This is a genomic window from Acinetobacter sp. 766875 (assembly GCF_000582055.1).
GTDB lineage: Bacteria > Pseudomonadota > Gammaproteobacteria > Pseudomonadales > Moraxellaceae > Acinetobacter > Acinetobacter nosocomialis.
The window spans coordinates 1-163,202 of record NZ_JEXX01000008.1 but is presented as its reverse complement, the minus strand read 5'-3'; the positions used below and the strand labels follow the sequence as shown (position 1 = coordinate 163,202).

Annotated in this window: 152 protein-coding genes and 2 pseudogenes; 98 read left to right on the top strand and 56 right to left on the bottom strand. The window is 39.7% G+C overall.

All coding sequences use genetic code 11. From position 1 onward, the window contains the following. The first annotated feature begins 191 nt into the window (after positions 1 to 191). The 4 genes from J576_RS09860 to J576_RS09845 all read left to right on the top strand — a co-directional run bounded on the left by J576_RS09860 (position 192) and on the right by J576_RS09845 (position 3,677). A complete protein-coding gene (locus J576_RS09860) occupies positions 192 to 479 on the top strand; it encodes a hypothetical protein (protein WP_025467653.1) in 288 nt (95 codons plus the stop codon). Positions 480 to 690: 211 nt separating this feature from the next. After that, complete coding sequence (gene soxR / locus J576_RS09855; RefSeq protein WP_002048264.1) at positions 691 to 1,143, top strand: redox-sensitive transcriptional activator SoxR; 453 nt, start codon at positions 691 to 693, stop codon at positions 1,141 to 1,143. 160 nt (positions 1,144 to 1,303) lie between these two features. Beyond that, positions 1,304 to 1,738 (top strand): I78 family peptidase inhibitor, encoded by a 435-nt coding sequence (locus J576_RS09850; RefSeq protein WP_002048309.1) that lies wholly within the window; start codon positions 1,304 to 1,306, stop codon positions 1,736 to 1,738. A 559-nt stretch (positions 1,739 to 2,297) separates the two neighbouring features. After that, entirely contained in the window at positions 2,298 to 3,677 is a 1,380-nt protein-coding gene (locus tag J576_RS09845) for an L-serine ammonia-lyase (protein WP_002048359.1), read from the top strand. 43 nt (positions 3,678 to 3,720) lie between these two features. On the opposite strand, the gene paaZ is transcribed toward J576_RS09845, so the two are convergent. Further along, positions 3,721 to 5,823: a phenylacetic acid degradation bifunctional protein PaaZ gene (gene paaZ, locus J576_RS09840; RefSeq protein ID WP_002048299.1), complete on the bottom strand. Its 2,103-nt coding sequence runs from the start codon at positions 5,821 to 5,823 to the stop codon at positions 3,721 to 3,723. A 265-nt stretch (positions 5,824 to 6,088) separates the two neighbouring features. Between paaZ and paaA the strand changes: the two genes are divergently transcribed. The 17 genes from paaA (at position 6,089) to J576_RS09750 (ending at position 22,496) form a co-directional block, all read left to right on the top strand. Further along, the gene (gene paaA, locus J576_RS09835) at positions 6,089 to 7,027 is read left to right on the top strand and encodes a 1,2-phenylacetyl-CoA epoxidase subunit PaaA (RefSeq protein WP_000431128.1); all 939 of its coding nucleotides are present in this window, start codon (positions 6,089 to 6,091) and stop codon (positions 7,025 to 7,027) included. A 32-nt stretch (positions 7,028 to 7,059) separates the two neighbouring features. Beyond that, entirely contained in the window at positions 7,060 to 7,350 is a 291-nt protein-coding gene (gene paaB, locus J576_RS09830; protein ID WP_000389648.1) for a 1,2-phenylacetyl-CoA epoxidase subunit PaaB, read from the top strand. 12 nt (positions 7,351 to 7,362) lie between these two features. Beyond that, complete coding sequence (gene paaC, locus J576_RS09825) at positions 7,363 to 8,118, top strand: 1,2-phenylacetyl-CoA epoxidase subunit PaaC (RefSeq protein WP_002048302.1); 756 nt, start codon at positions 7,363 to 7,365, stop codon at positions 8,116 to 8,118. A gap of 16 nt (positions 8,119 to 8,134) precedes the next feature. Continuing rightward, positions 8,135 to 8,635: a 1,2-phenylacetyl-CoA epoxidase subunit PaaD gene (paaD, locus tag J576_RS09820; RefSeq protein ID WP_002048312.1), complete on the top strand. Its 501-nt coding sequence runs from the start codon at positions 8,135 to 8,137 to the stop codon at positions 8,633 to 8,635. A gap of 23 nt (positions 8,636 to 8,658) precedes the next feature. Then, a complete protein-coding gene (gene paaE / locus J576_RS09815) occupies positions 8,659 to 9,720 on the top strand; it encodes a 1,2-phenylacetyl-CoA epoxidase subunit PaaE (protein ID WP_000077460.1) in 1,062 nt (353 codons plus the stop codon). An 8-nt stretch (positions 9,721 to 9,728) separates the two neighbouring features. Beyond that, positions 9,729 to 10,502: an enoyl-CoA hydratase-related protein gene (locus J576_RS09810; protein WP_002048277.1), complete on the top strand. Its 774-nt coding sequence runs from the start codon at positions 9,729 to 9,731 to the stop codon at positions 10,500 to 10,502. Continuing rightward, on the top strand, positions 10,502 to 11,293 hold the full coding sequence (gene paaG, locus J576_RS09805; RefSeq protein ID WP_002048270.1) for a 2-(1,2-epoxy-1,2-dihydrophenyl)acetyl-CoA isomerase PaaG: 792 nt from the start codon (positions 10,502 to 10,504) through the stop codon (positions 11,291 to 11,293). Before J576_RS09810 ends, paaG begins: the two co-directional genes overlap by 1 nt. Positions 11,294 to 11,295: 2 nt before the next feature. After that, positions 11,296 to 12,834 (top strand): 3-hydroxyacyl-CoA dehydrogenase, encoded by a 1,539-nt coding sequence (locus J576_RS09800; RefSeq protein WP_002048301.1) that lies wholly within the window; start codon positions 11,296 to 11,298, stop codon positions 12,832 to 12,834. Positions 12,835 to 12,846: 12 nt separating this feature from the next. Beyond that, on the top strand, positions 12,847 to 14,055 hold the full coding sequence (gene pcaF / locus J576_RS09795; RefSeq protein WP_002048317.1) for a 3-oxoadipyl-CoA thiolase: 1,209 nt from the start codon (positions 12,847 to 12,849) through the stop codon (positions 14,053 to 14,055). A 40-nt stretch (positions 14,056 to 14,095) separates the two neighbouring features. Continuing rightward, positions 14,096 to 15,385, top strand: coding sequence for a phenylacetate--CoA ligase PaaK (gene paaK / locus J576_RS09790; RefSeq protein WP_002048323.1), 1,290 nt, complete (start codon positions 14,096 to 14,098; stop codon positions 15,383 to 15,385). Positions 15,386 to 15,438: 53 nt separating this feature from the next. Further along, the gene (gene paaX, locus J576_RS09785; protein WP_000062822.1) at positions 15,439 to 16,404 is read left to right on the top strand and encodes a phenylacetic acid degradation operon negative regulatory protein PaaX; all 966 of its coding nucleotides are present in this window, start codon (positions 15,439 to 15,441) and stop codon (positions 16,402 to 16,404) included. Continuing rightward, positions 16,391 to 16,996, top strand: a complete 606-nt coding sequence (locus tag J576_RS09780; protein WP_002048412.1) for a DapH/DapD/GlmU-related protein — start codon at positions 16,391 to 16,393, stop codon at positions 16,994 to 16,996. The genes paaX and J576_RS09780 overlap by 14 nt, the downstream gene beginning before the upstream one ends. Positions 16,997 to 17,073: 77 nt before the next feature. Beyond that, positions 17,074 to 17,457, top strand: coding sequence for a PaaI family thioesterase (locus tag J576_RS09775; protein WP_001171041.1), 384 nt, complete (start codon positions 17,074 to 17,076; stop codon positions 17,455 to 17,457). Between the two features lie 166 nt (positions 17,458 to 17,623). Next, positions 17,624 to 18,832 carry an ABC-three component system protein gene (locus J576_RS09770; RefSeq protein ID WP_025467655.1) on the top strand — a complete coding sequence of 403 codons (1,209 nt, stop codon included), beginning with the start codon at positions 17,624 to 17,626 and terminating at the stop codon, positions 18,830 to 18,832. Beyond that, on the top strand, positions 18,832 to 19,302 hold the full coding sequence (locus J576_RS09765) for a three component ABC system middle component (protein WP_002048330.1): 471 nt from the start codon (positions 18,832 to 18,834) through the stop codon (positions 19,300 to 19,302). The genes J576_RS09770 and J576_RS09765 overlap by 1 nt, the downstream gene beginning before the upstream one ends. After that, positions 19,299 to 21,146 carry a DUF3732 domain-containing protein gene (locus J576_RS09760; RefSeq protein ID WP_002048295.1) on the top strand — a complete coding sequence of 616 codons (1,848 nt, stop codon included), beginning with the start codon at positions 19,299 to 19,301 and terminating at the stop codon, positions 21,144 to 21,146. The genes J576_RS09765 and J576_RS09760 overlap by 4 nt, the downstream gene beginning before the upstream one ends. Before the next feature lie 786 nt (positions 21,147 to 21,932). Then, positions 21,933 to 22,496: a TetR/AcrR family transcriptional regulator gene (locus J576_RS09750; protein WP_025467657.1), complete on the top strand. Its 564-nt coding sequence runs from the start codon at positions 21,933 to 21,935 to the stop codon at positions 22,494 to 22,496. Here the strand turns inward: J576_RS09750 and J576_RS09745 are convergent. Next, complete coding sequence (locus tag J576_RS09745) at positions 22,480 to 22,884, bottom strand: winged helix-turn-helix transcriptional regulator (protein ID WP_016804486.1); 405 nt, start codon at positions 22,882 to 22,884, stop codon at positions 22,480 to 22,482. The two genes, J576_RS09750 and J576_RS09745, sit on opposite strands and share 17 nt — an antisense overlap. A gap of 238 nt (positions 22,885 to 23,122) precedes the next feature. Between J576_RS09745 and J576_RS09740 the strand changes: the two genes are divergently transcribed. Then, complete coding sequence (locus J576_RS09740) at positions 23,123 to 24,187, top strand: catalase family peroxidase (protein ID WP_002048368.1); 1,065 nt, start codon at positions 23,123 to 23,125, stop codon at positions 24,185 to 24,187. 12 nt (positions 24,188 to 24,199) lie between these two features. Further along, positions 24,200 to 24,772 (top strand): cytochrome b, encoded by a 573-nt coding sequence (locus J576_RS09735; RefSeq protein ID WP_002048371.1) that lies wholly within the window; start codon positions 24,200 to 24,202, stop codon positions 24,770 to 24,772. Positions 24,773 to 24,920: 148 nt separating this feature from the next. Here the strand turns inward: J576_RS09735 and J576_RS09730 are convergent, their stop codons facing one another. Beyond that, on the bottom strand, positions 24,921 to 25,832 hold the full coding sequence (locus J576_RS09730) for a LysR family transcriptional regulator (protein WP_002048386.1): 912 nt from the start codon (positions 25,830 to 25,832) through the stop codon (positions 24,921 to 24,923). Between the two features lie 98 nt (positions 25,833 to 25,930). Between J576_RS09730 and J576_RS09725 the strand changes: the two genes are divergently transcribed. Next, positions 25,931 to 26,527 (top strand): NAD(P)H-dependent oxidoreductase, encoded by a 597-nt coding sequence (locus tag J576_RS09725; RefSeq protein ID WP_002048377.1) that lies wholly within the window; start codon positions 25,931 to 25,933, stop codon positions 26,525 to 26,527. Between the two features lie 56 nt (positions 26,528 to 26,583). Here the strand turns inward: J576_RS09725 and pobR are convergent, their stop codons facing one another. Further along, a complete protein-coding gene (gene pobR / locus J576_RS09720; RefSeq protein ID WP_002048356.1) occupies positions 26,584 to 27,399 on the bottom strand; it encodes an IclR family transcriptional regulator PobR in 816 nt (271 codons plus the stop codon). 141 nt (positions 27,400 to 27,540) lie between these two features. On the opposite strand from pobR, the gene pobA reads away from it, so the two are divergent. The 8 genes from pobA to phnX all read left to right on the top strand — a co-directional run bounded on the left by pobA (position 27,541) and on the right by phnX (position 37,028). Next, positions 27,541 to 28,755 carry a 4-hydroxybenzoate 3-monooxygenase gene (gene pobA / locus J576_RS09715; protein ID WP_002048343.1) on the top strand — a complete coding sequence of 405 codons (1,215 nt, stop codon included), beginning with the start codon at positions 27,541 to 27,543 and terminating at the stop codon, positions 28,753 to 28,755. Positions 28,756 to 28,930: 175 nt separating this feature from the next. Further along, positions 28,931 to 29,653: a UTRA domain-containing protein gene (locus tag J576_RS09710; RefSeq protein ID WP_002048349.1), complete on the top strand. Its 723-nt coding sequence runs from the start codon at positions 28,931 to 28,933 to the stop codon at positions 29,651 to 29,653. Positions 29,654 to 29,744: 91 nt separating this feature from the next. Beyond that, entirely contained in the window at positions 29,745 to 30,782 is a 1,038-nt protein-coding gene (locus tag J576_RS09705) for a putative 2-aminoethylphosphonate ABC transporter substrate-binding protein (protein ID WP_002048315.1), read from the top strand. A 22-nt stretch (positions 30,783 to 30,804) separates the two neighbouring features. Beyond that, on the top strand, positions 30,805 to 32,007 hold the full coding sequence (locus tag J576_RS09700) for an ABC transporter ATP-binding protein (protein ID WP_002048304.1): 1,203 nt from the start codon (positions 30,805 to 30,807) through the stop codon (positions 32,005 to 32,007). Further along, positions 32,001 to 33,710: a putative 2-aminoethylphosphonate ABC transporter permease subunit gene (locus tag J576_RS09695; protein ID WP_002048271.1), complete on the top strand. Its 1,710-nt coding sequence runs from the start codon at positions 32,001 to 32,003 to the stop codon at positions 33,708 to 33,710. The genes J576_RS09700 and J576_RS09695 overlap by 7 nt, the downstream gene beginning before the upstream one ends. A gap of 101 nt (positions 33,711 to 33,811) precedes the next feature. Further along, a complete protein-coding gene (locus J576_RS09690) occupies positions 33,812 to 34,966 on the top strand; it encodes a TIGR03364 family FAD-dependent oxidoreductase (RefSeq protein ID WP_002048392.1) in 1,155 nt (384 codons plus the stop codon). A gap of 26 nt (positions 34,967 to 34,992) precedes the next feature. Next, positions 34,993 to 36,180: a 2-aminoethylphosphonate--pyruvate transaminase gene (phnW, locus tag J576_RS09685; protein ID WP_025467659.1), complete on the top strand. Its 1,188-nt coding sequence runs from the start codon at positions 34,993 to 34,995 to the stop codon at positions 36,178 to 36,180. 32 nt (positions 36,181 to 36,212) lie between these two features. Continuing rightward, a complete protein-coding gene (gene phnX, locus J576_RS09680) occupies positions 36,213 to 37,028 on the top strand; it encodes a phosphonoacetaldehyde hydrolase (RefSeq protein WP_002048361.1) in 816 nt (271 codons plus the stop codon). Between the two features lie 223 nt (positions 37,029 to 37,251). On the opposite strand, the gene J576_RS09675 is transcribed toward phnX, so the two are convergent. Together J576_RS09675 and J576_RS09670 are read right to left on the bottom strand one after the other, a co-directional pair. Continuing rightward, entirely contained in the window at positions 37,252 to 38,502 is a 1,251-nt protein-coding gene (locus J576_RS09675; RefSeq protein ID WP_002048390.1) for an MFS transporter, read from the bottom strand. 61 nt (positions 38,503 to 38,563) lie between these two features. After that, positions 38,564 to 39,715 (bottom strand): acyl-CoA dehydrogenase family protein, encoded by a 1,152-nt coding sequence (locus J576_RS09670; RefSeq protein ID WP_002048328.1) that lies wholly within the window; start codon positions 39,713 to 39,715, stop codon positions 38,564 to 38,566. A 331-nt stretch (positions 39,716 to 40,046) separates the two neighbouring features. Between J576_RS09670 and J576_RS09665 the strand changes: the two genes are divergently transcribed. Further along, positions 40,047 to 41,264, top strand: coding sequence for a CaiB/BaiF CoA transferase family protein (locus J576_RS09665; protein WP_002048342.1), 1,218 nt, complete (start codon positions 40,047 to 40,049; stop codon positions 41,262 to 41,264). A 186-nt stretch (positions 41,265 to 41,450) separates the two neighbouring features. Beyond that, positions 41,451 to 42,296 carry an IclR family transcriptional regulator gene (locus J576_RS09660; protein ID WP_000996083.1) on the top strand — a complete coding sequence of 282 codons (846 nt, stop codon included), beginning with the start codon at positions 41,451 to 41,453 and terminating at the stop codon, positions 42,294 to 42,296. 65 nt (positions 42,297 to 42,361) lie between these two features. Here J576_RS09660 and J576_RS09655 read toward each other — a convergent pair whose 3' ends face one another. Next, complete coding sequence (locus J576_RS09655; protein WP_002048279.1) at positions 42,362 to 43,171, bottom strand: enoyl-CoA hydratase; 810 nt, start codon at positions 43,169 to 43,171, stop codon at positions 42,362 to 42,364. A 284-nt stretch (positions 43,172 to 43,455) separates the two neighbouring features. Here J576_RS09655 and J576_RS09650 point away from each other — a divergent pair, with 284 nt between their 5' ends. Beyond that, complete coding sequence (locus J576_RS09650; RefSeq protein ID WP_002048387.1) at positions 43,456 to 44,427, top strand: NAD(P)H-dependent flavin oxidoreductase; 972 nt, start codon at positions 43,456 to 43,458, stop codon at positions 44,425 to 44,427. A gap of 38 nt (positions 44,428 to 44,465) precedes the next feature. Here J576_RS09650 and J576_RS09645 read toward each other — a convergent pair whose 3' ends face one another. The 6 genes from J576_RS09645 to J576_RS09620 form a co-directional block, all read right to left on the bottom strand. Then, positions 44,466 to 45,638: an MFS transporter gene (locus J576_RS09645; protein ID WP_002048294.1), complete on the bottom strand. Its 1,173-nt coding sequence runs from the start codon at positions 45,636 to 45,638 to the stop codon at positions 44,466 to 44,468. 64 nt (positions 45,639 to 45,702) lie between these two features. Further along, positions 45,703 to 46,545 (bottom strand): IclR family transcriptional regulator, encoded by an 843-nt coding sequence (locus J576_RS09640; protein WP_031953702.1) that lies wholly within the window; start codon positions 46,543 to 46,545, stop codon positions 45,703 to 45,705. A gap of 109 nt (positions 46,546 to 46,654) precedes the next feature. Beyond that, positions 46,655 to 47,860, bottom strand: a complete 1,206-nt coding sequence (locus J576_RS09635; RefSeq protein ID WP_033855567.1) for a 3-oxoadipyl-CoA thiolase — start codon at positions 47,858 to 47,860, stop codon at positions 46,655 to 46,657. Between the two features lie 14 nt (positions 47,861 to 47,874). Then, on the bottom strand, positions 47,875 to 49,398 hold the full coding sequence (locus J576_RS09630; RefSeq protein WP_002048274.1) for a 3-hydroxyacyl-CoA dehydrogenase: 1,524 nt from the start codon (positions 49,396 to 49,398) through the stop codon (positions 47,875 to 47,877). Positions 49,399 to 49,459: 61 nt separating this feature from the next. Next, complete coding sequence (locus J576_RS09625) at positions 49,460 to 50,221, bottom strand: SDR family oxidoreductase (RefSeq protein WP_002048283.1); 762 nt, start codon at positions 50,219 to 50,221, stop codon at positions 49,460 to 49,462. Between the two features lie 29 nt (positions 50,222 to 50,250). Then, the gene (locus tag J576_RS09620; protein ID WP_002048406.1) at positions 50,251 to 51,039 is read right to left on the bottom strand and encodes an enoyl-CoA hydratase; all 789 of its coding nucleotides are present in this window, start codon (positions 51,037 to 51,039) and stop codon (positions 50,251 to 50,253) included. A 312-nt stretch (positions 51,040 to 51,351) separates the two neighbouring features. Between J576_RS09620 and J576_RS09615 the strand changes: the two genes are divergently transcribed. Genes J576_RS09615 through J576_RS09590 form a run of 6 tightly spaced genes read left to right on the top strand, consistent with a single transcriptional unit; the run spans position 51,352 to position 57,807 of the window. Further along, complete coding sequence (locus tag J576_RS09615) at positions 51,352 to 52,506, top strand: acyl-CoA dehydrogenase family protein (protein ID WP_000617392.1); 1,155 nt, start codon at positions 51,352 to 51,354, stop codon at positions 52,504 to 52,506. 58 nt (positions 52,507 to 52,564) lie between these two features. Further along, positions 52,565 to 53,848, top strand: a complete 1,284-nt coding sequence (locus J576_RS09610) for an MFS transporter (RefSeq protein WP_002048335.1) — start codon at positions 52,565 to 52,567, stop codon at positions 53,846 to 53,848. 47 nt (positions 53,849 to 53,895) lie between these two features. Beyond that, entirely contained in the window at positions 53,896 to 54,564 is a 669-nt protein-coding gene (locus J576_RS09605) for a 3-oxoacid CoA-transferase subunit A (RefSeq protein ID WP_031996636.1), read from the top strand. Beyond that, a complete protein-coding gene (locus J576_RS09600; protein ID WP_000116037.1) occupies positions 54,564 to 55,217 on the top strand; it encodes a 3-oxoacid CoA-transferase subunit B in 654 nt (217 codons plus the stop codon). Before J576_RS09605 ends, J576_RS09600 begins: the two co-directional genes overlap by 1 nt. A 37-nt stretch (positions 55,218 to 55,254) precedes the next feature. Beyond that, positions 55,255 to 56,571: an outer membrane trimeric porin-like protein DcaP gene (gene dcaP / locus J576_RS09595; RefSeq protein ID WP_002048326.1), complete on the top strand. Its 1,317-nt coding sequence runs from the start codon at positions 55,255 to 55,257 to the stop codon at positions 56,569 to 56,571. Between the two features lie 18 nt (positions 56,572 to 56,589). Beyond that, entirely contained in the window at positions 56,590 to 57,807 is a 1,218-nt protein-coding gene (locus J576_RS09590; RefSeq protein WP_002048287.1) for an MFS transporter, read from the top strand. Positions 57,808 to 57,827: 20 nt separating this feature from the next. Here J576_RS09590 and J576_RS09585 read toward each other — a convergent pair whose 3' ends face one another. Beyond that, positions 57,828 to 58,277, bottom strand: coding sequence for a PaaI family thioesterase (locus tag J576_RS09585; RefSeq protein ID WP_001984007.1), 450 nt, complete (start codon positions 58,275 to 58,277; stop codon positions 57,828 to 57,830). 304 nt (positions 58,278 to 58,581) lie between these two features. Here J576_RS09585 and J576_RS09580 point away from each other — a divergent pair, with 304 nt between their 5' ends. Both J576_RS09580 and J576_RS09575 read left to right on the top strand, forming a co-directional pair. Beyond that, positions 58,582 to 60,384 (top strand): acyl-CoA dehydrogenase C-terminal domain-containing protein, encoded by a 1,803-nt coding sequence (locus J576_RS09580; protein WP_002048332.1) that lies wholly within the window; start codon positions 58,582 to 58,584, stop codon positions 60,382 to 60,384. A gap of 196 nt (positions 60,385 to 60,580) precedes the next feature. After that, positions 60,581 to 61,384, top strand: a complete 804-nt coding sequence (locus J576_RS09575) for a thioesterase family protein (protein ID WP_002048385.1) — start codon at positions 60,581 to 60,583, stop codon at positions 61,382 to 61,384. Positions 61,385 to 61,443: 59 nt separating this feature from the next. On the opposite strand, the gene J576_RS09570 is transcribed toward J576_RS09575, so the two are convergent. Then, positions 61,444 to 64,926, bottom strand: a complete 3,483-nt coding sequence (locus J576_RS09570) for an indolepyruvate ferredoxin oxidoreductase family protein (RefSeq protein WP_002048366.1) — start codon at positions 64,924 to 64,926, stop codon at positions 61,444 to 61,446. Positions 64,927 to 65,131: 205 nt separating this feature from the next. Here J576_RS09570 and J576_RS09565 point away from each other — a divergent pair, with 205 nt between their 5' ends. Next, positions 65,132 to 66,073: a LysR family transcriptional regulator gene (locus J576_RS09565; protein WP_002048395.1), complete on the top strand. Its 942-nt coding sequence runs from the start codon at positions 65,132 to 65,134 to the stop codon at positions 66,071 to 66,073. 251 nt (positions 66,074 to 66,324) lie between these two features. On the opposite strand, the gene J576_RS09560 is transcribed toward J576_RS09565, so the two are convergent. From J576_RS09560 to J576_RS09540, 5 genes are read right to left on the bottom strand one after another with little or no spacing between them, the layout of a single operon-like run. After that, the gene (locus J576_RS09560; protein WP_002048413.1) at positions 66,325 to 67,227 is read right to left on the bottom strand and encodes a hydroxymethylglutaryl-CoA lyase; all 903 of its coding nucleotides are present in this window, start codon (positions 67,225 to 67,227) and stop codon (positions 66,325 to 66,327) included. Then, entirely contained in the window at positions 67,224 to 69,215 is a 1,992-nt protein-coding gene (locus tag J576_RS09555) for an acetyl/propionyl/methylcrotonyl-CoA carboxylase subunit alpha (protein WP_002048354.1), read from the bottom strand. The genes J576_RS09560 and J576_RS09555 overlap by 4 nt, the downstream gene beginning before the upstream one ends. An 11-nt stretch (positions 69,216 to 69,226) precedes the next feature. Beyond that, on the bottom strand, positions 69,227 to 70,030 hold the full coding sequence (locus tag J576_RS09550; RefSeq protein ID WP_002048318.1) for an enoyl-CoA hydratase/isomerase family protein: 804 nt from the start codon (positions 70,028 to 70,030) through the stop codon (positions 69,227 to 69,229). 9 nt (positions 70,031 to 70,039) lie between these two features. Then, complete coding sequence (locus J576_RS09545; RefSeq protein ID WP_002048398.1) at positions 70,040 to 71,641, bottom strand: carboxyl transferase domain-containing protein; 1,602 nt, start codon at positions 71,639 to 71,641, stop codon at positions 70,040 to 70,042. A gap of 24 nt (positions 71,642 to 71,665) precedes the next feature. After that, complete coding sequence (locus tag J576_RS09540; RefSeq protein ID WP_002048393.1) at positions 71,666 to 72,838, bottom strand: isovaleryl-CoA dehydrogenase; 1,173 nt, start codon at positions 72,836 to 72,838, stop codon at positions 71,666 to 71,668. A gap of 144 nt (positions 72,839 to 72,982) precedes the next feature. Here J576_RS09540 and J576_RS09535 point away from each other — a divergent pair, with 144 nt between their 5' ends. The 4 genes from J576_RS09535 to J576_RS09520 all read left to right on the top strand — a co-directional run bounded on the left by J576_RS09535 (position 72,983) and on the right by J576_RS09520 (position 77,676). Further along, positions 72,983 to 73,600 carry a TetR/AcrR family transcriptional regulator gene (locus J576_RS09535; protein ID WP_002048292.1) on the top strand — a complete coding sequence of 206 codons (618 nt, stop codon included), beginning with the start codon at positions 72,983 to 72,985 and terminating at the stop codon, positions 73,598 to 73,600. A 110-nt stretch (positions 73,601 to 73,710) separates the two neighbouring features. Next, positions 73,711 to 75,405: an AMP-binding protein gene (locus J576_RS09530; protein ID WP_002048320.1), complete on the top strand. Its 1,695-nt coding sequence runs from the start codon at positions 73,711 to 73,713 to the stop codon at positions 75,403 to 75,405. A gap of 72 nt (positions 75,406 to 75,477) precedes the next feature. Next, entirely contained in the window at positions 75,478 to 76,149 is a 672-nt protein-coding gene (locus J576_RS09525; protein WP_002048338.1) for a class I SAM-dependent methyltransferase, read from the top strand. 243 nt (positions 76,150 to 76,392) lie between these two features. After that, positions 76,393 to 77,676, top strand: a complete 1,284-nt coding sequence (locus tag J576_RS09520) for a DcaP family trimeric outer membrane transporter (RefSeq protein WP_081400862.1) — start codon at positions 76,393 to 76,395, stop codon at positions 77,674 to 77,676. Between the two features lie 45 nt (positions 77,677 to 77,721). Here the strand turns inward: J576_RS09520 and J576_RS09515 are convergent, their stop codons facing one another. Further along, positions 77,722 to 78,960 carry an SGNH/GDSL hydrolase family protein gene (locus J576_RS09515; RefSeq protein WP_002048339.1) on the bottom strand — a complete coding sequence of 413 codons (1,239 nt, stop codon included), beginning with the start codon at positions 78,958 to 78,960 and terminating at the stop codon, positions 77,722 to 77,724. Between the two features lie 111 nt (positions 78,961 to 79,071). On the opposite strand from J576_RS09515, the gene J576_RS09510 reads away from it, so the two are divergent. Continuing rightward, positions 79,072 to 79,977, top strand: a complete 906-nt coding sequence (locus J576_RS09510; RefSeq protein WP_002048352.1) for a LysR family transcriptional regulator — start codon at positions 79,072 to 79,074, stop codon at positions 79,975 to 79,977. A 1-nt stretch (position 79,978) separates the two neighbouring features. On the opposite strand, the gene J576_RS09505 is transcribed toward J576_RS09510, so the two are convergent. Then, positions 79,979 to 80,269: a hypothetical protein gene (locus J576_RS09505; protein ID WP_004709395.1), complete on the bottom strand. Its 291-nt coding sequence runs from the start codon at positions 80,267 to 80,269 to the stop codon at positions 79,979 to 79,981. Positions 80,270 to 81,232: 963 nt separating this feature from the next. On the opposite strand from J576_RS09505, the gene J576_RS20195 reads away from it, so the two are divergent. The 3 genes from J576_RS20195 (at position 81,233) to J576_RS09490 (ending at position 82,384) form a co-directional block, all read left to right on the top strand. Beyond that, positions 81,233 to 81,376 (top strand): hypothetical protein, encoded by a 144-nt coding sequence (locus J576_RS20195; RefSeq protein WP_002048336.1) that lies wholly within the window; start codon positions 81,233 to 81,235, stop codon positions 81,374 to 81,376. A 270-nt stretch (positions 81,377 to 81,646) separates the two neighbouring features. Continuing rightward, positions 81,647 to 82,075, top strand: coding sequence for a hypothetical protein (locus tag J576_RS09495; protein WP_031950626.1), 429 nt, complete (start codon positions 81,647 to 81,649; stop codon positions 82,073 to 82,075). A gap of 87 nt (positions 82,076 to 82,162) precedes the next feature. Further along, a complete protein-coding gene (locus J576_RS09490) occupies positions 82,163 to 82,384 on the top strand; it encodes a hypothetical protein (protein WP_002048363.1) in 222 nt (73 codons plus the stop codon). Positions 82,385 to 82,453: 69 nt separating this feature from the next. Here the strand turns inward: J576_RS09490 and surA1 are convergent, their stop codons facing one another. From surA1 to J576_RS09475, 3 genes are all read right to left on the bottom strand, one after another. Then, complete coding sequence (surA1, locus tag J576_RS09485) at positions 82,454 to 82,771, bottom strand: surface antigen protein 1 (RefSeq protein ID WP_002048358.1); 318 nt, start codon at positions 82,769 to 82,771, stop codon at positions 82,454 to 82,456. 105 nt (positions 82,772 to 82,876) lie between these two features. Next, a complete protein-coding gene (locus J576_RS09480; protein WP_000108365.1) occupies positions 82,877 to 83,098 on the bottom strand; it encodes a hypothetical protein in 222 nt (73 codons plus the stop codon). A 274-nt stretch (positions 83,099 to 83,372) separates the two neighbouring features. Continuing rightward, positions 83,373 to 83,852 (bottom strand): CinA family protein, encoded by a 480-nt coding sequence (locus J576_RS09475; protein WP_002048380.1) that lies wholly within the window; start codon positions 83,850 to 83,852, stop codon positions 83,373 to 83,375. A gap of 315 nt (positions 83,853 to 84,167) precedes the next feature. Here J576_RS09475 and J576_RS09470 point away from each other — a divergent pair, with 315 nt between their 5' ends. Next, positions 84,168 to 85,577 carry an iron-containing redox enzyme family protein gene (locus J576_RS09470; RefSeq protein ID WP_033855566.1) on the top strand — a complete coding sequence of 470 codons (1,410 nt, stop codon included), beginning with the start codon at positions 84,168 to 84,170 and terminating at the stop codon, positions 85,575 to 85,577. Positions 85,578 to 85,629: 52 nt separating this feature from the next. Continuing rightward, positions 85,630 to 87,774, top strand: a complete 2,145-nt coding sequence (gene katE, locus J576_RS09465) for a catalase HPII (RefSeq protein WP_081400857.1) — start codon at positions 85,630 to 85,632, stop codon at positions 87,772 to 87,774. Between the two features lie 56 nt (positions 87,775 to 87,830). On the opposite strand, the gene J576_RS09460 is transcribed toward katE, so the two are convergent. After that, complete coding sequence (locus tag J576_RS09460) at positions 87,831 to 88,709, bottom strand: SDR family oxidoreductase (RefSeq protein ID WP_002048314.1); 879 nt, start codon at positions 88,707 to 88,709, stop codon at positions 87,831 to 87,833. A gap of 141 nt (positions 88,710 to 88,850) precedes the next feature. Continuing rightward, positions 88,851 to 89,252, bottom strand: coding sequence for a DUF6367 family protein (locus tag J576_RS09455; protein ID WP_002048269.1), 402 nt, complete (start codon positions 89,250 to 89,252; stop codon positions 88,851 to 88,853). A gap of 485 nt (positions 89,253 to 89,737) precedes the next feature. Between J576_RS09455 and J576_RS20545 the strand changes: the two genes are divergently transcribed. Further along, the gene (locus J576_RS20545; protein WP_033855565.1) at positions 89,738 to 91,162 is read left to right on the top strand and encodes a KGG domain-containing protein; all 1,425 of its coding nucleotides are present in this window, start codon (positions 89,738 to 89,740) and stop codon (positions 91,160 to 91,162) included. A 62-nt stretch (positions 91,163 to 91,224) separates the two neighbouring features. Here the strand turns inward: J576_RS20545 and J576_RS09445 are convergent, their stop codons facing one another. Continuing rightward, positions 91,225 to 91,461, bottom strand: a complete 237-nt coding sequence (locus J576_RS09445) for a hypothetical protein (RefSeq protein WP_004709372.1) — start codon at positions 91,459 to 91,461, stop codon at positions 91,225 to 91,227. Between the two features lie 282 nt (positions 91,462 to 91,743). Between J576_RS09445 and J576_RS09440 the strand changes: the two genes are divergently transcribed. Then, a complete protein-coding gene (locus J576_RS09440) occupies positions 91,744 to 92,355 on the top strand; it encodes a LexA family protein (RefSeq protein ID WP_002048408.1) in 612 nt (203 codons plus the stop codon). Positions 92,356 to 92,427: 72 nt separating this feature from the next. On the opposite strand, the gene J576_RS09435 is transcribed toward J576_RS09440, so the two are convergent. Further along, positions 92,428 to 93,039, bottom strand: coding sequence for a LysE family translocator (locus tag J576_RS09435; RefSeq protein ID WP_002048382.1), 612 nt, complete (start codon positions 93,037 to 93,039; stop codon positions 92,428 to 92,430). A gap of 156 nt (positions 93,040 to 93,195) precedes the next feature. Between J576_RS09435 and J576_RS09430 the strand changes: the two genes are divergently transcribed. Continuing rightward, positions 93,196 to 93,651: an Lrp/AsnC family transcriptional regulator gene (locus tag J576_RS09430; protein WP_033855564.1), complete on the top strand. Its 456-nt coding sequence runs from the start codon at positions 93,196 to 93,198 to the stop codon at positions 93,649 to 93,651. 58 nt (positions 93,652 to 93,709) lie between these two features. Here the strand turns inward: J576_RS09430 and J576_RS09425 are convergent, their stop codons facing one another. Then, complete coding sequence (locus tag J576_RS09425) at positions 93,710 to 95,326, bottom strand: purine-cytosine permease family protein (RefSeq protein WP_002048267.1); 1,617 nt, start codon at positions 95,324 to 95,326, stop codon at positions 93,710 to 93,712. Positions 95,327 to 95,521: 195 nt separating this feature from the next. Here J576_RS09425 and J576_RS09420 point away from each other — a divergent pair, with 195 nt between their 5' ends. Both J576_RS09420 and J576_RS09415 read left to right on the top strand, forming a co-directional pair. Further along, positions 95,522 to 98,986: a hybrid sensor histidine kinase/response regulator gene (locus tag J576_RS09420; protein WP_033855568.1), complete on the top strand. Its 3,465-nt coding sequence runs from the start codon at positions 95,522 to 95,524 to the stop codon at positions 98,984 to 98,986. After that, positions 98,983 to 99,942 carry a response regulator transcription factor gene (locus J576_RS09415; protein ID WP_000107129.1) on the top strand — a complete coding sequence of 320 codons (960 nt, stop codon included), beginning with the start codon at positions 98,983 to 98,985 and terminating at the stop codon, positions 99,940 to 99,942. Before J576_RS09420 ends, J576_RS09415 begins: the two co-directional genes overlap by 4 nt. A 45-nt stretch (positions 99,943 to 99,987) precedes the next feature. Here the strand turns inward: J576_RS09415 and J576_RS09410 are convergent, their stop codons facing one another. Then, a complete protein-coding gene (locus tag J576_RS09410; protein WP_002048411.1) occupies positions 99,988 to 101,058 on the bottom strand; it encodes an alpha/beta hydrolase in 1,071 nt (356 codons plus the stop codon). Between the two features lie 45 nt (positions 101,059 to 101,103). After that, positions 101,104 to 101,580: pseudogene (locus tag J576_RS09405) on the bottom strand (cyclophilin-like fold protein). 285 nt (positions 101,581 to 101,865) lie between these two features. Between J576_RS09405 and J576_RS09400 the strand changes: the two are divergent. Beyond that, complete coding sequence (locus tag J576_RS09400) at positions 101,866 to 102,756, top strand: LysR family transcriptional regulator (protein WP_002048265.1); 891 nt, start codon at positions 101,866 to 101,868, stop codon at positions 102,754 to 102,756. Here J576_RS09400 and J576_RS09395 read toward each other — a convergent pair. Beyond that, positions 102,734 to 103,910 (bottom strand): annotated as a pseudogene (locus J576_RS09395) (MFS transporter). The gene J576_RS09400 and the pseudogene J576_RS09395 overlap by 23 nt on opposite strands. 263 nt (positions 103,911 to 104,173) lie before the next feature. Here J576_RS09395 and J576_RS09390 point away from each other — a divergent pair. Then, positions 104,174 to 104,458, top strand: a complete 285-nt coding sequence (locus tag J576_RS09390) for a GNAT family N-acetyltransferase (RefSeq protein ID WP_002049431.1) — start codon at positions 104,174 to 104,176, stop codon at positions 104,456 to 104,458. Between the two features lie 103 nt (positions 104,459 to 104,561). On the opposite strand, the gene J576_RS19680 is transcribed toward J576_RS09390, so the two are convergent. Then, positions 104,562 to 104,666: a hypothetical protein gene (locus J576_RS19680; RefSeq protein WP_079378143.1), complete on the bottom strand. Its 105-nt coding sequence runs from the start codon at positions 104,664 to 104,666 to the stop codon at positions 104,562 to 104,564. Positions 104,667 to 104,730: 64 nt separating this feature from the next. Here J576_RS19680 and J576_RS09385 point away from each other — a divergent pair, with 64 nt between their 5' ends. The 5 genes from J576_RS09385 (at position 104,731) to J576_RS09365 (ending at position 108,619) form a co-directional block, all read left to right on the top strand. Beyond that, complete coding sequence (locus tag J576_RS09385; protein WP_002049436.1) at positions 104,731 to 105,390, top strand: amino acid ABC transporter permease; 660 nt, start codon at positions 104,731 to 104,733, stop codon at positions 105,388 to 105,390. Beyond that, entirely contained in the window at positions 105,380 to 106,045 is a 666-nt protein-coding gene (locus tag J576_RS09380; RefSeq protein ID WP_002049440.1) for an amino acid ABC transporter permease, read from the top strand. Before J576_RS09385 ends, J576_RS09380 begins: the two co-directional genes overlap by 11 nt. 2 nt (positions 106,046 to 106,047) lie before the next feature. Beyond that, entirely contained in the window at positions 106,048 to 106,779 is a 732-nt protein-coding gene (locus tag J576_RS09375; protein ID WP_002049423.1) for an amino acid ABC transporter ATP-binding protein, read from the top strand. Between the two features lie 30 nt (positions 106,780 to 106,809). Further along, positions 106,810 to 107,670 carry a transporter substrate-binding domain-containing protein gene (locus J576_RS09370; protein WP_002049455.1) on the top strand — a complete coding sequence of 287 codons (861 nt, stop codon included), beginning with the start codon at positions 106,810 to 106,812 and terminating at the stop codon, positions 107,668 to 107,670. Positions 107,671 to 107,752: 82 nt separating this feature from the next. After that, a complete protein-coding gene (locus J576_RS09365) occupies positions 107,753 to 108,619 on the top strand; it encodes a cysteine ABC transporter substrate-binding protein (RefSeq protein ID WP_002049456.1) in 867 nt (288 codons plus the stop codon). A 244-nt stretch (positions 108,620 to 108,863) separates the two neighbouring features. Here the strand turns inward: J576_RS09365 and J576_RS09360 are convergent, their stop codons facing one another. After that, on the bottom strand, positions 108,864 to 109,799 hold the full coding sequence (locus J576_RS09360; RefSeq protein WP_002049444.1) for a LysR family transcriptional regulator: 936 nt from the start codon (positions 109,797 to 109,799) through the stop codon (positions 108,864 to 108,866). Between the two features lie 91 nt (positions 109,800 to 109,890). On the opposite strand from J576_RS09360, the gene J576_RS09355 reads away from it, so the two are divergent. After that, the gene (locus tag J576_RS09355; RefSeq protein ID WP_002049415.1) at positions 109,891 to 110,529 is read left to right on the top strand and encodes a LysE family translocator; all 639 of its coding nucleotides are present in this window, start codon (positions 109,891 to 109,893) and stop codon (positions 110,527 to 110,529) included. Between the two features lie 469 nt (positions 110,530 to 110,998). On the opposite strand, the gene J576_RS09350 is transcribed toward J576_RS09355, so the two are convergent. The 5 genes from J576_RS09350 to J576_RS09330 all read right to left on the bottom strand — a co-directional run bounded on the left by J576_RS09350 (position 110,999) and on the right by J576_RS09330 (position 116,556). After that, positions 110,999 to 112,963, bottom strand: a complete 1,965-nt coding sequence (locus tag J576_RS09350; protein WP_002049429.1) for a family 2A encapsulin nanocompartment cargo protein cysteine desulfurase — start codon at positions 112,961 to 112,963, stop codon at positions 110,999 to 111,001. Next, positions 112,938 to 113,870, bottom strand: a complete 933-nt coding sequence (locus tag J576_RS09345) for a family 2A encapsulin nanocompartment shell protein (protein WP_001107594.1) — start codon at positions 113,868 to 113,870, stop codon at positions 112,938 to 112,940. Before J576_RS09345 ends, J576_RS09350 begins: the two co-directional genes overlap by 26 nt. A gap of 241 nt (positions 113,871 to 114,111) precedes the next feature. After that, positions 114,112 to 115,035, bottom strand: a complete 924-nt coding sequence (gene epsC / locus J576_RS09340; RefSeq protein WP_002049437.1) for a serine O-acetyltransferase EpsC — start codon at positions 115,033 to 115,035, stop codon at positions 114,112 to 114,114. Between the two features lie 36 nt (positions 115,036 to 115,071). Continuing rightward, positions 115,072 to 115,581: a rhodanese-like domain-containing protein gene (locus J576_RS09335; RefSeq protein ID WP_002049394.1), complete on the bottom strand. Its 510-nt coding sequence runs from the start codon at positions 115,579 to 115,581 to the stop codon at positions 115,072 to 115,074. A gap of 237 nt (positions 115,582 to 115,818) precedes the next feature. Next, positions 115,819 to 116,556 (bottom strand): SDR family oxidoreductase, encoded by a 738-nt coding sequence (locus J576_RS09330; RefSeq protein ID WP_002049409.1) that lies wholly within the window; start codon positions 116,554 to 116,556, stop codon positions 115,819 to 115,821. A 125-nt stretch (positions 116,557 to 116,681) separates the two neighbouring features. Here J576_RS09330 and J576_RS09325 point away from each other — a divergent pair, with 125 nt between their 5' ends. Continuing rightward, complete coding sequence (locus J576_RS09325) at positions 116,682 to 117,602, top strand: LysR family transcriptional regulator (RefSeq protein ID WP_002049411.1); 921 nt, start codon at positions 116,682 to 116,684, stop codon at positions 117,600 to 117,602. 37 nt (positions 117,603 to 117,639) lie between these two features. Here J576_RS09325 and yghU read toward each other — a convergent pair whose 3' ends face one another. From yghU to J576_RS09310, 3 genes are all read right to left on the bottom strand, one after another. Further along, on the bottom strand, positions 117,640 to 118,500 hold the full coding sequence (gene yghU, locus J576_RS09320) for a glutathione-dependent disulfide-bond oxidoreductase (RefSeq protein ID WP_031996644.1): 861 nt from the start codon (positions 118,498 to 118,500) through the stop codon (positions 117,640 to 117,642). Between the two features lie 33 nt (positions 118,501 to 118,533). After that, positions 118,534 to 119,160, bottom strand: coding sequence for a glutathione transferase (gene yfcF / locus J576_RS09315; protein ID WP_002049443.1), 627 nt, complete (start codon positions 119,158 to 119,160; stop codon positions 118,534 to 118,536). Between the two features lie 120 nt (positions 119,161 to 119,280). Then, positions 119,281 to 120,186: a LysR family transcriptional regulator gene (locus J576_RS09310; protein ID WP_002049432.1), complete on the bottom strand. Its 906-nt coding sequence runs from the start codon at positions 120,184 to 120,186 to the stop codon at positions 119,281 to 119,283. 110 nt (positions 120,187 to 120,296) lie between these two features. On the opposite strand from J576_RS09310, the gene J576_RS09305 reads away from it, so the two are divergent. Both J576_RS09305 and J576_RS09300 read left to right on the top strand, forming a co-directional pair. Further along, positions 120,297 to 120,728, top strand: coding sequence for a CidA/LrgA family protein (locus J576_RS09305; protein WP_002049406.1), 432 nt, complete (start codon positions 120,297 to 120,299; stop codon positions 120,726 to 120,728). Between the two features lie 13 nt (positions 120,729 to 120,741). Continuing rightward, entirely contained in the window at positions 120,742 to 121,431 is a 690-nt protein-coding gene (locus J576_RS09300; protein WP_002049397.1) for an LrgB family protein, read from the top strand. Between the two features lie 7 nt (positions 121,432 to 121,438). Here the strand turns inward: J576_RS09300 and pdxR are convergent, their stop codons facing one another. Then, positions 121,439 to 122,929 carry a MocR-like pyridoxine biosynthesis transcription factor PdxR gene (pdxR, locus tag J576_RS09295; protein ID WP_025467764.1) on the bottom strand — a complete coding sequence of 497 codons (1,491 nt, stop codon included), beginning with the start codon at positions 122,927 to 122,929 and terminating at the stop codon, positions 121,439 to 121,441. Between the two features lie 115 nt (positions 122,930 to 123,044). Between pdxR and J576_RS09290 the strand changes: the two genes are divergently transcribed. Together J576_RS09290 and J576_RS09285 are read left to right on the top strand one after the other, a co-directional pair. Next, complete coding sequence (locus tag J576_RS09290; protein ID WP_002049388.1) at positions 123,045 to 123,680, top strand: FMN-binding negative transcriptional regulator; 636 nt, start codon at positions 123,045 to 123,047, stop codon at positions 123,678 to 123,680. 42 nt (positions 123,681 to 123,722) lie between these two features. Beyond that, positions 123,723 to 124,316, top strand: a complete 594-nt coding sequence (locus J576_RS09285; protein ID WP_002049417.1) for a GNAT family N-acetyltransferase — start codon at positions 123,723 to 123,725, stop codon at positions 124,314 to 124,316. A 7-nt stretch (positions 124,317 to 124,323) separates the two neighbouring features. On the opposite strand, the gene J576_RS09280 is transcribed toward J576_RS09285, so the two are convergent. Continuing rightward, positions 124,324 to 125,511, bottom strand: coding sequence for an MFS transporter (locus tag J576_RS09280; RefSeq protein ID WP_002049387.1), 1,188 nt, complete (start codon positions 125,509 to 125,511; stop codon positions 124,324 to 124,326). Positions 125,512 to 125,914: 403 nt separating this feature from the next. Here J576_RS09280 and mdcA point away from each other — a divergent pair, with 403 nt between their 5' ends. Genes mdcA through madM form a run of 9 tightly spaced genes read left to right on the top strand, consistent with a single transcriptional unit; the run spans position 125,915 to position 133,223 of the window. Next, the gene (mdcA, locus tag J576_RS09275) at positions 125,915 to 127,594 is read left to right on the top strand and encodes a malonate decarboxylase subunit alpha (protein WP_002049448.1); all 1,680 of its coding nucleotides are present in this window, start codon (positions 125,915 to 125,917) and stop codon (positions 127,592 to 127,594) included. Continuing rightward, the gene (locus tag J576_RS09270) at positions 127,594 to 128,478 is read left to right on the top strand and encodes a triphosphoribosyl-dephospho-CoA synthase (protein ID WP_025467763.1); all 885 of its coding nucleotides are present in this window, start codon (positions 127,594 to 127,596) and stop codon (positions 128,476 to 128,478) included. The genes mdcA and J576_RS09270 overlap by 1 nt, the downstream gene beginning before the upstream one ends. Positions 128,479 to 128,480: 2 nt before the next feature. Next, positions 128,481 to 128,780, top strand: coding sequence for a malonate decarboxylase subunit delta (locus J576_RS09265; RefSeq protein WP_002049438.1), 300 nt, complete (start codon positions 128,481 to 128,483; stop codon positions 128,778 to 128,780). Further along, positions 128,773 to 129,624 (top strand): biotin-independent malonate decarboxylase subunit beta, encoded by an 852-nt coding sequence (locus J576_RS09260; RefSeq protein ID WP_002049390.1) that lies wholly within the window; start codon positions 128,773 to 128,775, stop codon positions 129,622 to 129,624. The genes J576_RS09265 and J576_RS09260 overlap by 8 nt, the downstream gene beginning before the upstream one ends. Continuing rightward, complete coding sequence (gene mdcE, locus J576_RS09255; RefSeq protein WP_002049433.1) at positions 129,621 to 130,448, top strand: biotin-independent malonate decarboxylase subunit gamma; 828 nt, start codon at positions 129,621 to 129,623, stop codon at positions 130,446 to 130,448. Before J576_RS09260 ends, mdcE begins: the two co-directional genes overlap by 4 nt. After that, the gene (locus J576_RS09250; RefSeq protein WP_068967801.1) at positions 130,439 to 131,047 is read left to right on the top strand and encodes a malonate decarboxylase holo-ACP synthase; all 609 of its coding nucleotides are present in this window, start codon (positions 130,439 to 130,441) and stop codon (positions 131,045 to 131,047) included. The genes mdcE and J576_RS09250 overlap by 10 nt, the downstream gene beginning before the upstream one ends. Before the next feature lie 12 nt (positions 131,048 to 131,059). Further along, positions 131,060 to 131,995, top strand: coding sequence for a malonate decarboxylase subunit epsilon (mdcH, locus tag J576_RS09245; RefSeq protein WP_002049427.1), 936 nt, complete (start codon positions 131,060 to 131,062; stop codon positions 131,993 to 131,995). Between the two features lie 54 nt (positions 131,996 to 132,049). Further along, positions 132,050 to 132,466: a malonate transporter subunit MadL gene (gene madL / locus J576_RS09240; RefSeq protein WP_033855563.1), complete on the top strand. Its 417-nt coding sequence runs from the start codon at positions 132,050 to 132,052 to the stop codon at positions 132,464 to 132,466. Next, positions 132,459 to 133,223 carry a malonate transporter subunit MadM gene (gene madM, locus J576_RS09235; RefSeq protein WP_000229915.1) on the top strand — a complete coding sequence of 255 codons (765 nt, stop codon included), beginning with the start codon at positions 132,459 to 132,461 and terminating at the stop codon, positions 133,221 to 133,223. Before madL ends, madM begins: the two co-directional genes overlap by 8 nt. Before the next feature lie 37 nt (positions 133,224 to 133,260). Here madM and J576_RS09230 read toward each other — a convergent pair whose 3' ends face one another. From J576_RS09230 to J576_RS09210, 5 genes are all read right to left on the bottom strand, one after another. Further along, positions 133,261 to 134,193 carry a LysR family transcriptional regulator gene (locus J576_RS09230; RefSeq protein WP_002049381.1) on the bottom strand — a complete coding sequence of 311 codons (933 nt, stop codon included), beginning with the start codon at positions 134,191 to 134,193 and terminating at the stop codon, positions 133,261 to 133,263. A gap of 100 nt (positions 134,194 to 134,293) precedes the next feature. Continuing rightward, positions 134,294 to 135,712 carry an aminotransferase-like domain-containing protein gene (locus tag J576_RS09225; protein ID WP_033855562.1) on the bottom strand — a complete coding sequence of 473 codons (1,419 nt, stop codon included), beginning with the start codon at positions 135,710 to 135,712 and terminating at the stop codon, positions 134,294 to 134,296. 97 nt (positions 135,713 to 135,809) lie between these two features. Then, positions 135,810 to 135,944, bottom strand: a complete 135-nt coding sequence (locus J576_RS19670) for a hypothetical protein (RefSeq protein ID WP_000749814.1) — start codon at positions 135,942 to 135,944, stop codon at positions 135,810 to 135,812. A 14-nt stretch (positions 135,945 to 135,958) separates the two neighbouring features. Continuing rightward, positions 135,959 to 136,963: a cytochrome d ubiquinol oxidase subunit II gene (gene cydB, locus J576_RS09215; RefSeq protein WP_002049414.1), complete on the bottom strand. Its 1,005-nt coding sequence runs from the start codon at positions 136,961 to 136,963 to the stop codon at positions 135,959 to 135,961. Next, positions 136,956 to 138,401, bottom strand: coding sequence for a cytochrome ubiquinol oxidase subunit I (locus tag J576_RS09210; protein WP_025467762.1), 1,446 nt, complete (start codon positions 138,399 to 138,401; stop codon positions 136,956 to 136,958). The genes cydB and J576_RS09210 overlap by 8 nt, the downstream gene beginning before the upstream one ends. Positions 138,402 to 139,055: 654 nt before the next feature. Between J576_RS09210 and J576_RS09205 the strand changes: the two genes are divergently transcribed. The 4 genes from J576_RS09205 (at position 139,056) to J576_RS09190 (ending at position 144,518) form a co-directional block, all read left to right on the top strand. Continuing rightward, positions 139,056 to 139,874 (top strand): hypothetical protein, encoded by an 819-nt coding sequence (locus J576_RS09205; RefSeq protein ID WP_002049408.1) that lies wholly within the window; start codon positions 139,056 to 139,058, stop codon positions 139,872 to 139,874. Positions 139,875 to 139,992: 118 nt separating this feature from the next. After that, positions 139,993 to 141,288, top strand: coding sequence for an acyl-CoA dehydrogenase family protein (locus J576_RS09200; protein WP_002049435.1), 1,296 nt, complete (start codon positions 139,993 to 139,995; stop codon positions 141,286 to 141,288). 177 nt (positions 141,289 to 141,465) lie between these two features. Continuing rightward, a complete protein-coding gene (locus tag J576_RS09195) occupies positions 141,466 to 142,857 on the top strand; it encodes an LLM class flavin-dependent oxidoreductase (RefSeq protein WP_002049413.1) in 1,392 nt (463 codons plus the stop codon). A 194-nt stretch (positions 142,858 to 143,051) separates the two neighbouring features. Then, positions 143,052 to 144,518: an MFS transporter gene (locus J576_RS09190; RefSeq protein ID WP_002049442.1), complete on the top strand. Its 1,467-nt coding sequence runs from the start codon at positions 143,052 to 143,054 to the stop codon at positions 144,516 to 144,518. Positions 144,519 to 144,579: 61 nt separating this feature from the next. On the opposite strand, the gene J576_RS09185 is transcribed toward J576_RS09190, so the two are convergent. Then, positions 144,580 to 145,764, bottom strand: coding sequence for a hypothetical protein (locus J576_RS09185; RefSeq protein ID WP_002049424.1), 1,185 nt, complete (start codon positions 145,762 to 145,764; stop codon positions 144,580 to 144,582). Positions 145,765 to 146,206: 442 nt separating this feature from the next. On the opposite strand from J576_RS09185, the gene tauA reads away from it, so the two are divergent. From tauA to tauD, 4 genes are read left to right on the top strand one after another with little or no spacing between them, the layout of a single operon-like run. Next, complete coding sequence (gene tauA / locus J576_RS09180; protein ID WP_002049377.1) at positions 146,207 to 147,247, top strand: taurine ABC transporter substrate-binding protein; 1,041 nt, start codon at positions 146,207 to 146,209, stop codon at positions 147,245 to 147,247. Between the two features lie 9 nt (positions 147,248 to 147,256). Continuing rightward, positions 147,257 to 148,051 (top strand): taurine ABC transporter ATP-binding protein, encoded by a 795-nt coding sequence (locus J576_RS09175; protein ID WP_002049389.1) that lies wholly within the window; start codon positions 147,257 to 147,259, stop codon positions 148,049 to 148,051. Next, positions 148,048 to 148,917, top strand: a complete 870-nt coding sequence (gene tauC, locus J576_RS09170; protein WP_002049451.1) for a taurine ABC transporter permease TauC — start codon at positions 148,048 to 148,050, stop codon at positions 148,915 to 148,917. Before J576_RS09175 ends, tauC begins: the two co-directional genes overlap by 4 nt. Before the next feature lie 8 nt (positions 148,918 to 148,925). Continuing rightward, the gene (gene tauD / locus J576_RS09165; RefSeq protein ID WP_002049419.1) at positions 148,926 to 149,807 is read left to right on the top strand and encodes a taurine dioxygenase; all 882 of its coding nucleotides are present in this window, start codon (positions 148,926 to 148,928) and stop codon (positions 149,805 to 149,807) included. Between the two features lie 69 nt (positions 149,808 to 149,876). On the opposite strand, the gene J576_RS09160 is transcribed toward tauD, so the two are convergent. Next, positions 149,877 to 150,611, bottom strand: a complete 735-nt coding sequence (locus J576_RS09160; RefSeq protein WP_002049383.1) for an aspartate/glutamate racemase family protein — start codon at positions 150,609 to 150,611, stop codon at positions 149,877 to 149,879. Further along, the gene (locus J576_RS09155) at positions 150,608 to 152,077 is read right to left on the bottom strand and encodes an NCS1 family nucleobase:cation symporter-1 (protein WP_002049453.1); all 1,470 of its coding nucleotides are present in this window, start codon (positions 152,075 to 152,077) and stop codon (positions 150,608 to 150,610) included. The genes J576_RS09160 and J576_RS09155 overlap by 4 nt, the downstream gene beginning before the upstream one ends. A 399-nt stretch (positions 152,078 to 152,476) precedes the next feature. Between J576_RS09155 and J576_RS09150 the strand changes: the two genes are divergently transcribed. Continuing rightward, positions 152,477 to 153,226, top strand: a complete 750-nt coding sequence (locus J576_RS09150; protein WP_081400909.1) for a GntR family transcriptional regulator — start codon at positions 152,477 to 152,479, stop codon at positions 153,224 to 153,226. Positions 153,227 to 153,265: 39 nt separating this feature from the next. Here the strand turns inward: J576_RS09150 and J576_RS09145 are convergent, their stop codons facing one another. After that, positions 153,266 to 154,156, bottom strand: coding sequence for a LysR family transcriptional regulator (locus tag J576_RS09145; protein ID WP_002049374.1), 891 nt, complete (start codon positions 154,154 to 154,156; stop codon positions 153,266 to 153,268). A 195-nt stretch (positions 154,157 to 154,351) separates the two neighbouring features. Here J576_RS09145 and J576_RS09140 point away from each other — a divergent pair, with 195 nt between their 5' ends. From J576_RS09140 to J576_RS19660, 3 genes are all read left to right on the top strand, one after another. Next, entirely contained in the window at positions 154,352 to 155,038 is a 687-nt protein-coding gene (locus J576_RS09140) for a hydrolase (RefSeq protein ID WP_002049459.1), read from the top strand. 109 nt (positions 155,039 to 155,147) lie between these two features. Next, positions 155,148 to 157,022: an amidohydrolase gene (locus J576_RS09135; protein ID WP_002049446.1), complete on the top strand. Its 1,875-nt coding sequence runs from the start codon at positions 155,148 to 155,150 to the stop codon at positions 157,020 to 157,022. Between the two features lie 56 nt (positions 157,023 to 157,078). Beyond that, a complete protein-coding gene (locus J576_RS19660) occupies positions 157,079 to 157,240 on the top strand; it encodes a DUF1427 family protein (protein WP_000784879.1) in 162 nt (53 codons plus the stop codon). Between the two features lie 68 nt (positions 157,241 to 157,308). Here the strand turns inward: J576_RS19660 and arsC are convergent, their stop codons facing one another. Beyond that, complete coding sequence (gene arsC / locus J576_RS09125; RefSeq protein ID WP_002049399.1) at positions 157,309 to 157,737, bottom strand: arsenate reductase (glutaredoxin); 429 nt, start codon at positions 157,735 to 157,737, stop codon at positions 157,309 to 157,311. An 84-nt stretch (positions 157,738 to 157,821) separates the two neighbouring features. Between arsC and J576_RS09120 the strand changes: the two genes are divergently transcribed. Continuing rightward, positions 157,822 to 158,151 carry an ArsR/SmtB family transcription factor gene (locus J576_RS09120; RefSeq protein ID WP_002049426.1) on the top strand — a complete coding sequence of 110 codons (330 nt, stop codon included), beginning with the start codon at positions 157,822 to 157,824 and terminating at the stop codon, positions 158,149 to 158,151. A 98-nt stretch (positions 158,152 to 158,249) separates the two neighbouring features. Further along, the gene (gene arsB / locus J576_RS09115; protein WP_031951081.1) at positions 158,250 to 159,284 is read left to right on the top strand and encodes an ACR3 family arsenite efflux transporter; all 1,035 of its coding nucleotides are present in this window, start codon (positions 158,250 to 158,252) and stop codon (positions 159,282 to 159,284) included. Positions 159,285 to 159,372: 88 nt separating this feature from the next. Here the strand turns inward: arsB and J576_RS09110 are convergent, their stop codons facing one another. Continuing rightward, positions 159,373 to 160,275, bottom strand: a complete 903-nt coding sequence (locus J576_RS09110; RefSeq protein WP_002049450.1) for a LysR family transcriptional regulator — start codon at positions 160,273 to 160,275, stop codon at positions 159,373 to 159,375. A 101-nt stretch (positions 160,276 to 160,376) separates the two neighbouring features. On the opposite strand from J576_RS09110, the gene J576_RS09105 reads away from it, so the two are divergent. The 3 genes from J576_RS09105 to ahpF all read left to right on the top strand — a co-directional run. Next, entirely contained in the window at positions 160,377 to 160,937 is a 561-nt protein-coding gene (locus J576_RS09105; RefSeq protein WP_002049422.1) for a chromate transporter, read from the top strand. Continuing rightward, complete coding sequence (locus J576_RS09100; RefSeq protein ID WP_002049457.1) at positions 160,937 to 161,458, top strand: chromate transporter; 522 nt, start codon at positions 160,937 to 160,939, stop codon at positions 161,456 to 161,458. Before J576_RS09105 ends, J576_RS09100 begins: the two co-directional genes overlap by 1 nt. A 182-nt stretch (positions 161,459 to 161,640) precedes the next feature. Beyond that, positions 161,641 to 163,202, top strand: a 1,562-nt coding sequence (ahpF, locus tag J576_RS09095; protein ID WP_033855561.1) for an alkyl hydroperoxide reductase subunit F, incomplete at its 3' end; no start/stop codon positions are given.

Sequence of the window (163,202 nt, the reverse complement as noted above, 5' to 3'; positions counted from 1 at the left end):
ATTTTATATTCTGTTAACTATTTGTCTTTTATATATTTATTTTTTATAATTTGACAGCCAATTAGTGTGATAAACGTCACAAATAAGTATTATTTTTTAATTTTAAATATTTTTTTAGATTTATATTTTTATTAAATTTATACTAAAACAGTTATTCTATTTTTTAATTTGAGTATGTGATATTTTAAGATATGGACGATTGGCAATGTAAGTATTGTAATGGTTACATTATGGTTAATCATTCAAATATAGAGGTAGGGGAAAAAGTTTACTTTTTGGTATATAAATTTGATGCAAAAAATGAAAGAAAAAAGCTATATAAAAAAGGAACAGTGATTGCACGCTGTGATAATATTCTACATATCGAATCGAGAAAAAAGACATATAAAATAGAAGAAGCTAAAGTCTATCCACTCGGCGCACCTATGCCGTTTGTTTACAATATGTTTTGGGTTTGTGGTTGTGAAAATAGTCCATAGTATTTTGTTTTATATGGCCTGACCTGAAGTATTAATTTAAACAAGTTGATTGTTTTTTGTTCGTTTTTGGATATATATTCTTAATTCATTCTAGTAGTTTAAAATTTAGATAAAAATTCTAAATGCTTGAACTGTTAAAATTAAATTGTCTTATTTGACAAAGTTTAAGCATCCTTTTATAAAACCTCAACTAAAGTTGTGATTAATAGAAATGACTGAAACGAATCAAAGCCGTTTGTTGACTGTAGGTGAAGTTGCAAAACGCAGTGGTGTTGCAGTTTCAACGCTTCATTTTTACGAGTCTAAAGGTTTAATTAAAAGTATAAGAACCAATGGTAATCAACGTCGTTTTACTTTAGTGGTGTTGCGTTACATTGCGATCATTAAAATTGCCCAAAAAGTTGGGATTCCATTAGATGAAATTAAACAAGCTTTAAGTAAGTATCCGATGGGGTCTAAATTAACTGCACAGCAATGGAAAGAGTTATCTCTTGATTGGCGGAAAAGTTTGGATGACCGTATTCAAAAACTTACGCGACTTAGAGATGAAATGGATTGGTGTATAGGTTGTGGGTGCTTGTCATTAGAACAATGTCCACTAAGAAATCCAAATGATGTATTGGGACAAGAAGGCGTTGGGGCACGTATTTTAGAAAGATCATAGCGCATAAATTTGTTAATTGATTCTATTGCTAATAATGTACCGCTTGGAATAATTAATTATTTTGTAAGTTACTCTCTATGAAGGTTTTTTATTGTAAACAGTTTATATAAAACATGAATTTTTTTGATATCTTTAGTTTTTTTAGTAAGAAGTAAAATTTATGAAAAAAACTATCTTTCTTGGATTAGCGCTTGTTTCGTTAACGGCTTGTTCAGCAGTACAGCATAAAGAATTAACTCCACCAAAAATTGGTTCACCAAATCCGGCAAGTCAATATTGTGTTGAACAAGGCGGAAAATTAGAAATTAGAAATGAAACAAATGGTCAGGTTGGATATTGTCATCTGCCAAATGGTCAAGTGGTCGAAGAGTGGAAATTATTCCGTGATAACCAAGCTAACTGCGTAGCAGAAGAAGCTCAAAAATTAGTAGGGCAATCTGGCTTAACTGATGACCAAATTAAGCAAAAAACGAAGTCAGAAATTGTACGTAAAGTAGCTCCTGGTCAGCCAATGACGATGGATTACCGTTCAAACCGAGTAACTGTTACTATTGATCCAGCAACTAAAAAAATTACCAACGCGAACTGCGGTTAATTTTTTAATTAAAAATTGATTAAAGACTGAATAAGAAAGCCTATCAAAAGATGGGCTTTTATTCTTTTAGTTTAAGAAGAATGGCTGAGCGAATATTGTTTTTCGCTATACTTATGAACCTGATATAGCAGTTTTTATCTATTACAAAAAAAAGCCCCTAGCGGACTAGAGGCAGAAAAACTTCAGATGCAGGTAACAGGTGAATTATGCATCTGAGTTAAGTAGGTTGTATCAAACCATGTAAAGCACTTTACCAGTAAAAATGAGTAAAAATATGGAAGTGCGACTAATGGCTAATATGTGCTGTTTGTTATTTATACAAATTGATGTACTAAATTAATTTAAGAATTTTTCAAAACGTCTACGACAAAATTAAAAGCTTCAAAATCTGTGATTGTGTAGCAATTAGTTTAGAGAGAAGATTCAACCGTTGTCTTTTTATGCGACTACCCAATAGTTATTCGTGATTTGTACTTAGCTTAATGATAATTTTAGAGCTATCCGAAAGGACACAATAATGACGAACATAAGAATAATAATGAATCGAAGGTAGGACTACGTGTTTATTAGTGTATTTGATCTTTTTAAAATTGGCATCGGCCCATCTAGCTCCCATACAGTTGGACCCATGCGAGCGGCATACAGTTTTGTGGATGATTTATTGAAGCAAAATGATTTACAAGCAACGGTTAGAGTTCAGGTGAAGTTATACGGTTCTCTGTCGGCAACCGGTGTCGGTCATGCGACAGACAAGGCTGTTCTGTTAGGTTTAATGGGTTTTGATCCTGAACATATCGATACCCAAGTAAGTACAAATTTGATTGAAGATGTTCTTGAGAATAAAGCCATCCAGCTTAATCAGCAAAAGACTATTTCTTTTGACTATAAGCATGATGTGCTTTTTTTAGATGAATCTTTGCCTTATCACCCCAATGCAATGGAGTTAAGTGCGTATAACGAGGCTCAAGAAATTTTATATGCAGAAACTTACTATTCGGTTGGTGGTGGCTTTATTGTTAGCCAAAGACAATTAACACACACCCAAATTGAAACCAGCGACGTTAAAGTTCCATATCCATTTCACAGTGCGGCTGAACTTTTAAGCTTATGTAAGACTCATCATTTATCAGTGAGTGAGTTAATGCTTGAAAATGAAAAAAGCTGGCGTAGTGAAACTGAGATTCGCAGCAAGATTATGGAAATCTGGAAAGTGATGCAGCAGTGCATTCACAACGGATTAATTAATGAAGGCATATTACCGGGCGGATTAAATGTAAAACGTCGGGCTAAAAAAATTCACGATAAGTTATTAAATAAGAAAAACTCAAACCTGATTGTGACGACTTTTCATGCCATGGAATGGGTCAATTTATTTGCCTTAGCGGTAAATGAAGAAAATGCCGCTGGCGGCCGAGTAGTGACGGCACCTACAAATGGGGCCGCAGGGATTATTCCGGCAGTTTTATATTACTACGTGACTTTCTCTAAAGATTTTTCCGAAGATAAAGTGGTTCGCTTTTTTCTAAGTGCGGCAGCCGTCGGCATTTTATGTAAACTCAATGCTTCTATTTCCGGTGCAGAAGTAGGGTGTCAGGGCGAAGTCGGCTCGGCATGTGCGATGGCTTCGGCAGGTTTAGCCGAGATTTTAGGTGCATCACCTGAGCAAGTGGAACATGCGGCTGAAATTGGGCTTGAACATAACTTGGGTTTAACGTGTGACCCGATTGGTGGTTTGGTTCAGGTGCCTTGCATTGAGCGAAATGCAATTGCAGCTGTAAAAGCCATTAATGCAGCCCAAATGGCACTTCATGATGATGATGAACACTTTGTCACGCTAGATAAAGTGATTCAGACCATGAAGGAAACAGGCAGAGATATGTCAGAGAAATATAAAGAGACTTCAAAAGGTGGCCTCGCTGTTAACGCCATTGAGTGCTAAAAAAATGAGATGGGGACGAGGTGACCCCATCTCATTTTAAACATTAAGCCTCGCGAGCAACTAAAGTTAAAATGTCGTAAGTTGCGACAAGTTCACCGCGTTGGTTTTTGACTTTAATATCCCATACCACAACACCATGCGCAGGCTGAGAAGGGTCTTTTTGTGGTTTAGGTGTTTTTTGCTTACAGGTGAGTTCAACCTGAATCGAGTCACCAATTTTAACCGGTTCAACAAAGCGTAAGTTGTCCATACCATAATTGGCAATCACAGGGCCTTGTGCTGCCTCTACAAATAGACCTGCTGCGGCAGACACAATGAAGTAACCGTGTGCAACGCGCTCACCAAAGAAAGACTCGGCTGCTGCGATTTTGTCAGTATGCGCATAGAAGTAGTCACCACTTAAACAAGCAAAATTAACAATATCTGCTTCGGTGACTGTACGGCGTGCCGTTAATAAACGTTCACCAATCACTAACTCATCAAACGACTTTTTAAATGGATGTACGCGGTCTTCATTAACTTTTGAGCCAGCAGTCCATGAGTGAGTAATTTGCGTCAGGCTATTTGGAGAGCCTTGAATTGCAGTGCGCTGCATATAGTGTTTAACCGCGCGAATACCACCTAGCTCTTCACCGCCACCTGCACGACCAGGTCCGCCGTGTACTAAATGTGGAAGTGGTGAACCATGTCCTGTACTTTCTTTTGCTGACTCTGCATCGAGTACATGCACACGCCCATGCCAAGGCGCAATTTTTTGAATAATCTGCTCAATATTCTCATCATTATTTTTAACGACAGAAGCCACTAGGCTACCTTCACCACGTGAAACAAGGTCAGCGAGTTCTTCAATGTTTTGATATGGCATGAGTGTACATACCGGTCCGAAAGCTTCTGTGGTATGAACATTCGTTGCTTGTAAAGGCTGTTCGCACACCAATAAAGTTGGAGCGATAAAAGCACCTTTTTCAGGATGGTCTGCATTAAATTTAAAGCTATTGTTGCCACCAAAAACAATTTTTGCATCTTTGCTGAGTTCGGCAACCTTTTCTGCAACGTCTTGTTTTTGTTTTATGCTCGCTAAAGCTCCCATGGTGGTTTCTTCTTTTTGAGGATCACCCACCACAACTTTAGCAAGTTTGGCAGTTAGCTTTTCTTGCACAGTCGCTAACAAATTTTCAGGAACGAAAGCACGACGAATTGCAGTACATTTTTGGCCTGCTTTGGTGGTCATTTCACGGAAGACTTCACGCACAAATAAATCGACAGTTTCTTCATTTGCCTCAGGGCTTAAAATTGCACTGTTTACCGAGTCGGCTTCCATACTAAATGGAATCGAATATTTATTGAGGTGAGGGTGGTTACGCAGTTTTTGACCTGTGTAAGCAGAACCTGTAAAGGTGACACAGTCTTGTGGACCTAGGTGCTCTAACAGGTCATAAGTTTGACCGCAAATGAGTTGTAGTGCGCCTTTTGGTAAGACATGTGTTTCCTCAATGGCTTTTACAACTGCTTGAGTTAATTGGGCACCATCGGTTGCTGGCTTCACAATACATGGCACGCCTGCAAGTAGAGTCGGTGCAATCTTTTCAAGCATTCCCCAAATTGGAAAGTTAAAAGCATTAATGTGAACGGCAACACCTGCTTTAGGGCTTAAAATGTGTTTAGCGCCGAAAGTGCCATTTTTAGATAATTGAATCCAGCTATCTTCAGTAATAATTTTTTCATCATTGAGTTCACGGCGGACCAGACTTGAATAAGCAAATAATGTCTGGATCCCACCTTCAATATCAATCCACGCATCTTTACGAGTTGCGCCTGTCGCATAAGCAAGTTTGTAGAAGTCTTCCTTACGTTCAAGTAAATGTTGGGCAATCTGTTTTAACGCATTGGCACGTTGGTGAAACGTCCAGTTAGCCAGTTCTGAACCATTCTGTTTGGCATATTGAACAACACGTTTCATATCTATGCCATGACTACTTACGGCATAAATCGATTCACCTGTAATGGCATGATAAACGGTACGTAATTCTTCGTCAGACGAATGCCAAGTTCCATAGACATAAGAAGCAAGATGAGGCAGTTGATGCTCAGACTGCTGAAAATCTGTGTCAGTTGAGGTTCCTTCTAGGTGTGCTTGTTCAAGCATGACCAAACTCCTTTTTTATTTGATACATCAATTATAAAAATTGCAAAAATATGATTCATAATTTCAGATTAATTTGTATAAAAGTCAACTTTATTTTGATTTTTAAAAGTAAAAAAGTTTTTTACATTTAACTTAATTTTATTAATTTCAACGGTTTGAATTGTTTTGTTGTTGTGAATTTAATTTGATACTAAAAAATTAGTTGACTTTGTTTTTTGTGTATCGAAAAATAGATTTAAGGGTGATACCTACAGGGAATGAAAGAATGGAAAACAATTACCAGAAATTTGAACAAAATATTGCCAATGAAATTACGATCGAGGCTAAGGATCAAATGCCTGATGCCTACCGCAAAACATTGATTCGTCAAATCGGGCAACATGGCCATTCTGAAATTGTAGGTATGTTGCCTGAAGGAAACTGGATTACGCGTGCGCCGACTTTAAAACGTAAAGCGGTTTTGCTCGCGAAAGTACAAGATGAAGCGGGTCATGGTTTATATCTGTATAGCGCTGCAGAAACCTTAGGTGCTGACCGTGATGACATGATGGAAAAGTTGATTAATGGGAAAATGAAATACTCATCAATCTTTAACTATCCAACTTTGACTTGGGCAGATGTCGCTGCAATTGGTTGGCTTGTCGATGGGGCCGCCATTGTGAACCAAGTTGCGCTTTGCCGTACTTCATATGGGCCATATGCACGTGCGATGGTACGCATTTGTAAAGAAGAAAGTTTCCACCAACGCCAAGGTTTTGAAGCCATGATGGCTTTGGCAAACGGTACACCGGAACAAAAACAGATGGCACAAGATGCAGTGAACCGTTTCTGGTGGCCAGCACTGATGATGTTTGGTCCAAGTGATGAGCATTCTCCAAACAGCGCACAAAGCATGGCGTGGAAAATCAAGCGTTTTAGTAATGATGAATTACGTCAAAAGTTTGTCGATAACACCGTACCACAAGTGTTGCAACTTGGCTTGGAAGTACCGGACCCAGATTTAAAGTTCAATGAAGAAACAGGCCATTATGAGTTTGGCGAGATTGACTGGCACGAATTTAATGAAGTGATTGCCGGACGTGGACCATGTAATCACGAGCGTATCGAAGCACGCCGTAAAGCATGGGAAAACGGCAAATGGGTTCGTGATGCAGCAGTAGTCTACGCGAAAAAACAGCAGCTTGAAGCGAACAAAGTGGCTTAACAAGATTTATGGAAAAATTTGAGGAAATCAAAATGGAAGATAAAAACAACTGGTCGCTCTACGAAGTATTTGTACGTAGTAAACAAGGCTTAAGTCACCGTCACGTAGGCAGCTTAAGAGCACCTGATGATGAAATTGCATTGCAACATGCTCGTGATGTTTACACGCGTCGTAATGAAGGAATTAGCATTTGGGTAGTTCGTTCAGAACTGATTAAGTCATCACAGCCAGATGAAAAAGCTGAATTTTTCGATCCTTCTTTAGACAAGGTTTATCGTCATCCGACTTTTTACCATATCCCAGATGGCATTGAGCACATGTAAGGGGAATGGCAAATGAATCACTCAGTTTTATCTAAATTCTTATTACATATTGGCGACAGTCAACTGGTTTTATCTCAGCGTTTGGCTGAATGGTGCGGGCATGCACCTGAGCTAGAAATTGATATTGCCTTAGCAAATATCGGCTTGGACTTGTTAGGTCAAGCAAGAAACTTTCTGACTTTGGCTGGTCAATATGATGAAGCTAAGCGTGATGAAGACCAACTTGCGTATTTCCGTACAGAACGTGAGTTTTTAAACCTCTTGTTGTGCGAACAACCCAATGGTGACTTTGCACAAACGATTGTACGCCAGTGGTTGATGGACCATTACCATCTTCATTTATTTACGGCTTTAGCGCAAAGCTCACTTCCTGAATTAAGTGCGCTTGCTGTGAAATCTTTAAAAGAAGTGAAGTATCACATACGTTTTTCAACAAGCTGGATGGAACGTTTAAGTTTAAGCACAGATGAAGCGCATCAACGTGTACAAGACGGTTTAGATAATTTATGGCGCTTTACCGCTGAATTATTTGAACTGAGTGCAGACGAGCAAGCACTAGTTGCAGAAGGCGTGATTCCAGATTTTTCAAATGAAAAAGAACAATGGAACCAAACTATTGCAGATGAGCTTAAGCGTTTTGAATTAAATGTTGCTGTGAACGGTGCTTATCGCCGTGGTGCGAAACAAGGATTGCATACCGAGCATTTGGGTTATTTGTTGGCTGAAATGCAATGTATTCAAAGAACTTATCCGGGAATGACCTGGTAAGACAAGGAGGTGAGCCATGCAAATGATTCGTCATTGCATCGACCAATGTTGGGATGTTCTACAAACGGTAAGTGACCCTGAAATTCCGGTTTTATCGGTTGTCGATTTAGGCATGATTCGCGGTGTAGAGATTAACGATCAACAGGAAATTATTGTTCGTTTAACTCCGACATATAGCGGTTGCCCAGCAACAGATATGCTCAAAACACAAATTGTTGAGGCATTTACCGCAGAAGCTTTGACACCGGTCAAAGTCATGGTCGATTTATCAGAAGCATGGACCACGGACTGGATGTCTGATGCGGGTAAAAAGAAACTGCAAGTTTATGGCATTGCACCACCTGAAGGGTTGGCGCATCAGTGTGGAACTCACGTTCATTTAAATGATGGTGTCGAGTGCCCACGTTGCAAAAGCCGACATACCCGACTGTTAACAGAGTTTAGTTCTACCGCCTGTAAAGCACTTTATAAATGTCAGGACTGTCTTGAGCCTTTTGATTACTTCAAATGTATTTAAGTCTTTAGATAAGGAAATCAGCCATGAGCCAATTTGTACCATTAAAAGTAAAAAGTATTACACCGCAAACCGATCAGGCAATTTGTATTGCATTTGACGTTGTACCTGAACAACAAGAACAATTTCAATTTCAACCAGGGCAACACTTAACCATTCGCCATTTAACCGAAGCGGGTGAAATCCGTCGTTGTTATTCAATTTGTAGCTATGCGGGCAAAGAAGACATCAGTATTGCGGTTAAAAAAATTGATCAGGGTCAATTTTCAAATTGGGCAAATGACCATTTAAAAGTGGGCGATGTACTTGAAGTGATGCCACCACAAGGCGTGTTTTTTCAAAAAGCAGCCAAGATGGGCGGACAAAACTATTTAGGCGTTGCGGCAGGTAGTGGTATCACGCCAATTCTATCAATTATTAAACAAGTTTTATTTGAACAACCTGAAGCTAATTTTACCTTGCTCTATGGCAATCGCTCATGGAAACAAACCATGTTTGCCGAGCAAATTATGGATTTGAAAGATCAGTTTAAAGAACGCTTTCAACTCATCAATATTTTTTCTCGTGAGTTCAACGATAGTGAACTAATGAACGGTCGTATTGATGCAGAAAAGCTTAAACAGCTTTTTGATTTTGAAGTGCTTGAAACAAATTTCGACCATGTTTTTGCCTGCGGCCCAGACGAAATGATGAATGCCGTAGAAAATACGTTGCCGAACTTTGGTATTGCCAAAGAGCGCATTCACACCGAACGTTTCCATACAGGCCAAGCGCGTAAACGTAGTGTTGAAGCAGATGCAAACCGTAAAGAAGAAAAAGTAAACATCATTTTAGATGGCCGTGAGCTGATCGTTTCTGTAGCTCAGGACGACGAAAGTATTCTTGATGCGGCTTTACGTGCGGGTGCCGACTTACCGTATGCATGTAAAGGTGGGGTGTGTGCGACCTGTCGTTGTAAGGTGCTTTCAGGCGAAGTCGACATGTTCCTTAACTATAGTCTTGAAGAAGATGAAGTTGAAAAGGGCTATGTGCTGAGCTGTCAGACCTTACCAAAAGGCTCAAATGTTCGCTTGAGTTTTGATGAATAGAGGCTGTCATGCAAGAGTTGATCAAAGCCAGTACAGCTGCTGACGGTGTTTTGTTATTAACCCTAAACCGTCCAGAAAAAAGAAATGCTTTAAACAATGCAACATTGCAGTGTTTATGCGAGTTGCTCGAAGAAGCTGAACATAATGCTCAAATCAAAGCAGTGGTTTTAACGGGTAACGCTCAGTGTTTTGCGGCTGGAGCAGATCTTAGTGAGCTAGCTGCAATGGATGCCGTGTCTTTGCAACTCGATATTCGCCCGAAGCTTTGGCAGAAAATTGATGCGTTTAGTAAGCCACTGATTAGTGCAGTCAATGGCTATGCCTTAGGCGCTGGGTTTGAGTTGGTTTTGCATTCAGATATGGTGATTTGCGGTGAAAATGCCCGTTTTGCATTACCTGAAATTACCTTGGGTATGTTGCCGGGTGCAGGCGGAACACAACGTTTGGCACGCTTGGTTGGGCAACAACTCACCATGCGCTGGGCCATGACAGGTGAAATGATTTCGGCAAAACAAGCCGAGCAACATGGCATTTGCAGTCAAGTGGTGCCGACTGAATTAACCGTTGAATATGCGGTTCAACTTGCAGCCAAAATTGCCAAACAAGCGCCTTTAGCGATTCGCGTGATTAAACAATCAATTAAAAGTATTCATGAAACAACATTAAGTCAGGGACTCAAGTTTGAACGTCAAAACTTTGTCTGGCTGGCGGCTACAAAAGATCGAAACGAAGGGATTAACGCTTTCTTTGAGAAAAGAAAGCCAGTGTTTAGAGGTGAGTGATGGACTATCAAAATATTATTGCTGAAGAAAAAAATGGTGTTGGCTACCTGACATTTAACCGCCCAAAAGCACTGAATAGCTTTAACGTTGATATGCACCGTGAAGTGGCTGAGGTTTTAAACCAGTGGACTAAAAATTCGGATGTTCGCTGTGTTGTGATTAGTGGTGAAGGCCGTGGCTTTTGTGCAGGGCAAGATTTAGGGGACCGTGTAGTAGACCCAAATGCTGAAGCTCCAGATTTAGGATATTCCATTGAAACTTACTATAACCCGCTCATTAAAACGATTGTAAATATGCCAAAGCCTGTCATTTGTGCTGTAAATGGTGTGGCAGCAGGTGCAGGGGCAAATATTGCATTGGCGTGTGACTTAGTGATTGCAGCAAAATCGGCAAACTTCGTACAAGCCTTTTGCCGCTTAGGTTTGGTTCCAGACTCGGCTGGTACATGGTTTTTACCACGTGCTGTAGGTCATGCACGTGCGATGGGATTGGCTTTGTTAGGTGACAAGCTCCCAGCAGAAACCGCAAAAGAATGGGGCATGATTTGGGATGTGGTTGAAGACGCTGAACTCAAAGCAAAAGTGACTGAACTCGCAGAGCGCTTAGCGAAACAGCCTACTTTTGGTTTATCTCTCATTAAAAAAGCCATTCATCAATCAAGCAATAACACTTTTGATGAGCAAATGCTTTTAGAGCGTGACTTACAACGCATTGCGGGTCGTTCAGAAGATTATCGTGAAGGTGTACAAGCCTTTATGAATAAACGCGAACCAAATTTTAAAGGGCGCTAAGCATGACAGAATTAGACTTATCTCGTGCCCGAATTGCCGTTATTGGTTCTGGCACTATGGGCATCGGCATTGCCCAGTTAGCCATCGTCAATGGACACTCGACCATTTTATATGATCTGGACGCTCAAAAGGCGCAACAAGCCGCTCACGGCTTAGAGCAGACTTTTAAAAAGCTGGTTGAAAAGAGCAAGCTTACACAACAGCAAGCTGATGAAGCTCTAGCGCGTTTAACGGTGGTCAATCAGGTTGAAGCACTACGTGATGCAGACTTGGTGATTGAAGCAGTCGTTGAGAAAAAAGAAGTTAAACAGTCTTTATTTAAGCAACTCGCTGAAATTTGTAGTGCGCAAACCATTTTTGCAAGCAATACATCTTCAATTTCAGTGACTGCAATTTCGGCGGGTATTGCTCACCCTGAGCGCGTAGTGGGTTTACACTTTTTTAACCCTGCGCCAGTTATGAAACTGGTCGAAATTGTACAAGGCTTAAAAACATCAAACAGCTTATGTTTGGCTTTAAAAAACTTGATGTTGAATTGGAAAAAAATTCCGGTACTTACCAAATCGACACCTGGTTTTATTGTTAACCGAATTGCTCGTCCGTTTTATGCAGAAGGCTTTAGAGCGCTGCAAGAACAAGTCACCAGCTATGACCAGCTAGACTATGCCTTAAAGCAATGTGGTGGTTTTGCGATGGGGCCTTGTGAACTTACCGACCTTATTGGTCAAGATGTTAACTTTTCGGTGACGCAAAGCGTTTACCAAGAGTTTTTTTACGAGCCACGTTACCGCCCAAGCCTCATTCAAAAGGAATTGGTCGATGCGGGTGCTTGGGGCCGTAAGTCAAAACAAGGCTTTTATACCTATAACGAAAAAAATCAGTACGAGACATTTCAGCCTCAAGCTGTGGTTGCCAAGCCAGTCGATGCCCATATTCAGCTAAAAGGGACTTGGTCTCAGCTACCTGCTTTTTTAACGCGTTTAGGTTTAAAAGGCGGATCTGCGAGTGATGACAATATCCTTCAAATTGATGATATCGACTTACGTTTAAGCCAAGGTGAGTCTGCCAATATTCATTACTTAAGCCGTAAAGTGGTTTTAATGGATTGGCATCATGATTTTGAGCATGCAGAGGCTTTAGTACTCAGTCATAACGAGCTTTGTGAAGCAAGTGATCTGGCTAAAGTTGAAGCTTACTTTGCACAGTTTGGTATGAGTGTGATGTGGATTAAAGACCATCCGGCATTGTTAACCTTACGTACCATCGCTTTACTCATTAATGAAGCTTGCGAAGCAAGTTTACATGGTATTGCGAGTCTGGAAGATATTGATAATGCCATGAAATATGGAGTGAATTATCCTAAAGGTCCTTACCAGTGGTTGACACAAATGGGCGGCACTTATGTGCTCCAAACCTTAAATAACTTATATGCACTATATGGAGAGGAAAAATATCGCGCGAGTATCTACCTCAAGCAATATGTAGCGAAAACTCAAAACATTGCTACTCAATATTCACGCGATATGACCGAATTTGCATAATCAGGAGTCAACATGGAAGACGTTTTAATTTGCGATTTTATTCGTACCCCAATTGGACGATATGCAGGTGCCCTAAGTGCTGTACGTGCAGATGATTTAGCTGCATTGCCCATTAAATATTTAAAAGATAAACACCCGAACTTACCGTGGAATAAGGTAGACGAAGTGTTTTTAGGATGTGCCAACCAAGCAGGTGAAGACAACCGTAACGTTGCACGTATGGCAACACTGTTGGCGGGCTTACCTGATACTGTACCCGCTATGACGGTCAATCGTTTGTGTGCTTCTGGCTTAGATGCAGTAGGGCTTGCGGCACGCTCAATTAAAGCTGGTGAAGCACAATTTGTGTTGGCAGGTGGTGTTGAGTCGATGAGCCGTGCGCCATTTGTACAAGCTAAACCGACCGAAGCCTTTAGCCGTACACCTGAAATTTATGACACCACCATTGGCTGGCGCTTTGTAAATAAGCAACTTAAAGCACAATACGGCACCGACAGCATGCCTGAAACTGCGGAAAATGTAGCTGAAAAGTATCAAATTAGCCGTGAAGACCAAGATGCGTTTGCATTGCGTAGCCAGCAAAAAACGGCTGCGGCACAACAAAACGGTTTCTTTAACGATGAGATTTTGCCTGTCGAGATTGTAGACCGTAAGAAAAACGTGATTGTGGTGAGCCGCGATGAACATCCGCGTGAAACGACACTTGAAGCACTCGCAAAACTAAAAGCCCCATTTAAAAAAGAAGGTGGTTCGGTGACTGCCGGAAATGCCTCTGGTGTAAATGACGGTGCTGCATGTGTGTTAATTACCAACCGTGAATTTGCAAATACACATGGTTTAAAACCTTTAGTACGTGTAATTGGCATTGCAAGTGCAGGGGTTGAACCCAAATATATGGGTATAGGTCCTGTTCCGGCTGTGCAGAAAATTTTAAAGCAAACAGGTTTAACGCTAGATCAGATGGATGTGATCGAACTAAATGAAGCATTCGCAGCCCAATCTTTGGCTTGTATGCGTGAACTTGGTCTAAAAGATGACGATGAACGTGTTAACCCAAATGGCGGTGCGATTGCGTTAGGACATCCGCTCGGTATGAGTGGTACACGTTTAGTGATTACAGCAACACGTGAGCTAAAAAAACGCGGTAGACGCTATGCACTTTGCACGATGTGTGTAGGTGTTGGACAAGGCGTTGCACTGATTTTGGAAAACTTAAATTAATTCAGACGGTTTTTAAAAATACATAATGAGGAGATAGGCGATGGACAGCCTCACAACGGATAATGTTGAGCAATTAACACTTGCAGAGCTTAGAGAGCTGCAAACGAAACGGTTAAAACAAACCCTGACTTTTGTATATGAAAATAGTCCGATCTATAAGAAAAAGTTCGATGAAGCAGGTGTGCATCCTGATGACTTCGTAACTTTAGACGATCTGGCAAAGTTTCCATTTACCACCAAACAGGATTTAAGAGACAACTATCCGTTTGGAATGTTTGCTGTGCCACAAGAGCAAATTGTGCGTTTACATGCATCATCAGGTACAACGGGTAAACCGACTGTGGTGGGTTATACCCAAAAAGATATTAACACTTGGTCGGACATTGTTGCGCGTTGCTTACGCATGGCAGGTTTAACCGCGAAAGACATGGTTCAGGTGGCTTATGGCTATGGACTGTTTACAGGTGGACTAGGCGCACATTATGGTGCCGAGCGCTTAGGCGCAACGGTTATCCCAATGTCTGGCGGGCAAACTGAAAAGCAAGTACAGCTTATTCAAGACTTTAAACCGACTGCAATTATGGTTACGCCATCGTATTGCGTGAGCATTATTGAAAAGCTCGAACAACAATTTGGTACTGCACGTAATACCTCTTTAAAAGTGGGTATTTTTGGTGCCGAGCCGTGGACCAACGAACTTCGCCGTGAAATTGAAGAACGCCTTAATATTAAAGCACTCGATATTTATGGCTTGTCTGAGGTGATGGGGCCGGGCGTTGCCATGCAGTGTTTAGGTGAGGGCGAAGGACTAACCATTTGGGAAGATCATTTCTACCCAGAAATTATTAACCCTGAAACAGGTGAAGTTTGCAAAGATGGTGAACTTGGTGAGTTAGTCTTTACCACCATTACCAAAGAAGGCTTACCGATTATTCGTTACCGTACTCGTGATTTGACCCGCTTACTACCGGGTGAAAATCTGGCAATGCGCAAAATGGATAAAATTGTGGGCCGTAGCGACGACATGCTGATTATTCGCGGCGTGAACGTTTTCCCGACTCAAATTGAAGAGCAAATTTTGCAAGTTCCGCATTTAGTTCCAAATTATGAAATTTTGGTGACTAAGAAAGGACATATGGATACTTTGCATATTCGTACAGAGATGTGTCATAACTGTACTATACAGGCCAATCAACTTGCTCAGGAGTTGATGAAACGCATTAAAACCATGATTGGGATTAGCGTTACTGTAGAAGTTGTGACAGAAGCGACCTTACCTCGTTCGGAAGGCAAGGCAAAACGGGTAATCGATATGCGTCAGATTGCTTAACATCAAGATCATTCAGGGTATAGAATCTATACCCTGAAACTAAACGCCAAGACATGAGTATGAGTGCAAAAATACAGCAAATAATTGATTCTGTTGTAAAGAATGAAACCTTAAGTGGAACTTCGCTTATTTCGACAATTTTTGGAGATTCAGTACTTCATAGAGGTGGAAACATTAGTCTTGCAAGCCTGATTCAGTTATTAGAGCTATTTGGTTTTAATGATCGCGCTGTAAGAACCTCTGTTTTTCGTTTAGTTAAAAATGATTGGTTATGTTCAGACAAAATCGGCAGAACCAGTTTTTATCGAATTACCGATTCGAGCCGTTCGACTTATTTGCAAGCCGAGCAACGCATTTACAACGACCAGATGAAAGAGTGGGACCATTATTGGGATCTTATTCTGATGTCTAGCCTCGACACTGAAAATAAAGCGTTGTTAAAGAAAGAACTCGAATGGTTAGGATTTGCCAATATTTCGACAAACTTAATGGCTTATCCGGGTTGTAACCGTATTGAACTGCAACGCTTGTTGGTTGACTTAAATATGAGTGAGCAAGTGGTGGTATTTAAAGCCGAAACCTTGCAGCTCTTTAATAATTCGGTCGATACCATTGGTCGTATGCTCAGAACCAACTGGCCCATCGATGAATTACGCCAAAGATATCTACAGTTTCTCGATATTTTTAGAGAAATTGGTGTGCTGCTGATGCAGGAAAACGAACAACTCGAACCTGTTCAGGCCTTTCAAATTCGAACTTTGCTCATTCATTATTATCGACGGATTTTATTGAAAGACCCAGCATTACCGCTTGAGTTGTTGCCAACTGACTGGCCCGCGATTAGTGCGCGAACTTTATCAATGAATATTTATAAAAAAGTATTTGAACCTGCGGATGAATACTTCTTGTCTGTTGCCGCAACAGCAGAAGGACCAATGCCAAATGCCACAGCACATTATTGGCGCCGTTTCGGAGGTTTGGTGGCAACAAATGAGAGGTTAAATCATGCCTTGTTATAGTATTGACGGTGTTATTCCTGTGGTCAGTCCAGAGGCTTTTGTACACCCAACCGCTGTTTTAATTGGTGATGTGATTATTGAAGCGGGCGTATATGTAGGGCCATTTGCTTCATTGCGTGCCGATTTTGGTCGTATCCATATTAAGCAAAATGCCAATATACAAGATAGCTGCACCGTGCATGGCTTTCCGCAAAGCGTAACTTTAGTTGAAGAAATGGGGCACATTGGGCATGGGGCAATTTTGCATGGTTGCCGCATTGGTAAAAATGTTTTGGTCGGCATGAACAGCGTAATTTTGGACTATGCCGAAATTGGTGAAAACACTATTATTGGTGCAAATAGTCTGGTCAAAACTAAAGACATTATTCCGGCAAATGTATTGGCAATGGGTAGTCCTGCCAAGGTTGCACGTGATTTATCAGAACAAGAAAAAAAGTGGAAAACTAGAGGCACGCAAGAGTACATTGAGCTTGCACAGCGCTGCTTAAACTCCATGCAAGAAGTTCAGCCTTTAAGCTCAGAGTCAGATGACCGTCTGACCTATAAGGACTTTAGTGCTTCAAACTATCAGATTAAACAAGATAGCGTTTAATGGCTATTAATAAGTCGATTTCAATACACATGGGTTTATAACACTTAAGGAATACTCGCACGAGTAGGGAGACGTTTGTGCAAAAAATGGAAACTACCGCAGTTGATCAATTCGCAGAGCTATTGGGTGTACAAGTGCTGCATCGCAGTTTTGATGAGGCGCGTTGTCAGCTTAATGTGAAAGATGAACACATGAATGCCTTGGGCGGTGTGCATGGCGGCGTCATATTTTCTTTAGCCGATATTGCTTTTGCGATGGCTTGTAATGCAGGGGATGCGCCATATACGGGCCTACAGGCGGATATTCGTTATATGAGCGGTGCGAAAGATAGGGTGTTATTTGCAACGGCAACCAAGGTTGGAAGTAGTAAAAAATTTGCCCATTATGAAGTGGTGATAACAGACGGTTTGAATAATAGAGTCGCTTTATTTACTTCTACGTGTTATAGGCTTGCGCCGTGATAGGCGGTTATGAGGTTGTTATATCTAAAGTAGAACTTAACTAAATTGATAAATGTATTATAAGATATAAAAAAGACGTTGCTTAAATTTTATAAATACAGATAATGGCTGACATTATCTGTATTTTTCTATGAAAAATTTCCATTCATATTAATGGGTTTACTAAATGAAGAATGATATAAAAACTTTTACTGATAAAACAAATGCTGATAATAAAGAGATCGGCTTTCAGTATCAGTATTACTATTTTTTATATAAGTTACTTAATCTGAAGAAAGGACAATCTGTGGGCCTTGAAGTCAGAGATGATGTTCATACAACACTTAAAAATAATCAACAAATACTTATTCAACTTAAACATACAGTCAGAAAAAATGCTTCTGATAATGCTGTTTCCTTAGCGGAATTGGATGTTGATTTATGGAAGACTTTATATAATTGGGCAAATATAATTGTAGATAAAGCAGCTGGTCGAGCAGAAAAGAGTCAACAGATAGATTTTATATCTAGAACTGAATTTCATTTAGTAACTAATAAAACTGAAAGTAAAAAAAATTATTTTTTGGAAATTATAGAAAAATATAAGAAGAAAGAAAGTACTTTTCATGAGCTTAGAACTCATATTGTTGTTTTATATGAAAAAACAGATAATGATAACATTAAAAAGTATATAAATTTTTTACTTGAATTAGATGAAGAAGTACAAGCTAATTTTTTGGAAAAAATTTATTTAGAGCTTGATCAAGATGATTTAGATATATTAATAAAAGAATCAATAAGAGATAAGATGATTGATGAAAGTCGGATTCAGGAGGTCTATGAGCGATTAGACTCAAATATAAGATTTGATAATTTTATAAATATTAAAAATGGGGGTAAAGTAGAAATTAATTTTGATGATTTTTATAAACGTTATAGAAATATTTTTAGCACAGCTCGAACACCTTTACAGTTAAGTAAGTCTTTTCAACCAGTGTTACCTGATGATCTTTTTTCACAGAACTTTATTAAGCAATTAATAAATATACAAGCTATGAAAGTAAATGACATGGAAAAAGCTATAAAATATACTAGTCAAAGATTAAAAATAATCAGGTTTTTAGATGAATGGTTGCAAAATGGAGAAATTATTTATGATGAAATTAATGATTTTCATAGTGATGTGACGAATAAATGGGAAAATGAGTTTGAACATTGGTGTGAAAGTTGTCATGACATGGATATTGTAAAAAATGCTAGAGAATTATTGCGAAATCTTCGTATTATAGAGTTTACGATAGCAAACAATAAACTTAATACAGAGCTAAGTAACGGTGAGCTTTATCATTTATCCAATGAAAACTTAATAGGTTGGCATAGAGATTGGAACAAATAGTGAAAACATCCGAAGATAATAATTATCGAATTTTTTGGGACGGTTATAATAATATTGGTATAGGGGCGGTAGCTTTAGCTACGGTTATGAACGAAGTAAAAAGTTTGTCTATTTCCAAATCATTATTAATTTTACCATTAGTAATACATCAACCGACATTGCAATTACTATCTCATAAACGAACAACTTTTAAAGGATCAGCTTCCTTTGTTTCAACATATCCACGATTATTAACAAATTTTAATAGACGTTATTTTAGCACTCTACCACTTACGTTGAACTCTATTCAAATTTTAATAAATTTAAATTACTTAGAATTCAATGAAAATATTGAGCTAAGAAATATTCTGGATATCGATAAAGAATTCGGTGAGAGGGCAATTAAGATCTCAAAAGCAGCTAATAAAATTTCAGAGCTGCTACAAGAATCTGAAGAAGAACTTTATTTAAACTTTAGAGTAAAATTATGAATTTTGGATTAGATGCGATTGTTCTATGGTCAAGAAAAAATGAACTTCGAAAATTAGATTTTAAGAGAAATAAAATTAATGTGATAACTGGGGGAAGTCAAACTGGCAAATCAACTTTATTAAAGATTTTTGATTATTGTTTTTTAGCTAGTGAACATAATATTCCTCATGATATTATTAATGATAACGTGAGCTGGTATGGTATTAAGTTTTATATTAATAATAAAAATTATTTTCTAGCTCGTAAAAGTCCATCTGAAAGAGGTGTTTCAGATGAATATTATTTTTCATCTTTAGGTGTTATTCCAGAAATTATTAAAACAAATATAAAAGAAGATGTATTAAAAGGAATAATTGCTTCTGAGTTTGGATTAGATGAGAGGGTAAAATTACCTTTTGGAGGAAGTTCTTTAAGAGCTGGGAGTAAAGTATCTTTTAGATATTTTTTCCTTTTTAATATGATTTCAGATGATATTATTATAAATAGTAAAAATTTTTTTGATAAACAAGAAATCCCAAGATACCGTGAAGCATTACCAAGAGTTTTTGATTTAGCTTTAGGTATTGATGATTTAAATAATATTTTGGCCCAAGAGAAAAAAGATTCTTTACTTAAAGATATTCTTAAATGGGAAAAAAGAGAAAAACTTTTAAATGAGGGTAAAAATTCTTTCGATTTTGAAGTTAGAAATATAGCTTCAAAAGCTGTTGCTTATGGCCTTATTCCCCAAGTTGATACTAATATATTGCCGATCGATTTATATAGTTTATTAGAGAATACTAAAACTATTCCTGATTATGATTTTTCAACAAAAAGACGTGAAGAAATCAATTCAAGATTATTTATTATCAATAAGCAGTTAAAAGAATGTTCTCAATTTAATGATGATTATTCAAATTATAAGAAAATTTTAAAAAACTCTAGAGATAGTTTAAAGCCGATTGAAGCTTTAGTAAAAAGATCAAATGAAGTGGTTAAATCTGAAGTTTTTGATGAATTAATTAGTGCTCTAAAATTAGATCTTTCAAATATTAAAAAAGAAATTCAAGCTAAACAGCCGGTAGAAAGTCAGATAAATTCTGAGATAATTCGACTTAAAGTTGAGAAAGAAAAGTTAATGTATGAGCTCCAAGTACTACCTGAGGCTCCTCAATCATTTTTGGAGTTGCAAAATAAATGGGAATTTATTGGTGAGGCAAAAGGCAAACTTAGTATTTATACGCAGCTAGAAAGTAATAAGTTATCTAATAATTTGCCTGAAATCAACGATATTGAAAATGAATATAATTCAATTAATGTTAAAAATGTTGAAGATGAAAGAGTAGCTACCATTGGTTTGATTGATGAGGTTGCTACTGAATTAATGCAACAGGTAAATGGTGCACTAGATAATTATGCAAATTGGTATGCAAGCTTTAATTATAAAGATAAGAAGATTCAACTAAGAAAGCCGAAGTCTACCCTAATTGAAAATATTGGTAGTAGTTCAAATCATATGTTTTTACATTTAATTCATTTTTTATCTTTGCATGAAGTGGCAATTAATAAAGGATCTAAATTTGTACCTTCTTTTTTAATAATAGATCAACCAAGTAGACCTTATTGGGGTGATGATGGTGCATCAAAAGATGTAAAGTATAGTGATCAAGAGAAAATAAAAATTGCTTTTCAGCTGTTAAATAATTTTATTGATACTGTGAATATTAATTATAAGCATGAATTTCAAATATTAATGTTTGAACATGTACCATCTATTATGTTTAAAGGTTTGAATAATATTCATTTGTTGGATCCTTTTAGAGGCGGTAATGCTTTAATTCCAGAAAATTGGTATAAGGAATAAAATATAGTTGTTGATATAACCATATACCTATAATGATTTATTATAAGTATATGGTTGTTTTTTGATAGGATTTATTAATAATAAATTTGTATTATTGAAAAAAGATTAGAGAAGCACCAAAATTTAAAACGAATAAAGTGTTAACGAATCTCTAATTTCCCAATTATATTGCAAAGTTAGCACCAAATTAAATATTACCCCTCTATAACCCCCACTTAACAATAACCCCTTCATTATTTAGCCTTACTTTTCTGATGATTTAATTTAAAACAAATGGCATTTTGCGTGCTTGACTGTAACAGGGTTGGGCACTATTCTTTGCCTGCTGGCCACATTGCCAGCCGGTCGTCGCGGACCGATTTTTTCGACCACATCAGGATTATTTCTTCTGAGGAATAGTCTTATGTGTAAACTCCCAGTCTCCTCCCGTAGCGGTAGGACGGGAGAGGGACACCCTCGGGTGTGCTGGAGTCGAAACCAGTCCGCGAACCCTTTCTCGTTCTGCCACCATAATTTTAATGTCGGCAGAACTCCCAATAAAAAGGAGTTGGCTTTGCACATCCATTATTTCTTGGCTCTCAATGCCAAAAGCTATAACGACACAGCTTAAAAATTAAAGCAGCTTGAACGCCCTAAGGTTTTCAGGCTTAAAGTCATTTTTATTTAAAACTTATCAAAAACAAACTTGAGATGTGCCAAGCACAGTCTTTACGGCTTTGCTGTGCCTTTTTTTCTCCCAAAAAAGTATCTCATTTACAAACAACAAGAATTTATAACGGTAAAACTATGCCAAATTTAGTTCTCTCAACACGTGCTTTAGAAGTAGTAAAAAAAGGGATTAATCTGTTTCATCACGGTGGGTTTCACATGGTGGGCGTCGACAAAATTGTGAAAGAAACCGAAGTGAATAAAATGACGTTTTATAACTACTTTCACTCTAAAGAACGCTTTATTGAAATTTGCCTGATCGTACAAAAAGAACGACTCCAAGACCAAGTGGTTGCAATGGTCGAGTATGACTTAGTTACTGCCGCCATAGATAAACTCAAAAAGCTTTATTATTTACATACCGATATAGAAGGGCCGTATTACTTATTATTTAAAGCTATTTTTGAGATTAAAAATAGTTATCCAAAAGCCTATCAGACCGCAATGCGCTATAGAACATGGCTAAAAAATGAAATTTACAGTCAGCTTAGAGTGCTAAACGCGGATGCTTCTTTTAATGATGCCAAGCTATTTGTATATATGGTGGAGGGTACAATCATTCAGCTTTTAAGCTCAGATGGGGCAATCGAGCAGGAAAAGATGTTGGAGCGTTTTCTTCTCGCCACTATCCATTCTCACTAGCTAAAGAGGCTGCTTTAATATCGCTTAAATTAACCTCTAACCAGTCAGCAAGTGCAGCAACACGTTTAGCGACTTCTTCACCTAATAAGGTTAAATCATATTCGACGTGGGGAGGGACGACTGGATAAGAAGTTCTACGTATAAAACCATCTCTTTCTAAATGCTGGAGGGTCTGAGTCAGCATTTTTTCGCTAACCCCGTTTGCTTTACGGCGTAACTCACTATAACGATGTGTGCCGTCACGTAAAGCAATCAGGCATATCACTCCCCAGAGGCTTGTAACATGAGCAAATGCTTCTCGGGACTGACAATTATTCTCTCCAGTAAAAAGATCGCCTCTTCGGACTCTTTCGGTCAAGGTGGGGACTTTTACATTTTTCGTACCCATGCTTTATTTATCTCCATTCAAATGTGAATAAGCTTAATACTAACCTTGAGGTACGTACCTTATATGGCTCAGGAATAAATATTATATTAAGGCTCATCTCTATATTGGATCCAGAAATTTTAGGATTTTATTTACTCAACTAATTTTGAACATGGTTCCATCAATGTAAGTAATACTCCTTTTATAGGATCAAACTTTTCTTTATAGACGCAGCTATATAATTTACACAGGATGAAGAATGAATAATTTGAATTTTAAAACGCTAAAGAAGTATTGGCTGCGATTCGTGGGTATTGCTGTAATCGCAGGCGCTTTAGTATTGGCATTTGCTTGGACCGCTGGTCTATTTGGACATCGAACAACATCCAAAACTTTTTTGGGTGACACATTAAAAAACTTTGATCCTGGATATCGACGTGCACATGGTAAAGGTATTTGTTTTGATGGCACTTACCATAGTAATGGTGCGGCAGCAGCACTCTCTAAAGCCACTGTATTTGCCAAGTCTGATATACCAGCAATTGGCCGATTTTCTATTGGAAGCGGTAACCCGCATGCACCAGATAATTCTACCGCAACAGTGAGTATGGCTTTATTACTTTCTCCAGCCGATCATTCACAGTGGCGTATGAAATTAAACAACTTTCCCTATTTCCCTACGCGAAATGCCGAAGGTTTTTTGGCGCAGCAAAAAGCATTTAAACCCGTTCCATCTACTGGAAAACCTGATCCAGCCCTTGTGGAGGCGTTTTTAAAAGAATATCCCGAAGCGCGTAAGTCTATTGAGCAAAAGGCCAAGATGCCATTAACCGGTAGTTTTAGCGGCGCAGAATTTTATGTCGTAAATGCCTTTATATTGCGAGCGGCCAATGGACAAGAACAGCCAGTCCGTTGGTCTATGCGTCCTCATTCAAAATTTATTAGTCTGACCAAAGAACAACGTGATCAAGCTGGCCCTGATTTTTTATTTAAGGACATCAAAAAACGTTTGGCTGAAGGGCCGCTCTATTGGGATTTGGTTTTGCAACTTGCCGAACCAGGAGACCCGGTGAATGACCCATCTCAGCCTTGGCCAAAAGAACGTAAAGAAGTTATAGCCGGAACATTAGAAGTCAAAAATGTAACTGATCAGGTAAATGGCGCATGTCGTGATATTAACTTTGACCCAACTTTGGTGCCACCCGGAATTGAGTTATCAGATGATCCAGTACTCGCAGCACGAGCGGCAATCTATTCCCAGTCTTACAATGCTCGATTACGTGAAATTGGATTTGGCAAAGCAACGGATGCCGTGGGCAAATAGGAGAGCTGAACAATGCAAAACAAATCTAACGATAATGCTCCACGTCATTTTAATTTGACTGCTCAAATACTGCATTGGCTTATGGCGGCAGCAATTTTGGCCATGCTATTTATTGGGGTAGGAATGACCACCTCAATTACTTGGCGTCCGTGGTTAATTGATATTCACCGTCCTTTAGGAATCGCAATCTTACTATTGGTCATCATAAGATTAATAAATCGAGTCTGTTATCCAATTCCACCATTGCCGCCGACTGTACCGCGCTGGCAGGCATTTCTTGCCCATGCATCACATTGGCTACTATATATTTTGATGTTTAGTTTGCCATTGCTCGGATGGGCAACACTATCGGCAGGTAATTGGCCTGTCACTTTATTTCCGGGTTGGGACCTTCCATCTATAGCACCAACCAACTCGACACTTTACGCTTGGTTCCGTACATTACATGGAATTTTGGCTTGGCTATTATTTGCTGTCGTTATTGGTCATTTATCTGCTGCGTTATTACATGCATGGATTTATCGCGATGGCGTATTTTCGAGTATGGCTTTGGGGCCTTCTTCTAAAAAAGAGGATGCTGACTAGTTTGCTTGAAAGCTTTCGACTGAACGATGAGTAAATTCTATTGAGCCACATCTTTGTATGTGGCTTTTTTTCTAAAAAAGATTAAGTTTGATCTATATACATTATGACATTCACAAAGTAAGCATGGTTGAAAAAGGCTTTGTTTATTTTAAGCTTGTTTGTTCAGTTCAGACGGTAAATGCTGCGCCAAATAATCAATTGCAAGACGGGTTTTCAGTGGCATAAACGGCAGCGCAGGCCATACCAAATGAATCGGAAAAGCAATGCTCGACATGGTTTCTAACACTTGCACGAGCTTACCATCCTGTAATTCATTTTGAATGAGCCAATCGGGTAGCCATGCGATACCAGCTCCAGCAAGGGCTGCATTTTTAATGGCTTGTAAGTCATTTAAAAGGAGTTTTGCTTTGGGCTTAATAAATAAAGGCGCCTCATTTTCCTTTTGAAGTCGCCATTTTTGCATTTGACCAAAATGTGGATCGGCAATCGTGGCGTGATGCTCTAAGTCCTCAATATGTTGTAGGGGACCTGCTTTATTTAAATAATCAGGTGAGGCACAAAGTAGCATTCGATGCTGACCAATCGGTTTGGCAACGAGCTGAGTGGTATCAGGCAGTGCCCCGATTCTTATACACAAATCAAAACCTTCTTCAACCAAGTCTACAGTTCGATCATTAAATGAAATTTCTAACTGTAAGTGCGCATGTTGCTGAGCAAATTTAACCATGAGCGGGGCAGCAAAGAGTTGCCCGAACAGCACTGGCACAGACATTCTTAATCGACCAGTTGCGTTAATTTTCCCTTGGTCTAATAAAGCCGCTGCATTTTGTATTTCACTTAACGCTCGGCGGCTATGTTCATAAAACAAAGCACCTTCATCAGTCATGCTGAGTGAACGTGTTGTTCTTTTAAATAAAGCCACACCAAGCTGATCTTCAAGCCGAGCAATATTTTTACTTATGGCTGAGCGAGTTAAATGCAATTGCTCGGCAGCTTTTACAAAACTTCCAGCTTCAACCACAGTCACAAATATAGAAATTGCACTTAGTTCATGTTGCATGATTGTTGCCTAAAAGGAACCAATGATAAGAAATAATATCACCACTGTTGAATTTATGATGGAGTTAATATGGCTTCATCAAAAACGTGGAGATGGTCATGGCTAAAATATTGGTACTAAAATCCAGCATTATGGGTGAGGGTTCACAAACCAATCGCTTAATTGATGTAATGCTTGAACACCGTAAAGATCAAGGTTGGCAAGATGACATCACCATACGCAATTTAGCTGAAATGAATCTGCCTGTATTAAATCTGGAAATTTTTCAGGCGCTGCGTGGTGCGGAAAATAACAATCAAGACATTCAGCAAATCGTTGCTTTATCTGATGAATTAATTGCTGAGTTAAAAAGTGCTGATTTATTGGTGATAGGCGCACCGATGTACAACTTAAATGTGCCAACTCAACTCAAAAACTGGTTTGATTTAGTGGCACGAGCAAGACAAACATTCCGCTATACCGAAACTTATCCTCAAGGTTTGGTTGAAGGGGTAAAAGCGGTGGTGGTAAGTAGTCGGGGCGGCATTCATGTTGGCCAAGAAACTGAGGCAGTCACGCCTTATCTCAAAGCAGTGTTAGGGCTAATGGGCATTCATGACGTCGATTTTATTTATGCAGAAGGCTTAGACATGAAAGCTTATTGCAGCAATGCATTAGATCTGGCAAGCCAGCAAGTGAAAGAATTCACTATTTAAAATTATGGGTTGAAACTCTTGTACATCTAATTGATCACAAGAGTTTCTAAGTCTATTTAAATCACATTTCTCAGTTCATTTGCTGTGTTGCGCAGCAATGGCAAAATTTGCTGAACCAAATAATCTTCTTGTACACGGTTAGTTTGAGACATGCAGTTAAGCGCTGCTATCGCTTGACCTTGGGCGTTAAATACGGGCACTGCAATCGCAATCACACCAAGCTCATGTTCTTCTTTGGAAAGACAATAATCCGATAACGAAATACCCTTAAGCACTTCAAAAAACTTTGATTCATCTACTATGGTAAATGGCGTTAAGCGTTTTAAACCGTAAGTTTTTACCCATGCATGTTGAGCTTCTTCGGATAGTGCTGCCAGCAATACTTTACCTGTGGAAGTGGCATGGGCAGGGAGACGGTTTCCTAAATGCATGCCATAAGGGCTGACACGTAAATTATCTTGCTGTGGTAAATAACTACGGGCAATCGGCACCACTTCGTTATCGTCTAACACCACAATTGAAAAAGTAAGAGATGTCTGTGCACATAATAGATTTAAAAATGATTGAGCAACTTTAGGCAGGTGGGCAGAGCTTAGATAAGAACTCGAAAAGCGCAGCACGCGATGAGTGAGCCAAAAGTAATGTTCATCGGTTTCTAAATAGCCTAAGTATTTTAAAGTTTTTAGGTAACGCCTTGCCGCTGTACGGCTAATACCGGTTCGCTCAGCCACTTGAGTGACATTGAGTCGTTGCCGATCTGTTCCAAAAGCTTCCAGTAAAGCCAAGCCTTTTGCTAACCCTGCAATGTAGTCATCTTGACGTATTTTCTCATGCGAGTTCGGGTGCTCTAGAAAAGCATCGAGAGAAGGCATCCTTTCATTCCTGTTATTTTGATTGTTTCTGTCCGCTATTCGGACAATCTAAATGATAAACGGTTATTTTCGTCTTGGATACATAGTGAACAAAACTTAAAGCCAGTAATTTAAAAGTCAGGATGAAACAAGGATGAAGTTATGGATATTTTAAAGACACAGGTTGCAATTATTGGTTCTGGGCCAGCAGGGTTATTGCTTGGGCAACTTCTCTATAAAGCTGGCATCGATCATATTATTGTTGAGCAACGTAGTGCTGAATATGTGGCTTCACGGATTCGTGCAGGAATTTTAGAACAAGTTTCGGTCGACTTACTGAAACAAGCAGGCGTTGATCAAAACTTAAAAGAAAAAGGATTACCGCATTCGGGTATTGAAATCTTAACCAATGGTGAATTGCATCGGGTTGATTTGGCAGCACTTACAGGTGGTAAACAAGTGACTGTATATGGCCAGACCGAAGTCACCAAAGATTTAATGTCTGCGCGTGAAGCAGCACAGCTCACTTCATTTTATGAAGCTCAAAATGTACAGGTAAAAGATTTCTACACGGCACCAAAAGTTGAGTTTGAGTACCAAGGTAAAGCTTTTCAAATTCAGTGTGACTTTATAGCAGGGTGTGATGGCTACCATGGTGTCTGCCGTGCCAGCGTGCCTGAAGATAAAATTAAGACCTTTGAAAAAGTTTATCCGTTTGGCTGGTTAGGGGTGTTGGCCGATGTTCCACCTGTAGCCGATGAACTCATTTACGTACAGTCTGAACGTGGATTTGCTTTATGTAGTATGCGCTCAGAAACACGTAGCCGTTATTATTTACAAGTCCCTTTAACAGATCACATCGAGGACTGGTCGGATGAAAAGTTTTGGGATGAGTTAAAAAACCGCCTAGATCCCGAAAGCCGTGAAAAGTTAGTGACAGGACCTTCTATTGAAAAAAGTATTGCGCCGTTACGTAGCTTTGTGACCGAGCCAATGCGTTTCGGAAAACTATTTTTAGCAGGTGATGCTGCACATATTGTTCCACCGACTGGAGCAAAAGGTTTAAATCTCGCTGCATCTGATATTGCTTATTTATCCAATGCACTCATTGAATATTATGCCGAAGGTTCCGAACAAGGGATAAATGAATACTCTGAAAAATGCCTACAACGCGTATGGAAAGCAGAGCGTTTTTCTTGGTGGATGACTCACTTATTACATCGTTTTGAAACTGAAAGTGAGTTTGATCATAAGATTAAACAAGCCGAGTTAAGTTATGTACTGGGCTCGATTGCGGGTAAAACTACTTTGGCTGAAAACTATGTCGGGTTGCCTTATGAAATTAAGCAAATAGATCGTTTTAAGCATGCAAGCTAAAGGCTAAGTAAAAATAAAAAGGGCATGAAAATGCTCTTTTTTTATATAAAAATTTAAGTAGGACGTAATAGCTTAAGAGATTGTTTTGCTTAAAAGATCAGCATTAATAAAAGCTTTTGTCACATTTTTTCAGTATATTGCTATTAATTTCTTTATTTATAAATTCTAAGTTTGTATGGAACAGGACCAAGCACGCATACCTAAATATATTCCTATTCGCGATGCAATTGCCCATGATATTGAATCTGGCGTATTAGAAGCCCACGCAAAACTCCCATCAGAAAGAGTGCTTTCTGAACAGTTTCAAACCACTCGTGTGGCTGCACGTGAAGCTTTACTGGCTTTGGAAACCGATGGTTTGATTTATCGATTAGATCGCCGTGGTTGGTATGTTCGTTCTCCTCGTATTATTTATCATCCGCAATCGACAAAAAACTTTAACCAGTTTGTGATTGAACAAGGCTATGAACCATCTACAGAAGTAATTTCGAGTGAACTGACTCAGGCTACTTCTTGGGATGCCAAGCATTTAAAAGTTGAAAAAGGGCATCCGATTTATTCAGTTTGGCGACGTCGTTGTATTAATGGTCGCCCTGTTTTGGTTGAGCATTTACGGGTGAATGCCGAACTTTTCCCTGAGTTTTTAACTCATGATCTCAAGCAATCCATTACTTTACTCATGGCAAATCAATATGACTGCCATATCACCCGAGCTGACATTAACCTGTATCCAACTGCTTTATCTGAACAACAGGCTAAAGCACTGCATGTGAATGTTGGGGCACTTGGTTTATATATTTGCCGTAGCAACAGAAATGAAGAAGGCGTGATTACTGATGTTGACCAAGAATATTGGCTACATGATGTTTTAGATTTACATTTCGAAGCGCGAGCATAAAAATACAATCTGGTTTAAACCAGATTAATTAAACTGTCATATAAAGCTGTTGAAATACGATCATCAAATAATTGCATTCGATGGTTTGCAGATGAAACAGTATGTTCAACAGACAATTAAACTCGGTACTGCATCAGTTTTAGGTGTGGTGGTCGCTATTCAGATGGGATGTTCATCAGCAACATCAAAACAATCAGAAGAAATTACAGTCTATACGGCAGTGGAAGCCGACCAGCTGAAGCAATACCAAGAAGAATTGCATAAAGCCTATCCTGAACTCAAAGTAAAATGGGTACGTGATTCAACAGGTGTGATTACCGCTAAACTTTTGGCAGAGCAGAAAAATCCACAAGCGGATGTGGTTTTTGGTGTGGCTTTAACCAGTTTGCTGGTCATGGAAAAAAAGGACATGCTTGAGCCTTTTAAACCTGAAGGCATCCAAAATTTAAAACCGGAATTTGTAAGCCAAAAACCTGTATCGACTTGGACAGGTATGGATGCATGGGAATCTGCAATTTGTGTCAATAAAGTCGAATTAGAAAAACGTAAGCTACCGATTCCAAAAACTTGGAAAGATTTAAGCAACCCCATTTATAAAAACCTGATTGTGATGCCAAACCCAGCCTCAAGTGGAACAGGCTATTTGGATGTCACAGCTTGGATGCAAATTTGGGGTGAAAAGCAGGCATGGGACTATATGCAGGCTTTAGATAAAAACATTTCACAATATCCTCATTCGGGTTCAAAACCTTGCAAGATGGCAGCACAAGGTGAAATTCCAATTGGTGTTTCTTTTGGTTATCCGGCATTTAAGTTAAAAGCAGAAGGTGCACCTTTAGAAGTGGTTTATCCAACTGAAGGTTTAGGCTGGGAAATGGAAGCCTCAGCAATTGTGAAAGGAACCAAGAAATTAAGTAGTGCACAAAAATTTATAAATTGGTCGGTAAGCAAAGCGGCAAACGAAGCCTATGCCCATAACTTTTCAATGGTGGCCTATAAAGGCATTGAAAATACCACCATGGACTTCCCGAAAAATCTTCCTCAGATGCTTGTGAAAAATGATTTTTATTGGGCGGCCGAGCAGCGTGAACGTATTTTGGCTGAATGGTCAAAGCGTTTTGAAAAGTGATCTTTTAGATAAAGGCCTCATTATGCAAATACCTTCATCATTGCAATCATCGCTGCTAGGTCAAAACCAAAAGGCCGAGTTAGCAGGGCATTTATTGTCGACCTTAACGACCTATAAATATCCTGAACATGGCCCTTCGGTTTTAGAAGTGGTGGATATACAAAAAAAGTTCCAACACTTTCAGGCGCTAACGCATATTAATTTAGACCTGAAAGCTGGCGAGTTCGTGAGCTTTTTGGGGCCTTCAGGGTGCGGTAAAACCACATTGCTACGCATTATTGCGGGTCTAGAAAAACCTGATTATGGAAAAGTCATAAAAAAGGGCGTAGACATTACGTTGCTCAGTGCTGAAAAGCGCCACTGTGGCATTGTGTTTCAGAACTATGCGTTATTTCCAAACTTAAACGTTGAAGAAAATATTGCTTTCGGCTTAGATAAAAAAAAGTGGGATAAAGCACAGCGTAATCAACGAGTTCAGCAGTTATTAGAGCTGATTGAATTACCAGATATTGCAAAAAAATACCCAAATCAATTGTCGGGCGGGCAGCAGCAACGTGTTGCGCTTGCTCGGGCAATTGCACCGAAGCCTGATATTTTACTATTAGATGAACCATTGTCTGCTCTCGATGCTCAGGTACGTCTAAACCTAAGACAGAAGATCCGTTCGATTCAATCACAGCTTAACTTGCCAACCATTATGGTCACGCACGATCAAGAAGAAGCCTTAAGCATTTCTGACCGTGTGGTAGTGATGAATCATGGCGTTATTGAGCAAATTGATACGCCGCACAATATTTACTACAAGCCACAAACCCAATTCGTTGCAAAGTTTATTGGCACCATGAACTTTTTGGCAGCCACTTGTTCGGTTGTTAATCAGCTCGAGGTTTTAGGTTTTATTCCTCTAAATTTGGAACAGCAAAAACTTAAAGCAGGGCAAAGCTACAACATTGGTTTTAGACCCGAAGCCGTCGAGTTGGTTGATGATTTCGGCACTGATAAAGAGTCGTTGTATTTGCCAGTTAAAGTATTAAGCACTGAATTTTTAGGTGCGAAACGTCGTTTGTTTTGCACTATTCATATCGATGGAATTGAGCAAGCAAAACACCTTTTGCAAATTGAAATTGAAAATACCAAGTTCAAATCTTTGCAAGAACTCATGTTTATAAAAGTGCCTAATCAGCTCATTCATGTCTTTGACGAACAAGGGTACGCACTATGTTAAATGAAGCTGCATCAGCGGTTTTAAAAACACAGCCGCGTCGAAAAACTGAATTTTCATTAAGATCAAATATTGCTTTGGCTAGCGTCGCAATTGCTTTGACTTTAGCGATTATTGCTCCATTAATCATGCTGTTTGAAACTGCATTTTTTAATGAAAATCAAAGTTTTGTTGGGCTTGAAAATTTTTATCATTATTTTGGCAGTCCAGCTTTACTCAGCTCTGTATTTAACTCAGTGTGGGTTGCTTGTGCTGCTACTGTCATTACAGTATTTCTTGCCAGTATTTATGCTTTTGCACTCACCAATGTGAATATAAAGGGTAAAAGCTTCTTTAAACTGGTGGCTTTTTTACCCATTTTAGCACCATCACTTTTGCCTTCTTTAGCATTGGTTTATTTGTTTGGTAAGCAAGGCGTATTAAAGCCTTTACTGGGCGATATACAAATTTATGGCCCAATCGGTATTTTAATCAGTTACTGCTTTTGGCTATTTCCAGCAATGTTGATGTTGATGATAGCGTCTTTTCGCAGTGTCGATCAGCGTTTAATTGAAGCATCTTTGTCGCTAGGTAAAAATATCTGGAAGACCCATTACCACGTCACACTACCTGCAATTCGCTATGGACTCATTAGCGCAAGTCTAGTGGCTTTTATTTATGTATTAACCGATTTCGGAATTCCGAAAGTCATTGGTGGTTCATTTAACATGATGGCGCTTGATGTCTATAAACAGATTATTGGTCAGCAAAACATGAGTATGGGTGCGGTAATTTCCATCTTGTTATTGCTACCAGCAGTGTTTGTCTTTATTTTCGATCGAATACAAAGCAAACGCCATGCACGGTTTCAAGCCTTTCAGGCTAAACCTTATGTTTCAGCACCGAATAAAAAACTTGAAGTCGTTCTGAGCCTATTTTGTGGTTTGGTTTCAGGTGCAATTTTACTGATTATCTTTACGGCTGTGCTGGCGTCATTTATTCAGTCTTGGCCTTATGATTTGTCTTTGACCTTGGCACATTACAGTTTTGAATATGTCGATGGTGGTGGTTGGGCTGCGTATTTTAACTCGGTTCGCATGGCACTCTTTAGTACGGTTTTTGGAACAGCACTCATTTTTATGGTGGCGTTATTAACCGAACGTTTTAAAGCACATCCACTCATTAAGAACTATGTGCAAGCTTTGGTTTTATTACCTCTTGCTGTGCCGGGATTAGTTCTAGGTATTGCCTACATTTTGTTTTTTAACCAGCAAAGCAACCCGTTAAATGTGCTGTATGGAACCATGACCATTTTGGTGATTTCAACCATCGTGCATTATTACACTGTGCCACACCTCACTTTAACCAATGCCATTAAACAGATTCCGCTACAGCTCGATCAGGCTGCGGAAACTCTAGGAACATCGAAGTGGAAAACCTTTTGGAAAGTGTATTTGCCTATGTGTTTTCCAGCGCTATGTGATGTATCGGTCTATATTTTTGTGAATGCCATGACCACTGTGTCAGCTGCGATTTTCCTTTATTCACCAGACACCAGTTTAGCTGCTGTAGCTGTTTTAAATATGGATGATGCGGGAGACACGGTTTCTGCTGTTGCGATGAGCATTTTGATTTTAACCACCTCATGTGTTGTAAAACTCATTCACTGGTTATTTACCAGAAAAATTATGGCAAGAAGTCAGCAATGGCGTGAAAGTTTTCACTAAGTTTTAGCTAAACACAATTTTTATTTAACCTACTGAAACGAAATGCTTTGTTCAACAAGGCAAGGGTTTATTCATCCTAAATTTCGCAAATTGGAAGTCTTATGAATCACGTACAGTTTGATTTAATTGTTGTCGGAGCAGGTATTTTAGGTTTGTCCGCTGCCATACAGGCACAAGAACAAGGCTTGAAAGTTTGTATCTTCGAGAAAAATGCCAAGCCTGTGGGCGCAACTCGCCGTAATTTCGGCATGGTTGGAACATCGACCTTAACCCATCCAGAGCAACAGTGGCGAAAGTACGCGCTTGAAACGCGTTCTTTTTATCAACGCATTCAGGCTGAAATCGATATTTCATTTGAGCAAAGACAAGGTGTGTATCTCGCCAATACGGCACTTGAATGGCAGGTTTTAAATGAGTTTGCCGAGCGTGCAAATAATTACCAAATTCCAGTTCATTTGCTAAACCATGATGAACTGGTCACCCAATTTTCCTATTTAAACCCCGAGCAGCAGTTTCAAGGTGGTTTGGTTTTTGAAGAAGACTATTCGGTCGAACCGTATGTGATTGGGCAGCGACTATTGGCATATGCCGAAAGAAACGGTGTAGAGATTTATACCAATGCCTGTGTTGTTCAAACCCAATATCAGCAGGAAAGTTGTCAGGTTCGTTTGGCAAGTGGCGAGGCATATCGGGCAAATAAAGTTTTGATCTGCCACGGTGAAGTCATCGATGTTTTATATCCAGATCTTTTACAAAGTTTGAATCTGAAACGTTGTGGCCTACAAATGGCTCTGACTCAACCGTTTCACCAAAACTTAAATGCTTCTCTTTATTCAGGCTTATCTATTTCACGTTATCCGGCTTTTGAAATTTGCCCAAGTCATTCTGAGTTGGTTAAAGCGTCACAGCAGGGATTCATTAAAGAATTTGGTATCCATATTCTGATTAAACAAAACGAATTTGGTGAACTGATCGTGGGCGATAGCCACGAATATCATTCAATTAATGAAGCGCCACAGTTTGAGCAGCGTGAAGAGATTAATGAGTTTATCCAAGCTTACTGTCACGAAAAATTAGGGCTGACTTTACCTCCAATTCAAAAACGCTGGAATGGTTATTACCTGACTCATGAACATGAGTTGGCCTGTGTTACTGAAGCTGAAAAAAATATCTTTCTGGTGAGTGCGATTGCCGGTAAAGGCATGACCACAGGGGCTGGCTTTATGAAAGAAATATTAGAACAAAATATTTACTAGTTTGTCATCTGGTTTAAACCAGATTGGTGTATATTGAAATTAACGTAAAAGAAATGAGTAATATTATGAACATGCAACCCCAACTCGATATGGATTTAGAGAACAAGTATTTGCTTCTCACTCCAGGGCCATTATCAACATCGGCAACAGTACGCCGTGCCATGCAAAAAGACTGGTGTACTTGGGACCAAGAATACAACTCGCTGGTACAAGATATCCGCTCTCGTCTAGTCAACTTGGCAACCAGCCAACCTGAAAAATATACGGCTGTGTTAATGCAAGGCAGTGGTAGTTTTGCTGTGGAGTCTGTACTTGGGTCAGCTATTTCGCGTGATGGCAAAATATTGATCATTAATAACGGCGCATATGGTGCACGTATGGTGCAAATGGCGCGTTGCTTAAATATTGAAGTTGTAGAGCTGAACTATTTAGAAACTCAAACACCAGATTTACAAGAGATTGAGCGCGTTTTACAAGATAAAACCATTAGCCATGTTGCGTGTGTACACTGTGAAACTACCACAGGAATTTTAAACCCGATTCAAGACATTGGCCGTTTGGTGAAAGCAGCAGGAAAAATCTGGATTGTGGATGCCATGAGTTCATTCGGTGGTGTGCCTATGGATATTGCTGAGCTTGAAATTGATTTCCTGATTTCAAGTGCAAATAAATGTATTCAAGGTGTTCCGGGCTTTGGTTTTATTTTGGCAAAATGTGATTGCCTAGAGGCATGTAAAGACTTAGCACGTTCGGTTAGTCTCGATTTGTATGACCAGTGGAACACGATGGAGCAGCATAACGGTAAATGGCGTTTTACCTCACCAACCCATGTGGTACGTGCATTTTATCAAGCATTACTTGAGCTTGAGACAGAAGGCGGTGTTGCTGCACGTTATCAACGTTATTTACAAAACCAACAAACCTTATCTAAAGGTATGCAACAACTGGGCTTTGAATTGGTACTCGGTGAAGAGTGCCCACAATCACCCATCATTACCACTTTTCTGTACCCGACAGCCGAAACATTTAGCTTCCAGTCATTCTATGAAACGCTGAAAAAATCAGGCTACGTAATTTATCCGGGCAAAATCACAGATCTTAACTGTTTCCGTATAGGCAATATTGGCGAAGTTTATGTACAGGATATTGAAGGGCTTCTTGCTGCGATTGCGAGTTATTGCGAAAGCCACCTCAATCAAGCTGTAACAGCATAATTTTTAAATCATTTGTATTAAAGGAATACACCATGACAATCAACAATACACAAATTCAGGCTGTTGTTTTTGACTGGGCTGGCACAACTGTAGATTTTGGCTCACGCGCACCGATTTTGGCTTTTATGGCTTTATTTAAAGACAATAAAGTTGAAATTACGGTTGAAGAAGCACGTGCACCAATGGGATTAGAGAAACGTGATCATATTGCGGCAGTTTTAAAAATGCCGCGAGTAGCGGCGGCATGGCAGGAAGTATATGGGAAGCCTGCAACTGAAGCAGATATTGACCGTTTATATAAAGACTTTATTCCTTATCAACTAAATTCTATTCCGAAATGTTCTGCTTTAATTCCGGGGGCATTGGAAACATTTGAAAATATTAAAAAGCGTGGTGCGAAAATTGGTAGTAACACGGGTTATGCATCAATGATGATTGGTCGTTTGGTCAAAGATGCTGCCGATCAAGGCTACCGACCGGACTGTATCGTTACGGCAAGTGACGTAAAATTTGGCCGTCCATATCCTGAAATGCTATGGAAGAACTTAATTCAACTCGACGTATCCGACATCAAAACTGTTGTAAAAGTAGATGATACCGTGGTGGGCATTGATGAAGGTTTAAATGCCGGATGCTGGACAGTAGGACTTGCGATTAGTGGCAATGAAGTCGGTTTAAGCTATGAAGAGTGGAGCGCGTTATCGGCTGATGAACAGATTGTACTAAAAGATAAGGCATACCAAAAAATGAATGCATCGGGCGCTCACTATGTGATTGATAGTGTCGCCGACTTACCAAATGTACTCGATGATATTGAACGCCGTTTGGGGCAGGGTGAACGACCTTAAACAGAGTTTAGGTCTATATATTTTTAAGCTTAGCTCCCTTGGGAGCTAAGCTTACCTAAAAAATTAAAATGAAGAGTAATAAACTCTACATACGTGGAAATAAGGAGTAACTTTGAAACGTCAATTCCTTATTTCCTGCTAACCATCTAAAACACATGTTTAGATGGTTAGTACCATCAATCCTATAGGTACAGGACTTATAGGATTTTTTGTGATGGATCTTTTATGACTTTTGTGGGTCGTATATTTTTTCTTTAATGAATAAGGCTGGTATCACACCACAAATTAGGTAGGCAGCACCCATCACGACAAAACCTAAACCAATTGAGCCGCCAGATGCTAAGAAACCAATCGTTGCTGGGGCTAATGCAGCGCCTAAACGTCCAACGTTATAAGCACCGCCAATGGCTGTACCGCGAATGGCAGTCGCAAAGCTTTCGGTCATGTAGGTTGCATTTACGCCATAAGGGATGCCGTATAGAAAACCAAAGGTCACCAGTAAATATAAAATGTTGCTTGGCGAGTTATAAAAAACAATCATAGGTAGGAAAATAGCAGTGCCGATTGCACCAAAAGCATAGGTAAAGCGACGCCCTAATTTATCGGCCATCATACCCGCAAGAACTTTACCCAAAATCATGGCGGTATATGTACCTACCATATAGGCGGTCATTTCCTTGAACTTCATACCGAGTTCACTTTCAAGGTATGACGGCATCCAGTTATTTACACCATAGTAGCCAAACTGTAAAAAGCCTGCCGTTAACGCCCATAAGATAAACATATTACGGTTTCGTTTATCTTGGAAAATAAGCTTAAATGCCGAAGTTTTTGATGCGTTTTGAGCCACAACTGGTTGTTGTAGTCGAGACTTTTGCCATGCTTCTGGTTCAGGTACAAGCACATGCATGAGAACAGCAATAATGACGGGAATAATCGCAACATAAAACAGCATGCGCCAGCCATGATCAGGAATAATCCAGCCTGCAAGTAAGGTCGCAACAATATAGCCAACCGTCCAACCTGCTTGTAAAGTGCCAAGTACTGTTGTGCGGAAACGTGTTGGGACATATTCGGCCATGAGGGTATTACAGGCGATATAAAGTGAACCCAAACCAAGAGATGCAAAAAATCTTAAAATACCAAACTGAAGAAAGCTCTGGGTAAAACCTAAGCCACAGGTAAGGAGCGAGAAAATTAAAATAGAAATAACCACAATACGCACGCGACCAAATTTATCGCATGCCCATCCCCCAAAAATGCCACCAACAGCCATACCTGCCAAGGTAAAACTGCCAAGCATACCTGCTTGTACTGAACTTAATCCAAAATCTGCCTTAATACTATTTAAGCTATAAGACAGCAGCATCAAATCTGCACCATCTACCAACAGTGCCAGAAATGCAAAAATAAATGCTATTTTCCACGTATGAGGCTGTATACGAGAAAGACCTTCTTTGTAATTTGTAGCCATAATCCATTACCTACATTTAATAAAAAGCACTTCAAGTCGTTTTGAAGTGCTTTAAATTTGATTAAGACGCAGCGCGAATCATATTTCGGGCAATAATCACTTGTTGAATTTGAGTGGTCCCTTCATAGAGACGGAACAGACGAACATCTCGATAAAAACGTTCAATGGCATATTCACTGATGTAACCCGCACCGCCATGAATTTGTACGCAGCGATCAGCAACGCGGCCACACATTTCGGTTGCAAACATTTTTGCGCAAGAAGCTTCCGTGCTAACGTTTTGTCCCGCATCGCGTAGGCGTGCAGCGTCTAAGATCATACATTTAGCTGCATAAATTTCAGCTTTTGAATCGGCAAGCATGGCTTGAATGAGTTGAAACTCGGCAATTGGTTGTCCAAATTGCTTGCGTTCGATGGCGTAATTTAAAGAATCGTCTAGCATTCTAGTGGCTGCACCGACACTCAAGGCAGCAATATGCAAACGGCCTTTATCGAGTACTTTCATGGCAGTTTTAAAACCAACACCTTCAACACCACCTATAAGTGCTGAAGCAGGGATGCGGCAATTTTCAAAAATAACGTCACAGGTATGGGCACCTTTTTGTCCCATTTTTTTATCGCGTTTGCCAAGAGAAATACCCGGAGTTTGGCTATCAACAATAAAAGCAGAAATGCCACCAGCGCCTTTAATATCAGTGTTTGTACGTGCCATGACTGTAAATACACCAGCATGGGGCGCATTGGTAATAAAGCGTTTGGTACCATTTAAAATATAAAACTCACCATCTTTTACGGCGGTGGTTTTTAAAGAGGCAGCATCAGAACCTGCGTCAGGTTCGGTTAAGCAAAAAGAACTGATCACTTCACCACGAGCTAGACGCGGTAAGAAAAATGATTTTTGTGCTTCGGTCCCATCAATAATCAAACCACTTGAACCAATGCCATTATTGGTCCCAATAAGAGAGCGAAAAGCAGGAGAGGTACGACCTAATTCAAAAGCGACATAGACCTCTTCTTCCATCGTTAGGCCAAGACCTTCGTATTCTTCAGGAATGGTTAAACCAAATAAACCGAGAGCTTTCATTTGCTCAACAATCTCTTGAGGAATTTCATCCGTTTCAGCGACTTCATTCTCATGAGGAATTAAGACACCTTCAACAAATTGTCGAATCATATCAACAAGTTGATTTAAGGTTTCCTGATCTCGAATCATAGTCTCGTCCTTTTACTCTATGCAAAAAACATCAATGTGATGTTCGTAAAATCACCAATATTTGAAGTGATAGTAATCAAAGGATGAGCGCAAAACAATATATTTTGAAAATTAATTTCGCAATGCGATACTTTGTTATTGTTTTATATTTGGCTAATTTATTGATTTATTTAAGCTATATTTTCTTATAAAAAATCATCATTTTTAGTGGAAAATTAAAGTTTGATTTTTAAAAAGAGCCGTGTATATTAAAAATATATATCGCTATGCGAAATTTTAAATGGATAAGTTTTCCTATAGGAAATGAATCACAAAATATAGTGGGATGAAGATGGGTGCTTTAAATGGAATTCGGGTGCTTGACTTAAGTCGGGTATTGGCTGGGCCTTGGTGTGGACAGATTCTTGCCGATTTAGGCGCAGAAGTAATCAAGATTGAACGGCCGAAGGTTGGTGACGATACTCGTTCTTGGGGACCACCTTGGATGAAAGATGACTCAGGTCAAGACACTCAAGAAGCCGCTTATTATCAGTCAACCAACCGTAATAAATTATCGGTTGCCATCGACATTGCCAATCCTGAAGGCCAAGAATTGATTAAAGCACTTATTCAAGACACCGATGTCGTGATTGAAAACTACAAAGCGGGTTCTTTGAAAAAGTACGGTTTGGACTACGAGTCTTTATCTGCAATTAACCCTAAATTGGTGTATTGCTCAATTACAGGTTTTGGTCAAACTGGTCCCAGAGCAGAAGAACCCGGTTATGACTTTATTATTCAGGGTATGGGCGGACTCATGTCGGTCACTGGTGAGCGTGATGATTTGCCCGGCGGTGGACCACAAAAAGTAGGCGTTGCATTTTCTGACTTAGCCACAGGACTTTATTCTACGATTGCCATACAGGCTGCTTTACTCAACCGCCATGTGACAGGTTTAGGCCAATACATTGATATGGCTTTGCTTGATGTTCAAATTGCTACAATGGCAAATCAGGGAATGAACTATCTTTCATCGGGTAATATCCCTAAACGTTATGGCAATGCACACGCCAATATTGTGCCTTATCAAGTATTCAAAGCCTCTGACCGTGACTTCATTATTGCATGTGGAAATGACACTCAGTTTATTCAACTCTGTCGAAGTATTGGTTTACCCGATTTACCAAATGATGCGCGTTTTGCCCGAAATGCAGACCGAATCAAGCATCGCGATGAAATTATCGGAATTTTACAAACTCACTTTTTAACAAAAACAGCAGATGAATGGGTAGACGCAATCTATGCGGCTAAAGTTCCGGTCGGTGTGATTAATAACTTGGAACAAGCTTTCCAAGAACCACAAGTGATAGCCCGAGAAATGTTAGTCGAGATGAACCATCCTCAACGTAAAAAATTGAAGATAATTGGCTCACCAATCAAACTTTCTAGAACGCCTGTTGAATACAAAACAGCACCTCCACTGTTGGGTGAACATACGCAGGCGATTTTAGGGCGAGTAGTATCTACAGAAAAGTTAGCAGAGCTTAAAGAAAAGGGCGTAATTGGATAAGTAACTTAAAAGCGAAAGGTTAAAATGATATTTAAAATCAGAAAATAAAATATTTAATCTTTCGCTTTAATGAGTTAAATGAAGTTATTTTATAAATGCAGACTTGGACGTTTGCTCTTTTGCTATTTATAGAAAAAATAGATTATAATTTTCGCAGTGCGAAATAAAATGTGGATTGGTATGACAATGAACGATGCAGTTGATGCAGAACAGACAGAAAAACTACTCGCGCCTTTAAGGCATGAATTATTACATCCGATTGAAGACATGCAGGATGAAAATGATCGCCAATTTATTACTGCATTAGCACGTGGCTTAGAACTATTACGTTGTTTTACACCTAAACATCAGCATTTGGGCAACCAAGAGCTTGCTCAGATGACTGGTTTGCCAAAACCAACCATTACTCGCCTGACCCATACTTTGTCGCGTTTGGGTTATATCAAACAAGTACCAAACTCAAGTAAATTCCAGCTTTCAGTTGGTGTTCTTGCTTTTGGTTATTCCATGCTCTCTAACGTATCGATTCGCTCTATTGCTCATCCATATATGAAAAATTTGGCAGACTATGCTGGTGCTGCTGTAGCAATGGCAACACGCGATCGACTGAATATGATTTATCTTGATGTCGTTCAAGGCAAAGGCAATATGACCATGCGCCGTCAAGTCGGGACCTATTTGCCGATTCATTTAAGTTCGATGGGTCGAGCATGTTTAGCTGCCATGCCAGAAGATGAAAGAGAGTTCTTGCTTAATGCCATTCGTAACAAGCATAAAGAAGACTGGATTAAAATTAACCGTGATCTAGACAAAGCCTTTAAAGACTACCAAGATTTTGGATACTGTTTTTCAATTGGCGAATGGCATAAAGACGTTAACTCGGTTGCGGTTCCACTCATTCATGAACAACATGGTTTGCTGGTATTTAACTGTGGTGGTCCAAGCTTTATTATGAACCGTGAAAAACTCGAAGAAGATATTGCACCGCGTCTTTTACACATGGTGAATAATATTCGTACCGAGATTAGCTAAACGTATCTGATTTACTTATAAAAGCCAGCCTTGTTTTTCAAGGCTGGCTTTTTAGTGTGTGAGTTTTAGGCTGTTTGCTTATGGAAGTTCGGTTTTCTTTTTTCTTTGAAAGCATTTAATGCTTCTTTAAATTCGGAACCCTGTAAACAACGTGAGAAAATAGTCGACTCATGATCAATACGATTGAGTAGATCATCGATTGGCATATCTCTTAGTAACTTTTTACTGAGCTGCAAGGCTTGGCTTGGTTTGTGAGCGAGTTTAATGGCTACGTCTTCAACCACTTGATCCAGCTCAGTTGCATCAAATATTTCATTAACCAAACCATAAATTTTTGCTTGGTCTGCCGAAAACTTTTCACCCAGTAAAATAAGTTCCGAAGCACGAGCAAAACCCAATAATCTTGGCAAGATGTAACTTGAACCCGCTTCGGGTACAAGTCCTAAATTCACAAAGGGGAACTGAAAAATAGAATTTTGGCTTGCATACACAAGGTCGCAATGTAGAAGCATAGTGCTGCCAATGCCAATTGCCACACCATTTACTTTAGCAATAATCGGTTTTGGAAATGTTGCTAAGCTTTTTAAAAAAACAATCGAAGCGGGTGGTTCTGAAGTGGTGGTATCACGTTTTTCAAATGCATTGACATCATTTCCACTCGTAAATGCCGAATCTTCACCAGTAAGTATAACCACATGGACATCTTGATTGGTTGCAGCCTTATCTAATGCCCGACTTAGGGCCGTATACATTTCATAATTAATTGCATTCTTCTTAGTGGGGTTACTCATGGTGAGCGTTAGTATATTTTTATCAAAATGCTCCTGAATTGTACCTGTTTTAAGCTCGCTTTGAGTTACATTGTCCTGTTGCATCATTTATTCCTTTAAATTAACTATTTGAAAAATATTTGCTTTCAGTTGGTGGAAGCTCATACTTTTCAAATAATTTGCTGTCTAAAACTTAAACTTATTAAAATGATGCTATCGAAAAATAATTCCGTTATCAATTATTTTGTTTTATATTGTGGTATAAAATTTTGTATTGTGAAATTTTTATCTTAAGTTGCTTTAAATGATGACAGGATTTATGCGTAAATAAGCATCTAGCTCTACTAAGGAAATGAGAAGCTAGTTATAGAACGGTGAGTGGAAAGAATATGAAGACCAAAATTACAGAACTATTTGAAATCGAGCATCCAATTATTCAAGGTGGTATGCATTATGTTGGTTTTGCAGAGCTTGCGGCTGCAGTTTCGAACGCGGGTGGGTTAGGTATTATCACTGGCCTGACTCAGCGTACACCTGAAAATCTGGCAAAAGAAATTGCACGTTGCCGAGAAATGACCGACAAGCCTTTCGGAGTAAATTTAACCTTTTTGCCTACTGTGAATACTCCTGATTATCCGGGTTTTGTAGAAGCAATTATTAAAGGTGGAGTCAAGATTGTAGAAACAGCGGGGCGTAATCCTGAACAGGTCATGCCATATTTAAAGGCTGCTGGTATTAAAGTAATTCACAAATGTACTTCGGTTCGACATAGCTTAAAAGCTCAGCAAATTGGGTGCGATGCGGTTTCTGTAGATGGTTTCGAGTGTGGTGGGCATCCGGGTGAAGATGACGTACCAAATATGATTTTATTGCCTTTAGCAGCTGATGCGTTAGACATTCCATTTGTTGCCTCAGGTGGTATGGCAGATGGACGCTCACTCGCGGCTGCTTTAGCAATGGGAGCCGATGGAATTAATATGGGCACCCGTTTTATTGCCACTCAGGAAGCTCCCGTACATGCAAATGTGAAACAAGCGATTTTGAATGCAACTGAAAGAGATACGCGTTTAATTATGCGCGCTTTGCGTAATACAGAACGTGTCATGAATAATGCTGCTGTAGAAAAAATCGTTGCAAAAGAAAAAACACTTGGCGATAACATTAAATTTGAAGATATTATTGAAGAAGTTGCGGGCGTTTATCCAAAAGTCATGATTGATGGTGATGTTAATGCAGGTGCATGGTCATGTGGGTTAGTGGCTAGCTTGATTCATGATATTCCGACATGCGATGAACTGGTTAGCCGGATTGTCAAAGAGGCAGAAGATATTATTCGTGGTCGGTTATTAGGGGTTCTATAACGAACTATTGCCTACTTTATATAAGATCAGCACAAGCTTTAATTGTGCTGATTTTTTGCATCAAGCACACAATAATAAAGACATAGCACGGCAAAAATCAAGCCTAAAATACAGACACCTGTCCATCCGAAGTGTTTCCAAGCATAACTTCCTGCCGTTGTGCCTAAAGCGCCGCCAGCAAAGTAACCTGTCATATAAATGGCATTAAACCGTGAACGTAATTCTTGATTAAGTTTAAATACAATACTTTGGTTGGTGACATGTACCGCAGAAAGAGAAGCGTAGAGAATAAGTAAGGCAATAATATAAAAAGCGAAATGGTAGGGTAAAAGTGAAAAAAGTATCCAACTTAAAATCAGCCCAATGCCGCAATAAATCGAAATTTTATGGATATAGCCTTGGTCAATAAATTTGCCTGAGAAATTGGCAACGAAAGTTCCTAACACGCCAACAAAACCGAAAAGGCCAATGGTAAAGTCACTAAAATAATAAGGTGCCGGAGCCAGAAGCAACGACATGGTGGTAAAGGTTAAACTCACACAAGCAAATGTAAAACCACCAATATAAGTTCTGGTTCTTAAACGTGGATTTTGAATAAAAATCTTTGGTAAAGAACGAATGGTTTTTACATAGTTTTCAGATTTGGTGGGTGGGAATAACCCAATATTACGATGCAAAATAATGGCAATGATGAGTAATAGAAAGCCACTAACCAGATAAATAATATTCCACGCAAAAAGTGTAGACATCAGCCCAGAAAGGGAACGGGCGAGTAAAACACCCATCATCAGCCCACTCAGTAAAAAGCCAACAACACGACCACTTTGTTGAATCGGAACCAGACTTGCAGCAAGCGGTAGCAAAAGTTGGGCTGCGCTGGAAAATAAACCGGTAATAACGGTACCAAGCAGTAAAAGATAAATATTGTGCGAAAAGCCACTAATAACTAATCCGCTTGAAGCTAGTAACATAAAGACAAATAGCAGCTTGCGCTTTTCTAATATGTCACCCAACGGCATTAAAAAGAGTAAGCCACAGGCATAGGTGATTTGGGCTAGAGTGGGCACCCATGCTGTAGTGGTTTCAGTTAAATTTAGGCTTAGACTAATTGAATGAATAAGTGGCTGACTAAAATAATTTCCACCTGTACAAATGCCTGCAGCAATCGCCATTAAAATAATGGTTGGGGTATAGAGTGCGTTTTTCATCATGCCTATTGTCATAATGAAAGAGGAACTTTAATCAACACAACCATAACTGTTTTAAGTACGATTGTTAGTGCGTTTCATTCAAAGCATCTTGAATGTTATGCACCATGTGGATTAAACGTGGTCCAATTTCACCTTCAAGTTTTTCTGGATTTAAATGAAAACTTGGCGCACCACAGTTAAAAACATAAAGACCGTGTTTAGAGCTGACCAAAGGTACAGCCACTGAGTTCACTTCTTTATGCCACTCACCTAAAGACAAACAATATCCATAATCTTGATAATCACGGAAAGCTCGTTCTAAAGAGCGTTTTATGGCTGGCCCGTTTTCTGGATTTTTTTGTTTCAATGCATCAAGTAGAAAGTTGCGCTCACGTTCAGGAGTCGCAGCCAAGCATGCTCGTCCCATAGAACTGCTATGCAGTGGTAAAGTCGAACCAATTGGACGGCGCATATTTAAGGCTGTTTCAATTTGCACAACATCGATATACACCATATTTAAGCGATCACGCGTTGCCATCGCTACGGGCGCTTGAACATACTGGCTCATCTCTTCCATATATTGATGAGCAATATTACGAATCGAGATGTTAGATAAAGCTGCATATCCTAAGGATAAGACACCAATATCTAATGTGTATTTGGTCGAGTTAGGCAATTGTTTTAAATAACCTAATGACACAAGGGTATTGGTAATACGTGCAATGGTCGGTTTAGGTAAACCTGTCATTTTTGCTAATTCTTGGTTGCCAAGAACCTGATTATTTGCAGAAAAGCATCTTAAAAGTTCTAAGCCGCGTGCTAAAGAAGCAATAAACTGCGGGTTATTTTCCCGATGTATATGCGAAATAGGATCTAAACGTATCTCATCAAAATTTATTGGTTTTTCAGTTTCCGTGTTTTGAGACATTCGATCCTCAAATATAATTAAAGCAATAGTTTTGCCATTATATTTCGCTCTGCAAAATAAATCCATTCATCACTGCGCTGTTGTGATGAATGGATATCTGGTTTAATGGTTATGAAACGTTTTCAATCACCATCGCAAGACCTTGGCCTACACCAATACATAGGCTCACCACGGCATATTTCTTCTTACGGCGAATTAACTCGCGCGCTACTGTTAACGCAAGACGAGCACCTGAAGCACCAAGTGGATGACCAACTGCAATTGCACCACCGTTCGGGTTCACACGTGGGTCATTAAAATCAACATTTAAGCCTTGTAAACAAGATAAAACCTGTGAAGCAAAGGCTTCATTAATTTCGATAATATCCATGTCATCTAAAGTAAGGCCAGCACGCGCAACAGCTTTTTTAATCGCTTCGATCGGGCCTGCACCCATAATGCGTGGCTCAATACCGGCTGCCGCAGCGGACAAGATTTTTGCCATTGGTTTTAGGCCATATTTTTGACCTGCCGCTTCTGAACCAATCAAAAGTGCTGCTGCACCATCATTAATACCTGAGGCATTACCCGCAGTAACTACGCCACCTTCAAAGAGTGGTTTTAACTTTGTAAGTGCTTCAACAGTTGAGCTTGGGCGAGGGTGTTCATCTTCAGAAACGAGCTTAGGTGGCAATTTTTTGCCTTGGAAAACCTCAATTGGCGTAATTTCATCGGCAAAGAAACCTTCTTCTTTGGCTTTTTGATATTTGGCTTGTGATTGGGCTGCAAATAAGTCAGCTTGTTCACGGCTAATACCAAACTCGGCTGCAACGTTATCGCCCGTTTCAGGCATTGAATGACCGCCGTACTGCGCAATAATTTTTTTATTTGGAAAGCGAGAGCCAATGGTGGTGTCATAAATTTTTGCATCACGGCTATAAGCACTTTCTGCTTTACCCATCACGAAGGGTGCACGTGACATACTTTCTACACCACCAGCAATATAGAGCTCGCCTTCACCACAAGTAATAGCACGTGCTGAGTCAATCACGGCACCTAAACCACTAGCACATAGGCGGTTTACCGTCTGGCCCGGTACAGTGACTGGTAAACCTGCAAGTAATAATGCATTTCGTGCCACATTACGACTATCTTCACCCGCTTGATTGGTGTCGCCTAAAATCACATCTTCAATATCCGCGCCCGGTACACCAGTTTTTTCAAGTAATTTTTGAATAACGGTTGCTGCTAAATCATCAGGGCGAATTGAGGCAAGTTCACCCGCATGACGGCCAAATGGACTACGTAAACCATCATAGATATATGCATTTAACATTGAGAAATTCCTTTTCAAGACTCGTGAGTAAAAGTAAGAGGTAAATGAAGTGCGACACGACGCTGTAACCACGGGCTAGGGCGGTAACGCGGGTCATGGCTAAGTGCTGTTATACGGTTAAGAATAAGTAAGACTTTTTCGCTACCGACTTGATCGCCCCATTCAATTGGTCCAAATGGATAGCCTAAGCCAAGACGTACTGCAGCATTAATATCATCTACTGTGGCAATATTTTGCTGGGCAATATCGCAGCCTAAATTAATGACCATGGCTAAAACACGCTGCGCAACAAAGCCAATACTTTCATTAATCATACTGACCATATTTCCATCTAAATTGAAAATAGAGTGAGCTGCTTGACGATATTCAGGTTTGGTAACAAGTGATGGCATTAAGGTGCGATGTTTTGCAATGCCATAAAGCATGTCTATCGCAACAGTATGCTTTGGATTAACTCCTAGGCGAGTAGCTGCTTGGGTTGTATCTTCACCATAACAAGCGAGTAAACATAAGCTATCTGTTTGTGGCTCAGAATTGGTGTCTAGGGCAATATTTTGCTGAGTTAAATAATCTTCGAGTTGTTTTTTATCGTCCAAGAAATCGGCAGTGATCCAAACTTTTGGATATTGCGCTAGACGCTCTACAAACTTGGCAGGTTGTTCACCTGTTTTTGAACCGGTTTCATAGTTATAAAAACCTTGATTAACCTTACGTCCAAGTTGCTTGGCATCAAGCATTTGCTTGGTCAGCGGGCTTGGTTTGTAGCGGGCTTCTTCATAGTACTGGTGATAAATCGACTCCATAACTGGATGCGAAACATCAAGGCCAGTTAAATCCATTAATTCAAATGGCCCCATTCTAAAACCAACGCCGTCACGTAAAATTCGGTCAATTTCACTAATATCACAGACATTCTCATTTAAAATTTTGAGCGCTTCAGTTCCATAAGCACGGCCCGCATGGTTAATAATAAATCCAGGGGTGTCCTTTGCCACAACAGGACGATGACCAAATGCACGAGACAGATCGTTTAAAGCATCAATAATAAGTGGGTCTGTTTTTAAACCACGAATGACTTCAACCACTTTCATGAGGGGAACTGGGTTAAAAAAGTGATAACCCACAACACGCTCAGGCTTTTTGCAGTTTGCCGCAATGGCTGTAATAGAAAGAGAAGAAGTGTTTGAGGCTAAAATAGTAGTATCCGAAACAATGTCTTCAAGCTGCTGCATCAAGCTTTGTTTAATATCGAGACGTTCAACAATTGCTTCTACAATCAGGTCACAATTTTTTAAATCTTCAATTTGATGGGCAACAATTAAATGGTTATTTGCCGCTGCTGCTTGTTCAGACGTAATCTTATTTTTGTCGACTAACTTTTGAAATGTAGCAGCTAGTTTTTCTTTGGCCTGTTCTGCGGCGCCTGCTTTGGCATCATATAAATAAGTGGTATGACCTGACTGCGCAGCAATTTGAGCAATACCACTGCCCATGACACCTACACCAATCACAGCCATGCTTTTAATATCATAAGTCATGTCGATCATCCTGATGATTAATCTATATTTGAAATTAAACGGAAAAATAAGGTTGGGTGATTTAGCTTAAGCATTGTTTATCACCATCAATAGGTAAGATTTGCCCTGAAATTGAGCGACCACTATCTGACGCTAAAAATAGGCATAAATCTGCAATATGCTTTGGATTGACAAAATATTTGAGCGACTGATTTTTCAGTGCATTTTGAGTCACTTCTTCAAGTGAGGTATGCGCTACATCGGCACGGGCTTGTAATACGCGCTGAACCCGATCACCATCGACTGCCCCCGGAAGAATAGCGTTAACTCGAATATTGTCTGCACCGAGTTCCATAGAAAGCGTTTTGGTAAAACCGATCAGTCCCCATTTTGAAGTGGAGTAGGCTAATCGGTATGGATAGCCTAAGCGGCCTGCAATAGACGACATATTAATAATCACGCCTGCCTGTGCTTGCTTTAAATAGGGAATGGCTAACTGGGTAATTAAAAAAGTGCTATTCAGGTTTAAATTAATCACCGTGTTCCAATCTTCAAAACTTAGCTCATCTGCTGCAACGGTCGGGCCTGAGATGCCTGTGTTATTGACTAAAATATCAATACCGCCAAGTTTATGAATGGCTTGACTAAACATGAGTTTAATTTGTTCATGGTCGGCTAAATCACAGGTATATATGTGTAGCTTTGGATAATCTTGTTGAAATTGTTCTAAGCTTTTAGCATTGATATCACAAACAAAAACTTCATCCTGATTGTTTAAAAATGCCTCGGCAATGCATCGTCCTATCCCTGAACCACCTGCACTAATTAATACTTTTCTGGCCATTTTCATTCCTTTGTTATTATGGTTTTAAATTATTTACCTTGATACGACGGCTTACGCTTTTCGATAAAAGCTTGAACGCCTTCATTTTTATCTTCGGTAGAAAATAACAACTGGAATGCTTTTCGTTCTAGAGTTAAGCCTGCATTTAATGGAACATCTTCGCTCATTAGTGCAACTTCTTTAATTTGTTGCAGGGCAATAGGAGGCATTTTGGCGAGGCTTTGTGCCATTTGAATCGCAGTTGGAATAGTTTGGTCATCTTCTGTGACTTGTGAAACAAGACCAATGGTATAGGCTTCTTCGGCTTTCACCATAGCACCTGTCATAATCATGCGCATGGCATGGAATTTACCCACTGCACGGAATAATCGTTGTGTACCACCAGCACCTGGCATTAGACCGACTTTAATTTCCGGCTGGCCAAAGGTTGCGCCTTTACCTGCAATAATAATGTCAGCATGCATTGCAAGTTCGCAGCCACCACCTAATGCATAACCATTTACAGCAGCAATCACGGGTTTAGGGCATTGGGCAATTGCATTCCAATAACGTTCGGTATGACGTAATAACATTTCTGTGGAAGTTGCGGTTGCCATTTCTTTTAAATCTGCACCTGCGGCAAAGACTTCTTCACCACCTGTGAGCACAACCGCATGGATTTCATCGTTAAAACTTAACTCGGTAAAAGCTTGTGCTAGTTGTTTGCGAACTTCACTGTTTAAAGCATTTTTTGCTTCTGGGCGGTTAATTTTAACAACTGCTATTTTTTGAATAGAAAAGTCGACTTCTACGAAATTATTCCCTGTTGACACACTCATTTTTGAATTCCTTGTTTCGCATATCAAAACTATATTCCTTTTATGATGCTTATTTTGGAATTTATTTCAAGTCTTATTTCTCTTAATAGCGTAGGTATCATCTTTTAAAATAGATAAGTTATTGATATTAGGTAATGGTCTAAATTTAAATTTCGTTTAACGAAATTAATTTTCAAAAAAGCTTGAAATTTGTATTTTTGTTCTCGTACTATGAAACACATCCGCAGTAAACAAGATTTAAAAGCATGGTATCCAGACCAGCTGGAAATGGCTGATGGATACGATGGAAATATATAAAAAGGGAGATCACAGATGATCCGTGATGAAGGGATGTTGGAGCAGTTACTTTCAACAATTCGAGATTTTGTAAAAAATGAATTGATCCCTCGTGAAAACGAAGTGGTAGAGAAAGACAAAATTCCAGATGACATTGTGCAGCAAATGCGTGAGCTAGGTTTGTTCGGCCTCACAATTCCCGAAGAATATGGTGGCCTAGGCATCACCATGGAAGAAGAAGTCAGAGTTGCATTTGAACTTGGACAAACTTCACCGGCTTTCCGTTCTTTAATTGGAACCAATAACGGTATTGGCTCAAGTGCAATTTTGATTGATGGTACAGAAGAGCAAAAGCAGAAATATTTACCACGTTACGCAAGTGGCGAAATTATTGGTTCATTTTGTTTAACCGAGCCTGAGTCTGGTTCTGATGCTGCCTCTTTAAAAACCAGTGCGGTAAAAGATGGTGACTTTTATGTGTTAAACGGTACCAAGCGTTTTATTACTAATGCACCCCATGCTGCAACCTTTACCGTAATGGCTCGAACGAATCCTGAAATTAAAGGGTCGGGAGGTATTTCAGCTTTTTTAGTCGAAGCGAATACACCAGGTATTACCTTGGGCAAAATTGACCAAAAAATGGGTCAAAAGGGTTCACACACCTGTGATGTAATTTTTGAAAATTGCCGTGTACCTGCTTCTGCATTGATTGGTGGCGTAGAGGGTGTTGGTTTTAAAACGGCCATGAAAGTGCTGGATAAAGGACGGTTGCACATTGGTGCCTATAGCGTGGGTGTCGCCGAACGCATGTTAAACGACGCATTGCACTATGCGATTGAGCGTAAACAGTTTGGTCAACCTATTGCGAACTTCCAGCTTATTCAAGCCATGCTTGCCGACTCAAAAGCCGAAATATATGCCGCTAAATGTATGGTCTTAGATGCAGCTCGCCGCCGTGATAATGGCGAAAACATTAGTACGGAAGCCTCTTGCGCAAAAATGTTTGCGACAGAAATGTGTGGCCGCGTTGCTGACCGCTGTGTACAGATTCATGGTGGTGCAGGCTATATCAGTGAATATGCCATTGAACGTTTTTATCGTGATGTACGTTTGTTCCGTTTATATGAAGGAACGACGCAAGTTCAACAACTTATTATTGCCAAAAACATGATTAGGGAAGCTACAGCCTAATAAAAAATCAAATGCCATGAGGCATGGGATGCCTCATGTTCCTTCTGAGGATATGGACATGACAACAAATACTGTGACAGAAAATATGAGTAGCACTGAAGCTATTCAAACACCCAAAAAGATTTGGATTACTGCATTTATATTCGCTTTTTTTACACTTTTATGTGATGGGGCAGATTTAGGTTTTTTGGCATTAAGCCTCACCAGTCTTAAAACAGAATTTCATTTAACTGGTGTGCAAGCTGGAACATTAGGAAGCCTGACTCTATTTGGCTCGGCCGTGGGCGGTCTCATTGGTGGTTGGGCATGTGACCGTTTTGGTCGGGTTCGCATTATTGTGTTCTTTATTGCTTATTCTTCAGTTCTAACCTGTGCGCTAGGCTTTACACACTCTTATATGCAATTTGCAGTTTTAAGAACTTTTGGAGCGATGGGTTTAGGTGCACTTTATATTGCCTGTAATATTTTAATGTCAGAAATGGTTCCGACCAAACATCGTTCTACCGTTTTAGCAACGCTGATGACAGGTTATACCTTAGGTTCTTTATTAGCGACCTTATTAGCTGGACACATTATTCCTGAACACGGCTGGCGTTTCCTGTATTGGATTGCAATTGCGCCTGTGGTGTTATCAATTTTGATGCACATATGTGTACCTGAACCTGAGTCATGGAAAAAAGCGCGTCAATTAAAAGCGTTAGAAATAGCTCAAAGTAGCCAACCTAAAAAACGTCAAAATCCATATCTTGAGATTTTAAGAGATAAAAAACATGGCACCATGTTTGTACTTTGGATTATTAGTACTGGTGCACTACAGTTTGGTTATTACGGCGTAAGTAACTGGTTACCGGCTTATTTAGAGTCTGATCTAGGCATCAAGTTTAAAGAAATGGCCATGTATATGGTGGGTACTTTCCTGATTATGATGTTCGCCAAAGTAATTGCAGGAATTGTTGCCGATAAATTAGGACGCCGCGCTGTATTCGCTTTTGGAACCATTGGTACAGCCTTATTTATTCCAGTCATTGTTTACTTAAATACACCAACCAACATTTTATGGATGATGCTGTTTTTCGGTTTCCTTTACGGTATTCCATATGCAATTAATGCCACCTATATGACAGAAAGCTTCCCGACTTCTATTCGAGGCTCGGCAGTGGGCGGTGCTTATAACATTGGCAAAGTACTTTCAATTTTTTCTCCATTAACAATTGGTTATCTATCGCAAAACGGTTCTATTGGCTTAGGACTTTTGGTAATGGCTGCGGCTTATTTTATCTGCGGGGTAATTCCATTGTTATTTATTAAAGACCGACTATTTAACCCGCAAAAGGCAGAGTGACAGATTTATCTGTCACCTTAAATTAAGGATGAAAAGGGACAAGTGAGATGATAAATAAAATCACCAGTGACATTGAACCGATTTTAAAAGCTATTCCTGATGGTGCAACCATCATGACAGGCGGGGTTGGTGTGACGGGGCAACCTGCTGAATTAATTGAAGCCTTAATCGATTTAGGAAAAAAAGAACTCACCATTGTAAACAATAATGCAGCTTCGGGTGACCGTGGTCTAACCAAGCTGATTATTGCCGGTTGTGTCAAAAAAATGATTAGCTCATTTCCGAAATCTGCAGGATCAACCGTTTTTCAAGACTTATATAGAGCGGGAAAAATTGAGTTAGAACTGGTACCGCAAGGTAATTTGGCATGTCGTATTCAGGCAGCGGGAGCTGGTCTCGGTGCTATTTTTACTCCGACTGGTTATGGCACTAAAATTGCCGAAGGCAAAGAAACCCGAACCATCAACGGTAAAAACTATGTGCTTGAATATCCACTTGAAGCTGATTTTGCACTGATTTATGCCGATAAAGCCGACCGCTGGGGCAATTTAACTTACCGCAAAGCGGCTCGCAATTTTGGACCAATTATGGCAAAAGCCGCCAAGACCACGATTGTTCAAGTGAATGACACCGTAGAGCTAGGAACGCTTGACCCAGAGTGCATTATTACACCGGGAATTTTTGTTCAGCACGTTGTAAAAGTAGGAGATATCTAATGTCAGTTCAAAAGCGTTCTCGTGAAGATATTGCCAAACTCATTGCCAATGACATTCCGGAAGGTTCTTATGTCAATTTAGGTATTGGCTTACCGACCAACGTTGCTAAATTCTTGCCAAAAGACAAAGAAATCTTTTTACATTCGGAAAATGGTGTTTTGGCTTTTGGACCTCCACCACAACCGGGTGAGGAAGATGAAGATCTGGTAAATGCCGGAAAAGAACTTGTCACTTTGTTAGATGGTGGATGCTTTATGCATCATGGTGACTCATTTGACATTATGCGTGGCGGTCATTTGGACATTTGCGTGATTGGTGCATTCCAAGTTGCGGTCAATGGAGACTTGGCAAACTGGCATACCGGTAAAGCAGATGATGTACCTGCAGTTGGCGGTGCTATGGATTTGGCAGTCGGTGCAAAAACGATTTATGTCTATATGGAGCATGTGACTAAAAAAGGTGAGCCCAAAATTGTAAAAGAACTGAGCTATCCAATAACGGGTGAACAATGTGTCAACCGTATTTATACCGATTTATGCATTATTGAACTCAAAGACCAAAAAGCTTACGTCAAGGAAATGGTAGACGGCTTAACTTTTGATGAATTACAGGCAGTCACTGACTGTGAACTAATCGATGCACGTGTAGCCTAAATACACACGGAAAAAACGCTTCTTTAAGGATTAAAAGATGAAAAAATTAATTTTAGCTGCAGCTTGCGCTGCGGCTTCAGGGACTATTTTTGCAAATTCTTCAGATACCACAGAACAAAGAATTAATTTGCTAGAAACCGAGCTGCAAAAATTAAAAGCAGAACTTGCTGCTCAGAAACAAACTCAAAATAATTTACAGGTCAAACAGGTTAAGATCGAAGAGAACATTGAAAAAACTAAAGCAACGGTAACAGAAAAGCCTATTGCTCCTTCATGGGTTACTTGGACGGATAACGTTAAGGTTTACGGTATTGCCCGTATTGATGCAGCGGTTGATTTTAAATCATCACCTGACTCGGGTGGTAGAACGACCAGCAGTCTGTACCGAACACCTTTTGAAAATGAAAAACGTTCGAATCATGCACGCTCTGATGCCATGATTAATGCAAGCCGACTCGGTGTTTATTTTAATAGCCCAAATAAAGCTGTGACGGGAAATATTGAAGCCGATTTCTTTGATAGCTCTAACATGGGAACGGGGGATGGTAAATTCCGTATCCGTCATGCTTTTTTCACTTATAAAGACTGGACCTTTGGTCAAACATGGTCACTCATGTCTAACATGGAAACCCGTACAGAAGCTGTTGATTACACCCAATTTGTGGGAACTTCCTATACGCGTACTCCTCAAATTCGCTATGACTGGAAAATTGATGCCAATAATGATTTAAAAGTAGCTTTGGAATATACAGGTTCGAGAGTCTCGGCATTGCCATCTTTAACGGGGCGCTATACTTTTAAACAAGGGCCTTTAACTGCTCTTGCGCAAGGTTTTATCAATGAAAAATCCGTAGATGTCGCAACTGCTACGGTGAAGAAAGTAAGCTGGGGTGCTGGAGGCGGCTTAAAATATCAACTCACGCCACAACAATCGCTACAAGCAAATTATCAATATATAGTCGGTGATCAAAAATTTATGCCGTACACCACTCAGAGTGGACTGGCAAATTCAACAAGTTTAAATGCTGCGGGAGATTTCTCCTTAAACGAAGACAAAACAGATTTGGTGATGAATAAGTTGAATAGTATCAATATTGGCTATTCATATAAATTTAATGAGCAATGGCGTGCGAACTTATCGGCTTCAATGTTTGATTATGATGATGACACGGCTTATGCCAAACTTAACCCAGATGCTAATAAACGCTTAACGGACTATGCTGCTAACGTCTTTTATTCTCCAATTGAGCAAATGGATATTGGGATGGAATATCACCAAGGCAAACGTGAAGTGTTCGATGGCCGAACCGCTGATGTGTCACGCATAAACTTTGTATCAATGTATAAATTCTAAAATAGGGCGTAATTAAAAATGGAAAAAATAGTTGAGCCCAATGCAGAAAATATACTGTCAAAAAGCTTTATTTTTATCATGGCAATGACATGTGGAATTTGTGCGGGTTCAAACTATTATAATCAGCCCTTAATCTATTCCATTGCAGAAGCATTAAAAGTCAATGCCGATCAGGTCGCTTTAACTATTGTGATTAGCCAGCTGTCATATGCAGTTGGCCTTTTTATATTAGTTCCCTTAGGCGACTTTTTTGAAAAGCGTAGTTATATTTGCCTGCTCATGTGTTGTACGGGGCTTGCACAAGTAGGGCTATCCTTAAGTCAAACCTTGCCAGCTTTATATGGCTTTACCTTTTTAGCTACATTCTTTTCGATTGCGACTCAAGTTTTAGTTCCTTTTGCCGCAGGTTTAGCCAGCCCGAAAAAAAGCCCTCAAGTTGTAGGCACCCTCATGAGTGGTTTGTTCTTGGGAATATTATTGGCACGTTCTATTGCAGGCTTACTTTCTACAGTTTGGTCTTGGCATGCGGTTTATTTAATTAGCGGAATTGTCATTTTGGTGTTTGCTTGGGTGATGTGGGTGAAATTACCAGTTGCGCGGAAATCCCATCAGCTCAATATTCTACAGATTTATGGTTCGCTATTTTCCTTAGCTGTTCATCAGCCTCATTTACTACGCCGTGGTTTGGCAGGGGGAATTGGCTTTGGTATTTTGGCTCTCATTTTTACCACTATGACTTTTATTTTGGCGAATGAGCCTTATCATTTTAACGATTTCCAGATCGGTTTATTTGGTATTGTTGGCTTGGCTGGCGTGTTTGCGACTCCATGGGCAGGCAAGAAAATTGCAGCAGGCCTTGAAAATAAAATTGCAGTAATTTGCATGGGGTTATTAATGAGTGCATGGATACCACTATTTTTTGCACAGCAGTCTCTGCTTGCCTATGCTGTTGGTGTAGTTATGGCGTATTTTGGTTTATCAGCATTTCATGTGCTCAACCAAAATCTGGTTTACCGGATTTCGGCCGAGGCACGTTCCCGTATTAATTCAATTTATATGACCTTATATTTTGGCGGAGCCGCCTTAGGTTCTTTTATTGCGGTGTATGCTTGGAAACATTGGGGATGGGAAGCATGTGCAGCCTTAGGTTTAGCGATGGCAATGCTGAGTTTCGTGATTGATCGCTTAGATTTTTATGAAATGAACAAGATAGCAAAGCAAGAAAAAGCTCCATAAATAGGAGCTTAGATATTTTATTATTTGCGAATAATCATTAAGGTTGCCGAAGCAAAAGCATACACTTTGCCGTTCTCATCTACGATTTTACCTTGGGTACTAATAATATTGCGGCCCGCATTGATCAACTCGGCCGTCGCATAGTAAGACGTATCAACCTGCATAGGGCGGATCATTTTTACATTTAAATCAATGGTTCCATAGCCAACACCATGTTCAAGTAGGGTATGGGCCGCACTGCCTGTCGCCGTATCTAAAGCTGTGGCACAAAAGCCGCCGTGTACACCGCCTTGTATATTTCTATGTTCTTTGCGAGGAGTAACTTTATAAGTTGCTTTACCTTCGGAAACTTCAACGAGTTCCATCGGTATGGTGTGAGCCATAGGTGATGGAGAAACTTCACCATTTTTTAAAGCGGTTAAAAACTCAAGACCTGTGTATTTCGGGCTTTCCATAAATCGTCCTTGCATGATTAAGCAGTCTAATCACCATACTATAAATTGATTTTTTACGGAATAAAATTTTGCAATACAAAATATAAATTTATTCTACTTAAAACGAGACTAATAACTTTTTATCTTATATTTGTATTTAAAACATATATCTATATTTTATTCCTATGGCTAAGTTACGATAATTTTACTAAATTAGTGAAAATATATTTTGCTATAAGAAATTTTTTGATATTTTGATGAGATTGAAACAATAAAAGTCCATTTTAAGGAAAAACGTTATCTGCCCATGACACAGGCAGAGAGGTGAAAGGAAAAAACTATGCCTTTATACAAAGCTCCATTACGCGATATGCAATTTGTACTGCATGAAATGCTTCAAACAGAACAGAACTATCAAGGTTTAAGCAAATATCAGGAAAGCGTAAATCGAGAATTAATTGATCAATACTTAGAGGCAGCAGCAGATTTTTGTGAAAATGAATTGGCACCGATTAACCAAAATGGCGATCAAGAAGGCTGTCATTTAAATCAAGGTGTGGTGACAACGCCGAAAGGTTTTAAAGAAGCCTACCAAAAATATGCCGAGCTTGGGTTTACTTCATTAACCGCCGATCCGGAATATGGTGGGCAAGGTTTACCGACATTGCTGCGGATTGCGATTTCTGAAATGTTATGTGGTTCCAATTGGGCTTGGGCAATGTATCCGGGGTTGTCTCATGGTGCAATGAGAACAATTGAGCACCATGGGACCGAGCAACAAAAACAGAAGTTTTTGACTAAACTCATTAGCGGTGTTTGGACCGGAACCATGTGTTTAACCGAATCACATGCAGGTTCAGACCTTGGGTTAATTAGAACAAAAGCAGAGCCAAATCAGGATGGTAGTTACTCAATTACAGGTGAAAAGATTTTTATTTCAGCAGGAGAACATGATCTTTCTGAAAATATTATTCATATTGTTTTAGCCCGTTTGCCTCAGGCACCTGCAGGGACTAAAGGTATTTCTTTATTTATTGTGCCTAAATTTAATGTGAGTAATGATGGTCTGGTGCTGGACCGTAATAAAGTCGTTTGTAGTGCGATTGAACATAAAATGGGGATTCATGGCAATGCCACCTGTGTACTGAATTTTGATGGCGCGAAAGGTTATTTAATTGGTCCTGAAAATCGTGGGCTCAATTGTATGTTTACCTTTATGAATACCGCACGTATTGGAACAGCCGTACAAGGGCTCGCTGCTTCTGAAATTTCATTTCAAGGCGCATTAAGTTATGCCAAAGAGCGTCTCGCTATGCGTTCGTTATCTGGTCCTAAATATCCTGAGAAAAATGCCGACCCAATTATCGTGCATCCCGCTGTACGTTCAATGTTAATGACACAAAAAGCTTTTTCTGAAGGTGGCCGTGTACTGGCTTACTTTCTGGCTCAGCATGTCGATATTGTCGAAAGCTCAAACGATCAGGTACAGCAAAAACACTCCGATGAATTATTGGCTTTTTTAACACCCATTGCTAAGGCCTTTTTAACAGAGTCGGGTAATGAGTCTGCAAAGCATGGTGTTCAAGTATTTGGTGGTCATGGCTTTATTGTTGAGCATGGCATGGAGCAAATTGTACGTGATGCACGTATCTCGACATTGTATGAAGGTACAACCGAGATTCAGTCTTTAGATCTGCTGGCACGTAAAGTCCTCAAGTCGGAAGGCAAACTTTTAAAAAATATGACCGATTTAATTGATCAGTTTATTAGACAGCACCAATCAAATGAAGTCTTAAAACCTTATTTAGAAAAACTAGCTGAGCTTAAGCAGCAATCGCTGTCACTGACCAAATCTATTGCAGAGAAAGCCAAGCACAACCCAGAAGAAATAGGGGCTGCTTCAGTAGATTATCTTTATTTTTCTAGTTACGTCGTGTTCGCGTATTTGTGGGCGCGAATGGCACAAGTTGCCCATGAAAAATTAGCATCGGGTACACAAGAAGAAGCTTTTTATAAAGCAAAATTAACGACTGCTAAGTTTTTCTATCAAAAGCTTTTACATCGTACACAGAGCCATGCCGCTTCTATTGAGTCTGGAGCTGATACTGTGATGGAGCTCGATCAAGATGCTTTTGCATTTTAGTGAATGGTAAGTTTTAGAATCACTGGGTAAAATTGACATGCGAAATTTTACCTAGTGATTAAATTTGTAAATTTAGACTCATCAGTTTTTGGTAGGAAAAACCAGTTGAGTCAAATAAATAGAGGGTTAACATAAGCATTAAAACGTGAATTTTCATCAAATATTGATGTTGGACAAAGACTAAGGAAAGAAAATCATGAATGCTTATTATCAATTACTGAATAGAACAATTGGTCCTCAAGGTGAAGTGATTGCTCATTATTGCTCAACTGTTCATGCACAAGGGGCATGGAATCCTCATGAACAGCATATGGCGCCTGCAAGTGGCGTGATCGCAGTAGAGTTAGAACAGTTTTCACCACGACAAGATATGCGAATTGGTCGAATTAGTTTTGATATCTTTGGATTGATTGCATTTGGTGAATTTACGATTAAAACACATGTCATTCGTGCCGGTAAAACGATTGAATTGATTGAAGCAGAACTACAAGCACAAGGTAAAACTTGTATTGTGGCTAGAGCATGGCGCATGTGCACTCAAGACAGTTCCGAGATTGCGGGACTTGAAGATCAACCAATTCATCATCCAGATATCTTTACCGAATGGACAGGCATGAAAAGATGGCCGGGTGGTTTTATCCAGACATTAGTCACTAAAACTGATGATCAGCACCGCGCGGGCAAAGGCATTGTTTGGCTAAACAATGATAAAGAAATGGTTGAAGGCCAGCCGACCACAGATTTTGCGCATTTAATTGGCATGGTAGATACCGCAAACGGCATTGTCCCAAGACAAGAAGGAGAATTTACTTGGGGCTTTCCAAATCTTGATTTACAAATTCACATGCACCGTTATCCGCAAGGTAAATGGTTAGGTCTGGAAACCGTTCAGCAATATGGTTCGGATGGCATTGGTTTAACCAGTGCAGTTTTACATGATGTGTATGGTCCATTTGGACGAAGCGAGCAGATTTTGACTTTACGTAAAATGACTAAATAAATTTTTGAGCCAATAAAAAAGTCATCCCCAAGGATGACTTTTTTATTGAGATTTAATTGTTAGTTACGGACTTTTAGCAATGTTGGCGTAAGCTCATCCCAACGTTGTTTTGCAGCGTCCATTGCTTTCATTTTGATATGCTCATAACCACGGACTTCTGCCGGTAATTTTGCAATTTGTTCAGCAACTGCCAAGTTATGATTGTCTGGTGCCTCAACAAGTGCTTCAACAAATGCGATGTAACGGTCACGCCAAGCTTGTTCGTGTTGACGTTCTTCTTGACGCGCAAATGGGTCAAGGAAAGTTTCACGAAGCCATTGTAAGCGAGCGAGCATCATCATCGGGAAACGCATCCAGTAACCAAACGCACGTTTACGGACATTTTTCAGACCACCAAGTAACGCTGGCGGAGCAAGATGATACGTTAAACGTAAGCCTTTACCGAATTGGGTTTCAATCGATTCTTTGAAGCTTTTACCTGTTAGTAGACGTGCAACTTCATATTCATCTTTATAAGCCATAACTCTGTAAAGCTGAGTTGCAATCGTACCTGTTAACTCTTCTGGTAACTTTTTAGCTGCCAATTCTACAAGTGTGCGGTATTTAGCTGCATAAGCTTCATTCCAGTAGTCTGTTAGACGAGCAGAACGGTCTTCAACAAGTTCAGCCAAAGTTTGCGGAGTTTTGGTTTTTGGCATTGCCGCAAGTAAACGTCCAGCTAAAGTCGGGTCACTTGCAAGATGACAACCCACACGGAAAGCTTCGAGGTTCTTTTCAACAGCCGTACCATTTAGGCGAATTGCTTTTTCAATACTTTCACGTAATAGCGGAATGCGACCAGATTGCCATGCCATACCGAGTAATAACTGGTTGGTATAAATTGAATCACCTAAGAGTAGTGTGGCAATGCGAGCCGCTGGTAGAGAAACCAGTTGACCTTGACGAACACGACCACGAAGACGATCAATTAAATCGGTAATAGGTGCATACCAGTCACGAGATTTAATAAACTCAGAAGTAGGGGTGCTGTCTTCATTTACAATGACTAGGGCATCTTCTTTTAAGCGAGAGAGGGCTGCACCACTACCAGCAACTACTGCATCTGCACCAATGAGTAATTCACATTGACCTGCTGGAATTTTGGTCGAAGAAATTTGCTCATCACTTGCTGCAAGTTGTACGTATGAATAAACCGTACCACCTTTTTGCGCAAGACCTGCCATATCCATAACACGTGTTGCTTTGCCTTCTAGGTGAGCTGCCATACCAAGAAGTGCACCGATAGTCACAACACCCGTACCACCAATACCGCCGACCATAATACGACTTGGAACATCATATAACTGAGGAATAACGGGTGATGTTGGCCATCCTGCGCTAATACCTTCAAATTTAGCAGGACGTTTCATATCACGTGTATGAACAGTCACAAAGCTTGGGCAGAACCCTTCAGCACAAGTGAAGTCCTTATTACAGCTACTTTGGTTAATTTGACGTTTAGTACCTAATGCTGTTTCTACTGGCTCAATAGATAAACAGTTTGATTTTTTAGAACAGTCGCCACAGCCTTCACAAATATCGGTATTAATGAATAAACGTTCAGCTGGGTCAGGGTAAGCATCACGTTTACGGCGACGGCGTTTTTCACTGGCACAGGTTTGTACATAAATTAAAGCGGTTACACCTGAAATTTCACGCAGCTCACGTTGAACTGCATCAAGCTCATTACGGTGGCGAATTTCTACACCTGGTGCAATACCGTCTTCTTCATTTAACAGTTTGATTTCATCAGTCACAATGACTTGTTTTTTAATACCTTCGGCATCGAGCTGACGAGTTAATTGTGCAACACTCAAATGACCATCTACATGCTGACCGCCTGTCATAGCGACAGCGTCGTTGTAGAGGATTTTATAGGTGATATTGGTTTTTGCAGCAATAGACTGACGAATTGCTAAGTAACCTGAGTGGAAATAGGTTCCATCACCAAGGTTAGCAAAAATGTGTTTTTCATTGGTAAAAGGCGATGCACCGACCCAACTTACACCTTCACCACCCATTTGAGAGAATGTTTCCGTGCCACGATCAAGCGAAACAGCAATATAGTGGCAACCAATACCACCGAGTGCACGGCTACCTTCAGGAACGACTGTTGATGAGTTATGTGGGCAACCACTACAGAAATACGGTTTACGTTCAGCAAGGTCAATCACACGTTTTGATTCTTGCTCTGCTTTTAGCAGTAAGTCGATTCTGCTTTGAATTTGTACTTTTAAGCTTGATGGAATATCAAGTTTTAAGAAGCGAGCAGCCAACATTTTTGCAATCGGTTCAGGCTGATACTCATAGTGTCCAATGAGTGGTGCTTCTTCAATAGAGGTACTCCATTCACCTTTGCCGTCAGTTGCTTTACCAATAACACGAGGACGTTTGTCATCAGGAAGTGAGTACAACTCATCTTTAATTTGTGTTTCAAGAATTGGTCGTTTTTCTTCAATAACGATTAGCTCTTCTAAACCTTCGGCAAATTCACGAATGCCTTGTGGTTCTAAAGGCCAAATCAGACCAACTTGATAAACACGTAGCCCAAGCTGTTGGGCAGTTTCATCTTCAATACCTAAAATACGTAGGGCTTCAATGGTATCTAAATAACCTTTACCACTTGCAGCAATACCGATACGGGCATTTTCACAAGGCCATGCAACGGTGTTGATTTTATTCGCACGGGCATAGGCCAAAACAGCAGGTAAGCGATATTTATAAAGACGTTCTTCTTGTTGGATGCCATGATCTGGCCAACGAATATTAACGCCACCCTCTGGGAAATTGACATCTTCTGGTATAACAGGAGTAACACGGGCTAAGTCGACATGAACTGAAGCGGAAGTTTCTACAATTTCACTGACCAGCTTCATGGAAGTCCAAAGACCGGAAAAACGTGAAACAGCAATGGCGTGAACACCAAAGTCTAAAATTTGTTGAACGGATGTTGGGTAGAAAATTGGAATACCGCAACCAATCATGACATGTTCAGACTGGTGGGGAACTGTAGAAGATTTACATGAGTGGTCATCACCAAATAAAGCAACGACACCACCACGTTCAGAGGTACCAGCTAAGTTAGCATGGCGGAGTACATCGCCTGAACGGTCAACACCCGGGCCTTTACCATACCACCATGAAGACACTCCATCATATTTGCCTTGACCTGAAAGATTTGCTTGTTGTGTACCCCAGATTGCGGTAGCAGCCAAGTCTTCGTTTACACCAGGTTGAAATACGACATTATGGGATTTAAGTAATCCTTCAACTTGCCAAAGGAAATTATCATAGTTACCAATAGGGGAACCACGATAACCAGAAATAAAACCAGCAGTATGATAACCATTGATCGCGTCACGGCGAGTTTGGGCAAGAGGCAACCGAACAAGTGCCTGAATGCCGGTCATAAATGCTGTACCGTTATCACTTACATATTTATCTTCAAGTGACACATCCTTTGTTGCAATAATATTTGGAGTGACTTTTGTAGCTATATTCATTTATATCTCCTTAGAATTTTTAGTAGCTCGGACTACTTTCTTTTTTTCAACATCCAGTTGAATATTTGGAGCAAGTGACATACGAAATAAAAAAGATCGGTTCCTCTTCTTAAAAAAGAATTAGTGCCAATGTATGTACATTTAGTCATTGTGGTTGATCTAAACTGGTGCAACAATCCGTAATTTAGGAAAAGATATTTACGTTATGCGCAAAAATCTCGATGGTGGACTATTGCATGCAATGCATGCATTCCTGAAAGTGATTGATAGCGGGAGTTTCACAGCAGCAGCTGAGCAGATGGATCTGACCACAGCACAGGTTTCACGTCTTATCAGCGAGCTAGAAACACGCTTAGGTACAAAATTAATACAACGCTCAACGCGCCAGCAGGCCCTCACTGATATTGGTGCGACTTATGCAGAGCGCTGTCGCCAAGTCATTTCAATGGTGGATGAAGCAGAATCAGAAGTCACCGGAACGGCTTCTAAACCCAAAGGCCGTTTACGCGTATTAAGTATGGGTAGCTTTGGGCATCATTATGTTTTTCCAGTGATGGCCGAGTTTTGTAAACATTACCCCGAATTAACCGTGGAATATACGACTTCACAATACGTTCCGGACCTGTTGGCAAAAGGGGTCGATGTTAGCCTTTATCTGACTGAATCATTAACAGACTCACGGTTTGTTGCACGCAGAATTGGCACTATTTTTTCTGTTTTATGTGCATCACCTGCTTACCTAGAAAAACATGGGGTACCTGAGTCCCCCGAAGATCTAAAAAATCATGCCTGTTTACGCTTGGTAAATCCGTCTATTACACCAGATTGGCACTTATTAAATACAAGTGGTGAGTCTTACCAAATCGACATTGGTGGGCAACTCATTGCAGATAACCCTGAGTTATTATTAGATGTGGTACAACAGGATATGGGCATCGCATTATTGCCGATGTTTTCGGCTTTAGATGCAGTTCAGAATGGAAGATTATGTCATATCTTGCCAGAGTGGCGTTCACCTGATATCGGGGTTTATACCTTATTGCCTTCACGCCATTTTATTGATGCCAAAACACGTGCATGGTTAGATTGGGTAGAAGAATATATTTCTCCAAGAATTGAAATGGATGCATCTTATTTTTATAAATAATGAGATAAATTTTTTAAGGATTACAATTGAAAAAGGATGAAGAATAATACGGATTAGAATAAAAATAAGGTAGAAAATGCTTCTTTTGAAAGAGGCATTTAATACAAAGATAAATAACAGATTTTAAAAAAATTGCATGAGGGATTGAGTCCCAATTCCTGAACAGAATGAGATAAAGATGAGATAGGATGATCTGGTATTTCACCTAATATTCAGCTTTATACCAGATGCTGAGCTACTTTAATTGATGACTAGGCACACTTGGTTTGCCAGTAAGCATTTGCATAATTCGACAAGCTTTTTCGGTTTAATACATTGCTAATATTTTGGCTGGCTTGCATCAGTTTTTCTAAATTAATGCCAGTTTCAAAACCCATGTGGGATAGTAAATAAAACAAATCTTCGGTCGATACATTACCTGAGGCGCCTTTGGCATAAGGGCAACCCCCAAGTCCTGCAAGAGACGAGTCAAAAACGCGAATACCTTGCTGTAAAGACTGATAAATATTGGCAATCGCCATGCCATAGGTGTTGTGGAAATGGCCGGCTAAAACCTTGCTGTCGAGCTCAGCAAGACAGGCTTGCCATACCTTTTGAACGCGATCTGGTGTTGCGGTGCCAATGGTTTCACCTAAAGACACTTCATAGCAACCCATGTCATGGAGTCGTTTAACCACTTTCACCACTTGCTCAGGAGCAATTGGACCTTCATAAGGGCAATCGACAATACAAGAGACATAACCGCGTACACGGATGTTATGGGCTTTTGCCGCACTCATGACATCACTAAATTTTTCAAAGCTTTCCTCGATTGAGCAGTTAATATTTTTACGGGTAAAACTTTCAGAAGCTGCGGTAAACACCGCAACCTCTTTGCATCCTACGGCTTGAGCAGTTTCAAAACCTTTAATATTTGGAGTGAGCAGGCTAAATTGCACATCGGTTGTTTGGGGTAACAGCTTAAATAGCTCATCACTTTGAGCCATTTGCGGCACCCATTTTGCCGAAACGCATGAACCGACTTCAATCGATTTTAAGCCCGCACCGATTAGGTCATTAATGAAATTTAAGCGCTGTTCGACAGTTAAAGCCTGCTTTTCGTTTTGGAGGCCGTCTCTGGGACCGACCTCCACGATTTTGACAAACTCACTCATGCAACTTCCTCCTGTGCAGGCTGAAATTCCACAAGCTCATCACCAGCTTTGACCTGATCACCGACTTGGAAGTAGGAATCTACAATCACACCATCTTTAGGGGCGCGGATGGTATATTCCATTTTCATGGCTTCAAGCGTCATTAAAATATCGTCTTTTTTCACGCTATGATTTGCACTGACTAGCACTTGCGTGACCACACCCGGCATTGGTGCTTTTAGGTGGCCTTCGTCAGCTTGGCTATCTGCTTGATTAAAGTCTTGACGAATATAAGCAAACTTATAACTTTGTCCATTTTGGAACAAGGTAATGCCTTGCTGACTTTGGTTAAAAGACAGCTTTTGCTGAGTCCCACCAATTTGAACAGAGGCAGTATGAGCATCAAGCAATTGACCTGAAATCGGGTAGCTTTGACCGTTATATTCTGCGGTGAAGCCATCTTCATTTGAGGCAAATTTGATTTGAATATTTTGATTTAAATAATTCAGTTTAATACTGTGTTGATAGGTAATATTTAAACGCCAAAGCGGTTGAGCTTGCCAAAGCTGTTTTTGGTTTGAGCTGTTGTTATTAAGTTTGCTTAGAAACCCAATAAATGCCGCTGCCACTACCAGTTCTGGTTTAATTTCTTCAGGACTAAACAAGAAGTTTTGTTCACGCTGAATCAGGTTGGTATCAAGCTTAGCTTGTTTAAATGATTCGCTACGTACAATCTTTTCAAGAAAAGCAATGTTGTTGCCTAAGCCATCGACATGGAATTGGCTCAAAGCATTTTGCATTTGAATAAGCGCAGCTTCACGGTTTTTACCCCATACAATGAGTTTAGCTATCATCGGGTCGTAATACGTCGTGATTTCATCGCCTTCAACAATACCGCTGTCTACACGCACATATTGGTTTTGAGTTGGGTAGTGCAAATAGTCGATTTTACCAATAGCAGGTAAAAAGCCTTTTTCAGGTTCTTCAGCGTAAATACGTGCTTCGAGCGCATGTCCGTGAATGCGTAATTCGTTTTGTAGTTTAGGCAAAGGTTCACCATAAGCCACACGAAGTTGCCATTCGACCAAGTCTTCACCTGTAATCATTTCAGTAACAGGATGTTCGACTTGCAGACGGGTATTCATTTCCATGAAATACGCCGTACCGTCTTGTTCTACAATAAACTCGACCGTACCTGCACCAACATAATTTACGGCGCGTGCAGCATCAATTGCAGCTTGGCGCATTGCATCGAGCTTTTCGCTTGGCATTTGTGGAGCAGGGGCTTCTTCTAGCACTTTTTGGTGACGGCGTTGTACCGAACAATCACGTTCAAACAAATGTACGTAGTTGCCATGTGTATCGCCAAACACTTGCACTTCAATGTGGCGCGGTTGAATCACATAACGCTCAATCAAGACATCATCATTACCAAAGCTCGATTTGGCTTCACGTTTACAAGAGGCTAAGGCATGCAGAAAATCTTCACTGCGTTCAACCAGACTCATGCCTTTACCACCGCCGCCCGCACTGGCTTTAATTAAAACAGGATAGCCAATTCGGTCTGCCTGTTGCTTTAAAAAGCCGGCATCTTGGTTAGTTCCGTGATAGCCCGGCGTTAAAGGGACACCTGCTTTTTCCATTAAAGCTTTCGAGGTTGCTTTTAAGCCCATCGCTAAAATGGCATCCACTGGCGGGCCAATAAAGCAAATGTTGTGTTGTTGGCAAGCGAGTGCAAACTGGTCATTTTCAGAAAGGAAGCCGTAGCCTGGGTGAACCGCTTGGCTACCTGTATCAATGGCAGCTTGAATAATACGATCAACCTGTAAATAACTTTGTGTGGCAGGGGACTGACCAATATAAACCGCTTCATCTGCAAGTTTGACGTGTTGTGCATTTGCGTCTGCATCTGAGTAAACGGCAACCGTTCTAATACCTAATTTTTTAGCTGTACGAATTACGCGGCAGGCGATCTCGCCACGGTTCGCAATTAAAATCTTTTCAAACATGATGATCGTCCTTAATTGTTGTTATTCGAGTTAGAAACCCAAGCAGGCTGCTGTTTATTTAAAAAGGCACTCAGACCTTCTTTTGCCTCACTGCCTTGACGAACTTGAGCAATATGATGTGCTGTCTGTTGCAGCAAGTCATTGCTCATGGTCTGGTTGCTCACCATTTGAATGAGTTGTTTGGAGGCCGTTTGAGCGTGCGGGCCACCGAGTAATAGAGCATCAATAATTTCTTGAACTTTTTTATCTAAGTCTTCGGCATCTGCCACTTCGTGTGCCAAACCAATATGTTTGGCTTCACGTGCTGAAATCCGCTCGGCAGTTAAGAAATAACGAGAGGCTTGTCTTGCACCAATCGCACGAATCACATAGGGACTAATGGTTGATGGAGCAAGTCCTAAACGAACTTCAGACGTAGCAAATTTGGCATCGGTGCTGGCAATGCAAATATCACATGCCGACGCCAAGCCTATACCACCGCCAAAGGCAATGCCATGCACGCGGGCAATAGTCGGTTGTTTAAGTGTTGCAAGTGCATCAAGCATTTGCGCAAGTTTTAATGCATCTGCTTCATTTTCAGCTGAAGATGCCTGACCTGCCTGTTTCATCCAGTTGAGGTCGGCACCTGCCGAAAAGCTTTTGCCGCGACCCGCTAGAACGACCACACGTATATCATCACGTGTATTGATTTGCTTAAAGCAGGCATGCAGCTCTTCAATGACTGTCGTATTAAAAGCATTGTGTAATTCAGGGCGGTTCAGCCAAACATAGGCAACCTGACCTTGTTGTTCGAGTTGTAAAAATTGATAGCTCATATACACCTCTTACATGCGGAACACGCCAAATTTGGTTGGCTGGATTGGAGCGTTCATGGCCGCAGCCAAACTTAAACCAAGTACCTGACGAGTTTGCGCTGGGTCAATGACACCGTCATCCCAAAGGCGGGCAGACGCATAGTATGGATGACCTTGACGCTCGTATTGTTCACGAATCGGTTGTTTAAATTCGTCTTCTTCTTGCGCTGACCACTGGGCACCTTTTTGCTCAATCTGGTCACGTTTTAAAGTCGAAAGTACGCTCGCTGCTTGTTCGCCGCCCATTACTGAAATACGAGAGTTCGGCCAAGTCCATAAAAAGCGTGGTGAATAAGCGCGACCACACATACCGTAGTTACCTGCACCAAATGAACCACCAATAATCAGGGTGAGTTTAGGTACATTTGCAGTGGCAACTGCCATCACCAGTTTAGCGCCGTGTTTGGCAATCCCTTCATTTTCATACTGGCGACCAACCATAAAGCCAGTAATGTTTTGTATAAATAACAATGGAATATTGCGCTGTGTGCACAGTTCAATAAAGTGCGCGCCTTTTTGAGCAGACTCGGAAAATAAAATTCCGTTATTGGCAATAATCCCGACTGGCATGCCGTAGAGAGAAGCGAAACCTGTTACAAGTGTTGAGCCAAAGCGGGCTTTAAACTCATCAAAACGAGAGCCGTCTACAATACGTGCAATGACTTCACGCACATCGAAAGGTTTACGCGCATCACTTGGCACCACGCCATAGAGTTCCGAGGCATCAAACAGTGGCTCATCAATTTGCTTGTTTAACTCATTTGGCTTTTTATTTAAGTTAGCAACAATGTTTCGCGCAATCGCAATGGCATGTTCATCATTTTCAGCTAAGTGGTCAGCTACACCTGAAAGACGTGTATGTACATCGCCACCGCCTAAATCTTCACTGCTTACCACTTCGCCCGTTGCAGCTTTTACCAAAGGAGGGCCGCCTAAGAAAATCGTACCTTGATTACGGACAATAATGGTTTCATCAGACATGGCAGGCACATAAGCACCACCTGCGGTACAACTACCCATCACCACGGCAATTTGAGCAATACCTAAGCTCGACATACGTGCCTGATTATAGAAAATACGCCCGAAGTGATCGCGGTCTGGGAAAACCTCATCTTGCATTGGTAAATAAGCACCGCCAGAATCTACCAAATAAATACAAGGCAAGTGATTTTGTTCAGCAATTTCTTGTGCGCGTAAATGCTTTTTAACCGTAAGGGGGTAATACGTTCCGCCTTTAACCGTTGCATCGTTGGCAACGATCATGCAAGTTACGCCGTTGACCTGACCAATACCAGCAATCACACCCGCAGCAGGAACATCATCTTCGTAAACGTTGTACGCTGCCAATTGACCAATTTCTAAAAATGCCGTGCCGACATCAATCAGTTGATCAATACGTTCACGAGGTAAAAGTTTACCTCGAGCCAAATGTTTTTGACGGGCATTTTCACCGCCGCCTAAAGCAATACGCTGGGCAACTTGTTTGAGATCTGTGACCAATGTTTGCATGGCTTGCTGGTTTGTTTTGAAGTCTTCGCTTCGAACATTAATCTTGCTTTGTAATTGGTTCATAAGATGCGTCCTTATTTATAATTATTATTTGGTTTCATTGAAAAGTTCGCGGCCAATCAACATACGGCGAATTTCAGAAGTTCCCGCACCAATTTCATAAAGTTTTGCATCGCGCCATAAACGGCCAGCAGGGAATTCATTGATATAACCGTTGCCACCTAAAGTTTGAATTGCTTCACCCGCCATCCATGTTGCTTTTTCGGCAGCATATAAAATGGCACTTGCAGCATCTTTACGTAAGCTGCGGTCATGATCCGCTTTGTCGCAGGCAGCACCAACCGCATAAACGAGAGCTTTACATGCAAGCCATGTTGAATACATATCGGCAAGTTTGCCTTGCATAAGCTGGAATTCACCTAAAGCCTGACCAAACTGTTCACGCTGATGCAAGTAGGGAATAACGACATCTAAGCAAGCATCCATAATGCCTAAAGGTCCGGCACTTAAAACTGCTCGTTCATAGTCCAAACCACTCATGAGTACTTTAACCCCGTTACCCACACCACCGAGTACGTTTTCAGCAGGAACTTCTACATTGTCAAAGAACAGTGGGTAAGTATTAGAACCACGCATACCGAGCTTATCTAAGTGGTTGCCGTGACTAAAGCCTTTCATACCTTTTTCAATCAAGAATGCGGTCATGCCTTTAGGGCCAGCTTGTGGATCAGTTTTAGCGTAAACGACCAGTACATCTGCATCACCGCCGTTGGTAATCCACATTTTTGAACCGTTTAAAACAAAGTGATCACCTTTTTGCTCGGCGCGTAATTTCATGCTGACCACATCAGAGCCGGCATTTGGCTCAGACATGGCAAGGGCACCAACATATTCACCGGAAATTAATTTTGGTAAATATTTCTGTTTTTGCTGCTCGTTACCGTTACGGTTAATTTGGTTTACACATAAATTAGAATGAGCACCATATGACAAGCCAATAGCTGCCGAAGCACGAGAAATTTCTTGCATGGCAATAATATGAGCTAAATAACCCATATTGGCACCGCCATATTCTTCAGAAACCGTCATACCTAAAAGGCCCATATCTCCGAATTTTTTCCAGAGATGTGCAGGGAATTTGTTGTCTTGATCAACTTGTTGGGCAATTGGTGCAATTTCCTTTGCACAAAATGCGGCTATCGAATCTTGAAGCGCAATTAAAGTTTCATCTAGACCGAAATTCAAGCTGCGTAGGTTCATGATATTTTCATCCTATTGGTTATATTTGTTGTCCATAAAATATTTTGTGGGTATTTGATAAGTAACATACAATGATTTTTTGAAAAAGTGAATACAGATTCATAAAATGATTTACAATTCATTTTATTTGTTAGAGAATAAATTATGAGCTATAAACGATCATCTTTAATGCAAGAGCGGATGGAGCAAAATCGTAAATCGATTTTGAATTCAGCTAGAAAAATAATTTCAGAAGGAGGATTTAAGGACGCACAAATACAAACAATTGCAGAGCTAGCAGGTGTATCTAGTGGACTGGTTTATCGCTACTTCGATAATAAAAGCCAAGTGCTAATAGAAGTTTTGTCTGATGCCATTAATACAGAGCTATTGGTCATCGATTCGATTACCGAAAGTGACTTATCGGCAAAGCAGAAATTACACAAGGCGGTGGCAACTTTTGTAAAACGGGCACTGAATAGTCCTCAGCTTGCGTATTCACTCATGTTTGAACCTGTCGATTCCACGGTTGAACATGAGCGTTTTCGTGTGAAGCAATTGATTAAACAAAGTATTAAAAAAATACTTGCGGATGGAAATGCAAGTGGTGAGTTTGTCTTGGATGATTTAAACACAGCAGCACTTTGTGTAGTCGGTGCTATGACTTATGTGGTGGTTGAACCCCTAGACCCAGCTCAAAATACAAAGTTTGATCATGCGCACAAAGACTATTTTTCAAAACAGATTGCTGACTTTTGTGTAGATGCTGTGCAAAAGAAATAGGGCATATAAAGGATAAAACGACACAAAATAAGTAGTTTGGAAAAGTAGTTGCAGTAACAACAATTAGATCAGGTAAGAAGAGAATTAGAAGAATCAAGGAGAATGATTCAATGCAACAAGAACGGTTAAGCTACGCCTCGGGACCAAGTACACAACCCTTATTGGGTATGACCATTGGTGAACAATTTGATCAGGCCTGTCGGCAATATGCTGAAAAGGAAGCGATTGTCAGTTTTCATCAAAACAGACGATTAACCTATAAAGCTTTACAAGATGAAGTAAACGCTTTTGCTTGTAGCCTATTAAAATTGGGATTAAAAAAAGGAGATCGATTAGCGATTTGGTCACCTAACTGTGTGGAATGGACGGTAACCCAATTTGCGGCTTTTAAAGCAGGGATTATCTTAGTTAACCTGAATACAGCTTATAAAAGTCATGAACTTGAATATGTGTTGAATAAAGTCTCGTGCAAAGGATTGATTATTGCTTCTCAATTCAAAACGACTGATTACCAAGAATTACTCACAAAAATTGCCCCTGAGTTAACCACCTGTACAGATAAAGTGCTCAGTTCAGAGCGTCTGCCGCATTTAAAATTCGTTATTAAAATTGATGACCAACAACACACGGGTATTCATCGCTTTAGTGATTTACTAACTACACCAACTTCTGAACAGCTAGAACAATTAAAACAATTAGCCAGACAGCTCCAGTTTGATGAAACTATTAATATCCAATTTACCTCAGGTACAACAGGTAACCCGAAAGGGACCATGTTGACCCACCATAATATTTTAAATAATGGTTATTTTGTCGGTGAAGGCATCCGTTTAACTGCTCAAGATAAAGTCTGTATTTCTGTACCTTTATTTCATTGTTTCGGCATGGTGATGGGGAATTTAGCGTGTGTAACGCATGGGGCAACCATGGTATATCCATCGGCTGTATTTAATCCTTTGGAAACTTTAAAAGCGATTCATCAAGAACGTTGTACGGCAGCTTATGGCGTACCAACCATGTTTATTGCCACTTTAGAGCATGAACAGTTTAATGAGTTTGATCTGTCGAGCTTAAGAACAGGCATTATGGCAGGCAGTCCTTGTCCACGTGAAATTATGCAACGTGTCATAGACCGAATGCATATGTCGGAAATTACCATTTGTTATGGCATGACCGAAACCTCGCCAGTGAGTGTACAGAGTTCGGTAAACGATTCAATCGATAAACGGGTAAGCACAGTTGGGCATGTTCATCCGCATGTTGAAATTAAAATTGTCGATTTAGAAGGACAAATTGTTCCGCAAGGCACATTGGGTGAGTTATGCGTTCGTGGTTATTCAGTGATGGCCGGTTATTGGGGTGAAGAAGAAAAGACCCGTGAAGTGATAGATGCTGCTGGCTGGATGCATACGGGTGATATTGCCGAGATGGATCAAGACGGTTTTATTAAAATTAAAGGCCGCATTAAAGATGTCGTGATTCGTGGAGGAGAAAACCTTTTTCCAAAAGAGATTGAAGACTTTTTATATACCCATCCAGATGTAAGCGATGTACAGGTGATTGGCTTGCCAGATGCGAAATATGGTGAAGAACTTTGTGCATGTATTATTTTGCATGAGCATCACCAAGTCGATGAAGACAGCATTCGCCAATTTTGCAAAGAGCATATTTCTCATAACAAAGTGCCGCGCTATGTCCGATTCTTTAATGAGTTTCCAATGACTGCTTCGGGCAAAGCACAAAAGTTTAAATTGCAGGAAATTATGCGAGCTGAGCTTAATTTAACTGGAAATGTCTTTGACTAAATAAGCCAAAAGCTTGGGGCAAAGTGCAGCAAATGATAAATCGAAAGGCAGTTTTAAAAGGGATAAAACAAAATGGCAAAAGACTTTAATAGCCCTAAAGTAGTTGAAGGATATGATGCGCATATTCGTAAATTAATTCCGGGTTATGAAGTCATCCATCTACAGGTGGATGCCATTTTACAGTCGGTGTTGCCACCAGATGCTCATGTCTTAATTGTGGGCTGTGGTACGGGTTATGAACTCGAATATTTACTTAAAAGACATTCAAACTGGAAATTTACAGCAGTCGATCCATCTTTAACCATGCTGCAAAAAGCTCAGGAGCAGGTTGAACTTTTAGGTAAATCTACCCAAGTCACTTTTGTACATGGTGATACTTCAGCACTGCCTTTGGAACCATGTTTCGATGCTGCACTTTCTATTCTTGTGGCTCATTTTATTGCAGATGACATAAAACCAGCCTTCTTTAAGGATATTTATGAGCGCTTAAAAGAAAAAGCGCCTTTACTTACCTATGACCTCATGACTTGTGTAAATCCACAGCAGCTTCAAGCATTACGTTATTTGTGTTTGGCTCAAGGGTTAACAGAAGAACAATGTCAAAAAATGTTGGAGCGTATGGCAGAGGACTTTTTTAGTTTAATGACTGAAGGATATATAAAACTTTTGGAAAAGACAGGCTTTGAAAGCGTACAGCCATATACGCAAATTTTGACTTATCAAGGGTTTATTGCAAAAAAATAATGCTATTGTGGAATATAAATAAGGATTTAAAACTGAATATTCTCAATCTGGAAGAGAATATAAAAAATGAAAAATTAAAAAGTTGCTTTTGCTGCACTAGGGAGGGTACGGCTAAAAAATATGAGGGAACGTCTTTCTTGTGAAAGAAAGGCAAATTTTCAAGGATCTATTTTAGATAGATACATAACAAAAAGGATGTCGAGACTTTTAAGACTACTTAAAGGTCTAAAGGAAAATTTCATGATGAAAATTTTAAATACAACGGTTCAAAAAAGCTTGTTGGCAGTTTCTGTGACTCTGCTTATGTCTTCTGCTTTTGCAGGCCAAGTAAACCCTGAAATAGAGCAACTTCGCCAAGAAATAAAAGAACTACGAGCTATGCTACAAACTAATATGGAGGCTCAAAAATCTTTAGCTCAAAAAAGAGTAGAACAAGCTGCTCCTGTGGCTACTCAAGCTCCACAATCCATACAACAAGTATTAACTAAATCGGGTACAGAATTTAACTTATATGGTTATATACGAGCAGATGCTTCTTACCAAATTAAGGGTGCATCTACGATGTATAACAATATTAGTGGAGTTCCACTTGAACATACGCCAGAAGAATCTGCACAAAAAGACCAATTGCACAGTACGGTTTATGTGACTCGTTTCGGATTGAATTTTAAAACACCAACAACTGCTGGTGATGTGGGTGGAAAGTTAGAAATGGACTTTTTTGGGGCGGCTACTCGTGATCAGTTCCGTATACGTCATGCTTATTTAACTTTTGATAAATGGTTGATTGGTCAAACATGGTCGACATTCATTGCACCTGAATATTACCCAGAAACAATCGATGCAGGAACATTTGTAGGCAGTGCTTTACTTAGATCGCCAATGGTTCGCTATAGCGATAATTTAACGGCAAATACAAGTTTTGCACTATCAGTTGAAGACCCGAAATATACTGCGGCAACAGATCCAGATAACAAAATGCGTTTACCTGCTTTAGTGGGGCGTTTAAATCATAAATTTGCCAATGGTTCGATGCTTTCAGGCCGTAGTTTTGTTGCAGAAAAAAGAACCAATAATGACAGTGAATGGGCTTGGGGCGTAGGTTTCGGCGGTAAATACCAAATGACACCCGATACTTTACTTAAAGCCGATTATTACCATGTCAAAGGCGATGGACGTTTCTTATTGTGGAGCAATAGTGGCTATGCAATAGATGAGCAGAACAACATGCATAGCAATGAATTTGATACGGTGTCTTTGGGGGTAACTCATCAATTCACGCCAAAAATTCGCTCGACTTTAGCTTATGGCTATATGAAGGCTAAAGACGATAACCGTTTTGCCGAATTACAGCATAATAGTACGACTCAAAACAAACAGCTTTGGCAGGGCTGGGTAAATATGATGTATAACCCATACAAGCCAATTACCTTAGGTGTTGAATATGTATATGGCGAACGAGAAACTTTCGATGGTCGAAACGGGGTGGATAACCGCTTCAACATGATAGCAAGTTATGATTTCTAAATAGCTATTCCCATCAGATGAAAGGCTCACCTGATGGGGCAATCATTAATTTTTAGTAATTTGATCTAAATCTACCAATTCCGCCATATGCTGATTGCCACGATCATTAGGATGTAAATGATCTCCAGAATCATAAATGGGATTTAAACGATTGGGATGTTTTGGATCTTTTAAGCCTTCATCAAGATCAAGTACACCATCAAATGTATGACTGGTTCTTATCCAGTGGTTAATGCGCTGACGTAATTGATCTTTGTTGGGTTGATAGTAATTATCTAAAGGCGTATTGGGTAAAGCACCAGAAAACGGAAGTAAAGTTGCACCAATCACCTGAATACCTTGCTTGTGAGCTTCATTTACAACACGCTGATAACCTTTAGTTAAGGCTTCAAAAGAAGGTATTTGCTGTTTAGGAGCAAACGCTGTGCCGGGCCATGAAATATCATTTATACCAATTAAAACGATTAAAGTTTTAACACCTGAATATTGAAATATTTCATTGTTTAAACGTTTTAAAACACTATCGCCCATACCATCGGTAAGCAGTCGATTTCCTGAAATTCCGCTATTAATTACCGCTACTTGATGTGGCGATAAACGCTTAGCCAAAAAATCGGTCCATCTCGTATTCGCATCTAAGGTTGCAGTCGCTCCATCGGTAATTGAGTCTCCAATAACAGCAACCACCTGAGCTTTCTCTTTGGGTTTTACCTCGATTGCAGACAGTAATAATCGCGCTGTTGTAGTTTTTGCATTCGTAGGCACATTTAAATTTGTTGTCTGATTTCCAGTAATGAGCCAACTGGTTTGTTTGGCATCCCAATGGAATGTTTTAAACGTTGTAGGCTTTTGAATAAAGCTATTCACCACCAATTGAGCATGATCGGGAACAGCTAACTTGATTGGATCACTCACCAGTTGTTTGCCAGGTAAAATTTTTGCTTTAAGTTGACCAGAAAAATAAACGGAATAGGTGCTCTTAGATTTTGGAGTTACTGCGTTCGCTAAACCAATCGTTGTTTGATCAATATAAACGGGTCGTTCACCATATTGATTGGTAAAAACAAGCCGAACAGCTTCACCGCCCAAACTAATTTGGCTTACCTGTCTAATTGTTTGGTTGGATATTTGCTCTGGAATGAGTGTTGGAAAAACGAAGTCTTTATTCCAAACTTTTTGAGGGCTGGCAGACCAAGTGGTAATCCAATGGTTCTTTGGTACTTCTGCTTGTGCAACGCTCGTAAATAAAACCAGAGAAAATAGGGTAGCTTGAGAAAGTTTCATCTCGTGAACTCTTTGAAACGAATTAAAGTTATCTTGAAATAAATTGATGCCTTGTTATAGCGGGCTAAGCGGAATAAGATTTGTGAATACAATTCATAAATAAATTTTGTTATGTCTTATTTTGATATTAATCGATCTGGCGAGTTGGCAATTTTTATACGTGTAGTCGAGCTTGGAAGTTTTTCAGCCGTAGCACGAGCATGTGATATGACGCCGTCTGCGGTCAGTAAGTTAATTTCCCGTTTAGAAAAAAGACTTGGTGTCAGGTTATTGAACCGTTCAACACGTCAGTTTCAGCTTACCAGTGAAGGGTGTCAGTTTTATGAGCAAGGCCTTCAAATACTCAATAATTTAGATGAACTTGAACAATCTGTTACTGCTCACCATAAACCGCAAGGGCGAATTAGAATCCATACCAGCTTTTCATATTGGACTCACTTTTTATTGCCTTGCATTAGTTTGTTTAATCAACGCTACCCGGAAATTGAATTAGAAGCTCATTTGAGTGATGAAGTAATTAACTTAGTTGAACAAAGAATTGATGTGGCGATTCGAACAGGACCTTTGAAAAGCTCCAATTTGGTAGCTCGCTCACTCGGGAGTACACATAAATATTATGTATGTTCACCTACATATATTGAAAAGTATGGTTGTCCCAAACATCCGGATGAGCTACATGCACATCGGCTTTTAGATGTAAGTTATCAACGCCAGAACAAAACCTGGTTATTCAAAAAAGCAACTCAGGAAATTAACTTAACGCCATCTAAAGTTTTAAAAGTAAATCAGGGTGAAGCAATTTTACAGTTAGCACTGGCAGGCGTTGGTATTGCTCAGCTGAATGAATTTCAAATTCAAAAAGCAATACAGCAAAAGCAACTCATCAAGATTCTTGAAGACTGGAATATTCATGCTTGTGAAGAATTCCATGCTGTCTGGATTGGTCATGATAAATATGTTCCAAATCGTGTTCGCGCATTTTTAGATTTTTTGGTAGAGCATGCTCCTATACAGTAACTCATTGTTTCCTTGCACTAAATTGGCACTGTTGCATAGTTTTATTCATTGTTTCTACAAAATTCATTTTAGTATCAATATTCTGCAAGCTCACTTTTGGTAAGCTTTCTACAAATTGTGGTGAATAGTGCTGCTCTAACGAGCTATAGATACAATTACACTGTGAAAGGTCATGTCCCGCCCCAACACAACGTGTATTAAATTCATTTTTACTCATGGGTCTGCAGCCCATCAGATTTAAAACACTGAGTGTAACAAGGCTCACCAAAACAAAACGATAGAGAAAAAACATTGTTGTTACTCTGCATGGGTTGTTGTTATCGTTAAGTGATGTTGATAGAAGTTCTAATCTTTATGTGGTATTTGAATACTTAAAACTTTTAACCCTAACTTATATAAAAAGGGTAGAAAAAAGATTTAAGTAAACGATTTTTGAACTCTATAGAAAGTTTTTATTTTTGAGAAATGGGTACGATCTCTAAAAATGCTTGAACAAATAAAAAATGCCGAATGTAAGTAAAATCAATAAAAGTACGTAAAAAATATAGAATAATAGTCATGAGTGACTCCTTGATTAAAAGAAGTTATGCCCACTCATTGCTAATCATTATGGTGGCGAAACGAAAGAGGGTTAGCAGACTGATACCTAAGAAACCAGCACACCCGAAGGTGTCCCACTCTCGTTCCTCCATCAAAGGCACGAGGGGCATCACACCAAAAAACGTGTTTTTTAGTGCACTTAGGTAGACGGTCTGCTAAAACCGACTGACAAAATTGGTCAGCGCGAGCATCATAAGCTGAGCATTGGGGTGGGTCAATTGCAAAAATAAAAGATTGATTTATATAATTTGATATAAATATTTGCCTGTTTTTATTTAGAAAATAGAAAAATTAAAAAATATAATGTGTATATAACTGTTTTTTATTTCACCTTTGGAGTTGTTTTTTAATCTTATATATCAAATATTTATTAATTGTTTATTTGTATAGTATGTCAATGTCGTTAATTAGATGTATCGTTTGGCTAAACTATTTAATAATTCGATTTTTATAACCTAGACGATGTAGTATAAACACTGCATGCCAAAAAATAACCAAAATTTCAATTGCAAGAAATGTAATTTTATTAATCATATTTTTGGGTTTTTACAAAAGCTTGCATAATCTACAAAAGTTAAGAGAACCACTGCGGTAGGCCAACATAAGATAATGTTATTCATAAACCTACATTTTAATATTTATAAAGGTGATTTAAATGGTAAGAATATTTTGTGCAGTAAGTATGGTGCTGGCAATTGCTATGGGCATGAGTGCTTGCCAAGACCGTAATTCAAAAAATGATGGCATGCATGGAGCAAGTGATCCAGCGACCTCTCATGATATGAATAAAAACTCGTAATAAATTAGTTTTTACTAAAAAAGCCTACTTTATAAGTGGGCTTTTTTTATCGTTATTTTATCTAAAGAATATAACTTAACAAGTAATCAAATATTTTAAAATAAAATATAAATCAATAATTTATGTTGTTTAAATGACTGGGATTTTTAGTGTTACTGAATTGTTGTAAAATGAATATATCTTTTCAAAAAGTTAATAAAACAAACACAATAGCTTACTTATATTCATCCAAAATTCATTTTAGTAATAATGAACTATAAAGGTAAGGATATGCCCCAATATTTAAAAATAGCTGAGAAAATATATCAAAATGTTAAAGAAAAAAAAGGTTTTACAGATGATCCAATGGAAGATCTTAACAACTTGATGATCGAACTCAGACAGGAAATAAAGGGGACAAAGTTAAAGCTTTTATATAATTATATTGATTTTGCCGAAATACTTATTAAGCCCTTGCAAGAGTCAAAAATTAAATTGGATTTAAGTCTTATTCCTAAAAGTAAGAATACTCAAGAATTTGTACTCTGGCTTGCTGGTTTTATTGAGCGGATTACTACGGGTGGACAAGAGAAATTACCCCCAATTCGAGCTAAAATTACTTTCCCCGCCTATGCCTACGAAGAAACTTACCCCTCGCAGAAAAAGCCTGTAAATAATGGGGAAGAAATAATTGAATATTTTAAAAAAAATCAAAGTTGATTTTGAGGAAAAGCCTGACCAGATTAACTGAGTCAGGCTTTATGTTTGATAGGACCTTTATGTTTAGTGATATTTAAGGTAGTACGTATGTTTGTATATTTTACAGATGGAACTTGCATTAATGATTCTGAAATTTATGGCGTAAAAGCTAAGCACGAGCAAAATAAATATGTAGTGGAGGTGACTATTAAGCCGACCCATGTACTCACTACAACCGTGAGCGTACAATTTAAGAAAGAAGTTTTTGATGATCCAAATTTAGCAAATCAGTACCTTAATCATAATTTTAATATGCCACCATATTTTTAAAACAATAAAAAAGCCTATTTCCCAGGGCCAATAGGAAATAAGCTTATAGCTTTGGACCAGTTGAGAATGTTACATATCATCCCATGCATCTTTAATCGCTTGTTTAGCGTGTTCCCATTTAAGGCGGGACTCGGCTTTTAGCTCTTCCCATTTTTGCTTTAAGCTACCTTCCATATCTTCAAACTGAGTTCCTTCTTTAGATTCAGAACGAGCCCGATGACCAAGTTCATAAGCTGCAGAAAAATCACGATCATAATCTAGATCTGGTGTAGTTAATTGCGCTTCTTGATAATAAGGACGAGTAAGATAGCTTTCACGCCAGCGAGAGTCAGAATAGTTATGATCGCCAGCTACCAGTTGAGCATGATCTGTATTTTGATCTGTCATCAGAATTCCCTCATATTTTATTGAATTTTATGTTTATATTTTGATTTAGGAAGGTGCTTTCACCTTCCTAAATGATTGACCGCATCAAAGAACAACTAAAAACGATTAGCGTTGTTGGTTGTTATTTGAGTTTTGTTGGCCAGAATCTTTTTGGTTAGATCCTTGTTGTTGGCCGCGGTTATCATTTTGCTGTTGCTGCTGATTATTTTGTTGCTGTTGATCGTTTTGCTGTTGGTTACCGTGTTGCTGTTGATTACGGTTGTCATTTTGCTGTTGTTGTTGCTGCTGATTATTACGTTGATTTGCTTGATTATTAGTAGTGCTCATTTTTTAATACCTCATATCAATTATGACGATGTGTTTTATCTGAGAGCTTCAGATAGGTTTATTAAAACATGTAGATTTTAAATGTGTAGGGTAGGGGTGTTACCCTATATTTAACTGTAAATTTAAATTTGAATAAATTGCTGATTTTTAATATAAGTAATTTTTTAGAATAAACATTATTAATATGAATGTTTAATAAATTACATTTCAGTACACAACATTTAAAAAAGACAATAAATATGTCTAAATGTATATTTGTTATCTTTTATATAGGTTAAGGTGTTTTTTTATCTAATATAATAAATTTTATATCTTGAGTAATGTAGTAAGTCAACTTTCTAAGCTTTAAAAAAGCTGGTCCTTTTAATACACGCCTAAAATTATAAAAATTATTTTGATAATATATTGAATAAAAGAACGTTCCTACTGGTTTTTTTTGTGTTTCTGAACCCCCTTTTTTGAGTAGACCCGTACATGCAACATACATATCTGCATGTAAAAGCTCTTTTCCTTTATTAATCATTTCAACAGTTACTTGCATTGATTCTGCTGTATATTTTTCAATAAGTACTTCTGAAATATGTAGGGTATTTTCTTTGACACAAAGATCATAACTCACAAGGCTTCCAATCAATATATCCCCCGAATAAGGGCTCAAAGAGAAGCGGTAAGCCAGATAGCCGGCAGAAGCACTTTCAAAAAAAGCAATTTTAATTTTTTCCTTAGCTAATAATTTACAACATGAATTAAACATTTTAATTCTCCCTTAAATTATTTTTAAAATGTTATAAAAATATATAACTATTTACTTTGTTATTTTTTTAATGTTTATAATTTTGATGGTGAAACTAATGTAAGTTTAGATTAAGTTTTGCAAATTTTATATAAAAACAGCAGCTTAAATAATTCTAAAAGTTTAAATGTAATTTTGCGTTAGTAACTATGTTATTGAAATATTTTAATTTTTAGGTTTGATCTTAATTTTTAATAACGCAAAATAACAAAGTTAAAACTTGATTATAGTTAGGGTGACGTATGGTAATTGATATCTCACAAACGGAGAATGAAAATGCCTGTTGTAGTGAAAAAAAGATTATTAGACTTATTACAAGATAATCAACAAAATTATTATGAATTGTTTGTTTTTTTTCTTGACCCTGATGTTTCAAGTTTTGAGAAAGAGAAAAAGGCAAGAGATTTTCTTATTAAAGAAATAGATAAACTAGAGATGACGGAAATAGATTTTCCTTCAAGTATTGATTCGATTAAAGAATGGTGTGAAAACGATAATAAAAAAAATTGTCAGGAATTTCAGGCATATTTAAATCGTAGACAAGATGGTCATGGTAGAGAGTATTTTCAGAATGTTGCTCAGGCGTTTGAGTTTTTAATAAAGGTATCTCCGACCAAAAAAGTAGATGGTGCTTGGCTATATAGCTCTGTACATTACTGGAATGATCCTGTCTTTCATGAACTTATTATTACTTATCTAGAAGAGCTTGGATTAGGTGAACCGAAAGCGAATCATGTGTGTATCTATGATGATCTTTTACGTAGTCTTGGACTCGACAGTTTCGACCTGCTTTTAGAAGATGATTATTACCATCAAGCCGTAGTACAGCTTGCACTAGGGTATGCACCGCCTGAGTTTATTCCAGAAATTGTGGGTTTTAACTTAGGTTATGAGCAGCTTCCTCTGCATCTTTTAATTTCGAATTATGAGCTTGCTGAATTAGGTATCGATTCTAAATACTTTAATTTACACATTACTATCGACAATATTGACAATGGCCATGCTTATAAAGCGATTAAGGTTATTGAAGATATTTACAATAAATACAGGGATAAAGAGCTTTTCTTTACCAAGTTAAAACAAGGTTTTGCCTTGAATAACCGTGGTGAATCTTCTTCAAATATTATAAAGAATTTAAGTCTTGAAAACTTTGTTCATAAAATTTTGAAAAGAAAAGCACTTGTCGGTCAGTTAATTCATAACGAAACCAGACAGTTTGGCTGCAAAACTATTAATCAATGGTTATCAAACCCCGATGATATTGCAGGATTGATCAATCATTTAACTGAACAGAAATGGATTAAATTTAATACCGACCCTGAACAGAGCGTGTTCTGGCGGATGATTAATGAAGAAAATGGAAAAATGTTTGGGGTATTTAACCCTGTAGAGCGTCAAATTATTCATGACTGGATCGCTGGTAGTGATCATTCTTCTAACTTCTTGGCATACAGCAGAGAACTAAAGAATAGCCAGCGTATTCAAGATTATCTGTTTAGCTATATCTCTGATGGCGAGCTTGATGCACTGCAAGAGCGCGTGCTGCAATCAAGCGATCTTGCAATAAAAATATGCAAACTTACTCCGTTTCTAGCCCCTGATTCTCATCATAAAAGCATTGGTCTTTGGAGTACTCGTAAATACGTAGAACTTCTTTTTCCTTATTTAGGGACGTTTAAAAACTAGTTTGATAAACGTTTTCAACTTCAACCCAAGTTTAACTTTCAAAACATAGGTAATGGACATGAACGACAAAACTAAATTAACTAATAAAACAAGTGAAATGGCTGGCGCCGATGCAGCAAATAAAGCCAATACTACCCAGAAAACTGAACAGTTAGACACAGTAAGAGATGATGCAACTAACGAGGCATTAACCACAAATCAAGGTGTTAAAATAGCTGATAACCAAAATAGTTTAAGAGCGGGTATTCGTGGTTCGACCTTGTTGGAAGATTTTATCTTAAGAGAAAAAATCACCCACTTTGACCATGAGCGTATACCTGAGCGTATTGTGCATGCTCGTGGTGTAGGGGCGCATGGTTATTTTCAGGCTTATGAAGGAAATGAACGTTTGACCAAAGCTGGGTTCTTAACAGACCCAATCATTCAAACTCCAATTTTTGTACGCTTTTCAACAGTGCAAGGTCCGCGTGGTTCAGCCGACACTGTCCGTGATATTCGCGGTTTTGCAATTAAGTTTTATACCCAAGAAGGTAATTTCGACTTAGTTGGTAATAACGCCCCAGTCTTTTTTGTGCAAGACGGTATTAAGTTTCCAGACTTTGTCCATGCAGTAAAACCTGAACCAGATACAGAAATCCCGACTGGTGCAACTGCACATGATACTTTCTGGGATTTTGTGTCTTTAGTGCCTGAATCTGCACATGCGGTAATTTGGGCAATGTCAGACCGTGCGATTCCACGTAATTTACGTTCGATCCAAGGGTTTGGTGTGCATACCTTCCGTTTAATTAATGTCGAAGGTAAATCACACTTTGTGAAATTTCATTGGACACCAAAACAAGGTTTAAGTGCGCTCGTATGGGACGAAGCTCAAAAACTTGCTGGTAAAGACCCAGATTTCCACCGTCGTGATCTTTATGAAGCGATTGAGCAAGGCTTTTATCCAGAATGGGAACTCGGCGTGCAGATTGTCGAAGAAGAAGATGAAATGAACTTTGACTTCGACTTACTTGATCCAACAAAAATTATTCCTGAAGAATTAGTCCCTGTTACGCCAATTGGTCGATTTGTTTTAAACAGAAATGTAGATAACTTCTTTGCTGAAACAGAGCAGGTGGCTTTCTGTCCGGGTCATGTAGTGCCTGGTATTGATTTTACAGATGACCCACTTTTACAAGCACGTCTATTTTCATATACAGATACCCAGTTAAGCCGTTTAGGTGGACCAAACTTCCACCAAATTCCGATTAATAAACCTGTGTGTCCATTCCATAACAATCAACGTGATGGCATTCATCAACATACCATTCATAAAGGTCAAGCTTCATATCAACCGAACTCGATCGATGGAAATTGGCCAGTTGAGACACCGCCAGCAGCATCAAATGGTGGTTTTGAAAGTTATCCTGAAAAAATTAGTGGACATAAACTTCGTCAAAGAAGTGAGACATTCTCTGATTATTTCTCACAGCCTCGACTTTATTACAAAAGCCTTGCGCCGCATGAGCAAAAACATGTGGTCGATGCCTATACTTTTGAGTTAAGTAAAGTTCAAAGAAAACATATTCGTGAGCGCCAAGTTCAACAAATTTTGGCAAATATCGACCTCGATCTGGCACGTCAAGTCGGTGCGAATTTAGGTATTGAAGTGCCGGATTTAACCTTAGATTATAAGAAAACAGCAATTGAAAAATCTGCCAAGTTGTCTTTTTTAGCTTTCCCTCCTGAAGACATTCAAGGTAGAAAAGTCGCTGTGCTTATTCATAATCTTGTGAAGTCAGATACACTTGAAGCAATTAAAAATTGGGCAATTAAAGAAGGTGTAGTTGTTCATTTACTAGCGCCGAGCTTGGCTCCAGTAAAAGACCATAAAGACAATATTATTGTAGCTGATGGTATGCAAATGGCTGAACCTTCAATTGCTTATGATGCTGTAATTGTTCCAGATGGCGATAATTTAAATGCAGTGATGCAAGATGGTGTAGCGCGCCATTATGTACTAGAAGCTTATAAGCATTTAAAACCAATTGCATTTTTAGGCAATAAATCTGATTTGCTTGAACCACTCGGTTTAGTTGCAGATGAAGGAACTTTGGTTGAGGATGAGTTCCAGCATATTGCAGAAAAATTTAAAAATCTGATTAAAGCTCATCGTGTTTGGTCACGAGAACAAATAGCCGCACACGTACCGGCTTAAATAAAAAAGCCCTGAAAGTTGAAGCTTTCAGGGTTTTTTCTAAATGACGTTAGCGCTTAGCCATTAACAATTTGACCGCCATTTACATGAATTACCTGACCCGTAATATAACTTGCATCATCTGAGGCAAGAAAAAGGTAAGCAGGGGCGACTTCACTTGGCTGACCCATGCGACCCATTGGGGTATCTTTACCAAATTTCTCAACCGTTTCTGCATCGAAACTGCTTGGAATGAGAGGAGTCCAAATTGGCCCTGGTGCCACACCATTTACGCGAATACCTTTTTTCTGTTTCATTAAGTTGTTCGACAAGCTACGAGTAAAAGAGGTAATCGCACCTTTAGTACTCGCATAATCGATGAGCTCATCATGACCTTGATAACTGGTAATGCTGGTGGTGTTTATAATACTATCACCTTCTTCCATATAAGGAATCGCTTCTTTGGTTAAATAAAACATGGCAAAAATATTTGTTTTAAATGTTTTTTCTAATTGTTCATTACTAATACTTTCAATTTCTTTTTGCTGATATTGAACTCCAGCATTATTTACTAAAATATTAATTTTTCCAAAATGCTGTAAAACCTTATCAATATTTTGTTTTGCAAGGTCTGCATCGGAAATATCACCTTTTAATAGAAGACAGTGCTGTCCTTCCTTTTCAACAAGTTGTTTGGTGATTTCAGCATCTTGATCCTCTTCAAGATACAGTACCGCAATATCGGCGCCTTCACGGGCAAACAATACGGCAACCGAACGGCCAATACCGCTATCGCCACCGCTAATGACGGCAACTTTGCCTTTTAGTTTCTCACTACCTTTATGAGATGCTTTAATGATTTCTGGTTCAGGATGCATCTTCTCCTGATCGCCTGGCTGATGAGGTTGAACTTGTGCTGGAACTGCTGTTGGATACTCATTTGTTGTATTTTCCATGTCTAGACTACCTCTATTTAAATTTCAGTCCCTTTATAGTGATTAATATGCACGTGAATATAAGTAAATAGTCTTTTTTTAAAAGTTGTCTTTGTTATTTTATATATAAGGATGTAAAAAAATATAACATCTAAATTTTTATTAAATAATATCCAATAATTTAACCTTGTTTTTATCAATCATACTTTCAATAATTGATCGATTACCTGTATCCTCTAACCAATTTTCTATAGGTATATAATCCGATAAATCTAAAATTTCTTTTATTACGGTTTCTGCTTCTACTATAGATTTTAATTCTGGTTTATTTTTAGCTGCTAAATTATCAAATGGTTCTTTTATATCTTCTTTCTCAATGTTTTTTGATTTAATAATATGTAAATCTCTTTGGAAAGGATGGCTTGCATGAGGTGGGTCTAATCTATAGCTCCATTCTTGGTTATAATCTTGCCAAATATTTTTAATTTGTATATTGCTAAGTAAAATTTCAGGTACAGAAATATGAATGTATTGTAGCGATGACTGAGTTTGAGGTAATTTCATGATTCATCTCTCATAAATATTATATTTTAATTTTAAATCTTGATTTTGCTCACTCAAGTAAATTTTTTCTGAAAAAGTAATTGATTATGTTATTGTTTTTAAATAATTTTAATTGTATTTTTTATCTGTTTCTTCAATTGTTAAGATGTTTTTGTTTATTATTGAATTGTACATTGTGAAAGTTTATGTTATTCACATTGATCTTTTGAAGGCATTTGTAAAAATATATTATTATGTAGGATTGAGTAATAATAAGTATGGCCAGTATTTAAAAAGTAAAACTATAGAATATTTTATAAATATTTTAATTGATAAAATCTTTATTTAAATAATCATCTTAGAGTTTTTTGCGTATTTTAATTTATATACATTTAAAAAGGTTGAAACATAGCATAGGTATAAAAATATTTTAAATCTCTTATCTTAAATTTATCCGTTCAACAAAAGCGGTAGCTACTATAATTTAAATATAGGAAGATATAACTATGGCTAATACTAGATATGAAGATCACGATAACAATAGTTCAGGTACTTCAAATCGTGGATTTGCAAGTATGGATCCTGAAAGAGTAAGAGAAATAGCCAGTAAAGGTGGGCGTGCTGCGCATGCAAGTGGTAATGCACATGAATTTACTTCAGAAGAAGCTCGTGAAGCTGGTCGAGCTGCACACGCTAGTGGTAATGCACATGAATTTACCTCGGAAGAGGCTCGTGAAGCTGGTGCTTTAAGTCATAAGAATGATGATCGCAATGGTCGCGGTCGCAGCCGTTATGACGATGACGAAGATGATGATCGCGGTCGTTCAGGTGGCCGAGGCCGTAGCCGCAGTCGTTACGATGACGACGAAGATGATGATCGCGGTGGTCGTTCGAGTGGCCGAGGCCGTGGTCGCAGTCGTGATGACGATGACGAAGATGATGATCGCGGTCGCTCAAGTGGCCGAGGCCGTGGTCGTAGCCGTTATGATGATGACGATGAAGATGATGATCGCGGTCGTTCAAGTGGCCGAGGTCGTGGTCGCAGCCGTTATGATGACGACGATGAAGACGATGATCGTGGCCGTTCAGGTGGCCGAGGCCGTGGTCGCAGTCGTCGTGACGATGATGACGAAGATGATGATCGCGGTCGTTCAAGTGGCCGAGGTCGTGGTCGCAGCCGTTATGATGACGACGATGAAGACGATGATCGTGGCCGTTCAGGTGGCCGAGGCCGTGGTCGCAGTCGTCGTGACGATGATGACGAAGATGATGATCGCGGTCGTTCAAGTGGCCGAGGTCGTGGTCGCAGCCGTTATGATGACGACGATGAAGATGATGAACGTGGCCGTTCAGGTGGCCGAGGTCGTGGTCGCAGCCGTCGTGACGATGATGATGAAGATGATGAACGTGGCCGTTCAAGTGGCCGAGGTCGTGGTCGCAGCCGTTATGACGACGACGAAGATGATGATCGTGGCCGTTCAGGTGGCCGAGGTCGTGGTCGCAGCCGTCGTGATGATGATGACGAAGATGATGATCGCGGTCGTTCAAGTGGCCGAGGTCGTGGTCGCAGCCGTTATGACGACGACGAAGATGATGATCGTGGCCGTTCAGGTGGCCGAGGTCGTGGTCGCAGCCGTCGTGATGATGATGACGAAGATGATGATCGCGGTCGTTCAAGTGGCCGAGGTCGTGGTCGCAGCCGTTATGACGACGACGAAGATGATGATCGTGGCCGTTCAAGTGGCCGAGGCCGTGGTCGCAGCCGTGATGACGACGATGAAGATGATGATCGTGGCCGTTCAGGTGGCCGAGGTCGTGGCCGTAGCCGTTATGATGACGATGACGACGATGATCGCCGTGGTCGTTCAGATGGCCGTGGACAAAACTCTCGTAATCAAAAACGCGATGCTTATGGGCGCTTTACGTCTTAAGCAACTAGTTTTTGAGAATAAAGGAGGCATTATGCCTCCTTTATTTTTTATTATTTTTAAACTTATGAATGAGTAAGAGGGTGTAGGCCTTTTACAATATCTGTAAATTCTGAGCCGTTTATCCAAAAAGATTTCTTTAAAAATAATGTCGTCATAATACTTTCGGCTGCTTCACTTTCCGGATTTTCACAGAAAATTCCATAGCTTTCGCCTAATACCGCATCATTTTCAATAAGACGGATATAGTAGGCATGTTGTTCATTCGCATAACCTAAAACTGCATCACGTTGATTTTTCATTTCGCATGTCTCCATACCAAAAACTGAATCTAACTCATATTTAAGTGTTCAGAATTTCATTGATAAAAATCAAAACAGTCAGTAATAAGGACTATTTCACAATAGGTTTTGATTCTCTTCAAATTCCCATTTCCGTTTTAGCATCCCTGTTAAAAGCAAAATGGATTAAAATCTGATCATGAAATTTATTGTTATGCAAAAAAAATATTTCGTCAACTTGAAAATGTAACTTTTTCAAGTTACATTGTTTGTGTAGGATTTGAACGGTGAAATGGAGGCGATATGCCAAAGAAGAAAGAATTCGAGCATGGCGGTGCACGGGAAAACGCCGGCCGTAAAGCACAGTTCAATGAACCCACTAAAGTGATTCGTGTTCCTGAATCTCAAGTCAACTTTATCAAAAATTGGTTACTGAATAATGTCAAAACCGATAACCAGACAGATTTCACTTCAAAACTAAAGATACAGCAGGTCCATCCGAACAACGATAAAATTTACCATATCCCTTTGGCGACAGAACGTGTGGCTGCGGGTTTTCCATCGCCAGCACAAGATGATATTGAACAAGCACTCGACTTAAATGAGTACTTAATTAGAAATGAAAATGCCACTTTTATTGTCAAAGCCAATTCGTTGTCCATGTTAGATGCCGGAATCGATATTGATGATCCGCTTATTGTGGACCGTAGTATTCCAGCTAAATCGGGCGATATAGTGATTGCACTTATCGACAATGATTTCACTGTTAAGCGCTTAATGATTGATACTCAATTTCATCCACCTAAAGTCTGGCTAAAAGCAGAAAATCCTGATTATCAAAATATTTATATTGAAGATGGACAGGAGTTGGTCATCTGGGGCGTTGTGACGTATAACCTCAAACGTATGAGATAAATTTTTCTTATATTTTATTATTCATGTTACTGACCTGAAATGGAGGCCAGTAACTTTTTGCTGAATATCTTTTTAAATTTGCCCAATCAATAAACATGTAGCGATAACGACCATCAAACCACCTGAAAAACGGCCGACTAACTGTGCTGCCTGCGGTCTGGTTTTCAAAATGGCCTCTGAACCATAACCCACCATTAAGTAAATAATGGCGCAGCTAATCATGTGGACAACACCAAAGGCAAGAATTTGAGTTGTTACTGACCATGAAGCAGTGGTGTCAATGAATTGAGGAAGCAAGGCTAAAAAGAGTAAAAAAACTTTCGGGTTTAAGCCACTCACATAAACCCCTTTAGTTGCCCAGCTCAACCATGACTGAGCCTTTTCAGAACCAGACTGATTTGGAGTAGGAGGGGTAAGTAATAAGTTTATTCCCATCCATAACAAATAAGCAGACCCCGCCACAGTAAGAATCATCAAAGCAGTTGGGTTATTTGCTACAAGCAGACCAACACCAGCCGCTACCAATAAAATCGTAATAAAGTGCCCAAATAGCATACCTGCAACAGCGGGTACGACGACTTTACCCTTAATACCTGCCGAAATGGCATAGGCCCAGTCTGCCCCTGGCGTAATAATAAAAAGAATAGAGACACTCCAAAATGCAATAAAAATGTTAAAAGCCATATGCTTATCTCGGCAAACTATTTTCCAAAGGTTTCGCTCGTGGTTTAGAAAAAATCCCTATTTATGCGAGCTTGTTGAAAATAATATGCTCATGTATTTAGAATGTGCTTTTAAATGTTTGCTCATATTACATGCATTTGGGGTAAATTTTTCTAAATGGATCGCACAGATAAAAAGATTCTTGCTGAATTGCAATTAAATGGCCGATTATCTATCACTGAGTTGGCAGAAAAAGTTGGTTTGAGCATTTCACCTTGTCACAGACGAGTGAAGGCTTTAGAAGAGTCGGGAGCTATCAAAGGCTATCGGGCAGAACTCGACCCGAATTTAGTCGGTTTTGAATTTTCAGCGATTGTTTTTATTACGCTTAAAGAGGGTGATAAACAGGCAGTTGAGAAGTTTGAAAATGCCGTGATTGAGATTCCACAAATTATTCAAGCTCAGCGTTTGTTTGGTGAGCCAGATTATTTGCTACATGTGGTAGCTAAAGATTTACTGGCTTTTCAGCGTTTATACGTTGAAAAATTATCTGCTATTCCAAGTGTGCAACGGATCATCTCAACCATTGTGATGAAAGATGTAGTGCCTGAACGTTTATTTCCGATTGGCTAAGAATCATCAGATATAAAAAAAGAAGCTTTAAAGCTTCTTTTTTTAATTGGTAAGGGAGTTAAGCATCGAGTGTTTTACACAAAGAACAAATTGTACCGTTATGTTTGTGAGAGAACATAATATCTGGACGCTCATAGCCTTGCTCACATACGCGGCAGTGATAAACAGTTGCTACTGGTGTACCTTCAGCATCGTAACGTGGTTCTTTAATACCGTCATCGTGTGACTTGATGTAGTATTTTCCTTTGGTTAGTAGGCCCATGATTGGTGTTAATACAAAGGCAAGTACAAGCGCAATAATTGGAGAGTAAGGCGCTAGGAAACTACCCAGTAAGCCGAAGAATGCTGCAATTGATAAGCCTGCTGATACAAGGAACGCAACCATACCAACAGGGTTTACGTTGTAGAGCATGTCACGGCGGTATTCCGGTTCTTTTGGTGAAAGTTTTAAAACATATTTGTTGATCGAAATATCTGTTGCAACCACCACCACCCAAGCAATCGCAAAGTTTGAATAGAATCCTAAGATTTTACCTAGTACCGCAAACATGTTGCCTTCCATTAGAGCAAGCGCAATTGCCAAGTTTACGATCACAAAGACAATACGCCCCGGATAATGTTTGCTAATACGAGTGTAGGCACTTGTCCATGCAAGGGAACCAGAGTAAGCATTGGTCACATTAATTTTAATTTGAGAAATAACCACCAAAATCACTGCAAGTGTTAAAGCTGCCCAGCCCGGAAGCATGTCATGAAACGCTGCATTAAACTGTTGAACAGGTTCGGTGCTGTTTACGCCCGGTATTTTAGTGAGTAAATAGAATCCTAAAAATGCCCCAATAATTTGTTTGATTGCCCCTAAAATCACCCAACCCGGACCTGCTGAAATAACCGCAGCCCACCATGCTTTGCTGTTTTCTTTTGTTTTTGCAGGCATGAAGCGTAGGTAGTCAATTTGCTCACCAATTTGCATGATTAAAGATAAACATATACCCGCACCAAGCATAATCGCTGCCATATCTACAGGTGCAAAACCTTCATGACCTGTAAACGTTGCAAACTGGCTAACTAAGGTAGGTTCTTGATAAATCAGATAGGCTACAGGACCAATCATTAGAACGAGCCAAAGTGGGGTAGTCCAGACTTGTAATTTACTTAAAGCTTTCATGCCGTAAATGACGAGTGGAATGACCATAATGGTTGAGATGAGGTAACCTGCCCATAGCGGAATGCCTAAACCGAGTAATAACCCTTGCGCCATGATTGAACCTTCAAGGGCAAAGAAAATAAAGGTGAAACTGGCGAAAATGATACTGGTCAGGACTGAGCCGATATAACCAAAACCTGCGCCGCGGGTAATCAAGTCAAGGTCGATGTTATAGCGAGCTGCGTAGTAGGCTAAAGGAATGCCGGTTAAGAAGATAATAATTGCTGCAAATAAAATGGAGAAAACAGCATTGGTTGTTCCATAAGACATACCAATACTTGCGCCAATAGAAAAGTCAGCAAGATAGGCAATACCACCAAGTGCAGTAATAGCAACAACTTTGGGACTCCAGCGCCGAAAGCTGTGTGGAGCATAACGTAAAGTATAATCTTCTAAGGTTTCATTCACTGCTTTTTGTGAATCTGTACCTTGCACAGTGTCCAGATTTGGATGTTCAGATACACTCATAACATCAATCTCCCAATCATTTTCGGTCAATCAACACAAATATTGATCATTGTTTTTTGATGGTTTTGAGTGTGTGATTTTTGGGAAAAATTGAAAATACGTTATTTTGCGTATATGTGCGTATTAGAAAAAATCGCCATGATAAATGACTTTTGGCATAAGGATTGCTGGGTTTAATGCAGCCACATGCCAAACATGAGTGTTATGCCAGATTCTTCACGCCCCCCACAAGCGCCACAACGTGTGATCAAAACACGCCGTGAATATAATATTTGGGTAGCAGATGAAAGTATCGAAGATTATGCGCTCCGCTACGCCCCCGCCTCAGTACGTAAATGGTCACCTTGGACGGTGACCAATACCGCAATTTCGACAGTCAGCTTTTTGGCGATGGAAGCCATTGGGGCGACCATGCTTTGGCAATATGGCTTTAGCAATGCGTTATGGGCAGCAGTTGTCGTATGTACCATCATATTTTTGACCAGTTGGCCGATTAGTTATTACGCCGCAAAATATAATGTAGACGTCGATCTGCTTACTCGTGGTGCAGGTTTCGGCTACATTGGCTCGACCATTACATCTCTAATTTATGCCAGCTTTACCTTTATTTTGCTTGCGTTTGAAGCCGCAATTATGGCAATGGCACTTGATCTGGCTTTAGGCATTCCGCAAGTTATTGGTTACTTAATTTCTGCCTTAGTGATTTTGCCTTTAGTGGTCAAAGGCATTGGTTTTATTAATAAAGTTCAGGCAATCACTCAGCCAATCTGGCTCTTATTGCTGTTATTACCATGGTTTTTTGTACTTTGGAAACAACCACAAATTTTAAGTAGTAGTCTGCATTTTGTTGGGGCAGTTTCAAACTCAACTGATTTTAACTTGTATTACTTTGGTGCGGCGTGCACTCTTATTTTTTCATTTGTGATCCAAATTGGTGAGCAAGCCGACTATTTACGTTTCTTACCGCAAAAAGAAAAGAATAGAACTGCATGGCGTTTTGCCGTTTTTTTAGGTGGTCCATCTTGGATTATTTTTGGATTTTTAAAAGTTTTGATGGGCATGGTGCTGATGGTGTTGGCTTTTCAGCTGTTTATTCCTGTCTCTGAACTAGACAATCCGACTTATTTATATTGGGTTGCTTATCAACAGTTGATTCCAAATCCTCAGCTAGCTTTAATATTAACTTTAGCACTGGTTTGCTTGGCGCAAATTAAAATTAATATGACCAATGCCTACGCTGGTTCATTGGCATGGTCTAACTTTTTTGCGCGCTTAACTCATAGCCATCCGGGACGAATTGTCTGGCTTCTTTTTAACGTGTTTATTGCCATTGTTTTGATGGAAATGGGCATTAGCCATGCGGTTGAACGCATTTTGGGGCTATATAGCAATATCGCTTTGGCATGGATTGGCGCCGTTGTTGCCGATTTAATTATCTGTAAGCCTTTAGGTCTAAGCCCGAAAGGAATTGAATTTCGTCGTGCTTATTTATATGACATCAACCCCGTAGGCGTTGGCGCCTTACTCATCGCTTCAGTGTTATCGATGCTGAGCTATTTGGGCTTTTTCGGTCTCATGGCGAAAGGTTTAGCAAGTTTCATTGCTTTGGGGAGTGCGGTTTTATGCGTTCCTATTATTGCTTACTTAACCAAAGGCAAATATTACATTGCACGCCAGCCTGAAAAAATTCAGGCGACGTCGGTTGCTAACTGTGTCGTGTGTGAAAGGGACTATGAGCTTGCCGATATGGCGGGCTGCCCAGCCTATAACGGTACGATTTGCTCTCTATGCTGTTCACTTGAAGCACGCTGTCACGATTTATGTAAACCTGATGCACGTTGGTCGGTACAGCTCAAAAAAGCCATCTGGCACTATTTACCAGAACGTTGGGCTAGCCGTTTAAATAGCAGGGTCAGTTTGTATTTATTACTGACTTTAGGGCTTTCAATCGTTTTGGCAGTGAGTTTAAGTCTGGTTTATATCCAAGAAAAAACCTATTTAGAAACCATTAATGCCGCAGCCGTTCCGCAGTTATTCACGCTGTTTGTAAAAATTTACACCATTTTATTTTTATTGATGAGTGTTGCAGCATGGTGGTTAGTACTAAACGATGAAAGCCGACGTAATGCCGAAATCGAAACACATCAGCAAACAGCATTATTGATTGATGAAATTGCTGCCCATGAAGTCACTTCAAAAGACTTACAAGACGCCAGAATAGCAGCAGAACGGGCTAATGATGCAAAAAGTCGTTATGTCATTGGCATTAGCCACGAACTACGGACGCCTCTAAATAGTATTTTGGGCTATAGCCAATTACTTCAAAAACAAGAGCAACTCTCTGAACAAGGCAAACTGGCGCTCGGGGTGATTAGCCGTAGTGGGCAGCATTTGACTTCACTGATTGACGGGTTACTAGATTTAGCACGAATTGAAACAGGTAAAATTTCTTTAAATGTAGTGGATGTTCATTTCCCCAATTTTATTGAACAGATTATTCAAATGTTTCAGCCACAGTTTGAACAGAAGAATTTACAGTTTGTTTATGAAATTGGAGAGAACTTACCGCACTATGTTCGTACCGACAAAAAACGCTTAGAGCAAGTGCTCATCAATTTGCTGGGCAATGCATTAAAGTTTACAACGAGTGGCACAATTACTTTAAAAGTCGAGTACCGTTTTCAAACGGCTTACTTTGAAATTAGAGATACGGGCTGTGGTATTGCCGAGGCCGATTTAGAGCGAATCTTTAATCCGTTTGAACGGGGCAGCAATGTAGTGCAAGGCGGATTTACCGGGACAGGACTCGGACTACCCATTGTAAAATTATTAGTCGATTTACTTGGTGGCCAGCTATCTGTGACTAGTCAGCTCAATCAGGGTTCACAATTTAAGATTAAGTTTTACTTACCTTCAAAAGAAGTAGTTCATCCAATTTCTAATGTTTACTCCAACCAGATTACGGGTTATCAAGGCGAGCGAAAACGAATTTTGGTTGTCGATAATGAAGCGGTGGACCGAGGTTTAGTCGCTAATTTTCTAAAACCTTTGGGATTTATGATTGAAGAAGCCGAGTCGGGCATTGACTGTTTAAGACAAGTACCTATTTTCCAGCCGAACCTGATTTTGATGGATTTAAATATGCCTTTGATGGGCGGGTGGGAAACAGCACGATTATTGCGTCAGAATAATATTACCAATGTGCCGATCTTAATTATTTCCGCCAATGCAGGAGAGCGCGAAGTCAATCCACAAGACGCCGTTTTAAGTGAAGACTTTATGTTAAAACCAATCGATCTCAATTTGTTGCTGAGTAAAATTGGAGATAAGTTGGGCTTGGTGTGGATTGATTCCAAATCAGAGACACTCCTTGAAAATAAGGAAGTTCAAGCACTGGATGTAAACGTGTTTAAGCAGGAGCAAGCTACTGTTCATACATCAATTACACAACCTGAAAATAATGATCTGCTCGATTTACAGCAAAGCTTGCAGCAATTAAATGATTTAATTGGACAGGGTTATATTCGAGGAATTCAACAGACTTTAACGCAATGCCGTCAAAATTTTCCGGAGCATAAAGAGTTATGGGAACAGCTTGAACAGGCTATTCAAAAGTTTGATTTAAAACACGCGCAACGATTAATTCAGGATAAGTCATGAGTACGCAACATGTTTCTTTTCAGCAAGCTTCACCAAACGAGCAGGCTGTTATTCTGATTGTGGATGATGTGCCGGAAAATTTAGGCTTGTTACATGAAAGTCTGGATCAGGCAGGTTATCGCGTGCTTGTCACAACCGATGGGTTAAGTGCAATTGAAATTGCACACCGATGCTTACCGGATATGATTTTACTCGATGGCAATATGCCACATATGGATGGTTTTGAAAGTTGTATACAGCTTAAAGCGAGTCCAATTACGCAGTTTATTCCCGTCATTTTTATGACAGGTTTGTCTGAGACAGAGCATATTGTGCGTGGTTTTCAGGTCGGCGGGGTGGACTATGTAACCAAACCTTTGAATATTGAAGAAGTATTAGCAAGGGTAAAAACACATTTGGCACATGCCAAACTATTGCAACAACAGAAACAGGTGATTGATGCAACGGAAACAGCCATTCTTGCGCTAGATGTTCACGGTAAAATTGTGTGGAAAACCCAAAAAGCCAGTGATCTACTAAATCAATATTTACCTGAATTAGAAGGTTTTGAAGCAGGCTTAAAAGCTTGGTTTTCAGACTTAGAGCATGAAAAAGACCCAAAAAAATTAACCAGCTGTTCTTATTCGACACCATCTCAGCAATTACAGCTTTTATTACTTACGCCGTGGGAAACTGAACCAAGTGTGGCAAAAAATTATCTTATCCAGATAAAAACTTCTACGCCAGCTCTGGAAATGAATGATATTTTGAAATATTGCCCGCAGTTGACTCAACGTGAAGCAGAAGTCATGCACTGGTTGTTGTTAGGAAAAACCAATAAAGACATTGCAGAAATTTTGGAGCTGAGTCCACGGACAGTGAATAAACATTTAGAGCATGTTTTTGAAAAACTTTGTGTTGAAAATCGAACTGCTGCCGTAGCGCATATTAATAGTCTGGTACAAGAGTTTCATTGAGTTCATTTAAAAATAGAGGCCCGTGTTGAGCCTCTATCATCTGTATTACTTCAAGTTTTGTTTAAAGAAACTGGTTAATTTATTAAATGGAATGAGATCGACTCGATCATATAAATCAACATGTCCAGCGCCTTTAACGTAGTAAAGTTCTTTTGGTTGGCCTGCGAGTTTGTAAGCCTCTTCACTAAACTCTTTTGAGTGGGCCTGATCACCAGTAATAAATAGCATTGGACGTGGTGAAATCGTTTCAATGTCATTAAAAGGATAGAAGTTTAAAAATTTGACATTACTTGTGAGCGTTGGGTGAGTCGTAAGCTCTCTCGATGAGCCTTTAGGCGTATATTCTCCGCGTGGAGTACGATAAAAGTCGTAAAATTCACGTTGAATAGGGTGTGTATCTGCTGTTAGTTCATGCGTAGTTCCGCTGGTATATTTGGTTTCACCACCTTTAAATTCAACATAACGCTGTGCAGCGGCTTCTGCAATAATTTGCTTTCTTTGTTCTAGGGTTTGTGAGTGATGTAAGCGATTGCGGTTTGCTGCACCCATGTCGTACATACTTACAGTGGCAATAGCTTTTAAACGTGGATCAATTTTTGCTGCACTAATGACAAAGCTCCCGCTTCCACAAATACCTAGTACACCAATATTATTAGGGTTAATGAAAGATTGTGTTCCCAAATAATCTACAGCGGCACTAAACGCTTCTGCATAAATATCTGGTGCAACCACATTTCTTGGTTGGCCCGCGCTTTCACCCCAAAATGATTGATCAATTGCTAAGGTCACAAAACCTTGTTCAGCCAGTTTTTGTGCATAAAGCATAGAGCTTTGCTCTTTTACAGCCCCCATAGGGTGGCCAATTACAATTGCAGAGGCTTTAGTCTTTTTATTCAAATTTTGGGGAATAACCAGATTGCCGACAATATCCATATTATATTGATTTTTAAAAGTCACTTTTTGAATAGTCACTTGCTGACTTTGATAAAAATTATTCGCTCCATTAGACATATCGGCCGCCATAGCTGAAGTTGAAGAAAATAGACCAATAGTTGCTGCACAAATTGCAGCCACCGTATGGGTTTTAAACTTTTTAAATAAGGGAGATGTAGTCATAAATACCTCAATTTAAACAATGTGAATGGGTGAGTAGGTGCATGCTTATTTGATTTGTGAAATTGAAATTTTGATCGGTTGGTTTTGCTTGAATGCTTGGGGAATAGCATCTAGTTTTCCAAGAAAGATAAGGCCATTGGCATAACCAACATGAGAATCTTTATAGAAAAAAGCCAGATTACCCCAAGGAGCATAATAGGTAAGATCACCCGCTTTCCCGACATATCCATGAGGCGCGTTTTGTGTAGTTAGCTTGGTGGGTAGATCAGCTATTTTTTCAGTAGAGTCATAATCTTTAAGGATTAATGTCAAAGGAAGCTGTTTGGCAAAATCTTCAACAGTAGGTGACATGGCTAATGTGGCAAATAGCGGTTGCTGTGCTCCATCTATATCAATACGGATTTTCATCATCGATCACCTTTGTTGATTTTTACCTTGAGGCTTTATTGCATAAGAAGCGGAGGTCACTGAGAACAAAACACATAGGCTGACTAAGCCTTTAAAAAACTTATAACTAGCCATATCAACTCACCTCGCTTCTTTAAGAAAAAGCACATAAATGCAATGAAGCTATTTATTCTTTAACGTAAAGATATGAGTGGAATTTATTAATTTTTTACAATAATAAAATGACTCATAATAATCGCCTCAGTTTATTTAAATCTTCATATTTACTGCTTGATATGGATTTTAACGAATCTTCTTTTTAATAATTAGTCTAAAAAACAAACATGGACTTATGAGTAATATTCATGAATGGTTTTATCCTTTATAATGAGGTTGACTCCCCAATAAGAGATAAAGCAGATGATAAATAAAGAAAACTATAATGATCTTTATGCTTTTTTAATGGTGGCAAGAGAGGGTAGTTTTACTAAAGCCGCAGGGAAAATGGGAATTTCACAATCTGCGCTAAGCCATACCATTCGGGGTTTAGAAGAACGTTTGGGAATGTTACTCCTGACCAGAACTACACGTAGTGTTTCACCTACAGCAGCAGGCGAAAGGTTGAAACAAACGATTAGTGCTAGTTTTGACCAAATCGATAATGAATTATCCCTTTTGACTTCATTTCGAGACCAACCCGCTGGTACGGTTCGGATTAATGCTAGTAGCCATGCGATACGGGAAGTGCTGATTCCAAAACTTAAAAAGATTGCGGGTGATTACCCAGATGTGCAAGTTGAACTAACTGCCAATAGTGGGATGGTCGATATTGTGGCAGAGCGCTTTGATGCAGGCGTTCGTTTCGGAAGCCGCGTAGCTGATGGCATGATTGCGGTACGTATTAGTCCAGATGTCAAAATGGCGGTAATAGCAACACCAGCATATTTTGAACAATATGGAATTCCTAATACTCCTAAAGATTTAATCAATCATCAATGTATTGGCTATCGTTTAACCACCCAAGGCAGCGTGTATGCGTGGGAATTTGTGAAAGATGGTCAAGAAACAAAAATCAAAATTCAGGGGCAATGGATATTTAATGAAAGCTACGATATCGTCGAGGCGGTTAGAGCTGGATTTGGACTTGCTTATATTCCCGAAGATTTGATTCGAGAGGATCTAAAAGAAGGGACGCTGATTCAAGTTTTAGCAGAGTACAGTATCCAGTTTCCCGGATACCATTTGTACTATCCACATCGAAGACAACTTTCACCTGCATTACGATTGGTTATCGATGTACTACGTGAGTAGCATTTCGCCATGTGAGAAAAGCAGTAATTGCGCCTAATAGCAAAATAGTTGCGCTCATATAGAACGTGGCACTATAGCCATATGAGTCATATAATAATCCACCTATAGTTGCACCTAGAGTAATTGCAAATTGAATAATCGCAACCATCAAACCACCACCAATTTCGGCATCTTGATGTAGTGTTTGGGCAAGCCAGGTATTCCATGCAACAGGTGCCGACGTTCCAATAAAGCCCCATAAACCCATCAATATGGCAACAAACCATAAATGCCCACCACCTAGCACAAAAGCTCCAGCAAGCACTGCCATGATGAATGGAATAAGAATCAGATAACGATAAACATGTTGGTGGAGGATTAAACTAATTACAAATGTACCGATTAAACCTGCTAAACCTAATATTAATAATAAAATGGATAGCATTGTCGCATCGACATGAGTAACGGTTTCTAGAAATGGGCGTAGATAGGTAAATAGCGCAAATTGGCCCATAAAGTACAATTGGGCGTTTTAGTAAACCAAATGGATTTTTAGATTTCTCAACTGACAATATTGCAGGAAGAGAAGGCATACTTTTAAATTGCCAAATAAGTGCAACAATCGCGATGGGGACAATACAGAAAAAAGCACCACGCCAGCCAATAATTGAACCCAAAAAACTTCCTAATGGTGCTGCAATTGTGGTAGCTAGCGCATTTCCGCCATTTAATAAACCGAGTGCTTTAGGTACTGAAAGCGGAGGAACGAGTCGCATGACAATTGATGTCGAGATTGCCCAAAAACCACCAATAACTACACCTAAGATTGCACGACCCAACATAAACAAAGCCGCAGAATGGGCAAATGTAATGACTATGCCAGAGACAATCATCAGTAGGGTGAGTAATAAAATGATATGACGTCGGTCCCATGCCTTAAATACACGACTAATAGACAGGCTAGTAATAACAGCAAAAATACCAGAAATTGAGATTGCTTGGCCCACTTGGCCTTCACTCATATTTAAATCTAAAGAGATGGGGGTGAGTAAACTTACGGGCATGAACTCAGATGCAATTAATACTGCGCAGCAGAGCGACATTACAAAGACAGCACCCCAGGCAGGTGTTGATTGTTCATATGTGCTTTGCTCAATTTGATGAAAAGAAGACATAAAAGTTCCAATCTCAAAACCATTGAATTTTCATAAATGAAATGAATAAAATCTGGTCGCAGAGCTTAACAACAATGATTTGAGAGGATTAGATGCTGAATTACGAATAGAATTATGAATTTTATGCATGAATTGTATTTAAAAAGCATACAGACTCACTGCTAAAAATAGGCTATTTTTTTACAGTTAAATTTGTTCTTATAGATAAAGATTATACAAAGTCATTTCTAAATAAATATGAGTAATAATACGAGGAATTCATTGTGAATATTCAACAAAAAGATGATACAAAACACGGCAGCTTTAGCTTACTTGATGGTGAAACCGTTGCAGGTGAAATGACTTATACATGGGCAGGCGAAAGCATGCTGATTATTGATTCTACAGATGTGAATGAAAATTATCGCGGACAAGGGGTAGGTCGACGATTACTGGATGCTTTGGTAGCTTTTGTTCGTGAAAAAGACGTAAAAGTAATTCCGCTTTGCCCATATGCAAAATCAGTTTTTGATAAAGACCCAAGTATTGGTGATGTACTTAGAAAGTAAGCAATAGATTAAAAATTATTTAATAAAAATCGGGCGTTGGTGTCCGATTTTTTATTCATCTTTGTTTTAGTGAATATGTTTTAAGCGGTTGTCTTCAACTGATTTAACACTTTTCGATTGCCAGATCGAATTTATCAAACTTATAGAAAAGCTTATCTAATAAAAATAGTTTTAGACCAATTGGGAAAAAAATAAACTCGTTACACAAATATTTAATGGCTGACGAAAGCTAAATATTTATAACGTTTTAATATTATTTGTTGGAATTTTCCTTGAACTGGCAGTATATCCATAGTGTGTTGCCGCAATTTTTCTCTGCAACTTTGACCACGCTGAAAATTTCAATTATCAGCATTATTTTGGCGATTATTGTAGGGCTGATTTGCAGCATTTTAATCACATATCGCGTGCGGGTACTAAATAGAATTGCCCAGTTCTATATTGAGTTATCTCGAAATACCCCTTTATTAATTCAACTGTTCTTTTTGTATTACGGTTTGCCAAAACTGGACATCAAAATCGATGGTTTTACTTGTGGTGTAATCGGACTGACCTTTTTAGGCGGAAGCTATATGGCTGAAGCTTTCCGAGCAGGTTTGCAGTCTGTTGCTAAAGGGCAAATTGACTCAGCAAAAAGTATTGGTCTGCAACCCATTCAGATTTTTAGATATGTCATTTTTCCTCAAGCACTGGCTATTTCAATTCCGGCAATAGGGGCAAATTGCCTATTTCTAATTAAAGAAAGTTCTGTGGTCAGTGCCATTGCTGTGGTTGAGCTGCTTTTTGTCACCAAAGACTTAATTGGCATGGATTATAAAACCACCGAAGCTCTGTTTTTACTCATCATGGCTTATCTGATTATTTTATTGCCCGTGTCTATTTTAACCAGTTATCTGGAGCACAGAAGTCGGAAGGTGAGCCATGGAACTTGATTATCTATTTCAAGCGAGTCACCTCGAACGCTTAATGTGGGGACTCTGGGCAACGGCAAAAATTGCTTTTATTTCGGTGTTTTTTTCTGCAATTTTTGGCACAGTTTTCGGCGTCATTATGACTTTTAAAAACATAGTCGTTAAATCGCTGTGCCGCCTGTATCTAGAAGCCATTCGAATCATTCCAATTTTAGTTTTGCTGTTCGTGTTTTATTTCGGCTTTGCGACATGGTTTAACTGGCAGTTTTCAGCAATGTGGGTGTGTGTTGTTGTGTTTGTTTTATGGGGTACGGCAGAAATGGGCGATTTGGTTCGTGCAGCCATTACTTCAATTGATCAGCATCAACGCGATTCGGCCTATGCGCTCGGACTAACTCATGTTCAAGCCTTGGTCTATGTCATTTTTCCGCAAAGTCTAAAACGAGTAACACCAGGCGCGATTAACTTATTTACCCGAATGGTGAAAACCAGCTCTTTGGCGGTCCTGATTGGTGTGGTTGAGGTGATTAAAGTTGGCCAGCAAATTATTGAAAATTCGCTGTTGACCGTGCCAAGCGCTTCTCTTTGGATTTATGGCTTTATTTTTATTTTGTATTTTCTGATTTGCTACCCCTTATCGCGTTTGGCGGCACATTTAGAAAAGGTCTGGGAGTAATTATGCCTTTGTTATCGATACAACAATTACAGAAATCATTTGCACAAAGTCATATTTTACAAGGCATTGATCTGGAAGTAGAACAAGGAGAGGTGGTTGTTATTTTAGGTCCATCGGGCTGCGGTAAAAGTACCTTACTACGCTGTATTAATGGCTTAGAACCGATTCAGGGTGGTGAGATCCGTTTAACTGGTTCAGGCGTGCTCGGTAAAGATGTGGAGTGGACTAATGCTCGTCAAAAAATTGGCATGGTTTTTCAAAACTATGAGCTATTTGGGCATATGAACGTCATTGATAATATTTTGCTTGGACCACTCAAAGTACAAAAACGCCACCGTGATGAAGCTGAACAAGTCGCAGATGAATTGCTAAAGCGAGTCGGGCTATATGAGCGAAAACTTGATTATCCACGCCAACTTTCTGGTGGACAAAAACAGCGTATAGCCATTGTCCGTTCACTGGTCATGCAACCTCAAGTGATTTTACTTGATGAAATTACCGCTGCGCTTGACCCAGAAATGGTGAGGGAAGTGCTTGATGTAGTACTCAAGTTAGCGAATGAAGGAATGACCATGCTGATTGTGACACATGAGATGTCCTTTGCACGTAAGGTTGCTGACCGCATTATTTTTATGGATAAGGGCAAGATTATTGAACAGGCTTCACCAGAAGAATTTTTTGAACAGCCGAAGACAGAACGAGCGAAAGCCTTTTTAAATATTTTGTCGTACTAAATTTTTATTATTTGAATCATGAGGAAGTGAATGTTTAAACGTAATTCAATAAAAATATTAAGCAGTCTTGCCGTTGCTGGGGTGTTGTTAACTGCATGTAGTAAAACGCCATCCACTGAACAGGCAAGTAATGCTCAAGAAGACTATTCTTTAGAGCAAGTCAAAAAAAATGGGGTTCTACGCGTTGCCGTTTTTGCCGATGATCCGCCGTTTGGTTATGTAGACAGTGCGGGGAATAATCAGGGCTTTGATGTGGCTTTAGCAAAACGGGTGACTAAAGATTTGCTCGGTGATGAAAAGAAAGTTGAGTTTATCGTGACTGAAGCTTCAAATCGGGTGGAGTTTTTAAAATCAAATCGTGCCGATGTGGTATTTGCGACATTTACGGTAACGCCAGAACGTAAGCAAGTTGTCGATTTTGCCGAGCCTTATTTAAAAGGTGCTTTTGGCATTGTCTCACCTAAAGCTAAGCCGATTACCGACATTACCCAGTTAGAAGGTAAGACCTTAATTGTAAATAAAGGCACAAGTTCGGATACCTACTTTACCAAGCATTATCCGAAAGTAAATTTACTCAAGTTTGAAAGAAATTCGGATGCCTTCAAAGCTTTAACCGACGGTCGTGGTGACGCGATTTCACAAGATAGTACCTATGCTTTGGCATGGGCCGCGAAGAACCCAAGTTATGTGGCAGGTATTCAGTCTATTGGTGATCAAGAATTTATTGCACCAGCAGTTAAAAAGGGTAATACCCAATTGTTGAATTGGCTCAATACTGAAATTAAGCAGCTCAGAACAAGTGGTGAAATTAATAAAATTTATGATGAAACCTTGAAACCAATTTACGGTGACTCGGTTAATCCGAATGTGTTTTTAGATGTAGGCCAATAATTTTCGATATCGCTAGAGCAGTGTCTACCAATAGGCGCTGTTGTTTTAAATAAGACTTTGACAAGAACGATAGGGTGAAATAATGACAACATTAACATTTCAAAACGTGAAGCATATTTTAGCTGCATCTTTACTGAGTTTAGGTTTAGTTGCATGTGACAAAGGAACTCAGTCTACTGAAAAGGCGGCCGATGCCACACAAAAGGTGTCGAGTATTGAACAGATTAAAAAGAATGGCGTGGTACGAATTGGCGTATTTAGTGATAAACCGCCGTTTGGATATTTAGATGCTCAAGGTAAAAATCAGGGCTTTGATGTAGAAATTGCCAAGCATGTTGCGAAAGATCTACTGGGTAATGAAAACAAAGTTGAGTTTGTTTTAACTGAAGCGGCTAACCGTGTCGAATATTTAAAAGCCAATAAAGTAGATATTATTTTTGCCAACTTTACTGTTACACCAGAACGTAAAGAAGTTGTCGATTTTGCTAAGCCTTACCTAAAAGTGGCACTAGGTGTGGTTTCTCCTAAAAGTCATCCGATTACTGATGTGGCTCAACTTAAAGATAAAACTTTACTGGTAAACAAAGGTACAACGGCTGATTCATTCTTCTCTAAGACGCACCCTGAAATTAAGCTACAAAAGTATGAGCAAAACACTGAAACTTTCGATGCTTTAAAAGATGGTCGTGGTGCTGCGCTTGCACATGATAACTTGCTGGTTTTAGCTTGGGCTAAAGAAAATCCAAATTACACTGTTGGCATTACCAATTTAGGTGAGCAGGACTTAATTGCACCAGCAGTGAAAAAGGGTGACAAAGAGTTATTGGACTGGTTAAACCAAGATTTAGAGAAATTGGCGAAAGAAGGCGTGATTCATCAGGCTTATGAAAAAACGTTAAAACCAGTTTATGGCGATACGATTAATCCAAAAGATCTATTGGTTGAGTAGTTTTACTCATAGCCCCTATTGACTAGGATTTAGATAGTATTTGCTTGAGCTAGGATTCATCTACAGCCTGCCCATAATTTATAAAGATAATGTTTTGGCAATATTTTTTATAGATGGAAACAGTGGTCAGGTTCTGTAGATGAGAAAGTTTTTTGGTTACTTTTTTCAAAAAAGTAACAGAATTAGCTGATTGCTTTAGAAGTTAAAAGTTAAGATTCCATCGTGCTAATTCCTTCACTTTATATTACTTTAACTTAAATAAAGTCGGCTCTGCTGCTAGTTTATCTGCCAAATATTGAATCAACACACTCAATTTAGGCGGGACATGCCGTGTCGGTGGGTACAGTAACCACAGCCCACCGCTATAATAGGTTTTAAAATCCCAGTCGGGCAAAACCTGAACTAAGCTACCTTGTTGTAGTGCATGGCGTGCAACGAAGTATGGCAAGCTCGCAATACCTAAATGCTGTAATGCAGCACTCAAACGCACACCGGTATGGTTTGCTGCATAACGACCACGCACAGCCACACTTATCGATTTATTTCCCTGTTGAAATTTCCATTTTGAGTCACTGGCTTGCTCACCCAAGTAAATACATTCATGCTGCTTTAAATCATGAGGATGCTTCGGTGTACCATGCTTGGCCAAATATTCAGGCGTAGCACAAACTAAATGATCAATATCAATGAGTTTTCGGCCCATTAGTCCACCCGGTGGCTGCTCTGTAATTCGAAGCGCTAGATCAACGCCATCATCAATGAGATCTACATAACGATCTTCTAAAAGCATTTGTATATCAATTTTAGGGTAGCGTTCTAAAAATTCGGGTAAATGTGGGTGAATCATAAAATGTCCCACAGCTTTCGGAACACTCATACGAATAACACCTTCTGGCTCGACATGAAATTGCCCAGAACTTTCCATGACTGCTTGTGCCGCATTCACCATGTCTAGACAGCGTTGATAGACCTGTTGTCCACTTTCACTTAAACGAAGTTTCCGTGTAGTTCGATAGAGTAAACGAGTGCCTAAAGCACGTTCTAAACGGGCAATCGCGCGGCTCACAGCAGAAGGTGTTGTACCAAGCTGGCGTGCAGTTTCAGAAAAGCTTTCCGACTCGACAACCTTCACGAAAGTTGCCATTTCATTTAACAGAACCAGACTTTGATTTGTGCTCATGAGGCAAAAGTTATTTGGATTTTTATTAGATTATCGTGTCTAAAAAATATCAATACAATCGTTTAAGTGATTTTCAGGAAACTAAATTGTTATGTGGCAGTTGTATGGACATGAGTTTTTTACGCTAGCTCTTATTCACTTCATGGCGGTGATTTTACCGGGACCAGATTTTGTGATTACGGTAAGGCAAAGTGTACGTTATGGCTATTTAATTGGATGTCTAACTGCAATTGGTATTGGTGTCGGGATTTCAGTACATGTGTTTTATACACTTGTTGGTATTGGCTTCTTGATTCAGCAAAGTGAATGGCTCATGTCTCTGATCAGAACAGCGGGGGCGGCTTACTTAGTGTATTTAGGATGGCAGTGTTTACGTAGCCAGCCGAATACCAATATTGAGATTAATGGCCAAGCAGATAGTGACACGCCGAGCTTATTTAAAGCTTTTACAATGGGTTTTCTTACCAATGCGTTAAACCCGAAAGCCACTATCTTTTTTCTGGCAATTTTTACGACGATTGTAAGTACCACCACACCAATGAAAGTTCAGGTTTTTTATGGAATATGGATGTGTATGGTCAATGCCATTTGGTTTATGGTGGTGAGTGTACTGTTTGCACAGCCTATTGTACGTAAACGTTTTTTAGAATTTGGAGTTTATTTTGAGCGGGTGATGGGATTGTTGTTGATTGGGATTGCGTTGAGATTGATTTGGGGATTGTTTGTTTAAGTTGAATATCTATTAATATTTCCTTTGGTTAAAGTCATCTGCAAGTTTTTAGACTAGCACAATGGAGTTCATACTTGCATTTGCTAGTGCTAAATTTCATCCACAGCCTGCCCATAATTTATAAAGATAATGTATTTGCAATATTTTTTGAAAAATGAAAACAGAGAACAGGTTCTGTGGATGAGAAAGTTTTTGGTTACTTTTTTAAAAAAGTAATGGAATTAGCTACTTTCTTTGGATTTGAAAACGGTAAGACTCCGCCGTGATAAGCACTTTAAATTTTTTAGATTATTAATGACTTTTAGCTCGAGCCGAAGGCTAACTTAGAAATCGAATTTAAAATAATAAGACTCAGCTGTGATAGCTATTTTGTCTTATTCCTATATATGAAGTTGAGTTCAAGTAGTTTTAATAAATAATCCATAAAAAAGACCGCTTAAAAGCAGTCTTTTCTAGTCTAAAAATAGATTTAATTGCTACGCCTATTACGTGTCAGTTGATGTAACACCGACACCAATAAATCAATTTCTTCAGTTGTATTATAAAAAGCCAAAGACGGACGCACGGTCTGTTCTACACCAAAACGACGTAAAATTGGCTGTGCACAGTGATGGCCAGAACGTACAGCAATACCATGTTGATTTAACGCTTTACCGACTTGTTCAGTTGAATAGCCTTGTAAGGTAAAGGACATAACACTGGCTTTGTGCTGTGCGGTTCCGATCAAACGTAAACCTGACACACTGCTCAGTGCATTTTGACCATATTCGAGTAGATCATGTTCATAGCGAGCAATGTTATGAATGCCTAGACTTTCGACATATTCAAGTGCAGCACCTAAACCAACAGCATCGGCAATATTTCCAGTTCCAGCTTCAAACTTATTCGGTGCAGGTTGGTAAACTACTTGTTCGAAGGTCACATCCTGAATCATGTTACCGCCGCCTTCCCAAACAGGCATGCATTCTAGCAACTCTGGTTTTGCATATACTGCGCCAATCCCCGTCGGCCCAAACACTTTATGTCCAGAAAACACAAAAAAGTCAGCATCAAGGGCTTGTACATCGGTAGGAATGTGCGAAACAGATTGAGCACCATCAACTAAAACGCGTACACCTTTGGCATGCGCAATTTTAATGACTTCAGCAACAGGTATGACGGTACCCAAAGCATTCGAAACTTGAGTAATTGACAGCAGCTTAGTGCGTTCATTAATCAGTTTTGGCAACTCTTCTAAAATAATCTGGCCCGTGTCATCCACAGGAATGACTCGTAATTTAGCTCCAGTTTTTTTAGTGAGTTGATACCAAGGCACAATATTGGCATGGTGTTCTAAGTGAGAAACGATAATTTCATCACCTTCACCAATATTTTGCTCACCCCATGTTTTTGCAATCAGGTTAATGCCTTCGGTTGTTCCTCGAACAAAGATAATTTCTTTAGAAGAGGGTGCACCAATAAATCGGGCAACTACATTTCTTGCATGCTCATAGGCATCGGTTGCACGAGCCGCAAGCTCATGTGCAGCGCGGTGAATATTTGAGTTTTCATGCTGATAAAAATAAGCAATCCGATCAATTACGCGCTGCGGTTTTTGTGTAGTAGCTGCATTATCAAACCAGACCAAAGGTCGACCGTTGACGCGTTCCTGTAAAATTGGGAAATCACGACGTATAGCATGCACATCGAGTGGTTGAGCACTACTTGCTACAAAAGTAGGTTGCGACGGTTGATAGTGACTATAACTTTGTCCACTTTGAGGCAAGTCTAAAAAGTAAAATGAAGAAGAACTTGCAGATGTTTGTGTAGGTGCATCAGCTGCAAATCGGTCTTCAATCAATAAAGATTTGAGCTGATCACCATGTGGTAATTGAAATGACTGTGCAACCGAATAATTATCTTCAACACCTTTAACAGATGGTTCTGCTGCATTGGGGGCAGAAAAATCATTTAAAAAATAATAAGGTGATTCACCTGCACCAGTGGGTAAGCTGGGTTCAATGCGTGGCACGTTGGGTTCACTATGAGCAGCTTGTGGTAAATGTGGTTCAAATGGTGGGCGTGGCAAATTAGCTCCACCAACCACAGGCGCAGACGCTACAATTCGGCGTTCAGGGTAGTCGGGCAAATTTGGAATATGCTCAGGATATTCCGGATTGAGACTTTTCTGAAAGGCGATATTGGGCGCACGACCACTGAGTGCAGAAAATGGTTCACCCGGTTGTGGTGGGTGCGGTGGCGCTCCGACAGGTAAGTCCAAGTTAAGGCCCGATGGAGAAGTTGAACTGCTTGAACTTGGCACTGCTGAAAAAAACTCATTAGCAAGTCGAGCAATGGTGGACTCATCAGGGAAGTCGGCTGGTGGGTTAACCCCAGCCACTTCAGGCCCTGTTGGACTACCTTGCAGGTTACTTGTAGTTAACTGGGTAGTCATGATATTTGTCCACCTCCACATCATCTAACACTGCTAACGCATCGTCTGTTAATACTGCAAGTGAGCAATATAACGAGATTAGATACGACGCAATCGCATTACGGTTAATTCCCATAAAGCGTACTGAAAGCCCCGGTGACTGTTCACCCGCAAGACCCGGTTGGAACAAACCAACAATCCCTTGACGCTTTTCACCAACACGAAGCAGCAAGATTTTAGTTTTACCATCTTCTACAGGAATTTTATTTGATGGAATAAGTGGAATTCCGCGCCATGTAATGAATTGCGAACCGAACAGACTAACCGTTGGAGGCGGTACACCACGGCGTGTACATTCACGTCCAAATGCTGCAATCGCATCAGGGTGTGCTAGGAAAAATCCCGGTTCTTTCCAGACTTTACGTAGCAAATCATCAAGATCATCTGGAGTAGGTGGGCCGTTTAAAGTCGAGATACGTTGGTCATCTGTCACACTAGCCAATAAACCGTATTCAGGGTTATTGATAAGCTCGCTTTCTTGACGTTCTTTAATGGTTTCAATGGTTAAGCGAAGTTGTTCTTTAATTTGGTCATGTGGGCTGCTGTAAAGGTCGGCAACACGTGTATGCACATCTAAAACAGTAGATACACCATTTAGAAAGTATTCGCGTGGCTCTGGGTCATAATCAACAAAAGTTTGAGGTAAAGTTGCTTCATCACGCTGGGTGCAAGCTACTTGAATATCATCGGTATTATTGACACGGTTTAGGCGATAAATACCTGCTTCAACAGGAATCCATTGAAGTAAGTGAGTCAGCCAGCGGGGAGTAATTGTAGAAAGCTGGGGAGCTGTTTTAGTTGCATTGGCCAGTTGACGGGCCGCATGGTCCCCAAGTGCAAGTTGGGCTTTGTCTGTATTTTTCGCCATGAATCATTTTTCCTTATTACATTGGCTTTTTGAAAATAAAAATTCTAGGATGCATATAAACTAGAATTAGTTCTGGTTTTAAAATTAAAATCGCGTTATAAATTTTTTAAATACTGAGCTTATTAATGAGTTATCTATTTTCTAAATAAAAATATATTTAAACTAGAAATAAGCATTTTATTAATCTGCACGTTTTCTTTTTTATTTGTCTCCTTATCTATTTATTTCACATCTATAGTTTTTAACCGGCAATATGATTTTTTTGATAAGACTCATTTGGTGACTGTAAAATCTGGCTACCTGCTGCAACACTATGCGTAAGCCAGACATTTCCCCCAATAATGGACCCTCGACCAATCGTAATACGGCCTAAAATAGTCGCGCCTGCATAAATCACGACATCATCTTCAACAATTGGATGGCGTATATAATCTTTTTTCAAACCACCATCATCATTGGTTTCAAAGCGTTTTGCTCCAAGGGTCACGGCTTGATAAATACGAACGCGTTCCCCAATCACACAAGTCTCGCCAATCACCACACCTGTACCATGATCAATGAAAAATCCTTTACCGATTTGTGCACCCGGATGAATATCAATACCTGTTGCAGAGTGGGCCAACTCCGAAATAATGCGTGACAATAAAGGCACTTGAGCATAAAGTTGATGCGCAATTCGGTGATAAATAATCGCAAATATGCCCGGATAGCAGAGTAGTACCTCATCTACACTATGTGCTGCTGGATCACCTTCATAAGCCGCCCGTACATCACCATCTAAAAGGCGCCGTATAGAGGGCAAAGTGTTGGCAAAATCCTGAACAATAGTTTGGGCAAGTTCTTGTGGTTGCTGGTCTGTGCTTGAATGGCCCAAATGACGTTTTGCCTCATAATTCAAAGCCAGTTGTACTTGCGCATGTAAGGCTGTGAGTACCCGATTTAAAGTATAGGCAATATAAGAATCTTCAGTTTCTTGGCGTAAGTCAGCAGGGCCTAAACGCATTGGAAATAAAATGCCGCACAGGTCATCTAAAATGGCCTTTAAAGCTTCTTTAGATGGAAGTTCGCGGCCCCCAAATTCTTTTGTTCTGTGCTGTTGCTGACGCCAGTCATGCCTTGCTTGTTGTAAACCTTGTACAACCGCATTAATGTTCCATTGAGTCACAAGCTTTCCTTGATTTACTGAAAATTGATTGAAGTATTAGTCTTGTTGCCAAGGAAGTTGGTGGATGCGCCAGCCATTTTTCTGGTTACGCTGTTGCTGATCATTTAGATCACCTTCGAAGCCTTCAAGAACGTTATAAATGTGCTCAAAACCTGCATTAAATGCGGCTTCGGCAGCTTGTGCTGAACGGTTGCCACTACGACATAACAAAAGAATGGTTTTGTCTTTGCCAACTTTTGATTCAAGTTCTTTTAAAAAGCGTGGATTACGGTTAAATGACGTGCCTGTTGCCCATGCAACATGGATACTTTCAGGGACATAACCCACAAATTTGCGTTCTTCATTGGTACGCACATCAACTAAAACCGCTTCTCCTTGTTGTATGAGTTGCCATGCGTCAACAGGTGATAAACTGCCACTAAAATTTAGTTCGTGTTCTTGTGCATATTGCTGTGCTTTAGCAAGAATATCTTCGGCCGAAAAGGATGTATTTGAACCATTTGAGATAAAACTTTGTGGAGTTTCAGTATTTAATTTAGCGTTCATTGAATATATCCTTATCTTTGATTCAGATTGTTAAGGTTCAATTTACGCGTTTTTAAATATAAGAAAAAATAAGGAATATCTATTTATATATATTATTTTGATAAATAAGAGCGGTGAATATTTTATATAAAACAGTATTAGTTAATCTTATAAAGTTATTAAAGTAAAATAGGTTTAAGAAATTTTAATAGTTAGTAAAAACCGTGCAGATTAAAATAATCCACACGGTTTTAAATATTAAGCAAATCCACCATTTACTCGCACCACTTGCGAATTTACCCAGCGCCCATCTGGACCAGCCAGCATGGCAACTACGCTAGCAATTTCGTCAGGTGTTCCGATTCGTTCCAATGGAGCAAGTTTTGCAATAGCCGCCACTTGCTCTTCAGTTTTTCCATTATAAAAAAGGTCAGTACCTGTCGGGCCGGGCGCAACTGCATTTACAGTGATATTGCGCCCATGTAACTCATTTGCTAACACATGTACTAAACCTTCAACACCTGCTTTTGAAGCAATATAGGGGCCATATAAAGGAAAAGATTTGGCAATTACACTGGTTGAAAGCGCAATAATCCGACCACCATCTGGCACCGTTTCGGCCGCATGCGCCAATATTAAAAATGCGCCACGTAAATTGGTATGAATCATTGTATCGAAATCTGGCAGGCTTTCAGGTGTAATTTTTGCCATATGCATAATGCCTGCGCTATGAACCACAACATCTAATTGACCGTTAATCGCTTTAGCTTCTTGAAATAAACGACTCACTTCATGTTCATTTGCAACGTCTGCTTGAATAGCAGAAGCTTGACCACCTTGCTCAATAATATGATCTACAGTGGCTTGGGCATGCACCTTATTGCCTGCATAGTTAACAATCACATAAAAGCCATCTTGAGCTAAACGTTCTGCAATAGCACGGCCAATACCACGTGATGCGCCAGTAATCAGAGCTGTCTTTTTTGAAATATTCATTTTTAGATTGCCTGTTTGAGTAAGTATGGCTTATTTTAATAATATAGAAATATGGGATAAATCGTTGGAATTGGATAAGATAATTCCATATGCGTTAATAATGGATAGGATTAAAAGCGAGCTCCATGGATAAATTTGATACCTTACAACTTTTTACCCGCATCGTAGAGCTGGGGAGCTTTAGTCAGGCAGCCGATCAACTGAATATCCCACGTGCTACAGCAAGTAATGCCATTAAAGAGTTAGAGAATAACTTACAGTGTCGTTTGCTAGAGCGGACGACTCGGCATGTAAGACCATCACTTGATGGACAAGCATTTTATGAACGCTGTACACAAATATTATCGGAACTCGATGATGCCGAATCATCTTTACGCAATGTAATTGCTCAGCCCCGTGGTTTATTACGTGTCGATTTATCAGGCGCACATGCAACTAAAATTGTTTTACCCAATATCGACCAATTTCACGAGTTGTACCCCGACATTGAACTGGTAATTAGTACGGGTGATCGCTTGGTTGATTTGATTAGGGAAGGGATAGACTGTGTGGTGAGAGCGGGGCGTTTGGATGATTCCACTTTAATTGCTAGACATTTGGTGGATATGCCACAAGTCATTTGTGCAAGTCCTGATTATTTAAATAAATATGGAATGCCAGAGCAACCAGAAGAGTTGTTATCACATTATTGTGTCAATTTCTTTTCGACCTCAGGGGGGCGGAATTATCCATTTGAATTGATGGTGAATAGCAAAAAACAAGATTATTTTTTGAAAAGCTGGATTGCGGTAAATGATGCTGAAAACTATGTACTAGCTGCTTTACAAGGAGGTGGTTTAATTCAAGTACCGCGCTACCATGTGGCAAATGAATTAAAAAATGGGCAACTGGTTGAGGTTTTATCTGAATGGCAAATCCCGAAGATGTCAGTTTCTGCTTTATATCCGCAGCACAGACAGCTCTCGCCACGCGTACGAGTTTTTGTCGCTTGGCTGAGTGAGTTATATACGGGCTATTTTGCCAACTTTGAATACCCGCAAAAATGAAATATCTTGCGGGTAAGTCAAAAACTGAATGATATTTTTAAGACTGGTTCTGCAATTTATCTTGAGTCTTGGTCTCAAAATCACTCGCATCATGGCGTTCATGCAATTGAGTAGCTAAATCACCAAAAGTACGATTGACCATACGCCCGCGTTGAACCGCAGGGCGCGCTAAAATCGCATCTGCCCAACGTTGAACGTTTTTATATTGATCGACACCTAAAAACTCCGCGCCGTTATACACCCAGTTTTTAACAAGACCACCATACCAAGGGAATGCCGCAATATCAGCAATCGAATATTCAGAACCAGCCAAATATTCGTTTTTTGCCAGATGCTGATCTAAAACATCAAGTAAGCGTTTTGTTTCCATGGCAAAGCGGTTAATCGCATATTCAATTTTAACAGGGGCATAAGCATAAAAATGCCCAAAACCGCCACCTAAGTAAGGTGCACTGCCCATTTGCCAGAATAACCAATTGAGGCATTCAGTACGTGCAGCAATATCAGTCGGAATAAACGCTTTAAACTTTTCAGCCAAGTAAAGCAAAATTGAGCCAGACTCAAACACTCTTAATGGCGGGGTTTGGCTATGGTCAACCAATGCCGGAATTTTAGAGTTTGGATTAATGTCTACAAAGCCACTGCCAAATTGCTGTCCTTCTCCGATTTTAATCAGCCAAGCATCATATTCAGCATCTTTATGTCCTAACGCTAAAAGCTCTTCAAGCAAAATAGTGACTTTTTGACCATTAGGCGTTGCTAAAGAGTAGAGCTGGAGCGGATGTTTTCCTACTGGAAGTATATGTTCGTAACGAGCACCTGAGGTAGGTTGGTTTAAATCGGTTTTTTCTCCAGTCCATTGCCAAACTTGTGGAGGAATATAGTTTGAATCACTCATTTTTTATCTCATGTTTGGTGTAAATATAAGGGTTTAGTTATGTCGCAAGGCAAGCCATTTTTGTACGCTCGGACGTTGCCATTGCTGTAATGCATAGGTTTTTAGGTGCTCTGGTACAGCATCACCATTTTGAATAAGGCGTTGCAACATCAGGGCAAGTTCAGCATCTACAATGCTCCATGAACCAAAAAGAAATTCGGCATCAGACGCAAGAAGTTTTTCTGCAACAAAGAAAAGTTTCTCGGCTGCTTTTTTGCCTTCTTCTGAAAGTGGAGTGGACTTGGGCTGAATAAAAATAACATCGGTTGGACGTTCTGTTCTTAGTGCCACTAAGTCTGATCGAAGCCATGCTTGAATTTGACGTGCTCTTGCACGTGCTTGAATATCTTTTGGATAAATAGCTGTGTCTGGATAGAGCTCTTCGAGATATTCCAAAATGGCAGAAGATTCTGATAAGGCAAAATCGTTATGCTCAAGTACAGGCACTTTGGCAGTTAATGACTTTTCTACATAAGATTTTTCAAACTGTCCTTGCTGGCCTAAGTTGATGGTCGCTATTTCAAATGGAATTTGTTTTTCATGTAGCCCTACAAAAACAGTAAATGCATAGGGGCTTAGAAATTGTGAATCTGTATATAGCTTAAAATGCTCGTTATTCATTGTTATTGTCCATGTCATAAAACAATCGGATCTAGTCTAAGTGAGCTAAGCCAAGATTGGGTAGCTTTTTTGTGGAAAAGCTTTATTGGTTTTTGAATTAAGCCATTTTAATATTCAACGTTAAGGCTTAACGTGCTGGAAATGCTCACGAACAATGTTCAGCCACGCTTGTACCGCTGGTGAGACAGGAAGATTTTTTTTCCAAGCCATGACTAAGTGCCACTGAATATTTGGTTTTTCAAGTGGTACTGCTGCAAATAAAGTAGGGTCAAGCATGTCGGTATAATATTGAGGGAGAAGCGCAATCCCCATACGTTGTAACACCATGTCTGCCAAGAGATGCCATTGGCTGGTACGGCAAGCAATAGTTGGATAAAAACCATGCTGCTTACAAGCATCGAGAATAATACTGTTCAAAGAGAAATTTTCAGGAAACATTAAAAATGATTGGTGTTGTAGCTCTTCTAAATTTATTTTTTTGCGGGTTGCCCAAGTTGCATCACGACGTAAAAGTACCATTAAAGGGTAGTTACATAGCTCAATGCTATTGAAAATTTGCTCATCAAAAGGCTGTAATAAAACGCCCACGTCTAGCTCGTTATTGAGTAAAGCTTGCTCAATACCGCGTGAACCCACTTCCATAAAAGCTAATTCAATATCTGGCCATTGGCGATGAAAGTCAAACAGAGCAGTCGTTAGGAGCTGCGAACCTAAAGGCGGAACGCCAAGTTTTAAAGTACCTGTTTTTAATTGTTGATAGTTTTCTATTTCAAGAAAGATGTTTTGCTCTGCCTGAAGAAGTTCGACCGCATGTTGATAAATACGCTCTCCAATTTCGGTTAATTCAATTTGTCTTTTTCGTCCATGATCGGGTTTGACCAAAAGTTGTACCTGAAGCTGTTCTTCGAGTTGTTGTAATATTTTACTAATGGTGGGCTGAGTCAGATACAACTCTTCAGCAGTGCGAGTAAAACTTTTAGTTTTTACCAGTGTAACGAAGCACTGTAATGATTTTAGAGAAAGCATAGTAAAGAATAGGTTATTCCATTTTGGAATAATATTAACATGAATAATTCATATTTAGCAGCTTTAACCAAGATAGCATAATGATGTAGTTAACCATTTAATTTCGAAAAATGAGTACTGAATCTGCTTCTGGAACACCCTTACAACCATCACTGTTCGTATTAGTTAAACAAATTCTCATTTTGGCTGGATTTTGGTGGATCGGATATCTCTTACATCAAAAACTCGGCGTCCCTGTCTCTGCAGGTATTTTAGGTATGTTTTTATTGCTTTTATGCCTGTTCTTTAAAATTATCAAAATGGATCAGGTGGCAATGGGAGCAACCGTTGTTTTAGGTGAGCTATTACTGTTCTTTGTTCCTGTGGTAGTCGCCGTTGTCCAGTATAAAACGCTGTTTATGACCGAAGGATGGCAAATTGTCTTGAGTATTGCCATTGGTACTATTTTAGTCATGCTAAGTACTTCGCTGACTATTCACTATTACAATCGTTTGAAGGCTTATTTACAAGCTCGAAAACATCTTCAACATAAGCATATCTAAAGAGCAAAACGACATGAATATTTGGTCAATTCTTTGTCTGATCTGGACTTTGGTTGCCTATGTGGTGGCAAAGCGAATCTATCAGAAAAATCCAAAACTTTGGTTATCACCCGCAATTAGTGTGCCTGTACTCACCATTATTTTGATGACGATTTTTGGAATTTCATATCAAACTTATGCAGAAGATACGCAGTGGATTGTTAATTTGTTAGGACCAGCAACGGTTGCTTTTGCTGTACCGATTTATCGCTATCGGGAAACAATTCGTAAAAACCTTGGGGTCCTTTCGATTGCGATTATTGTGGGCATGAGTGTAGGTGTGATGTCTGCCTATGAAATGGCAAAGTGGTTCCACTTTAGCCCTGAAGTAACCAACAGTTTGATGGCACGTTCTATTTCAACACCATTTGCCATGATTCTAGCGGAAGATATTCATGGTTCGGCAGCATTGGTTTCTCTATTTACCGTTATTACCGGTTTGGTTGGTATGATTTGTGGTGATGCGATTTTAGCGATTACTAAAATCCGTTCTAATGTAGCAAATGGAGCTGCCTTTGGTAATGCAGCGCATGGTTTTGGTACAGTTAGAGCTCAGCAGCGTAATAGCGAAGAAGGTGTAATTGCCAGTTTAACTATGGTCATCGCCGGTATTTTAATGGTGCTGATTGGGCCATTTGCGATTCATCTATGGTTAATGTTGTAAGCTTGGATTAAGACGGTTTGTCATGTTCTTGAATAATTATTGATAGTTTTTTAATGGCTTGTTGCATCTGTTCGGGTTCAAAATCACCTAAGCCAACAATTAAACCCGGACGTTGTTGCTCTTTTGAATATGTTGGTGAAATTGCTTTAACGGCAATACCTGCATCGACTGCCGAGCTTGCAACGTCAATATCATTAATATGATGAGCAAGCCATAACACCATATGCATGCCTTGATCACCCGGCTGTAACCAAGCCAGTTCTTGAGGTATATGTTTTTCAATCAAGCCAATAATGTATTGCCGAACTTCCGCATAAACATGTCGAGTACGTCGAATATGTCGTTCTAAATAACCTTCTTGAATAAAAGCAGCTAAAACGTGTTGGTCAGCAGCAGGTGGATGTCTATCAATTAATACTCTTAGTCCACAAAAAGATGCCACCAGTTCTTTAGGTAATACGGCATAGCCAAGCCTAAGCGATGGAAATAGAACTTTGCTGAAAGTGCCAAGATAAATGACTTGGTGGGGTGCCATACCTTGTAAAGATGGAAAGGGCTGACCGTTATAACGAAGTTCACTGTCATAGTCATCTTCAATGATCCATGCATTTTGCTGTTTTGCCCAAGCCAATAAAGCCGTGCGTCTTGCTAGACTCATTGGCATGCCAAGTGGATATTGGTGAGATGGTGTCACAAAAGCAGCACGCGCATGTTTTGAAAGTTTAATCCCAGTTTCAACTTGAATACCTTCTTCATCGACAGGAATACGCACCGTACGGATATTTTTTACTGCATGTTCAAAAATGGCTGTAGTACCACGATAAGCCGGATCTTCTATCCAGACTTCATCTTTCGCTTCAAATAAAATCTGGCTGCAAATATAAAGTGCCTGTTGAATACCAGGTGTAATCACGATTTGTTCAGGTTCACAGTGTACAGAGCGGGATCGACGTACATAGTCTGCTATAGCGATTCTTAATGCTAATACCCCTTGAGGCTCACCATAACCTGACGGAGCACCAGCCCCTCGAGATCTAAATTTATTACCAAACTTACGCCAAATATCACTCGGTTGAGTACGAGCAATCGGAACAGACACTGCAAAAGGGGCATGAGGAAGGGGTTTAAACTCTTTGAGTACCTCGGCATAACAAAGAGCTGATTTGGTTAAAGGGATGGAGCTAGAAATTGTTTCTTTCTGGGAAGATTCCAATACAGTTTTTTTAGTTAAGGCATGAGATACATAAGTGCCAATTCGGGCTTGTGAAGAAAAAACACCTTCAGCTAAAAGCTGATCGTAAGCTTCGATAATTGTTCCACGAGCGACCCCAAGTGTTTGAGCCAGTTCACGCGAAGATGGTAAAGGGTCGCCGGGTTGTAAATCACCACTTTGTACAGCTTCACGCAAAGCTTGAGTTAATTGAGCACTTATCTTCCCTTTGCTTTTATCAATCTTTGCAATCGACGGAAGTTCAACAACTTTTGCCATTCTTGCCATAATTCTGGTCTACTTAAAAAAATACAAAGTGGTTCTTTTTAATAAACCACATAAACCAGAAAATTTACAACACAAAATATAAATAACCCTGAGATTTACAGTGAGGTTTTGAGCCATGTATATCCCCGATGATTATGCAGAAAACCGTTTGGATGTATTGCATTCTCTTATTACAGAATATCCGTTTGGTGTGCTTTTTACTCATGGAAGCAATCGATTAGATGCAAATCATCTTCCTTTTGAACTTCAGAAAAATGAAGGGAAGTTTGGCGCTCTACATGCGCATGTGTCTCGAGTGAATCCTGTCTGGCATAACATTAAAAATGGCGATGAGGTGTTGGTCGTGTTCCAAGCCGGTGATGCTTATATTTCACCAAACTGGTACCCATCCAAACATGAACAGCACAGACAAGTGCCGACGTGGAATTATAGGGTTGTGCATGCTCATGGCAAAGTAACAGTTCACGATGATGAACGTTATGTTCGCGGTGTGGTGGCTCGTTTAACCCGTAGCCATGAAGCTTCTCAACCTGAACCTTGGAAAATGTCAGATGCACCAAAGGACTATCTTGAACCGATGTTAAAGGCGATTGTGGGAATAGAAATTGAAATTACTAAGCTGCAAGGCCAATTAAAATTGGGGCAAAACAAAGAACGTCGAGACATTTTAGGTGCGGCAGATGGCCTATCAAAATCTGGTCATCAAACCATAGCAGACGCTATGTATAGTGTGGCTGATTTAAATAAATAACTTTGGAAATATAAAAGCTTAATATTAATGGAGGAGATAAAGATGGCTTGGATTACACCTGTTGAGTTGGTAGGCGAACACGTTATTTTAAAGCCGCTAGATGTCACTCAAGCTGAAGCGCTCAAAGAGGCCGTTTGCGATGGGGAACTCTATAATCTTTGGTATACCCGTGTGCCAAGACCTGAACAGATGACTGCTGAAATTGAAAGACGTCTTGGTTTACAAAAATCTGGTTCTATGTTGCCTTTTTATATTGAAGACCGAAAAACGGGACGAGCGCTGGGCATGACAACTTTAATGCATATTGAAGAAGCGCATCGCCGTGTCGAAATTGGTTCGACGTGGTACCGCAAATCTGCACAGCGTACACCTGTCAATACTGAATGTAAAAAACTACTGTTAGCTCATGCATTTGAGACTTTAAACTGTATTGCGGTTGAGTTACGCACATCTTCTTTAAATGTTCAAAGTCAAGCCGCGATTGTACGCTTAGGTGCAAAGCTAGACGGTGTACTGAGAAGCCATCAAATTGTGAAAGATGATATTTTACGGGACACTCATGTTTATAGCATTTTAAAACATGAGTGGCATGCGGTTCGCCAAAATCTGGAATGGATGTTGAATAAACCGCGATAGAAAAGATTTAAACAAACTGCTTTTCTCTTTTTTGGCTTAGCCAAAAGAGAGAAACTGCGGCAATCACCAACCATGGTATTAACGCTATGTTCATTGCTTTCCAGCCAAATAAATCCAGTAAAGCACCTGCACTAAACGAACAAATCAAACCGACAACAAAAACGGTCATGTCGTTAATGGCTTGGGCCTTGGCTTTTTCAATCGCAGTATAAGTTCCTGTGAGTAAAGAAGTACTGCCAATAAATAAAAAGTTCCATCCCACGCCTAATAAGATTAAAGAAATAGCAAAAGATGTGAACTGAATACCTGAGAGAGCAAATCCGATATAGCAGGCAAATAATAAAAGACCTGCAAACATGATTTTAAGCACACCAAAGCGAGCAATTAAATTTCCAGTAAAGAATGAAGGTAGGAACATACCAAGTACATGCAATTGAATGACTGTCGTAATCGTGCCTAGTTCATGCTGTGAATGTCGCATAGCAATGGGTGTAGCAGTCATACCTAAAATCATAATGCCATAACCTGTGATTGCACCAAACAGAGCAACCAAATAAGTGGGTTGAAAGACAATCTGATGCCATGGGCGACCAGCAGTAAAGTCAGACTTTTGTTCAACTGTATCGGCAATATGTAGGCTAGATAAAATGCCCATTGCCACAAGTGAAATGATACTAATAATTAAAAATGAACCGACATATTCCACATGTTGGAATAAGGGCCCACCAAAGCGCGCCAAAGTCGGGCCAATCAATGCTGCAACAATTCCACCTGCCATCACCCAAGAAATAGCACGCGAACGGAATGCATCATCTGCAACTTCACTTGCAGCAAAACGATAAAACTGAGCGAAGGATTGATATGCGCCAACACATAGTGTGCCTAAGGCAAGAAGTATGAGTGAACTATAAAAAATACCGATTGATGCAATAATGCCGCCGAGCACACCTAAAAAAGCACCGAATAGAAAACCGTTACGCCGCCCTATACGTGCCATCAACATTGAAGCAGGGAACATCATTAAAGCCGTACCCAAAAACATAGATGCGATGGGTAGGGTTGCAAGTGTAGGGGTATTTGAGATATTGGCCCCAGCCAAGCCACCAATGGTCATGACCATGACAGAAACAGTTTGAAAAAGTGATTGGGAACTCGCCAAAATTAATACTTGGCGGTGCATGGTGTTTGGAAGCATGAGAGCCTTTAATGATATGTGTTAATCGATGAGTATGGGTGCTGAGTTTTTATATAGTAAGCAAGTATCAATAGCTCAGCTTGAAAATGTTGAGGTGTTTCTGGCGGCAGGCATAACAATATTTCTTTTTCATAAACTATTTCTTATCAAGTAATCGTAGCTGAATAATCAGGGTTAATATTCTATCATCTGATAATTTGACACAAAACATTTGAGCATCGTTTTTTCTAAATAAGCATTGATATACACGACGTTTATTGGATTTATTCTTTCAGATCATTTTAGTCAATTTACATTTAATCGTTAACCTGAAGTTAATAACAACTCATGTAGGTTGATTGATCGGAAGTTCATAAAGCGTTTTTATAGATTCAGAACAAAACTGCGATCTATAGGTAAGTACATGGAAGGATCAGTTCAGAATAAAGAACGGTTATGGACAAAGCGGCGTCATGCCAAACAACTAAAACTAGAGATGGCAAACCAATATACCGATGGTGTAGTTATTCCAACTCAAGACATTATTAAAGTTTTAGAAACCCTGATTACACCGGGTGACAAAGTTGTACTCGAAGGAAATAACCAAAAGCAGGCAGATTTTTTATCGCGTTCTTTGGCACAAACCAACCCAGATATTTTGCATGATTTACATATGATCATGCCAAGTGTGGGACGTTCGGAACATCTCGATCTGTTTGAAAAAGGCATTGCGCGTAAGCTCGATTTTTCTTTTGCTGGCCCACAAAGTTTACGTATTAGCCAGTTAATTGAAGATGGACTGTTAGAGATCGGGGCTATCCACACTTATATTGAATTGTATTCGCGTTTGGTGGTTGACCTCATTCCAAATGTCGTGCTCTCGGCGGGTTTTATGGCAGACCGTCAAGGCAATATTTATACAGGTCCGAGTACCGAAGATTCTCCTGCACTTATTGAACCTGCGGCTTTTAGTGACGGTATTGTTATTGTTCAGGTCAATGAACTAGTAGATGATGTTTCAGAGTTACCACGTGTCGATATTCCTGCTTCTTGGGTTGATTATGTGGTGGTGGCAGATCAGCCATTTTATATCGAACCCTTATTTACTCGTGACCCGAAACACATCAAGCCAGTGCATGTGCTTATGGCCATGATGGCTATTCGCGGAATTTATGAAAAGCATAATGTACAATCTCTAAACCATGGCATTGGTTTTAACACTGCGGCAATTGAACTAATTTTACCGACCTATGGTGAATCTTTAGGTTTAAAAGGAAAAATTTGCCGAAATTGGACACTGAATCCGCATCCAACCTTAATTCCAGCCATTGAAACAGGTTGGGTAGAAAGCGTGCATTGTTTTGGTACCGAACTCGGTATGGAAAAATATGTTGCTGCTCGTCCCGACGTTTTCTTTACAGGTCGTGATGGCGCTTTACGTTCCAACCGTATGATGTGTCAGCTTGCAGGCCAATACGCTGTTGATCTATTTATTGGCGCAACTTTGCAAGTTGATGGCATGGGCCATTCTTCGACTGTTACCAAAGGCCGTTTAGCTGGTTTCGGTGGTGCACCAAACATGGGACATGATCCGCGTGGTCGTCGTCACGATACACCTGCATGGCTAGATATGCGTTTGCAAGGTGCCAATGAAACTGAAACCTATTTGGCACGTGGTAAAAAGTTAGTTGTACAAATGGTGGAAACCTTCCAAGAGGGTGGTAAGCCAACTTTTGTAGATCGTCTCGATGCGATTGATGTGGCTAAAACAGCAGGCTTACCTTTAGCACCGATCATGATTTATGGCGATGATGTCACTCACTTACTCACCGAAGAAGGAATTGCTTATCTATATAAAGCAAGCAGCCAAGAAGAACGTCAAGCCATGATTGCTGCGGTAGCAGGTGTGACCAGTATTGGTTTAACTCAAGATCCGAAAACAACTGCACGTTTAAGACGTGAAGGTTTGGTGGTATACCCTGAAGATTTAGGTATTCGCCGCACCGATGCCACACGTGAGCTTTTAGCTGCAAAAAATATTGCTGATTTGGTGACATGGTCAGATGGTTTATATCAACCACCTGCAAAATTCAGGAGTTGGTAATGATGGCACAAGTTCAATATAAAACACTCAGCGATAGTCAGCTTTTGGCAGGTTTAGCAGTAGAAGCTTTGATTGATGAAGTGAATCTGACACCGAAACCAGCTTTGGTAGATCGCCGTGGTAGTGGTGCACACAATGACCTGACTTTGGAATTAATGGAGCGCTCTGCAAAAAGTTTAGGGCCGATGTTCGATGCAATGGCGCAAGCTGCAAAGCATCATGGAAAAGTCTGTTTAGCCTTGCGTGAAGACATTGGAGAAATTGGCCGTCAAGGTGAAAAGACCATGATGTTGGCAACAGATAGTGTAAATACACATCGCGGCGCAATTTGGGCCTTAGGGTTAATGGCTACGGCAGCAGCATTAGCGCGCACGAATCAACAATATTTATCGGCTGTTGAGTTATGCCAGTTAGCAGGTCAGATTGCCCAGCTTGAAGATCGCTTTATTCCAAAACAGGCTTTAAGTCATGGTCAACAAGTACAGAAAAAATTAGGTGTCTTAGGTGCCAAAGAACAGGCACAACAAGGTTTTCCAACGATTGTGAATTTTGGTTTAAAGCAGCTTTATCAAAGTCGTAGTAAGCCCATGAAAGAAGAGTTCGCTCGTTTAGATGCATTACTTGCCATGATGACTGATTTGACCGATACCTGTGTGCTTTATCGCTCGGGAACTTCTGGTTTAAAGCGTATGCAACATGGTGCTCAGCAAGTACTCGATTTAGGTGGCAGCTCAAGCTTGGAAGGTCGACGTGCTTTGCATCTTTTAGAGATTGATCTACTTCGGATGAAAGCTTCCGCTGGTGGTGCCGCAGACTTATTGGCAGCAACACTATTTATAGATCGTGTTGAGCAGACATCTGTCAAAAATAAAGAAGGATTTTGATTATGGAAACACTTCATTTTAAATTTGTGGCGACAAAGCCACCTGTAAAAAAAGCACTAGTAGGATGTGTTGGCTCGGGCGATTTAGAAATTTTGATGGAACCTGGTGAAACAGGCAAAGCTTCTATTCAGGTAGTGACTTCGGTAGATGGCAGTGCGGCACGTTGGCACAATCTTTTTGAACGGATTTTTACTGCGCAAATACCGCCAGCGGTCAATATTGATATCCATGATTTTGGTGCAACTCCCGGTGTCGTTCGCTTACGTCTGGAACAAGCATTAGAGGAGATTGCCCATGACTGATATTCAAAGCTTGTTAAATAAACAAGATTTTATTGAACTCAGCGCCAGAGAGCGTGCCAAAGCATTATTAGATGAAGGGACTTTTCGAGAGTTACTCGACCCATTTGCACGTGTTATGTCACCTTGGTTGGTTCAGCAAAATATTGTGCCGCAAGCCGATGATGGCGTGGTGATTGCAAAAGGATCTATTCAAGAACGCCCAGTAGTTTTAATTTCAATTGAAGGTTTATTTCAAGGTGGCAGTTTAGGCGAGGTGGGGGGTGCCAAAATTGCGGGAGCCTTAGAGCTTGCAGTTGAAGACAACCTGAAAGGCATTCCAACAGCAGCAATCTTACTTTTAGAAACAGGCGGCGTTCGTTTACAAGAAGCAAATCTGGGCTTGGCTGCAATTGCTGAGATTCAGGCTGCAATTGTGAACTTACGTCAGTATCAACCTGTGATTGCTGTGGTTGCAGGCAGTGTAGGGTGCTTCGGCGGTATGTCAATTGCAGCTGGGCTATGTAGCTATATTGTAATGACACAAGAAGGACGTTTAGGTTTAAATGGTCCCCAAGTGATAGAACAAGAAGCTGGTGTACAAGAATATAACGCCAAAGATCGTCCATTTATATGGAGTATTACGGGTGGTAACCAGCGTTTCGCGAGTGGTTTGGTAGATGCTTTTGTTGATGATGATCGTCAGAAAATTCGTCAGCAAGTTATCGATTATTTAACTCAAGGCGTGCCTCAGCAGCATCGTAGTTCAAATTACTCATTCTATTTAGAAAAGCTACAACAAGTTGATACTGCTGAACAGATTACCCCAGCACAAGTTCAAGCTTTGTATCAAGGAGAACAAGCATGAATATCGCCGTTGATACATTAAAAGCTTCTACTCGTGGTGTGCATTGGTTTAAAGCACTCACACAGGGTTTTAAGGCAGTTGAAGGTTTTCCAGCTTCTGTTTGGGTAGCTGATGGGCAGATCAATCAGCAAGCTGTGTGTGTGATTGCAGTTGTGCAAGACAGCAATAATCTGTTCCCACGGGCAAAACAAGGTGAAGTTGGACTCTTGGAAGGCTGGAACTTGGCAAAAGCAGTTGATGACGTGATTCAAGCCGATGCACAGGCTGAAACTAAACGAGGCATTTTATGTCTGGTTGATGTCCCAAGTCAGGCGTATGGGCGCCGTGAAGAATTATTAGGCATTCATCAAGCTTTAGCAGGTGCAGTAGATAGCTATGCTAGAGCCAGATTGGCAGGTCATCCAATTGTGAGTTTATTAGTTGGTAAGTCGATGTCTGGTGCTTTTTTGGCGCATGGATATCAAGCCAATCGTATTATTGCCTTGAAAGATTCAGGTGTTATGGTGCATGCAATGGGTAAAGAATCTGCTGCACGCGTTACCTTACGGTCAGTTGATGAGTTAGAGCAATTGGCATCCAGCATTCCACCAATGGCTTATGACATTGAAAGTTATGCCACGCTTGGTTTGTTATCGGAACTACTATCTGTTGAAAACCCTGAACAACCGACAAATGATGATCTTTTGTTAGCGAAGCAGGTGATTGCTCAAACGTTTAAAGAAATTAATGCTGATCAATCTAAAGGACTGGAACAAAGACTTCACGGCCAAAACCGTCAAATGTCTAAAAGGGTCCGTGAATTATTGCGTGAGCAATGGTCATGAAACTTAAGCTCGAAGCCCATGATTTACTATGGGGTATGACGGTCGATTGCTTGGCCGATGATGCCCCACTTTGGGTGAAAGAGGTGTTACTACGCGGTGATCCCGTTGTAGTTCGACGGGAAATTACTCCTGAAGATCAGGTGGCTGTGGGTATAAGAGGACAATTTCGCTCTCAACGATATGCAGCGCAAATGCCACGATCTTTAATTAGCAAACAGCTTAAGCCAGAAGCGCTGACTCGCGTAGATACGCAACAGTTTGAGCACTTGGCAGAACGTTTACAGAGTATTTCCAGCATCATGAAAAATTTTTCAGGATGTTGGGGATATACAGGAAGTTTTGGGTTTGAACTGGCAACGGGCATTGAAACAGTAACCCCGCAAAGTGACATAGATCTGTTGATTCGAGCTGAACAACCTTTTGCTAAAAAGCAGGCGATTGAGCTACTCGAAAATTTTCACCAAGCCGGGCTCAATGTGGATATACAGCTTCAACTTCCACAAGGTGGTTTGGCGTTAAAAGAATGGGCGAGAAATAGCGGAAAAGTTCTATTGAAACGTCCTGATGGTGCTGTTTTAGTAGAAAACCCATGGAATTAGGGAACAGATATCATGGCTTCAATTTGGGTCTATCCGGGTCAAGGTGTGCAACGAAGCAATATGTTGCACGATTTACCTCAAACCGCTCTGGTCAAAGAATACCTTGAGCGTGCATCGAATGCACTCAAAGAAGATGTCTTGATGCTAGACAGTTCGGCAGCATTACAGTCAACGCGTTCAGTACAGCTTTGTTTGCTTATTTCCGGTGTGGTGAGTTCAGCCCTATTAACTGCTGAAAACTTAACACCATATTATGTTGCGGGCTTATCAATTGGCGCATGGTCAGCGGCGGTTGTAGCGGGAGTTTTATCCTATGAAGATGCCATTCGTTTAGTTGCCTATCGCGGTGAACTCATGCAAAACGCCTATCCGGTTGGCTATGGTATGACCGCCTTGATTGGTGCAGATCGTTCAGTAGTAGAAGTATGGGTGAAACAAGTTTATGAAATAACGCCAGAGGTGTTTGTCGCAAATATTAATACACATAACCAGATCGTTATTTCAGGAAGTTTTGAAGCCATGAACCAAGTTGCTATTTTGGCAAAGCAACAAGGTGTGGTGGCAAAAAAATTAGATGTATCGGTGCCATCGCACTGTGAATTATTAAGTCAGCAAGCAAAGCAACTTGCAGCATCTATGGAGGGAGTCACTTTAAATCAACCTAAAATTCGATATTTAAGTGGTTCAACGGCTCGTACACTTAGCAGGCCAGAACAGATTAGAGATGACTTAGCTTTTAACATGAGTCGAACTGTAGATTGGGAAAGTACCATCCAAGCTGCATGGGAGCGAGGTGTAAGGTTGCAGATTGAAGCTTTGCCGGGAACGGTGCTTACTACACTTGCACGTCGAATATTTAAAGAAGGAACTGTATTGTCATTTCAGGGAACACGTCTAGACAGCATTCAGATGGCAATGCGCAATCAAAATGCCGATAGTGGTTCTTAACTACAATACAAATTAAAAAACTGAGTAATAACCCAAGGATATGAGGGATTTACAATGATTATATATGGAGTTGGCCTACTCGCACTTTGCACCTTGGTGGGTGTTATTGTTGGTGATCTGTTGGGCGTTTTATTAGGTGTAAAGTCCAATGTTGGTGGCGTGGGTATCGCCATGATTTTACTCATTTGCATACGGTTATGGATGGAAAAACGTGGAATAATGACAGTTGAAACTGAAAAAGGAGTTTCATTCTGGGGCACCATGTATATCCCGGTTGTTGTTGCTATGGCAGCCCAACAAAATGTAGTGGCGGCATTATCGAGTGGCCATATGGCACTCTTTGCGGCTGTAGTCTCAGTTGCAGTTTGTACGCTCATTATTGCTGGTCTAAGCCGTTATAACAAAGCAAGCCCTTTACCGAAAGAAGAGGACACAGCCTTAAACCGAATCGGAGGTAAAGTTCATGGTTGAATTATTATTAAAAGATTTAACCCATTTAGGGTTAATTACAGCTTTCGCTTTAATTGCCTTAATTATGTGGCTGTCGACCAAGCTCTCTAAATACTTAACCAACGGACGAGTACATGCTTCAGCAATTGCGATTGTAATTGGTTTGATTTTGGCGTGGTTTGGCGGAAAAATGACAGGTGGTGAAAAAGGCTTGACCGACCTTGCACTTTTTACAGGTGTAGGCCTCATGGGCGGTGCAATGCTTCGTGACTTTACTATTGTAGCCACAGCATTTGAAGTACAAGCGACTGAGGCCAAAAAAGCCGGATTTATTGGTGCCTTCTCTTTATTTCTTGGGACCATTTTGCCATTTATTGTCGGTTGTATGTTTGCGTGGATTTTTGGCTATCGTGATGCAGTAAGTATTACCACAATTGGCGCAGGTGCAGTAACCTATATTGTGGGGCCAGTGACGGGTGCGGCCATTGGTGCGAGCTCTGAGGTTATGGCGCTTTCAATTGCAACGGGGCTGGTGAAAGCAATCTGTGTAATGGTTTCAACACCACTTACCGCAAAATTTATGGGATTAGACAATCCACGTTCTGCCATGATTTTTGGTGGTTTGGCAGGAACGGTAAGTGGCGTGTCGGCTGGTTTAGCCGCTACAGACCGCCGTTTAGTGCCTTACGGTGCACTCACGGCAACGTTTCATACTGGTCTTGGTTGTTTGATGGGACCTACCGTTTTGTTCTTCGCGGTTAAAGCTTTAGTGGGTTAATGAGTAATTTAATACTTAGCTCAAAAGACCGTTGTTATTAGCAACGGTCTTTTTTATTTTTGAAATTAGATGCAAACATTCGACATTCAGGAATGAGAGCAAGTAAGTTTGGATCGCGCTCTTTACTTTTTAAAAAGACCAGACCAATTTCTTGTTGCATGTGATATTGCTGTTTTAGCGGAATAAGTTTTACTGAACTTTCATAAACTGCAGAAATACGACCGGGTAATAGAGCAAAACCTACGCCTGAACTGACCATACTAATGAGGGTAAAAATATCATTGACCTGCAAAGCAACTTTAGGTGAAAAACCAGCTTTTTTAAAAATGATATCGCTGTCGTTATGAGTTGCAAAACCCTTGGTTAAAGTTAAAAAAGTTTCTTCTTTTAAAAGGCTTAAATCAATATCTTTAAACTCAGCATATTTTGAATCTTTATTGACGGCTAAAAAAATATCGTCGGAAAACATTGGCAAAATTTCAAAGTCATCATCTTGAGTGGTTTCATTTAAAGCCACGATAATGGCATCAAGTTCAGTTGCTTTAAGCTTTTTCACCAAATCCTGATTTGAACTGAGTAATAATTGAATATCAAGCTCACTACGTCTGAGTTTAAGACCGCTAATTACATTTGGAATTGTGTTTACCGTTAAAGAATAAAGGGAACCTAAATGTAAAACCTTAGCTGCAAAGCCTGCAGCTTCTCTAGTTTTATTTACGGTGATAAAAATGTCTTGTACGATTTTTTGCGCCCGCTCTTCAAATACATAAGCACTTTTTAAAGGAATGAGGTTACGGCCTTCGTTTTTAAAAAGAGGACAACGTAAAGCGCTTTCTAAAGAGTGTAATGCCTTGTGAACACTGACATTACTCAGCTGCATTTCTGCCGCGGTTTTAGACAAATTGCCACAGCGCATAAAAGCTAAAAAAATCTGTATTTTTTTAAGGGTCAGTTCTTCATCTATTTCCATCTTAATTCCTTGAGCCTGTTTCCCTTAAAACTATAGATTTGAGCTATAAAGTTACCACAAAATAAAGTCTATAAAATTGTGCTTAGGTAGAAGCATATCTTTATAAACTTACTTCAACTTTTTGTTGAATAGTTTTGATGACTTGATCTAAAGCAACTTGAATTTTTTCGTTCCACTCAAATGAACAATTGATTCTTAAATAATGTTGCTGCGCGGGTAAAACACTAAAGAGTGGGCTTGGCGCAACGCCAATGTCTTGTTGGATGAGTTCTTCATAAATTTGCATGCTATCGAGTTTATGAGGCAATTTAACCCATAGAAAATAACCGCTTGGATAATAATAAATCTCGCAACTCGGTGGCAGATGTTGCTTCAAATAGTGGTAAAACTGCTTTTTATAACGTTCAATTGAAAGTCTAAGAGTGCGCAAATGCTTTTCATAATGATGATGAGACAAGAACTCAACCAAGGCATTTTGGATGAGTGCATTCACTGAAATAGTACTCATGAGCTGTAAGTGTTGGATATGGTCCGAAAATTTACCCGCATAGACCCAACCTACCCGAAAACCTGCCCCTAAAGTTTTAGAAAATGAAGAGCAGTGCAGTACCAGATTTTGTTGGTCAAAGTACTTCATCGAAAGTGGTTTTTCCCCGCCATAATAAAGCTCTTCATACACATCATCTTCAATTAAGTAAATTTGGTGTTCATGAAGCAGTTTGGCAATTTTATATTTAATCTCATCGCTGACCGTAAACCCAATCGGATTATGGCTATTTAACATGAGCCAACATACTTTAATTGGATATGTATGAATAACCTGCTCAAAAGCCTCTAGGTCAAAACCATGTTGTGGATGTTCGGGAATGGTAATGACCTTAAGCCCTAAACGTTCAGCAGCCTGCCAAGCACCGTAAAACACGGTTTGTTGCAATAGGATATAGTCACCCGGTTGGGCTACTGTTTGTAAAGAAAGATTGAGTGCATCTAATCCTCCGGATGTAATGACAATGTCATCTGGATCGGTCTGTATGCCTTGCATACAGTAGCGCTGAGCAATTAGTTTTCTTAACGCTAAATTACCGGGAGGTAGGCTTGCTGTCTGGTCATAGCTTTGCCTTTGCCGTGCAAGTTGCCCCATAATTTGAATAAGTTTGGGAACAGCTAAAAGTTGGCTATCAGGGAAAGCTGAACCAAAAGGTACAACAGACTCATGTTGAATTGACTTTAGGTATTTAAAAACTAATGAGTTAATTTCGATTTTAGAGTTTAGTGAAACAACTGAATATTGCTCGAGTGGCTTTAGTGTAATTTGCTCGGCAACGAAGTAGCCAGACTTTTCCTTTGAATAGATCAGCCCTTGTGATTCAAGTTCTTGATAAGCATTCATCACAGTCATTAAGCTAAAACCAGAACGTTGGACCTGATCTCTTAATGAAGGTAATTTCTCATGTGCATTTAAAGTACCACTTTCAATAAGTTGGCGAATGCTATGGGCGAGTTGTTCTGATTTATACATGTATGAGCTGCACGAAATAAAAAATAAAAGATGCACTGAACCCATAATAAATGCCGCTTGTAGAATCTACAAACGGCATTTGTTTATAAGGATGGGTTTACTTTAAGTAAGGGGCAGCATAAATCAATATCACCTTAAATAAACCTGCAATCACAGCTAAGGCTAAAAAACCACCAAGCCATAACAGAATAAACCATTGGGTTTGACTGAGTTTAACTGACGACTTTTTCATAACTCCCCCGTACCTTAATGATAACCTTCATCACCTACACGAACTTTGTCACGGAATACCCAGTAAGACACAACCGTATAAGTAATAATGATTGGAATCAGAATAAGTGCACCCACTAAAGCAAACATCTGGCTGGAATGAGGCGCTGCCGCTTGCCAAATCGTAACTGATGGTGGAATGATATTTGGCCATAAGCTAATTACAAAACCAGTAAAGGCAAGGAAGACCAATGCCAAGGTATATATAAATGGTTTATGGTCCTGCTGCTTTTTACATGCTGATAAAATCAGGCCAACAAACAATAAGACCAAAATAGGCACAGGACTAAAATAGAACAGATTTGGTAAAGAGAACCAGCGATCTGCAATTTCAGGGTGTGTTAAAGGTGTATATAAGCTAACGGCACCAAAGATAATGAGCAGCGCAATAATTAACTTTGGCATAAGCTCATACATACGTTGCTGCAAGCCTTTTTCAGTTTTCAAAATGAGCCAACCACAGCCTAAAGTGGCATACATCGCAACTACACCAATACCTGTGAAAATGGAGAATGCAGTAAGCCAGTCAAAAGGACCACCGGCAAAAATACCGTTTTCGGTTTTAATGCCTTGAATATAGGCACCTAAAATAATCCCTTGGAGGAAGCTTGTTAAAACCGAACCCCAAATAAAAGCTAAGTCCCAAAGATGTTTGGTTCGATGAGCTTTAAAACGGAATTCAAAAGCAACTCCACGGAAAATCAAGGCAATCACCATGAAAATAATAGGCAGGTAGAGCGCAGATAAAACCGTTGAATAGACCAGTGGGAAGGCTGCATACAAGCCAGCACCCCCAAGTACCATCCAGGTTTCATTGCCATCCCAGACAGGAGCAACGGTATTCATCATCACGTCACGTTCTTGGCTATTCTTAATGAAGGGGAACATAATCCCGATTCCTAAGTCAAAGCCATCCATGACCACGTAAATTAAAACACCTAAACCGATAATACCGACCCATATTAAAGAAAGATCAATCATGACGGTTCTCCCCAGAGTTTTGTTTGCTGTCAATATTTTCATCGACTGCACTAAGTGGACGCATCGGTGTTTTGAAGTGTCCTACGCCACCTGTTTCCATATTTGGTGTGTCGATAAATACAGGGCCTTTATTAATGAGTTTTAAGGTGTAGTAGATACCACTACCGAAAACGATGGTGTAAACCACAACAAAAATAAAAAGACTTAGACCCACCTGATCTGCCGAAACAGTATGCGATAAACCATCTTTGGTGCGCATAATGCCGTATACCACCCAAGGTTGACGGCCTACTTCGGTAGTAATCCACCCAGCCAGCATTGCGACATAACCTGCAGGCCCCATCGCTACAGCAAATTTATGAAACCATGATGTTTCATAGAGTTTTCCACTTTTACGCAGCCAAAGAGCAATGAGTGATAAGGTGACCATAAGGACGCCAAGACCCACCATGACTCGGAAACTCCAGAAAATAATGGTCGAGTTTGGACGATCTTCAGGTGCGAATTCTTTTAAGCCTGTCACTTGCCCATCTAAACTGTGAGTCAAAATTAAGCTACCCAAATATGGAACACCCACTTCAAAGTGATTTCGTTCTTCTTTCATATCTGGAATGGCAAATAACAGTAATGGCATTGGTTCGTTATGATTGGTTTCCCAGTGACCTTCCATTGCAGCAAGCTTGGCAGGTTGATGCTCACGAGTATTTAAACCGTGGTTATCGCCAATTACTACTTGTAAACAAGAAGTCACCAGTACCATCCATAAACCCATCGAGAATGATTTTTTAACCAATTCATCACGACGACCTTTTACCAAGTGCCAAGCAGATGTTCCAACCACCAATAAAGATGAAACCAAGAAGGCAGCAGCACCCATATGTGCAAAGCGGTAAGGGAAGGACGGGTTGAAGACAATAGCTAGCCAGTCTTTTGGCACAATAATGCCATTTTCGATGGCAAAACCTTGCGGTGTTTGCATCCAGCTATTGGACGATAAAATCCAGAACATCGAAATACATGTTCCGATGGCAACCATAAGCGTTGCAAAGAAATGGGCTCTAGGACCAACACGGCCCCAGCCAAACAGCATAATGCCTAAGAAACCTGCTTCTAAGAAGAAGGCACTTAACACTTCATAGGTAAGTAAAGGACCAGTAATACTTCCGGCTACTCGTGAAAATTCACTCCAGTTGGTACCAAACTGATAGCTCATTACGACACCGGAAACCACTCCCATACCAAACGCAACGGCAAAGATCTTAATCCAGTATTTAAATAGATCTTTATAAATTGGGTTTTGCGTTCTTAACCATTTCCATTCTAAAACTGCCAAAAAGCAGGCAAGTCCGATGGATGTGGCCGGAAAAATGATATGGAAGGATACTGTGAAAGCAAATTGTATTCGCGCTAATTCTAGAGCGGTTAGACCGAGGCTCATAAACTTTCCCCCTGTGAACTAGCTGATGATGATTGAATGAGTTAAATACTTATTTTCAGGCAAAAAAGTACTCTGGCGATTAAACTTACTTCTGTGATAAATGTTCTTAGCAAGTAAAATGCCAACAGGGTAAAGCAATATAATTGCTTGATATTTCAATAGAATAGGGCGATTGATTGTTTTCAATCTGTTAGCAAAGTTTATGCTTGATGTTGCATTTGTAAAAATGCATGTTGCATTGAAACATTGATGAAATATCTGGCGATATGCAATAGATCGTCTCATGAAAACTACCTACCTTAAGAAGTTTTCTTAATCATGCACTCGCTCTATTTGTATATGTAGATACAGAAATTTTTTATAAAACTATAACAGTTCAGTATGGTTTCGAAGGTGTGCTATAGTTTTTTTTCAATCATCTGTAGCTACATATTAAGTCCTCTAAAGTTCAGAATAAAAATGAACAGGATTTACCGTCGACCTAAACCAACTTTCAAGACTCAATGTGAACGCTGCTTTAGATTTTATTTAAGCACATGATTATGTTCTTCTTTTCTATTTCCATTGTTGTTTTGCGTAGGGTCCGGTTGCTGCGTGTTTCTTAAAGACCTGAGTGTAAGTGTAGCGCTTCTAAAATAGCTTGGATGTTAAAAAATGTTTATTACTTCTCAACTCAATGTTCTACATAAAATTATTAAAAATCAGTCTATTTCTACCTTGGTAATAGATCAGTTAGAACAGACTTATGTGAACCTTGAAGCAACTTTACTTAGAGCGAAAGTACTCAGAGACTTTTCTAAAACTCAAACGGTTTATTTAATTCAGTCTCATATTGAGCCACAGCAAAGCAGTTTGGCTTATCTATTCTCGCCATTTATTTTTGCGAACCTAAACAAAGCTGCTATTTATACAACACCTGCAACACCACCTGTGCTTACTATTCTTAATAAATACTATCAAGCTGACAAGAAGGTTGTGTTTAAGGTAGATGAGGTTTTAGAGAGCCTAAAAATATATCTAGATTTGGAATTAATAGAGATGGGAGAAGCTGACTTTATTTATTTAAAATTAATCAAAGCATTATGTCGAAGCGATATCTCCACAGTTTTTTTAATAACACATTTAGGGCTTGATTTAGAGGCTTTAAAGCAACTTGAACAGTTCTTAAAAATAAAAATTCATTGGGTGAAAATCGTAAAACATGAGGGTCTAAAAGGCTTAGATCAGCTAGATATGCGTAAATTATTATTTAAAAATAAAGATGAAGCATATGTACAGTTATGTGCTCATTTTGCGCAAATGAATGCAGCACTGGTCGGGTTATGCGATACGTTTACTGCTAGTCAAATGACGCATTTAATTGATGATATGTTTTATTCAGAGCATATTTTTGAAAAGTTATCTGTCTATTCAGAATATATGCAAACCTTATTGCAAAGTCAGCATAGTCTTACCAAGAAAGAGATCGCTTAGGGCGGTCAGGCTTTTGATTGATGTTATATCAAGATTGAATACTGTTATAAAAAAATAATCGTTTTCATGTGAAATAAATATTTTATGGTAAAAGCAAAGCAATATTGGTTTTACTTACATGACAAATTTAAATTTTGAGCATCATCTCGGTTCCTTAACACACGCTGCACTAAGCCAGGCCTCAATTATTTCTCGCGTGTGGGGTGAAGGGCCAACTGAGCGTTATGATGAATTGGCAAAAAATTTCAGACCAACTTTTGCCCGTATTAAAGAAGGGGCTTTAATCCGTGAGCAACAGCATATTTTGCCTTATGAACAACTTCAGTGGCTCAAAGATATTGGTTTTACACGGCTAAGACTTCCCAAAGCTCATGGTGGCTTTGATGCAACCATTCCTGAATTATTTGCATTGCTCATTGAACTTGCAGAAGCTGATTCAAACTTACCCCAAGCTTTACGTGTGCATTTTGGTTTTACTGAAGATGTCTTGGTAAGTAAAGATAAGTCGTTTCAACAGCGCTGGCTAAGCCGAATTGCAAATGGGGAAACAATCGGTAGTGCATGGTCTGAAGGCGGGAAAGAGTCAATTGATCAGTTTGAAACACACTTATATCGAGATAGTGACGGAAAAATTCGCGTTAAAGGCAAAAAATACTACACCACAGGGAGCCTATATGCAGATTGGGTGGATGTTGGGGTAACAGATTTAAAAGGAGAGTCTGGCTCGGTCGTTGTTCACCGTGAAGATGAAGGTGTTGAAATTGTCGATGACTGGAATGGCTTTGGACAGCAGCTTACTGCAAGTGGTACGGCATATTTCCATGATGTATTGGTCGATGAAACTGAAATTTTACCTGATGATGACCGTTTTAAATATTCAGCGGCTTATTATCAACTGGTCCAACTGGCAATCATTACAGGTCTAGGGCGTGCTGCAACCTATGATGTTTCTCAAGCTGTAGCAAAACGTACCCGAAACTACACGCATGCAAATGCTCAATTTGTAAAACAAGATCCGCAAATTTTACAAGTCGTAGGACAAATTCGTGGCGCAGCTTACAGTGCAGGAGCGATTGTTGAAAAAGTTGCACAAAGCTTACAGCGTGCTTACTTAGCTGCATTTCAAAATAATGAACAGCTTGAAGAAGAACAAAATGCACTTGCCGAGCTTGAAAGTGCGCAGTCTCAAACGGTCATTACCGATCTAATTTTAAATGCTTCTACAATTTTATTTGACGCTTTGGGTGCTTCTGCAACAGATAAAGATTTAAGTTTAGATCGGTACTGGCGTAATGTGCGGACTTTAGCTTCACATAACCCGAGAGTATTTAAAAATCGAATTGTCGGTGATTTTAGTGTAAACGGTACATTACCACCGTATCAATGGCGAATAGGGAATGTTGCTAAACAATAAATTATAGTTTTAGATATTAAGCTGCTATTTTTAGCGGCTTAATATTATTTTTATTTCTTAAAATAAATTATAAAAATCTATTAGAATAAAATCATATTTTGTTTGGGGTATATATTATAAAGAAAATATAAAAATTGCTTTAGTATAAAAATTAAATAAAATGCTGGTTGTTATTTTATGACTAAGAGAATTAGTTTTAACGCTTTTGAAATGAATTGTATTGCTCATCAATCTCCTGGATTATGGCGACATCCTCAAGACCGATCTGTTGAATATAAAGATTTAGAATATTGGACAGATTTAGCCCAAATTCTTGAGCATGGTTTTTTTGACGGTATTTTTATTGCAGATGTACTTGGCATTTACGACGTTTATCATCAAAGTGCCGAACATGCCTTAACAGGGGCAGTGCAAGTTCCAGTCAATGATCCGCTACAGATTGTGCCAGCGATGGCGGCAGTCACAAAGCACTTGGGTTTTGGTGTCACAACTTCGATTTCCTTTGAGCATCCTTATCCTTTTGCTAGACGTATTAGCACGCTAGACCATTTAACCAAAGGTCGAGTTGGTTGGAATATCGTGACGTCTTATTTGGAAAGTGGTTCAAAAAACTTGGGTCTAAAAACTCAGGTTAATCATGACAATCGTTATGATATTGCCGATGAATATTTAGAAGTCCTTTACAAACTTTGGGAAGGGTCTTGGGAAGAAGGTTCGGTACTTCGTGACCGTGAAAGCGGTATTTTTGCTGACCATAAAAAAGTGCATCCAATTCAGCACGAAGGTAAATACTTTACTGTACCGGGCATCCATATTTGTGAGCCATCACCGCAGCGAACACCAGTACTTTATCAAGCGGGGGCATCTTCACGTGGGCAGAAGTTTGCGAGTCAAAATGCCGAGTGTGTATTTATTGCAGCGCCGTCTAAAATTGCCACTAAAAAAGTGGTACAGGGCATTCGCCAGAAATTGGTTCAAGAAGGCCGCGACCCGTACTCAGTTAAAATTTATGCACTTTTGTCGATTGTCACTGATGAAACAGATGCAAAAGCACAGGCTAAGTTTAAAGAATATCAAAGTTATGGCAGCTATGATGGCGCTTTAACATTGCTGTCTGGCTGGTCTGGTGTAGACTTTTCACAATACCAGCCAACTGACAAAGTTGAATATATTCAAACTAACGCCATTCAATCTTTATTAGATTCTTATGTAAATGCAGACCCAGAACGTGTCTGGACTATTGAAGAAATTGCAAATTGGAACAGCTTAGGTGGGAATGGACCAGTATTGGTGGGTTCGGCAGAAACCGTTTCGGATGCTCTACAACAATGGGTTGAAGATACCGATGTCGATGGCTTTAACCTTGCCTATATTTTGGCGCATCAAACCTTTGCCGATGTGGTTGAGTTTATTGTGCCAGAATTGCAAAAACGAGGGGTATATCAAACTTCATATGCACAAGGAACATTAAGAGAAAAACTATTTGGTGCTGGGCCATATTTACCTGAAAATCACCGCGGTGCAAAATATCGTAATCTAAAAGAGTTAAAACTTGCTGAGGCGAGTTAATATTTTAGGAAGCCTTTAAATAAATAGCTGGTTAAATACCAGCTTTTATTTTGTCTTTTTATATCGGTTTTACTGCTGAGTTAATAATGAAAAGATAATTCTATAATTTAGATTAAAACATCAGATTAATTTGTTTTTGTATTATGTGAATAATCATTATTTTGTTCCTGTTATTAAAGTTTAGGAATTATTAAGTGAGCACACAAGAACTCGATCATAACCATCGTTATGAAATTAAATCTCCCGATGATGTTTCACAATTAATTTCCAAATTTGCAGGGAAGGGTAAATCGAATAAAGTTATTTGGTTGGCACTGATTGGGGTGTTTATTGATGCCTATGATTTAACAACGCTGTCCTTTGGTATTGAGCAAGTTATCTCAGAGTTTTCTTTAAGCCCTGTGATGACTGGTGTGGTGGCTTCAGCAATTGTCTGCGGAACCATTGTTGGTAACCTGATTGGTGGTTGGCTGACAGATAAAATTGGCCGTTATCGAGTCTTTATGGCAGACATGGTGCTCTTTGTTATTGCGGCAATTGTCGCAGGTTTTGCACCAAATGTATGGGTTCTGATTGTAGCCAGATTCATTATGGGAATTAGTGTGGGTATTGATCTGCCTGTTGCAATGTCATACCTATCTGAGTTTTCCAAGTTTAACGGTAGTAGCAACAAGGCAGCGCGTTTAGCCGCATGGTGCCCAATGTGGTATGCCGCTTCTTCGGTGTGTTTTGGCCTAGTTTTGGCACTTTATTTTCTTTTACCCCCTGAACATAGCAACTGGTTATGGCGAGCATCTTTAATTTTTGGAGCAGTGCCAGCGTTACTCATTATTTTTATTCGCGGTAAATATTTAACTGAATCACCAATCTGGCTTGCAAACCAAGGTGATTTAAAAGGAGCAGCTCAAGTTCTACAAGAGTCTTATGCAATTCATGCAGTCGCTACAGTCGAAAAAGTAGAAAGAACTGCTGAAAACAAAAAGCGTGAGGGTTTTGCTGTTTTATTTAATAAAACCTATTTACCAAGAACGATTGTGGCCATTGTGATTCACATTTCGGTGGCATTTCAGTACACGACCATTGCCTTCTTTTTACCTTCTATTTTAACGCGTTTCTTTCATACCGATGTCTTGACGACCATTACCACCACACTTGGGCTTAATTTATTATTTGCATTTACGGGCGGGCTGTTAGGTGTATTTGTTGCTAGTAGATTTAAATCTCGGCATGTGCTGCTTACAGGCTTTTTACTCCAGTTTATAGCCCTCATTGCTTTGGCATTAATTGGTGAACCTGGTAATAGTTTTTTACTCTACACCGCAATTGGAATGCTCGGTTTATGGCTTTTTGCCGAAGGCTTTGGGCCAGGTGCACAAATGATGGTGTATCCTACTATGGCTTATCCAGCTTCGATTCGTGGTGTTGGTGTGGGCTTTAACCGTGCAGTAACGGGTGTTGCTCAAGCAATTGCTTTGTTTGTTTTACCGATCTGGATGGCGGGATATAAAACCGACGTTTATCTGATTATTTCTATCTTTGCGTTTATTCCTTTAATTGTGATTGGACTACTGATTAAGTTTGAGCCTACCGCCCAAGATGTTGATGTGATTGATGAAGATAAAACAGAACTTCCTCTCAATAATTCGCCAGTAATCGACTAGCGTAAAATTAGATATCTAAATGAAAACAAAGGCCAACATCTGTTGGCCTTTATTTTTGGATTTAGAAGTAATAAGCAAAAATTACAAACGCTTTTTTATTCCATTTATTATTGCTTCCACCAGCCGCAAGGCCTTCACTGTCTCCTAGATATGGGTCATGTTTACCAATGAGTAATTCGGCTTGTACTGTCAATTTTTGATAGTTAAAGGCAATGCCGGGAATAAAACGGGTGGAGTCTTTAAAGCCATCTTGCTCTTTTCGATAAGAACTATAGTTTAGGTAAGGGCGAACAGAGGTAATTGGGCCAAACTGCTGAGGAAATAAATAGCTCAGTTCGGCTGAGTAAATCTGACCTTTGGTTGCCGAGTTAAATGAATAATCGAAACCGCCCAAAGTCAGATGATCTTTATATTCAGTGTCGGCATTATCAATGTCTTGATAACCAGCCAAAAGCTGTAAATTCCATTGGTTATAATTGGTATTGCTAAAAACTGAATAGACTTGGCGATCGCCATCTTGCCCTGAACGTTTATTTTCAATAGTGGAATACCATGCAGAGGCACCCAGTTGAGTAGAGAAATTTTCTTGGCCTAAGATATTTTTAAAGGTATGAGCGCCGCGAACAACAATGGAGTTCTTTTCTTTAGTATTGGTGCCTTGTGGTACAGAGTCATCTGCATTGACAGGGTTGATACTAAATCGACTCGAGTCTTTGCTTTTACCTCTATAGGTGCCACCATCGGTAGGATAAAAGGCGAGTTGTGCTTCATTGATTCCATCATTGAAATCATATTTTACCCCAAGGTTGTGTACATCTTCCCAACCAGCACTATTGGCAATGCCTAAATAATAAGTATTTCCCCAAAAGCGGCCCAAGCCAAAAGGAACGGGGTTTAAGCCAGCAATAATTTTACTGTTGTCATTAATTTTATAACCCAACCATGCATCGGTGAGCCAGTTGGCATCGCCTAAATGCCCGTAATATTCATAAACCCGATAATCTAGGCGACCAATCCATTTCGGGGAGTTGTAGTCCAGCCATAAGACCGCATCATTAAAAGAAAATTTACTGGTAGACGGTTCAGAGTCGAAATCATAAACATATTTAGCCCGAACAGTACCACTCACTTTAAGTTGGCCTTCTTCAGCATTACCAAAGGTAAGCGCTGCATGACTTGAGAGGCTGAATGTAATGAAAGACGTTGTAATTAATGTTTTTTTCAAAATTTGAGAATGTTTAAACAAAAGAATTTTTCTCCTCTTAAAAATAAAAATTAAATTTGCGTCATGTATAAACCAGAAAAAGATTTGTCCAAATCTCAATATTTGCAGAAGTTTTAAGATAAAAAGATAATAAAATCTGATCTTTATAAAAAATGGCGAAAATTGATTAGGCGCAAAACGTCTAATGCGATAGGCCAAAAGAAAAAATGATTAAAGGCGAGTAGGATAAAATACTAGAGGGCATATGTCAGGCTTTTCCAAACATATGATTTGGGAATATCGTTTTTACTTATTGATATATAAGTATTTTAATTTTGTATCTATTCTATAAGATTACTTAAAATTTGCTTTTTACCAAAAGATAAAAACTTATGAAGAAAAGTTATTTATAAAAACCAGATAAGCAACTCATATTTTTTTATTTTTCATTATAAAGCCAGCTGCATACCATAGGCTTATATTATTGAAAGATCATGAAATTATGAGCACGAAGACCAAACCGTTGATTGTCACGGCAATTGTTATCGTCGCAATTGTTGCATTTATCGTATGGCAAAATAAGAAAGACAATAATGCAAGTGCTTCAGTTCGTGATAACAAACCTGTTGTGATTGCTTATCAAACTGGGGTTGACCCAAGCAAAGTTGCACAGGCTAACGGAGACTATGAAAAAAATAGTCAACGTAATATTAAATGGAAAAAATTTGATGCAGGCTCAGATGTTGTAAACGCACTTGCTTCAGGCGATGTTGTACTTGGCAATATTGGTTCAAGTCCACTTGCTGCTGCGGCAAGCCGTGATTTACCGATTGAAGTATTCTTAATTACATCAAAACTTGGTGGGTCTGAAGCATTAGTGGTAAGTAATAAATCAGGCATTAAAACTCCTCAAGATTTAATTGGCAAAACCATTGCTGTACCGTTTGTTTCAACTACGCATTACAGTCTTTTGTCGGCACTTAAACATTGGAACATTCCAGAAGATAAAGTAAAAATTATTAACTTGCGTCCACCTGAAATTTCAGCTGCTTGGGAACGTGGTGATATTGATGCTGCCTATGTTTGGGAACCTGCTTTAAGTAAAACCAAAGCATCTGGTACGGTTTTAACTGACTCGAAACAAGTCGGTGAATGGGGCGCTCCAACTTATGACTTATGGGTTGTGCGTAAAGATTTTGCAGAGAAAAATCCTGATTTCTTAAAAGCTTTTGTTAAAACTACGCTTGAGCAGCTTGAAAAATATAATCAAGATCCAGCCGCTTACGTTAAAGATGCCGATAACGTGCAAAAAATTGCACAGCTTACAGGTTCTGATCCAAAAGATATCCCGCTTTTATTAAGTGGAAATATTTACCTTGACCGTGCACAGCAAAAACAAACGTTAGATGGTGAATTCGCACAAAATATTTTTGATACAGCGAAGTTCTTAAAAGGTCAGGGCAAAGTTGATCAACTGAAAGCCGATTATAAAGGCAACGTGAATTCTTCATTTTTGCAGCCTTAAGGAGTTGTCATGAGTGTATTAGAAGCCAAACATATTCATCTGACTTTTCCTAAACAGCAAAAGCCAGTTTTACAAGACATTAACCTAACCATTGAAGAAGGTTCTTTAACCGTGATTTTGGGCGAGTCAGGTTGCGGCAAAACAACTTTGCTTAATATCTTGGCAGGATTTCAAAAGCCAAGTTCTGGTGACGTACTTGTAAATCATGAAGTAGTAAATGGACCAGATGTAACCCGCGCTGTTGTATTTCAAGATCACGCCTTACTTCCTTGGTTGAATGTTGCAGATAATGTTGGCTTCGCTTTGCAGTTAAAAGGTTTAAAGCGCGCGGATATCGAAGCACAAGTGAACGCAATTTTAAAAATTGTGGGTTTAAGTCACGTTGAAAAAGCCAATATTTGGGAACTTTCAGGTGGTATGAAACAACGTGTTGGTATTGCCAGAGCTTTGATTAGTCACGCGCCGTTTATTTTATTAGATGAACCTTTTGCCGCTTTAGATGCTTTTACGCGTGAAAACATGCAGCAGTTAGTGCTCGATTTATGGATTCAACAAAATAAAAGCTTCTTTTTAATTACTCATGACATTGAAGAAGCATTATTACTCAGCAATCAGTTAGTTCTGATGACGGCGCATCCAGGCAAAATTGTAGAAACTCTACATCTCGATTTTGCTAATCGATATCGTCAGGGTGAGTCTATCCGCTCAATTAAATCGGATCCTCAATTTATTCAGCTCAGAGAACAGTTATTTGAAAGTTTAAGGGCACAAAAACAAAGCGGTAAGGAGGCGTTACCTACATGAACACTAAAGATAACGTCTATGAATATGACAAAGCAGAGCTTAAACCTGAGTTAAATGTGCAAACAGAAAATGCTTCATTTCTATCGTCATTTTTTGAAAAGCACCACACTTTGGCAGTCAGCATAATTAGTGTGGGAAGTGTGCTTGCACTTTGGTTCCTCATTACTGCTTTGCATGTCGTACCTGAACTGTTTTTACCGAGCCCGCAGGCAGTCTGGCAAAAATTTATATCGGTCAGCCAAGAAGGCTTTATGAAGGCTACTTTGTGGCAACACTTGGCAGCCAGTATCTCTCGTGTGTTTTTAGCCTTGATTGCTGCCGTGGTGATTGGTGTACCACTGGGCTTATGGATGGGCCTGAACAAATGGGTCCGCGCTGTTTTAGATCCTTTGGTTGAATTATTACGTCCAATTCCACCGTTAGCGTATTTACCCTTACTCGTAATTTGGTTCGGTATTGGTGAAACCACAAAAGTACTTCTGATTTTCTTCTCGATTTTGGCGCCTGTCATCATTAGTAGTGCGCATGGTGTGTTAAGCCATCAGCTGAATCGTGAACGTGCGGCATTGTCGTTAGGTGCGAGTCAGTCACAAGTCTTTTGGCATGTCATTTTACCAACGGCTTTGCCTCATATTATTACTGGTATTCGTATTGGTCTTGGGGTGGGTTGGTCAACATTAGTTGCAGCAGAGTTGGTTGCAGCGGACCGCGGTATTGGTTTTATGGTGCAATCGGCAGCACAGTTCTTAATTACCGATACGGTGATTCTGGGCATTATTGTGATTGCGATTGTCGCAGTTAGTTTTGAGCTGTTTTTACGTTGGTTACAAAAACAGTTTTCTCCTTGGTATGGTCAGCAGTTGTAGTAAAGAAGATGAATACAGTAGTAGCAAACTTAAATATTGAAGTGATCAAGCCTACCATTGGCGCAATTATTCACGATATTGATTTGAATGCGTTAAATGAACAGACAACGCAACAAATCCAGCAGGCTTTGCTTGATCATCAGGTCATTTTTTTTCGAAAGCAACAATTAGCACCGCAAGCACAAGCAGACTTGGCACGCAGTTTTGGCACCTTACACGTGCACCCGATTTATCCTTCAATTGAAGATGTACCTGAAGTGATGGTACTCGACAGTTGGAAACAAGATTTGCGTGACAATGAACTTTGGCACACAGATGTGACTTTTAGTAAAAATCCACCTTTAGGTTGTGTATTGCAAGCCATTAAAATTCCACCTGTGGGCGGTGATACTTTGTGGTCGAGTAATACAGCAGCTTTTAAAGGGCTTCCGCTTGAGTTACAGCAAAAATTACGTGGCTTAACTGCAACACACGATATTCGGAAGTCTTTTCCACTTGAACGTTTTGCCCATAACGAAGAAGAACGTGAAAAGCTTTTGCAAACATTTAAGCGTAACCCACCAGTGGTTCACCCAGTGGTACGTACCCATCCGGTTACAGGTGAGCCTTTGTTGTTTGTAAGTGAGGGTTTTACCACTCGCATTAATGAGTTACCTGAACAAGAAAGTGAGCAATTACTTGATTTCTTGTTTGAACATGCGACCCAAGAGCAATTTCATTTACGCTGGAAATGGCAAGATGGTGATATCGCGATTTGGGATAACCGTTGCACACAACATAAAGCATTATTTGATTATGGCGATGCTCATCGCATCATGCACCGTGCAACTATTAACGGTGATGTGCCATTTTATAAAAATGAACAACAGCCAGAGTTAGCTGAAGTTTAATTCTTTAGTTTTCAGTCATTTCAATTCCAACGCAGCGTTTTGAGTTGGAATTGAAACAGTAATTTATTTCTAATGTGCTCCAAATCCTGACAATATGCCTGTGTAACTCTTTACAGGATGTGAGGCCCAATCACCAACTTTGCTGGTTTTTAAATTTAACTGGACTAACATTTCAGCTTGTTTAACTGCTGCTGCAACGCCGTCAATAACAATTACTCCCAATTCGTTTTGTAGTTTTAGGCACAAATCACTCATACCTGCACAGCCCAAAACAATCGCATCGCTTTTATCTTCTACTAGTGCTGTTTTGCACTCATCTCGTATGGTTTGATAAGCGTCTGAGTCAGGAAGCTCCAATTCTTCAACTGCAATGTCACAAGCTCGAACATTTTTGCAAAATGGTGTAGCCCCATAGCGATGAGCCAGATGCCAACTCATATTCACTGTGCGTTGTAAGGTTGTGACCACACTAAAACCATTACTGACATAACTTGCAGTTCGCATAGCTGCTTCGGCAATCCCAATCACAGGTGCCGAAGTCATTTCACGGGCAGCATAAAGCGCAGGGTCACCAAAACAGGCAATAACATAAGCATCTATACCGAGAAATTCACCTTGGCGAATTTCCTCCAGCACACCTACTGCACTTAGGGCCTCATCATAATAACTTTCAATCGTAGCAGGGCCCATTTGAGGACTTACTGCAATAATTTGAGTATCAGAACCTGCGACTATCTTTGCTGATGTTGCAATTTTGTCTGTCATGCTTTGAGTGGTATTGGGGTTAATAATTTTAATTTTCATTGTACTTTTGCCTTCGTCATTGCCGATTTAGCATGGGCAAGCGGTTGACTAAGAAATCGGTAAATGACAAAACCGAATCCCATCCCAATAAACCATGTGAAATTAGCTAGCCCCGATAGTTGTGGTAAAAGTACGCAGAGAATAGGAATTAATGAAGCTGGAATTAAGGCATAAAAGGCAGAGTGGTTATAACCATTTTTGTACCAATACAAACCTTTGGTATCTAAGGTATATAAATCATCTACTACGATTTTTTGTTTTTTAACGAGATAAAAATCGGCGAGCAATACACCAAAAAGTGGACCGATAAATGCACCTAAAATATCAATGGTGTAATGGATCACTTGAGGATTATTAAACAAATTCCATGGGGTAATGAAAATCGAACCAACTGCTGCAATCATTCCACCCATGCGCCAGCTAATTTTGCTCGGTGAAACGTTGGAAAAATCAAAGGCAGGTGAAACAAAGTTAGCGACAATATTAATTCCGATGGTGGCAATCATTAAGGTTAAACTACCCAAAATCACCACAAAAGTATTATCAAGTTTTCCAACCATCTCGACAGGGTCTGTAATGAGTTTGCCGTAGACAGGAAGCGTTGCTGCAATACACACCACAGTAAGTAAAGAAAAGCCTAAGAAATTAATCGGTAGTCCAAGAAAGTTACCCATTTTAATCGCGTTAAAGCTTTTGCCATAACGAGAGAAGTCACCAAAGTTCAGCATCGGTCCTGAAAAATATGAAACAACAAGCGCAATAGCACCAATCATGACTGGTACAACCGCAAAACCGTCGTATTGAACACCGCTCAAGTTTAAATCAATATTTTGCCAGCCAGCTTTCCAGATGAGCCATACTGCCATAGCAAACATTACAACGTAGACAGCTGGACCTGCCCAGTCAATAAACTTACGAATGCTGTCCATGCCAGACCAGAAAACAACCGCTTGCAGTAACCAAAGCAGCATGAAACCAACCCATCCTAAATAGGAAAGCCCGAGAAAGCCGTAAGTTGAAACATCGGCATAGACCGACCATTCTGGAAAGAACTTTAAAATGACCAATAAAAAGGCACTTGATGCCAAATAGGTTTGAATGCCATACCATGCGACAGCAATAAGACCACGAATAACGGCAGGAATATTTGCACCAAGCACACCGAAGGTTGCGCGGCAAATAACAGGATAGGGCGTACCAGTTTGTTGGCTAGACTTGGCAATCAGGTTTGTAAAAAACTGAACTATGGCAATGCCGATCAGTAAAGATAGAAGTACCTGCCAGCTATTGAGACCAAGTGCAAAAAGGCTTCCAGCCATAACATAACCGCCGACACTATGAACATCCGACATCCAAAAGGCAAAAATATTATAAGCGCCCCAAGTTTGCTTTTTTAAAGGAGCTAAGTCTTGATTTGTTAGCTTCGTATCATAAGAAGGCTTAATTATTGCTTCGCTATTATTCATCTTGAACACTCACTTCCCTATGTTGGGCGGGCACGTTCTTCAGCAGCTTGAAATTCTGACTAAAAGAATGAAATTAAAATTGTGCACAATGTATTGTTTGGATTGTGCACAATTTTATTGAGCAAAAGTTATGCCAAACTTGAGATGTAATATTGATGAGTGATTTAGCTTGATACGATTTCGGAATATGAATAGACAAATTTATAAACTGAGATGTGCTTAATTTTTTATAAAAAGTAAATAAATTTAGGTGTATAAGTAGATATTTAGAGATCTAATATTGAATTGTTCAGCTCAGTATATATGTTGTGAAAGTTAGAGAAATATTCCCAAATGCTTAAGTTAAACTTACACTCTTCAAAAGAGATAAAGTTCTAAAAAAGGGGGACGTTAATAAAAATGGAGAAATCAATGTCATCGAGTGCACCAAAAAAAGCCGTAGAAATGAGCAATGATGAAATTGATGACCATATATATAACGCTATTGTAGATGCTATTTTAAATCGACAACTTGCCCCTGGTGCACGTTTAGTTGAAGCACCCTTATGTGAAGCATTTGGTGTAACACGAGGAGTGTTAAGACGTGTTTTTGTCAAACTTGCCCATGATAAGGTTATTGAAATTCAGCCCAATCGTGGAGCACTCATCGCAAAACATAGTGCTCATGAAACAAAAGAGGTCTTTGAAGCGCGCAGCATGCTTGAAATCGCTACTGTAAAAAAGCTAGCTCAAAAGTCACACAGCCTAGATTTTAGTGAGCTTCGAGGCTTGGTCGATCAAGAGTCTAAAGAGCGTTTAGCTGGAAATTGGGCTGAGTGGATTAAGCTATCAGGTCAATTTCATTTAAAGCTAATTGAAGCTAATCAAAATTCGATCATGTCTAGTTATTTGCAGACGCTTATTGCGAGAACTTCGTTATTAATTGGATTGTATGAGATTCCAAAACATAATAATTGTTCGGCAGATGAACACCGTGCAATTTTAGATGCCATTGAACAAGGCGATGAAAAGCGCGCAACTCAATTGATGGAAGAGCATTTAGAACACTACGCAACTATATTTATTGAAGAAAACAGTACAGTGTCTGCAGAGCAAAATTTATTAAATTTATTTAAAAATAAGAAGATAGAAACGCCGCAAACTAACTAAAAATTATGGGCCAATTCCTATGGAAAAGGCCCAGATTGGTTATTTTATGGGAACGATTTGACGTGTTAAAAAATCAATAAATAGTTTTACTTTCTTCGATAAAATCTTACGGTTTGGCCATGTGACATATAAGTGAAGTGGCTGACTAGTGTAATCCTCCAAACACTTCTGTAATTTACCTTCTTTGTAGTAAGGCTCTGCAATAAACTCTGGAAGAAAAACAATACCGTGATTCTTTAGACACATATCTAATAATAATTCACCATTATTACAGGTCATCACAGGGAAGCAATTAAAAGACACTTCTTTGTGATCTTTTTGAAAAATCAATTTTTTATGTCGGCTATCTTGATAGTAAATCAGAAACTTATGTTCTTTAAGTTCTTCTAAAGAGGTTGGTAGTCCATGCTGATTAAAATACTCAGGCGTTGCATATAAATATCGTTGATAAGTATTCAAAATTTTACTATTTGCCAAATTTGGAGGAGAGCCATCAACACGAATAGTTAAATCAAATTTATTATTATTCGTGTCTAATAGCTGATCAGTCATGAATAAATCAATTTTAATGCTGGGATATTTCTCTATAAAGTCTGAAATAATATGTTGAAGAAAAATATTGCTAAAAGACATTGGAGTATTAAGCTTGAGTTCGCCTTCAGGGTACTGCTGATTGTAGCTAATTTCATAAGCAGCCCATTCAAACTCACTTAAAATGACTTTGCTATGTTGATAAAATTTTTCCCCACAACTGGTCAGATTCATTTGTCTGGTTGTTCGATTTAATAGCGTTGTTTTTAAATCATTTTCGAGGTAGCAAACACGTTTGGCTACCAAATCACGAGAAATATCGAGTGCTCTAGCTGCGCTACTAAAATTCCCATGTTCTACGACACTTACAAAAGTGGAAATACAGTCTAATCGATCCATGGATAACTAAAAATTAAAAAATATATATCCATGATTAAACTATAAAAATTAAAAAGCAATCATTGATTTGATTGTATCCATACAGGATACAGATTCGAGCTGTTTTGCTGTCTATGTTTTTACATTTTTATTTGTTTTGATAATAACCAGTAGGCAATTTTAAAAGCCTTATATAATGAATAATGGAGTTTAGACGTGAATAAATCACTTTTAGAACAACTATCACCAACCAATTGTCAGGTTATTTTTATTGATCACCAGCCGCAAATGGCTTTTGGGGTACAGTCAATAGATCGCCAAGTATTAAAGAATAATACTGTAGGGTTAGCAAAAGCAGCTAAAACATTCAATATTCCTGTCACGATTACGACAGTTGAAACTGAAAGCTTCTCTGGTCATACCTACCCAGAACTTTTAGATGTATTTCCAGATGCTCCTTTACTAGAACGTACTTCAATGAATTCATGGGATGATCAAAAAGTACGGGATTCGCTTGCAAGAAATAATCGTAAAAAAGTGATTGTTTCAGGTTTGTGGACTGAAGTGTGCAATAACACCTTTGCTTTTGGCGCCATGCTTGAAGGCAATTATGAGATTTATATGGTCGCAGATGCTTCAGGCGGTACATCGAAAGAAGCACATGACTACGCCATGCAGCGCATGATTCAGGCAGGTGTGGTTCCAGTAACTTGGCAACAAGTATTACTCGAATGGCAGCGTGATTGGGCACACCGTGATACATACGATGCAGTTATGGCGATTGTACGTGAGCATTCTGGTGCTTACGGTATGGGTGTGGACTATGCCTATACGATGGTACATAAGGCACCTGAGCGTACAACATCAAAACATGAAGTACTTGCACCCGTTCCTGCAAAATAAAACAGTACTGATTTAGATAAAGGTATGTCTAGTATTCAATATTTAAGTGATATTAATACAGATATATCTTTATTTTTTAGAACGATAATTCACAAGAATGGAGTTCAGAATGACCGAAATAAACCTCATACTTAAAAACGGTAAAATCACAACACTAGATCCTCAAAACCCTGAAGTACAAGCAATTGCGATTGCAGATGGTAAAGTCGTCCGCACGGGTACAACTGATGAGGTTATGAAACTCGCAACTCCAACAAGTAAAGTTGTAGACTTAAATGGTCGTCGCGTTATACCGGGTCTAAATGACAGTCATTTGCATATTATTCGTGGTGGCCTCAATTACAATATGGAACTGCGCTGGGAAGGTGTGCCATCCGTTGCCGATGCGTTACGCTTACTCAAAGAACAAGCAGATAATACGCCAGCTCCACAATGGGTTCGTGTCGTAGGCGGTTGGACTGAATTCCAGTTTGCTGAAAAGCGTTTACCGACTTTAGAAGAAATTAATAAAGCTGCGCCAGATACTCCAGTATTCGTTTTACATCTATACGCTAGTGCCATGTTGAACCGAGCTGCCCTTGATGTATTAGGCTTTAACAAAGACACACCAGACCCGCCAGGTGGCAAGATTATACGAAATGAAAAAGGTGAGCCAACAGGACTGCTGCTCGCAACGCCATCGGCTATGATTTTATATTCGACCTTAGGGAAAGCACCAAAATTGCCAGTTGAAGATCAAGTCAATTCAACTCGTCATTTCATGCGTGAACTGAACCGATTAGGCATTACTTCTGCAATTGATGCAGGCGGTGGCGGTCAAAATTATCCTGAAGATTATGATGTGATTAAGCAATTACACGACCAAAATCAAATGACCGTACGTATTGCTTATAACCTATTTGCTCAGAAGGCAGGCCAAGAGCTTGATGATTACCGCCGCTGGACAGAAATGACATTTCCGGGCGATGGTGATGAACTATTTAGAATGAATGGAGCCGGTGAGAATTTGACGTGGTCTGCAGGTGACTTTGAAGATTTTTATGAGCCACGTCCTGATTTACCAGAAAAAATGGAAGGTGAACTCGAAGCCATTGTAGAGCACTTGGCTGAAAAGAAATGGCCATTCCGTATTCACGCAACCTATGATGAAAGTATTAATCGTTTGCTCAATGTATTTGAGCGAGTAAATGCTAAACAGCCATTTGCGACCCGATTTATTATTGACCATGCCGAAACTGTAACTGAGCGCAATATCGAACGTATTGGTGCGTTGGGTGGTGGTATTGCCATTCAACACCGTATGGCATATCAAGGTGAAATTTTCGTAAAACGTTATGGCGCCGAAGCCGCTCAGGCAACGCCACCAGTCAAGAAAATGTTAGAACTCGGTGTTCCTGTTGGTGCGGGGACAGATGCGACTCGTGTTGCGTCTTATAATCCTTGGGTGTGTTTGTATTGGCTGACTACAGGTAAAACAGTGGGTGGCTTACCGCTCTATGATGAAAAAAATCTATTAGACCGTCAAACAGCCCTCAAACTCTGGACGAAAGGTTCGGCATGGTTTTCGGGTGAAAAAGATATCAAAGGTTCACTCACAGCAGGGGAACTTGCTGACTTGGTTGTGCTGTCAGATGACTACTTCAAAGTTGAAGCAGAAGATATCCAGTGGATTGAGTCTGTACTCACTGTTTTAGGTGGCAAGGTGGTGTACGCAGGAGCAGAATTCAAGCAAGATGATCCGCCGTTACCACCAGCTTCACCAACATGGTCGCCAGTAAAACGTTTTGGTGGTCAGTGGCGGTTATCTGAAAATCGTAATGCACCATCCAATGAGTCATTACAGTCACAAAGTGCATTGTGTGAATGTGCTAGCAGCTGTGGAATGCATGGACACAGCCATGCTTGGATGCTTGACGTTCCTGTAAATGATAAGGACAAAAAAACTTTCTGGGGTGCACTCGGTTGCTCGTGTTTTGCATTTTAAATAAACAGTATGGGAGCCTGCCGCTTTAAATGGCTTGGTTTTCTAAGGTATGTACCATGAAAATGTACTTATTATCTTTGGCTGTAGGGTTGCTCGTTGGTGTCTTATATTATGTTTTAAATGTGAAGTCACCAGCTCCACCTCTTGTTGCATTAGTCGGTTTATTAGGCATGGTAATAGGAGAGCAGCTACTTCCTTTTATTAAATCCTATTTTTAATGCGTTTCATTCAAAAAAGCTAAGTGGTGCCATGCCATTTAGCTTTTTATATTGGTAAATATCTTCAATTACTTAATACGATGACCTTGCTCATCAATAATCACTTCACCGTCTTCTTTTACAAAATAGCCTAAGTTTTGTGTATCTAAAATATCTAAGACAACCTCAGAAGGGCGGCAAAGTCGTGTGCCTTTTGATGTAACCACAAATGGACGATTAATTAAAATTGGATACTGCACCATAAAGTCAATTAACTGTTCATCGGTCCAATGGTCTTGTTCTAACTCTAATTCTTTATAGGTATTAACATTTTGACGAATTGCTTCCCGTACATTTAAGTTTGAATCCTGAATGAGTTGGATTAGTTCATCTTTACTTGGAGGTGTTTGTAAATATTCAATAACAATAGGCTCAAACCCAGCATGACGAATAAGCGCCAATGTATTTCGTGAAGTTCCACAAGCAGGGTTATGATAGATTTTCACTTGATCGCTCATGATAAATTGATCTTCAAATTAAGTTATTGCATTTATATATGGATATCCATATATTTGCAATAACGAATATATTCTGTTGAAGATATGATCAACCAAGTCGATTTCTTTAAATGTCTATCTGACCAAACTCGGTTAAATATTCTTAAATTAGTTCTAAACAAACAAAATATTTGTGTGTGTGAACTCACCGAACAACTCGAGTTGAGCCAACCCAAAATTTCTCGACACTTAGCCTTACTAAGAACTCATGGCGTATTACTGGATGAAAGAAAAGGCCAGTGGGTCTATTACAGCTTAAATCCTGATTTACCTATATGGGCTTTAGATATTTTAAAGGTGATAGAAAATGACGAGATTGAGACGAGAGTAAAACAACAAGATCAGCCTTTCATCACTACAACGTGCTGTGATTAATCTTCCTAGATTTTGTCTTAGAAAATGCAGATTTATTTAGCATAAGTGTATGAGCCACTTGTGTATTGAATGCAATTAATTTCTTCTTCGAGTAAAACATGACCAAACAAGGACTTTCCTTTTTAGATCGAAATCTAACGCTATGGATTTTTATTGCGATGGCTTTAGGTTTAGCCATTGGAGTTTTCTTTCCTCAGGCATCTGTGTATTTAAATAAGTTAAGTGTAGATAACGTTAATATTCCGATCGCAATCGGCTTAATTTTGATGATGTATCCGCCATTGGCAAAAGTGGACTATGCGGCTTTACCAGAAGTATTTAAGGATAAGAAAACCTTAACTTTATCGTTGATACAAAACTGGATTATTGCTCCAGTTTTAATGTTTATTCTTGCAATTGTTTTTCTGCATAGCTATCCGGAGTATATGACAGGCCTTATTTTGATAGGCTTAGCACGTTGTATTGCAATGGTATTGGTCTGGAATGGCTTAGCTTGTGGAGACAACCAATACGTTGCAGCTTTGGTCGCCTTTAATAGTATTTTTCAGATTTTATTTTTTAGCACCTATGCATGGTTGTTCTTAACTTTCTTGCCGCCATATTTTGGTGTGGCAGGGCAAGTGATTGATGTCAATTTCTGGACCATCACCCATGCTGTTTTGCTCTATTTGGGTATTCCATTTTTAATGGGATTCTTAACTCGTTTGCTTTTAGTTAAATCAAAAGGGTTAGATTGGTATCAAACCAAGTTTTTGCCAAAGATCAGTCCAATCAGCCTTATTGCTCTGCTCTTCACCATTGTTGCTATGTTTAGCCTAAAAGGTGGTGATGTGGTGAACTTACCTTTAGATGTATTACGTATTGCGATTCCACTCACGATTTACTTTGTAGTGATGTTCTTTATTAGTTTCTTTATGAGTAAACGGATGGGGAATAACTACCCACGTACCACTGCTATTTCATTTACTGCAACGGGAAACAACTTTGAGTTGGCATTGGCTGTAGCCATTGCAACCTTTGGTTTGGCATCACCAGTTGCTTTTACTACAGTGATCGGGCCATTGGTTGAAGTACCAGTGCTGATCTCACTGGTTTCGGTTTCGCTTTGGTTAAAGAAAAAGTATTACTCTTAAAAAATCGCAAAATTTATTTGAACTATTTTCTAAAGATCACTAAAAAAGTGCCTATATATAGGCACTTTTTATTGTCTGGCTTTTAAACTTAAGTCATTGTCGGTAAAAGTTTTTGCATGAGTTCAATGAAGTTTGAAACTTTAGCTGAGTTTTCATTTTCTCGTGTAATCAAATAAATAGGCGCATTTAGTTTTATCGAATCATCAAACTCGCGATAGACGATTTCATGGTCCCAAAAGTTATGCATTGATGCTGGTACAATACTAATTCCGATACCGGCAGCCACTAAATTGAGGGTCGCAGTAGGGCGCGGCGCTTCTTGAATAATACGCGGACTAAAACCTGCCCGATAGCAGCTATATAAAATATTGTCATATAAACCTTGCCCTGAAGAGCGACGGTATAAAACAAAATTTTCCTCTGACAAGTTACTTAAACTAATTTTTTTCTTCTGTGTAAGCGGATGACCGATAGGTAAGGCCACCACCATGGGTTCATCTAATATATGAAGATGCTTCAATCCAATATCGCGGCTAATTGGTGCTCTTAGAAAAGCAATATCAAGTTTTTCTGAAATTAACCAGTCCAGTTGCTTTTGACTGCCTGCTTCTTCAAGTTTGGTTTGCACAGCAGGGTACATTTCCCGATACGAACGTAATACGAGTGAAATGAGTGGATGTAAACCTGCGGAACTTGTAAAACCAATATTAAGCTGTCCTGTTTTACCTTGGCTAACGTCTTGGACCAATTTAGGAATATGGCGGGCATGTTCTAATAAAAGTTGTGCTTCTTTAAATAATGCTAAACCTGCTTCTGTCGGTTCAATCCCGCGCGGTTGACGAATAAGTAACTGGGTACCGAGTTCTTCTTCAAGTTTTTTGAGTAAACGCGTTAGAGGAGGCTGTTGAATAAACAAACGGTTTGCTGCATGCGTAATATTTCTTTCTTCAACCACTACAACAAAGGCATGAAGCTTATGTAAATCGAGCATAGAAATACCTTTAGGGTATGGCTAACGAAAATAAAAGCATTTGTAGATATACCACAAAAGTATCATTCTATCTTGGTCAGATAAAGTGAAAAGTAACGAAAATGAACCATGTTGAGATTGCCGTGCAGAAGGAGAGTGTACCTACCTGCACAGAGTTATTTTTAGGTTTTTTAACATTAGGTTTAATGGGATTTGGTGGTGTTTTGCCTTTAGCCCGCAAAGTTATTGTAGAGCAAAGGCAATGGCTAAGTCCTGAAAAGTTCATCGAGTTACTTGGTTTGTGTCAATTTTTACCGGGCGGCAATATTATTAATTTATCTGTTGCGATTGGCATGGAGTTTCGCGGTGTCCGTGGAGCAGTGAGCTCACTTATTGGTTTGATTCTTGCACCTACCGTCATTGTTGTACTTTTACATTATGTTTATGAACAGTTCCAAGACAACTTGATGGTTAAACATCTTTTCGAAGGTTTAGGAGCAGCAGCAGCTGGGCTTTTGGTTGCAACAGGATTGAAAATGATTAAGCCTTTATTACGTAATCCAATAGCGATGTGTGTTGTCGTAGCTGCAATTGTCAGTATTGCTTTTCTAAAAGTTCCTTTACTTTTGACTATGTTGATTTTATTGGCACTTTATTCATCTATTATTTGGAGACGTGTGTAATGGGCGCAGTTCTACTTGCTTTAGCGATCATTTTTACTCAGTTGTCTCTTATTGCATTTGGTGGCGGAAATACAATTTTGCCTGAAATGCAACGCCAAGTAGTCGACATTCATCATTGGATGACTGCGCAGGAATTTAGTGCTTTGTTTGCCATGGCGCAAGCAGCTCCTGGTCCAAACATGATGATTGTACCGTTGGTAGGGTGGCATGTAGCAGGGTTGTCAGGTTTACTTGTGGCTTCCACTGCTAAATTTTTACCGTCATCTCTTATTACTGTATTTGTAATGAGAGGCTGGTCTAAGTTCAAAGACAAAAAATGGCGCCGTGTTTTACAGCTTGCTTTACAGCCTGTGACAGTTGGAACAGTGCTTGCCAGTGCTTGGATTATTTCTGAGGCGGCAGCAATAAATACTTTACTTATCATTATGGTAGTCATTGCGACTTTATTGTCTTTAATTAAAAAAGTTCATCCCTTGCATGTTTTGATTGCTGGGGCTGTATTTGGTGTGATGTTGCTCTAGTTGAACCAGTTTGCTGACCTGCGCTGGGATAAGTTCAGGTTGGCTTTTTTTTAATTTGAAGTAAGTAATAATAAAATCTAAAAAACCGATCAAATACATAAAAACATACTGTTTTACCTATTCATTGTTTTCACGTACTATGCATCTATTGAAAGAATTTGGATGCATTGGAGTAAAAACAGATGTTAGATCAAAACATTAAAACTCAATTAAAAGCTTACCTAGAACGTTTAGAAAGTCCAATCGAATTAGTTGCTGCTTTGGATAAATCAGATAAAGCTGCTCAAATTAAAGAATTAGTAACTGAAATCGCTGAGCTTTCTGAAAAAGTAACAGCCCGTTTTGACGGTAACAATACACGTCGTCCAAGCTTTGGTGTGGCTAAAGCAGGTGAACAGCCTCGTGTGTTCTTTGCAGGCTTACCAATGGGACATGAGTTTACATCTTTGATCTTGGCACTGTTACAAGTGTCTGGCTATGCACCTAAGGTGTCGGATGAAGTTTTAAATCAAATTAAAGGTTTAAACCTCAAAGCCAACTTTGATGTATTCGTATCACTTAGCTGTCATAACTGTCCGGACGTGGTACAGGCGCTTAACCTGATTGCCATTTATAACCCGAACACTACGGCAACCATGATTGATGGTGCTTTCTTCCAAGACGAAGTGGAACAACGCAAAATCATGGCTGTGCCGATGGTATTCCAGGACAATGAGCACATTGGTCAAGGTCGTATGACGCTTGAAGAAATTGTGGCAAAACTTGACACCAACTCGGCTGAAAAAGACGCAGCAGCACTCAATGCCAAAGATGCGTTTGATGTATTGGTGATTGGTGGTGGACCTGCGGGTGCAACAGCAGCAATCTATGCGGCACGTAAAGGCATTAACACAGGTATCGTGGCTGAACGCTTTGGTGGTCAGGTCATGGATACCATGGACATTGAAAACTTCACTTCTGTGCAAAAGACTCAAGGTCCTAAGTTTGCTGCCGAGATGGAAGCACATGTTCGTGAATATGATGTTGATATCATGAACCTGCAACGTGTTAGCAAAATCACGGGTGCCAACCAAACTGCAAATGGTCTGGTTGAAGTTGAACTTGAAAACGGTGCAAAACTTGAATCGAAAACTGTGATCCTTTCAACAGGTGCACGTTGGAGAGAAATGAATGTACCGGGTGAAGCTGAATACCGTACCCGTGGTGTAGCGTACTGCCCGCACTGTGATGGTCCACTGTTCAAAGGTAAACGTGTTGCCGTGATTGGTGGTGGTAATTCAGGTGTGGAAGCTGCAATTGACCTTGCAGGTATTGTTGAACATGTAACTCTGGTTGAGTTCGACACTAAACTTCGTGCAGACCAAGTTTTACAAAACAAACTGCATAGCTTGCCAAACACAACTGTGATTATGAATGCTTTAAGTACTGAAGTGTTAGGTGACGGCTCACAAGTGACTGGTCTTAAATACAAAGACCGTGCGACTGATGAGGAGCATGTGGTAGAGCTTGCAGGGATCTTTGTACAGATTGGTTTATTGCCAAACACTGACTTCTTAAAAGACAGTGAAGTTGAGTTAACCAACCGTGGTGAGATCATTGTCAATGACCGCAATGAAACCAATGTGAAAGGTGTATTCGCTGCAGGTGACTGTACAACTGTGCCTTACAAACAAATCATTATTGCCACAGGTGAAGGCGCTAAAGCATCACTCTCTGCGTTTGATTACATCATCCGTTCTGGGCA

Excerpts from the sequence above, each read along its gene's own strand:
- J576_RS09860 (WP_025467653.1), top strand. The coding sequence starts at position 192 with ATGGACGATTGGCAATGTAAGTATTGTAATGGTTACATTATGGTTAAT.
- soxR (WP_002048264.1), top strand. The coding sequence starts at position 691 with ATGACTGAAACGAATCAAAGCCGTTTGTTGACTGTAGGTGAAGTTGCA.
- J576_RS09850 (WP_002048309.1), top strand. The coding sequence starts at position 1,304 with ATGAAAAAAACTATCTTTCTTGGATTAGCGCTTGTTTCGTTAACGGCT.
- paaZ (WP_002048299.1), bottom strand. The coding sequence starts at position 5,823 with ATGCTTGAACAAGCACACCTAGAAGGAACCTCAACTGACACAGATTTT.
- paaA (WP_000431128.1), top strand. The coding sequence starts at position 6,089 with ATGGAAAACAATTACCAGAAATTTGAACAAAATATTGCCAATGAAATT.
- paaB (WP_000389648.1), top strand. The coding sequence starts at position 7,060 with ATGGAAGATAAAAACAACTGGTCGCTCTACGAAGTATTTGTACGTAGT.
- paaC (WP_002048302.1), top strand. The coding sequence starts at position 7,363 with ATGAATCACTCAGTTTTATCTAAATTCTTATTACATATTGGCGACAGT.
- paaD (WP_002048312.1), top strand. The coding sequence starts at position 8,135 with ATGCAAATGATTCGTCATTGCATCGACCAATGTTGGGATGTTCTACAA.
- paaE (WP_000077460.1), top strand. The coding sequence starts at position 8,659 with ATGAGCCAATTTGTACCATTAAAAGTAAAAAGTATTACACCGCAAACC.
- J576_RS09810 (WP_002048277.1), top strand. The coding sequence starts at position 9,729 with ATGCAAGAGTTGATCAAAGCCAGTACAGCTGCTGACGGTGTTTTGTTA.
- paaG (WP_002048270.1), top strand. The coding sequence starts at position 10,502 with ATGGACTATCAAAATATTATTGCTGAAGAAAAAAATGGTGTTGGCTAC.
- J576_RS09800 (WP_002048301.1), top strand. The coding sequence starts at position 11,296 with ATGACAGAATTAGACTTATCTCGTGCCCGAATTGCCGTTATTGGTTCT.
- pcaF (WP_002048317.1), top strand. The coding sequence starts at position 12,847 with ATGGAAGACGTTTTAATTTGCGATTTTATTCGTACCCCAATTGGACGA.
- paaK (WP_002048323.1), top strand. The coding sequence starts at position 14,096 with ATGGACAGCCTCACAACGGATAATGTTGAGCAATTAACACTTGCAGAG.
- paaX (WP_000062822.1), top strand. The coding sequence starts at position 15,439 with ATGAGTATGAGTGCAAAAATACAGCAAATAATTGATTCTGTTGTAAAG.
- J576_RS09780 (WP_002048412.1), top strand. The coding sequence starts at position 16,391 with ATGCCTTGTTATAGTATTGACGGTGTTATTCCTGTGGTCAGTCCAGAG.
- J576_RS09770 (WP_025467655.1), top strand. The coding sequence starts at position 17,624 with ATGAAGAATGATATAAAAACTTTTACTGATAAAACAAATGCTGATAAT.
- J576_RS09760 (WP_002048295.1), top strand. The coding sequence starts at position 19,299 with ATGAATTTTGGATTAGATGCGATTGTTCTATGGTCAAGAAAAAATGAA.
- J576_RS09750 (WP_025467657.1), top strand. The coding sequence starts at position 21,933 with ATGCCAAATTTAGTTCTCTCAACACGTGCTTTAGAAGTAGTAAAAAAA.
- J576_RS09745 (WP_016804486.1), bottom strand. The coding sequence starts at position 22,884 with ATGGGTACGAAAAATGTAAAAGTCCCCACCTTGACCGAAAGAGTCCGA.
- J576_RS09740 (WP_002048368.1), top strand. The coding sequence starts at position 23,123 with ATGAATAATTTGAATTTTAAAACGCTAAAGAAGTATTGGCTGCGATTC.
- J576_RS09735 (WP_002048371.1), top strand. The coding sequence starts at position 24,200 with ATGCAAAACAAATCTAACGATAATGCTCCACGTCATTTTAATTTGACT.
- J576_RS09730 (WP_002048386.1), bottom strand. The coding sequence starts at position 25,832 with ATGCAACATGAACTAAGTGCAATTTCTATATTTGTGACTGTGGTTGAA.
- J576_RS09725 (WP_002048377.1), top strand. The coding sequence starts at position 25,931 with ATGGCTAAAATATTGGTACTAAAATCCAGCATTATGGGTGAGGGTTCA.
- pobR (WP_002048356.1), bottom strand. The coding sequence starts at position 27,399 with ATGCCTTCTCTCGATGCTTTTCTAGAGCACCCGAACTCGCATGAGAAA.
- pobA (WP_002048343.1), top strand. The coding sequence starts at position 27,541 with ATGGATATTTTAAAGACACAGGTTGCAATTATTGGTTCTGGGCCAGCA.
- J576_RS09710 (WP_002048349.1), top strand. The coding sequence starts at position 28,931 with ATGGAACAGGACCAAGCACGCATACCTAAATATATTCCTATTCGCGAT.
- J576_RS09705 (WP_002048315.1), top strand. The coding sequence starts at position 29,745 with ATGAAACAGTATGTTCAACAGACAATTAAACTCGGTACTGCATCAGTT.
- J576_RS09700 (WP_002048304.1), top strand. The coding sequence starts at position 30,805 with ATGCAAATACCTTCATCATTGCAATCATCGCTGCTAGGTCAAAACCAA.
- J576_RS09695 (WP_002048271.1), top strand. The coding sequence starts at position 32,001 with ATGTTAAATGAAGCTGCATCAGCGGTTTTAAAAACACAGCCGCGTCGA.
- J576_RS09690 (WP_002048392.1), top strand. The coding sequence starts at position 33,812 with ATGAATCACGTACAGTTTGATTTAATTGTTGTCGGAGCAGGTATTTTA.
- phnX (WP_002048361.1), top strand. The coding sequence starts at position 36,213 with ATGACAATCAACAATACACAAATTCAGGCTGTTGTTTTTGACTGGGCT.
- J576_RS09675 (WP_002048390.1), bottom strand. The coding sequence starts at position 38,502 with ATGGCTACAAATTACAAAGAAGGTCTTTCTCGTATACAGCCTCATACG.
- J576_RS09670 (WP_002048328.1), bottom strand. The coding sequence starts at position 39,715 with ATGATTCGAGATCAGGAAACCTTAAATCAACTTGTTGATATGATTCGA.
- J576_RS09665 (WP_002048342.1), top strand. The coding sequence starts at position 40,047 with ATGGGTGCTTTAAATGGAATTCGGGTGCTTGACTTAAGTCGGGTATTG.
- J576_RS09660 (WP_000996083.1), top strand. The coding sequence starts at position 41,451 with ATGAACGATGCAGTTGATGCAGAACAGACAGAAAAACTACTCGCGCCT.
- J576_RS09655 (WP_002048279.1), bottom strand. The coding sequence starts at position 43,171 with ATGCAACAGGACAATGTAACTCAAAGCGAGCTTAAAACAGGTACAATT.
- J576_RS09650 (WP_002048387.1), top strand. The coding sequence starts at position 43,456 with ATGAAGACCAAAATTACAGAACTATTTGAAATCGAGCATCCAATTATT.
- J576_RS09645 (WP_002048294.1), bottom strand. The coding sequence starts at position 45,638 with ATGATGAAAAACGCACTCTATACCCCAACCATTATTTTAATGGCGATT.
- J576_RS09640 (WP_031953702.1), bottom strand. The coding sequence starts at position 46,545 with ATGTCTCAAAACACGGAAACTGAAAAACCAATAAATTTTGATGAGATA.
- J576_RS09635 (WP_033855567.1), bottom strand. The coding sequence starts at position 47,860 with ATGTTAAATGCATATATCTATGATGGTTTACGTAGTCCATTTGGCCGT.
- J576_RS09630 (WP_002048274.1), bottom strand. The coding sequence starts at position 49,398 with ATGACTTATGATATTAAAAGCATGGCTGTGATTGGTGTAGGTGTCATG.
- J576_RS09625 (WP_002048283.1), bottom strand. The coding sequence starts at position 50,221 with ATGGCCAGAAAAGTATTAATTAGTGCAGGTGGTTCAGGGATAGGACGA.
- J576_RS09620 (WP_002048406.1), bottom strand. The coding sequence starts at position 51,039 with ATGAGTGTGTCAACAGGGAATAATTTCGTAGAAGTCGACTTTTCTATT.
- J576_RS09615 (WP_000617392.1), top strand. The coding sequence starts at position 51,352 with ATGATCCGTGATGAAGGGATGTTGGAGCAGTTACTTTCAACAATTCGA.
- J576_RS09610 (WP_002048335.1), top strand. The coding sequence starts at position 52,565 with ATGACAACAAATACTGTGACAGAAAATATGAGTAGCACTGAAGCTATT.
- J576_RS09605 (WP_031996636.1), top strand. The coding sequence starts at position 53,896 with ATGATAAATAAAATCACCAGTGACATTGAACCGATTTTAAAAGCTATT.
- J576_RS09600 (WP_000116037.1), top strand. The coding sequence starts at position 54,564 with ATGTCAGTTCAAAAGCGTTCTCGTGAAGATATTGCCAAACTCATTGCC.
- dcaP (WP_002048326.1), top strand. The coding sequence starts at position 55,255 with ATGAAAAAATTAATTTTAGCTGCAGCTTGCGCTGCGGCTTCAGGGACT.
- J576_RS09590 (WP_002048287.1), top strand. The coding sequence starts at position 56,590 with ATGGAAAAAATAGTTGAGCCCAATGCAGAAAATATACTGTCAAAAAGC.
- J576_RS09585 (WP_001984007.1), bottom strand. The coding sequence starts at position 58,277 with ATGCAAGGACGATTTATGGAAAGCCCGAAATACACAGGTCTTGAGTTT.
- J576_RS09580 (WP_002048332.1), top strand. The coding sequence starts at position 58,582 with ATGCCTTTATACAAAGCTCCATTACGCGATATGCAATTTGTACTGCAT.
- J576_RS09575 (WP_002048385.1), top strand. The coding sequence starts at position 60,581 with ATGAATGCTTATTATCAATTACTGAATAGAACAATTGGTCCTCAAGGT.
- J576_RS09570 (WP_002048366.1), bottom strand. The coding sequence starts at position 64,926 with ATGAATATAGCTACAAAAGTCACTCCAAATATTATTGCAACAAAGGAT.
- J576_RS09565 (WP_002048395.1), top strand. The coding sequence starts at position 65,132 with ATGCGCAAAAATCTCGATGGTGGACTATTGCATGCAATGCATGCATTC.
- J576_RS09560 (WP_002048413.1), bottom strand. The coding sequence starts at position 67,227 with ATGAGTGAGTTTGTCAAAATCGTGGAGGTCGGTCCCAGAGACGGCCTC.
- J576_RS09555 (WP_002048354.1), bottom strand. The coding sequence starts at position 69,215 with ATGTTTGAAAAGATTTTAATTGCGAACCGTGGCGAGATCGCCTGCCGC.
- J576_RS09550 (WP_002048318.1), bottom strand. The coding sequence starts at position 70,030 with ATGAGCTATCAATTTTTACAACTCGAACAACAAGGTCAGGTTGCCTAT.
- J576_RS09545 (WP_002048398.1), bottom strand. The coding sequence starts at position 71,641 with ATGAACCAATTACAAAGCAAGATTAATGTTCGAAGCGAAGACTTCAAA.
- J576_RS09540 (WP_002048393.1), bottom strand. The coding sequence starts at position 72,838 with ATGAACCTACGCAGCTTGAATTTCGGTCTAGATGAAACTTTAATTGCG.
- J576_RS09535 (WP_002048292.1), top strand. The coding sequence starts at position 72,983 with ATGAGCTATAAACGATCATCTTTAATGCAAGAGCGGATGGAGCAAAAT.
- J576_RS09530 (WP_002048320.1), top strand. The coding sequence starts at position 73,711 with ATGCAACAAGAACGGTTAAGCTACGCCTCGGGACCAAGTACACAACCC.
- J576_RS09525 (WP_002048338.1), top strand. The coding sequence starts at position 75,478 with ATGGCAAAAGACTTTAATAGCCCTAAAGTAGTTGAAGGATATGATGCG.
- J576_RS09520 (WP_081400862.1), top strand. The coding sequence starts at position 76,393 with ATGAAAATTTTAAATACAACGGTTCAAAAAAGCTTGTTGGCAGTTTCT.
- J576_RS09515 (WP_002048339.1), bottom strand. The coding sequence starts at position 78,960 with ATGAAACTTTCTCAAGCTACCCTATTTTCTCTGGTTTTATTTACGAGC.
- J576_RS09510 (WP_002048352.1), top strand. The coding sequence starts at position 79,072 with ATGTCTTATTTTGATATTAATCGATCTGGCGAGTTGGCAATTTTTATA.
- J576_RS09505 (WP_004709395.1), bottom strand. The coding sequence starts at position 80,269 with ATGTTTTTTCTCTATCGTTTTGTTTTGGTGAGCCTTGTTACACTCAGT.
- J576_RS20195 (WP_002048336.1), top strand. The coding sequence starts at position 81,233 with ATGGTAAGAATATTTTGTGCAGTAAGTATGGTGCTGGCAATTGCTATG.
- J576_RS09495 (WP_031950626.1), top strand. The coding sequence starts at position 81,647 with ATGCCCCAATATTTAAAAATAGCTGAGAAAATATATCAAAATGTTAAA.
- J576_RS09490 (WP_002048363.1), top strand. The coding sequence starts at position 82,163 with ATGTTTGTATATTTTACAGATGGAACTTGCATTAATGATTCTGAAATT.
- surA1 (WP_002048358.1), bottom strand. The coding sequence starts at position 82,771 with ATGACAGATCAAAATACAGATCATGCTCAACTGGTAGCTGGCGATCAT.
- J576_RS09480 (WP_000108365.1), bottom strand. The coding sequence starts at position 83,098 with ATGAGCACTACTAATAATCAAGCAAATCAACGTAATAATCAGCAGCAA.
- J576_RS09475 (WP_002048380.1), bottom strand. The coding sequence starts at position 83,852 with ATGTTTAATTCATGTTGTAAATTATTAGCTAAGGAAAAAATTAAAATT.
- J576_RS09470 (WP_033855566.1), top strand. The coding sequence starts at position 84,168 with ATGCCTGTTGTAGTGAAAAAAAGATTATTAGACTTATTACAAGATAAT.
- katE (WP_081400857.1), top strand. The coding sequence starts at position 85,630 with ATGGACATGAACGACAAAACTAAATTAACTAATAAAACAAGTGAAATG.
- J576_RS09460 (WP_002048314.1), bottom strand. The coding sequence starts at position 88,709 with ATGGAAAATACAACAAATGAGTATCCAACAGCAGTTCCAGCACAAGTT.
- J576_RS09455 (WP_002048269.1), bottom strand. The coding sequence starts at position 89,252 with ATGAAATTACCTCAAACTCAGTCATCGCTACAATACATTCATATTTCT.
- J576_RS20545 (WP_033855565.1), top strand. The coding sequence starts at position 89,738 with ATGGCTAATACTAGATATGAAGATCACGATAACAATAGTTCAGGTACT.
- J576_RS09445 (WP_004709372.1), bottom strand. The coding sequence starts at position 91,461 with ATGAAAAATCAACGTGATGCAGTTTTAGGTTATGCGAATGAACAACAT.
- J576_RS09440 (WP_002048408.1), top strand. The coding sequence starts at position 91,744 with ATGCCAAAGAAGAAAGAATTCGAGCATGGCGGTGCACGGGAAAACGCC.
- J576_RS09435 (WP_002048382.1), bottom strand. The coding sequence starts at position 93,039 with ATGGCTTTTAACATTTTTATTGCATTTTGGAGTGTCTCTATTCTTTTT.
- J576_RS09430 (WP_033855564.1), top strand. The coding sequence starts at position 93,196 with ATGGATCGCACAGATAAAAAGATTCTTGCTGAATTGCAATTAAATGGC.
- J576_RS09425 (WP_002048267.1), bottom strand. The coding sequence starts at position 95,326 with ATGAGTGTATCTGAACATCCAAATCTGGACACTGTGCAAGGTACAGAT.
- J576_RS09420 (WP_033855568.1), top strand. The coding sequence starts at position 95,522 with ATGAGTGTTATGCCAGATTCTTCACGCCCCCCACAAGCGCCACAACGT.
- J576_RS09415 (WP_000107129.1), top strand. The coding sequence starts at position 98,983 with ATGAGTACGCAACATGTTTCTTTTCAGCAAGCTTCACCAAACGAGCAG.
- J576_RS09410 (WP_002048411.1), bottom strand. The coding sequence starts at position 101,058 with ATGACTACATCTCCCTTATTTAAAAAGTTTAAAACCCATACGGTGGCT.
- J576_RS09400 (WP_002048265.1), top strand. The coding sequence starts at position 101,866 with ATGATAAATAAAGAAAACTATAATGATCTTTATGCTTTTTTAATGGTG.
- J576_RS09380 (WP_002049440.1), top strand. The coding sequence starts at position 105,380 with ATGGAACTTGATTATCTATTTCAAGCGAGTCACCTCGAACGCTTAATG.
- J576_RS09375 (WP_002049423.1), top strand. The coding sequence starts at position 106,048 with ATGCCTTTGTTATCGATACAACAATTACAGAAATCATTTGCACAAAGT.
- J576_RS09370 (WP_002049455.1), top strand. The coding sequence starts at position 106,810 with ATGTTTAAACGTAATTCAATAAAAATATTAAGCAGTCTTGCCGTTGCT.
- J576_RS09365 (WP_002049456.1), top strand. The coding sequence starts at position 107,753 with ATGACAACATTAACATTTCAAAACGTGAAGCATATTTTAGCTGCATCT.
- J576_RS09360 (WP_002049444.1), bottom strand. The coding sequence starts at position 109,799 with ATGAGCACAAATCAAAGTCTGGTTCTGTTAAATGAAATGGCAACTTTC.
- J576_RS09355 (WP_002049415.1), top strand. The coding sequence starts at position 109,891 with ATGTGGCAGTTGTATGGACATGAGTTTTTTACGCTAGCTCTTATTCAC.
- J576_RS09350 (WP_002049429.1), bottom strand. The coding sequence starts at position 112,963 with ATGACTACCCAGTTAACTACAAGTAACCTGCAAGGTAGTCCAACAGGG.
- J576_RS09345 (WP_001107594.1), bottom strand. The coding sequence starts at position 113,870 with ATGGCGAAAAATACAGACAAAGCCCAACTTGCACTTGGGGACCATGCG.
- J576_RS09335 (WP_002049394.1), bottom strand. The coding sequence starts at position 115,581 with ATGAACGCTAAATTAAATACTGAAACTCCACAAAGTTTTATCTCAAAT.
- J576_RS09330 (WP_002049409.1), bottom strand. The coding sequence starts at position 116,556 with ATGAATATTTCAAAAAAGACAGCTCTGATTACTGGCGCATCACGTGGT.
- J576_RS09325 (WP_002049411.1), top strand. The coding sequence starts at position 116,682 with ATGGATAAATTTGATACCTTACAACTTTTTACCCGCATCGTAGAGCTG.
- yghU (WP_031996644.1), bottom strand. The coding sequence starts at position 118,500 with ATGAGTGATTCAAACTATATTCCTCCACAAGTTTGGCAATGGACTGGA.
- yfcF (WP_002049443.1), bottom strand. The coding sequence starts at position 119,160 with ATGAATAACGAGCATTTTAAGCTATATACAGATTCACAATTTCTAAGC.
- J576_RS09310 (WP_002049432.1), bottom strand. The coding sequence starts at position 120,186 with ATGCTTTCTCTAAAATCATTACAGTGCTTCGTTACACTGGTAAAAACT.
- J576_RS09305 (WP_002049406.1), top strand. The coding sequence starts at position 120,297 with ATGAGTACTGAATCTGCTTCTGGAACACCCTTACAACCATCACTGTTC.
- J576_RS09300 (WP_002049397.1), top strand. The coding sequence starts at position 120,742 with ATGAATATTTGGTCAATTCTTTGTCTGATCTGGACTTTGGTTGCCTAT.
- pdxR (WP_025467764.1), bottom strand. The coding sequence starts at position 122,929 with ATGGCAAGAATGGCAAAAGTTGTTGAACTTCCGTCGATTGCAAAGATT.
- J576_RS09290 (WP_002049388.1), top strand. The coding sequence starts at position 123,045 with ATGTATATCCCCGATGATTATGCAGAAAACCGTTTGGATGTATTGCAT.
- J576_RS09285 (WP_002049417.1), top strand. The coding sequence starts at position 123,723 with ATGGCTTGGATTACACCTGTTGAGTTGGTAGGCGAACACGTTATTTTA.
- J576_RS09280 (WP_002049387.1), bottom strand. The coding sequence starts at position 125,511 with ATGCTTCCAAACACCATGCACCGCCAAGTATTAATTTTGGCGAGTTCC.
- mdcA (WP_002049448.1), top strand. The coding sequence starts at position 125,915 with ATGGAAGGATCAGTTCAGAATAAAGAACGGTTATGGACAAAGCGGCGT.
- J576_RS09270 (WP_025467763.1), top strand. The coding sequence starts at position 127,594 with ATGATGGCACAAGTTCAATATAAAACACTCAGCGATAGTCAGCTTTTG.
- J576_RS09265 (WP_002049438.1), top strand. The coding sequence starts at position 128,481 with ATGGAAACACTTCATTTTAAATTTGTGGCGACAAAGCCACCTGTAAAA.
- J576_RS09260 (WP_002049390.1), top strand. The coding sequence starts at position 128,773 with ATGACTGATATTCAAAGCTTGTTAAATAAACAAGATTTTATTGAACTC.
- mdcE (WP_002049433.1), top strand. The coding sequence starts at position 129,621 with ATGAATATCGCCGTTGATACATTAAAAGCTTCTACTCGTGGTGTGCAT.
- J576_RS09250 (WP_068967801.1), top strand. The coding sequence starts at position 130,439 with ATGGTCATGAAACTTAAGCTCGAAGCCCATGATTTACTATGGGGTATG.
- mdcH (WP_002049427.1), top strand. The coding sequence starts at position 131,060 with ATGGCTTCAATTTGGGTCTATCCGGGTCAAGGTGTGCAACGAAGCAAT.
- madL (WP_033855563.1), top strand. The coding sequence starts at position 132,050 with ATGATTATATATGGAGTTGGCCTACTCGCACTTTGCACCTTGGTGGGT.
- madM (WP_000229915.1), top strand. The coding sequence starts at position 132,459 with ATGGTTGAATTATTATTAAAAGATTTAACCCATTTAGGGTTAATTACA.
- J576_RS09230 (WP_002049381.1), bottom strand. The coding sequence starts at position 134,193 with ATGGAAATAGATGAAGAACTGACCCTTAAAAAAATACAGATTTTTTTA.
- J576_RS09225 (WP_033855562.1), bottom strand. The coding sequence starts at position 135,712 with ATGTATAAATCAGAACAACTCGCCCATAGCATTCGCCAACTTATTGAA.
- J576_RS19670 (WP_000749814.1), bottom strand. The coding sequence starts at position 135,944 with ATGAAAAAGTCGTCAGTTAAACTCAGTCAAACCCAATGGTTTATTCTG.
- cydB (WP_002049414.1), bottom strand. The coding sequence starts at position 136,963 with ATGATTGATCTTTCTTTAATATGGGTCGGTATTATCGGTTTAGGTGTT.
- J576_RS09210 (WP_025467762.1), bottom strand. The coding sequence starts at position 138,401 with ATGAGCCTCGGTCTAACCGCTCTAGAATTAGCGCGAATACAATTTGCT.
- J576_RS09205 (WP_002049408.1), top strand. The coding sequence starts at position 139,056 with ATGTTTATTACTTCTCAACTCAATGTTCTACATAAAATTATTAAAAAT.
- J576_RS09200 (WP_002049435.1), top strand. The coding sequence starts at position 139,993 with ATGACAAATTTAAATTTTGAGCATCATCTCGGTTCCTTAACACACGCT.
- J576_RS09195 (WP_002049413.1), top strand. The coding sequence starts at position 141,466 with ATGACTAAGAGAATTAGTTTTAACGCTTTTGAAATGAATTGTATTGCT.
- J576_RS09175 (WP_002049389.1), top strand. The coding sequence starts at position 147,257 with ATGAGTGTATTAGAAGCCAAACATATTCATCTGACTTTTCCTAAACAG.
- tauC (WP_002049451.1), top strand. The coding sequence starts at position 148,048 with ATGAACACTAAAGATAACGTCTATGAATATGACAAAGCAGAGCTTAAA.
- tauD (WP_002049419.1), top strand. The coding sequence starts at position 148,926 with ATGAATACAGTAGTAGCAAACTTAAATATTGAAGTGATCAAGCCTACC.
- J576_RS09160 (WP_002049383.1), bottom strand. The coding sequence starts at position 150,611 with ATGAAAATTAAAATTATTAACCCCAATACCACTCAAAGCATGACAGAC.
- J576_RS09155 (WP_002049453.1), bottom strand. The coding sequence starts at position 152,077 with ATGAATAATAGCGAAGCAATAATTAAGCCTTCTTATGATACGAAGCTA.
- J576_RS09150 (WP_081400909.1), top strand. The coding sequence starts at position 152,477 with ATGGAGAAATCAATGTCATCGAGTGCACCAAAAAAAGCCGTAGAAATG.
- J576_RS09145 (WP_002049374.1), bottom strand. The coding sequence starts at position 154,156 with ATGGATCGATTAGACTGTATTTCCACTTTTGTAAGTGTCGTAGAACAT.
- J576_RS09135 (WP_002049446.1), top strand. The coding sequence starts at position 155,148 with ATGACCGAAATAAACCTCATACTTAAAAACGGTAAAATCACAACACTA.
- J576_RS19660 (WP_000784879.1), top strand. The coding sequence starts at position 157,079 with ATGAAAATGTACTTATTATCTTTGGCTGTAGGGTTGCTCGTTGGTGTC.
- arsC (WP_002049399.1), bottom strand. The coding sequence starts at position 157,737 with ATGAGCGATCAAGTGAAAATCTATCATAACCCTGCTTGTGGAACTTCA.
- J576_RS09120 (WP_002049426.1), top strand. The coding sequence starts at position 157,822 with ATGATCAACCAAGTCGATTTCTTTAAATGTCTATCTGACCAAACTCGG.
- arsB (WP_031951081.1), top strand. The coding sequence starts at position 158,250 with ATGACCAAACAAGGACTTTCCTTTTTAGATCGAAATCTAACGCTATGG.
- J576_RS09110 (WP_002049450.1), bottom strand. The coding sequence starts at position 160,275 with ATGCTCGATTTACATAAGCTTCATGCCTTTGTTGTAGTGGTTGAAGAA.
- J576_RS09105 (WP_002049422.1), top strand. The coding sequence starts at position 160,377 with ATGAACCATGTTGAGATTGCCGTGCAGAAGGAGAGTGTACCTACCTGC.
- J576_RS09100 (WP_002049457.1), top strand. The coding sequence starts at position 160,937 with ATGGGCGCAGTTCTACTTGCTTTAGCGATCATTTTTACTCAGTTGTCT.